This is a genomic window from Micromonospora avicenniae (genome assembly GCF_900156065.1).
GTDB classification, from domain to species: domain Bacteria; phylum Actinomycetota; class Actinomycetes; order Mycobacteriales; family Micromonosporaceae; genus Micromonospora; species Micromonospora avicenniae.
Genome location: NZ_FTNF01000005.1, coordinates 56,256 through 285,635 on the forward strand (window position 1 = coordinate 56,256; position 229,380 = coordinate 285,635).

At 71.9% G+C, this 229,380-nt stretch carries 196 protein-coding genes, 3 pseudogenes and 1 riboswitch (1 of these 200 cut by a window edge); of the genes and pseudogenes, 101 read left to right on the plus strand and 98 right to left on the minus strand.

Features of this window, described 5'->3' with window-relative positions:
• Window positions 1-91: 91 nt before the first annotated feature.
• Both BXA10_RS10050 and BXA10_RS10055 read right to left on the minus strand, forming a co-directional pair.
• On the minus strand, window positions 92-502 hold the full coding sequence (locus tag BXA10_RS10050) for a VOC family protein (RefSeq protein WP_076470025.1): 411 nt from the start codon (window positions 500-502) through the stop codon (window positions 92-94).
• Between the two features lie 5 nt (window positions 503-507).
• Entirely contained in the window at window positions 508-957 is a 450-nt protein-coding gene (locus BXA10_RS10055; protein WP_076470026.1) for a helix-turn-helix transcriptional regulator, read from the minus strand.
• Window positions 958-1,118: 161 nt separating this feature from the next.
• Between BXA10_RS10055 and BXA10_RS10060 the strand changes: the two genes are divergently transcribed.
• Window positions 1,119-1,685 (plus strand): cysteine hydrolase family protein, encoded by a 567-nt coding sequence (locus BXA10_RS10060; protein WP_076470027.1) that lies wholly within the window; start codon window positions 1,119-1,121, stop codon window positions 1,683-1,685.
• A gap of 43 nt (window positions 1,686-1,728) precedes the next feature.
• On the opposite strand, the gene BXA10_RS10065 is transcribed toward BXA10_RS10060, so the two are convergent.
• Both BXA10_RS10065 and BXA10_RS10070 read right to left on the minus strand, forming a co-directional pair.
• Complete coding sequence (locus BXA10_RS10065; protein ID WP_076470028.1) at window positions 1,729-2,607, minus strand: alpha/beta fold hydrolase; 879 nt, start codon at window positions 2,605-2,607, stop codon at window positions 1,729-1,731.
• Window positions 2,608-2,746: 139 nt separating this feature from the next.
• Window positions 2,747-3,697 carry an RNA polymerase sigma factor gene (locus tag BXA10_RS10070; protein ID WP_076470261.1) on the minus strand — a complete coding sequence of 317 codons (951 nt, stop codon included), beginning with the start codon at window positions 3,695-3,697 and terminating at the stop codon, window positions 2,747-2,749.
• Between the two features lie 206 nt (window positions 3,698-3,903).
• On the opposite strand from BXA10_RS10070, the gene BXA10_RS10075 reads away from it, so the two are divergent.
• Window positions 3,904-4,239: a hypothetical protein gene (locus BXA10_RS10075; protein ID WP_076470029.1), complete on the plus strand. Its 336-nt coding sequence runs from the start codon at window positions 3,904-3,906 to the stop codon at window positions 4,237-4,239.
• Window positions 4,240-4,506: 267 nt separating this feature from the next.
• The gene (locus BXA10_RS10080; protein WP_076470030.1) at window positions 4,507-6,006 is read left to right on the plus strand and encodes a CehA/McbA family metallohydrolase domain-containing protein; all 1,500 of its coding nucleotides are present in this window, start codon (window positions 4,507-4,509) and stop codon (window positions 6,004-6,006) included.
• Between the two features lie 412 nt (window positions 6,007-6,418).
• Here the strand turns inward: BXA10_RS10080 and BXA10_RS10085 are convergent, their stop codons facing one another.
• On the minus strand, window positions 6,419-6,706 hold the full coding sequence (locus tag BXA10_RS10085) for a DUF1905 domain-containing protein (protein WP_076470031.1): 288 nt from the start codon (window positions 6,704-6,706) through the stop codon (window positions 6,419-6,421).
• 250 nt (window positions 6,707-6,956) lie between these two features.
• On the opposite strand from BXA10_RS10085, the gene BXA10_RS10090 reads away from it, so the two are divergent.
• Window positions 6,957-8,495 (plus strand): FGGY-family carbohydrate kinase, encoded by a 1,539-nt coding sequence (locus BXA10_RS10090; protein WP_076470032.1) that lies wholly within the window; start codon window positions 6,957-6,959, stop codon window positions 8,493-8,495.
• Window positions 8,492-10,126 carry a fucose isomerase gene (locus BXA10_RS10095; protein WP_076470033.1) on the plus strand — a complete coding sequence of 545 codons (1,635 nt, stop codon included), beginning with the start codon at window positions 8,492-8,494 and terminating at the stop codon, window positions 10,124-10,126. Before BXA10_RS10090 ends, BXA10_RS10095 begins: the two co-directional genes overlap by 4 nt.
• 186 nt (window positions 10,127-10,312) lie before the next feature.
• Here BXA10_RS10095 and BXA10_RS10100 read toward each other — a convergent pair whose 3' ends face one another.
• The 3 genes from BXA10_RS10100 to BXA10_RS10110 all read right to left on the minus strand — a co-directional run bounded on the left by BXA10_RS10100 (window position 10,313) and on the right by BXA10_RS10110 (window position 16,248).
• A complete protein-coding gene (locus BXA10_RS10100) occupies window positions 10,313-11,311 on the minus strand; it encodes a LacI family DNA-binding transcriptional regulator (RefSeq protein ID WP_076470034.1) in 999 nt (332 codons plus the stop codon).
• 152 nt (window positions 11,312-11,463) lie between these two features.
• Window positions 11,464-15,147 (minus strand): GH116 family glycosyl hydrolase, encoded by a 3,684-nt coding sequence (locus BXA10_RS10105; RefSeq protein WP_076470035.1) that lies wholly within the window; start codon window positions 15,145-15,147, stop codon window positions 11,464-11,466.
• Between the two features lie 18 nt (window positions 15,148-15,165).
• A complete protein-coding gene (locus BXA10_RS10110) occupies window positions 15,166-16,248 on the minus strand; it encodes a GTP-binding protein (protein ID WP_076470036.1) in 1,083 nt (360 codons plus the stop codon).
• A 254-nt stretch (window positions 16,249-16,502) separates the two neighbouring features.
• Here BXA10_RS10110 and BXA10_RS10115 point away from each other — a divergent pair, with 254 nt between their 5' ends.
• From BXA10_RS10115 to BXA10_RS10140, 6 genes are all read left to right on the plus strand, one after another.
• Entirely contained in the window at window positions 16,503-19,757 is a 3,255-nt protein-coding gene (locus BXA10_RS10115; RefSeq protein WP_076470037.1) for a DUF2961 domain-containing protein, read from the plus strand.
• A gap of 92 nt (window positions 19,758-19,849) precedes the next feature.
• Complete coding sequence (locus BXA10_RS10120) at window positions 19,850-21,388, plus strand: sugar ABC transporter ATP-binding protein (RefSeq protein ID WP_076470038.1); 1,539 nt, start codon at window positions 19,850-19,852, stop codon at window positions 21,386-21,388.
• Entirely contained in the window at window positions 21,385-22,452 is a 1,068-nt protein-coding gene (locus BXA10_RS10125) for an ABC transporter permease (protein WP_084752536.1), read from the plus strand. The genes BXA10_RS10120 and BXA10_RS10125 overlap by 4 nt, the downstream gene beginning before the upstream one ends.
• 25 nt (window positions 22,453-22,477) lie before the next feature.
• Complete coding sequence (locus BXA10_RS10130) at window positions 22,478-23,485, plus strand: substrate-binding domain-containing protein (RefSeq protein WP_076470039.1); 1,008 nt, start codon at window positions 22,478-22,480, stop codon at window positions 23,483-23,485.
• 93 nt (window positions 23,486-23,578) lie between these two features.
• Window positions 23,579-25,267, plus strand: a complete 1,689-nt coding sequence (locus tag BXA10_RS10135; protein WP_076470040.1) for a family 43 glycosylhydrolase — start codon at window positions 23,579-23,581, stop codon at window positions 25,265-25,267.
• 157 nt (window positions 25,268-25,424) lie between these two features.
• Window positions 25,425-26,513 (plus strand): esterase-like activity of phytase family protein, encoded by a 1,089-nt coding sequence (locus tag BXA10_RS10140; protein ID WP_245828202.1) that lies wholly within the window; start codon window positions 25,425-25,427, stop codon window positions 26,511-26,513.
• Between the two features lie 66 nt (window positions 26,514-26,579).
• On the opposite strand, the gene BXA10_RS10145 is transcribed toward BXA10_RS10140, so the two are convergent.
• Window positions 26,580-27,344 carry an SDR family NAD(P)-dependent oxidoreductase gene (locus BXA10_RS10145; protein ID WP_076470041.1) on the minus strand — a complete coding sequence of 255 codons (765 nt, stop codon included), beginning with the start codon at window positions 27,342-27,344 and terminating at the stop codon, window positions 26,580-26,582.
• 254 nt (window positions 27,345-27,598) lie between these two features.
• Between BXA10_RS10145 and BXA10_RS10150 the strand changes: the two genes are divergently transcribed.
• Window positions 27,599-28,759: a low temperature requirement protein A gene (locus BXA10_RS10150; RefSeq protein WP_076470042.1), complete on the plus strand. Its 1,161-nt coding sequence runs from the start codon at window positions 27,599-27,601 to the stop codon at window positions 28,757-28,759.
• A gap of 105 nt (window positions 28,760-28,864) precedes the next feature.
• Here BXA10_RS10150 and BXA10_RS10155 read toward each other — a convergent pair whose 3' ends face one another.
• A complete protein-coding gene (locus BXA10_RS10155) occupies window positions 28,865-29,446 on the minus strand; it encodes a TetR/AcrR family transcriptional regulator (RefSeq protein WP_076470043.1) in 582 nt (193 codons plus the stop codon).
• Between the two features lie 103 nt (window positions 29,447-29,549).
• Between BXA10_RS10155 and BXA10_RS31855 the strand changes: the two genes are divergently transcribed.
• The 3 genes from BXA10_RS31855 (at window position 29,550) to BXA10_RS10170 (ending at window position 33,061) form a co-directional block, all read left to right on the plus strand.
• Window positions 29,550-30,017 (plus strand): MarR family winged helix-turn-helix transcriptional regulator, encoded by a 468-nt coding sequence (locus BXA10_RS31855; RefSeq protein ID WP_076470044.1) that lies wholly within the window; start codon window positions 29,550-29,552, stop codon window positions 30,015-30,017.
• Window positions 30,014-31,654 carry an MDR family MFS transporter gene (locus BXA10_RS10165; protein WP_076470045.1) on the plus strand — a complete coding sequence of 547 codons (1,641 nt, stop codon included), beginning with the start codon at window positions 30,014-30,016 and terminating at the stop codon, window positions 31,652-31,654. The genes BXA10_RS31855 and BXA10_RS10165 overlap by 4 nt, the downstream gene beginning before the upstream one ends.
• A gap of 219 nt (window positions 31,655-31,873) precedes the next feature.
• Complete coding sequence (locus BXA10_RS10170) at window positions 31,874-33,061, plus strand: low temperature requirement protein A (RefSeq protein ID WP_175649159.1); 1,188 nt, start codon at window positions 31,874-31,876, stop codon at window positions 33,059-33,061.
• A 69-nt stretch (window positions 33,062-33,130) separates the two neighbouring features.
• Here BXA10_RS10170 and BXA10_RS10175 read toward each other — a convergent pair whose 3' ends face one another.
• Window positions 33,131-35,434, minus strand: a complete 2,304-nt coding sequence (locus BXA10_RS10175; RefSeq protein WP_217696756.1) for a M64 family metallopeptidase — start codon at window positions 35,432-35,434, stop codon at window positions 33,131-33,133.
• Between the two features lie 195 nt (window positions 35,435-35,629).
• Here BXA10_RS10175 and BXA10_RS32700 point away from each other — a divergent pair, with 195 nt between their 5' ends.
• On the plus strand, window positions 35,630-35,797 hold the full coding sequence (locus BXA10_RS32700; RefSeq protein ID WP_217696759.1) for an MBL fold metallo-hydrolase: 168 nt from the start codon (window positions 35,630-35,632) through the stop codon (window positions 35,795-35,797).
• On the opposite strand, the gene BXA10_RS10185 is transcribed toward BXA10_RS32700, so the two are convergent.
• The 3 genes from BXA10_RS10185 to BXA10_RS10195 all read right to left on the minus strand — a co-directional run bounded on the left by BXA10_RS10185 (window position 35,773) and on the right by BXA10_RS10195 (window position 40,956).
• Window positions 35,773-36,417 carry a TetR/AcrR family transcriptional regulator gene (locus BXA10_RS10185; RefSeq protein ID WP_076470047.1) on the minus strand — a complete coding sequence of 215 codons (645 nt, stop codon included), beginning with the start codon at window positions 36,415-36,417 and terminating at the stop codon, window positions 35,773-35,775. The genes BXA10_RS32700 and BXA10_RS10185 overlap by 25 nt on opposite strands.
• A gap of 144 nt (window positions 36,418-36,561) precedes the next feature.
• Window positions 36,562-37,944: a glucose-6-phosphate dehydrogenase gene (zwf, locus tag BXA10_RS10190; RefSeq protein WP_076470048.1), complete on the minus strand. Its 1,383-nt coding sequence runs from the start codon at window positions 37,942-37,944 to the stop codon at window positions 36,562-36,564.
• A 201-nt stretch (window positions 37,945-38,145) separates the two neighbouring features.
• A complete protein-coding gene (locus tag BXA10_RS10195) occupies window positions 38,146-40,956 on the minus strand; it encodes a M14 family zinc carboxypeptidase (RefSeq protein WP_076470049.1) in 2,811 nt (936 codons plus the stop codon).
• 214 nt (window positions 40,957-41,170) lie between these two features.
• Between BXA10_RS10195 and BXA10_RS10200 the strand changes: the two genes are divergently transcribed.
• The 3 genes from BXA10_RS10200 to BXA10_RS10210 all read left to right on the plus strand — a co-directional run bounded on the left by BXA10_RS10200 (window position 41,171) and on the right by BXA10_RS10210 (window position 45,092).
• Complete coding sequence (locus tag BXA10_RS10200; protein ID WP_076470050.1) at window positions 41,171-41,959, plus strand: FkbM family methyltransferase; 789 nt, start codon at window positions 41,171-41,173, stop codon at window positions 41,957-41,959.
• An 81-nt stretch (window positions 41,960-42,040) separates the two neighbouring features.
• The gene (locus BXA10_RS10205) at window positions 42,041-44,443 is read left to right on the plus strand and encodes a PEP/pyruvate-binding domain-containing protein (RefSeq protein ID WP_076470051.1); all 2,403 of its coding nucleotides are present in this window, start codon (window positions 42,041-42,043) and stop codon (window positions 44,441-44,443) included.
• 70 nt (window positions 44,444-44,513) lie between these two features.
• Entirely contained in the window at window positions 44,514-45,092 is a 579-nt protein-coding gene (locus BXA10_RS10210) for a TetR/AcrR family transcriptional regulator (protein ID WP_076470052.1), read from the plus strand.
• 122 nt (window positions 45,093-45,214) lie between these two features.
• On the opposite strand, the gene BXA10_RS10215 is transcribed toward BXA10_RS10210, so the two are convergent.
• The 3 genes from BXA10_RS10215 to BXA10_RS10225 form a co-directional block, all read right to left on the minus strand.
• Window positions 45,215-45,970, minus strand: a complete 756-nt coding sequence (locus BXA10_RS10215) for an ABC transporter permease (RefSeq protein WP_084752595.1) — start codon at window positions 45,968-45,970, stop codon at window positions 45,215-45,217.
• Between the two features lie 104 nt (window positions 45,971-46,074).
• Window positions 46,075-47,046 (minus strand): ATP-binding cassette domain-containing protein, encoded by a 972-nt coding sequence (locus BXA10_RS10220; RefSeq protein WP_076470053.1) that lies wholly within the window; start codon window positions 47,044-47,046, stop codon window positions 46,075-46,077.
• 67 nt (window positions 47,047-47,113) lie between these two features.
• On the minus strand, window positions 47,114-50,278 hold the full coding sequence (locus BXA10_RS10225) for an AfsR/SARP family transcriptional regulator (protein ID WP_076470054.1): 3,165 nt from the start codon (window positions 50,276-50,278) through the stop codon (window positions 47,114-47,116).
• A 285-nt stretch (window positions 50,279-50,563) separates the two neighbouring features.
• On the opposite strand from BXA10_RS10225, the gene BXA10_RS10230 reads away from it, so the two are divergent.
• Window positions 50,564-51,688 (plus strand): FUSC family protein, encoded by a 1,125-nt coding sequence (locus BXA10_RS10230; RefSeq protein ID WP_245828214.1) that lies wholly within the window; start codon window positions 50,564-50,566, stop codon window positions 51,686-51,688.
• Between the two features lie 72 nt (window positions 51,689-51,760).
• On the opposite strand, the gene BXA10_RS30810 is transcribed toward BXA10_RS10230, so the two are convergent.
• The 3 genes from BXA10_RS30810 to BXA10_RS10245 form a co-directional block, all read right to left on the minus strand.
• Window positions 51,761-52,471: a hypothetical protein gene (locus BXA10_RS30810; protein ID WP_139337951.1), complete on the minus strand. Its 711-nt coding sequence runs from the start codon at window positions 52,469-52,471 to the stop codon at window positions 51,761-51,763.
• Window positions 52,472-52,540: 69 nt separating this feature from the next.
• Entirely contained in the window at window positions 52,541-53,623 is a 1,083-nt protein-coding gene (locus BXA10_RS10240) for a Gfo/Idh/MocA family oxidoreductase (RefSeq protein ID WP_076470056.1), read from the minus strand.
• Window positions 53,624-53,742: 119 nt separating this feature from the next.
• On the minus strand, window positions 53,743-55,080 hold the full coding sequence (locus tag BXA10_RS10245) for a hypothetical protein (RefSeq protein WP_076470057.1): 1,338 nt from the start codon (window positions 55,078-55,080) through the stop codon (window positions 53,743-53,745).
• Between the two features lie 76 nt (window positions 55,081-55,156).
• Here BXA10_RS10245 and BXA10_RS10250 point away from each other — a divergent pair, with 76 nt between their 5' ends.
• The 5 genes from BXA10_RS10250 (at window position 55,157) to BXA10_RS10270 (ending at window position 59,938) form a co-directional block, all read left to right on the plus strand.
• Window positions 55,157-55,639 (plus strand): hypothetical protein, encoded by a 483-nt coding sequence (locus BXA10_RS10250; protein ID WP_076470058.1) that lies wholly within the window; start codon window positions 55,157-55,159, stop codon window positions 55,637-55,639.
• 77 nt (window positions 55,640-55,716) lie between these two features.
• A complete protein-coding gene (locus tag BXA10_RS10255; RefSeq protein WP_076470059.1) occupies window positions 55,717-57,045 on the plus strand; it encodes an MFS transporter in 1,329 nt (442 codons plus the stop codon).
• Window positions 57,046-57,098: 53 nt separating this feature from the next.
• The gene (locus tag BXA10_RS10260) at window positions 57,099-57,998 is read left to right on the plus strand and encodes a LysR family transcriptional regulator (protein WP_076470060.1); all 900 of its coding nucleotides are present in this window, start codon (window positions 57,099-57,101) and stop codon (window positions 57,996-57,998) included.
• Between the two features lie 134 nt (window positions 57,999-58,132).
• Entirely contained in the window at window positions 58,133-58,873 is a 741-nt protein-coding gene (locus tag BXA10_RS10265) for an SDR family NAD(P)-dependent oxidoreductase (RefSeq protein ID WP_076470267.1), read from the plus strand.
• A 129-nt stretch (window positions 58,874-59,002) separates the two neighbouring features.
• Entirely contained in the window at window positions 59,003-59,938 is a 936-nt protein-coding gene (locus BXA10_RS10270) for a MerR family transcriptional regulator (protein WP_076470268.1), read from the plus strand.
• Window positions 59,939-59,972: 34 nt separating this feature from the next.
• Here BXA10_RS10270 and BXA10_RS10275 read toward each other — a convergent pair whose 3' ends face one another.
• Window positions 59,973-60,272: a putative quinol monooxygenase gene (locus BXA10_RS10275; protein WP_076470061.1), complete on the minus strand. Its 300-nt coding sequence runs from the start codon at window positions 60,270-60,272 to the stop codon at window positions 59,973-59,975.
• Window positions 60,273-60,504: 232 nt separating this feature from the next.
• Between BXA10_RS10275 and BXA10_RS10280 the strand changes: the two genes are divergently transcribed.
• Both BXA10_RS10280 and BXA10_RS10285 read left to right on the plus strand, forming a co-directional pair.
• Window positions 60,505-61,704, plus strand: coding sequence for a M23 family metallopeptidase (locus tag BXA10_RS10280; protein ID WP_084752603.1), 1,200 nt, complete (start codon window positions 60,505-60,507; stop codon window positions 61,702-61,704).
• 52 nt (window positions 61,705-61,756) lie between these two features.
• Window positions 61,757-63,133: an N-acetylmuramoyl-L-alanine amidase gene (locus BXA10_RS10285; RefSeq protein ID WP_076470062.1), complete on the plus strand. Its 1,377-nt coding sequence runs from the start codon at window positions 61,757-61,759 to the stop codon at window positions 63,131-63,133.
• Window positions 63,134-63,231: 98 nt separating this feature from the next.
• Here BXA10_RS10285 and BXA10_RS10290 read toward each other — a convergent pair whose 3' ends face one another.
• The 4 genes from BXA10_RS10290 to BXA10_RS10305 form a co-directional block, all read right to left on the minus strand.
• Complete coding sequence (locus BXA10_RS10290; RefSeq protein ID WP_076470063.1) at window positions 63,232-63,555, minus strand: TraR/DksA family transcriptional regulator; 324 nt, start codon at window positions 63,553-63,555, stop codon at window positions 63,232-63,234.
• A gap of 398 nt (window positions 63,556-63,953) precedes the next feature.
• Window positions 63,954-64,355, minus strand: coding sequence for a DUF2267 domain-containing protein (locus BXA10_RS10295; RefSeq protein ID WP_076470064.1), 402 nt, complete (start codon window positions 64,353-64,355; stop codon window positions 63,954-63,956).
• Between the two features lie 108 nt (window positions 64,356-64,463).
• Window positions 64,464-65,687, minus strand: a complete 1,224-nt coding sequence (locus BXA10_RS10300; protein ID WP_076470270.1) for a PP2C family protein-serine/threonine phosphatase — start codon at window positions 65,685-65,687, stop codon at window positions 64,464-64,466.
• An 81-nt stretch (window positions 65,688-65,768) separates the two neighbouring features.
• Window positions 65,769-66,086 carry an STAS domain-containing protein gene (locus BXA10_RS10305; RefSeq protein WP_175649160.1) on the minus strand — a complete coding sequence of 106 codons (318 nt, stop codon included), beginning with the start codon at window positions 66,084-66,086 and terminating at the stop codon, window positions 65,769-65,771.
• 162 nt (window positions 66,087-66,248) lie between these two features.
• Here BXA10_RS10305 and BXA10_RS31415 point away from each other — a divergent pair, with 162 nt between their 5' ends.
• A complete protein-coding gene (locus tag BXA10_RS31415; protein WP_076470065.1) occupies window positions 66,249-66,629 on the plus strand; it encodes an ATP-binding protein in 381 nt (126 codons plus the stop codon).
• A 73-nt stretch (window positions 66,630-66,702) separates the two neighbouring features.
• Here the strand turns inward: BXA10_RS31415 and BXA10_RS10315 are convergent, their stop codons facing one another.
• The 3 genes from BXA10_RS10315 to BXA10_RS10325 all read right to left on the minus strand — a co-directional run bounded on the left by BXA10_RS10315 (window position 66,703) and on the right by BXA10_RS10325 (window position 69,913).
• Window positions 66,703-68,289, minus strand: a complete 1,587-nt coding sequence (locus BXA10_RS10315) for an MDR family MFS transporter (RefSeq protein ID WP_076470066.1) — start codon at window positions 68,287-68,289, stop codon at window positions 66,703-66,705.
• A 37-nt stretch (window positions 68,290-68,326) separates the two neighbouring features.
• Window positions 68,327-68,950, minus strand: coding sequence for an acyl-CoA-like ligand-binding transcription factor (locus BXA10_RS10320; RefSeq protein ID WP_076470067.1), 624 nt, complete (start codon window positions 68,948-68,950; stop codon window positions 68,327-68,329).
• 72 nt (window positions 68,951-69,022) lie between these two features.
• Window positions 69,023-69,913: a LysR family transcriptional regulator gene (locus BXA10_RS10325; protein WP_076470068.1), complete on the minus strand. Its 891-nt coding sequence runs from the start codon at window positions 69,911-69,913 to the stop codon at window positions 69,023-69,025.
• Window positions 69,914-70,014: 101 nt separating this feature from the next.
• On the opposite strand from BXA10_RS10325, the gene BXA10_RS10330 reads away from it, so the two are divergent.
• A complete protein-coding gene (locus tag BXA10_RS10330) occupies window positions 70,015-70,761 on the plus strand; it encodes an SDR family oxidoreductase (protein ID WP_076470069.1) in 747 nt (248 codons plus the stop codon).
• A 114-nt stretch (window positions 70,762-70,875) separates the two neighbouring features.
• A complete protein-coding gene (corA, locus tag BXA10_RS10335) occupies window positions 70,876-72,006 on the plus strand; it encodes a magnesium/cobalt transporter CorA (RefSeq protein WP_076470070.1) in 1,131 nt (376 codons plus the stop codon).
• A gap of 131 nt (window positions 72,007-72,137) precedes the next feature.
• On the opposite strand, the gene BXA10_RS10340 is transcribed toward corA, so the two are convergent.
• Entirely contained in the window at window positions 72,138-72,323 is a 186-nt protein-coding gene (locus tag BXA10_RS10340; RefSeq protein ID WP_076470071.1) for a hypothetical protein, read from the minus strand.
• Between the two features lie 274 nt (window positions 72,324-72,597).
• Window positions 72,598-73,113 carry a 2'-5' RNA ligase family protein gene (locus BXA10_RS10345; RefSeq protein WP_076470072.1) on the minus strand — a complete coding sequence of 172 codons (516 nt, stop codon included), beginning with the start codon at window positions 73,111-73,113 and terminating at the stop codon, window positions 72,598-72,600.
• Window positions 73,114-73,192: 79 nt separating this feature from the next.
• Between BXA10_RS10345 and BXA10_RS10350 the strand changes: the two genes are divergently transcribed.
• The 3 genes from BXA10_RS10350 (at window position 73,193) to BXA10_RS10360 (ending at window position 76,303) form a co-directional block, all read left to right on the plus strand.
• Window positions 73,193-73,705, plus strand: coding sequence for a mycothiol transferase (locus tag BXA10_RS10350; RefSeq protein ID WP_076470073.1), 513 nt, complete (start codon window positions 73,193-73,195; stop codon window positions 73,703-73,705).
• Between the two features lie 136 nt (window positions 73,706-73,841).
• The gene (locus BXA10_RS10355) at window positions 73,842-74,243 is read left to right on the plus strand and encodes an SCP2 sterol-binding domain-containing protein (RefSeq protein WP_076470074.1); all 402 of its coding nucleotides are present in this window, start codon (window positions 73,842-73,844) and stop codon (window positions 74,241-74,243) included.
• Window positions 74,240-76,303: an amylo-alpha-1,6-glucosidase gene (locus tag BXA10_RS10360; RefSeq protein WP_076470075.1), complete on the plus strand. Its 2,064-nt coding sequence runs from the start codon at window positions 74,240-74,242 to the stop codon at window positions 76,301-76,303. Before BXA10_RS10355 ends, BXA10_RS10360 begins: the two co-directional genes overlap by 4 nt.
• 153 nt (window positions 76,304-76,456) lie before the next feature.
• On the opposite strand, the gene BXA10_RS10365 is transcribed toward BXA10_RS10360, so the two are convergent.
• Window positions 76,457-77,236 carry a hypothetical protein gene (locus tag BXA10_RS10365; protein ID WP_139337952.1) on the minus strand — a complete coding sequence of 260 codons (780 nt, stop codon included), beginning with the start codon at window positions 77,234-77,236 and terminating at the stop codon, window positions 76,457-76,459.
• A gap of 59 nt (window positions 77,237-77,295) precedes the next feature.
• Window positions 77,296-77,802 carry a DinB family protein gene (locus BXA10_RS10370; RefSeq protein WP_076470077.1) on the minus strand — a complete coding sequence of 169 codons (507 nt, stop codon included), beginning with the start codon at window positions 77,800-77,802 and terminating at the stop codon, window positions 77,296-77,298.
• A 142-nt stretch (window positions 77,803-77,944) separates the two neighbouring features.
• Here BXA10_RS10370 and BXA10_RS10375 point away from each other — a divergent pair, with 142 nt between their 5' ends.
• Window positions 77,945-78,853, plus strand: a complete 909-nt coding sequence (locus tag BXA10_RS10375; protein WP_076470078.1) for a DUF72 domain-containing protein — start codon at window positions 77,945-77,947, stop codon at window positions 78,851-78,853.
• A 47-nt stretch (window positions 78,854-78,900) separates the two neighbouring features.
• On the opposite strand, the gene BXA10_RS10380 is transcribed toward BXA10_RS10375, so the two are convergent.
• The gene (locus BXA10_RS10380; RefSeq protein WP_076470272.1) at window positions 78,901-79,275 is read right to left on the minus strand and encodes a hypothetical protein; all 375 of its coding nucleotides are present in this window, start codon (window positions 79,273-79,275) and stop codon (window positions 78,901-78,903) included.
• A gap of 156 nt (window positions 79,276-79,431) precedes the next feature.
• A complete protein-coding gene (locus BXA10_RS10385) occupies window positions 79,432-80,151 on the minus strand; it encodes a hypothetical protein (RefSeq protein WP_076470079.1) in 720 nt (239 codons plus the stop codon).
• A gap of 234 nt (window positions 80,152-80,385) precedes the next feature.
• On the opposite strand from BXA10_RS10385, the gene BXA10_RS31420 reads away from it, so the two are divergent.
• Together BXA10_RS31420 and BXA10_RS10390 are read left to right on the plus strand one after the other, a co-directional pair.
• A complete protein-coding gene (locus BXA10_RS31420; RefSeq protein ID WP_175649161.1) occupies window positions 80,386-80,556 on the plus strand; it encodes a hypothetical protein in 171 nt (56 codons plus the stop codon).
• 221 nt (window positions 80,557-80,777) lie between these two features.
• Window positions 80,778-81,419, plus strand: a complete 642-nt coding sequence (locus BXA10_RS10390; protein ID WP_076470080.1) for a class I SAM-dependent methyltransferase — start codon at window positions 80,778-80,780, stop codon at window positions 81,417-81,419.
• A gap of 153 nt (window positions 81,420-81,572) precedes the next feature.
• Here the strand turns inward: BXA10_RS10390 and BXA10_RS10395 are convergent, their stop codons facing one another.
• The gene (locus BXA10_RS10395; RefSeq protein WP_076470081.1) at window positions 81,573-82,832 is read right to left on the minus strand and encodes an SGNH/GDSL hydrolase family protein; all 1,260 of its coding nucleotides are present in this window, start codon (window positions 82,830-82,832) and stop codon (window positions 81,573-81,575) included.
• A gap of 396 nt (window positions 82,833-83,228) precedes the next feature.
• On the opposite strand from BXA10_RS10395, the gene BXA10_RS10400 reads away from it, so the two are divergent.
• On the plus strand, window positions 83,229-85,286 hold the full coding sequence (locus tag BXA10_RS10400; RefSeq protein WP_076470082.1) for a DNA gyrase/topoisomerase IV subunit B: 2,058 nt from the start codon (window positions 83,229-83,231) through the stop codon (window positions 85,284-85,286).
• A gap of 31 nt (window positions 85,287-85,317) precedes the next feature.
• Window positions 85,318-87,801: a DNA gyrase/topoisomerase IV subunit A gene (locus tag BXA10_RS10405; RefSeq protein WP_076470083.1), complete on the plus strand. Its 2,484-nt coding sequence runs from the start codon at window positions 85,318-85,320 to the stop codon at window positions 87,799-87,801.
• 189 nt (window positions 87,802-87,990) lie between these two features.
• Here BXA10_RS10405 and BXA10_RS10410 read toward each other — a convergent pair whose 3' ends face one another.
• From BXA10_RS10410 to BXA10_RS10425, 4 genes are all read right to left on the minus strand, one after another.
• On the minus strand, window positions 87,991-89,340 hold the full coding sequence (locus BXA10_RS10410) for a uracil-xanthine permease family protein (protein WP_076470273.1): 1,350 nt from the start codon (window positions 89,338-89,340) through the stop codon (window positions 87,991-87,993).
• A gap of 195 nt (window positions 89,341-89,535) precedes the next feature.
• The gene (locus BXA10_RS10415; RefSeq protein WP_076470084.1) at window positions 89,536-90,762 is read right to left on the minus strand and encodes a glycosyltransferase family 2 protein; all 1,227 of its coding nucleotides are present in this window, start codon (window positions 90,760-90,762) and stop codon (window positions 89,536-89,538) included.
• Window positions 90,680-92,158, minus strand: coding sequence for a glycosyltransferase family 39 protein (locus BXA10_RS10420; protein WP_076470085.1), 1,479 nt, complete (start codon window positions 92,156-92,158; stop codon window positions 90,680-90,682). The genes BXA10_RS10415 and BXA10_RS10420 overlap by 83 nt, the downstream gene beginning before the upstream one ends.
• 295 nt (window positions 92,159-92,453) lie before the next feature.
• Window positions 92,454-93,089 (minus strand): alpha-ketoglutarate-dependent dioxygenase AlkB, encoded by a 636-nt coding sequence (locus BXA10_RS10425; protein WP_076470086.1) that lies wholly within the window; start codon window positions 93,087-93,089, stop codon window positions 92,454-92,456.
• A 165-nt stretch (window positions 93,090-93,254) separates the two neighbouring features.
• Between BXA10_RS10425 and BXA10_RS10430 the strand changes: the two genes are divergently transcribed.
• Window positions 93,255-95,225, plus strand: coding sequence for a hypothetical protein (locus BXA10_RS10430; RefSeq protein WP_076470087.1), 1,971 nt, complete (start codon window positions 93,255-93,257; stop codon window positions 95,223-95,225).
• Window positions 95,226-95,367: 142 nt separating this feature from the next.
• On the opposite strand, the gene BXA10_RS10435 is transcribed toward BXA10_RS10430, so the two are convergent.
• Genes BXA10_RS10435 through pseB form a run of 6 tightly spaced genes read right to left on the minus strand, consistent with a single transcriptional unit; the run spans window position 95,368 to window position 101,959 of the window.
• Window positions 95,368-96,420, minus strand: a complete 1,053-nt coding sequence (locus tag BXA10_RS10435; protein WP_076470088.1) for a PseG/SpsG family protein — start codon at window positions 96,418-96,420, stop codon at window positions 95,368-95,370.
• Window positions 96,417-97,148: a cytidylyltransferase domain-containing protein gene (locus tag BXA10_RS10440; protein ID WP_076470089.1), complete on the minus strand. Its 732-nt coding sequence runs from the start codon at window positions 97,146-97,148 to the stop codon at window positions 96,417-96,419. The genes BXA10_RS10435 and BXA10_RS10440 overlap by 4 nt, the downstream gene beginning before the upstream one ends.
• A 16-nt stretch (window positions 97,149-97,164) precedes the next feature.
• Window positions 97,165-98,979 (minus strand): hypothetical protein, encoded by a 1,815-nt coding sequence (locus BXA10_RS10445; protein ID WP_076470090.1) that lies wholly within the window; start codon window positions 98,977-98,979, stop codon window positions 97,165-97,167.
• Entirely contained in the window at window positions 98,969-99,811 is an 843-nt protein-coding gene (locus BXA10_RS10450) for a hypothetical protein (protein WP_076470274.1), read from the minus strand. Before BXA10_RS10450 ends, BXA10_RS10445 begins: the two co-directional genes overlap by 11 nt.
• A gap of 10 nt (window positions 99,812-99,821) precedes the next feature.
• Complete coding sequence (locus tag BXA10_RS10455) at window positions 99,822-100,973, minus strand: DegT/DnrJ/EryC1/StrS family aminotransferase (RefSeq protein ID WP_076470275.1); 1,152 nt, start codon at window positions 100,971-100,973, stop codon at window positions 99,822-99,824.
• A gap of 5 nt (window positions 100,974-100,978) precedes the next feature.
• The gene (gene pseB / locus BXA10_RS10460; protein WP_076470091.1) at window positions 100,979-101,959 is read right to left on the minus strand and encodes a UDP-N-acetylglucosamine 4,6-dehydratase (inverting); all 981 of its coding nucleotides are present in this window, start codon (window positions 101,957-101,959) and stop codon (window positions 100,979-100,981) included.
• 246 nt (window positions 101,960-102,205) lie between these two features.
• Here pseB and BXA10_RS10465 point away from each other — a divergent pair, with 246 nt between their 5' ends.
• From BXA10_RS10465 to BXA10_RS10485, 5 genes are read left to right on the plus strand one after another with little or no spacing between them, the layout of a single operon-like run.
• Entirely contained in the window at window positions 102,206-102,448 is a 243-nt protein-coding gene (locus BXA10_RS10465; RefSeq protein ID WP_076470092.1) for an acyl carrier protein, read from the plus strand.
• Window positions 102,429-103,184, plus strand: coding sequence for an SDR family NAD(P)-dependent oxidoreductase (locus tag BXA10_RS10470; protein ID WP_076470093.1), 756 nt, complete (start codon window positions 102,429-102,431; stop codon window positions 103,182-103,184). Before BXA10_RS10465 ends, BXA10_RS10470 begins: the two co-directional genes overlap by 20 nt.
• Entirely contained in the window at window positions 103,181-104,575 is a 1,395-nt protein-coding gene (locus BXA10_RS10475) for an AMP-binding protein (protein ID WP_076470094.1), read from the plus strand. Before BXA10_RS10470 ends, BXA10_RS10475 begins: the two co-directional genes overlap by 4 nt.
• Window positions 104,569-105,615 carry a LuxE/PaaK family acyltransferase gene (locus BXA10_RS10480; RefSeq protein ID WP_076470095.1) on the plus strand — a complete coding sequence of 349 codons (1,047 nt, stop codon included), beginning with the start codon at window positions 104,569-104,571 and terminating at the stop codon, window positions 105,613-105,615. Before BXA10_RS10475 ends, BXA10_RS10480 begins: the two co-directional genes overlap by 7 nt.
• Entirely contained in the window at window positions 105,615-106,838 is a 1,224-nt protein-coding gene (locus BXA10_RS10485) for an acyl-CoA reductase (protein ID WP_076470096.1), read from the plus strand. Before BXA10_RS10480 ends, BXA10_RS10485 begins: the two co-directional genes overlap by 1 nt.
• Window positions 106,839-106,903: 65 nt before the next feature.
• Here BXA10_RS10485 and pseI read toward each other — a convergent pair whose 3' ends face one another.
• The 4 genes from pseI to BXA10_RS10505 form a co-directional block, all read right to left on the minus strand.
• Window positions 106,904-107,950: a pseudaminic acid synthase gene (pseI, locus tag BXA10_RS10490; protein ID WP_076470097.1), complete on the minus strand. Its 1,047-nt coding sequence runs from the start codon at window positions 107,948-107,950 to the stop codon at window positions 106,904-106,906.
• Window positions 107,947-108,468, minus strand: coding sequence for a GNAT family N-acetyltransferase (locus BXA10_RS10495; RefSeq protein ID WP_076470098.1), 522 nt, complete (start codon window positions 108,466-108,468; stop codon window positions 107,947-107,949). Before BXA10_RS10495 ends, pseI begins: the two co-directional genes overlap by 4 nt.
• A complete protein-coding gene (locus BXA10_RS10500; protein ID WP_076470099.1) occupies window positions 108,465-109,595 on the minus strand; it encodes a glycosyltransferase family 2 protein in 1,131 nt (376 codons plus the stop codon). Before BXA10_RS10500 ends, BXA10_RS10495 begins: the two co-directional genes overlap by 4 nt.
• Window positions 109,596-109,684: 89 nt before the next feature.
• A complete protein-coding gene (locus tag BXA10_RS10505) occupies window positions 109,685-111,010 on the minus strand; it encodes a polysaccharide pyruvyl transferase family protein (protein WP_076470100.1) in 1,326 nt (441 codons plus the stop codon).
• A gap of 500 nt (window positions 111,011-111,510) precedes the next feature.
• On the opposite strand from BXA10_RS10505, the gene BXA10_RS10510 reads away from it, so the two are divergent.
• The 4 genes from BXA10_RS10510 (at window position 111,511) to BXA10_RS10525 (ending at window position 115,322) form a co-directional block, all read left to right on the plus strand.
• Window positions 111,511-111,957, plus strand: a complete 447-nt coding sequence (locus BXA10_RS10510) for a hypothetical protein (protein ID WP_076470101.1) — start codon at window positions 111,511-111,513, stop codon at window positions 111,955-111,957.
• A gap of 151 nt (window positions 111,958-112,108) precedes the next feature.
• Entirely contained in the window at window positions 112,109-112,879 is a 771-nt protein-coding gene (locus tag BXA10_RS10515) for a hypothetical protein (RefSeq protein ID WP_076470102.1), read from the plus strand.
• Window positions 112,880-113,254: 375 nt separating this feature from the next.
• Window positions 113,255-113,397, plus strand: a riboswitch (cyclic di-AMP (ydaO/yuaA leader).
• A 240-nt stretch (window positions 113,398-113,637) separates the two neighbouring features.
• Complete coding sequence (locus BXA10_RS10520; RefSeq protein WP_076470103.1) at window positions 113,638-114,456, plus strand: C39 family peptidase; 819 nt, start codon at window positions 113,638-113,640, stop codon at window positions 114,454-114,456.
• A 122-nt stretch (window positions 114,457-114,578) separates the two neighbouring features.
• Window positions 114,579-115,322 carry an alpha/beta fold hydrolase gene (locus BXA10_RS10525; RefSeq protein ID WP_076470104.1) on the plus strand — a complete coding sequence of 248 codons (744 nt, stop codon included), beginning with the start codon at window positions 114,579-114,581 and terminating at the stop codon, window positions 115,320-115,322.
• Window positions 115,323-115,335: 13 nt separating this feature from the next.
• Here the strand turns inward: BXA10_RS10525 and BXA10_RS10530 are convergent, their stop codons facing one another.
• The 4 genes from BXA10_RS10530 to BXA10_RS10545 all read right to left on the minus strand — a co-directional run bounded on the left by BXA10_RS10530 (window position 115,336) and on the right by BXA10_RS10545 (window position 120,452).
• Window positions 115,336-117,036 (minus strand): CDP-glycerol glycerophosphotransferase family protein, encoded by a 1,701-nt coding sequence (locus BXA10_RS10530; protein WP_076470105.1) that lies wholly within the window; start codon window positions 117,034-117,036, stop codon window positions 115,336-115,338.
• 45 nt (window positions 117,037-117,081) lie between these two features.
• The gene (locus tag BXA10_RS10535; protein WP_076470106.1) at window positions 117,082-118,596 is read right to left on the minus strand and encodes a bifunctional cytidylyltransferase/SDR family oxidoreductase; all 1,515 of its coding nucleotides are present in this window, start codon (window positions 118,594-118,596) and stop codon (window positions 117,082-117,084) included.
• A gap of 148 nt (window positions 118,597-118,744) precedes the next feature.
• On the minus strand, window positions 118,745-119,554 hold the full coding sequence (locus BXA10_RS10540) for an ABC transporter ATP-binding protein (protein WP_084752609.1): 810 nt from the start codon (window positions 119,552-119,554) through the stop codon (window positions 118,745-118,747).
• A 1-nt stretch (window position 119,555) separates the two neighbouring features.
• Window positions 119,556-120,452 (minus strand): ABC transporter permease, encoded by an 897-nt coding sequence (locus BXA10_RS10545; RefSeq protein ID WP_076470107.1) that lies wholly within the window; start codon window positions 120,450-120,452, stop codon window positions 119,556-119,558.
• Window positions 120,453-120,668: 216 nt separating this feature from the next.
• Between BXA10_RS10545 and BXA10_RS10550 the strand changes: the two genes are divergently transcribed.
• Window positions 120,669-121,271, plus strand: a complete 603-nt coding sequence (locus tag BXA10_RS10550) for a TetR/AcrR family transcriptional regulator (protein ID WP_076470277.1) — start codon at window positions 120,669-120,671, stop codon at window positions 121,269-121,271.
• 66 nt (window positions 121,272-121,337) lie between these two features.
• Here the strand turns inward: BXA10_RS10550 and lhgO are convergent, their stop codons facing one another.
• A complete protein-coding gene (lhgO, locus tag BXA10_RS10555) occupies window positions 121,338-122,534 on the minus strand; it encodes an L-2-hydroxyglutarate oxidase (RefSeq protein ID WP_076470108.1) in 1,197 nt (398 codons plus the stop codon).
• A gap of 115 nt (window positions 122,535-122,649) precedes the next feature.
• Between lhgO and BXA10_RS10560 the strand changes: the two genes are divergently transcribed.
• Genes BXA10_RS10560 through BXA10_RS10575 form a run of 4 tightly spaced genes read left to right on the plus strand, consistent with a single transcriptional unit; the run spans window position 122,650 to window position 126,411 of the window.
• Window positions 122,650-123,789: a DegT/DnrJ/EryC1/StrS family aminotransferase gene (locus BXA10_RS10560; RefSeq protein ID WP_076470109.1), complete on the plus strand. Its 1,140-nt coding sequence runs from the start codon at window positions 122,650-122,652 to the stop codon at window positions 123,787-123,789.
• A gap of 26 nt (window positions 123,790-123,815) precedes the next feature.
• Window positions 123,816-124,748, plus strand: coding sequence for an NAD-dependent epimerase/dehydratase family protein (locus BXA10_RS10565; protein ID WP_076470110.1), 933 nt, complete (start codon window positions 123,816-123,818; stop codon window positions 124,746-124,748).
• Window positions 124,745-125,212, plus strand: coding sequence for a DapH/DapD/GlmU-related protein (locus BXA10_RS10570; RefSeq protein WP_076470111.1), 468 nt, complete (start codon window positions 124,745-124,747; stop codon window positions 125,210-125,212). Before BXA10_RS10565 ends, BXA10_RS10570 begins: the two co-directional genes overlap by 4 nt.
• A gap of 11 nt (window positions 125,213-125,223) precedes the next feature.
• Window positions 125,224-126,411 (plus strand): glycosyltransferase family 4 protein, encoded by a 1,188-nt coding sequence (locus BXA10_RS10575; protein ID WP_076470112.1) that lies wholly within the window; start codon window positions 125,224-125,226, stop codon window positions 126,409-126,411.
• Window positions 126,412-126,480: 69 nt separating this feature from the next.
• On the opposite strand, the gene BXA10_RS10580 is transcribed toward BXA10_RS10575, so the two are convergent.
• A complete protein-coding gene (locus BXA10_RS10580; protein WP_245828204.1) occupies window positions 126,481-127,593 on the minus strand; it encodes a lysylphosphatidylglycerol synthase domain-containing protein in 1,113 nt (370 codons plus the stop codon).
• A gap of 209 nt (window positions 127,594-127,802) precedes the next feature.
• Here BXA10_RS10580 and BXA10_RS10585 point away from each other — a divergent pair, with 209 nt between their 5' ends.
• From BXA10_RS10585 to BXA10_RS10600, 4 genes are all read left to right on the plus strand, one after another.
• Complete coding sequence (locus tag BXA10_RS10585) at window positions 127,803-128,903, plus strand: DegT/DnrJ/EryC1/StrS family aminotransferase (protein WP_076470113.1); 1,101 nt, start codon at window positions 127,803-127,805, stop codon at window positions 128,901-128,903.
• Complete coding sequence (locus BXA10_RS10590; RefSeq protein WP_076470114.1) at window positions 128,900-129,865, plus strand: Gfo/Idh/MocA family protein; 966 nt, start codon at window positions 128,900-128,902, stop codon at window positions 129,863-129,865. The genes BXA10_RS10585 and BXA10_RS10590 overlap by 4 nt, the downstream gene beginning before the upstream one ends.
• 241 nt (window positions 129,866-130,106) lie before the next feature.
• Window positions 130,107-132,185, plus strand: a complete 2,079-nt coding sequence (locus tag BXA10_RS10595; RefSeq protein WP_139337954.1) for a DUF6077 domain-containing protein — start codon at window positions 130,107-130,109, stop codon at window positions 132,183-132,185.
• A 148-nt stretch (window positions 132,186-132,333) separates the two neighbouring features.
• On the plus strand, window positions 132,334-134,091 hold the full coding sequence (locus tag BXA10_RS10600) for a CDP-glycerol glycerophosphotransferase family protein (protein ID WP_076470278.1): 1,758 nt from the start codon (window positions 132,334-132,336) through the stop codon (window positions 134,089-134,091).
• Window positions 134,092-134,157: 66 nt separating this feature from the next.
• Here the strand turns inward: BXA10_RS10600 and BXA10_RS10605 are convergent, their stop codons facing one another.
• Window positions 134,158-134,697: an acyltransferase gene (locus BXA10_RS10605; protein ID WP_076470116.1), complete on the minus strand. Its 540-nt coding sequence runs from the start codon at window positions 134,695-134,697 to the stop codon at window positions 134,158-134,160.
• A gap of 165 nt (window positions 134,698-134,862) precedes the next feature.
• Window positions 134,863-135,201, minus strand: coding sequence for a DUF952 domain-containing protein (locus tag BXA10_RS10610; RefSeq protein WP_076470117.1), 339 nt, complete (start codon window positions 135,199-135,201; stop codon window positions 134,863-134,865).
• A 136-nt stretch (window positions 135,202-135,337) separates the two neighbouring features.
• Here BXA10_RS10610 and BXA10_RS10615 point away from each other — a divergent pair, with 136 nt between their 5' ends.
• The 3 genes from BXA10_RS10615 to BXA10_RS10625 all read left to right on the plus strand — a co-directional run bounded on the left by BXA10_RS10615 (window position 135,338) and on the right by BXA10_RS10625 (window position 137,950).
• Complete coding sequence (locus BXA10_RS10615; RefSeq protein ID WP_076470118.1) at window positions 135,338-135,649, plus strand: hypothetical protein; 312 nt, start codon at window positions 135,338-135,340, stop codon at window positions 135,647-135,649.
• 177 nt (window positions 135,650-135,826) lie between these two features.
• Window positions 135,827-136,486, plus strand: a complete 660-nt coding sequence (locus BXA10_RS10620) for a response regulator transcription factor (protein ID WP_175649164.1) — start codon at window positions 135,827-135,829, stop codon at window positions 136,484-136,486.
• A gap of 9 nt (window positions 136,487-136,495) precedes the next feature.
• A complete protein-coding gene (locus tag BXA10_RS10625) occupies window positions 136,496-137,950 on the plus strand; it encodes a sensor histidine kinase (protein ID WP_084752544.1) in 1,455 nt (484 codons plus the stop codon).
• 34 nt (window positions 137,951-137,984) lie between these two features.
• On the opposite strand, the gene BXA10_RS10630 is transcribed toward BXA10_RS10625, so the two are convergent.
• Entirely contained in the window at window positions 137,985-138,893 is a 909-nt protein-coding gene (locus tag BXA10_RS10630; RefSeq protein WP_084752547.1) for a TAXI family TRAP transporter solute-binding subunit, read from the minus strand.
• A 170-nt stretch (window positions 138,894-139,063) separates the two neighbouring features.
• Window positions 139,064-139,975 (minus strand): AraC family transcriptional regulator, encoded by a 912-nt coding sequence (locus tag BXA10_RS10635; RefSeq protein ID WP_076470120.1) that lies wholly within the window; start codon window positions 139,973-139,975, stop codon window positions 139,064-139,066.
• 82 nt (window positions 139,976-140,057) lie between these two features.
• Here BXA10_RS10635 and BXA10_RS10640 point away from each other — a divergent pair, with 82 nt between their 5' ends.
• Complete coding sequence (locus BXA10_RS10640; RefSeq protein ID WP_076470121.1) at window positions 140,058-141,023, plus strand: SDR family NAD(P)-dependent oxidoreductase; 966 nt, start codon at window positions 140,058-140,060, stop codon at window positions 141,021-141,023.
• 10 nt (window positions 141,024-141,033) lie between these two features.
• On the opposite strand, the gene BXA10_RS10645 is transcribed toward BXA10_RS10640, so the two are convergent.
• The 3 genes from BXA10_RS10645 to BXA10_RS10655 all read right to left on the minus strand — a co-directional run bounded on the left by BXA10_RS10645 (window position 141,034) and on the right by BXA10_RS10655 (window position 144,239).
• A complete protein-coding gene (locus BXA10_RS10645) occupies window positions 141,034-141,708 on the minus strand; it encodes a hypothetical protein (RefSeq protein WP_076470122.1) in 675 nt (224 codons plus the stop codon).
• A 103-nt stretch (window positions 141,709-141,811) separates the two neighbouring features.
• Window positions 141,812-142,609: a peroxide stress protein YaaA gene (gene yaaA, locus BXA10_RS10650; RefSeq protein ID WP_076470123.1), complete on the minus strand. Its 798-nt coding sequence runs from the start codon at window positions 142,607-142,609 to the stop codon at window positions 141,812-141,814.
• Window positions 142,610-142,619: 10 nt separating this feature from the next.
• The gene (locus BXA10_RS10655; RefSeq protein WP_139337962.1) at window positions 142,620-144,239 is read right to left on the minus strand and encodes a hypothetical protein; all 1,620 of its coding nucleotides are present in this window, start codon (window positions 144,237-144,239) and stop codon (window positions 142,620-142,622) included.
• Window positions 144,240-144,365: 126 nt separating this feature from the next.
• On the opposite strand from BXA10_RS10655, the gene BXA10_RS10660 reads away from it, so the two are divergent.
• The 4 genes and pseudogenes from BXA10_RS10660 (at window position 144,366) to BXA10_RS10675 (ending at window position 146,605) form a co-directional block, all read left to right on the plus strand.
• Complete coding sequence (locus BXA10_RS10660) at window positions 144,366-145,409, plus strand: App1 family protein phosphatidate phosphatase (RefSeq protein WP_076470280.1); 1,044 nt, start codon at window positions 144,366-144,368, stop codon at window positions 145,407-145,409.
• Window positions 145,410-145,546: 137 nt separating this feature from the next.
• Window positions 145,547-145,786: a hypothetical protein gene (locus BXA10_RS10665; RefSeq protein WP_139337955.1), complete on the plus strand. Its 240-nt coding sequence runs from the start codon at window positions 145,547-145,549 to the stop codon at window positions 145,784-145,786.
• Between the two features lie 146 nt (window positions 145,787-145,932).
• Window positions 145,933-146,288: pseudogene (locus BXA10_RS10670) on the plus strand (type II toxin-antitoxin system RelE/ParE family toxin).
• Entirely contained in the window at window positions 146,285-146,605 is a 321-nt protein-coding gene (locus BXA10_RS10675) for a helix-turn-helix domain-containing protein (protein ID WP_076470126.1), read from the plus strand. The pseudogene BXA10_RS10670 and the gene BXA10_RS10675 overlap by 4 nt, the downstream one beginning before the upstream one ends.
• Here the strand turns inward: BXA10_RS10675 and glgB are convergent.
• Together glgB and BXA10_RS10685 are read right to left on the minus strand one after the other, a co-directional pair.
• The gene (glgB, locus tag BXA10_RS10680; RefSeq protein WP_076470127.1) at window positions 146,592-148,694 is read right to left on the minus strand and encodes a 1,4-alpha-glucan branching protein GlgB; all 2,103 of its coding nucleotides are present in this window, start codon (window positions 148,692-148,694) and stop codon (window positions 146,592-146,594) included. The two genes, BXA10_RS10675 and glgB, sit on opposite strands and share 14 nt — an antisense overlap.
• On the minus strand, window positions 148,682-150,778 hold the full coding sequence (locus tag BXA10_RS10685) for an alpha-1,4-glucan--maltose-1-phosphate maltosyltransferase (RefSeq protein ID WP_076470128.1): 2,097 nt from the start codon (window positions 150,776-150,778) through the stop codon (window positions 148,682-148,684). The genes glgB and BXA10_RS10685 overlap by 13 nt, the downstream gene beginning before the upstream one ends.
• Before the next feature lie 102 nt (window positions 150,779-150,880).
• On the opposite strand from BXA10_RS10685, the gene BXA10_RS10690 reads away from it, so the two are divergent.
• Both BXA10_RS10690 and BXA10_RS10695 read left to right on the plus strand, forming a co-directional pair.
• Complete coding sequence (locus BXA10_RS10690) at window positions 150,881-151,120, plus strand: AbrB/MazE/SpoVT family DNA-binding domain-containing protein (protein ID WP_076470129.1); 240 nt, start codon at window positions 150,881-150,883, stop codon at window positions 151,118-151,120.
• Window positions 151,110-151,565 (plus strand): type II toxin-antitoxin system VapC family toxin, encoded by a 456-nt coding sequence (locus BXA10_RS10695; RefSeq protein WP_076470130.1) that lies wholly within the window; start codon window positions 151,110-151,112, stop codon window positions 151,563-151,565. Before BXA10_RS10690 ends, BXA10_RS10695 begins: the two co-directional genes overlap by 11 nt.
• A 4-nt stretch (window positions 151,566-151,569) precedes the next feature.
• On the opposite strand, the gene glgA is transcribed toward BXA10_RS10695, so the two are convergent.
• On the minus strand, window positions 151,570-152,790 hold the full coding sequence (gene glgA / locus BXA10_RS10700) for a glycogen synthase (RefSeq protein ID WP_076470131.1): 1,221 nt from the start codon (window positions 152,788-152,790) through the stop codon (window positions 151,570-151,572).
• Window positions 152,791-152,860: 70 nt separating this feature from the next.
• Here glgA and glgC point away from each other — a divergent pair, with 70 nt between their 5' ends.
• From glgC to BXA10_RS10715, 3 genes are all read left to right on the plus strand, one after another.
• Window positions 152,861-154,093: a glucose-1-phosphate adenylyltransferase gene (gene glgC / locus BXA10_RS10705; RefSeq protein WP_076470132.1), complete on the plus strand. Its 1,233-nt coding sequence runs from the start codon at window positions 152,861-152,863 to the stop codon at window positions 154,091-154,093.
• A gap of 76 nt (window positions 154,094-154,169) precedes the next feature.
• On the plus strand, window positions 154,170-155,813 hold the full coding sequence (pgm, locus tag BXA10_RS10710) for a phosphoglucomutase (alpha-D-glucose-1,6-bisphosphate-dependent) (RefSeq protein WP_076470281.1): 1,644 nt from the start codon (window positions 154,170-154,172) through the stop codon (window positions 155,811-155,813).
• Between the two features lie 79 nt (window positions 155,814-155,892).
• Complete coding sequence (locus BXA10_RS10715) at window positions 155,893-156,432, plus strand: acyltransferase (protein ID WP_076470133.1); 540 nt, start codon at window positions 155,893-155,895, stop codon at window positions 156,430-156,432.
• A gap of 16 nt (window positions 156,433-156,448) precedes the next feature.
• Here the strand turns inward: BXA10_RS10715 and BXA10_RS10720 are convergent, their stop codons facing one another.
• Entirely contained in the window at window positions 156,449-157,378 is a 930-nt protein-coding gene (locus BXA10_RS10720; protein ID WP_076470134.1) for an NAD(+)/NADH kinase, read from the minus strand.
• Window positions 157,379-157,606: 228 nt separating this feature from the next.
• On the opposite strand from BXA10_RS10720, the gene BXA10_RS10725 reads away from it, so the two are divergent.
• From BXA10_RS10725 to BXA10_RS10735, 3 genes are read left to right on the plus strand one after another with little or no spacing between them, the layout of a single operon-like run.
• Window positions 157,607-158,551, plus strand: a complete 945-nt coding sequence (locus BXA10_RS10725; protein ID WP_076470135.1) for an NAD-dependent epimerase/dehydratase family protein — start codon at window positions 157,607-157,609, stop codon at window positions 158,549-158,551.
• Window positions 158,548-159,972 (plus strand): lipopolysaccharide biosynthesis protein, encoded by a 1,425-nt coding sequence (locus tag BXA10_RS10730; protein WP_217696757.1) that lies wholly within the window; start codon window positions 158,548-158,550, stop codon window positions 159,970-159,972. Before BXA10_RS10725 ends, BXA10_RS10730 begins: the two co-directional genes overlap by 4 nt.
• Window positions 159,969-161,210, plus strand: coding sequence for a glycosyltransferase (locus BXA10_RS10735; protein ID WP_084752550.1), 1,242 nt, complete (start codon window positions 159,969-159,971; stop codon window positions 161,208-161,210). The genes BXA10_RS10730 and BXA10_RS10735 overlap by 4 nt, the downstream gene beginning before the upstream one ends.
• A 58-nt stretch (window positions 161,211-161,268) precedes the next feature.
• Here BXA10_RS10735 and BXA10_RS10740 read toward each other — a convergent pair whose 3' ends face one another.
• Complete coding sequence (locus BXA10_RS10740; protein ID WP_175649165.1) at window positions 161,269-162,423, minus strand: O-antigen ligase family protein; 1,155 nt, start codon at window positions 162,421-162,423, stop codon at window positions 161,269-161,271.
• A gap of 173 nt (window positions 162,424-162,596) precedes the next feature.
• A complete protein-coding gene (locus BXA10_RS10745) occupies window positions 162,597-163,889 on the minus strand; it encodes a glycosyltransferase family 4 protein (RefSeq protein WP_175649166.1) in 1,293 nt (430 codons plus the stop codon).
• A 360-nt stretch (window positions 163,890-164,249) separates the two neighbouring features.
• Here BXA10_RS10745 and BXA10_RS10750 point away from each other — a divergent pair, with 360 nt between their 5' ends.
• From BXA10_RS10750 to wecB, 4 genes are read left to right on the plus strand one after another with little or no spacing between them, the layout of a single operon-like run.
• A complete protein-coding gene (locus BXA10_RS10750) occupies window positions 164,250-165,290 on the plus strand; it encodes an SDR family NAD(P)-dependent oxidoreductase (RefSeq protein ID WP_076470137.1) in 1,041 nt (346 codons plus the stop codon).
• Window positions 165,284-166,411, plus strand: coding sequence for a polysaccharide biosynthesis C-terminal domain-containing protein (locus BXA10_RS10755; RefSeq protein ID WP_084752556.1), 1,128 nt, complete (start codon window positions 165,284-165,286; stop codon window positions 166,409-166,411). Before BXA10_RS10750 ends, BXA10_RS10755 begins: the two co-directional genes overlap by 7 nt.
• Window positions 166,408-167,646 carry a glycosyltransferase family 4 protein gene (locus BXA10_RS10760; protein WP_076470138.1) on the plus strand — a complete coding sequence of 413 codons (1,239 nt, stop codon included), beginning with the start codon at window positions 166,408-166,410 and terminating at the stop codon, window positions 167,644-167,646. The genes BXA10_RS10755 and BXA10_RS10760 overlap by 4 nt, the downstream gene beginning before the upstream one ends.
• Window positions 167,643-168,767: a non-hydrolyzing UDP-N-acetylglucosamine 2-epimerase gene (gene wecB / locus BXA10_RS10765; protein ID WP_076470139.1), complete on the plus strand. Its 1,125-nt coding sequence runs from the start codon at window positions 167,643-167,645 to the stop codon at window positions 168,765-168,767. Before BXA10_RS10760 ends, wecB begins: the two co-directional genes overlap by 4 nt.
• A gap of 247 nt (window positions 168,768-169,014) precedes the next feature.
• On the opposite strand, the gene BXA10_RS10770 is transcribed toward wecB, so the two are convergent.
• From BXA10_RS10770 to BXA10_RS10800, 7 genes are all read right to left on the minus strand, one after another.
• On the minus strand, window positions 169,015-170,886 hold the full coding sequence (locus tag BXA10_RS10770; RefSeq protein WP_084752559.1) for a polysaccharide biosynthesis protein: 1,872 nt from the start codon (window positions 170,884-170,886) through the stop codon (window positions 169,015-169,017).
• A 178-nt stretch (window positions 170,887-171,064) separates the two neighbouring features.
• Window positions 171,065-171,841, minus strand: a complete 777-nt coding sequence (locus BXA10_RS10775) for a GNAT family N-acetyltransferase (RefSeq protein ID WP_076470141.1) — start codon at window positions 171,839-171,841, stop codon at window positions 171,065-171,067.
• Window positions 171,826-172,461: a sugar transferase gene (locus BXA10_RS10780; RefSeq protein ID WP_245828205.1), complete on the minus strand. Its 636-nt coding sequence runs from the start codon at window positions 172,459-172,461 to the stop codon at window positions 171,826-171,828. Before BXA10_RS10780 ends, BXA10_RS10775 begins: the two co-directional genes overlap by 16 nt.
• Window positions 172,462-172,492: 31 nt before the next feature.
• Complete coding sequence (locus BXA10_RS10785; protein ID WP_076470142.1) at window positions 172,493-173,545, minus strand: GNAT family N-acetyltransferase; 1,053 nt, start codon at window positions 173,543-173,545, stop codon at window positions 172,493-172,495.
• The gene (locus BXA10_RS10790) at window positions 173,542-174,675 is read right to left on the minus strand and encodes a DegT/DnrJ/EryC1/StrS family aminotransferase (protein WP_076470143.1); all 1,134 of its coding nucleotides are present in this window, start codon (window positions 174,673-174,675) and stop codon (window positions 173,542-173,544) included. Before BXA10_RS10790 ends, BXA10_RS10785 begins: the two co-directional genes overlap by 4 nt.
• A gap of 162 nt (window positions 174,676-174,837) precedes the next feature.
• On the minus strand, window positions 174,838-175,284 hold the full coding sequence (locus BXA10_RS10795) for a hypothetical protein (RefSeq protein ID WP_076470144.1): 447 nt from the start codon (window positions 175,282-175,284) through the stop codon (window positions 174,838-174,840).
• 646 nt (window positions 175,285-175,930) lie between these two features.
• Window positions 175,931-178,384: a Tex family protein gene (locus tag BXA10_RS10800; protein ID WP_076470288.1), complete on the minus strand. Its 2,454-nt coding sequence runs from the start codon at window positions 178,382-178,384 to the stop codon at window positions 175,931-175,933.
• A 62-nt stretch (window positions 178,385-178,446) separates the two neighbouring features.
• On the opposite strand from BXA10_RS10800, the gene BXA10_RS10805 reads away from it, so the two are divergent.
• A complete protein-coding gene (locus BXA10_RS10805; protein WP_076470287.1) occupies window positions 178,447-179,958 on the plus strand; it encodes a deoxyguanosinetriphosphate triphosphohydrolase family protein in 1,512 nt (503 codons plus the stop codon).
• Here the strand turns inward: BXA10_RS10805 and BXA10_RS10810 are convergent, their stop codons facing one another.
• The 4 genes from BXA10_RS10810 to BXA10_RS10825 form a co-directional block, all read right to left on the minus strand.
• A complete protein-coding gene (locus BXA10_RS10810) occupies window positions 179,959-181,104 on the minus strand; it encodes an MBL fold metallo-hydrolase (protein WP_076470145.1) in 1,146 nt (381 codons plus the stop codon).
• 134 nt (window positions 181,105-181,238) lie between these two features.
• Window positions 181,239-182,270, minus strand: coding sequence for a serine hydrolase (locus BXA10_RS10815; protein ID WP_076470146.1), 1,032 nt, complete (start codon window positions 182,268-182,270; stop codon window positions 181,239-181,241).
• Between the two features lie 86 nt (window positions 182,271-182,356).
• Window positions 182,357-183,301, minus strand: a complete 945-nt coding sequence (locus tag BXA10_RS10820; RefSeq protein WP_076470147.1) for an SDR family NAD(P)-dependent oxidoreductase — start codon at window positions 183,299-183,301, stop codon at window positions 182,357-182,359.
• Window positions 183,298-184,482, minus strand: a complete 1,185-nt coding sequence (locus tag BXA10_RS10825) for a zinc-dependent alcohol dehydrogenase (protein ID WP_076470148.1) — start codon at window positions 184,480-184,482, stop codon at window positions 183,298-183,300. The genes BXA10_RS10820 and BXA10_RS10825 overlap by 4 nt, the downstream gene beginning before the upstream one ends.
• Window positions 184,483-184,626: 144 nt before the next feature.
• Here BXA10_RS10825 and BXA10_RS10830 point away from each other — a divergent pair, with 144 nt between their 5' ends.
• Together BXA10_RS10830 and BXA10_RS10835 are read left to right on the plus strand one after the other, a co-directional pair.
• Entirely contained in the window at window positions 184,627-185,196 is a 570-nt protein-coding gene (locus BXA10_RS10830) for an RNA polymerase sigma factor (protein ID WP_076470149.1), read from the plus strand.
• Window positions 185,197-185,215: 19 nt separating this feature from the next.
• On the plus strand, window positions 185,216-186,181 hold the full coding sequence (locus tag BXA10_RS10835) for a CU044_5270 family protein (RefSeq protein ID WP_076470150.1): 966 nt from the start codon (window positions 185,216-185,218) through the stop codon (window positions 186,179-186,181).
• Window positions 186,182-186,279: 98 nt separating this feature from the next.
• Here the strand turns inward: BXA10_RS10835 and BXA10_RS10840 are convergent, their stop codons facing one another.
• From BXA10_RS10840 to BXA10_RS10850, 3 genes are read right to left on the minus strand one after another with little or no spacing between them, the layout of a single operon-like run.
• Window positions 186,280-187,041 carry a succinate dehydrogenase/fumarate reductase iron-sulfur subunit gene (locus BXA10_RS10840; protein ID WP_076470151.1) on the minus strand — a complete coding sequence of 254 codons (762 nt, stop codon included), beginning with the start codon at window positions 187,039-187,041 and terminating at the stop codon, window positions 186,280-186,282.
• The gene (locus BXA10_RS10845; protein ID WP_076470152.1) at window positions 187,038-188,975 is read right to left on the minus strand and encodes a fumarate reductase/succinate dehydrogenase flavoprotein subunit; all 1,938 of its coding nucleotides are present in this window, start codon (window positions 188,973-188,975) and stop codon (window positions 187,038-187,040) included. The genes BXA10_RS10840 and BXA10_RS10845 overlap by 4 nt, the downstream gene beginning before the upstream one ends.
• A 2-nt stretch (window positions 188,976-188,977) precedes the next feature.
• Window positions 188,978-189,715 carry a succinate dehydrogenase cytochrome b subunit gene (locus BXA10_RS10850; protein WP_076470153.1) on the minus strand — a complete coding sequence of 246 codons (738 nt, stop codon included), beginning with the start codon at window positions 189,713-189,715 and terminating at the stop codon, window positions 188,978-188,980.
• Window positions 189,716-189,744: 29 nt separating this feature from the next.
• Between BXA10_RS10850 and BXA10_RS10855 the strand changes: the two genes are divergently transcribed.
• The gene (locus tag BXA10_RS10855) at window positions 189,745-190,680 is read left to right on the plus strand and encodes a LysR family transcriptional regulator (protein WP_076470154.1); all 936 of its coding nucleotides are present in this window, start codon (window positions 189,745-189,747) and stop codon (window positions 190,678-190,680) included.
• Window positions 190,681-190,724: 44 nt separating this feature from the next.
• Here the strand turns inward: BXA10_RS10855 and BXA10_RS32705 are convergent.
• Window positions 190,725-191,360 (minus strand): annotated as a pseudogene (locus BXA10_RS32705) (DUF998 domain-containing protein); the annotation flags it as partial.
• Between the two features lie 98 nt (window positions 191,361-191,458).
• Entirely contained in the window at window positions 191,459-195,496 is a 4,038-nt protein-coding gene (gene hrpA / locus BXA10_RS10865) for an ATP-dependent RNA helicase HrpA (protein WP_076470156.1), read from the minus strand.
• Window positions 195,497-195,828: 332 nt separating this feature from the next.
• Here hrpA and BXA10_RS10870 point away from each other — a divergent pair, with 332 nt between their 5' ends.
• Entirely contained in the window at window positions 195,829-196,251 is a 423-nt protein-coding gene (locus tag BXA10_RS10870) for a cytidine deaminase family protein (protein WP_245828206.1), read from the plus strand.
• Between the two features lie 34 nt (window positions 196,252-196,285).
• On the opposite strand, the gene BXA10_RS10875 is transcribed toward BXA10_RS10870, so the two are convergent.
• The gene (locus BXA10_RS10875; protein WP_076470158.1) at window positions 196,286-196,645 is read right to left on the minus strand and encodes a YciI family protein; all 360 of its coding nucleotides are present in this window, start codon (window positions 196,643-196,645) and stop codon (window positions 196,286-196,288) included.
• Window positions 196,646-196,795: 150 nt separating this feature from the next.
• Here BXA10_RS10875 and BXA10_RS10880 point away from each other — a divergent pair, with 150 nt between their 5' ends.
• Genes BXA10_RS10880 through BXA10_RS10895 form a run of 4 tightly spaced genes read left to right on the plus strand, consistent with a single transcriptional unit; the run spans window position 196,796 to window position 200,856 of the window.
• Window positions 196,796-197,842, plus strand: coding sequence for a FecCD family ABC transporter permease (locus BXA10_RS10880; RefSeq protein ID WP_076470159.1), 1,047 nt, complete (start codon window positions 196,796-196,798; stop codon window positions 197,840-197,842).
• Complete coding sequence (locus BXA10_RS10885) at window positions 197,839-198,942, plus strand: FecCD family ABC transporter permease (protein WP_245828207.1); 1,104 nt, start codon at window positions 197,839-197,841, stop codon at window positions 198,940-198,942. The genes BXA10_RS10880 and BXA10_RS10885 overlap by 4 nt, the downstream gene beginning before the upstream one ends.
• Window positions 198,943-198,988: 46 nt before the next feature.
• Complete coding sequence (locus tag BXA10_RS10890) at window positions 198,989-199,906, plus strand: ABC transporter ATP-binding protein (protein ID WP_084752562.1); 918 nt, start codon at window positions 198,989-198,991, stop codon at window positions 199,904-199,906.
• Complete coding sequence (locus BXA10_RS10895) at window positions 199,906-200,856, plus strand: ABC transporter substrate-binding protein (RefSeq protein WP_076470160.1); 951 nt, start codon at window positions 199,906-199,908, stop codon at window positions 200,854-200,856. The genes BXA10_RS10890 and BXA10_RS10895 overlap by 1 nt, the downstream gene beginning before the upstream one ends.
• 183 nt (window positions 200,857-201,039) lie before the next feature.
• Here the strand turns inward: BXA10_RS10895 and BXA10_RS31425 are convergent, their stop codons facing one another.
• Complete coding sequence (locus BXA10_RS31425) at window positions 201,040-202,005, minus strand: hypothetical protein (protein WP_076470161.1); 966 nt, start codon at window positions 202,003-202,005, stop codon at window positions 201,040-201,042.
• Window positions 202,006-202,391: 386 nt separating this feature from the next.
• Window positions 202,392-203,036: a hypothetical protein gene (locus BXA10_RS10905; RefSeq protein WP_076470162.1), complete on the minus strand. Its 645-nt coding sequence runs from the start codon at window positions 203,034-203,036 to the stop codon at window positions 202,392-202,394.
• Window positions 203,037-203,598: 562 nt separating this feature from the next.
• On the opposite strand from BXA10_RS10905, the gene BXA10_RS10910 reads away from it, so the two are divergent.
• Window positions 203,599-205,182, plus strand: coding sequence for a M14 family zinc carboxypeptidase (locus BXA10_RS10910; RefSeq protein ID WP_084752566.1), 1,584 nt, complete (start codon window positions 203,599-203,601; stop codon window positions 205,180-205,182).
• Window positions 205,183-205,280: 98 nt separating this feature from the next.
• On the opposite strand, the gene BXA10_RS10915 is transcribed toward BXA10_RS10910, so the two are convergent.
• Window positions 205,281-207,785, minus strand: a complete 2,505-nt coding sequence (locus tag BXA10_RS10915) for a DEAD/DEAH box helicase (RefSeq protein WP_076470163.1) — start codon at window positions 207,783-207,785, stop codon at window positions 205,281-205,283.
• A gap of 88 nt (window positions 207,786-207,873) precedes the next feature.
• Complete coding sequence (gene trmB, locus BXA10_RS10920; RefSeq protein ID WP_217696761.1) at window positions 207,874-208,503, minus strand: tRNA (guanosine(46)-N7)-methyltransferase TrmB; 630 nt, start codon at window positions 208,501-208,503, stop codon at window positions 207,874-207,876.
• 223 nt (window positions 208,504-208,726) lie between these two features.
• On the opposite strand from trmB, the gene BXA10_RS10925 reads away from it, so the two are divergent.
• Window positions 208,727-209,371, plus strand: coding sequence for a hypothetical protein (locus BXA10_RS10925; RefSeq protein ID WP_076470164.1), 645 nt, complete (start codon window positions 208,727-208,729; stop codon window positions 209,369-209,371).
• A 92-nt stretch (window positions 209,372-209,463) separates the two neighbouring features.
• Complete coding sequence (locus BXA10_RS10930; RefSeq protein ID WP_076470292.1) at window positions 209,464-210,156, plus strand: class F sortase; 693 nt, start codon at window positions 209,464-209,466, stop codon at window positions 210,154-210,156.
• A gap of 66 nt (window positions 210,157-210,222) precedes the next feature.
• Here the strand turns inward: BXA10_RS10930 and BXA10_RS10935 are convergent.
• The 3 genes and pseudogenes from BXA10_RS10935 to BXA10_RS10945 form a co-directional block, all read right to left on the minus strand.
• Window positions 210,223-210,513, minus strand: a pseudogene (locus BXA10_RS10935) (antibiotic biosynthesis monooxygenase family protein); the annotation flags it as partial.
• A gap of 18 nt (window positions 210,514-210,531) precedes the next feature.
• Window positions 210,532-211,329, minus strand: coding sequence for an exodeoxyribonuclease III (locus tag BXA10_RS10940; RefSeq protein ID WP_076470165.1), 798 nt, complete (start codon window positions 211,327-211,329; stop codon window positions 210,532-210,534).
• A 97-nt stretch (window positions 211,330-211,426) separates the two neighbouring features.
• Window positions 211,427-212,344, minus strand: coding sequence for a proteasome assembly chaperone family protein (locus BXA10_RS10945; protein WP_076470166.1), 918 nt, complete (start codon window positions 212,342-212,344; stop codon window positions 211,427-211,429).
• 421 nt (window positions 212,345-212,765) lie between these two features.
• Between BXA10_RS10945 and BXA10_RS10950 the strand changes: the two genes are divergently transcribed.
• From BXA10_RS10950 to BXA10_RS10955, 3 genes are all read left to right on the plus strand, one after another.
• Complete coding sequence (locus BXA10_RS10950; RefSeq protein ID WP_076470167.1) at window positions 212,766-213,701, plus strand: peptidase M23; 936 nt, start codon at window positions 212,766-212,768, stop codon at window positions 213,699-213,701.
• 101 nt (window positions 213,702-213,802) lie between these two features.
• Complete coding sequence (locus tag BXA10_RS31430) at window positions 213,803-213,946, plus strand: hypothetical protein (RefSeq protein WP_175649168.1); 144 nt, start codon at window positions 213,803-213,805, stop codon at window positions 213,944-213,946.
• A gap of 48 nt (window positions 213,947-213,994) precedes the next feature.
• A complete protein-coding gene (locus BXA10_RS10955; protein WP_076470168.1) occupies window positions 213,995-214,750 on the plus strand; it encodes an EcsC family protein in 756 nt (251 codons plus the stop codon).
• Between the two features lie 24 nt (window positions 214,751-214,774).
• Here the strand turns inward: BXA10_RS10955 and BXA10_RS10960 are convergent, their stop codons facing one another.
• A complete protein-coding gene (locus BXA10_RS10960) occupies window positions 214,775-215,626 on the minus strand; it encodes a GDSL-type esterase/lipase family protein (protein WP_076470169.1) in 852 nt (283 codons plus the stop codon).
• 339 nt (window positions 215,627-215,965) lie between these two features.
• Between BXA10_RS10960 and BXA10_RS10965 the strand changes: the two genes are divergently transcribed.
• The 6 genes from BXA10_RS10965 to BXA10_RS10990 all read left to right on the plus strand — a co-directional run bounded on the left by BXA10_RS10965 (window position 215,966) and on the right by BXA10_RS10990 (window position 221,593).
• A complete protein-coding gene (locus tag BXA10_RS10965; RefSeq protein WP_076470170.1) occupies window positions 215,966-216,835 on the plus strand; it encodes an LLM class F420-dependent oxidoreductase in 870 nt (289 codons plus the stop codon).
• Between the two features lie 74 nt (window positions 216,836-216,909).
• A complete protein-coding gene (locus tag BXA10_RS10970; RefSeq protein ID WP_076470171.1) occupies window positions 216,910-217,173 on the plus strand; it encodes a DUF6343 family protein in 264 nt (87 codons plus the stop codon).
• A gap of 12 nt (window positions 217,174-217,185) precedes the next feature.
• Window positions 217,186-218,604: an NADP-dependent succinic semialdehyde dehydrogenase gene (locus tag BXA10_RS10975; protein WP_076470172.1), complete on the plus strand. Its 1,419-nt coding sequence runs from the start codon at window positions 217,186-217,188 to the stop codon at window positions 218,602-218,604.
• A gap of 160 nt (window positions 218,605-218,764) precedes the next feature.
• Complete coding sequence (locus BXA10_RS10980; RefSeq protein ID WP_076470293.1) at window positions 218,765-219,727, plus strand: TIGR03885 family FMN-dependent LLM class oxidoreductase; 963 nt, start codon at window positions 218,765-218,767, stop codon at window positions 219,725-219,727.
• A 37-nt stretch (window positions 219,728-219,764) separates the two neighbouring features.
• Window positions 219,765-221,339, plus strand: coding sequence for a Na+/H+ antiporter (locus tag BXA10_RS10985; RefSeq protein ID WP_076470173.1), 1,575 nt, complete (start codon window positions 219,765-219,767; stop codon window positions 221,337-221,339).
• A complete protein-coding gene (locus tag BXA10_RS10990) occupies window positions 221,336-221,593 on the plus strand; it encodes a UBP-type zinc finger domain-containing protein (RefSeq protein WP_076470174.1) in 258 nt (85 codons plus the stop codon). The genes BXA10_RS10985 and BXA10_RS10990 overlap by 4 nt, the downstream gene beginning before the upstream one ends.
• A 139-nt stretch (window positions 221,594-221,732) precedes the next feature.
• Here the strand turns inward: BXA10_RS10990 and BXA10_RS10995 are convergent, their stop codons facing one another.
• A complete protein-coding gene (locus BXA10_RS10995; RefSeq protein WP_076470175.1) occupies window positions 221,733-221,987 on the minus strand; it encodes a hypothetical protein in 255 nt (84 codons plus the stop codon).
• 221 nt (window positions 221,988-222,208) lie between these two features.
• Here BXA10_RS10995 and BXA10_RS11000 point away from each other — a divergent pair, with 221 nt between their 5' ends.
• Window positions 222,209-222,934: a PP2C family protein-serine/threonine phosphatase gene (locus BXA10_RS11000; RefSeq protein WP_076470176.1), complete on the plus strand. Its 726-nt coding sequence runs from the start codon at window positions 222,209-222,211 to the stop codon at window positions 222,932-222,934.
• Between the two features lie 3 nt (window positions 222,935-222,937).
• On the opposite strand, the gene hrpB is transcribed toward BXA10_RS11000, so the two are convergent.
• Complete coding sequence (gene hrpB, locus BXA10_RS11005; protein WP_076470294.1) at window positions 222,938-225,496, minus strand: ATP-dependent helicase HrpB; 2,559 nt, start codon at window positions 225,494-225,496, stop codon at window positions 222,938-222,940.
• Window positions 225,497-225,644: 148 nt separating this feature from the next.
• Window positions 225,645-226,469 (minus strand): SigB/SigF/SigG family RNA polymerase sigma factor, encoded by an 825-nt coding sequence (locus tag BXA10_RS11010; RefSeq protein WP_076470177.1) that lies wholly within the window; start codon window positions 226,467-226,469, stop codon window positions 225,645-225,647.
• Window positions 226,470-226,845: 376 nt separating this feature from the next.
• Between BXA10_RS11010 and BXA10_RS11015 the strand changes: the two genes are divergently transcribed.
• Both BXA10_RS11015 and BXA10_RS32405 read left to right on the plus strand, forming a co-directional pair.
• Complete coding sequence (locus BXA10_RS11015; protein WP_076470295.1) at window positions 226,846-227,616, plus strand: hypothetical protein; 771 nt, start codon at window positions 226,846-226,848, stop codon at window positions 227,614-227,616.
• Between the two features lie 371 nt (window positions 227,617-227,987).
• Complete coding sequence (locus tag BXA10_RS32405; RefSeq protein ID WP_281251426.1) at window positions 227,988-228,116, plus strand: hypothetical protein; 129 nt, start codon at window positions 227,988-227,990, stop codon at window positions 228,114-228,116.
• Window positions 228,117-228,204: 88 nt separating this feature from the next.
• Here BXA10_RS32405 and BXA10_RS11025 read toward each other — a convergent pair whose 3' ends face one another.
• Entirely contained in the window at window positions 228,205-229,191 is a 987-nt protein-coding gene (locus BXA10_RS11025) for a pirin family protein (RefSeq protein ID WP_076470179.1), read from the minus strand.
• Window positions 229,192-229,200: 9 nt separating this feature from the next.
• Window positions 229,201-229,380, minus strand: the end of a protein-coding gene (locus BXA10_RS11030) for a MarR family winged helix-turn-helix transcriptional regulator (protein WP_076470180.1). 303 nt of this gene lie beyond the right edge of the window; the window shows 180 of its 483 coding nt (coding positions 304-483); its start codon lies off the right edge, out of view; it ends in the stop codon at window positions 229,201-229,203.

A 229,380-nucleotide genomic window follows, 5' to 3' on the forward strand; every position in this document is an offset into this window, starting at 1 on the left:
CTCCGAGCAGTATGTCTGGTTTTCCTTGGCCGGGGCGGTCGCGGCACGGCCCTGGCCACCCCGGCTCAGCGACCGCGAGCGCCCGGAGGAGTCAGCGTGCTTCGTTGATGCGGATCAGGTTGCCGGTCGGATCGCGGAAGGCGCAATCGCGAACCCCGTACGGCTGCTCGGTCGGCTCCTGGACGACCTCGGCGCCACTGGCCACCAGCCGCTCGAACACCTCGTCGAGATCGTCGCTGGCCAGTGTCACGGCGCCGTAGCTGCCCTTGGCGATCAGTTCGAGGATGGTCCGTCGCTCGTCGTCGGTGATGCCGGGATCCGCGGCCGGGGGGTGCAGGACGATCGAGGTGCCCGGCTGCTTGACGGGGCCGACGGTGAGCCAGCGCATCCCCCCGTATCCGACGTCGTTGCGGACCTCGAAGCCGAGGGTGTCGCGATAGAAGGCCAGCGCGGCGTCCGGATCGGTCTGCGGGAGGAAGGCGTAGTGAATGGTGATGTCCATGGCGGTCAGGCTAGTTGCGCCCCGCTGACCCGCGCTTCTCGAATCCTGATCGGTCTGGTCACCTGTTTCGACATGCACGACGGCAGCTCCGCAGTGCCGGAAGGGGCCTGGGCGCGATAGGTGCTCGGCGGCACCCCGACCAGCTCCGTGAAGCGGGTGCTGAAGGTGCCCAGCGACGAGCAGCCGACCGCGAAGCAGACTTCCGTGACGCTGAGGTCGCCGCGACGCAGCAGCGCCATGGCCCGCTCGATCCGCCGGGTCATCAGGTACGAGTACGGCGACTCGCCGTAGGCGTTCCGGAACTGGCGGCTGAGGTGCCCGGCCGACATGTTCACCCCGCGCGCGAGCGCCTCGACGTTCAGCGGCTGCGCGTACTCCCGATCGATCCGGTCACGGACACGGCGAAGCAGCGCGAGGTCGCGCAGGTGCTGCGCGAAGGCGGGATCGCTGGTCACCCGCGAAATCGTACGCCCTACCCCCGTCCGGACCGGGCAAGACGGACCAGCTGGTTACCGGTGGACGGCGTTCGTGTCGGTGGCCGGGCCTAGGGTGAGGTGGCACGGTATCCATCCACCGGGTCCGATCTTCCGATCCGTGAGGAAAACCAGGAGCAGCCATGACGACCCTTCCCGACCGGCCGCACACCGCCCTGCTCGTCATCGACGTGCAGAACGGTGTGGTGGCCAACGCGCACGACCGTGACGGCGTCATCGCGAACATCAACGTCCTGCTCGAACGGGCCCGCGCGCAGGACGTGCCGGTCATCTGGGTGCAGCACGCCGACGAGCAGCTCGTGCGGGGCAGCGAGAGCTGGCAGTACGTCCCGGAGCTGGTCCAGCACGAAGGGGAGCCGCTGGTCCACAAGAACTACGGCGACTCGTTCGAGGGCACCGACCTGGAGGCGTTGCTCGCCGAGCGTGGCGTGGGGCGGGTGGTGGTCACCGGCGCCTCGACCGACGCGTGCATTCGCTCGACCTTGCACGGGGCCTTCGTCCGCGGCTACGACGTGACACTGGTCGCCGACGCGCACACGACGGACGACCTCAGCGCCTACGGCGCTCCGCCGCCGGCCCAGGTGATCGCGCACACCAACCTCTACTGGAAGTGGCAGAGCGCCCCCGGGCGCAGCGCCGGCACCGTCGACACGGCGGATGTCGTCTTCGCCCCGACCCCCGTGGCCTGAGCGGGCGCGTCGCCCCCGGTACCGGGGGCGACGCGCCGGGCATTCACCGACGCAGCAGCTCCGTCACGGCCTTCGTGAACTCCTCCGGCTGCTCGACGTGCCCGAAGTGGCCGCTCTGTTCCAGGACGGCCAGGTGTGAGCCCTTGATGCCCTCGTGCAGCTGCGCGGCCCACCGCGGCCCGCAGATGAAGTCGTACGAGCCGACGATGACCACGGTCGGCGCGGTGATCTCGCCGAGCCGGTCCCGTACGTCGAACGGCACCGGGTCCTGCGCCGACGCCGGCTCCGCCCAGGCCTGGACGCCGGCCGTGAACGGGGCGAACTCGTCCCGGCGAGCCCAGAAGTCCGCGAAGTAGACCGGCAGGGCTTCGCGCAGGCCGGTGGTCAGCGTCTCGTCGTCGGTGGCGCTGATGGCCTGCTGGAAGGCGGCCGGGATCGCGGCGGCCTCCGGGTTCTCCGGGTACCGCTGCGGATACGCGGCCAGCCCTTCCATCGCCCCGCTCCAGAACTCGGCGCCGGTCACCGGGGAGGTGTCGTAGAGGGCGAGACCGGCGACACGCTCGGGGTGGTCCAGCGCGTACCGCTGGACGACGAAGCCGCCGTACGAGTGGCCGAGCAGGTGCACCCGCGGTTCGCCGAGGTGCTCGACGACAGCGGCCAGGAACCGGACGTAGGTGTCGAGACGGTAGCCGTCGCGGTCCGCGAGGCGCCCGGAGGCGCCGGTGCCGACCGGCTCGACGTACACCATCGTGAAGTGCTCTTCGAGGCGCGGTGCGCGCAGGTACGCCCAGACGATGCCGGGGCCGCCGGAGTGCGCGACGCAGACCGGGCCGCTGCCCGCGACGTGGTAGACCTGCCGGACGCCGTCGACGTCGAACTCGTGCCGTCCCGGAGTGAGGCCGGCGGAACTGGTGGAATTCATGACTCTCCCGTTGCGTGGCCCGCCCGGCGATGCGCCGAGGCGGGTGTCGAGCGCTGATCCGGCAACCAGATGCGCCGGTGAGCGGGAAAGTTCGCTCGGTCGGGAGATCTTTTCCAGCCACCCGGCCGAGCTGCGGCTCTCACCCCGCCGAGCTGCGGCTCTGCCGGGGGCGAGTCGGGTGGAACAAGGTCATCCGCCGCACCCGGCCCTCGTCCAGCTCGTAGAGCCAGAGGGCGCCCGGCGGGCAGTGCTCCGGGTCGTCCGGCGGGCTGATCAGATCGGTCTCCCAGATCAGCAGGTCGCGGCTGGCCACGACGTTGCGCAGGCGCTGGCGTACGCCGTCGTTCAGGTCCTGCGTCATGCCTCTGACGGCGAAGTCCCGGCCGCCGCGCACGCCGATCTCCGGCACGAGCATCTCGGCGTCAGGCCACCAGCTGTCGCGTACCACGCGCTCCCAGTCGCCGCGCATCGCCGCGGCCAGCATGTCTCGGCCCTCGCGCCACCGCACGTCGGTCGCCGCCGTCGCGTCGGGGTGCGCTGCGGCGCCCGACGCGCGTAGACCGTCGGCGAGCTTGCGGCGGGCGTGGTTGAGCCGGCTGCGGACGGTGCCGACGGGCAGGCCGGCCAGCGTCGCGATCTGGTCGTACGAGGAGGCGTCGCTGAAGTACCGGAGCAGGGTGACCAGCCGGTCGGACTCGGAGAGCTCGCCGATCGCGTGCCACACCCAGTCGCGCAGTGCGCCCTGGTCCAGTGCCTGCTCCGGGGTGGGCGACTCGGCGGGCAGGGCGAACCACTCCGGTTCGGCCACCGGCAGCGGGCGTGCCGCGCGCAGCACCATCCGGCAGTTGTTGCGGACGACCATCCGCAGCCAGGCGCCGACCGCCGCGGGGTCGCGGACCTCGCCGATGCGGCTGAGGGCGATCACCATGGCGTCCTGTACCGCGTCCTCGGCGTCCGGACCGTAACCGAGCATGCTCACGGCGACCGCCCGCATCTGCGCCTCGTGCCGGGAGAGCAGCAAACCGAGCGCCGTGGCGTCGCCGGTCTGCGCGAGCCGGACGAGTGGGCTGTCGTCCGCCGCGGCGCTCATCGAGGTCTTCACCGGCTCCCGTCCGCTCCGTCCCAGGTCGCACCCGCGTACCCGGTCGAGTGTGCCCGGCTGGTCCGGCCTTACCCCGTTGTGCGCGACGGGATTGTGTCCTTCCTCTCGGTGGGAAGGGACAGCCAAATACTTGCTCCCGCAAACAAACTGGGTGAGGATCCCAGAGTTGCCCATCGATGCTCAGGAGGGTTCTTATGCGACGAAACGGGGCAAGGATCGGGGCTGCCCTCGCGGCGTCCGCCATGCTGGCCGCCGGGCTCGGCGTCGCGGCTTCGCCCGCGTCGGCGGCCGGGTCCGCACCGTCCGGTCTCAGTTTCTACACCGCCGACTTCGGCACCGAGGTGGCGCACGTCGACGCACCGACCGGCGAGTGCGCTCCGTTGCCGGCGACGGCCGCGGGCCACGTCGGCTGGAGCGGCTTCAGCGACGTCGTCCTTTACGGGACCGCCGACTGCACCGGGTACGCGACGAGCACCGGCACGCTGCGGACCTACGAGGCCGGCAAGTACCTGAGCTACCGCGCCTTCTGACGGCCGCACCGTCGATGGGCGGGGATCCTCCGCCCGTCGACGCCGTCGCCCGTCCGACCTGGCGTGCGCCACTTTCGGTACGTCCCGTGCCCGACCTGACACGGTCGTCCACGGTGGAGTCGCGGCGCGGTTGGTCCGTCCGCCGGATTCAAACATCTACACTCCGCTGTTCACCGGATGCCCGAACTCCGTACAGCCGGTATTCAGAGCGCTTGCCGAGGCTGCCTGTTCGACACAGGCAACTGCTGGACTGAGGAGCGCCTCGTTTTGAGCGACAAGGATCTGAAGCAGGCTGAGCAGTCGCGGATCTCGCGGCGGAAGTTGGTCAAGTACGCCGGCGTCGGCGCGACGCTCGCCGCCGCCAGCCCGGTGGTGGGCGCCACCGCGGCCTTCGCCGACGAGGAGGAGGAGCGCGGCAAGCAGCCGGGTGACTCCCGTGGCCGGGTGTGGCGGGCCGGAGATCACCACGTCCACTCCGAATACAGCGGAGAGTTCGACACGTCGTCCAACCCGCCCAAGTTCCACAAGGGCGCCGACGCGGTCTACCCGATCGTGACCAACGCCATCATGGCCAAGAACTTCGGCCTGACCTGGGCGATGTGCACCGACCACGGTGGTCCGACGCACTCCAAGGTGAACCTGGAGCAGGCCTACCCGGATCTGTTGCGGTCCCGCAAGCTGGTGCCGGAGGTACTCCAGTTCTGGGGCATGGAGTTCGACGCCCCGTCCCTCGACCACCACACGCTGATGATCCCCCGGCACGAGGACGAGGCGAAGCAACTCTTCGAACTCGAGAGCCGGTTCGCCAAGTACGACGCCTTCCCCAGCGACCCGGGCCGCGACACCGAGGCCAAGATGATCGAGTTCCTCAAGGTCGCCCGGAACATGCCGCTCAAGCCGATCGTGATCGCGCACCACGCGTCCCGGTCCGCGCCCGGGCTCGGCGTGTACGGCCAGGACACCCCGCGCGAGTTCCGCAACGGCAACAACGTCGCACCGGACGTCTACATCGGTTTCGAGGGTGCTCCCGGGCACCAGGCGGGCCCGCTCAACGGCGGCGATCGCGGCGGCTACGGCAACTACCCGACCCACGGCGGTTTCGACCAGATGACCGCCCGGGTCGGTGGCCTCTGGGACTCGCTGCTCGGGGAGGGGCGGCGCTGGTGGATCACCGCCACCTCCGACTCGCACGTGCACTGGACGCGCGGTGGCTCGGACTTCTGGCCCGGCGAGTACAGCAAGACGCACGTGCTGGCCCGGCAGGACTACGCCGACATCATGGACGGCCTGCGTAACGGCCGGATCTGGGTCGGCACCGGCGACCTGATCCGCAGCCTCGACGTCACCGCCGGCTCCCAGGGCCGCAAGGCCGAGATGGGTGAGACCATCACGCTGAGCCGCCGGAACAGGACCGACGTCGAGATCGAGATCCGGTTCCGGCCGCTGGACGGTGTGAACGCCAACGGTGACCGCCCGGAGGTCCGGCGGGTCGACCTCATCGTCGGCAACATCACCGGCCCGAGCGCCGACGTGAACGCCGACACCAACCCGACGACCAGGGTCGTCGCCCGGTTCGGCCCTCGCGACTGGCGCCGGCAGGGTGCCGAGTACGTCATCCGGCACACCCTGCGCGACGTGGAGCAGGACATGTACGCCCGGGTGCGTGGCACCAGCACCGACGAGATGGAGCCGCTCGCCGACGGGCTGGAGAGCCCGTGGCACGACCTCTGGTTCTACTCGAACCCGGTCTTCGTCCGCGTCCGCTGACGCGTCAGCTGTCGTCGGCCCTGCGCGCCCGGGTTCAGTCCCGGCGCGTGGGGCCGACGCCGTTCCCGTTCCCGTCTGCTCGGCCCTCGCGTTCCAGCGCACGAGTCTTCAGCTGGCCGGCGATGGAGTCACTCAACGCAATGCGGGCACCCGCTCCAGACACACCCCTGCGGACGCTTTGCTCTGCACCCGCATACGCGCCAGTCACCCGAAGTCACCGCGTTCGGCGGGCGCGCAACAGCGGCCTGTGAAGAAGGCGCAGCTCAACGACCCGGTGCGTATAGGGGTGCAGAGCAAAGCTCGCGGAGTGGTGGTTGCCCCGCCGCGTTCGTGGTGACGTCGCGTGTTCAGCGCGCCGTGGTTACTCCACGCATCCGGGGGCCAACGACGCGGCGATCCCGGCCCGAGCGGCTCAGACGTCCACGCTGAGCCGTACGTTCACCATCTCGCCCACCTCGAGCCCCTCGGCCTTCCGCACCGAGGTGCGCACCGGCACGAGGTAACGCCCGTCCTTCGGGAACAGAGAAGTGGCCCAGGTGGTCGTGCCGATGTGGGCGGTGACCGGGATCATGCCCCAGCCGTAGCTCACCGCCGAGGCCGTCGCGGCCAGCTGCCGGCACTCCTCGACCGGAACGGTGACGAAGTGCCAGGGCGCCGGTCCGCGCCAGAACCACATCTCGCCAGCGAATTCGAGCTCCATCGCCTCAGCCTAGGCGCGGGCGACGGGAGCGCCCGGGCGACCGGATGGCTGATCCGCTGCGGGTGACCGCCCAGGGAACCCGCGAACCGGGTTAACGATTTCTCGGCGGTCGCTGGTCATCGATGCCGTAGCCGTGAATGCTTCTACCAGCGCAAACTCCGGCCGTGTGGTGGCCCGGCGGGCGAGCGCACCGGAGGGCGGTCGGTACTGCGCTCTTGATTCGGAAATCGATTGCTGGAACAGTGGCGCCATGAAGGTTGCGACCGTCCTGGGCGTCGACATCGGCACCTCGAGCAGTAAGGGGGTCCTCGTCGATGCCGCCGGCCGGGTCGTCCGCTCGGCCACCCGATCGCACGAGGTGAGCCGTCCCCGACCCGGCTGGGTGGAGATGGACGCCGACGTCTGGTGGCAGGAGTTCGTCTCGCTCAGCCGCGAGTTGCTGGCACCCGGTGACGCCGAGGTCGTGGCCGTCGGAGTGAGCGGCATGGGCCCGTGCGTACTGCTCACCGACGCCGCCAACGTTCCGCTGCGTCCGGCCATCCTGTACGGCGTCGACACCCGCTCCACCGCCCAGATCGCCCGCCTCAACGATCAGTTCGGCGAGGAGGAGATCCTGCGCCGGTGCGGCTCCGCGCTGTCCAGCCAGGCGGCGGGCGCGAAGGTCGCCTGGGTCGCCGACAACGAACCGGAGCTCTTCCGGCGGGCGCGGCGGCTCTTCATGCCCAGCTCGTGGCTCGTCGTGCAGCTCACCGGCCGGTACGTGCTCGACCAGCACTCGGCGAGCCAGTGCACGCCGCTCTACGACACCCGGAGCGAGGACTGGTACGCGCCCTGGGCCGAGCAGATCGCCCCCGACCTGGTCCTGCCCCCGCTGAGCTGGCCCGGCGAGGTGGCCGGGGTGGTGACGGCACACGCTGCGGCGGAGGCCGGTCTGCCGCCGGGCGTTCCGGTCATCACCGGCACCATCGACGCCTGGTCGGAGGCGATCAGCGTCGGGGCCCAGGGCGTCGGCGACCTGATGCTGATGTACGGGACCACGATGTTCCTGGTCCACACGGTCGCGTCCCCGCTGACGAGCCCGTCGCTGTGGGGAACCGTGGGCGCCCTGCCCGGCACCCGCAACCTCGCCGGCGGCCTGGCCACCTCCGGTGCGATCACCGGATGGCTGCGCGAGCTGTTCGGCTCGCCCGACTACCCCGAACTGCTCCGGCTGGCCGAGGCCTCCGGAGCGGGCGCGAGAGGGCTGCTCATGCTGCCCTACTTCGCCGGCGAGCGGACCCCCATCCTCGATCCGGACGCACGTGGCGTCCTCGCCGGCCTCACCGTCTCGCACACGCGCGGCGACCTGTACCGGGCGGCGCTCGAGGCGACCGGTCTCGGCGTGCGTCACAACATCGAGACGATCGAGGCCGGTGGTGGCGACATCCGACGCGTCGTCGCGGTCGGAGGCGGCACCCAGGGCGGGCTCTGGACCCAGATCGTCTCGGACGTCACCGGGCGCGACCAGGTGATCCCTTCGCAGACGATCGGCGCGAGCTACGGAGCCGCCTTCCTCGCCGCGCGAACGGAGTGGGACGTCTCGATCGAGACCTGGAACCCCGTGAAGGAGATCCGGACGCCCCGGCGTGAGCTCGCCGCCGACTACGACGAGCTCTACGGGCTCTATCGCGAGCTGTACACGAGTTCCAAGCGGGTCGCGCATGCGCTCGCTGCACGTCAGGTCCGTCTTCTGGCCGCCGGTCCGCCGGTGGCCAGCGACAACCGAGGCACCGAAGGAGTCGCCCCATGACCAGTTACCAGCTGCCCCAGTTGGCCGATCCACCGTCGGCGGCGCCCGGCACCGTCTACACAGTGGCCAGCGGCGATCTCCGGCCCGCCGCCAACATCACCTGCTGGCCGACCCAGCAGCAACTGGAGACCGACCTCGCGGCGGCGGTCAACGCGCTCGGCTGGAAGGTGGAACGCGGCCACGCGTTCGACGCGGACAAGGGCCACGGCTTCATCGACAGCCAACGGGCCGGTATCGAGGTCTTCAAGCGGCTTCCGGTGGACGCGCCGCTCATCGTGGTCGAGGCGGTCTGGCAGTACAGCCACCACGTGCTCGCCGGCCTGCGCAGCCACCGGGGTCCGATCCTCATCGTGGCCAACTGGAGCGGTGAGTTCCCCGGGCTCGTCGGCCTGCTCAACCTCACGGCGAGCCTCACCAAGGCGGGTGTGAAGCACTCCGCGCTGTGGAGCAAGGACTTCACCGACGAGTGGGCGGTCGAGGGGCTGCGGACCTGGCTGGAGACCGGCGATCTGCGCCACGACACCAGCCACGTACGGGACCTGCCGACCCTTGCCGACGACGCCGAGGTCGAACTCGGCCGCGCCCTGGCCACCCAACTGGCCAGGGAGAAGGCGATCATCGGCGTCTTCGACGAGGGTTGCATGGGCATGTACAACGCGATCTTCGACGACGAGCTGATCAACCCGCTCGGCATCTACAAGGAGCGGCTGTCCCAGAGCGCGCTGGTCGCGGAGATGGCGCGGGTGTCGGACGAGGAGGCCCACGCGGTCCGCCGCTGGCTGGACGAGGCCGGGATGACGTTCCACACCGGCACGGACGAGGCCACCGAGCTCACCGACGCCCAGCTCACGAGCCAGTTCAAGATGTACATCGCGGCGCTGCGCATCTCCGACGACTTCGGCCTGGACGCCGTCGGCATCCAGTACCAGCAGGGCCTGAAGGACACCGTCCCGGCCAGCGACCTCGCCGAGGGCCTGCTGAACAACGTGCAGCGGCCGCCGGTGCTCAGCCGTGACGGCAGCCGTGAGCTGTACGCGGGCGCGCCGCTGCCGCACTTCAACGAGGTCGACGAGGGGGTGGCCGTGGACTCTCTGGTCACCAACCGCATCTGGACCGCCATGGGCCTCGACCCGGCGACGACCCTGCACGACATCCGTTGGGGGGAGCGGTACGGCGAGGACTTCGTCTGGGTGTTCGAGATCTCCGGCTCGGTGCCCGCCTCGCACAACGGCGGGTACGACAAGTCGTACAGCATGCGGCAGCCGCCGATGTTCTTCCCGCTGGGTGGCGGCACGTTGAGCGGCGTCTCCAAGCCGGGCGAGATCGTCTGGTCGCGGGTGTTCATCATGGACGGCGCGCTGCACGTCGACATGGGCCGGGGGACCGTCGTCGAGCTTCCCGAGGAGGAGACCCGGCGCCGCCTGGAGGCCACCAACCCGCAGTGGCCGATCATGCACGCCGTGCTGCACGGGGTGGGCCGTGACCAGTTGATGGCCCGGCACAAGGCCAACCACGTCAACGTCGCGTACGCGCCGGACCGGGAGACCGCCGACCGGGCGCTGCGGGTGAAGGCCGCCATGTTCGCCGAGCTCGGCCTCCACGTACACCTCTGCGGTGAGGTCGCTCTCTAGTCCCACGCGCCGGTGCGCCCCGGGTCAGGTCGACCCGGGGCGCACCGTGTTGTCGCCGTCGGTGTCGGCGGCCGGGCGATGACGGGGCGGGCGGCCTGACCTGACGGGGGCAGGCTGCCCGCCCTTCGGCCGGCAGCGTGCCCCAACCCCGGCGCAACACCCGGGCGATCGGCGTCGCGGGCCTGGTCAGCGCGGGCGGGTGGAGCTCTCCCGCACCTGGAGGCCCGTGCTGAGGGTGACGGTCGACGGCGGTCGGGTCGGGTTGGCGATCCGTTCCGTGAGCAGCACCGCGGCCGCCCGCCCGAGGTCGTACGTCGGCTGGGAGACGGTGCTCAGTGAGGGCCTGACCAGGTGGGCCCAGGGGATGTCGTCGAAGCCGATCACACCGAACGCCGCCGGCACCTTCACCCCGCGGTCGACGAGGCACTCGACGGCTCCGACGGTCATCAGGTTGTTGGTCGCGAAGACGCTGTCGGGTGGGTTGTCGCTGTCGAGCAGCGAGGCCATGGCCCGGTAACCGCCCTCCTCGCGGAAGTCCGCGTACCGCACCAGGCTGTCGCTCGCCTCGTGGCCGGCTGCCCGGAGGGCGCGCTGGTAACCGCGGAGCCGCTGGGAGGCGGTGGAGATGCGGCGCGGGCCGGTGATGCAGGCGACCCGCTGGTAGCCGTTGTCGAGCAGGTGGGTCGTGGCCATCTCCGCACCCTGCAGGTTGTCGACGAGCACCGTGTCGATGGTCACGCCGCGCAGCTGGCGGTCGATCGCGACGACCGGGATGCGCGCCTCGACCAGCCGGTTGATGGCGGTCGACCGGCCCGACGTGGAGATGATCACGCCGGCCATCCGCTCGGCCAGGGCGGCGGCGATGTACCGGGACTCCTTCTCCGGGTCCTCGTCGCTGTTGCACAGGACGACCGAGTAGCCGGTGCCCTGCGCGACGTCCTCGACCCCGCGCACCATCGAGGTGAAGAACGGGTTCCCGATGTCGGAGATGATGACCGCCCAGAGGCTGGTCTGGCTCAGACGCAGGTTACGGGCGACGGCGTTGGGACGGTAGTCGAGGTCCCGCATCGCCTGGTGCACCCGCGCAGCCATGGCTGGATCGACCGTGGTACGTCCGTTCAACACCCGCGACACTGTCGCGGGCGAGACCTGAGCCTGCCGTGCCACGTCATAGATCGTCGCCATTCGCCTCCATCCGGTCGACTCCTACGGTGATGTGAACTCTCACGAGGGCACCCAGCCCGCTGCGGTGACGGAACCCGGCATCCTACGGGTGGGTAATGCCGGAGTCGCCTTCCGGCCTGACGCCGGGTGCCGGGTGTCGGGGTCCGCCACGGTCAGCCATTGACTGTGACCTCGAGATTGTCGCCCCGGCCCACCACGACCTCGGAGTTCAAGGTAACGAGAATACGCCCGTCCCGGTACGACCAGTCACCGATCGGCAGCGTGCGGTCGCCCAGGCGCACGGTCACCTTGGCCGGATGGTGCGTCGCCGCCAGCGCGACGCTGCTCACTCTGAGACGCCCGTATCGGACCTCGATCGTGCCGGCGAGGTGCCGGCCATGCCGCTCCTGCCGGAAGAGTCCCCATCCTTCGGCGGCGGTGAACGCGGCGGCGAACCGCTCCGGGCTCATCCGTGGCGCGAAGCCGATGTGGCCCCGGGGCCCGTGGTACTCGAAGCCGCACGCCGCGAGGTAGACGCCGTGGCTGGCCATCGCCCGCGCGTAGTGGTCGCCGCATTCGATCTCGTTGTACGGGTTGCGTTTCCCGGCCGCGTACCGGTCGTGCACCGCCCGGGTGAGCGTCAGCCCCTCCTCGACCAGGCCCTCCTGGAGCATGTGCGCCGCGACCTGGTACTCCTGCCCGGTCCACACCTCGTTGAAGTACATCGCGGCCCAGCTCGCCGGGTTCCCCGCAGCGGTGTCGTCGCCGCCGTGCGGCCAGCTGGTCATCAACATCCCCCACTCGTGGTCCATGGCGAACCAACGACCGCCAGAGATCGCGCTGCCGTCGCGGTAGGCGACCTGGTCGGGGGTGAAGTTGTACCGGTACAGGCTGCTCAGGGCACTGACCGCCTGCTTTCTCGACACCACCCGCGGCAACCCGAGCTGACCGGCGAGGCTCTGCCCGAAGAGTTGGTCGATGTGGCAGCCGCGATTGCTGTTGATCACGTCGGCGTGCGTCGGATCCGTCTTCTGGATGAAGTACTCGCCGTTGAACAGTTCGGTGGACAGGTGCTGGCTGCCCGACTCGGCCAGGGCCCGGCACCGGGTGGCGAACTCGTTCTGGCCGATCTCGTCGGCCATGGCCGCGCCGGCCAGCAGCGCCGCCACGTACATGCCGGTGATCCAGGCGATCTCGCCGTACCAGACGGTGTCGAGAGTGTTCGGCTGCGCGCCGTCGAGCGTGCCGTCGGGTCCGGCGTCATGCTCCATGACCCATTCCAGGGCGCGCCGTAGGCGTGGCCAGTTCGTCCGCAGGAACGTGTCGTCCGGCGCGGTCAGGTGTTCCCGGTAGCAGCGGAGGATCGTGCCGCACTGCCCGTCGGTCGCCCAGCCCATGTCGGCCTCCGCGCGGTTGCCGATCTGGCCGGTGTCGGGATGGAACCCGATGCCGAGGTCCACCCGGCTGCGGGTGTCGCGCTCCAACTGGGGGAAGAGCCGGGCGATCGATTGGGCGTAGTTCCACACGTGCTCACAGGTGCCCGGGCAGCAGTACACCCCCTCCCAGCCATAGAACCGTCCGTCGTCGAAGAGGTAACAGGTGCTCGTGGAGAGCGTGGACGCGGGAGCGAGGGTGCGTTCCAGCAACCAGTGCGGCAGGGTGGCATCGGTGTACCAGGTCTTCACCCAGGTCCGCGTGTCCCCCTCCAGCCGGTCGAGGTTGCCGGCGACGTGCTCCACCACGGCGTGGGCATCGGCGAAGCGAGTCGCGTACTGCCGCCGCAAGGTGTCCGAGCCGTGCAGGAAACCGAGCGAGATCCGGTCGGGCACCCCGAAGTGCCAGCCGAGCACGAATCGGACGGTGCGCCGCTGACCCGGCGCCAGTCGGACGGGCACGGCCACCGACCCGGCCTGGCCGGCGAGGGAGCCGTCCACCTGCGTCGGACCGTCCTCCCCGTCGAACACCTGGTCCAGGTCGGCCCACCCGGCCAGCGACGGCCGGACCTGCGCCCGTGCGTCCAGCGCGGCAAGCACCAACGTGCCGTTGTCCGGCACCTGGTCCAGCGGTCGGCTGTCGCTCGACACGTCGGTGAACACGATGCGGTCGACGTTGACGTGGCCCCAGCCGCCGGTGTCCGTGTCCACGATCTCGATGACCGCAGTGCGGCCCTGGTAGGCGGATACGTTCAACGTCGTCGGGCTCATCGGTTCCGCGTCGCGTCCGGCGGCGCTCGCCACCACCGTTCCGTCGATCAGCAGGTTCACGCACGTCTGCCCGCGGTGGCTGCCACCGCCCACGGCTACGCTGACGTACCGGCGTTCGACCGGGAACGGTCGGCTGGTGAGCTTGCCTGTCGCGGCGTCGGCCCGGGCGGTGTCACCGTCGGTGCCGCGGAAGTCGTGGGACGTCACGAAACGCTGTCCGCTGGCGCCGAGGTCGCCGAAGCGCTTCATGTAGTCCGGCACCTCGGAGACCGGCACAGGGCCGGCGCCGAACGCCGTGCCCTCGACGGTCCAGCCCTCGTAGTCGTCCCGCTCCCAGTCCTCGAACACGACGTCCGGGCGTGGCGCGGTGTCGGTGAACACGATCCGGTCGCAGTTGACGTGGCCCCAGGCCCCGTCGTGTGCGTCGACGATCTCGATGACGCCGGTCTTTCCCTGGTGGGTGGTGACGTCCAGGAACACGGTGTGCATCGATTCGGCGTCGCGGCCGGTCGTAGTGGCCACCACGACACCGTCGACCAGCACGTTCACGCACGTCTGACCCGCGTGGTCGCCGCCGCCGACGGACAGCCGGATCGACCGGCGATCGATGGTGAAGGGAGCACTGGTGAGCCGGCCGGTCGGGCCGTCGGCCCGGCCTATGTCGCCGTCGGCTCCGCGGAAGTCGTGCGAGGTAACGAATCTCTGCCCGGTCACGTTGAGCGGCCCGCCCTGCTTCATGTAGCCGGGCACCTCGGAGACCAGCACGGGGCCAGCGCCGAACGCGGCGCCTTCGACGGTCCAGCCCTGGTAGTCGTCCCGCTCCCAGTCCTCGAAGAGGATGTCGGGCCGGCCGTCCGTCGCCTCCGGTTCGCTTGCCGAGAACTGGACGCCGCGCAGGGATTCGCCGTCGATCGCCGCCGACCGCAGGGTGATTGCGCGCTGGGTCCGGGTATCCAGACACGCCGGATTCTCCAGGTATCCCAGCAGGGTGGCGTCCACCGGGCTGTCCGACGTGTTCTGCAACGTGTACACCAGGACGGTTGCCGGCAGGGTCGAGTCGGTCACCGAAAGCGGCACGAACGGGGAGAACGCCTCCAGGGTCACCTCGACCGGTGCGTCTTCGTCGCGATAACGCACCCGGCCGATCGGATACTGCCCGGTGAAGCGCACCTGGTCGAAGCCGGTGGCGTCCAGCGGGCGGGTCCGGACGCGCCCCCGCGACCGGGTCCGGAGCGCGAACCCGTGCCGGATGGGCGAGCTGGGCTGCCGCGGGTTCGCGTACCCCGAGTCGGTGGTGCCGGCCGCGGGGCGGTTGAGGATGTCCCAGTACCAGAGCCGTCCGTCGCCGCCGAGATACAACTGGCCCGCGGCACCCCCGCCAACCGGCATACCGAGCCACCGGAGGTCTGCGCCCTCGTAACTGGTGGGTTCGCCGCGGCGGTGCAGGTCGGCGGACCAATCCTCAGGCAGCGCCTTGTCGAGCGGCACGCCGATCAGCTGCTCCTCGGGAACGCCCAGGGCGACTGCGGCCTCGGCCCGGCCGCCGGCCAGTACGGTGCCGACGGCGGTGCCGAGCGAGAGGGTGAGGAAACGACGGCGGTTCGGGCTGCAGGAGTTGCCGGGACAGCACTCGTCGTACGGCTGGTCAGCCATGTGTGGCTCCTGACGTCGTCATGCGGAGGCGGCGGGAAGGCGGTGGACGGGGCGGGGATAGGAGGGGGCGAACGCGCGGGCCGGACCCGGCCGGGCTGCGGCTCCTACGGTCAGGTCGGCGTCGAGCGCGGCGGTGCGGAGCAGCGATTCGAGGTCCCGGGGTGGACAGGCCGCGCGGATGTTGAACAGGACGGTGGCGTGCGCTACCGACGGATCCTCGGAACCGGTGGGTTCGTGGCGCGGGGGTTCACCCGCCGCAACGACGCTCATCCGGATCAGTCCGGCGGGCGACTTGACGGCAAGCTTGGCGTGCCCGATGACGTGGCCCCGTCGGGCGCAGGCCGTGGAGAGCGAGTCGAGCGCGACGTGCGCCCACCGCCGGGCGGGAAACCCGTCGGCGGCAGTGACCTGCCAGGTCTGGTTGAGCCAGCCCAGTTGGGCCTCCGCGGCGGCGTACCTGTCGTAGTCCACGTCCAGGTCGACGCCGGGGCTGCTCCGCCGGCTGCCGGTCCAGAGCGAGACGAGTTCCTCGACGTTCGCTCCGGTGCTCGCGCTGTACCCCAGGACGCGGGCGGTGGAGTGCCGCCCACGAATCCGGTCGAGCAGCGCGTCGAGTTCCGCGCGAGGCAGGGTGTCCGTCTTGTTGACCGCGATGATGTCGGCCTCGGCGAGCTGGCGGTCGAAGAGGTAGCCGAGGTCTCCGGCGAGGGCGTCGAAGCGTGCCGGGTCGACGACGGTCGTCAAGGGGGCGACCGTGAGCCGCTCGCGGTAGCGGGCCCGCAAGGGTCTGACAACGGTCGCCTGGAGGTCGGTGCAGCTGCCGACGGCCTCGGTGAGAATGGTGTCCGCCCGACCGCCGTCGAGCAGCTCGGTCACGAGGTCCGCGAGGTCCTCGAAACGGCAGCAGAAGCATCCTCCGGTCACCTCACTGACGTCGGGTACCACCGCCTCGGCCAGCCGGGTGTCGACCAGGTCGGTGCCCTGGTCGTTCGTGATGACAGCGACGCTGTGGCCGCGCCGGCCGAGCAGGCGCCCGGCAGTCAGCATCGTGGTGGTCTTGCCGGCACCGAGAAATCCAGTGAGGACGACGAGTCGGGGCACGGGGACCTCCCAGCCTGCCGCCGCAGCTGCGACGTGTGCTCGCGAACGGAGAAATCGTTTGCTCAGTTCTGATCGAGGACCATAGAAGCGACAGGCGTGGCTGTCAACGGCGGGGGTCGGCCGACCTGGCATTTGGCGTTTGAGGATTGACCGCCGCCCGGAGGCTGCTTAACCTGATCGCAACTGCGGTGAGAAATCGATTCCCTGCCTGCCGCACCCAGGACCGCCCTACCCACCGATGTGGAAGGCGACGCATGACACCCACCACCAGCACACCACGAACCCCTGCCCGGCGGCTGCTCCGCGCCGCCGCCGCGGCGACCCTCATCGCCGGCTCCGCCGTCGTCGGTCTCACCGGGCCGGCCGCGGCCGCGCCTGGCCCGACCCCCAACGGACCCGTCGGCTGGGACGTCTACCGGCAGCTCGACCGGCTCCCGAACCTCACCGACGGAGCCCGCGCCTACCAGTTCTCCAGCTTCGACCGTAGCGGCGGCAACGACGACGGCTTCTCCGGCCAGTACTCGTGCCTGCGTACCACGGGAGAGGGCTGCGTCATCGCCGAGGCCGCCGGCGCCGGCGAGATCGACTCGATCTGGTTCACCCGGGACGAGGGCGACGTCTCCGCCACCGGCAAGATCAAGGTCGTCCTCGACGGCCGAACCGTGCTCGACGCGAACATCCAGGACGTCGTGGACGGCAAGCTCGGCGCACCCTTCGTCTACCCGGTCGTGGCGAACGCCGCGCAGAGCTCCGGGGGCGTCTACATCAAGGCGCCGATGACGTACCGCAGTTCGATGGTGGTCACCACCGAGAAGAACCCGATCTTCTACCACGTCGGCTACCGCAAGTTCACCAGCGCCGAGGGGGTACGCACCTTCGACCCGGCCGACCGGGCCCTCGACGTCATCGAGCAGCTCAAGGCGGCCGGCACCCGCGATCCGAAGCGTGCCGAACCGGGCGCGAAGACGGTCGAGCGCGAGTTCTCGGTGCCGGCCGGCGGCCGCGCGACGCTCGCCAGCGGCGACGGCTCCGGTGCGGTCACCGGCCTCACGCTGCGGATCCCGCAGCTCGTCGGGGCGCCCCAGCCGATCGCCGACGACGGCCGCGCCTTCGGCGCCGGAGGCGGCAGCCAGTTCACCGTCGCCGTCGACCCGGCCAACACCGGCGTACGGCTCACCCGCCGGTTCGACCCGCACATCGGCAACCAGCGGGCGCGGATCCTGGTCGACGGGGTGGCGGTCGGCGAGTGGCCGGCCAACGAGCCGGTGCCCTTCGGCACCTGGCGGGACCAGACCGTCGAGCTACCCGCGAGCGCCACGGCCGGCAAGTCGAAGATCACCATCGGCAACGAGTTCGTCTCGTCCGATCTGGACATCAACGAGTTCACCTACTGGGTCGACAGCGTCGTGTCGGGCACGCCCCAGCGCACCGACACGGTGGACCTAGGCCCGGCCCACGCCGACGTCGAGACCGCACACGACTACAAGATCACTGCGCAGAGCTGGCAGGGCAGCAACACCATGTCCTACGCGGCGGACGCCGAGCGCAAGGCGGCCGTCGCCGCTTCCGACGCGGTGCTGCGCCAGACCCGGCTGCGGATCACGTTCGACGGGAAGACCACCGTCGACACGCCGCTCGGCGAGTTCTTCGGCACCGGCCTCGGGCTGCACGAGGTCCGGTCCCTGATGTTCGCCGTCGACCCGCAGACCGCGACCCTCTCGGCCTGGTGGCCGATGCCCTACCGGTCGCGCTACACCGTCGAGCTGCGCAACGGCTCGACCGAGCCGATCGAGTCGTCGACCGCCACAGTGACCACCGCCGGGTCGGCGAAGTGGGCGGCCGATCTGCGCCCCACCGGCGACGCCGGCTACTTCCGGGCCACGGCGACGAGTGCCGACACCGTCCCCGGCGCCGACCACCTCTTCCTCGACGTCGCCGGGCGCGGGAAGTTCGTGGGCGTCACGCAGACGATGGAGGGGCACATCCCCGCCGGCAACCAGCGCAACTACCTGGAGGGCGACGAGCGGGTCTACGTGGACGGCGCGCAGAGCCCGAGCATCCACGGCACCGGTACCGAGGACTTCTACGAGAGCGGCTGGTACTTCAACCACGGCACGTTCTCCGCGCCCATGAACGGTAACCCCGCCCACGAGATCGCCGACTACGGCTGCCAGTACGACTGCACCGGCGCGTTCCGGCTCATGCTGGCCGAATCGGTGTCGTTCTCGACCGGCCTGCGGTTCGGCATCGAGCACGGCCCGGGCGACCAGGACCCGGCCCGGTACGGCTCCACCGCGTACTGGTACGGCCAGGACACCGTCGGACAGCGCTGGACGGACACCGTCGACGTCGGCGACGCGGCGAGCGAGTCCGCCCACGGGTACGCCGGCGGCGGCACGCCGGAGGCGCTCACCGCGACCTTCGAGGGCGACGACGGTACGCCTCGCCCGGTCACCGACGACACCCGTGCCTCCACCACGCCGATCCAGTTCCGGGTGGCCCTCGACCCCGACAACACCGGTGCGGTCCTGCGCCGGCTCGCCGACCAGTCCGCCGGGTACCAGTCGGTGGCCGTCCGGGTCGACGGGCGTGACGCGGGCGTCTGGTCCCAGCCGCTGGCCAACAAGTCCCACCGCTGGCTCGACGACGAGTTCCGCCTGCCGGCCGCACTCACCGCCGGCAAGTCGAAGGTGACGGTCACCCTGACCCCCACCGAGAACGCGCCGGCGTGGTCCGCGGCCCGGTACGCGACGCTCAGCCTGGTGACCCCGTTCACCGACAGCAGCAAGCCGGGCGCGGTCACCGGGCTCACCGCCACCAGCGGTACGACCAACGCCGTGACCCTGACCTGGCAGCAGGCAGAGGACGACGTGTACGCGCCGGGCTACGAGGTCTTCGCCTCCCGCGAGGCGGGCTTCCAGCCCGGACCGGACAACCGGATCGGCACCACGACCCGGCCCAGCTTCCAGCACAGCGGGCTGGGCCTGCGCGAGACCTGGTACTACCGGGTGCGCGCGGTCGACGCGGCGGGCAACACCGGGCCGTACTCGGCCACCGACTCGGCCAGCACCGGCAACACCCTCCGCATCGAGGGCGAGTCGACGCTGCCGGCGGTGACCGCCGAGGGGCCGGCCGAGGTGCAGGGCGACTGCTGCGGCGTGCACTGGTCGCAGAGCGCTCAGCTGTGGTTCCGGCCGGACGCGCCGAACCGGAGCGTCACCGTGGCGTTCACGGTCCCGACGACCGGCACGTACCGGCTGAGCCTGGTGCAGACGCTGGCCCGGGACTACGGCATCAACACGGTGGCGATCGACGGGACGCAGGTCGGTGCGGCGTTCGACGCGTACCACTCGCCGGAGGTGGTGGTCAGCGACCCGATCGACTACGGCCAGCGGGACCTGACGGCAGGTCGGCACACGCTCACCCTCACGGTGACCGGTAAGGCCGCCGCGTCGACCGGATACCTCGCCGGGCTCGACTACGTCGAGGCGCAGCTCACCTCGTCGTGACCGTCGGCGGAGTCGCCGGGCCCGCGGAGCGCGGGCCCGGCGGCTCCGGCTCCACCCGCAGCAGATCCCGCAGACGACCCACGAGGTGCCGTATGACAGAACGACCGCTGGTCCGGATGACCGGCATCGGCAAGCGGTTCGGCGGTGTCCAGGCCTGCCGCGACATCGACCTCACCATCACCGCCGGTGAGGTGCACGCGCTGCTCGGCGAGAACGGCGCCGGCAAGTCGACCCTGATCAACATCCTGTCCGGGGTCATCACCGCCTACGACGGCACCATCGAGGTCGACGGCCGGCCGGTGAGCTTCGCCGGCCCGGTCGACGCCCAGCGCGCCGGGATCGCCACGATCCATCAGGAACTGGATCTCGTGGCTGGCCTCTCCATCGCGGAGAACATGTTCCTGGGGCGAGAGCCACGTACGCGGCTGGGCTCCGTCGACATCAGGCGGATGCGCCGGCAGGCGGCGGAACACCTGCGTACCCTCGGCGCCGACCTGGACCCGCGTCGCCTCGTGGGATCGCTGCGCGTCGGCGAGCAGCAGCTGGTCGAGATCGGGCGGGCGCTGTCGCTGGACGCCCGGGTGCTGATCATGGACGAGCCGACCGCGGCGCTCGCGGACGCGGAGGTCGAACGGCTCTTCGAGACGATCGCGGGGCTGCGCCGCGCCGGCGTCGGCATCGTCTACATCTCCCACCGGATGGCGGAGCTCGAGGTCATCGCGGACCGGGCGACGGTGCTGCGCAACGGCAGGCTGGCGGGCACCGTCGATCCGAAGACCGCCTCCCGCGACGAGATCATCCAGCTGATGGTCGGACGGTCGGTCGACGCGTTGTTCGGCGAGGGCCGCAACGAGCCGGGGGAGGTGCTGCTCGACGTACGCGGTTTCGCCGTGACGCCGCGCCGACCGACCCCGGGCCGGACCGAGCCGGCCGGAGTGGACCTCACCGTGCGCTCCGGGGAGATCGTCGGCCTCGCCGGGCTGATGGGCGCCGGCCGCACCGAGCTGCTCGAGACGCTGTTCGGCGCGGGCGGCTCCGGCCGACGCACCGGCGAGGTGACGATAGACGGCCGTCCGTACCACCCGCACGGACCCCGGGCCGCGCTCGCCCGAGGGGTCGCGTTCGTGCCCGAGGACCGGCGCGGCGCGGGACTGATGCTGGAGCACTCGGTGGCGGAGAACGTCGTGCTCTCCGCGCTGTCGTCACTGACGACACTCGGCGTGGTACGCCGGCAGGCGGTGCGGCGGACCGTCGCCGAGCAGCTCACCTCCCTCGCGGTGAAGGCGGCCTCGCCGGCCGTCGCCGCCGCCACGCTCTCCGGCGGCAACCAGCAGAAGGTCGTCTTCGCCAAGCAACTGCTCACCCAGCCGCGGCTGCTCCTGCTCGACGAGCCGACCAGAGGCGTCGACATCGGGGCCAAGGCGGAGATCTACCGGCTGCTGCACCGACTGGCCGACACCGGCATGGCGATCCTGCTCGCCTCGTCCGAGCTGCCGGAGCTGCGCAGCCTCTGTGACCGGGTGGTCGTCCTGCACCGCGGTCGCACCGTCGCCACCCTGCCCCGGGCGTCCGCCACCCAACAAGCGATCCTCGCCGCGGCCAACGGCGACGATGCCAAGGAGACCCGATGAACCCGCCCAACCCCACCGCCGTCGAGGAAGCGCCGGCCGAGACACCGCCACCCCGTCGGCCGTCGCTGCGGCTGCCGAGGGACCGGCACGCGCTCGTCGACAACTTCTTCCGGTTCCAGAGTCTGTTCGGCCTGGTCGCCGTCTTCCTGATCGCGATCGCGGTGTCACCCGTCCGCAACGGCGAGAACATCTTCCTCAGCTCCGGCAACCTGGCCAACATCGTCCGGGCGGTCTCGGAGATCGGCATCATCGCGGTCGGCATGACGTTCGTCATCCTGATCGGCGGCATCGACCTCTCCGTCGGCGCGGTGCTCGGCCTCGCCGCGGTCGGCTCGGCCACCCTCATGGTCGACAGTGGACTGGGCATCCTTCCGACGGTGCTGATCGTGCTGTTGATCGGCACCGCGTTCGGCGCCACCCAGGGGGCGATCGTCGCCCGCATCGGCATCCAGTCGTTCATCGTCACGCTCGCCGGGCTCCAGGCGGCCCGGGGCATCGCCCGGATGTGGTCCGGCGGGCTCGGCATCCCCATCGCGTACGGGGACGGGCCGCAGGAGGCCCCGGAGGCGTTCTCGCTGCTGAGCGGATCGATCAACGGTGTGCTGCCGGTGCCGGCCGTGCTCTTCATCGCCATCGGGATCGGCGCGCTCCTGCTGCTGCGGACCACCGCCTTCGCCCGCCACGTGTACGCCATCGGCGGCAACGAGAAGGCCGCTCGCCTCTCCGGTGTCCCCGTACGCCGGGTGCGGATCGCCGTGTTCGCCATCTCCGGCCTGCTCGCCGCGCTGGCCGGGATCATCCACGCCGGGCAGCTCAACCAGGGCAGTCCGAACGACGGCTCCGGCTACGAACTCGACGCGATCGCGGCCGTGGTCATCGGCGGGACGAGCCTCGCCGGTGGCAGTGGATCCATGGGCGGCACCATCGCCGGTGCGCTGCTGCTCGGGATCCTCAACAACATCCTCGCCTTGAACAACATCGACGCGAACGTGCAGCTGGTCGTCAAGGGGCTGGTCATCGTGGCCGCCGCCGCGCTGCAGAAGCTCCGCCCTCGCATCTCCTGACCCCCACCACCAACCGGAGGTAACAATGCGCTACGCCCGAAGAGCCGTCGCCGTCCTCGCGCTGACCGTCCTCGCCACCACCACGGCGTGCAGCGTCGAGAAGGCCGGTGACGGCAACGGCGGCACGGACGCCGCGGCCCAGTGCGGCAGCGGCAAGGAATTCCTGATCGGCATGTCGCAGGCGAACAACGCCGAGCCGTACCGGCAGGTGATGAACGACGACATCACCAACGCCGCGAAGGACGTGCCCGGCTTCAAGGTGGTCGTCTCGGACGCGGCACAGGACAACAGCAAGCAGGTCGCCGACGTGGAGAACTTCATCTCCCAGGGCATCAACCTGCTGATCATCTCGCCCAACGAGGCGAAGCCGCTCACCGCGGTGGTCAAGAAGGCGTACGACCAGGGGATCCCGGTCATCGTCCTGGACCGCAAGGTCGAGGGCGACGCGTACACCGCGTTCATCGGCGGTGACAACGTGGCCATCGGTAAGGCCGCGGGCGAGTACTACGCGAAGACGCTCCTGCCGCAGGGCGGCAAGGTCGCCGAGATCTCCGGCCTGCCCGGCTCCACCCCGGCGGCCGAGCGTGCCCAGGGCTTCCGGGAGGGCATCGCCAGCAACCCGAAGATCGAGATCGTGGCCACCCAGACGGCCGAGTGGCTGCGGGAGAAGGGGCAGAGCGTCATGGACGCGATGCTCAAGGCCCACCCCGACATCGACGCGGTCTACTCGCACAACGACCCGATGGCCGAGGGCGCGTACCTGGCGGCGAAGGCGGCCGGCAAGGAGAGCGCCATCAAGTTCACCGGGATCGACGCCCTGCCCGTGCCGTCCGGCGGTATCAAGGCCGTCGAGCAGGGCCGGCTGCAGGCGACGTTCCAGTACCCGACCGGCGGGCGTGAGGCGATCGACATGGCCAAGAAGATCCTCGTCGACTGCCAGAAGGACGTGCCGAAGACCACCACGCTCGGCACGACGCAGATCACCAAGGAGAACGCCGCTCAGGTCTACACCGAGCTCGGCGGCAAGCAGTAGCGCCCGGGGTGGGTCCGCTGCCGGTCGCGGCGGCGGACCCACCCGCACCCACCGCACCCCCGGAACGTCCATCCATCCGTGTGGAGGAATGCGATGCCCCGCCCACCTTCCCGTGCCGGCCGGATCTCCGCGCTGCTCGCCCTCGCCGTGGGGCTGGTCGTGGCCCCGGCCCCGGCCCGCGCCGCCGGGCCCGCCGGAGTCGACAACCAGCCGTACGAGAACCGGTCCACCGAGGTCACCGCCGGTGAGTTCGTGAACGTGTACGACCCGAGCGTCGGCGAGAGCGAGCCCTGGTACTACAACGACCACACCATGGTGCGGGACCGCAGGACGGGCCTGTGGCACGTCTTCGCGATCACGCACGCCGAGCCGGCCAACCCGCTGGACGAGAAGTTCTTCGGGCACGCCACGGCGCCGTCGCCGCGCGGCCCCTGGACCAAGCAGCCGTTCGCCCTGGCGGCCGACCCGAGCGCGGGGGAGACCCACATCTGGGCTCCGTACGTGCTGTTCCACGGCGGCACCTACTACATGTTCTATGCCGGCGGCACCCCGGACCACGAGGCGTACCGGATGCACCTGGCCACGTCCAAGGACCTGACGCACTGGACCCGTAGCTCGACGAACCCGCTGTTCACCGACGGCTTCGACGGGCGGGATCCGATGGTCACCCGGGTCGGCGACGAGTGGGTGATGTACTACACCGCCAACAGCACCCCCGCTGGTGGCCACCACATCGTCGCGTACCGCACGAGCCGGGACCTCCTGCACTGGAGCGACCGGCAGACGGCCTTCGAGCACCCGGCCACCGGCACCTTCGGCGGGCCCACCGAGTCGCCGTTCGTGGTGCGTCAGGGCGGTTCCTGGTACCTCTTCGTCTGCTGCGAGAGCGGCTACCAGGACACCCGGGTCTACCGCAGCTCGGACCCGTTGCACTTCACCGTCGACCAGTTGGTCGGCCGGATCAGGGCGCACGCGGCCGAGGTGGTCAAGGACGACACCGACGGCGGCCAGTGGTACGTCACCGGCGCCGGCTGGGGGCAGGGTGGCCTCTGGCTCGCGCCGCTCGACTGGAGTACTCCGGTGGTGACGAAGGGGCAGGTCGTCAGCACGCCGTACTACCGGGCGGTCGTGCAGACCGCACCGGAGGCACGGTTGGTCTCGTACGCCGCCGACCCGGCCGGGCGCGGCGAGTACCGGGCGGTGACGGACTCGTCGTTCCGCTCCACGGCGCCGTACCTCGCGGTGGGAACCTTCGGGCCCACCGACACCGCGGGCGCGGCGGCGGGCGTGACCGTGTCGGCCGACGGCACCGACCTGAATCTCACCGGCATCCCGCTCGGTGACGAGCCGGTGACCGTCGACTGGCGGTTCCGGTTCGCGCCGAGCACCGTGGACGTGGATTTCCTGTGGCACGTGACGGGCCCGACCACGGCCCCGGTCTGGGAGGCCGCGTGGAACCTGGACTCGGGCCTGCCCCGGCTCGGGGACCCCGCGGGCGCGGACCGCGACGGGGACGCCGCGGGTTTCTCCCCGTGGACGCTCGCCACCGATGAGTCGACCACCCTGGTGGCCGCCTACCGGGCCGGATCGGCCTGGAGCGAGGACAACCGCTGGTTCAACCGCGCGGGCGGTTCCATCGCGTGGCAGCCCCTGTGGCAGCCGGGTGGCCGGTCGTTGCCCGTCGGGGACCTGGCCGGTGGGACCTGGCGCATCGGTGTGAGCGGTGCCCCGGCGGACACCGCGTTCGCCGACGCCCTGGCCGCGTCACTCAACGCCGCCTGACCCGATCACCGGTGCCGGCCCCCATGGGTGGCCGGCACCGGTGTCCGGTGCCCGTCCCGGCCGACCGACGCCGGCACGCTGGCGTCGGGAACCCGACGGGACGGCAAGGTCCTGTCGCCGCCCACGCGGAGCACCCGGCGGTGGAAAGATTGCGGGGATGCGGGCAGATGGCGGAGTGGGGAAGTGGCGTGGCGCGCTGGTGGGCGCCCTTCTCCTGCTGGCCGGGGTGGCACTGCCGGTCGAGGCGCAGGCGCGGTCGGCGGCCCCGGGTGAGCGGGCCTGCGAGGTGCGGGACCCTCGGCTGACCGAGCTCTCGGGGATGGTCGCCACGGACGACGGGTTCGTGATGATCAATGATGGCGCCGACGACGAGGCGCGCCGCCGGATCTTCTTCCTCGACCGGGACTGTGCGGTCGTGCGTGCGGTGCCGTACCCGACGCGTCCGCTCGACACCGAGGACCTGGCCGTCGGCGCCGACGGGACGGTCTGGGTGGCGGACGTCGGCGACAACGACCGCTCCCGGGAGACGATCGCGGTGTGGAAGCTGGCGCCGGGCGCCGATCGGCCCGTGCTGCACCGGATGAGGTACCCGGACGGCCCGCACGACGCCGAGGCCATGCTGGTGACCGGTGACGGCCGTCCGGTCGTCGTCACGAAGTTCTCCGCCAACCTGTACGCCCCGACCGCCGCCCTGCGGCCCGGCGTGACCGTTCCGCTGGCGAAGGTGGGGCAGGTGAAGCTGCCCGCCTCGACGACCAGCAACCCGTACGGCCTGCTGGGCCGTTCGGCCGTCACGGGTGCGGCCACCGCGCCGGACGGACGCCGGGTGGTGCTGCGCACGTACGCCGACGCCTTCGAGTTCGACGTCGCGGACGGCGACGTGATCGCGGCGTTGACCGGTGGCACCCCCCGCGCCACCCCGCTGCCGGACGAGCCGCAGGGCGAGTCGGTCAGCTACAGCCCCGACGGGCGCTCGCTGCTCACCGTCTCCGAGACCGCCGACCAGCCGGCTGGGACACGGCCGACGGTCCTGCGCTACCCGCTGACGGCCGCTGCGCCGTCCGGTTCGCCGGCCCGCACGCCGGAGCCGATCGGCCCGACGCCTATCGCACGGTCCGCGGACGGAACGGACGGCGACATCACTGTCGTGTCCCGCGCCGCCATGGCGGCCGGCGCGTTGGGTGTGCTGCTCATCGCCGTGGCGCTGGTCGCTCGCGCGCGCCGCCGTACGACGTCGGGGAAGTAGCGGCCCGCACCGTTGGGTGCGCCTGCCACTTCCCCGAGGTCGCGTCGTGCCGTTACCGGACGAGCGTCAGTTGACGCTCTGTCCGCCGTCGACCATGATCGACTGCCCGGTGACGAAGGAGGCCCGGTCGGACAGGAGGAAGAGGGCCACCTGGGCCACCTCCTCCGGCTCGCCGATCCGGCCGAGCGGGATCCGCTCGCCGTGCGGGTGGTGCTCCGAACCCTCGTCGGTGGTGGTGATGCCACCGGCCGTCAGCGGCGTCCGGATCACCGTCGGGTTGACGGTGTTCACCCGGATCTGGTCGGGGCCGAGCTCCACGGCGGCCGCGCGGGCCAGCGCGGCCACCCCGCCCTTGCTGGCGCTGTACGCCGAGATGCCCCACGTGCCCAGCTCGGCGAAGACCGAGCCGTTCAACACGATCGAACCGCTGCCGCCCTGCCGCTTCATCTGCGCGACCTCGGCCTGCAGGTAGAAGAAGACGCCCTTCAGGTTGCCGTCCATCAGGTTGTCCCAGAACTGCTCGTCCAGCTCGGTCAGCGGACCGACGTTGGCGGTGCCGGCGTTGTTGAACGCCGCGTCGAGCCGGCCGAAACGGTCCACGACCTGCCGTACGACGTCCGCGGCACCCTCGAAGTGGGTGGCGTCCGCCTCGATGAACAGGGCCTCGCCGCCCAGCTTCGTGACCTCCTCGGCCACCTCCCGGCCGGCGTCCGGACGTCGGCCGGTGAAGGCCACCTTGGCACCTTCCCTGGCGAACAGGAGAACACTCTCCCGACCGATCCCGGAGGTGCCGCCGGTGACCAGCGCGACCTTGCCGTCCAACATTCCCATGGCTTCGCTCCAAAAGGCAGTTCACGTTTCGGTGCCACCGCGCGCGGGGCCTGATCGGCTCGCCGCACACCGGGCACCACTTGACCAACGAACCGACACAACCAGGCTCCGGGCCGGCCGATTTCGGGTCGGCCATCGCCTATCGCGATGGTGGGTATAGGCCAGGCCGATGGTCACGCCCGCGGGTTCGGCCGCGACGGGCGGGCGAGACAGAAAACGATTTTACGGGCATAAGCGGCGGCTAGTCTGCTGAGGTGACAGGACGGACCGGCGGGCTTCCCGAGGCCGCTGGTGTCACCGAGGCGCGCCGGTCGAGTTGGCTGGAACTCTTCTTCGACCTGGTGTTCGTCGTCGCCGTGTTCCAGCTCGGCGCGCTGCTCAACGAGGGGCACTCGGCCCACGGAGTGCTGGTCTTCGCCGGCCTGATCAGCACCATCTGGTGGCTGTGGTTCAGCTTCTCGTACTTCGCGGATCTCTTCGACGACGACCGTCCGCCGAGCCGGTTCGTGCAGCTCGTGGCGATGCTGGGAGTGCTCGCGCTGGCGGCGACGCTCGACGGTGGGGTGGCCGACGACTCGGGCCCGTACTCGCTGGCGTACGGGCTGCTGCTCGCCCTCCTCGCGGGCATGTACGGAGTGGTCGGGTGGCGCCGGACGCGGGCGCGGGAGTTCTGCTGGTGGAATGCCGCGGGCTTCCTGCTCGATGCGGTGCTGTGGTTCTCGTCCCTGCTGGTGCCGCCTCCGGGCCGCTACGCGCTCTGGGGCGTGGGGCTCGCCCTGAACGCCGCAGTGGCCGGGCCGTTGGCGTACACCTGGGCGGGGCGGGCGCCGGTCCAGCGGTCACACATGCCGGAGCGGTTCGGTTTGTTCACCATCGTCGTCCTCGGTGAGGCGGTGCTCGCGGTCGCCAACGGCATCGGCGAGACCGGGTGGCGGCCGACTGCCGTGGCGGTCGGCGTCGGCGGCTTCGTGATCGCCTGCGGGATCTGGTGGGTGTACTTCGCGTCCACCTTCGATCAGGAGGCGGGCAACCGGGCGCTTCGGGGTGGCCGGGCGCTGGTGGTTCGCAGCTACCTCTACGCGTACGGTCACCTGCTGGTGTACGGCTCGATCGTGGCCTCCGGCGTCGCCGTCGAGGTGGCCGCGCGGGAGGCGGTGCACGGCGACCATGGCGTGACCGGTCCGCTGCTCGGCGGCAGCCAGTTGACGCTGCTGCTCGGTTGCATCGTCGTCTACCGCGGGTTCGACGTGCGGGTGACCCGGCAGGTCGCGTTCGCCCAGGTCGGGCTGGCGGTCGCCGCCTTGGTGATCGGCGCGGGCGGATTACCACCACTGGTCGCCGTCCTGCTCATCGCCGCGGCCTGGATCGCGCTGGCCCTGGTCGAGTGGCGCTCGCCTCCGGTCTGGCGACGCTGACCGGGTGCCGGCCCGGCTCGTCCACCGTCGTGGCCGACTGTCGGTCGTCCGCCGCCGGGGCGGTGCTGGGCCGGCGCAGCTGGGCACGGTCTCCTGAAACAGGCGTCAGGCCGGCGCGGCGGCCGCGAGCGCGGCGCTGACGACGTCGAGCAGCGGTCGATCCGGGTGCTCGGTCGAGTCCTGAACGGCGACCCGCATGGTGGTCAGGAAGACCGCCGCGAGGACGCGGGCCCGCAGTCCCACGTCGTCGCCGCGCAGCCGGCCCGCCAGCTCCGCGGCCAGCTCCCGCTCGACCACCGCGTACGCGGCGACCTGGTGCGAGGCCAGGCTGGGATGCCCCCGCAGCTGACGCCGTCGGATCAGCCACTCCACGTTGCCGAGGTCGGTCTCCTCGGTGAGCCGCAACGCCGCCCGGGTCAGCACCGTCCAGGGCTGCTCGTCGGTCGGCTGTTCCCGGATCAGCTCCAACATCCGACGTAGCCGCATGGTGTCGCCGTGGAAGATCGCCTCCTCCTTGCCGGAGAAGTAGTTCGAGAAGGTCCGGCGGGAGACGTTCGCGGCGTCGGCGATCGCTTCGACGGTGACGCCGTCCACCCCCTGATCGATGGCGAGCCGTAGGGCGGCCTCGTGCAGGGCGAGTCGGGTGGCTGCCTTCTTGCGTTCCCGCAGCCCAGGGGTCTCGTCCATGACATTCACGGTACGTGACGCAGTTCTCAGGCGGCAAACTTGCCTGCTGGGCAAGTTTTGTAGAAGCTTGCGTGGGGCAACCATCTGCTGGTGAGGGGGAATCATGGGCACCGACGCTCGTGAACTCGTGCACCGGCTTCAGGACCTCCTCCGCGGGGTCCGATTGATCAAGCAGCGCCGGGCCGAGGAGCGGCCGGTCATCCCCCTGGGGCTGGTCGGCATCCTGTCGCAGCTCGACGGGCTCGCCGACGGTTGTCACGCCCGTGAGCTGGCGCTGCACGCCCGGCTCGACCCGTCGACCGTGAGCCGTGCCGTGGCCACCCTCGTCGCGCACGGTCTGGTCGAGCGGCGCCCCGACCCGACCGACCGGCGAGCACAGGTCCTGGCACTCACCCCCGACGGCCGGACCGCCCTGACCGACGCCCACGACTGGTACGCCCGACTGCTCGACCGGGCCCTCGCCGGCTGGACCGCGGACGAGGTCACCGCGCTCGGCGCCGGGCTGCGCCGATTCACCCGCGACCTAGAGGTCGCCCTCGAAAATCACGAAAATCTGGAGGCCGCGCGATGAGCGCACCCACCACAACGGCCGGCGCCGAGCCGATGACGCACCGGCGGACGCTCGAAGCACTCAGCGGTCTGCTGCTGGTGCTCTTCGTCGCGCTGCTGAGCAGTACGGTCGTCTCGACGGCGCTGCCCAAGATCATTGGCGCGCTGAACGGCTCGCAGACCCAGTACACCTGGGTGGTCACCGCCACCCTGCTGACGGCGACCGCGACCACCCCGATCTGGGGCAAGCTCGCCGACCTGTTCAGCAAGAAGCTCCTGATCCAGCTCGCCATCGTCGTCTTCCTGCTGGGCTCGATCGTCGCCGGCTTCTCGCAGAGCGCCGGCCAGCTCATCGCCGCCCGTGCCTTCCAGGGCATCGGGGTCGGCGGCCTGCAGGCCCTCGTCCAGGTGGCGATCGCCGCGATGATCCCGCCTCGCGAGCGGGGCCGCTACAACGGCTACCTCGGTGGCGTGATGGCCCTCGCCACGGTCGGCGGCCCGCTGCTCGGCGGTCTCATCGTCGACACCTCCTGGCTCGGCTGGCGGTGGTGCTTCTTCGTCGGCGTGCCCGTCGCGATCATCGCGCTCGTCCTGCTCCAGGCCACGCTGAAGCTGCCCGTCGTGCGCCGGGAGAACGTCAAGATCGACTACCTCGGCTCGGCGCTGATCGCCGCCGGCGTCAGCGTGCTGCTCATCTGGATCTCGTTCGTCGACAACTCGTTCGACTGGGTCTCCTGGCAGACCGCCGCGATGGTCGGCGGATCGGTCATCCTGCTCGCCCTGGCGATGGTGGTCGAGAAGCGGGCCGCGGAGCCGGTCGTCCCGCTGGCGATCATCCGCGAGCGCACCACCGCGCTGGCCATCCTGGGCAGCCTCGCGGTCGGCATGGCCATGTTCGGCGGTTCGGTCTTCCTCGGCCAGTACTTCCAGATCGGGCGTGGCTACACGCCGACCGAGGCCGGTCTGCTCACCATCCCGATGATGGGTGGTGTGCTGATCTCCTCGATCGTCGCCGGTCGGCTGATCACCAAGAGCGGACGGATCAAGCCGTACATCGTGTTCGGCTCGATCGTCCTCGTCGTCGGTTTCGCCCTGCTCGGCATGATCGACCACGAGACCTCGCTGTTCCTGATCGGCGGGGCCATGTTCCTCGTCGGCGTGGGCGTCGGTATGACCATGCAGAACCTCGTCCTCGCGGTGCAGAACACCGTCTCGCTCAAGGACATCGGCGCGGCGAGCTCCAGCGTGGCGTTCTTCCGGTCGCTCGGCGGCACCATCGGTGTCTCGGTGCTCGGTGCCGTCCTGGCCCGCCGGGTCGCCGACCAGATGACCCATGACCTGGCCGCCGCCGGCGTTCCCACCTCGGGCGCGGGTGAGACCAGCAACCTGAACCTCGCCGCGCTGCCCGACGCGATCCAGAACATCGTCCGGGCCGCGTACGGCGACGCCACGGGGCACATCTTCCTCATCTCCGCGGTGATCGCGGTGGTCGGGGTGATCGCCGCGCTGGCGCTCAAGCCGGTCACGCTGCGCACGAGCATCGACCTGCCGGACTCCGTCCGGTCGGCGGCGGTGGCCGCGGACGCGGTCGACGGTGCGCCGCCGTTCGACGAGGTCAACGTCGACGACGGGCGGGAGCGCGCGGCCACCGGTCGCTGAACCTCCGCCTCGCGGTAGCCCGAGGGCCGCCCCGCCGTTCGACGGCGGGGCGGCCCTCGGTGTGTCCGGGTCGGGTGGAGTCCGCTCCCCACACCTTCCTGCTCGCGTCGCACGGCCGATGGTTGTCACGCCTGTGGCTGTTCGTGTGGGTCATCCGCCGTGAACGGTCGTGGTAGAACTGACCGCGATGAAGGTGCGAATCGGCGCAAGTCGGGCATGGTGACCCGTGTCGGACCCCGCTCGGTCGGCGGTGGGGTCCCGCGCAGCGCGACAGTCCTGGAGTTGCTCTTCGACGTCGTCTACGTGTTCGCGCTCGCCCGTCTCGCCGGACGGATCGCCGACGACCTGACCATCGTCCGGCACACGCTGCTCTCCGAGGCGGGCCAGACCCTACTGTTCTTCGTCGCGATGTGGATGATCTGGTCGATCAACGCGTTGACCACGAGCATCTACGACCCCCGTTCCCCCACCATCCAGATCGCGCTGGTGGTGACGATGTTCGGCACGTTGGTGCTGGCCGTGTCGTTGCCGCAGGCGTTCGGCGCGCGCGGCGTGATCTTCGCCGTCACCTACGTCCTCCTTCAGGTCCTGCGTCCACTGCACCTGGCGCTGGCGCTCCGGCGCGGTCCGGGGTGGAAATCGCCGGCGCGGATGCTCTGCTGGCACACGGTGTCCGCCGTCTTCTGGCTCACCGGCGCGGCCAACGACGACGTCACTCGCGGCGTCCTGTGGACCATCGCCGTCGGCATCGAGGTACTCGGGTTGGCCATGGCCTGGGTCGTTCCCGGGTTCGGTTCGAACCGTCCCCGATACAACATCGTCTACGAGCACCTCGCCGAGCGGTACAACCAGTTCTTCATGATCGCCCTCGCCGAGGTGGTGCTCGAGACCGGCGCCGCGGTCAGCTTTCCCGGGCTCTCCGTCGGCCGGACGACGGTGCTCGTGGCCGCCTTCCTGACCGTCGTCGCCTACTGGCGGATCTACTTCTACCACCGGTCGTCCGAACGGGCCGAGCATCCGAGCGGCTCCGGGCCTGCCATGCGCCTCACCGACCGGTCGAACTTCAGTCTGCTGCTGATCGTCGGCGGGGTGATCTGCAGCGCGGTCGGCTTCGGCCAGGTCGTCCGGGAACCGGACTATCCCATCGACTGGGCGCTGGTGGTCGTCATCTTCGGCGGCCCGGCGCTGTTCCTGGTCGGCCGGGCGTTCCTCGAGCGGGAGCTCCAGCCGGCCCGGCGCAGCCTGGCGCTCTACCTCGGCCTGCTGGCCCTGGGCGCGGTCGCGCCGATCACCCTGCTGTTCCCGCCGATGGCCGCTGCCGTCGGCGTGGCGGTGGTCCTGGTGGGTGTCGCCCTCTTCGACGAGCTGCACCGGCAGTCGAGTCGGGCGGGCAACCCGCCGCTGTAGCCAATGGCCCGGCGCCGGAGGCGGTTGCCGTCAGGGACGACGACAACCACCCCCGGACCGGGATGCGGGCTACAAGCCGGGGCACTGCCCCGACGTGCCGCCGCGCACCGTGTTCGGTGCGCCGAGGTCGACCGGGGCCGGGCTGTTACCCGAGCAGTGCAGCGAGGTCACGTCGTTGCCGGCGAGGATGGCCGCCGTCGTGCCGGTGGCGTTTCCGGTGAGCAGTAGCGCGCCCTCCACGCGGGTGCCCACCGCCGTGACGTGACCGGTGGTGCCGGTCACCGCGACCGCACCCCGCACGCTGCTGTTCAGCAGCTCCACGGCCGTCGCGCCGGTCGCCGAGACCGCGCCGGTGATCGAGGACCGCTCGACGACCAGGGCGGCCCCGGGCCGGACGGTCACGCTGCCGGTGACGGTCGCCGCGCGCAGGCAAGTGACCCCGGAGGTGACCACCAGCGCGCCGGTGCGCGGGCCGGAGATGACGTCCGTGCAGGTCGGCGGCGACGGAATCAGCGTGGCCACGAACTTCCCGGCCGAGCCGATGTTGCCCACCGCATCGATGCCCCGGTACTCCACGGTGTGGCGGCCGTAGCCGGGGGAGCGCGGCGCGAACGACGACATCGACAGGCCACCCGAGCCGAGATTGCCGTAGACGAGGTCGTCCACGACGGTGCCGGTCGCGCTGAACTGGAACGGCGCCTTCGCGTCGCTCGGCGAGCCGTAGTAGTTGTGCCAGCCGTCGCCGTCGAGCCGGAACTCCGCGGTGACCTGTCCCGGGCTGTCGTCCGTGCCGGCCAGGCCCATGGTGAACGGGCCGTTGTACACGTACTCGGTGGGCTTGCCGGGCTTCGCGGTGGTGAGCAACGGCTCCGAGAGGTCGTAGTCGACGTCGGGCCGGTTCGCGTCGACCGTCCAGGAACGGGTCACCGACTCGCCCGTTTGCGGGTCGGTGACCGTCGCGGTCAGCTGGTGGGCGCCCCGGGCCAGGTTGAGCGGGGCGAGTTCCAGGTCACCGTCGTGGCCGGGGTTGGCCACCGGGCGGCCGTCGAGGGTCCAGCTCACCACCGGGATCCGGTCGGTGGTGTGGGTGGTCTCCACGTACACGACATCCTGCGCGCCGACCGGCCGGTCGGTCGCGGTCGAAGCGGTGATCGCGAGTGGCTCGTTCGTCGTGGGGGTGGCGACGCGGGTGTCGACGGTCCAGGTACGGCGCTGGGTCAGGGACGGCGAGTCCCGCAGCGCCGGGTCGCGTACGAACGGCGTCGGGTCGGTGACGGTGGCGGTGACGGTGTGCGTGCCGGGGGTCAGCCGCAGCGTCCGCAGGTCCAGGTCGCGGGCGTTGCCGGTGCCGGGAACTGCCGTGCCGTCGACGGTCCAGCCGACCGTCAGCTCGTGGCTCACCGGGTGCAGGGTCTCGACCCGTACGACCCGGTCCGCGCCGATGGGCTGGTCCGTCTCCGTGCCGCCGGCGAGGATGTCGACCCGGCTCGCGATCCGCTCGGTCATCTGCTCCCGGGCGACCTGGTCGAAGTAGAAGCCCAGCGACTTCATCATCGAGTGCTGGCTCGGGCGCCACACGCCCTTCTGCAGGTAGAGCCCACCCTCGTAGCGGCCGATCGTGCCACCGGACTCGCTCGGCTCGCCCAGCCATCGCCACCACTTGGCCTGGGTGTCGCGCATCTGCTGCTCGGTGAGCAGGGTGTGGTGCGCCGACGAGGGTTCCGGCCCCTCGTACGTGTCACCGGCCACGCCGCGGGCGTAGTAGTCGTACTCGTCCTGCAGGCCGCCGAGGGAGTGCCCGATCTCGTGCGGGCCGATCAGCGCGGAGAGCGCGTTGCCGCCGGACGCGGTGGCGTTGGCGCCACCCGCGCCGCCGTACGTGTCGCTGTTGGCCAGGGCGATGAGCTGCCGGTTACCCCGGTTGGTGCCGATCGCCAGGTCGGCGTACCTGTTCGCCGCCGCTCCGTTGACCCCGAGCAGCCGCTGCACGCTGTTGGGGTTGCAGCCGCCCCAGAAGCCCATCCCGAGCACGGTGTCCCGCTGCGGATCGCCCAGCCCCGGGTCACAGTCCACGCCCGACTCGGCAGAGATGATCTCGATCGCGTAGACGTTGAAGTAGCTGCGATAGGACTTGAACGGCTCGATCGTCCACAGGGTGTTCAGGTGCTTCTCGACGTTCGCGCGGAAGGTGGGCATGTCCGCCTCGGTGTAACCGTCACCGAGCATCACCAGGTTGAAGCGTTCCGCCGGATCCCCGGTCACCTGGACCGGCACCACCGTGGCGCTACCCACGTCCGCGGCCGCGGCCGGCGCCGCCCCCACCAGACCGGCCGCGAGCATCGCGGCCACACACAGCCCTGCTCTGATCCTCACCTCTACGCTCCTCCGTCCATCGGCGGGCTGCGCTCGCGGCCGGCGGACGCGCGGCCCGGGAGGCGTACGCCCGTCATCGATCGCGATCTTCCGGACCGTACCCGGCCGGCGACCCGTGGGATAGCCCTCGGGATCGCACCGCCGGGGCGCGACGGGGGCCGGCCGCTGGTGGACCCGCCGTTCACCCATGAGTAGATCTCGAAGGTCGGCGACTGGGTCGAGCGGTCCGGCAAGCGGCTGCGGTACGTCTACGCCACGCACGGGCACGGCGACCACTGGTTCGGCACCGCCGAGATCCTCAAGCGCTTCCCCGGCGCGCCGCGGCGGTCGGTCGGGGCTCAGGCGGCGAAGCTCTCCACGTGACCGATCGCCGCCTCGATCGCGGCACGTAGCGGTTGGGACGAGCGCCGAACCTGGCTGAGCAACAGGCCACCCTGGACCGCCGCCAGCAAGGCGCTCGCCAGCTGGTCGATGTCGGCCTCCGCGACGAGTGTCCCCTCCTGCCGCATGCGGCCCAGCCCCGCCCGGATCGGAGTCTCCCAACGGTCGAAGGCTCGCGCCAGGTCGCCCCGCAGGGGCTCGCAGGTCTCGACCAGCTCGCTCGCCAGCGAGCCGATCGCGCACCCGCCCGCACAGTCGTGCCGTTCCTGCGCCGTGACCACGGCGTCGCACCACGCCCGCAGCGCCTGGAAGCTGTCCAGCCGGTCGAGATGCGGTTGCTGGCTCTCGATGGTCTGCTCGACCTGGTACGCGATGACGGCGCGCACCAGCTCGGTCTTGTCCCGGAAGTAGTGGTAGATCTGGGAGGCGCTGACCCGGGCCGCCTGCTGCACGTCCGGGATGCTGGTGCCGGCGACGCCCTTGCGGTAGATCAGCTCTGCCGCCGTCTTCACGATCCGCTCCCGGGTGCGGCGACCCGCGGCCGTGTGCCGCGGCCTGGCCGGCACCGCGCCTCGGGTGGAGGCGGTATCGGTTGGTGTCATCGCCCCAGCTTAACGTCGGTTAAGTCCTGTCGCCCGGGGTGCGGGCGGTCGGTGGAGGATGCCGGCCGGCGCAACGTGCCGTGGCCGGTCCGGGCGGGCCCGCGGGCGGCGGACGCGCCGCCGTCCGCGAGCTCTCGTCGGTTGTCAGTGCGCGGTCGTCGGCGCGTGCCAGCGACCGGCCAGCGTCTGCGCCTCGGCCGGGCCCCAGCTGCCCCGGGGGTACGAGAGCACCGGCTCCGGCAGATCCAGGACCGGCTCGACGATCCGCCACTCCTGCTCGATCGTCTCCTCGCGTGCGAACCGCAGGTGCCGGCCGTCCAGAGCGTCGTCGAGCAGCCGCTCGTACGCCTCCCGCCGGTGTCCGAGCGTGGCGTCGAAATCGACCGGAAGCTCGACCGGAACGGCGGTGACCTCCGCGCCGGGCTGCTTGACCTGGACCGAGAGGCTGATGCCATCGTGGCGGCCCAGCCGGAAGCGGAGCAGGTTCGGCTCCGGCGCGGCTGCGTCGGCGCCCGGCACGAGGTTGCGCTCCGGCGTCTTGAACTCCACCACGACCTCGGTGGCCGTGCTCGGCATCAGCTTGCCCGTACGCAGGTAGAACGGCACTCCGGCCCAGCGGGGCGAGTTGATCCGCAGCTCGGTGGCGATGAAGGTCTCGGTGTTGGAATCGGCGGCGACCCCCGTCTCGTCGCGGTAGCCCGCGTACTGGCCGCGGACCGTGGTCGCCGGCGAGAGCGGCTCCACCTGGCCCAGGGCGCGGATCTCCTCGGCGCGGTACGCGTCGTCGCCGGCGTCGGCCGGGGACTCCATGGCGAGCAGGGCCACTACCTGGAGCATGTGGTTCTGCAGCACGTCGCGGGTGGCGCCGACCCGGTCGTAGAAGCCGGCGCGCCCCTCGGTGCCGAAGCCCTCGGCGAGCGTCACCTGGATGTTGGCGATGTGCTCGGCGTTCCAGAGCGGCTCGAAGAGCCGGTTGGCGAAGCGGAAGACCCGGAGCCCTTCGACGGCCTCCTTGCCGAGGTAGTGGTCGATCCGGAAGATCCGCTCCGGGTCGAAGGCCGCCCGCAGCGCCTTGTTCAGCTCGTGCGAGGTGGCCAGGTCGCGGCCGAAGGGCTTCTCGACGACGACGCGGCCCCGCGCGGCCAGGCCGGCGCCGGCCAGACCGTCGACCACCGGCGTGAAGACCGCCGGCGGGATGGCCAGGTAGAACAGCGGGCGCTCGGCCGCCGAGAGCGCCTCGGCGAGCCGCTGGTAGGTGTCGGGGTCGGCGTAGTCGCCGGAGAGCATCGTGAGGTTCCGGGCGAGGGCGTCGAAGACCTCGTCGTCGACCCGGCCCTGCGCCTCCAGCACCGACTTGCGCGCCGCCGTGAGCAGCTGCTGGTGGTCCCAGCGGGAGCGGGCGACGCCGATGACCGGCATGTCGAGCCGACCGCGGCGGGTCAGCTCGTACAGCGCCGGAAAGAGCTTCTTGGCGACCAGGTCTCCGGTCACACCGAAGAGCACTACAGCGTCTGAGCGCAGGTCCATGGCAACGTTCACCTCATCTTGGAATCAACTTTCCAAGACTCTCGCGCGCCCAGTCCGGCGTCCACGTCCGGGCACGTGACTTGCGCGACAAACCGGGACAGTTGCCTGGGAGGTTAGAGGGCCAGCCCGAGCACGGCGCGCGCGGGTGCCGTCGGCGCGGGTGGTCCGGCCGGCCGCGACCGGCCGGACCACCCGCCACCGTCAGGCGACCAGCGACCGCAGCGGCACCCCGGCCGCGTGCAGAGCGCGGGTCAGGTCACCCAGGAACGGGTGCTCGTCGGCCTGCCACCCCTGCGGGTTCGGGATCACCAGGTACGCCGAGCCGCCCGACACGGAGATGCGGGCGTCCGCGGTGAACCGCTCGACGATCGACCGGGTCCGCGCGAGGTCCGTGTCCGCCACCTCGATGCTGACCGGTCGCCAGCCGCCGCCCAGGTCCTCCGTCACCGGTGCCCGGGCCGCGGCGGCCCGGGCCGGATCGACCGTCGCCGCGCGCTGCGCGGTGGGCGCGGCGCCCGCCGTGGGGTAGAGCAGCGCGTTGGCCACCAAGTGCAGCCCGCTCTCGTTGTACGCCCGGAACAGCGGGTTGAACGCGAAGAGCACCGAGCGGCCGGCGCCGGTCGGCTCGTCGACCAGGGCCGCCGTGCCGCGCAGCGCGTCGACACCCACCGTGTAGCCGTTCGCCCAGAACGTGTCCCCGCTCGGGTAGCGCAGCACGTTGGTGCCGGTGGTGCTGGCGTTGAGGATGGGGTCACCGTTGTTGAACTCGAAGTCCTCCGCGGGGCGTCCCGCGGCGACCGGGCTGTCGGAGTCGACGTCGACGCGCAGGTGCGAGCCGATCACCTGGTAGCCGGCCGGCTTCGCCTTCTCCGTCGTGGAGGTGAGCCCGGCGGCCCGGGCCAGCCGGGTCCCCTCGTTGCGCAGCCCGATGTACGTGTGCCCCTGCGCGATCCAGTTGCGCAGGTTGGCCTGCCCGGCGGCGGTGAGGCCACCGGTCGAGCTGCTGCCGTCCGGAACGAGCAGCACCGTACGGCCGGTGAACGCCTCGGTGTTGTCATTGATGTCGGCGGTGGTCACCGGCTTCAGGTCCAGTCCCCACCGCTCGCCGAGCACGTACCGGGCCTCCCCGTGCGACCCGGAGGTGGTGGAGATGCCGGTGCCGGCGAAGAGACCGACGTCGGGCAGTTCGACCCGGGTGCCGGTGGCCGGCCCGCCCGGGGTGAGGGTCACTCCGAGCGACTCGGCCAGATCGTCGATCTCCCGGGTCAGGCGGTCGGCCGCGACCCGGACGACGCTGCTCGCACCGTCGCGCAGCAGCGGCACCCCGCGATCGAGCAGGCGGAACGTGAACTCCGCGGCGGCGGCCGAGTCGAGTTGGTAGCCGTACGAGCCCCGGGACGAGGCGTGGCCGGTCTTTCCGCCCGAGATCTGCCGGACCAGCTTGGCCCTGGGCCGGACGTCGTCGCCGGTGTAGAGGGTCGGTACGCCCATCAGTAGCGGGTTGCTCCAGGACGAGACGTCGTAGAAGTAGGGGAACGGCGTGTACGGGTCCTCGCCCATGATCGCCTGGATCCAGTGCTTCTGCGGCTGGTCCATCGGGATCCAGTACGCGCCCTTCGGCACTGTCACGTTCCGGGCGCTGCGACCGCCGAAGATCCGCGCGTCAGGCACCCGGGTCGCCTGCTGCACCTCGTACACCTCGACGTCCATGCGGCGCAGCCGCTCGACCAGCTGCCGTACGTCGGCGAGCTGCCGGTCGGGCAGCAGGAAGTAGGACCGGATCCGTTGGTCCGGGACCGGGAACTGGACCTCGTTGGTCGGCTGGACCACCTCGTTCGGCTCCAGCGTGCCCGCCCGGCCCTGGGCGAGCGCGTCAATCCAGATCCGGAAGTAGCCGGTCAGCACCTCGCGCTTGTTCGCGGCGGCCCAGCCCAGGGTCGACCACTGGGTGTGGAACTGCTGCTGGACCCGGTCGGCGACCGCCGAGGCGCTGCCCTTCTCGAACGTCATGCCGGCGGCTCCGAAGCCGGCCGACGGCACGGTGTCGCCGTAGCCCATGAAGAACAGGTCGTAGCGGGCGTAGTTGAAGTAGCACTCGGTGGTGACGGTCTCGGTGCAGGCGCCGTTGTAGCCGAAGCCCGCCTTGTTGGCCTCGCCGATGCGGTTGATCCAGTCGACCGACTGGCTGGAGATCTCGTGGTGGATCGGATCGGCGTTGGGCGGGAAGAAGTACTGCGAGCCGCCCATCTCGTGGGCGTCGACGAAGACCTGCGGCGGGTAGCGGCGCATCAGCTCCAGCTTGCCGTCGGTCTCCTGCTGGGAACGGGCGAACCAGTCGCGGTTCAGGTCGAAGCCGAACTCGTTCTGCCGCCGGCTCGCGTCCCGGCCGTCCGGGTTCTGCGTGGGCACGATGATCGTGACGAGGTTGTCGTTGCGCGCGGCGACGTCGCAGGACAGGCCGGCGGCCAACTCGTACAACGTCTTGAGCGCCGCGTCGGCGCCGCTCTTCTCGCCGCCGTGCACGTTGCCGGTCACCCAGACGATGGCCGGGGAGTCGGCGGCCGTCCTGTCGGCCTGCCTCCGCGTGGTCCGGCGCGGATCCCGCAGGTCCCGGATGTCATCCGCGATCCTGCGCAGGGCGGCCGGCCGGACGTTGCGCTCGTTCGACACCACGGCGTACGGCAGCGGCTGACCGAGCCCGCTCGTACCGAGTACGCCGGTGACTACCCGGTCGGAGGCGGCGTCCACGGTGTGCAGGTAGGTGCGGATCTCGTCGGTGGTGACGGGCCGCTCCTGGCCGAGGCCGAGCGGGAAGCCGAGCGCCCGCTCGGGGCTGGGCACGCCCGCCAGTCGGGCGGTGGGGTCGGTGCTGCAGTGGGTGGGGGAGGGCGGGCGGGCTCCGGCCGAGGTGCCGCCGAGCAGCGGCACCGTGCCGACCAGGAGAGCGATCGCGGCGGCGCTCGCCAGCCGCCGTACGGGGACGATCCGGAGTGGACGCCTAGACCGGGCCATGCAGTTCCCCTCTCGGGTGGGTCACATTGGCCGGAGCCTATGGCCGCACGTTCGGCTGGGCAAGGAGCGATCAACTCGGGTTCGTTGAAGTCGGGGCATCCACCCGCCTCGGTCACCCCGATTGCGCGGGAAGCCGGAGGTCTCCGGCGATCGCGTGAAGACCACTGCTCCCGAAGCCGAGATCTCTTCACGTCGGTCGGGCTAGATTCTGGAGGTGGACGCCCGAGCCGGCGCTGTCGAGGCACTGAAGACGGATCCCGAGGCCGTCTCGATACGCCGTTCACTCGAGGTCTACTACGGTGATCCGGCGCGCGAGGCGGCCATGGACGCCTTCTACGCGCGCTTCGTCCGGCGCGGCGACCTCGTCTTCGACATCGGCGCACACGTGGGTGACCGGGTGGGCAGCTTCCGCCGCCTCGGCGCCCGGGTGATCGCCGTCGAGCCGCAGCCATCCTGCACGCGGGCGCTGCGCTCCATCTATTCGGGCGACGGCGAGGTGATCGTCGTCGAGGCCGTCTGCGGCGCCGAGGCGGGGCGGGTCTCCTTCAACGTCAACTCCGCCAACCCCACCATCTCCACCGCCTCGCCGCACTTCATCCGGGCCGCCGACGGCGCGGCCGGTTGGGAGGGGGAGCGGTGGGACGCGCGGATCGACGTCGCGTCGAGGACCCTCGACGAGCTGATCGGCGAGTACGGGGTGCCCGCCTTCGTGAAGATCGACGTCGAGGGGTACGAGGACGAGGTGCTCGCCGGGCTGGCTCGCCCGCTGCCCGCGCTCTCCTTCGAGTTCACCACGATCGAGCGTGCGCTCGCGCAGCGGTGCCTGCGCCGGCTCACCGCGCTCGGTTTCCAGGCCTTCAACCTCGCGCTCGGCGACACCATGGCGCTGGCCTGCCCGCAGTGGATGGCAGCGCCGCGGATGGCGGCGTACCTGCGCTCGCTGCCGTACGAGGTCAACTCCGGCGACGTGTACTGCCTGTCCCGGATGCGACATCCCCGCTGACGACACCCCTTGGCATTGCAGGTGCATTGTCAAGAGGGTAGGTTCTTTTGCAATGCAGACGTATTGCAAAAGGAGTGCCTGATGCGCGTGATCGCGTTGTCCGAGCTGACCGGCGCGACGACCGAGCTGGTCGGTGGCAAGGCGGCCGGGCTGGGGGAGCTGATCCGGCTCGGCGAGCGGGTACCGGCGGGCTTCTGCGTCACCACCGAGGCCCAGGAGGCGGGCGTGCTTCCGGAGGCCGAGATCGACGCGGCGTACCGGCAGCTCGGCGGCGGACGGGTGGCGGTGCGCTCCAGCGCCACCGTCGAGGACCTTCCCGACGCCAGCTTCGCCGGAATCCAGGACACGTTCCTGAACGTCACCGGCACCGCCGACCTGCTGTCGGCGATCGAGAAGTGCTGGCACTCGCTGCACACCGACCGCGCCGTGGCCTACCGGGACGCCCACGACATCGACCACGCGACAGTGCGGATGGCGGTCGTCGTGCAACGGATGGTCGACCCGGCGCTCGCCGGAGTGCTCTTCACCGCGAACCCGGTCACCGGCCGCCGGACCGAGATGGTCGTCGAGGCCGCCGCCGGTCCCGGCACCGCCGTCGTGGACGGCACCGGCGACGTCGACCGGTACGTCCTCGACGGGTCACCGCAGCCGGCCCAGGGCCTGCTGACCTCCGTTCAGCTCGACGAACTACGCGCCGCGGGCGATCGGCTCCAGCGACAGCTCGGCGCACCGCAGGACATCGAATGGGCGTACGACCGGCAGGGTGTGCTCTGGCTGCTGCAGGCGCGGCCGATCACCACCCTGTTCCCCCTCCCGCCGGCCACCGACGACCCCGAGCCCCGCGTGTACCTGGAGTTCGGACATGTGCAAGGCATGCTGCGTCCGGTCACCCCGATGGGCATGTCCACGCTGAGGTCGCTGATCGTGGCGATGCTCGCCAGCCTCGGGCTGCGGGTCGAGGTCACCGACATCGGCGGGCGGCTCTACGGCGACCTGACCGACCTGGCCCGGCACCCGTCCGCCCGCAAACGCCTGGTCAAGCTCATGGCAGTGGATTTCGGCCCGCGGGCCCAGTCGGTGATGGAGCGGGTGCTCGCCGACCCCCGCTTCGCGCCGCGACCCGGCCGCAGAGCCAGGCGCGACGGCGGCGGGCCGAGCGCCGGTACGGCGCTGCGGGCGCTGACCGGCGTGGTCAGGGCACTGGCCCGGCCCGAGGCCGCCCGAACCCGGCTGTTCCGCGAGATCCAGCGGCTCGCGGCCGACGCGGACACCACGGCCGAGCCGCGCACCGCCGCCGACCGGCTCCGGTTCGTACGGGAGCACGAGAACACGTCGTCGGGCGCCGACGACATCGTCTGGCCCATCGTCGCGGGCATGCTGGCGGCCACGCTGCCCGCCCACCTCCTAGAGGGCATCGCCGAGCGCGACGAGATCGACCGCGTGCTGGGCGGCATGCCGCACAACGTCACCATCGAGATGGACCTCGCCCTGTGGCGGCTCAGCGAACGGGCCCGGCCCCACCGCGAACTGCTGCTCACCACCGCGCCCGCCGAGCTGGCCGACCGGTACCGACGCGGCACGCTACCCGACATCGGGCTCGCGGCGTTCCTGGACCGGTACGGTCACCGTGCCGTCGCCGAGGTCGACCTCGGGATCCCCCGGTGGGCGGAAGACCCGGCGCCGGTCTTCGCGATGATCGCCAACTATCTGCGGGTCACCGACCCCGAGCAGGCACCCGACCGCCGGTTCGCCCGTGCCGCGGCCACCGCCGAGGCCACCCTCGACCGGCTCGTCGTACGGGCCCGTCGCAGGCGGCCGGTCCGCGGCCGTCTCGCCGGTTTCCTGCTGCGCCGGGCCAGGTCGCTGGCGGGCCTGCGGGAGGCCGGCAAGTTCGGCGGCCTGTACCGGCTGCGCGAGATGCGGCGCCAGCTCCTGCTCATCGGCGCCGAACTGGCGGCCGGCGGCCTGCTGGCGCGGCCCGACGACATCATGTTCCTGAATCTGGACGAGGTCGCGGCGGCTCTGCACCAGGGCACCGATCACCGCTCGACGGTCACCGCCCGCCGAGCGGTACACGAGCGGGAGCTGCGCCGCCGTAGCGTTCCGGTGGCCCTCCTCTCGGACGGCACCGACCTCGAGGCCGCGCTGCCCGCGCCGACCGGAACGGCTGGGGCGCTGCGGGGGGTCGGCGCGGCGGCCGGGGTGGCGACCGGCCCGGCGCGGGTGGTGCGTGACCCGGCCACCGCGCACCTGGAACCCGGCGAGATCCTGGTGGCGCCGACCACCGACCCCGGCTGGACGCCGCTGTTCCTCACCGCCGCCGGGCTGATCACGGAGACCGGCGCCGTCATGGCACACGGTCCCACGGTCGCTCGGGAGTACGGCATCCCCGCCGTCATCTGCGTCCCCGACGCCACCCGGCGGATCCGGACCGGCGACGTCGTGACGGTGGACGCCGCGGCGGGAACGGTGACCGTGCGGTGAGCCGGAACCGCCGGCGGCACGGCACGGGCGACGATCAACGAACCGTCCCCGACGTGACAGCATGAGGCCCATGCCCAAGAAGGTCGACCACCAGGCGCGGCGCACACTCATCGCCGACGCGTTGATGCGGGTGGCTGCCCGGCAGGGGCTGGAGGCCGTCAGCCTGCGCCACGTGGCGGCCGAGGCCGGCGTCTCGTCGGGCATGGTCCAGCACTACTTCCGTACGAAGGACGAGATGATGGCGTTCGCCATGGCCGTCGTGCGGGAGCGCAACCAGGCGCGGGTGACCGAGGCGATCGTCCGGCTGGGCGAGGAGCCGCCACCCCGGCTGCTGCTGCGCACGATGTTCGCCACGATCTTGCCGCTCACCGAGGAGTCCCGCGCCGACGGGCGGGTCGCGTTGGCGTTCCTCGCCTACACCGCCGTACGGCCCGAGGCCGCCGCCAGCCTGCGCGAGGACACCCGGGACCTGACGGACTTCGTGGCGGGTCTCCTGCCCGGGCCGCGGCAGCAGGAGCGGGCCGCGGGCCTGCTGGCGCTGATGGAGGGCCTCGGCGTCTACCTGCTCGGCGGCCACTACACCGCCGAGCAGGCGTTGGCCGTGCTGGACGCGCAACTCGACGTCGTCTTCCCGGCCGGCGTCGGATAGTCCGCCCCGAAGCCCGGACCGGGCCCTCGCGCCCGCCGACTCAGAAGTCCGGCCGGGCGTCGGAGCCGGCGGCGGAGGTGTGCCGCCGAGTCCGGCGCCTGTGCCGCCGGCCGGCCCAGGGGTCAGCGGCTCAACCGCTGGTAGCGCCGGACGGCGAGCGGCGCGAGCACCGCGATCAGCAGCACCGGCCAGCCGACGGCCAGCAGGAGCGCATGCTGTGCGGCCCAGGACTCCCCACCGGTGCCCGGATTGCCGAAGAGCTCGCGGGCCGCCGCGACGGTGGCCGACAGCGGGTTCCAGGCGGCGATCGCGCCCAACCAGTCCGGCAGCAGCTCCGGAGCCACGAACACGTTGGACAGGGCGGTGAGCGGGAAGGCGAACGGGAACACGATCACCGACACCGTGTCCGGGTTCGGCACGAGCAGGCCCAGCAGGATGCCGAGCCAGGTGAACGCCAGCCGCAGCAGCAGGATCAGACCCACGGCGGCCAACGCGTCACCCACCCCGTTGCGCCACCGCCAGCCGACGAGCAGCCCGCAAACCACCAGGACGGTCAACTCCAGCAACGCCCGCAGCAGGTCCGCCCCGGCCCGCCCGGTCAGCAGCGCCGACCGGGCCATCGGCAGCGAACGGAACCGGTCGACCACGCCACGTCCGGTGTCCACGGCGATCTGCGACGCGGTGGCCCCCAGGCCGTACAGCATGGTCATCACGAACACCCCGGGCAGCAGGAACTCCCGATAGCTGCCGTCGCCGGGCACCGCCATGCCGCTGCCGAAGACGTATCCGAAGACGAGCACGAACATGATCGGCAGACTGAAGTAGAGAACGATCTCCTCGGGCGAGCGGATCACGTGCCGCATGTTCCGGCCGGTCATCACCCAACCGTCGACCACCGCCCAGCGCAGCCGGCCGAGCGCGCCCGAGGGAGGGGCCTGCTCGGCGCCGCTCGACGGGCGCCGAACCATCTCGACTGTCGTGCTCACGCCGCCACCTCCGTACGCTCCGAGGCGCCGTGTCCGGTGATGTTCAGGAACGCCTCGTCCAGCGTCGGCCGGCGCAGGACGACGTCCTCCACCGCGATCGAGGCGTCCTGCAACGCGCGCAGCAGGTCCGCGAGCGCGGTGATCCGGTCCGCGACGGGTGCGCTGAGCCGGCGAGTCTCCCGGTCGACGTGGACCTGCCCGCCGGTGACCCGCTCGACGAGACCCGCCGCCGCGGGCAGCTGTCCGGCATGCCGGACGACCAGCTCGATGCGGTCCGCGCCGAAGCGGGTCTTCAGCTCGGCCGGGGTGCCCTCGGCGACCACCCGGCCGGCGTCCACCACCGAGATCCGGTCGGCGAGTTGGTCCGCCTCCTCCAGGTACTGCGTGGTCAGCAGCACCGTGGTGCCGCCGGTGACCAGCGTCCGGATCGCGTCCCAGAGGCCGTTGCGGCTGCGCGGATCCAACCCGGTGGTCGGTTCGTCGAGAAAGAGCACCTCCGGCGTGGTGATCAGGCTGGCGGCGAGGTCGAGCCGGCGGCGCATGCCGCCGGAGTACGTCGCGGCCGAGCGTCCCGCCACGTCGGTGAGCCCGAACTGGTCGAGCAGCTCGTCCGAGCGTTGCCGGACCATCCGCGCGGGCAGGTGCCGGAGCCGGCCGAACAGCACCAGGTTCTGCCGGCCGCTGAGGGTCTCGTCGACCGCCGCGTACTGCCCGGTCAGGCCGATCGCCGCGCGCACCCGCTCGGGCCGCCGGGTCACGTCGTGTCCGGCCACCCGGGCGTGACCGGCGTCGAAGCGGAGCAGGGTCGTCAGCACCCGCAGGGCGGTGGTCTTGCCCGCGCCGTTGGGGCCGAGCAGTCCGCAGACCGTGCCCCGCGGCACCGTCAGGTCGAATCCGTCGAGGGCCGTCGTGCGGCCGTACGTCTTGCGCAGGCCCCGCGCCACGACGGCCGATGTCTCATCAGTCATGGCGGCAGCCTCGCCGACCGCGCTGACCGGCCGCGCACCGCGCGCTGACGGCCGGCGCCGTGCCTCGTCAGGCGCTGTCCAGCAGCGCGAGGGCCCGCTCCCGGCCGAGCGCGGCGCCCCGGGCGAACTCCCGTTCGAACCGGTCGGCGTCGATCCCGGCGCGGGTCGCCCCGGTCACCGCCGCGGCCTGTGCCACGGCCTCGGCGCCCGTGCCGGCCAGTACCGCCGACACGGCGCCGAGCAGCAGCGCGGCCCGGTCGTGCTCGCCGCGCCGCAGCACCGGCCCGATCAGGCCGTCCACCGCGGCGCTCACGGTCGGCGCGTCCCACATGCCCACGGTCGCGCCCAGCACCTCCCGATAGTGGCCGCGCGCCGCCGGCGCGTCTCCCGCCGCGTCCGCGATCCGGCCGAGGGCGACCAGCGCCGCGAGCCGGACGAACTCCGCACCGAACCAGCCGGTCGGGCAGTCCGCCACCGCCCGCTCACAGAGGCGCCTGGCCTCGTCGAGAGCACCGCGCCGGCGGGCGGTCTCGCCGAGCCCGTAGTGGGCCGCCGCGACCACCTCCGGCGCTCCGGCCGGCTGCGCGATGGCCACCACCCGCTGGTAGTCGGCTTCCGCCCCGTCCAGGTCGCCGACCCCGAGCCGCCCGTCCGCCCGGGTCCGCAGCAGCTCCGCCGTGTCGAGCGTGGAGCCGAGTTCGTCGGCCAGCCGCAGGGCCTGCGCCATCGGACCGGTGGCCGCCGCCGGGTCACCGGCCCGGTAGGCGGCCTCGCCGAGGGTGGTGAGCGCCAGGATCATGCCCCACCGTTCGCCGATGGCCCGGAACCCGTCGAACGCGGCCGTCAGCTCCGCCCGGGCCTCGTCGTACCGGCCGTCCAGCAGCCACACCAGGGCGACACCGAGTGACCCGAGCGCCTCGCTCCACGCATCGGTGCCGAGCATGGTGCGTCGCTCCTCCACGGAGAGCAGCACCGACATCCGTTGCTGCGACGGGGGACCGGCGGTCATCCCGGACAGGTAGAGCAGGAACGGGTGCTTCGGGGGGCGTCCCAGGCTCCAGAGGATGTCACCGGCCGTGCCGACGTCCGTCCGGTTCTCACCGCCGGAAACGCCCAGCGCGGCGACCAGCAGGCAGAGTGCGTACTCCTCGGCGAGCCCGGCGGGTGGGCCGTCGAGCCGGTCGACCAGCCGGCCGGCGAGCGCGGCCCCCTCGCCGCGCAGCCCGCGCAGCCACCAGTAGAACGACAGCGCGGCGACCAGCCGCAGCCCGCTCGTGATGTCGCTGCCGTCGATCGACCGGCGCAGCGCGGCGTGCAGGTCGTCGCGGTTCGCGTCCAGCCGGCGCAGCCAGTCGAGCTGTGCGGGGCCGCGCAGGCCCGCGTCACCGGCCCGGGCAAGGTCGAGGAAGTACGCCACGTGCGCCCGCCGCAGCCGCTCCGCCTCGCCCGCCTCGGCCAGCCGTTCGGTGGCGAACGCGCGTACGGTCTCCAGCATCCGGAAGCGGCCGTCGCCCGCCTCGACGAGGGACTTCTCCACCAGGCCGGTCAGCACGTCGAGTGCCTCCGCGCCGAGCGGCGCACAGATCCGCTCGACCGCCGCCAGGTCGGCGTCGCCGGCGAAGACGCTGAGCCGCCGGGCCAGCCGCCGCTCCGGTTCGTCCAGCAGGTCCCAGCTCCAACGCACCACCGCATGCAGGGTCTGGTGCCGGGGCGCGGCGGCCCGGCTGCCCCGGTTCAACAGCCGGAACCGGTCGTCCAGCCGGGCCGCGACCTCCGCGACGGGCAGCGCCCGCAGCCGCGCCGCGGCCAGCTCGATGGCGAGCGGAAGGCCGTCGAGGGTACGGCAGATCCGCAGCACCTCCGTCACGGTGCCGGGGTCGACGCTGAACCCGGGTGCCACGTCGGCGGCGCGGTCGGCGAACAGCCGTACCGCGGCGAACCGGTGTGCCTGCTCGGGTTCGGTCTCGTCCGGCGGTACGGGCAGGCCGAGCACCGGGCAGAGCGCCTCACCGGTCAGTCCGAGCGGCTCCCGGCTGGTGGCCAGCACCCGTACCGACGGGGCCGCGCCGAGCAGCCGAGCGGTGAATCGGGCGGCGTCGTCGACAACGTGCTCGCAGTTGTCGAGCACCAGCAGCAACCGCCGGTCGGCGAGCGCCGCGACGAGCCGGTCGGCGGCGTCGCGCGGTCCGCCCGGTACGCGTAGCGCGGTGTCGCGCAGGTTCAGGGCGGCCAGCACCGCCGGGGCCACCTCCGCCCCCGAAGGCAGCGCGGCGAGTTCGACCAGGCACACGTCGCCTTCGTACCGCCCGGCGGTCTCCACGGCCAGCCGGGTCTTCCCGACGCCGCCCGGACCGTGCAGCGTGACCAGCCGGGCCTCGGCGAGCAGCTTCGCCAGGCGCCGCAGCTCCTCCTCCCGCCCCACGAAGCTGGTCAGCTGGCCGGGCAGGGGCGGTAGCCGCGGCGGCACCGGCGCGGCATCGGCCCGGTCGCGCAGCAGGGTCGTGTGCACGGCCACCAGCTCGGCGGAGGGGTCGGTGCCCAGTTCGTCGGCGAGCAGCCGACGCAGGTCGGCGAAGACGGCGAGCCCTTCGGCCCGGCGGCCGTCGGCGTGCAGCGCGCGCATGAGCTGGCCGTACAGCCGTTCCCGCAGCGGGTGGGCGGCGACCAGTTCCCGCAGCTCGGTCACCAGGGGCCGGACGGCCTCCGGGGCGCCGGCCAGGGCGAGTTCCGCCTCGATACGGTCCTCGGTCGCGGTCAGCCGGCGGTCCCGCAACCGGGCCACGTGGGCGGACGCGAACGGGGCGTCGGTCACGTCCGCGAGCGGCTCGCCGCGCCACAGCGCGAGCGCCTCGCGCAGCTCCCCGGCGGCACGGCCGTGATCGCCCGCGGCGAGCGCGAGCCGACCGGCGTCCACCAGCCGGGTGAACCGGTGCGCGTCGACGTCGTCCGGATCGACCGCGAGCCGGTAGCCGGACGGGTGGAACTCCACCGGATCGACAGGCCCGGCCGACAGCAGGTGACGCAGCCGGGACACCTGGGACTGGAGTGCGTTCGCGGCCCGAGCGGGCGGGTCGGCGCCGTAGAGGCCGTCGATCAGGCGTTCGCGGGGCACCACGCGGCCCGCGTCGAGCAGCAGCAGCGCGAGCAGCGCCCGCAGCCGCGCCCCGCCGATGGTGAGCCGGCGACCGTCGGCCGGGTAGACCTCGGTCGCACCCAGGATGCCGAACCGCACGGGGCCATTGTCCCGTAGGCGTGGTGGGATCCGTGACGGGCGGACCGCGCCGGGCTCGCGGGCCCGGCGGCCGAGCTCGGGGATCGGCCATCTACACCGACTCACGGCCACGTCCGGAATCCGCTGCCACGGCCTCCGCGCCCGGGCGGGTCGGACGACGAGCGGCGGACTGCCCGAGGCGGTGACGGTTGGGCGCGGCGGCACAGGGTAGATGCGGCCGTGGCCGACACCAGCGCCCGCAGGGACGACGGCGAGCCGCGCGCCGCCGCGGCGTACCGCCGGGCCGTGGGCGCGCTGCGCAGCAGGAGCCGGGTGGGCGAACGGCTGCGACGGGTACGCGCCAGCGGCGGGCTGGCGTTGCAGGCCGGTCTGGCCGCGGGCATCTCGTGGTGGGTGGCCGACGGTCTGCTGCACATCCCGCAGCCCCTCTTCGCGCCGATCTCCGCGGTGATCGCCCTGGCCGCGTCGGTCGGTCAGCGGTTGCGCCGTACGGTCGAACTGATCGTCGGAGTGGCTGTCGGCGTGCTCATCGGCGACGCGCTGATCTACCTGGTCGGGACGGGGGCGTGGCAGCTCGGGCTGATCGTGGTGCTGTCCATCGTCGCGGCGGTGCTGCTCGGCGGCAGCCCGGCGGTCATGGTGCAGTCCGCCGCCACGGCGGTCCTGATCGGCACGCTGAGCCCGGTGGTGGAGAACCTGGAGTTCCCGCGTTTCGTGGCCGCTCTCGTCGGCGGCGCGGTGTCGTTGGCGGTGACCGCGGTCCTGCTGCCACTGCACCCGCTGCGGCTGATCAATCGAGCGGCCGCGCCGGCGCTCTGCCTCCTCGCCGATCAGCTCGACGTCACCGCGGAAGCGCTGCGGCGGCGCGACGGGCCGGCCGCGCAGGCCGCGCTCGACCGCCTCCGGGACAACAAGCAGGAGGTCGCGGCGCTCACCGAGGCGGCGCAGGCCGCGCGGGAGACGAGCACCCTCTCCCCGGTGCGCTGGGAGAGCCGGCAGGGCCCGGTGGCCCGGTACGCACGGGCGGCGGAGCCGATCGACCGGGCCATGCGCAACAGCGGGACGCTGATCCGCCGCACGGTGACCCTGATCGAGGACGCCGAGCCGATCCCGGACACCCTCCCGGACGCGGTTTCCGCGCTGGCGGAGGCGACGCGGCTGCTCCGCCGGGAGTTCGCCACCGGCCACGAACCCGACAAGGCGCGGAGAACGGCGTTGCGTGCCGTGACCGGAGCGGGTGCGGCCTACCGAGCCGGGGTGGGCTTCTCGGGTTCGGTGGTGGTCGCCCAGGTCAGGACCACCACCAGCGACCTCTTCGTGGCCACCGGCGTGGAGCAGGAGGAGGCGAACCGCTTGGTACGGGGCGCCTTCGGACCGCTGGCGACCGACCGGAGCGGCTCCGGCGACTGACCGGCCGCCGCCATCCCGGCACGGTACCCGGCTGCCACGATCCCCGCCGGCCGACGCAGGCCTCGTCGACGGTCAGCTGAACCGTTCGGTCGTCACCGGAATGAGCCCGGCCAGGCGCACGGTGGCGGTCAGCTCGTGCAGGACCGGCCCGACGGCGTCGTCGGCGGCACGGGCGAGCTCCACGGTCAGGTCGACCGCCCAGGCGACGCCCCCGCCGACCCGGCGCATCGTCCAGCTGAACCGGTCGTCGCCGAAGCTGCCGTGGCCGGCGGGCATGCCGTCGCCGCTGGGGTCACCGCCGGGCCGCCAGCGGGCGGCGAGCCCCGCCATCCGGTCCGCGGGCAGCTCGCCGGCGAACAGGACGCGGTACACCCGCCGATCGTGGCAGCCGTCCGGTGGCCGTGTGTCGCCCAGCCGCAGCGGTGCCGCGGCCGGGAACACCTGACGGTCGTGAAGGTGGCTGCGCAGCACCCTCTCGTCGGGCAGCGGCCCGCCGCCCAGCCGCCGGTGGGTGCGATCGGCGGCATCCCGCGCGACCGGTCGGACCCGGGCGCGTACCTCCGGCGCGACGCGCATGGCCTGGCTGAACGACGCGGAACTCCGCCAGCCGGCCGCCGGCGTCCAGAGCGCGCCGCCCAGCCCGACCGTCCACCAGTCGGGCGCGCGGAGGAACTCCTCGACGACCACCGCCTCGGCCCGCTCAGCGGGCCCGTCCGGCCGGTCGAGGAGCAGGTAGTAGTCCAGTGGCAGCGCTCCGGGTGACACCCGCGTTTCGATGGTCACTCCGGCACCTCCGGCAGCCACGGCCCGCCCGACCCGGGCACGGTACCGCGAGCCCGACCCGGCCGGTGGTCAGCGCGCCGCCGAGGGCGGTACGGGAAGGACCGCACCCTCCGCGGAGGAACGGTGCGCCAGTTCGATAAGCGAGACCGTGTCGACAGAGTCCCGCGCGTCCACCGGCATCGGCCCGCCGTCGCGCAGCGCGGTCACCACCTGCTCGTAGAAGCTCTGGTAGCGGCCCGGCTCGGTCGGCATCGGCCGCAGGTCACCCTCGACACCGAACTGGCCGTAGCGCTCGGGAGCCACCTCGCCCCAGCCGCTGTCGCCCGGGCGGCCGCCGTCGCGCAGCGCGTCCTCCTGCGGGTCCAGCCCGTACGTGGTGTAGCCCGCGCGGTCACCGAGGACGCGGAACCGCGGGCCGAGCTGCGGGGCGGCGGCGCTCATCCACAGGTGGGAGCGGACCCCGCCGGCGTGGGTCAGGGCCACGAACGCGTCGTCGTCGACCTGCGCGCCGGCGCGCCGGCGATCCACCTCGGCGTAGACGTGGGAGACGGGCCCGAAGAGCTGCACCGCCTGGTCGATGAGGTGGGCGCCCAGGTCGTAGAGGGCGCCGCCGGCCTCGTCCGGAGCGGCGTTCTCCCGCCAGCCCGGCTTGATCGTCGGCCGCCAACGCTCGAACCGCGACTCGAAGCGGGTGACCCGTCCCAGCTCGCCCTGCTCGACGAGGCGGCGGACGGTCAGGAAGTCTCCGTCCCAGCGGCGGTTCTGGAAGACGGTCAGCGGTACGCCTCGCCGGGTCGCCTCGTCCACCAGTTCCCGGCCCTCGGTGGCGGTGGCGGCGAGCGGCTTGTCGACCACCACCGCCAGACCGGCGGCCAACGCCGCCCGGGCCATCGCGACGTGCTGCCGGTTCGGGGTGGCCACCACGACCAGGTCCAGCGCCTCGGGCGAGCGCCACAGCAGCTCCGCGTCGTCGACCAGGCGGGCGTCGGGGTGATCCTGCCGGACCTGCTGCCGCCGCTGCGGGTCCCGGGTCACGACGGCGTGCAGCCGCAGTCCCGGGGTCGCGGCGATCAGCGGGGCGTGGAACACCCGGCCCGCGAGGCCGTAACCCAGCAACGCCACCCGCAACGGTGCCTGCGCCGAACCCGTCATGCCATCCTCCGCAGCCCAGGCCACGTCCTGGTGACGTCGGCCCGGCGGCACAGAATCTACGCTGGCGGCGGGACGTCAGCCGCATGACGACGATCACCCCGCGCGGACCGTCCGAACTGTCACAGCCGCTCGTACTGGCGGCGCAGCAGGGTTGCGGCGGTGGCGGCCTGGTCCAATCCGCCGCCGCTAGCGGTGACGAGCACGACGATGTCGTCGTGCCGCGCGACCACGCGCACCTCAGGCAGGACCGCCGTGTCGCCCGTCGGGCCGATGTAGGCCGCCGCACCGGGTACGGACGGGAGCTGCACCTCCCAGTTGGAGTTGCTCCTGCGCCTGAGCCGCTCCATGTTCGCGTAGGTCGTCTGAAAATCCTCGGCCAGTTGCGGGGTGCCGAACTCAAGCAGGACGACCATCATCGAGGCGGACTTCGGTGCCGTCCAGGCTCTGCCGGCCGTGTGCCGGACGCCGGCCAGTTGAGCGAGGACAGGCATCGCGGCGGGCTCGTCCAACGTCATGATCCGGCTGGAGTCGAACTTGTCGTTCCGGACCGGGGCGAGGTCGGGCGTCGCGTAGTCCGGTGCCGTGACCAGCAGCGCGCCGAGCCCACTGGAGTCGTCGCCGGTTCCGGCCGCGTCGACGGTGCCGCGCTCCGCCCGTTCGGAGGCACTGCCGTCGCCGGACCGGTCCGGCCGAGGCCAGGCCAGCACGGTGGCGACGAGCACCACCGCGACCACCCCGAGCGCGGCGGCGCCCACCAGCCACGGTCGCCGCCGCGAGGTGGAGCGCGGCCGAGCCCAGTCGGACGAGGTCACGAACGGTGGGACCGGTTCGCCGTCGTGGCCGCCGGTCGCACCGGCCGTGGCCGGACCACTCGCCGCCGGTTCCGGCCCGGCCGGAGGCTCGGCTTCCGGAGCGCGGCTCTCGTCGGGCGGGGCGGTGGTGGTCGCGGTCCCGGTCGGGTGCGGCCTCGGCAGTGCCGACAGGGCCGCCCGGGACAGCAGGCCCAGGGCGCTCAGCGCGAGCCAGGTGCCGGCGAGATACGTGCTGTCCGGTCGGTCGGCCCGGGGAAACCCGCTGGCGTCCACCGCGGCCCCGCTCGGCAGGAAGGTCAGCGCCACTACCGCCAGCGTCGACAACTTGGCCGCGATCCGCAGGGCGTCGCGCCACTGCGGCCGTACCCAGGCCAGGACGAGGACCGACAACAGGGCGAGCCACCCCAGGTAGAGCGCGACCTCGGAACCCGTCAGGTCGGTCAGGGCGTACGTCCGTACCTCGCCGGACGGGGCGAGCCCGCGCAGCCGCTCATGGAGGTCCTGCCCGGGCCGCACCGCGATCCAGGGCAGGGTGTGCGCGTAGCCGAAGGTGGCCAGCCCGGCCAACGCCAGGATCGCCGACCATACGTGTTGCGAGGTGAACCGCCCTGATGGGCCGGCCTCGGGCCGGTTGTTGATCTCCACAAAAGTGGATCATCGCAGCCGCGTCCGGGTTCCGTCGTCCGGATTTCCCGCCGTCGTGTCAATGTACTGTTGACAGATGGTCGACGAGATGGGCCGGCTGGGCGAGCTACGGGCCGCCCGGCTGCGCCTCGACGAGGAGGAGCTGGATCTCATCGACCGGGTCCGGCACGCCGGCGCGACCTGGGCGCAGATCGCCTCGGCGCTGGGCCTGACCAGCCGCCAAGCGGCCGAGCAACGCCGGCAACGGCTGGCCGCGGCCCGCCGGGCCCGGCGGCGGGAGCTGGACCGGGGCTGGTCGCCCCGGCTCGTGGCGCTGCGCGCGATCGTGACGGACCTTCAGCAATGGATCGACGCCGACCGGCGGTGGAACGGCCGGTTTCCGGGCGCGACGCTCGTCCGGGACACGCTGGCGGTGGCCCACGACGCCGACCCGGGTGCGCTGCACACCCTGGCCCGGCACATCGCCGACGACCTCACCCGAGCGGGGCGGACGCACCTGCCGGCGCCGGTCCAGGCGGTCGCCGCCCGGCTGGACGCCGCGCTGTCAACAATTGGTTGACGCTTTCGGTCGGTATTGATCCTGTCCGACTCACCTTCGAGGATCTGAGCCATCCCGGCTCAACCCTTGGAGGGGCTGTGCGACGTAACGCCGCGCTGTTCGTGGTGATATCCGTGCTGTCCGGCCTGGGCGGCAGCGCCATGAACCTGGTGACCGGCATCTGGATCCTCGATCTCACCGGGTCGGCCGGCCTCGCGGCCCTCGCCGGGCTCTGCCTCTACGGCCCCCAGCTCGCCGGTCCTTGGCTGGGCGGTGTGCTCGACCGGCTGCCGCGACGCCCGCTGCTCATCGCGACCGATCTGGCCCTGGCCGCATCCGTACTGACCCTGCTGGCGGTGCACGGGCCGGACCGGGCCTGGCTGCTCTTCGCCGTGTCGGCCGGCTACGGGATCAGCTACCTGCTGATCGAGGCGGGGGAGACCGCGCTGCTGCCCGCCATGTTGTCGCCGGCCGAACTCGCCGACGTCAACGGCTGGCGCTCCAGCGCCGGGGAGGGCATGAAACTGATCTCTCCGGCGCTGGGCACGGGCCTGTACGCATGGCACGGCGGGCAGGCCGTCGCCGTGTTCTGCGCCGTGGCGCCCGTGCTGGTGGCCGTCCTGTACGCCGCCCTGCGGCCGACCCACGCTCCGGCCGTCGCGCCACCCGAACGGCGCGGTGGGGTGCGTGCCGGCTTTCGTGTCCTGGTCGGGCAACGGGCGACCCGGGTGACCGTCGGGCTCGCCGCCGTCTCGATCGCCATGTCCGGCTTCGCCGCCGCGGCGAACTACTCGGTGGTCACCGAAGACCTGAACCTGCCGAGCACGTTCCTCGGCGTGCTGCTCAGCGCACAGGGCGCCGGATCGGTCGCCGGGGGACTGGTCGTCGGGCGGCTCCTGTCCCGGTACGGCACGGTACGGGTGGCGACGGTCGGTGCGCTGTTGTTCGCCGCCGCCTGCCTCGGCCGGTGCCTGCCCTGGCCGTCGGCCGTCGTCGTGGCGGCGGTGGTCGGCGGTGTCGGTCTGCCGTGGACACTGGTCGCGGCGATCACCGCGGTGCAGACGAACACGCCGCAGGCGCTGCTCGGCCGGGTGTCCGCCACCGCCAACAGCGCCATGTTCGGGCCCATCGTGCTGGCCACGCCGCTGGGATCCGCCGCCGTCGGCCTGGGCGGTCGCCCGTCGTTCGTCGTGGCCGCCGCGGTCTGCCTGCTCGCCGTGGCCGCCGCGGTACGCCGATCCGCGCGGAGCTGGGCCGACCCCGCCGGAGCCCCCGACGCCGCACGGTGGAAGAGGGAGCCGGCCGAGCGCGGTCACCACCGTGACGGGTACGTCGAAGCCCGGATCGGTGATCGTGCCCGTGGCGACGGGCGCACGGTCACGGCCGATCCACCGTCCCTGGGTGAACGCGGATCGTGGCGGACGTGACGCCGGTGGTGCGTTCCGCCGATCGGCGCCAGTGGGCGTGGTGTCATGGGCGCGTGGAACTGCGGGAGATGCGTGCGTTCGTGGCGGTGGTGGAGGAGGGCAGCCTCTCCGGTGCGGCCCGTCGGTTGCACGTGAGTCAACCGGCGCTGTCGCAGCAGATGAACGGCCTCGAGCGGCAGCTCGGCGTGCAACTGCTCGTCCGCAGCAGCACCGGGGTCCAGGCCACCGAAGCGGGCGCGACGCTGCTCACCGAGGCCCGCGCCGTGCTCGCCCGGTACGACCAGGCGATCGCGGCCGTCACCCGGCACACCGGGCCGGGTGAGGCCCGGCTACGGCTCGGTATCCCGCTGGAGATCCCCGCCGATCTGCTGTCCGGCCCGCTCGCCGCCCTGACCGACGCGTATCCGGCCACCCGGGTCCAGGCCCTGCACATGTCGACGGCGGACCAACTCGCCGCGCTCCGCGCCGGGGATCTCGACGTCGGCCTGCTGCGGGAGCACCCGGTCGGCCCCGACCTGGATGCCGTGCTGGTCGTCGAGGAACGCCTGGGAGTGCTGCTCGCCGCCGGCCAGGCGGCGAAACTCGTCGGCCCCGACGGGATCAGGCTGAACGCCCTCGCCGGGCTGGCCTGGGTCGGCTTTCCCCGCTCCGGAAGCCCGGTCTGGTACGACGAGATCACCGCCATCCTGCGCAGCCACGGTCTCGACCCGGGCCTCACTCCGCCCGAGGGTCAGGGGCTCATCGCGCCGGTGAAGCTCGCCGCGGTGACCGCCGGTGGGGCGTTCGCGTTGGCGCCGCCGAACTGGCAGCAACCGATCCCGGAGTCGCTGGCCTGGGCGCCCCTGGCCGGGCATCCGCTCGTAAGGCGGACCTGGGCGGCCTGGCCGGCCAGTTCCCGCCGGCGGGACCTCGGTCACCTGATCGCCGCGCTGGAGTATCAGGGACCGGAGTAGCCGCCGGGGCCGCTTATGGCGGCCATAAGCGGCTCCACCAGCGCGGTGGGAAAGCTGTGAGCGCCCTGCGCCTTTACATCCACGGGTCGGGACATCCCTGACCGAAGTTTCACGAGATGTGGGTGGAAAAGACGATGGAACTGCAGGGACATGTGGCTCTGGTGACCGGTGGCACCAGCGGCATCGGCCGGGCAACCGCCCTCGCCCTCGCCGAGCGGGGTGCCCACGTGCTGGTCTCGGGCCGGGACGAGAGCCGCGGCCAGGCGGTGGTCGGGGAGATCCGGGCGGCCGGTGGCCACGCCGACTTCCTGGTCGCCGACCTGGGTGACGAAGCGTCGGCTCGGTCGCTGGCCGCTCGGGCGCGGGAGGTGGCCGGTCAGGTGGACATCCTGGTCAACAACGCCGGGATCTACCCGTACGGCTCCACCGCGCAGACCAGCGGGACGACCTTCGACGCGGTGTACTCGCTCAACGTGAAGGTGCCGTACTTCCTGGTCGCCGAGCTCGCCCCGGAAATGGCAAAGCGGGGTCACGGCGCGATCGTCAACGTGACGACGATGGTCGCCGAGTTCGGCGACCCGGGCTTCGGCCTGTACGGGTCGAGCAAGGCGGCGCTCGTGCTGCTCACCAAGTCGTGGGCCGCCGAGTACGGCTCGCACGGCGTCCGGGTCAACGCGGTCAGCCCTGGCCCGACCCTCACCAGCGGCACCGCCCCGATGGGTGACGCTCTCGACCAGCAGGCGGCCCAGGCCCCGGCCGGCCGGCCCGGCTCGGCGGAGGAGATCGCCGAGGCGATCGCCTACCTGACCAGCGACCGGGCGAGCTTCGTGCACGGCGCGGTGCTGCCGGTGGACGGCGGCCGGATCGCCGTCTGACCCTGATCACCCGTGTCGCGGCGGCCCGCTCCACACCCACGGTGGGGCGGGCCGCCGCCTCTTGTCCGGGCGTCCCCGGCGGGACGGATACTTGCACCTCCCCCGAGGGGAGGCGCGAGGGTGGACGACATGAACGGCGACACGCGGTACTCGATCGGTGAGCTGGCCCGGCGTACCGGATTGACGGTCAAGACCATCCGGTTCTACGCCGACCGCGGCATCGTGCCGCCGAGCGGACGTAGCCCGGCCGGTCATCGACGGTACGGGGTGCGGGCGCTCGCCCGGCTGGAGATGGTGCGAACGCTGCGCGGGCTCGGACTCGACCTTCCGACGATCGCCCGGATCGTCGATCGCGAAATCCCGCTCGCCGAGGTCGCCGCGGCGCACGCCGACGCCCTCGCCGTCCAGATCCGGTTGCTGCGGCTGCGCCGAGCGGTGCTCGCGATGGTCGCCAGGCGCGAATCCACGACCGAGGGGATGGAACTGATGCACAAGCTGGCCACGCTCACCAAGGAGGAGCGCGAGCGCCTGGTGGGCGACTTCCTCGACGCCGTGTTCGGCGGGGTGGACGCCGACCCGGCCTTCGCCGGTCCGCGCCGTTCGTTGACCCCGCAGCTGCCGGACGAGCCGGAGGACGAACAGGTCGAGGCGTGGATCGAGCTGGCCGAACTCGCCCAGGACCAGGACTTCTGTGCCGGGATGCGGCGCCTGGCGGAACAGTACGCGGCAGACCGCGCCGACGGCGCGGCCATCGTGGCGCGCCCGGACGCGGTGGCGATCGTTCGTGCCGAGGCGGGACCGGCTCTGGCGGCGGCGGTAGACCCGGACTCGCCCCGGGCGGACGCCGTGGTCGCGGCGATGACGGGGCGGTACGCGCGGCTGTGCGCTCGCCCCGACGACCTGGCGTCGCGGCGTCGGCTGCTGGCCCGGCTCGAGGCGGCGAGCGACCCGGACCGCGAGCGGTACCTGCGGCTGCTCTCGGTGGTCAACGGCTGGCCGGCGACCGACAGCCTGGCGCCGGTGCTCGACTGGTCGATCCGGGCGCTGCGGTCCCGCGGCGTGTGAGGGTGACTCCGGCCGCTCGGCCGTCGGCTGGGCGTCACACGCCGAGGCCGCCAACGACGGTCATCTCCTGGCTCGCGAACTCGCCGGTGAGCAGGGGCATGGCCCGGGCGATGGCGGCCTTCGTCTCGGGCAGTTGGAGGGACCGGTCGTGGTGCTCCTTCGAGTCCCAGATCTCGCTGACCCGGATCAGGTCGGGGTCGTCCTCCGCCACCCCCACCGCGTAGAGCCGGCAACCGGCCGCGCGCAGGCCGTCGACGCCCTCCAGCAGGATCGCCACCACCTCGTCGCGGTGCCCCGGGCCGGTCCTCATCGAGTTGAAGTAGCCGTATGCCATTGCACGCCCCCACGTCGAGCCGATGCCTCCGCGGGCAATCCTGCCCGGCCGGTACGACATGGCGACGCGACCCGCCGCGCACACCGTCCTGGCGGATGTAGGAAAGCTTCCTCGAAGCGATTGACTTCGATGTTTTGTGACACGACAATCTCCGGCTATATCCATAAGCATCAATTCTTGTACCTGCGTGGAGGCCGGTCATCGAGAGCAAGACGGAAGCGAGGTCACGATGATGCACAGTCGACGACGAGCCAGTGACGCGGTGCTGGCCCTGCTGGCGGTCACCGGGCTGCTGCTCGCGGCCACACCGGCAGCCGCGGCGCCCACCACCGCCACCGGCGCCCCACCGGCCGCCGCGGCACCGGACACCGACTCCCTCACCACCGCCGTCACCGGCAAGCTCCTCACCACCGTCGCGTCGGCGGCGACGACGGCGGCGCAGACGCGGATCACGGTCGACCGCAGCGGTGCCGGGTGGGCCTTCGGGACAGCGGTGGCCCTGGCGCCGTCGGAGACGGACGCGCACCCCACCGGCGCGATCTTCGTCGCCCGCGTCGAGCGCGGCGCATGGCGGGTCGCGTTCGACGGCGAGGCGGAGTTCGCCGCCCTCGCCACCGCGTCGCCGCTGGTGACGAGCCAGGAGAAGGCGGTCTTCGGCAACGAGCCTCTCCCCCTCTACGCGGGCGGCGACTACCGCACCGGCATGGCCCTGCCGTTCGCGGTCGGGCAGACGTGGACGCTGACCAGCGGCCCGCACGGCTGGGGCGGCAGCGAATCGCCGTACAGTTCAGTCGATCTCGCCGGCGGTGACCAGGTGGTTCGCGCCGCTCGTGCCGGTGCCGCGTACACCATGTGCCAGGGCTGGATCCGGGTGATCCACGACCGCGGTTACTCCACCGACTACTACCACCTGTGGAGCAACATCTCGGTCAACGGGGCGAGCGTCGCCCAGGGTGCCTTCCTCGGCTACACCGGCACCGACGTCACCTGTGGCGGGGCGGCCTACGGCCGGCACGTCCACTTCGGGCTACGGCAGAACAGCGCGTACGTCCCGATGGCCGACCACGACATCGGCAAGTGGGTGTTCGCCAACGGCGCGTCCGCGTACCAGGGTGGGGCCCGGCACGGTTCGGCGTGGATCGGCGCGGGCGGCGCCATCTACAACCACGGGGCGCTCGGGCTCAACCAGGGAGTGGTGGACGCCAACGGTGGCGGCACCCTGACCCGGCGTGCCGGTCCCGGCACCGGTTACGCCGCGGTCGGCTCGCTGGCCGACGGCGCCACAGTGACGATCTCCTGCTCGGCGAACGGCACCACCCACACCGGCCGATACGGCGCCACCGCGCTCTGGAACCGGCTCAGCGACGGCAGTTGGGTCTCCGACGCGTACCTGTGGACCGGCGTCAACGGTCCGCTCAATGGCTGGTGCTGACCGGGGCGTCCGTCGGCTGCCGCCCGGTGGCCGACAGTGGAAAGGAGTGGCAATGACAGCAGTCGGCACCTCCCGCCGTGCCCGCCTGGCGCTCGGCGGCGCATTCGCCCTGCTCACCGCGCTCGGCGGTACGACCGCTGCCGGGTCGCCGGCGGTCGCCGACCCGGCCGGCGCGCCGTCCACCCCGCTGGCCGCCGCCTTCGACACGGCGGCGGGGCGGTACGACGTGCCCCGCGACCTGCTCGTGACGATCGGGTACACGGAGACGCGGCTGGACATGAACGCCGGCTCGTCGAGCGCGGCCGGCGGGTACGGACTCATGCACCTGGTGAGCAACCCGCAGCGGCACACGCTCGACGAGGCCGCCGCCCGCACCGGGCTGGATCCGGTCGCGCTGCGCACCGACCCGACGGCGAACGTGCTCGGCGCGGCCGCCGTGCTCCGCGCGTACGCCGACCAGGCGGGCCTGACCGCGACGGCGCGCGACGACCTCGCCCGGTGGTACGGGCCGGTCGCCCGGTACGGCGGCGCGGGCACGGCGGTCAGCGCCCGGCGCTACGCGGACGCCGTGTTCGACGTGCTACGCGGCGGATTCACCGCCGAGCGCGGCGAGACGGTGGCGGCCCGAGCCGTGACGCCGCAGCGCGGGGAGCTGGAGCGGGCCGGTGAGATGGGCACGCTCAGCACCGACTACCCGCCGGCGGCCTGGGCGCCGGCCAGCACCAGCAACTACACGGTGGCCGGTCGACCTGCCGGTCAACCGATCGACCGGGTCGTCATCCACGTGACCCAGGGCTCGTACGCCGGCTCGATCAGCTGGTTCCAGAACCCCGCCGCGCAGGTCAGCGCGCACTACACGTTCCGCTCCTCGGACGGTGCCGTCACCCAGTCGGTGCGGGAGAAGGACATCGCCTGGCATGCCGGCAACTGGACCTACAACACGCGGTCGATTGGCATCGAGCACGAGGGGTACGTGGACAACCCGGCCTGGTTCACCGACGCGATGTACCGGGCCTCCGCCGCGCTGACCCGCAGCCTCACGGCGAAGTACGGCATCCCGCGGGACCGGGCGCACATCGTCGGGCACGTCGAGGTGCCCGGTGCCACGCACACCGACCCGGGTCCGAACTGGAACTGGACCTACTACATGCAGCTGGTCAACGGAATCACCGGGGTCGGCTCCGGCACCGTCACCACCGGGTCGGGCAATCTCAACGTGCGCTCCGGCCCCGGCACCGGGTACCCGGTCGTCGGCTCCGTCGCCCCCGGCGCCACGGTGAGCGTCTACTGCCAGACCGCGGGCACCACCGTCACCGGCCCGTACGGCACCACCGACGTCTGGAACCGGATCGGCACCAACCGGTGGGTCTCCGACGCGTACGTCCTGACCGGGCACGACGGGTACATCCCGGGTGTGCCCCGCTGCTGAACCTATCCGCCGCCGGGGTGGCTCTCACCACCCCGGCGGCGGGCACGCCGCCGGCGGACCGGTCGTGGCGTCCGGCGCCGCGTGGCCCGGGCGACGAATCAGCGGTTCTGCTTCTGCTGGCAGGGGACGCAGAAGCGGGCGTGCGGCAGGATCTCCAGGCGCTCGGCGGGGATCTCGCCCCCGCACCGCTCGCAGACGCCGTAGCTGCCGTCGGCGACGCGCCGCAGCGCCCCTGCGATCTGCTCGATGCTCTGCCGAGTGGCGGCGATGAGCGCCTGCCGGGTGTGGGCCTCGCCCGGGTCGCCGGTGTCGGCGGTGAGTTCGGTCAGTCTCGTGGTCTGGGCCTCGAACTCCTTGCTGAGGGATGCTTGCAGGTCGTCCAGCCGGTCCTGATCGGCCCGCCGGTGCGTTCCGGTGCTCATGGCGACGTCTCCTTGTCCAGGTAAAAGAAAAAGGGCCGAAGCTGTGTAGCTTCGCCCTTGGCGTCCGTTTCTGGATGTGAACGGTTCCGCCGGTGGGCCACGGCCCGGAACGGGGCTTGGCAGTCCCTGGATGGCCAGGGTTGGCGCGATGCGCGCGCCGAGGAAACGACCTCGCGGCAGCGCGGCGCGGAGCGGCCGGTGGGCAGCGCGAAGCACCGTCAACGTCGTGACGGTGGCGGCGTTCTTACCGACCGGTGGCATCCGACCACCATAGGTGGCCGTCGGCGTAAAGCCAACCGCCTTCGGAGTATCGGCCGGCCGGGGACCGGGATCGGCTCCGCGGGCGCAGCCGCGCCCTGGCTCTACATCGACCGACGTCTTCGCGTCCTGGTCACCGGTCAGCTTCCGGGTCGGCCGTCGTACCGGCCGGCGGAGTCGGTGAGCTGCCAGAAGTCGGCAGGCAGCTGGGTGACGACGTCGTCGTACGCCCCGGGTGGGATCGCCTCGCGCAGCGTGTCGAAGACCGCGCGTACGCCGTCCCGGGCCGTCGAGCCGTCCACCTCGGCCCGCCCGCTGACCTGGTTGATGAAGGAGTCGAAGCTGAATCGCCCGGTTTCACCGGCGGGGCCGTGAGCGTACCCCTGCAGCTCCTCCGGTAGTTGGGCGGCGAGGTCCTTGGCCTCTCCGCTCTCGATCCGCTCGGCCAGCGTGGTGAGCGTGGCCCGCGTGATGGCGGTCGCCTGCTCGGGCGAGGTCCGCAGCCGTTTCGCCACGGAGTCGATGAACTCGTTGTTCTGCACCTTCGCCGCCCTTCTCTGGCACGGACAGCGGCGTCTACCCGCGTGCCGGGGGCGGCAAACCGCTGGGCGGGCGGCCGCCGCCGCACGTTCAAGGCCCGGCGGTGGCGGTCAGACCGCGCCGTCGGTACGCCGTACGGCCATGACGGCGACATCGTCGGTGGCTTCCTCCTCGCCCAGCAGCGTGGCCATCGCCGTACTGCACATCGCGTCGGCCGGCTGGTAGGTCAGCGACCGGAGCAGCAGATCGATTCCCACGTCGAGCGGACGGGTGCGCCGTTCGATGAGCCCGTCGGTGTAGAGGAAGAGGCAGCCACCGGGCGCCAGTTCGGTGTGGATGCTGTGCCGGGGAGCACCGGGGTGCGCGCCGAGCGGAAGGTCCGGTTCGACCGGGATGAGCCGGGTGCCCTCGCCCGGCTCGGCGACGAGCGGGGGCAGGTGCCCGGCGCTGGAGACGGTGAGGCTCTGGAGCGCGGGGTCCAGGACGGCGTAGATCGCGGTGGCCATGGCGCCCGGCTCGAAGAGCTGCACCTTACGGTCGAGGCGGGTGAGTACGTCGGCCGGTTCGTCGCTCTCCAGCGCGTAGGCCCGCAGCGCGCTGCGGATGCGACCCATGACGACGGCCGCGCGCAGGCCGTTGCCGGCGACGTCGCCGATGGCGACCCCGACGTGCCCGGACGGCAGCGGGAACAGGTCGTACCAGTCGCCGCCGACCCCGACCGCGGTGCCGGGGACGTAGCGTGCGGCCACGTCGAGGCCGGGCACCGCCCGCGGGCGGGCGGGCAGCAGGCTGCGTTGCAGGGCCACCGCGGCGGCCCGGTCGAGCCGCGACAGCCGGGCCTGGGTGGCCAGGCTGGCCCGGTCGGCCACCAGCCGGAGCAGCTCGACGTCGTCGGTGGTGAACCGTCGCGGGGTAAGCGTGCCGACGTGCAGGACGCCGATGACCTGGGAACCGTTGAGCATCGGCACGCCCAGGACGGAGGCCACCCCGCGGGTCAGCAGGATCGGATTGACGACGTTGGTCCGGTCGACGTGCTCGATCATGATCGGCTCGCCGCGGGCCGCGACCGAGCCGGCGAAACCGCGACCGACGGGCAGCCGTACGCCCTGGCGGACCTCCTGCTCCAGGCCGCTCGCCGCGGTGGCGACCAGTTCCTCGCCGTTGGGGTCGACCAGCAGGATCGCAGCCGTGTCGGCCTGGAGCAGGTCGCGGGTGCGATCCAGTAGCTCGTCGAGCAGGTCCTCGAGGCCGAGCTGGGAGAGTGCGGCGTCGGTCACCGCCTGCAGTCGCCGGAGCTTCTCCTCGCTGCCGGCGTGCGAGGTGTCGCTGCTCATCAGCGTCACTTCCTCACCGGGGTCCGGCCTGCCTGCCGGGGTCCGATCGTACCGGGTGTGTTGCCCGCCGCCGCAACGCGACTACCCGCCCGCCGGCGTGGAGAGGTGGTCCCACACCCCCGTCAACCGCAGGAGTTGCCGGACCATGCCCTGCGCGTTCGTCACGTGGTACGGCTTGCGGTGGTCGTCGGCGAGTCGGCGTCCTCTGAGCAGGGCGTTGATCCCGGCCGAGTCGAGGAAGGTCACCTCGGTGAGGTCGACGGTGACCGCCGAGGCGGTGCTGGCGATGGCCACCTCGATCTCGTGTTGCAGGTCGGCGGCGGTGGAGAGGTCGATCTCACCCCGTGCGGACACCGTGACGCCGTCGGGGTCAGGAAGGTCGGGGTTCGACACCGGCACGCCCTTCTCCTCTCGCCTCCCGGACTGGGGGAACGTGCCGACTTTATAGTGAGTCACCGGCATAGTGACGCCTCGGGCGAGGATCGCCGGTGGTGGTTAGGCTCCGGCGGTGAGGACCTTGTGGATGTGACATCAGCCGACCAGCCGGATTCGCGTCCGGCGGTGGCCACGGTACGCGGTGTCACGGCGCCCGGCGTCGCGGCCGTCCGGCACCGGGTGACCGACGCGGCGGTGAGCGCCGGCCTGGACTCCGACAGCACGGAACAGTTCACCATCGCCGTCAACGAGGTGGTGATCAACGCGATCCAGCACGGTGGAGGCACTGCCGACGTCACCATCGAGGTCGGCCTGGGCGCGGTGGCGGTCACCGTACGCGATCATGGTGGCGGGATGTCCGCCGATGTCTCTCCGCGCCTGCCCTCGCCGCAGACGCTCGGCGGCCGGGGGCTCTGGCTGGTGCAGCGGCTCTGTACGGACGTCACCATCGATACCTCCGGCGAGGGTACGGTCGTCACGCTGAGTGCCTTCGCGACCCCGAGGTGACCGACGATCCGCGACCCTAGAGGGTCCCGCGGCGCGGTGCCGGCGCCACGGGACCCCGTCCCGACGGGGGTCGTCAGTGGGACATGGCGGCCGCCTGGGCAGCCTCCTCCTGGGCCCGCCGCTCGTCACCACTGAGGGTGTGCAGCGGCTTCTCCTTGATGAACAGAACCACGACCATCGCGAGCAGGGCCAGCGGCGCGCCGATCAGGAACAGGTCGGCCGTGGCGATGCCGTAGACGTCCTGCACGATCCGCAGCACCGGCTCGGGCAGTTTGGTGAGGTCGGGGACCTCGTTGGTCGAGCCCCCGCCGGCTGCGGCCGGCCCCAGCTTCTCGGACATCAGGGTGGTGATCCGGTTGGCGAGCACGGCGCCGAGCGCGCTGACACCGATGGCGCCGCCCATGCTGCGGAAGAACGTCAGCACGGAGGTGGCCGCGCCGAGTTCCTGGGCCGGAACGTCGTTCTGGGCCGCCAGCACCAGGTTCTGCATGAGCATGCCGACGCCGATGCCGAGCACGGCCATGTAGATCGACAGGACGACGACGCTGGTCCGCGCGTCGATGGTGCCGAGCAGGACCATGCCGGCGGTCATGGTCGCACCACCGGCGACGAGGAACATCTTCCAGCGCCCGTACTTGGTGATGAGTTGACCGGCGATCGTCGACGAGACGAGCAGACCGAAGATCATCGGAAGGCTCATCAGACCGGCCACGGTCGGCGACTTGCCGAGCGAGATCTGGAAGTACTGCGACAGGAAGACCGTGCCGCCGAACATCGCCACGCCGACGAGGACGCTGGCGATCGTGGCCAGCGAGACGGTCCGGCTCCGGAAGATCCTCAACGGGATGATCGGCTCGGCGGCCCGGGACTCCACGAACACCGCCACGGCCAGCAGGACGACGCCGCCGGCGACCATCAGTGCGGTCCAGCCGGACGCCCAGGCGAACTTGTTGCCGGCCAGGGACGACCAGATCAGCAGCAGCGAGACGCCGGTCGTGATCAGGAGTGCGCCGAGCCAGTCGATGCGTACCTTGCGCCGGGTGACCGGCAGGTGCAGCGTCCGCTGGAGCAGGAAGATCGACAGCAGGGTGAACGGGACGCCGATCAGGAAGCACCAGCGCCAGCCGAGCCAGGAGGTGTCGACCAGGACGCCGCCGATCAGCGGTCCGGCGATGGTGCCGACGCCGAAGACGGCGCCGAAGATGCCGGCGTACCGGCCGAGCTCCCGCGGCGGGATCATGGCCGCCATGACGATCGTGGCCAGGGCGGTCATGCCGCCCGCGCCGACGCCCTGGACGATCCGGCTGATCAGCAGCACCTCGACGTTCGGAGTGAAGCCGGCGATCAGCGAGCCGATCACGAAGAGCGCCAGGGACGACTGGATGAGCAGCTTCTTGCTGAAGAGGTCGGCCAGCTTGCCCCAGAGCGGCACGGTCGCCGTCATGGCCAGCAGTTCGGTGGTGACGATCCAGGTGTAGACCGTCTGGCTGCCGTGCAGGTCGGCGATGATGCGCGGCAGCGCGTTCGCCACGACAGTGGACGCGAGGATCGACACGAACATGCCGACCATCAGTCCGGAGAGGGCCTGCAGGACCTCCCGTGGGGACATGCGTGCCGGGGCGGCCTCGACCGCGTCGATGGGCGCGGTGGGTGCGGACATCGGGTTCCTTAACTTGTCGGTACGGAAGGGATGGGAGTCAGGGGGCCGGCTGCGGATCCGGCAGGCCGGCGGCGAGCGTCTCGAACGCCTCGTCCACCAGGTCGGACAAGGAGCGGGCCCCGTCGCCGGCGGCCCAGCGGAGCATGGCCGACCGGAAAGCGGCGCCGGTTACGGCCGCGAGCAGGGCCGGAAAATGATGATCAGGAGGTACGCCGACGCGGTCGGCGACCAGTTCCGTCATCGTCCGTTCCGTTTCGACGCCGGCGGCGACCAGGCGCGGCAGCAGGGCGGGATTCCGCTCGATGACCACCATCCGCAGCAGCCAGCGCTCGCGGTCGGCCTGCATCCGGTCGATCATCTCGCCGAGGGCCGAGCGTACGGCCGCGAGGGCGGGCACCTCCGGCGGTACCTGGGCCAGCCGGGTCAGGAAGCGGGCACTGTCGACGGAGTGGTCGGCGACGAGGGCGTCGTCCTTGCACGGGAAGTAGTTGAAGAACGTCCTGGAGGAGACGTCCGCCGCCGCGCTGATCTCCTCGACCGTCACGTTCTCGAGCCCGCGTTCGGCGACCAGGTGCAGCGCCGCGGTGGCCAGCGCGTCGCGGGTCTGCTGCTTCTTGCGGTCCCGTAGTCCGACGGTCTGCGCAGCGGGATGGGCGGTCACCCGAACAACCTAGGGAGAACTTTCAGGTCCGGCAAACTTTCGCGGTGTGAAGTGAGATGGCTAACGCCCCCGTCACCTCTGGCCCGGCGTACCAGGCCGGTGCGTCTGCACGGCGATGGTCAAGAACTGCCGCACCAGGCGGCTGCGGCTGTCCGCGGCCCACGCGAGGCAGATCCGGTTGGGGCCGATGTCGTGTACGGCGCTGTGCGTGACGTCCGGCCGGCTGTAGAAGAGAGCCGTGGACAGTGGCAGCACGATGATGCCGCGCCCGGCCGCCACGTACTCCAGCTTCTCCTCCACGGTCAGCGCCGGCACCTCGGTGGCGCGCCAGGCACCCCGCCCGCGGGGGTCGTCCCGCCACTCCGGGACCACAGCCGGGTTCTGCAGGAGATGCTCGTCCCCGAGTTCCTCGATGCTGACCCGTGGCCGGCCGGCCAGCGGATGGTCGGCGGCGACCACGACCACCCGGGCCTCCTCGAACAGTGGCTCCAGGGCCAGGTCGCGCTCGTCGATCGGAAGCCGGACGTATCCGACGTCGACGCGACCGTCACGGATGACCTCGGCCTGGGTGTCCCAGCTGGTGCGGACGACTTCGACGTCCAGTCCGGGGTTGGCCTCGCGTAGGGCGCGCACCTCCGCGGTCACGGTGAGGCCGGGCATGAACCCCACGGTGAAGGTGCCGGCACCACCGCGGGCGGTCGCGGCGATCCGCCGTTGCACGGCGGTCGCCCGGGCCAGCAGCGGACCTGCCTCCTCGCGCAGCTGTTCGCCGGCCGGGGTCAGGTCGGTGCGCCGCCGGTCGCGGACCAGCAGGGCCGTGCCCAGCTCCCGCTCCAACGCCCGGATCTGGCGGGAGAGCACCGGTTGGGCGATCCGCAGCTGGGCGGCGGCCCGGCCGAAGTGCCGGTGCTCGGCGACGGCGAGGAAGTACCGCAGCTTCCGGAGGTCCAGGTCGGCGGGCATGTCAATACCTTACGGGTATCACAGGAGGCCAGAGAGGTCTTGGACGCCGGCTCGCTCCGGCGCGCAGGGTGGTGCCAGGACATTCGCGAGAAGGGCACACAGTGGCATCACAAGACCTTGGCTCCCAGCACGTCGTCGTTCTCGGCGGCACCTCCGGCATCGGCCTCGCCACGGCGCGCGCCGCGGGCGCCGCCGGGGCCGTCGTCACCGTCGTATCCAGCAACCCGGCCAGCGTCGATCGGGCACTCGCCGAACTGCCGGAAGGCGCCCGCGGCCACGCCGTCGATCTGACCGACGCAGCCGCCGTGGGCCGGTTCTTCGCCCGGCTGGCCGACAGCGGCATCGCGATCGACCACCTCGCCTACACCGCCGGCGAGCCACTGGCTCTCATGCCGCTGGCCGAACTCGACCTGGGGCAGGCCCGCGAGCTCTTCGCGCTGCGCTACTTCGGCGCGCTCGGTGCGGTGCAGGCCGCGGCGCCGTACCTTCGCGACGGCGGCTCCATCACCCTGACCACCGGCACCGCGGGTAGCCGCCCCGGCCCGGGTTGGTCGGTGGCGTCCAGCATCTGCGGGGCGACCGAAGCGCTCACCCGGGCACTCGCCGTGGAGTTGGCGCCCCGCCGGATCCGGGTGAACGCCGTCCGCCCCGGCGTCGTCCGCAGCCCTCTTTGGGGCGGGATGGACGAGGAGGTCCGGGAACAGCTGTACCGCCAGACCGCCGACGCCGTTCCGCTGGGCCGGGTGGGCGAGGTCGACGACGTCGCCCCGGCCTACCTGTTCTGCATGGCCGACTCGTTCGTCACCGGCACGATCATCACCGTCGACGGCGGCTCGCTGCTCGCCTGACCGGCGGGGCGGACGGTTTCGGTGGGCGGAAGGCGGGGATGTAGAGCGACCCGGCCGGCGTGGTGAGCGGGTCGCCGCCCGTGCCGTCCGTCGGGCAGCAGTGGGGAGGTGTTCATGGTCGGCGACGGTCACCTCCCGGAGGAGGAGGGCGGCTTCGGCCGCCGCCTCGACGAACACGAGCACGAGCCGGGCGGATGGTGGCCGCAGGGCCCGCAGAGCGGTCCCGGGGGCCTCGTCGACAGCGCCGTCTACGCCCACGGGCACCGGCACGCCTCGCCGCCCACCCTCGCCGACACGTACCGCTGCCTGCAGGAGTTGGACGACGGGATGGCCTGGATCGGGCTCTACCGGCCGGGCCGCGAGCAGATCCTCTCCCTCGCCCAGGAGTTCCGGCTGCACGACCTCGCGGTCGAGGATGCGATCAACGCCCACCAGCGACCCAAGCTCGAACGGTACGGGGACACGCTCTTCATCGTGCTGCGGGCCGCCCGCTACGTCGACGTACGCGAGGAGGTCGAGTTCAGCGAGGTGCACCTGTTCATCGGCCCGGGCTTCGTCATCACCGTCCGGCACGGCGAGGCGCCCGACCTCGCCACCGTCCGGGGCCGGATGGAAAGCGAACCGGGGATGCTGGCCCGTGGTCCGCAGGCGGTGCTCTACGCGATCCTCGACCAGGTGGTCGACGGGTACGCCCCGGTCGTGGCGGGACTGGAACACGACATCGACGAGATCGAGACGGAGGTCTTCGGTGGCGACCCCAACGCGAGCCGGCGCATCTACGAGCTGAGCCGGGAGGTGATCCAGTTCCAGCGGGCCGCCCGACCGCTGCTCGGTGTGCTGGACGCGCTCGCGGCGGGCTCCGGCAAGTACGGCACCGACGAGGAACTGCAGCGCTACCTGCGGGACGTCAACGACCACCTGACCCAGGTGGTGGAGCGGGTGGACAGCTTCCGGCACCTGTTGCAGAACATCCTCACGGTCAACGCCACCCTGGTCTCGCAGCAGCAGAACGAGGAGATGCGCAGCCTCACCGCGGCCAGCTACGCCCAGAACGAGGAGCTGAAGAAGGTCTCCTCGTGGGCGGCGATCCTGTTCGCACCCACCCTGATCGGCACGGTCTACGGCATGAACTTCGTGCACATGCCGGAGTTGCGCTGGCGGTTCGGGTACCTCTTCGCGATCGCGCTGATGGCGCTCGTCTGCGGCACCCTCTACCTGATCTTCAAGCGGCGCGGCTGGCTGTGATCCGGGCACCGGCCATCGCCGATCTGCGCACGGACCATCGCCGATTCGGACCCGGACCGTCGCGATCCGCGCACGGACCAGGGTCGGATCTCGCGGGAAAGCCGCGCGTCGCGTTCCGAGCGTCGTGCCGGCTACTCGAAACCGCGCAGGATGTGGCGCTCGTCCTCGATGTCGTCCTCGTCGGTGTCGATCCTGCCGAGCAGGGTCGCGGCGGCCCAGATCGAGAGGGGGGTGGAGGGTCCGGTGGTGCCGGAGACCTGTGCGTCCTCGCTGGTCTGGCTCGACTCGACCGGTGGCGCGCTGCGTTGAGCCTGCATGGCGATGCCTCTCTCTTGCAGCCGTGACCCCTCGGAGCCCACCGACAGCGGCGGTGGGCGGCAGGTGGGCGGATCCCGCCCCCTCGCGGCCCGCACGCCGGCCTGTGACACGGCTCACTCGAACGATCCCACGCCAGGGAGCGTCTGCACACGCGGTTTCCCATTACCCGACTCGTGTCGCCCCGAACCAGCCTCCCGGGGACCTGCCCGCCCACCCCCAGCGAGCCGGCGGGCGGCCGGCCGCGGGTCCCGGTCGGTCGAGGGCGGTGGGTGCTCAGGGCAGGGGGCAGGAGATGCCGCGAGCGTGGTCGGTGAGCGCCGCGCCGACGACCGTCGCCTCCAGCGGCAGCATCTCCAGGCACCGTCGTACGGCGGCGGCCATCAGCGCGTTCGGCACCCGCATCGACAGCGTGCAGTGTGGCACCCAGCGCCCCGGCTGGTAGTGCTCGACCAGGGCCACGCCGGCCGCCGCGAGCCGGGCGTGCACCTGCCGGTGGTGCGCGAGGAGTTCGGCGGTCGGCGTCGGACCGAGCCAGAGCACCCGGCCGACGAACTGCCCGACGTGCTCGAACGACAGCCGCAGCGGCGCCCCGACCACCATGCCGCGCAGCGCCGCGCCGACCCGTTCGGGATCGAACCGGGGCGCCACCGCGAGCGACACGTGCGGGCGGTGCCGCTGCTCCAGCAGGGACCGCATGCTCTGCACACCCTCGGACTCCAGCGCGTCCCACAGCACCCGGATCCGGCGGGAGGCGTCGGTGTCGAGGTATAGCTCCAACGCCGCGACCACGTGATCACGGTAACGGGCAGGTTTGGCCGGGGTGGATGGCGGTACCACTGAACGGAGGCGACCTCGGGAGGCGTACGACGTGGACGTGAGTGACCTGCTGATCGAGACGTACGACCGGCTGCCCGACCTGGTCCGCGGCGCGGTCCACGGTCTCGACCCGGACCAGCTGCGCCAGGCTCCCCGCCCAGGCGCCAACCCGGTGGGCTGGCTGGTCTGGCACCTGACCCGGGTCCAGGACGGCCACCTGGCCGAGCTGCTCGACGCCGAGCAGATCTGGGTGACCGGTGACTGGGCGGGCCGCTTCGGCCTGGCCCGCGCCGAGCCGGGCGACACCGGGTACGGGCACACGCCCGAACAGGTCGCCGCGGTCCGGCCGGAGAGCGCGCAGGTGCTGCTCGACTACTACGACGCCGTCCACACCCGTACCCGGCGGTTCCTCACCGGGTTGCGGGCCGACGACCTGGACCGGGTGGTCGACACCTCGTGGGACCCGCCGGTGACGCTCGGGGTCCGGCTGGTGAGCGTGATCGAGGACGACCTCCAGCACGCCGGCCAGGCCGCCTACGTCCGTGGGCTGATCAAGACTGGCTGACCGCGCCACGATCCCCTCCGCCCGGGTCGGGTCGCCCGTCGGGTTCACCGACCCCGCGGCCGTGAACTCACCCGTCGCGGGTGAGCCGGACTCACCCCCGCCGCTGGGAAGGTGACCGGACGAGGGGAGGAGATCGATGGGCACGACGGCCGCGGAGCAGCTGCTGGCGCTGACGCCCGAGCGACGTCCCGAGATACCGGAGACGTTGAACGGGACGCTTCGTCTCGACGCGTACGAGAACGGCTGGACGCAACACTGGTACCTCACCGTCACCGACCAGCACGTCGAGGTCAGCCGCTCGGCCGACGACGCCGACCTGGTCGTACGGGCGCACCGGACGGTGTTCGACCGGATGGCCGCCGGGCAGCTGCGCGCCGCCGCGGCGATGCTGCGCAACGACCTCACCGTCGAGGGTGACATGCGGCTCTTCGTGGTTTTCCGCCGCATCTTTCCCGGCAAGGCGGGCGCCCGGCACCCCCGTGAAGCCGCCCGGCAGGTCGCGGCGGAGCCCAACAGCGGACGGGATGTTCGCCGATGAGGCCGGAGCGGGTGTACGTGATGTCAGGGAACGCCTTCGCCGTCAGCGACGGACAGGGGGACATCCTCGTCGACCCGCACGACCCCATCGGCTACTTCGCGTTCGACACCCGGTTCCTGTCGCACTGGGTGCTCAAGGTAGACGGCCAGCGACTGAACGCTCTCTCCCGTGACGACATGACGTACTTCGAGACCCGGTTCTTCCTGGTGCCCGGGGCGGCCAGCCACTACATCGACGCGGACGTCTCGCTGATCCGGCATCGGTCCCTCGACGAAGCCTTTCAGGAACGCATCATCGTGCTCAACCACTCCGCCGAGCCGGCCGAGTTCACCATCCGGCTGGACATCGGGTCCGACTTCGCCGACACCTCGGAGATCCAGCAGCCGCGTAGGCGCGATGTCTCCGTGGTCGCTGACTCGGAGCGGCGAGAACTGCGGTTCCGGTACGCCCGCGACCGGTTCGTCCGCCAGACGATCGTCACCAGCACCGCCCCGGTGGACGTGGACGAGGACGGAATGACCTACCGGATCCGGATCGAGCCGGAAGGCGAGTGGATTACGGACCTGCACGTCGCGACGCTCATCGAGGGCCCGGGCGGACGCGACCTGCGGGCCAGCCTCGAGGAGCACCGGCAGCACGTCCACCACACCATGCGGGAGGAGCTCCAGGCGTGGCTCGACCGGGCGCCGCTGCTGGTCTGCGAGCGGCCGGAGCTGACGGCGGCGTACCGGCAGTGCCTCGTCGACCTCGCCGCGCTGCGCTACCTGCCGCTCACCAAGGCGGGGACGGTGCCGGTGGGTGGCCTGCCATGGGGGATGGCCCTGTACGGGCGGGACGCGATCATCACCTGCCTGCAGACCCTGGCGTTCCTTCCCGAACTGGCCAGATCGACGCTGTACAGCCTCGCCACGCTGCAAGGGGACCGGCTCGACGACGACCACGACGAGGAGCCGGGGAAGATCGTGGCCGAGCTGCGCTACGGCGAGGCGGCGGCGTTCGGCGAGGAGCCGACGGCCCTCTACTACGGCGCGGCGGACACCACACCGTTGTTCGTCGTCCTGCTCGACGAGTACGAGCGCTGGTCGGGCGACGCCGACCTGATCCGTGAGCTGCGACATCCGGCCCGGATGGCGCTGGACTGGATCGACGAGTACGGCGACCTCACCGGTGACGGCTACCTGCGGTACCTGACGCGCAACAACCGCAAGGGGTGGGTCAACCAGGGCTGGCGGAACTCGCCGGACGCCATCGCGTACGCCGACGGCCGGCTGCCGGGTCTTCCCCGCGCGACCTGCGAACTCCAGGGCTACGCGTACGACGCCAAGCGACGCGGCGCGCGGCTGGCCCGGGAGTTCTGGGGCGACCCGCAGTACGCCGACCGGCTGGAGCGCGAGGCGGCGGAGCTGAAACGGCGGTTCAACAACGACTTCTGGCTGCCGCAGGCCGAGTACTACGCGCTGGCGCTGGAGCCGGACGGCACGCCGGTCGACGCGCTGACGTCGAACATCGGGCATCTGCTGTGGAGCGGCATCGTCGAGGAGGAGCGGGCCCGCGCGCTCGCCGCCCACCTGGTCGGCCCGGATCTCTTCTCCGGCTGGGGCGTGCGGACGTTCGCTGCCGGGCAGCACCGGTACAACCCGGTCGGATCGCACCTGGGTGCGGTCTGGCCGTCGGACAATGCCCTGATCGCGGCGGGGCTGCGCACTTACCGCCGCGACGCGGAGGCCGCCCGGATCGCGTCCGGCATCTTCGACATGGCGTGCACGGTCGGCGGCTCGGTGCCCGAGATGATCGCCGGATACGACCGTGAGGTGACGAAGTATCCGATCCAGCTGCCGGCGGCCGGCCGACCCCAGGCATGGTCCTCAGGCGGGTTGCTGATGCTGCTCGCCACCCTGCTCGGGCTGCGGCCCAGCGGCGACAACCTGCTGGTGAGCCCCGCGCTGCCGTCAGGTTTCGGGCGGATCGAGCTGTTGGACATCCCCGGGCGCTGGGGGCACTCGGACGCGTACGGACGGGATCGCGGCAACCTCCGCGCGCGACGCCCACGGTTGCGCTGAGGGTACGCCTCCCGGCCGGCCGAGCAGCAGGCCGACGGTCCGGGCGGCCGGCGCGGCCAGATCGTCCGGACAGCGGCGTGACGGGGTGACCTCCGTCGGCCACGCGTCCCGGACTCGGCCGCCACGGCGCCGCCGGACGCTCGGCGCACCACGTCAACGATGCCGGCCGGCCACGGTCGGCTGGTCGTCGTCGGCCGGCGGGGTCCGGCGTCCATGCTCGTCCGGACGGCCGGGAGGCTCGGTGGGCGGTGTCACGGACGGCGCGTGCGGGCTGCGGGAAGGAGTCCTGACCTGGCCGGGGGGTGTGGCGTGCCGAGCGCCGTCGGTGAGCATCCGGTCGCAGAAGCCGGGTACCCGGGACCGGCCCCCCGCGGCCGCGACCAGACCGGCGAAGGCCGGGCTGTCGAGCGCACCGGGATCGTCGTCGGCACGGTACGCCCGGCAGAGGCCCGGCAGGTCGACCTCGGGAGCGGGCCGCTCCGTCCTGCCGGGCTCCGTCGAGGGCACCGGTGCGGTGGTGCTTGCCGGTGGCACCGTACTCGCGGTCGGTGCCGGTACCGGCGACGCCGGGGCCCTGGTCGGCGGTGCCGGCCGCGTCCCGGGCCAGGTGCCGGTGGTGGCGAGCGCAATCCCGCCGGTGGCGGCCAGGGCGAGCGCGACGATGCCCGCTCGCACCCCGAAGCGGACGAGGCCGGGGCTGGGCGCGGCGCCCACCGGCGGCGTGCCCGGGCACGGCCCCGGACCCGGTGCGTCGGCCAGGGCTCGGCGGTACGCCATCACCGCGGCACCCTCGCCGTCGAACTCGTGCGGGTGCGGCTCGGCACGCACGGCCATCAGCAGCGACACGATCGGATGTGCCTCGGCGCGCGTGGCATCGACGGGACTGTCGAGCAGCCGTTCGACGGTCTCCTGGTCCATCCGCTCTGCGTTCATCTCGTGTCGGTCAGCGCCGCGCGCCCACGAGACGTCACATCACGTCGCCCGCCGGCTGGTCAGCCCATGGTCTTGGCCCCGTCGATCGCCTCGCGCAGGATGTCGGCGTGCCCGGCGTGCTGCGCCGTCTCGGCGATGACGTGCAGCAGCACCCGCCGGACCGACCAGCTCGCCCCCGGCTCGAACCAGGGTGCGACCGGCAGGGGGTGCGCGGAGTCGAGGTCGAGCGTGGCGACCAGCTCGTCCGTGCGCGCCGCGACCCGGGCGTAGTCGTCGAGCAGCCCGGCGAGCGTCTCACCCTCGCGCATCCGGAACTGGCCCTCCCAGTCGACCGGCACGCTCTGCATGGCATCCGCGCCGCCGACCGCGAATCGCATCCAACTCTCCTCGGTGCCCGCGACGTGCTTGATCAGGCCGCCGAGGCAGAGCTCGCTGACGGTGGTGCGGGCGGCCGCCTGCTCGTCGGTGATGCCCGCGACGGTCTGCCGCAGGAAGCCACGGTGCCGGCGGAGTGTCTGCACGAGGTCCGCCCGTTCGCTGGTGGTGACCTGGTCCAGGGTGCTCATGGATGTCGCCCTTCACTCGTCTGTCGACCAGGGACACCGTACGTTCAGGTCCCGACACTTTCCGCCACTCCGTCGCTCCGCAGGCCGTCGCTCCGCCGCTCCGCCGGGGTTGCGGGTGCTGCGTCCCGGGTACCGGAATGACATGGGTGTGATTCGGGTGGGCACGTCGTCCTGGGCCGATCGGGAGGTGCTGGCCTCCGGCTGGTACCCGCGGTCGGCGAACACGCCGGCCGACCGGCTTCGCTGGTACGCCCGGCACTTCCCGGTCGTCGAGGTCGACACCTCGTACTACGCGGTGCCCGCACCGGAGACCACGCGGGGCTGGGCCGCCGCGACCCCGGACGGGTTCAGCTTCGACATCAAGGCGTTCAGTCTCTTCACCGGTCATCCCACCCCGATCACCGCGCTGCCGCGCGACCTGCGCCCGGTGGGCGGCCCGGAACGGGTACGCCGCCGCGACCTGTCCGCCGGAGCGTACGACGAGGTGTGGGCCCGGTTCCGCGCGGCGCTGGACCCGGTCGCGGCGGCCGGCAAGCTCGGCGCGGTGCTGCTCCAGCTGCCTCCGTGGCTGGCCCATGGCGCTGCCGCCCAACGACGAGTGGTCGAACTGGCCGAGCGGTGCCGGCCGTGGCGCGTCGGTGTGGAGCTTCGACACCGATCCTGGTTCGACGGACGGGCCGCGCTGGACACGGTGGACTTCCTGCGTACGCACGAACTCGGCCTCGTCTGCGTCGACATGCCGCAGGGCCACCCGTCCTCGGTCCCACCGGTCCTCGTCGCCACCACGGAGCTGGCGATGATGCGGTTCCACGGGCACAGCGACGACTGGGCGACGGGGGACAAGCGGGAGAAGTTCCGCTACGCGTACGGCGAGCGGGAGCTACGCCACTGGTCGGAGCTGCTCACCGAGCTGGCCGGGCAGTCCAGCGAGCTGCACGTGCTGTTCAACAACTGCTGTGCCGGGCAGGCGCAGCGCGACGCCGAGCGGATGGCCGGGCTGCTGGCCGACGCCGGGTACGCGCGTCCCGCCCCAGCCGGCGCCGCCACCTGAACCCGTACGACCGGCAGGTCCGGCGCGGTGCGACCCGCTCGCGTCGGTCAGGCGGAACGGCGGCCCCGGCTGCGGAAGGCGTCCTGCGCCCGTTCGTCGATGTCCGCGTCGTCGGGGAAGGAACGGCCGCTGGGCGCCGGATCGGGTGGCGCGCCCGGGCCCGCCATCGGCGCCCGGGTCGGTTCGACCGAGCCGAAGCCGTGCCGGCCCGCGGGCCCGGACGGGCCGGCGGGCCGGCCGGCCCGGCGCTCGCCGCGTCGCCCCGGTGGGACGGCGGTCTCCTCGCTGCCCTCGTCCATCGGATCGTCCTCGCCGACGCCCCAGGGCGGTTCCGTGTCGTAGACGTCCCGGGTTCCCCACGGGACCGTGGCCTCCGGGTCGCGCGGGGCCTGACCGTCGTCGCGTCCCTTGTCCGCCGTCATGTCCACCTCGCTGCTCGTCCGCCGGTACCGGCGGCTGATTGCCCGTCATCGCGCAGGTCATGCGCATCGGCGCGCGACGGCCGAGCACTGATCCGCCGGTCCGGCGGCGTCCAGGACGCCGCCGGACCGGCGGATGGCTGGTTCCTCGTTCGGTGCTCAGCGGCTGGACATGGCCATCGACCGCTTGGTCCCACCCATGCCCGCGAGCTTGCCGATCCCGGCGGGCAGGTGCACCCCCACCATCCGGCCGCCCCCGGCGGGCCGGTTCATCCCCGTCAGCCTGCTCACGGCCGCGAACTTGGCCATGCCCTTCGGGGCGCTCATCATTCCGCCGGTCCGAGCCAGCATCCCGCGCCACACCTGGGCCGGCTTCTGCTGCTCGCTCATGTAGGCGGTCACCACCACCAGCGCGCCGGTCAGGGCCGGTACGGCCCATTGGAGCAGCTTCATCTGGCGCTGGCTGGCCGCCACCTGCACCGGGGTCATGTGGTTCGGCTCGGTGACGCCGTCGACCGGCGGGTTGCCGGCCCGCTGCAACCGCATGCCGAGCAGCCGGCTGTAGCCGGTGACCGCGAGCGCGCCCACGGTCAGTGCGGTCTTGACGACCGTGGCCCGCGCCACGCCCGCCTGGGCGGCCACCCGTGGGCTCTCCGTGACCAGTTCACCGACCGCGCCGGCGAGGTGCGCGCCGATCGCGGCGGCGTTCACCGGCGTCCACCGGGACCAGCCCGCTGAGGCCACCGGAAGCCGTTGCGTCGCATCCTTGATCTTCCCCGCCGCGCCGTTGACGCCGAACGCCCCCATCAGGGACCCTCCGAACCAGGCCGCCAAGCCCAGATCGTGCATCGAGCGCAGTGCGCTATGCCGTTCCGACATCTGATCCCCTTCCGCCGTGTCGGGCGCTGCGGCTTACCCGCCGCCTTTGCGGCTAACCCCGGTGTGTCACCGGTCGAGACCTCTGGCGGTGGAACGGACGGGACAAGGGTGGACACCGGGCGCCGCCGGTCGCATCCGCCGCCGGAGTCCGGGGAGGGCTACCGGCACGGTGGGAGGAGTCGTCCGGGCCTGCGGGGGTAGAGCAGGGGGACCGACGAGGAGGGGGCAAGTGCCATGACGCAGCCGGATGAGAGCCGGGAGAAGACTCCCGACACCGACGCGGTGCTGATGCACCCGGGCAACGACCCCAACCGGAACATCGCAGAGATACCGCCGCGACGTGACCACGGCGAGATCCGGGTCGAACGCGACGGTGAGATGGTGCCTATCGAACCGGAGGAGTGACTTCGGCGGCGATCCCGCGGCGGCCACCGGCCATCCGACGGCCGGCGCCGGGAAGCCCAGCTGTCGACTGCTTCGCCTAGCCTGCTGGGCATCGGCTTTCCTCGGTGTGGACCGGCGCTCCGACGCGGGGATCCGACGGCACGGGCCCGCTGCGGCGTCCCGCCAGCCTGCCGGATCACCGTTCGAAGCCGGCCGTGCCGTGCTTCTCGGACGGAGGAGTGATGCCCGGCAGGAGAATTTCACATCCGCTGTTCGCCCGCGTGTTCGAGCGGGCCAGTGTGGCGATGGACCGCGCTGGCGGCGCGAGGCACCGGCACCGGCTGGTGGCCGGCCTGCACGGCGTGGTCGTCGAGGTCGGCGCCGGCAACGGCCGGAACTTCGCCCACTATCCGGCGACCGTGACCCGGGTGCTCGCCGTCGAACCGGAGCCCCGGCTGCGGGCCGCGGCCCGGGTCGCCGCAGCCGCGGCACCGGTGCCGGTCACGGTCGCCGACGGGTTGGCCGAGGCGCTGCCGGTGGCGGACGGGGTGGCCGACGCCTTGGTGGTGTCCCTGGTGCTCTGCTCGGTCGCCGACCAGGCCGCCGTGCTGCGTGAGGCGCACCGGGTGACGCGCTCCGGCGGGCAGCTGCGCTTCTTCGAGCACGTCCGGTCGCGGTCGCCCGGCCTGCGCCGGGTCCAGCGAGTGGTCGACGCCACCTGCTGGCCGCTGCTCTGCGGTGGCTGCCATACCGGCCGCGACACGCTGGCGGCGATCGGCACGGCCGGCTTCACCGTCACGGAGCTGGACCGGTTCCGCTTCCCGGACGCCGCCGTCCCGGGGCCCGCGGCCCCGCACGTGCTCGGCGCGGCGCTGCGCCCGTAGCGCCCCCGGATCCGCCGCACGACCGGAAGTCGTGCGGCGGATCCCGAGCGTGGCCCCGCGGGCTCGGGCCCGGATGTCCGCCCCGGCGTCCCCGGCACCGTCCGTGTGCCTGGTTTCGGGGGCGGCGTGGCGGGCCCGGCCGTACGACCCGGGTCAGGAGACGGCGACCGACCCGTCGCCGGCGCGGACGCAGGCGACGGCGCGGGCGGCCGTGGCCGCGGCACCGCTGAGGCACTGCCCGAGCACCTGGTGCCCGGCGGCGTTCGGGTGCCACGACTCCTGACAGGTCTGGAAGTAGGTGGCGCAGGTGTTCGCGATGCGCTGGATGGCGATCTTGTCCTTGCCGGAGAGGCTGGTGACGAAGGTGCCGTTCGGCGGGTTGTCCTGGAGCCGGATCGGCGTGGCCAGCGCGCCGGTGGGGCTGGCCGCGGACTCGCAGAGCCGGGCGCCGTCGAAGGCCTGCTGGACGTTCAGGTAGACCAGGTCGGCGGCGGGGAACTCGGCGGCCAGCGTGTCCCGGGTCGACTTCACCAGGCTGCCCAGCCCCTGCGAGAAGTGGTGGCCGGGCAGCAGACTGGCGCGGTGGATCGGGCAACCGGCGGCGTACCGTTCGGCGCCGAGCGCGCGGAACTTGTCCCGGGTGTCGTCCCGGCCGTCCTCGCTGTGGAAGTTGGACTGCAGGTCGAACGGCAACGGGTTGGTGTAGTCCTGGAAGACGACGCGGTGCTGCCCGTCCGCGTCGACCTGGTCGAGGGTGGTCAGCAGTTGACGTGCGGCCGCGACGGTCTCCGCGGTCGCGGCGTCGAACTGTGCCGCCGTGGCCAGGTCGGCGTCGCTGCACGGCTGCTGCGGAACCGGGCCGTTGAGGTAGGCCCAGAACTCCCACCAGCCGGTCCACGCGTCGGCGATGAACCGGTTGGCGCACTTCTCGGCCACGTTCCCGAAGGTGAACGAGCTGTTGTTCGAACCGAGACCGACCAGCACCAGGTCGATGTCGTGGGTTTGGGCCACCGCGCGGAGCTGGTCGAGTTGGGCGGCGACCTGGCGACCCTTCGTCCGTGACGCCGACGCAGTCGCGATGTCGTGGGGCTGCCCACCGGAGCAGGCCAGGTTGAACCGGGCCTGGACGCCCGGCAGGTTCGCCTGGTGCAGGGAGGCGTTGGCCGAGCGGTGGCAGAAGTACGCGTTGCTGTTCGGCGCCGTCCAGCCCGGGAAGCCCTGGGCGACGCCGTTGATGTCGACCACGGAGGTGTACGCCCCGGCACCCTCACCGCTGATGAAGCTGTCTCCGATGGCGACCGCGGCGGTGGGCAGCGCGGCCGAGGCCGGTGCCGGCAGCGCGACGGCGGTCGACAGTGCGGCCGTGGTGACGGCGAGCGCGGCCACCAGGACCGTACGACGGAAGCTGGACATGCGAGTCCTCCATCCACCCATCGAAATATGAAAGATTCTTCGAGGTCGCGATCAGACCACTTCGGTGTGATGAACGTCAATCCCCTGCGGTGGTCGGGTGCGTGTGACGCGCTGCCCCGCCGTACGCGATGATCAAAGCGTCTCCGCCAGGATCCGGGTCGTTCGTGACCCGAACCTCCTGATCACCTGGCCCGTCGGGGCGGCCGGGTGGAATCCGCCGGGGACGAGGTGTGTTGGAACGCCGGTGCGAGACGCGGGTCCGATCGACTGCGCGGCGGGTCGCGCGGGGTGCCGAGGCGTTGTCGGGGCATCCGGCTAGGCTCGCTGCGGCGCGCAGCGCCGGCGCGAGACGCTGGTGAGCTGCACCACATCGCCGAGACCGGGGAGTACGACGAGTTGACCGCAGAGCCTGAGACCCTGTACGGGGCCGACGACCTCACCCATCTGGAGGGGCTGGACGCCGTCCGGAAGCGGCCCGGCATGTACATCGGCTCCACCGACAGCCGTGGCGTGGGTCACCTCGTCAACGAGATCCTCGACAACTCGACCGATGAGGGTGTCGCGGGTCACGCCAGCCGCGTCGAGGTCACGCTGCACGCCGACGGGTCGGTGCAGGTCGACGACGACGGCCGCGGCATCCCCACCGACGTACACGCCCGCTCCGGCCTCTCCGGCGTCGAGCTGGTGCTCACCCGCCTGCACGCGGGCGGCAAGTTCGGCGGTTCGGGCTACAAGACCTCCGGCGGTCTGCACGGCGTGGGCGCGTCGGCGGTCAACGCGCTCTCCCGGCGCTTCGACGTGACCGTCCGCCGTGGCGGCAAGATCCACTCGATGTCGTTCCGGCACGGCGTACCGGGCATCTTCGACGGCGACGGCCCGGACGCCTCGTTCACGGCCGGTCCGGGCCTCCAGGTCGTCGGCGCGATGAAGCGCAACCAGCGCACCGGCACCTCGATCCGCTGGTGGCACGACGCCCGCTACTTCGAGACCGGCGCGGCCCTCGACGTCGAGGCCGTCCGGATGAAGCTGCGCAACACCGCCTTCCTGGTGCCCGGCGTCAGCTACCTGCTGCGTGACCTCACTGGCGAGGAGCCGGTCGAGGAGACGTTCCACTTCCCCAACGGGCTGACCGACATGGTGGACTTCCTCGCCCCGGCCGGCGACCGTCCGGTCTCCGGCACCCTGCTGGTCAACGGCGAGGGGACGTACCGGGAGAACGCCGCCGACGCGAACGGCGTGATGCAGTCGAACGTGCAGCGCCGGGCCGAGGTCGAGATCGCCCTCCGCTGGGGCACCGGCTACGAGCGCACCGTCGAGTGCTTCAGCAACACCATCCGCAACGCGCACGGTGGTACCCACCGGAAGGGCTTCGAGCGGGCCCTGGTGCGTACGCTGGCCGACGCCGCCCGCAACACCCGTGGCCTGCTCAAGGCCAAGGAGGACGCACCCACCCTCGACGACGTGCTGGAGGGGATGACCGCCGTCGTGCACGTGCGGATCCCCGAGCCGCAGTTCACCTCGCAGACCAAGGACGAACTCTCCACCGCCGGCATCACCAAGGTGGTCCAGCAGTTGGTGGAGCAGCACCTGAAGTCCTGGCTGGAGGATCGCAGGACGCGGGCCGAGGCGCGTACGGTGCTCCAGAAGATCGTCGACGCGGCCCGCGTGCGGTTGACCCAGAAGCGGCAGAAGGACGCCGCGCGCCGCAAGACCGCGCTCGAGGGCGCCTCCATGCCGGCCAAGCTGGTGGACTGCCGTGCCACCGGCATCGACCGCAGCGAGTTGTTCATCGTGGAGGGTGACAGCGCGCTCGGGACCAGCCGGATGGCCCGCTCCTCGGAATATCAGGCGCTGCTGCCGATCCGGGGCAAGATCCTCAACGTGCAGAAGGCGAATCTCCAGCAGGTGCTGGACAATGCCGAGTGCGCCGCCATCGTCCAGGTGCTCGGCGCGGGCTCGGGCCGTACGTTCGACCTCTCGGCCCTGCGCTACGGCCGCGTACTGATCATGGCGGACGCCGACGTCGACGGCGCGCACATCCGTACGCTGCTCATCACGCTCTTCGCCCGTTACATGCGTCCCCTGATCGAGGCGGGCCGGCTCTACGCCGCCATGCCACCCCTGCACAAGATCACCACTAAGGGGCGCAACCCGCAGACCATCTACACCTACACCCAGGCCGAGATGGAGACGACGGTTCGCCGGCTGGAGAAGGCCGGGAAGCAGATCGTCACGCCCATTCCGCGCTTCAAGGGTCTCGGCGAGATGGACGCCGATGAGCTCTGGGAGACCACGATGAACCCGGCGACCCGCGCCGTTCGCCGGATCACCCTGGACGACGTCGACGCCGCCGAGCGGATCCTCGACCTGCTGATGGGGGAGAAGGTCGAGCCGCGCCGCAACTGGCTGATCGACTCCGCCGACCGAGTCGACCGCGAGGCGATCGACGCATGAGCACCGGGTCCACCCGAGGGGAAAACTGAGCATGGCACGCCGCAAGGAAACCAAGGTCGACCTCTCCGCGTTCGACCAGGCCGGCGCACGGGTCTTCGACAACCCGCTGGTCACCGAGGTGTCGGACTCCTACCTGGAGTACGCCTTCTCGGTCATCCACTCCCGCGCCCTGCCGGACGCGCGCGACGGCCTGAAGCCGGTGCACCGGCGCATCCTCTGGTCGATGTACGAGCAGGGGCACCGCCCGGACCGCGGGCACGTGAAGTCCGCACGCATCGTCGGCGACGTGATGGGTAAGTACCATCCGCACGGCGACGCGGCCATCTACGACGCCATGGTGCGGCTGGCGCAGGACTTCTCGCTCAACGCCCCGCTCATCGACGGGCACGGCAACTTCGGCAGCCCCGACGACGGCCCGGCGGCCGCCCGCTACACCGAGGCGCGGATGTCCCGTGAGGCGATGCTGCTCGTCGGCGAGCTCGGCGAGGACACGGTCGACGTCGAGCCGAACTACGACGGCTCGCTGACTCAGCCGACGGTGCTGCCGGCCGCCTTCCCCAACCTCCTGGTCAACGGTGCGTCCGGGATCGCGGTGGGCATGGCCACCAACATGATCCCGCACAACCTCGCCGAGGTCGTCCAGGCCGCGCGCTGGCTGATCAACCACCCGGATGCCTCGCTGGACAAGCTGATGGAGTTCGTCCCGGGCCCCGACCTGCCCACCGGTGGCATGCTGCTCGGCCTCGACGAGGTGCGCCGGGCGTACGAGACCGGTCGCGGCGTGGTCCGCATGCGTGCCAAGGTCGAGATCGGCCCGCTGGAGGGCAGCCGCGGGCGGCAGGCGATCACCGTGGTGGAGCTGCCGTACGGCGTCGGCGCGGAGAAGGTCATCGCGGCGATCACCAACGAGGTCACCAAGACCAAGCGGCTGAGCGGCATCGCCGACGTGAAGGACCTCACCGACCGGGAGAGCGGCACCCGGCTGGTCGTCGAGTGCAAGGTCGGGGTCAATCCGCAGGCGCTCCTGGCCGACCTCTACCGCCTCACCCCGCTGGAGCAGTCCTTCGGCGTCAACAACCTGGTGCTGGTCGACGGGCAGCCGCAGACCCTGGGGCTGAAGGCGCTGCTGGAGGTCTTCCTGGCCCACCGCTACGAGGTGGTGACCCGACGCAGCTCGTACCGCCGGCGTAAGCGCGAGGAGCGGCTGCACCTGGTCGACGGCCTGCTGATCGCCCTGCTCGACATCGACAAGGTGGTGAAGCTGATCCGGGGCAGCGAGGACGCCCAGGCGGCCAAGGACGCCCTGATGCAGAAGTTCAAGCTCTCCGAGATCCAGGCCACCTACATCCTGGACACTCCGCTGCGCCGGCTCACCAAGTACGACCGGCTGGAACTGGAGGCGGAGCAGGAGAAGCTCCGCGGGGAGATCGCCGAGCTGTCGAAGATCCTCGACGATCCGAAGGTGCTCCGGAAGCTCGTCTCGGACGAGTTGGCCGCGGTGGTGAAGCAGTTCGCCTCGCCGCGTCGCACCACCCTGATCGACGGGGACCTCAAGGAGGTGCTGGCTGCCTCGGCACCGGCCGGTCCGCTCGAGGTGGCCGACGACCCGTGCCAGGTCATCCTCTCCGCGACCGGGCTGGTGGCCCGGACGGCGGCCGAGTCGGAGGAGACCGCCGAGGTGCGTCGCCGGCACGGCCGGGTCAAGCACGACGTGGTACGCGCCAGCGTGCCCTCCACCGCCCGCGGCCGGGTGTTGCTGGTGACCAGTGCCGGGCGCGCCTTCAAGATCGACGTACTGCCGTTGCCGGTGCTGCCGGAGCAGGCCGGGACGTTGTCGCTGCGCGGTGGGATGTCCGCCGCCGAGCTGGTGCCCCTGGAGCCGGGGGAGACAGTGGTGGGGCTGGCGCCGCTCGGCGCCGCCGCGGAGGGCTCCCCGGGGCTGGCGCTCGGCACCCGGCAGGGCGTGGTCAAGGTCTGCGCGCCGGAGTGGCCGGTACGCGCCGACGAGTTCGAGGTGATCGGCCTCCGCGAGGGCGACGAGGTGGTCGGGGCGACCTGGCTCACCGACGGCGCCGAGGCGCTGACCTTCCTCACCTCGGAGGCGTCGCTGCTGCGCTTCCCGGCGACGCTGGTCCGCCCGCAGGGCATCCGGGGTGGTGGCATGGCCGGCATCAACCTTCCCGGCACGGCCCAGGTGGTCTTCTTCGGCGCGGTCCGCACCGACGACCCGACGCACGGGGAGCCGATGGTGGTCACCTCGACGGGCGCCACGGTCAAGGTGACGCCCTTCGCGGCGTACCCGGCCAAGGGCCGGGCGACGGGCGGCGTCCGCGCGCACCGCTTCCTCAAGGGTGAGACCGATGTGGTGGTCGGTTGGGTCGGGCCGCGCCCGGTCGGCTCGACCGCGAACGGCGAGCCGGTCGAGCTGCCCGCCGCCGACCCGCGCCGGGACGGCTCCGGCTTCGCCGTGATGCTCGGCCCGACCGTCGTCGGCCACCAGATCGAACGCGACTGACCGACGTTCCACGGCGCCCCCGGACCGCACAGGTCCGGGGGCGCCTGCCTTCCCGGGTCCCCTGCCCCACCCGCCCCCGGTTGATCATGAAGTTATCGCCCCCGCGCCGGCGTGGCTGGGTAACAACTTCATGATCAACGCTCGGGAGGCGGGCAGGCCGGGAGGCCAGGTGCCGGGGGAGGGGGTGGGTCAGAGTTCGGGTTCGGGGGACGGGCGGGACTGGTCGGCGGCGGTCCCGCGGAGGCGGGTGATCAGGCGCATGCCGTGGTAGATCACCAGGGCGGCGCCGGTGCCGAGGGCGATGCCGTTGAAGGAGAGGTCCCCGGCGGTGATGGTGTAGTTCGCCGCACCGATGATCACTGCGACGGCCGCGGTCATCAGGTTCACCGGATCGTGGAAGTTCACCCGGTTCTCGATCCAGATCCGGGCGCCGAGGATGGCGATCAGCCCGTACAGCGCGGTGGTGGCGCCGCCGAGCACCCCGGCCGGCACGGTGAGGATCAGCGCGCCGAACTTCGGGCTCAGTCCGAGCAGGACCGCGGTCAGCCCGGCCACCCAGTACGCGGCGGTGGAGTAGACCCGCGTCGCCGCCATCACGCCGATGTTCTCCGCGTACGTGGTGGTGCCGGAGCCGCCGCCAGAGCCGGCCAGGACGGTGGCGAGGCCGTCACCCAGGAAGGCCCGGCCCATGTCCCGGTCCAGGTTGCGGCCGGTCATCGCGGCGACGGCCTTGACGTGCCCGGCGTTCTCCGCGATCAGCACGAGGATCACCGGGATGACCAGCACCACGGCCCGCAGGCTGAAGCTGGGCGCGTGGAAGTCGGGCAGGCCGACCCAGGCGGCCTCCCGCAGCCCGGTGACCGCGGTCGGGTCGAGTTCACCGAGCGCGGCGGCGAGCAGCCAGCCGACCAGCACACCGAGCAGGATGGAGAGCCGGGCCAGGAAGCCGCGGAAGAGCACGGTGGCGAGCAGGATGGCGGCGAGGGTCACCACCGCGACGAGCGGTTGGGCCTTCACGCCGGTGCCGGCGCCACCGCCGTCCCAGGCCACCGGGGCCAGGTTGAGCCCGATCAGCGCGACGATCGCGCCGGTGACCACCGGCGGCATCAGCGCGTCGATCCAGCGGGACCCCGCGAGCTGCACGACGAGGCCGACCAGCGCGAGCGCCACCCCGGCGACGATGATTCCGCCGAGGGCGGGGCCGAGGTCCCCGCCGGCCTTCGCCGCCAGCACCGGCGCGATGAAGGCGAACGACGAGCCGAGGTACGACGGCAGCCGGTTACCGGTGATCAGCAGGAACAGCAGGGTGCCCAGCCCGGAGAAGAAGAGCGTGGTGGCTGGGGGGAAACCGGTGATCAGCGGAACCGTGAAGGTCGCGCCGAACATCGCCACCACGTGCTGGACACCGATGCCCAACGTCCGGGGCCAGGAGAGCCGTTCATCGGGGTGGACCACGTCGCCGGGGCGTACGGAGCGCCCGTCGCCGTGCAGGGACCAGGCGGACCAGCGCGAACGCGGCTCGGTGAGGGGTCGGGTCATCGGCACACACCCTTCGTTCGTCATCGTGACGGGGGCGTGAACGACCCTGGACGTTTCTAGCAGAGGCCGCGCGCCGGCGGTGACGGGCGTGCCGCCGGTGCGGCCCCGACCGGAGGCCCGGTGGCCGGACGAGCGCCTGCCCCGTCCGGCCACCGGTGACGCCTCCCCGGGCCGCGGGAAGCGAGATTGAAGAGGTCAGCCGGCGGCGAGCACCATCTCCTGCTCCGGCCGGTCCTTCTGCCGCACGATCGTGGGTACCGGCTGCGTCGGCCGGAGGGTGAGTAGGCTGCCGACGAGTCCGGAGAAGAACACCACCACGCCGAGCGCGATAGCGGTGGCGGACGGAAGCACCACCCGCAGCGTGTCGTGCGGATCGAGGTCGCCGAAGCCGTCCAGGCCCCAGTAGGAGAGCGCGCCGATCGTGCCCGCGACACCCGCCGCGAGCAGCAGCAGACCGACGGTGACGCTGGCCTCCAGGCGTAGCAGGCGGATCCACCGGTCGGTCGCCCGCTGTGGGACCAGCCGCTCCTGCCGCCCGTAGATCGCGGCGAGACCGCCGAAGAGCACGAGCTGTACTCCGACGAGGACCATGAGGCACGCGTACACCAGGGTGCTGACGTCGAGACGGACCGGTCCGAGGCTCAGCGGGCCGAAGCTGAGACCCGCCACGCCCAGCAGCCCGAGCAGGGCGAGCACCGTGCCCGGCCAGACCAGCGTCCGGCTCGGCGCGAACACCAGCAGGAAGCGCAGGTGTCGCCAGCCGTCGCGCCAGGTGCGCAGGTGCGGCGGACGGGACCGACCGTCGGGTGAGAGGGTGGTGGGCACCTCGACGATGTCGTAGCCCGCGAGCGCGGCCCGGACCACCAGTTCGGACGCGAACTCCATGCCCGGCATGCAGAGCCCGAGCGCGCGGATCCGCTCGGCGTTGAAGCCGCGCATGCCGCAGTGGAAGTCACCGACGTTGGCGAGCCCGAACAGCCGCCGACCGAGCCAGCTGAGCACGGGGTTGCCGAGGTACCTGTGCAGGGGCGGCATGGCACCGGGCGCGATGCCGCCGCGGAAGCGGTTGCCCATCACCACGTCGTGCCCGGCGCGCAGCGCCTCGATGAACGGACCGAGGTCCGACAGGGCGTACGAGTCGTCGGCGTCCGCCATGATGATGTACCGGCCGCGCGCCTGCTCGATCCCGTTGAGCAGAGCGCCACCGTAGCCGCGGATCGGCGCGTGGACGACCCGGGCCCCGGCGGCCTCGGCAATCGCCTGGGAGCCGTCGGTGGAGCCGTTGTCGGAGACCAGCACCTCCCCGGCGACTCCGCACTCGGCGAGGGAGCGTAGCGCCTTACGAACGCAGGTCTCCAGCGTCTCCGCCTCGTTCAGACACGGCAACAAGACCGTGACCTCGAACTCCTGAACCGTCGTCATCTTCCCCGTTGCTTTCCGCCACGGTCGGGGCGAGCCACTCCGGCTCGCCAGCGGCCGCCGTGGCCTTGTCGTGCGTGATCGGTGCCGAGCGCAGCCGCAGCCAGCCCACCGCCGCGGCAGCCGGGAGGAAGGCCAGCGCGGGTAGGCCGTAGCGCAGGTCGAACATGGAGGTGGCGACGGAGAAGACCATGATGCCGACGCCGATGCCGACGTAGAGCAGGGCGATGATGGTCAGTCGCAGCCGGCCACGACGCGGCCACACCGCCCCGATCAGCGCCAGGAGGACCATCGCGGTCAGGGCCAGCGGCGGGGTGACCGCGTACCGGCCGTAGGCGTGCAGGAACCGGCTCGCCGCGTTCGGTTCCGCGATCCGCGACGGCGCAGGCTGCCACTGGTAGTCGGGGTCGGCGGTGCGGGGCACGCAGTCGGAGTTCGTCGCCCAGTTGGTCGGTGCGAGTTGCGGACGCCACCAGTTGGCCAGGCAGACCTCCATCGGGCCGAGCTGGGGCGACCAGAAGTAACGGCCGGTGTCCCGGGCCACGGCGGCGAGGTAGCGCCCCGGTTGCTGCTTGAGCACCTCGTGGGCGAACTCGTCGAGGTCCTCGGGGCGGTCCGCCTGATGGATCGGGCTGTCCTTGTTCCAGAGGAACCAGTCGGGCCGGTCGGGCCGCTGGTCGAGCGGCTGGGGTGCGCAGAGCCTGCGCAGCCCGGGGCGCAGCTCCATCCGGTCGCAGTCGGCCACGTGGGCGGTCCGCCCGTACAGGAACGCTCCGTCGCCGGTCCCGAGGGCGCCCGCGACGCTGCCCGTGCCCGCGAAGGCGAAGCCGAAGACCGCCACGATCCCGAGCAGGTACGCGCTCACCGACCGCCAGCCCCGCCAGGGCAGCAGCAGGAAGAGCAGGAGCGCGCCGAGGGCGACGACGCCGGTGGGACGGGTCGCCATGCCGAGCGCGACGGCGATTCCCGCTCCGATGCTGGCGAGGAGACCGGGCCGTTCCCGTCGGACCAGGAGCATCGCCGCGAGCGCCAGCGCGCTGGTGAAGAGGGTCTCGGTGAGCAGGTAGTGCTCCAGCGTGAGCTGGGTGGCGTCGAGCAGTATCGGCGCGGCGGCCAGCGTGGCCGGCCATGCTCCGACGCCGATCCGGCGCAGCAGGAGGTAGATGGCGACGCCCAGCGCGATCCCGGCGAGGTGCTGCAGGACGCTCACCGAGTAGAAGGTGCCGGTCCACTCGAACGCCTTGAGCAGCCACGGGAACGGCCACCGGGCCGGCATGGCCGGCCACTGCTGGGAGAGCTTGATGTACTTCCCGGAGTCACCCTGGAACCAGAGCGCCGGGGGGTAGGCCACCAGCATCGTGACTCGCAGCGCGATGCCGGCCGCGACCACGACCGTCATTCCGACGTGTCGACGGATCGTGCCTGCCAGACGGGCGAGCGGGCGTCCAACAGGCACCGAGGCTCCAATGTGCTACGCGAAGATGACGAGCGGTGAATCACGCCGATGATTTCGTCAATGTGCGAGATCACGGTGGCGGAGCCGTTAACACCTCGTTGCCTGGGAACGCACGATGTGTGTCGGCCACCGGGCCGACGGACCCGGTGTGCGGTTCCAGCTCCCGGCGGCCGCGCCGGACGGCCCGACGGGTGGCGTCAGGTGCGGGAACGTGGGTGGTGGCCGGGAGGCCGGCGGGTCAGGCGACCCCGGCGGGCCGGAACTGCACGCTGACCCGGGGGCCGACCGGCCGGCTGGTCTTCGGCACCGCATGCTCCCAGGTGCGCTGGCAGGAGCCGCCCATCACCACCAGGTCGCCGTGCCCGAGCGGGAAGCGCAGGCCGGCGCCGCCACCGCGCGGACGCAGCAACAGCGAGCGCGGTGAGCCGAAGGAGACGATGGCCACCATCGTGTCCGAGTGTGCCGACCGGCCGTGCGTGTCGCCGTGCCAGGCGACGCTGTCGCGCCCGCTGCGGTAGAGGCACATGCCGGCGGTGACGAACGGCTCGCCGAGCTCCGCCGCGTAGTGACGGGTGAGCGCGGTGCGGGCCTCGGTCAGCAGGGCGTGCGGCAGCGGCCGGTCGGGGCCGTACCAGCAGAGCAGGCGCGGCACGTCGACCTCGTTGTCGTACATCTTGCGGCGTTCGGCCCGCCACGGCACCTCGCTCAGCAGCGTGTCGAAGACCGCGTCCGAGCCGCTCACCCAGCCGGGAAGGTGGTCGACCCAGGCACCCCGGGAGAGCTCGTGCCGGCGCAGCCGACCGGCGAGCGGGCCGAGGGACGGCTCCGCGGCGGTGAGGTCCAGCATCGAGGGCTGGTAGGCGACCTCGGACATGCAGTCCACCCTACCTGCTGGATTGGTACAGGTGTACGAGGGTGGCATCTCGTCGCCCGCCGGTCACCTGACGCACACGTGGATGTCGCCGTGCGTCGGCGGGACCTACCTACGGTGAGGCGGCTCCGCCCCGACCCGGCGGGCGACGCCAGGAGGAGGCGACCTGTGCCGAGCAGTTCCACCACCAGCGCCGTGGCGATTGCGCCGCCGGTCCCACCGGCGGCGGCACCACCCGCCGGTCGACGGTCGGCGGTCCTGCCGGTGGCCGGGTTGGTCGCCGCCTGGGTCGTGCCGCTGCTGGCGTACGCGCTGGGCCTGGCTGGGCTGCTTCCGCCGCTGGTGCTGGTGCTGACCGCCGCGCTGTTGCGGGTCGGGCGCACCCTGCTCGACCGGCTGATGCTCGCGGCGGCGCTGCTGCTGGGCGCGGTCTGCGCCGCCGGGCTGCTCTTCTCGTACTGGCCGTGGGGGCTGCACCCGGTGCCGGTGGCGGGCACTGCGTTCACCGTGCTGCTCGGCTTCGCCCTGGTCACCGGAGTGCGACCCCGCCTGCCGCGCCCGACGGCGGCCGACCTGGCGCCGGTCCTCGCCGCGGTGTTCGCGATGCTCGCACTCGCCTGGCCCTACCTGCGTGCCGGCGGGCTGGCCGGTCGGCTGGCGTACGCGATGACCGGTGAGGACAACAGCCGGCACCTGGCGGCCATGGAGGGCATCCGTGCCGTCGGCGGCTACCTCTTCGCGCACCCGGACGCGGCGGCCCGGATCGCGCCGGACGCGATGGTCTACTACCCGCAGGGGTTCCACCTCACGGCCGCGCTGCTGGACACCTTCCTGCGCTCCTCGACCGCCCCGGGCGGACCGGCGAGCACCCTCGACCACTACCTCGGCTGGGCACTGGCCGCGTACGCCCTGCTCGTGCTCGCGGTGGTATGGGCGGCGGCACGGATCGCCGGCCGGCTGCTGGACCCGGTCCGGGCCTTCGTCCTGGCCGGCGTGTCGACCGCGCTCGCCCTCGGCTCCGAGCTGACCCGGTTCGTGGTCTACGGCTACCCCGGCGAGAGCCTGGGTCTGGCGCTGACCGCGATCCTGGTCGCGCTGGTCTGCCGACCGGTGGCCCGCACCGGCACCCAGCTCTGCCTGCTCGGGGCGCTCTGCGTCGGCGTGGGCTTCGCGTACCTGATGTTCCTACCGGTGGTCGGCGTGCTGGTGCTCGCCTGGCTGGTCCGGCACCGACGGGCAGTACGCCGCCGGCCGTGGCTGCTCGCCACGGTCGCGCTGGTCACCGCCGTGCTCACCCCGCTGCCGAGCGTGGCGGGCCTGCTCTTCACCGATCAGGTCGACAACGTGGCCACCGGCGGCGGGGTGTTCCCGCGCTACGACGCGTTCCTGGCGCTGGCCGGGGTGGTCGCCGCCGGGCTGTTCGCCGGTGGTCTGCGGCTGCCGGTGTGGCGTCGGTACGCCGGCGCGCTCGCCGCGACAGTGGCGTTCGCGGCCGGCTTCCGCATCTACTTCCAGGCGCTCGGCACCGACCCCCGCTACTACTACGGCAAGACCCTGCACCTGCTGCTGGTCGTCCTGCTCATCGGCGTGGGGGCGGTGCTGCTGCTACGGCCGGTGCCGTGGCGCGCCGCGTCCCCGGGTCGGGCTCGCGCCCGGGCCGCGCTGCTCGCCCGGGCCGCCGTCGCGGTGTCGCTGGTGGCGGCCACGGCAGGGATGGCCGGCCTGGTACGCGGCGGCGGGATCTTCGCGCAGCCCTTCGGCAACCGGAGCACGACCTGGGCCGAGGCCTGGTGGTCGGGGACGCTGGACCGGCCCCGGCAGGCCGACGTGACAGTGCGGGCGCTGGCCCAGGCGCCGGTACGTGCCGGCGAGGTGACAGTGGTGGTGAGCGACCACCGCCGGGAGGGCTACCTGGAGACCCTCTTCCTCGCCACCCTGCAGGGCAGCCACGGTGCGTCCGCGCCGGCGTTCTACAACCTTCCGCTCTCCGAGCCGGCCCGCACCGCGGCGGTCGTCGTGGCGGAGAAACGTCCGATCCGGTTCCTGGCCACCAGCCCGGAGGCCGCCGCGGTGGTCGAGCGGCTGCTCGCCGAACGGCCGGGGCTGCGCGCACGCGTGACCGTCGAGCCGCTGCGCTGATCGGCGCGACGGTCTCCCCGCGGGGGACTGCCCGGTCGCGCGATGCGGCGGGACGTCGGTCGCGCGATGCGGCAGGACGGTCTCCGCGCGGGGGACTGCCCGGTCGCGCGATGCGGCGGGACGGTCGGTCGCGCGCGAGCGCTCAGGCTCGGGTGGGGGCGAGCAGTGCCAGGACGGCGTCGGCCACGCGCCGCCGCCCGAGACCGTCCACGGCGGACCAGGCCCGCGCGGAGAGGGCGGCGCGCCGCTCCGGCGAGGTGAGCAGGCCGGAGAGGGTCCGATCGGCGCTCGCCCGGGCGGCCTCGCCCACCGGGCCCTCCGCCGTCAACTCCGGCAGCTCGCCGACTCCGGCGGCGAGCCCGTGAGCCACCACCCGGTGGTACGACTCACGCTGGTTGTCCACCACGCAGACCAGCGCCGCGGGCGCGCCGACGCAGCACAACTCCCAGGTGGAGGTGCCCGCGGCGCTGACCACCAGGTCCGCTTCCCGGATCAGCGCCGGCAGCGCGTCGGTGGGCGGGATCGGACGGAGCAGCTGATCGGGTCCACGCGTCACCTCGGCCAGCTCCACGCCGATCTCCGCGCGGCCGACCACGACTGTCAGTTCCATCGGGTGCCCGGTCCCGAAGAGCAGCCGGGTCAGCGCCGGGGCCGCCCCGACCGCGTCGGTGCCACCGAAGAAGGCGAGCACCCGGGGCCGCGCCACCGGCGCGGCGGGCGGGGGGACCGGTGGCCGGGCCGCCACCACCGAGTCACGCAGCAGGGCGTACTCGGCACCGGCCAGCAGCCGGGACGGCGGAGCGTCGATCCGCGTGCCGAGGTTCTGGTCGAGGTAGAGGTCGGCCTCCTGGCCGCGGGTGTCGCCGTCGACGATGGCGAGCGTGACCACGCCGGCGGCGCGTAGCGCGCCCGCCCCGGCCGGGTCCAGCTCGTACGAGTCGAGGACCATGACATCCAACCGGTGCCGGCGGGCGGTCTCGACGAGTTCGGCGGGAGTCTGCGGGCCCGGGCGCAGCGGAACGTCGCGCGCCGCCAGCTGCGCCGCCGCCCAGCCCACCGACTCGACCGAACCGAACATCTCGACCCGGGCGCCGCGGGCGAGGAACTCCTCGCCGAGCGCGAGGGACCGGACCAGGTGGCCCACGCCGCGCCGGGGACCGGCGTCGCAGCGCAACCCGACACGTACGGTTCTCAGGACTCCTCCAGCCGCTTCTGGCGTACGTCGGCGTTGACCGCCCGCAGCGCCGGCTGCCCGTCGAGCCAGTCGGCGAGTTTGCTCAGCGGCACGCTCACGTCACCGAAATGGTCGACGACCGCCCGTAGCAGGGTCCAGTCCTGCTCGGTGTCGAGCGTGAGCCGCAGCCCGGACCGGTCCGGGGTGAGGGTCACCCCGAGCACCCGGAACGACTCCGGATGGGTGTACGCGTACGAGGTGACGTGCACCCGGTGGTGGTCGGTGGCGAGGCGGTCCAGGGTCCGTAGCGCCTCGGCGCGGATGATCTCCACGTCCAGTCCGCGCGGCAGGGTACGGGCGATCGACGTGCTGGCGTAGTCGAGTCCGGGCACCGCCCGGTAGACCGACGCCACCATCGCGATGATCTCCGGGTCGAGCAGCGGGCAGTCGGCGGTGAACCGCATGACCGCGTCCCCGGGATGGGCGTCGAGGGCGCCGACGAACCGGGTCAGCACGTCGTCGACCGGACCCCGGTGGCACGGCACGGCGAGCCGTTCGCACTCGGCGGCCACCGCGTCGTCCACCGCGTCGGTGCTGGTCGCGACCACGAGGTCCGCGAGCACTCCGCTGTCCCGCGCGGCCCGGACCACCCGGCCCAGCACACTGCGGCCCGCGAGCGGGCGCAGCACCTTGCCCGGCAGCCGGGACGAGCCCATCCGGGCCTGGACGATTCCCACGATCCGCGTCACCGGCGCCTCCGTCCGTTCACTGCCGCTCCTGCGGTTTGGTGGCCAGCGCGTCGCGGAGGCGGCGCTTGGCCGCGCGGGCCCCGCGCCGGGCGAGCCGGGCCGGGGTGATGGCCAGCTTCCCCACCCGGTAGCTCACCGAGCCGTTGAGCAGGTTGAGGGTCACCTCGGCCCGGCGTAGCGCCCGCTCACGGGAGGTCAGCAGCTCCTCGGTCCACTTCAGCAGCGCCGTGAGCCGGCTCAGCTCCTCGCGTTGGCGCAGCCACGCCTCGCGGAGCTGCTGGAAGCTGCGCGTCCCGGCCGGCGGATCGGTCGGTTCGACCGATCGCAGCTCGCTCAGGAGCACACCCCGTCCCTCGTTGTCCAGCCCGCGCACCGCTGCGGTCACAGCGGCCTCGATGTCCACGGCCGCCGTGACGGTCGCCCGGTCCAGGTCGTGGCCGGCGACGCCGGCGAGTACCACGGTGAGTCCGGCGACATCCAACGCGGACGGCCAGGGGTGGGCGTATCCGCCGGTGACCAGCGTGGTGGCGAAGCGCCGGAGCCCGCGCGCGAGCACCACCTCCGGGCTGAGCGGGCTCGTGGCCTGCCAGCTCGGGTCGAGCAGCGTGTACCCGCCGTCGGCGACCAGTACGTTGTCGACGGTCGCCAGCGCCACCGCGCCGCCGAGTTGCCCGTCCGGCCCGGCCTGCCCGGTCAGCCACGCCGCGTACCCGCGCAGCAGCCGGCGCAGCCCGTCCAGATCGCGGCGCAGGGCGGCGTCGAGCAGCAACGTGCGCAGCAGCCGGCCCTCCGGCACCGGCCGGCCGTCGAGCGCGGCCAGATCGCGGTGGGCCGCCTCCCGGGTCGCGAACGGCGCGGCAGGTGTCGCGCTGCGGTCGGTCGCCGTGGCGCGCCACCGCCACCCCTGCGGGTCGGCCACCACCTCGAGCACGTCGCCGCCGGGTCCGGTCTCCAGCAGCGCCACCGGCAGCGCGGCCGGCGGCACGTCGTCGGCGGGTCCGGCCGCCGGCTCCTTGGCGGCGACCACGACCCAGCCCGGGGCCAGCGCCGAGCCGAGCCCGGCGTGCAGCGCGTCCACGGCGAGCCGGGCGGGGTCCTGCAGCACGGTGGTGGCGAACCCGTTCGCGCAGGCGTCGTGCAGCACCGCGTCGAAGAGGCCTGAGGTCGTGCCGCGGGTCAGTTCGTCGGCGTCGATCAGCGCCCGCGCGCCCGCGTCGGTGTACGCCGCGAAGCAGCCGCGCGGGCGCAGTCCGGCCTCGGCCAGCCGGACGTCCAGCTGCTCCCGGTTGGCCGGGTGGTCGGTGTCCAGCACGCCGGAGATGCTCCAGGCGGTGTCGTCCCGGCGGGCGTACCAGGCGTCGGTGTCGACGAACCGGCGCAGCCCCATCGGGTTCTCCAGCCACAGCAGCAGGGTGCCGCCGGGACGCAGCGCGCGGGTGAGCCGGGCGAGGACACCGCCCCAGCCCAGCCGGGCGCCCTCGACGGATTCGACGGTGTCGAGCCCGGCGCCGGCGATCACCACGTCGAACAGTTCGCCGTCGGCGAGGCCGGTGGGGCCACCCACCACCACCCGGGCGGCGCGCGCCGCGAGGGTCACCCCGTCCGGGTAGCCACGCAGCAGACAGGTCACCTCGGCGTGCGCGAGCCGGTCGAGCAGCGCCGGGTCGTGCGGCCCGGCGACCAGTACGGAGGCTCCGGCCGGGACGACAGTGGCGGCCAGTGCCGCCAGCGTCCCGGTCGTGACCGCTCGCCCCTCCGGCAGGTCGGACCAGGCCAGCATCTCCCCGCCGGGGAGCACGATCCGGTCGGCCGGTGCCGTTTCAGTCGTCAACTGGTTCCTCCTGGAGATTCGCCCAGCCGAGCAGCTCGCGCAGTTCGGCCGGCGTGCAGCGGTGGTCGAGGCCCAGTTCGTCGCGGGCGATCGCGGCGGCGGTTGGGAGGTCGACCGCCGGGCCGTGCAGCTCCGGCCACTGCCGGCGGATCCGGGCGGTACCGCCGAAGGTGGGGTCCTCGTTGGCGAGCACCATCGGGTCGCCGTACACGGCCGGTTCGCAGCCCGCCGCGATGCCGTAGAAGATCGCGCTGGTCAGCCGGTTCGAGGCCACCCGGCGATGCCGGCGCAGCTCGATGAGCTGCTTGTCGAGGAAGTACGGGTCGGTGTTCTTCCACCAGTGCCCCCGGTAACCGTGGCAGATCACGCGGAAGCCGGCGTTCTCGTAGAGCCGCCGGACCGTACGCATGCCGTACTCGTGCCAGTAGAGGCAGACGGTCACCGGACCCGGTTCGGTCTCCCGGATCAGGGCGATCAGCTTCTTGTGGTCGCCGTGTACGTGCTGCCCCTCCCAGCCGTGGAACGGGTACCAGATGGTGCCCTCCCGCTGCTCGGCCGGCGGGTCGTCCGGGCGCATGGCCAGCAGGTACGCGAACGGCGCGCCGATGACGGCGACGTTGCGCCGCCCCACGGACCAGGCGCGTCGCCGGGTCTGCTCCGACCAGAGCAGGCTCGGGGTGCGCTCGGCGTACGGGTGGCCGGGGGCCAGCCCGTCACCGATGTTCCACCCGTGCTGGACGTACCCGTTGATCCGGGGCGGGTGGCCGTCGCCCAGTCCCGCGTAGCGGGCCAGCACGTGGGCGTGGCCGTAGAAGTGGTTGGCGTGGTGCATCAGCGTCCCATCAGGCGGCGGCGGGCCGCACCGTCCGCCCACGCAACGCCGCAGCCAGCGCGTCGACGACCCGCTCCTGGTCCGCGTCGCTCAGGGTCGGGTAGAGCGGCAGCGAGAGCTCCTGGGCGTAGAACGACTCGGCCACCGGGCAGGCCCCCCGCTGGTAGCCCAGGTCCGCGAAGGCCGGGTGCCAGTGCACCGGGATGTAGTTCACCTGCACGCCGATGCCGGCCTCGCGCATCCGGTCGTAGACCTCGCGGCGACGCCCGTCGAGGATCCGGACCGGGTAGAGGTGCCAGGCCGGCCGCGCCCAGGACCGGCGGCCCGGGGTCAGCACGCCGGGCAGGTCGTTCAGGGCCTCGTCGTAGCGGGCGACCAGCTCGGCCCGCCGGGCGAGGAAGCCGTCGAGCCGGCGCAGCTGGCTGCGGCCCAGCGCGCACAGCACGTCCGGCAGCCGGTAGTTCAGCCCGAACTCGTGCACCTCCTGGTGCCAGCCACCCTCGTCCGGCCAGCGCAGCTCGTCGCGGTCGCGGACCAGTCCGATGTTGCGGAACCGGCGGGCCCGCTCGAGCAGGCGCGGGTCGGTGCTGGCGACCGCGCCACCCTCGGCCGTCGTGAGGTTCTTGGTGGGAAAGAAGGAGAACGTGGTCAGGTCGGCGAGCGAGCCGACCGGCCGTTCCCGGTAGGTCGCGCCGATCGAGTGCGCCGCGTCGGCCAGCAGGAGCGTGTCCGAGCCGCCCAGCGCCGCCCGCAGGGCGTCGTAGTCCGCGGGGTGGCCGGCGTAGTCGACAGCCGAGACCACCCGGGTGCGCGACGTGGTCGCGGCGGCGACGGCGGCCGGATCGAGGGTGAAGGTCTCCTCCTCGACGTCGGCGAACACGATCTTCGCACCCAGCGCGACGGCGCTGCTGGCCGTCGCCACGAACGTCATGGGCGGGACGATCACCTCGTCGCCGGGGCCGACGCCGGCCGCCGCGTACGCGACGTGCAGCGCGGCGGTGCCGTTGGAGACGGCGGCGCACCCCACTCCGCCGGTCCACTCGGCCAGGTCGGCCTCGAAGCCGTCGACCTGCGGGCCGGTGGTGAGCCAGTCGCTGCGCAGGGCGGCGACCACGGCCTCGACGTCGTCCTCGGTGACCGACTGACGCCCGTACGGGAGCATCGCCATCACTGCGCGCTGAGGACGTCGCGGAGCTGTTCGACGCTGAGCCACTCGTCGTTGCTGTCCGACCGGTACGCGAAGCTCTCCGGCACCGGCTCGCAGTCGACCGGCGGCTCGTAACCCCAGGTGGCGATGGTCGGCTGGACGATGAACCGGTCCGGCGCGCGCAGCGTCCGGCGGCTGTCGTCCAGGGAGATCATCTCTTCATGGAGCTTCTCGCCGGGGCGGATGCCGACCTCGTGGGTGGTGGCGTCCGGGGCGACGGCCTCGACCAGGTCGAGGATGCGCATGCTGGGGATCCGTGGAACGAACAGCTCGCCGCCCTGCATCTGGTCGAACGAGTCGACGACGAACTGGACGGCCTGCGGGAGGGTGATCCAGAAACGGGTCATCCGCTTGTCCGTGATCGGCAGGCTCTTGCCCTCGGCGGCCAACCTGCGGAACAGCGGGACCACCGAGCCGCGGCTGCCGACCACGTTGCCGTAGCGCACCACGGCGAACCGGGTCGGGTGCTGGGCGGCGTAGTGGTTCGCGGAGATGAACAGCTTGTCGCCGACCAGCTTGGTGGCGCCGTACAGGTTGATCGGGCTGGACGCCTTGTCGGTGGAGAGCGCGATGACCTTCTTCACGCCCGCCTCGATGGCGGCGTCGACCACGTGCTGGCAGCCGGTGATGTTGGTGGCGATGAACTCCGACGGGTTGTACTCGGCGGTGTCCACCTGCTTGAGCGCGGCGGCGTGCACCACGTGGTCCACCCCGTGCATGGCCCGGGTGAGCCGGTGCCGGTCGCGGATGTCGCCGATGAACCAGCGCAGCCGTGGGTCGTCGCCGAGCTGCTGGCGCAGCTCGTACTGCTTGAGCTCGTCACGGGAGAAGACCACGACCCGGGCCGGGTCGGCCTCGGCGAGGACGTGCCGCAGGAAGGCCTTCCCGAAGGAACCCGTTCCTCCGGTGACAAGAATGGAAGATCCATTCAGCTCTTTCAATTGCTTCTCCCGCGGTCGTGGTGGCTTTCGGTCGGCGCCCGGCCGATGGAACGGATCGAGACGATAGACCCGGTGGGTTAACACGCCAACCCGATTCCGTGAACTGCCGCTCCGAGCAAGGTGAATGCGGAATGCCTTCCAGGCGAACATCTCCTGTGCATTGCAGCGCGGGTGGTGGGTGCGAAAACCTCGGCTACACTCGGCCGGCACGCGTGGTCGTGCGTACCTGTTTATGGAGGAATAGCAGTGGAACTGCAGCGACTGAGGACCGTCTTCCGCACCGCCCTGGAACTGCCCGAAGAAGCTGAGGTGGACGGTCTGGAATATCGCGGAATCGAGAAGTGGGACTCGCTCGCGCACATGTCGCTCGTCGCCACGATCGAGGACGAGTTCGGTGTCATGTTGGACACCGACGAGGTTATCGATCTGAGTTCCTTCGACCGCGCCCGGCAGATCTTGGAGAAGCACGGTGTCGTCCTCGCCGACTGATCCGGCGGCCGTGTCCCGCCGGGTCCTCGTCACCGGCTCGACCCGCGGCATCGGACGGGCCGTGGCGTGGCGGCTCGCCGAGCAGGGTTGCCGGGTCGCCGTGCACGGCCGGCTGCCCGGCCCGGCCGAGGAGGTCGCCGCCGCTCTGCCGGGCGGCCCGCATTTGGCGGTGCACGGCGACGTCGCGGAACCGGAGCAGATCCGGGCGCTGACCCGCGTCCTGTTCGAACGCTGGCGTGGCCTGGACGGCCTGGTGGTGAACGCGGGCGTGCACGCCGCGGGCCTGCTCGGTTCCGTATCGGACGACACGGTGACCCGGCTCTTCGCGGTCAACGCGGCCGGTGCCGCGCACACCCTTCAGCAGGGTGCGCGCCTGCTACGCCGCGGCGACCGCCCGGCCGTGGTGCTCACCGCCTCCCTGGTCGGCTCCGCCGGGGCGGCCGGTCAGACGGTCTACGCGGCCAGCAAGGCCGCCGTCGAGGGCCTGACCCGGGCCGCGGCCAAGGAACTCGGCCCGGCGGGCGTCCGTGTCAACGCGGTCGCGCCGGGTTTCATCCGCACCGACCTGCTCGCGGACCTCGACGAGGCCGGCCGGCAGGCCCGAGCCGACGCCACCCCGTTGCGCCGGCTCGGCGAGCCGGAGGAGGTCGCCGACGTGGTCGCGTTCCTGCTCTCCCCGGCGGCGGGTTTCGTCACCGGCCAGGTCGTCGGGGTGGACGGCGGGCTGACGGTGTGAAGACGCTGCTGCATCCCGATGCCGGCCTGGTCGACGCGGCCACCGGTGAGCGTCTCACCGGCCGGGAACTCGCCACCCGCGTCGCCGACCTCGCGGCGCTGCTCGACGAGGAGCCGCGCGGGCTCGTCTTCGCCACCGCCACCGCCGAGCTCGACTCGGTGCTGCGCATCCTCGCCGCCTGGGAGGCGAACCGTCCGGTCGCGCTGCTCGACCCGCAGATCACCCCGGCCGCACTGCGCGACCTGGTCGACCGCTTCCGCCCGGCCGTGCTGCTGAACCCCCCGACGCTCGTCGACGGGTTCCAGCCGGCCTCCGCCGGGCTCGGCACTGCCTGGCGACGCACCGGGCCCGCCGGCCGGGCGCCGCACCCCGACCTGGCGCTGCTGCTCACCACCTCCGGCTCGACCGGGAACCCGAAGCTGGTCCGGCTGTCCCGCGCCGGCGTACACGGCAACGCCGCCGCGATCGCGGCGGCCCTCGGTCTCGACGGCGACGAGGTCGCCCCGACCACGCTGCCGCTGCACTACACGTACGGGCTCTCGGTGCTCACCAGCCACCTGCACGCCGGTGCCACAGTGCTGCTGGAACGCGGCGGGCTCACCTCGCGGGACTTCTGGGCCGCGGTCGACCGGTACGGCGTCACCTCGCTGGCTGCCGTGCCCTACCAGTACGAGATGCTGCGCCGGCTGCGCTTCGCCCCGGCCCGGCACCCGAGGCTGCGGACGCTCACCCAGGCCGGCGGGCGGCTGCACCCGGACCTGGTGGCCGACTTCCACGGCCGGATGGCGGAGGTGGGCGGGCGGCTCTTCGTGATGTACGGGCAGACCGAGGCCACCGCCCGGATGACCGTCCTGCCAGCCGACCGACTGCCGGCCAAACTCGGCTCGGTCGGCCTGCCGGTGCCCGGTGGCACGGTGTCCATCCGCACCGACGACGGCGCGGAGACCACGGCGCCGGACCGGATCGGCGAGATCGTCTACCGGGGGGTCAACGTGATGATGGGCTACGCGGAGAGCGACGCCGACCTCGCCCGCCCGGACGAGCTGGGTGGCGTGCTCGCCACGGGTGACCTGGGCCGGCTCGACGAGGAGGGTTTCCTCTTCGTCACCGGCCGGATCAAGCGGATCGCCAAGGTGTTCGGCGTACGGGTGAACCTGGACGACGTCGAGCGGTCGCTGGGTCACCACGGCCCGATCGCCGCGGTGGCCGGGGCGGACCGGCTGGTGGTGGTGGTCGAGGGGACCGACCCCGACCGGCTCGCGGGCATCCGGGCCGAGGTGGCCGCGGCGCTCGGCACCCACTCGTCCGGGGTCCAGGTCCGTGGCGTCGACGCCCTGCCGCTCACGCCCACCGGCAAACCCGACTACCGCCTGCTGGAGGCAGAGTGCTGACCGAGGTGTTCACCCTCCGCCAGTCGGAGAAGGAGGAGCGGCTGCGCGCCGAGCTGGTGGAACTGGTGGCGCACCACCGGCGCAACTGCCCGCCGTACGACCGGATCCTGGCCGCCCTGGACACCGACCCGGAACCGGCGACCCTGGCCGAGCTGCCCTGGCTGCCGGTGCGGCTGTTCAAGACCCGAAAGCTGGCCAGCGTGCCGGACGACGAGGTGATCCGGGTGCTCACCTCCAGCGGCACCACCGGCGACGTGAGCCGGATCCACCTGGACCGGGCGGCCGCGGCCACCCAGTCCCGGATGCTGGCCCGCACGCTCGGCACCGTCCTCGGTCCCCGGCGGCTGCCGATGGTCGTGGTGGACCGGGCCGGCGTGGTCGGCGACCGCCGCTCCTACTCCGCCCGCGGCGCCGGTGCGCTCGGCATGGTCAACTTCGGGCGGGACCACCTCTGGCTGCTCGACGCCGACGACCGGCCCGACGTGGCCGCGCTCAAGGACTTCCTCGCCCGGCACGGGGACGCGCCGTTCCTGATCTTCGGGTTCACCTTCATGGTCTGGCGTTACCTCTACGAGGTCGCCCGGGACCACGGCCTCGACCTGTCCCAGGGCACCCTGGTGCACTCCGGAGGCTGGAAGAAGCTGGCCGACCAGGCAGTGGACAACGCCGAGTTCCGTCGCCGGCTCGGCGCGGACACCGGACTCACCAGGATCCACAACTTCTACGGCATGGTGGAGCAGATCGGCACGGTGTTCCTGGAAGGACCGGAGGGCGGCTCGCTCTACTGCCCCGACTTCGCCGACGTCATCATCCGTGACCCGGTGACCTGGGAGGAGGCGCCGGTCGGTACGCCGGGGCTCATCGAGGTGATCAGCACCCTGCCCACCTCGTACCCGGGCAACCTGCTGCTCACCGAGGACCTCGGCGTGGTGCACGGGGTGGACGACGGGCACTGGCCGGGCAAGCGGTTCAGCGTCCTCGGCCGGTTGCCCCGAGCCGAGGCCCGCGGCTGCAGCGACACCTACACCGGAGGTCGATGATGACGGTACGGATGCGGTTCCCGGCCGGGCCGGATCTGCCGGTCGACGAGGTGCTGCCGGCGACGGGCGAGACCCCGCTCGCGGTGGGCGACGAGCGTGTCGTCGACTTCCTGACGCTGGTCTCCCGGCGCCTGCTCGCCCCGGCGCTCGCCCGGCGGCACCCGGAACTCGGCTCACTCGGCTTCTTCCTGCGCCGCCGGGAGCTGCTGCGCGCCGTCGAGCGGCTGCACGAGGCGCTCGGCCCGCAGGCGCTCGCCTTCCCGCGGGGAGTGGTGTTCCACATTCCACCGGCCAATGTGGACACCATCTTCGTCTACTCGTGGGCGCTCGCGGCGCTGGCCGGCAACATCAACGTCGTCCGGGTCTCGCCCCGTTCCGCGGCGGCGGCCGACACGATCCTCGAGGTGCTGAACGACAGCCTCGCCGAGGCAGACCCGGTCGTCGCCCGTACCCAGCGCATGATCACGTACGGTCACGACGACGCGGTGACCGCCCGGCTCAGCGCCGGCTGCGACCTGCGGGTCGTGTGGGGCGGTGACCGGGCGGTGAACGCCGTCCGCCAGCACCCCCTCGCGCCGGCGGCCCGCGACCTGACCTTCCCGGACCGCGCCTCCTTCGCCGTCCTGTCCGTGGCCGGCTGGGCGGCCGCATCACCGGCCGCCCGCCGGGAGGCGGTGGCCGGTTTCGTGAACGACGCGTACTGGTTCGACCAGGCCGCCTGCTCCTCACCCCGCGCCGTCTTCCTGGTCGGCGACGCCGACCGCGCCGAACCGGTCCGTGCCGAGTTCGTCGCCCTGCTGGGCGCCGGGGCTCGCGATCGGGGCTGGGAGGTCGACGCGGCGATGGCCGTGGAGAAGCGGGTCGGTGCGTACGGGCTGGCCGCCGACGGGGCAGTGGCCCGGATGGCGTTCCCCGACAACCTCGTGGCGACAATGGACCTGGCGGCGCTGGCCGCCGCGCCGCGGGAGTGGCTGGGCACCGGCACGTTCGGCTTCGTCACCGTGACCGAGTTGGCGGAGCTGGTGCCGTTCGTGCGCCGGCAGGACCAGACGCTCACCCACTTCGGCTTCGAGGCGGACGAACTGCGCGAGTTCGCCCGGCAGCTCGGCGGTCGGGGCATCGACCGCATCGTGCCGTTCGGGGCGGCGCTACGGTTCGCGCCGATCTGGGACGGCTACGACCTGTTCCGCGAGTTCGTCCGGCTGGTCACCGTCGAGATCTGACCATCCGTCGCCGCGAACGACGACGGGCCCGGTCCAGGAAGGACCGGGCCCGTCGTTCTCGTGCGTCAGATCAGGTCCCAGGAGAGCGGCGTGCCCCGCGGCACGTCCTGGGCGAAGGTCCGGCCGAGCACCCGATCGATGTCGGCCGGGGGGAGCCCACCGGCAGGCCGGATCGAGCGGACGTTCGCCGCGGTCACCGGGTCGCCGGCCCGTACGTCGGCGACCACGAAGAGGGAACGGCGGAACCGCAGCCCCTCACGCTCGGTCGGGGTGGGGCCGATGGTGGTGGTGCCCAGCGCGGCCCAGGCCCGCTCCGACTCGACGGTGAGGGCGGCCAGCTCCTCCGGCTCCAGCGAGAAGTCCGAGTCCACGCCGCCGTCGGCCCGGCGCAGCGTCACGTGCTTCTCGATGAGGCAGGCGCCCAGCGCCACCGAGGCGACCGGCACACCGATGCCGGGGGTGTGGTCGGAGAGCCCCACCGGCACGCCGAACGTGTCGGCCAGCACCGGGATCCGGCGGAGGTTGCTGTCCTGCGGCGGCGCCGGGTAGGAGGCGGTGCAGGCGAGCAGCACGATGCCTCCGGCGCCACCCTCCCGGGCGGCCTGCACGGCGGCGTCGATCTCGCCGACGGTCGCCATCCCCGTGGAGATCACCATCGGCTTGCCGGTGCTCGCCACGAGCCGGATCAGCGGCAGGTCCACCAGCTCCGACGAGGCGATCTTGTACGCCGGCACGTCCAGCTTCTCCAGCAGCTCGACCGCCGTGTGGTCGAACGGGGAGGAGAAGACCGTCAGCCCGTGCCGGCGGGCTCGCTCGAAGATCGGCTCATGCCACTCGTGCGGCGTGTGGGCCCGCTCGAAAAGCTGGTAGAGGTTCTCACCGCCCCACAGGCCGTGCCCGTCGGAGATCCGGAACGCCTGCGCGTCCACATCGATGGTGATGGTGTCCGGCCGGTACGTCTGGAGCTTGAGCGCGTGCGCTCCGCTCGCCGCCACCGCGTCCACGATGGCCAACGCCCGGTCGAGGCTGCCGTTGTGGTTACCGGACATCTCGGCGACCACGAGGGGCCGCTCGCCAGGGCCGACCCGGTGCGGCCCGATGCTGACTGTCATGTTCCTCTGCTCATTTCCGTCCAGACCACCTCTTGCGGCCTGCCGTCGATCTCCCGCTCGTACTGCCGCACGACGCGGAAGCCGAACCGCCGGTGCAGGGCGAGCACCGGCTGGTTGCTGGTGAACGTCTCGCCGCCGAGCGTGCGTGCCCCGAGCGTCTCGAAGGCGTACGCGATCGCTGCCCGCTCCAGCGACAGCCACGCCGGCAGCAGCGCGGCACGCGCCTCCAGACCGGCGATGTCGAGATAGAAACCCCAGGTGAGGGCCCGATCCGGCGAGGTGATGCCGGAGAAGGTGACGACGCCCGACGGGGTTCCCTCGTGCAGGTGCACCAGCACCCGGCGGTCCGGGTCGACCCGGACCTTCGCCCACCACGCCGTGTGCTCGTCCAAGCCGATCTCATGGCTGGTCAGGCTCACCGCCCGCACCTGCGGGTGGTTCCGCCAGTGCAGCATCCGGTGCAGGTCGCCGTCGTCGGCGGGCCGAAACGCCTCGCCGGCCACGCTCCGCTCGCTCATGCCTGCCCCGTCAGCACGCCGGCAGGCTCCGCGGCCCGGGGCTGCCCGACCGATGCGCCGGCCGGGTCGGTGTCCGCGTCGGCGGCCGGGGCGGTGTCGCGGGAGCCGCGCAGCCGGCCGGTCACCCGGTGCGCCTGCCGCAGCGCCGCGTACGCCAGGTAGTCGCCCCGCCCGACCAGCCGGTGCTTGAGCCCTGGAACCCCACCGGGCGCCGCGTAGCCTCGGGACGGGAGGTAACGGCGGTAGTGCTCCGTCACCCGCCGGAAGAAGGCCCGACGCAGGTGGGGGTGGAGCCGGTCGTCGTTGCCCACCACCACGAGGTAGTGGTTCACCATCAGCTCGAACAGGTCGGCGTGCAGCTTCTCGTCGAGGTCGCGCTGCCGCACCCAGTCCATCAGCCGCTCGTACTGGTCGAAGGCGTCGAAGTGCCGGCCGCTGCGGGTCGAGGTGATGGCGCCCAGCCGGCCCCGGCGGTAGAGGTAGCAGACCCGGTCGAGCACGGAGATCTTCTCGGCGCCGATCAGCAGCGGGTGGCTGAACGGGATGTCCTCGTACCAGCCCGCATGGAACCGCAGCCCCAACTCGTCCAGGAAGCTGCGGCGGACCACCTTGTTCCAGGCGGTGTGCTGCACCCGCAGCAGCTGCGGCCGGTCGGCCAGCCGGACCACGCCCGGCACGTCGCGCAGCAGGTGGCTGCTCGCGTCGACCTCCCGCCGCCCGTCCTCGTGCACCCGGAGGTGATCGAGCAGCAGCACGTCCGGTTCGTGCTGGCGCAGCCGGTCCAGCACCGCCGGGATCGTGCCCGGCGGCAACCAGTCGTCGCTGTCGACGAACCAGACGTACCGGCCGGTCGCCACGTCGAGGCCCGCGTTGCGAGCCAGCCCCAGCCCGACGTTGCGGGTCAGGTGCACGATCCGGATTCCGGACCGGTCGACCGCGTACGAGCGCAGCATCTCACCGCAGCGGTCCGGGGAGGCGTCGTCGACCGCGATCAGTTCGACGGCGTCCGTCTCACCGGCCGGGATGTCGGCCCGGATCGACTCCAGGCACTGGTACAGGTAGGCCTCGACGCCGTGGACGGGCACGACGAGACTCAGCAGCGGGGCGTGCGTCGGCTCATTGACCACGCCGCCACCTTCGACCCTGCGGGTGGCCGGGTCCGGAACCTCACGTGGCCGGTGGTGGTGGGGTTACTGAACAGCCGCCGAGCGGAGGATTAACGGTTGAGGATCCGCCGCACCCGGCCGCCGACGGCCTGCCGCATCCGGACGCGCAGCCGCACCTGCTGGAGGCTCGTCATCTCTGCCTGCAGCTCGTTGGCGTGGTCGCGCAGCCACTGCAGCCGGGCCACGAGAGCGTCCCGGTCGGTGGCGGCGGCCGGCCGTACCGCCGGCGGGTAGCTGGTCGCGCGGACCTGCTCGTCGAAGCGGGTGGGGCTGTCCCCGTCGGCGAAGGCGTTCGGGAGGTCGTGCTTGGCGAGGAACGCCAACATCGTCTCGAATCGGGCCTTGTGCCCGTTGTTGAGGGCCGTGTAGTCCGCCTCCTCGTACAGGTCGGCGGCGTCGACGTCGGCCGGCACGTCCTTCATCACCCGGTGCGGGATGTCGAAGTACCGGGCCAGCTCCAGCGTGCGGGAGTCGTGCGCGAACAGGTAGCCGGGCGTACCCGCGATCAGGGCGGTGATGGTGCCGTGGATCCGGGTGCCGAAGTTGAAGTCGAACCCGGACAGGTAGTCCATCCAGGTCGACGGATCCACGAACATCCGTACCTTGTCCTCGGTGAACAACGGGTGCGAGGTGTGGATCGGGATCGGGCTGTCCTTGCCGCGGTCCTCCGGCGCGTCACCGTAGAGCAGGGTGCCCAGGGTCTTCAGGTCCTGCGGGATGTAGCGCAGGTTCGGGTACTTGCGGTGGTGGGCGCTCACCACCTTCGCCATGGACTTGACGTACGGGGAGACGGTCATGGCGATCCGGTCGTGCGGCTCCAGCAACGCCTTGCGCTTCTCCACGCGCAGGCTGTCGCCGTGCAGGAACATCGACGGGCAGCCGATCACGTCGACCGCGGAGAAGCCCAGGGAGCGGACGTAGTCCGCGGTGATCTCCCCGCGGACACCGATGCTGGCCGACCGGTCGAGCACCGCCTTGACGAACGCCTTCACCGCGTCGTCGATGGGGCGCAGGTACTCCCGGTCACCCTTGACGTTGGTCTGGGCGCCCACGCCGAGCACCACCACCGGGATCCGCAACCGCTGGATGAGCCTCGTCAGGTTCGCCAGCCGATCGACGTAGCTGCGCCGGAAGGCGTTGGCCAGCGGTACGACGAACACGTCGTACCGCTCGTTGATCATGTCTGCGTCGTGGAGGTTCGCCCGGAACGCCGTCGGCTCGATCTGCGTCTTCGCGGTGCTCAACAGCTTGTACGCCGCGTGGCTGAAGACGAGGTTGCCAGCGTTCTCGCCGATCCAGTTCTGCTCGAAGGTCTCCTCCGGCGAGTAGACGTCGAAGGGGCCCTTCTTGGCCCGCATCAGGATCCGCTGGTGCATCGGTCGCTCCACCTCTCGTCCGTCCGCGACGATCCCCGAGCCGGGTGCCGTCGATACGGGGCTTGCGGGAGGCGGTGCATCCATCACCTCCGGGCCCCGCGATATTAGGCCACCGGACATCTACGGCACACTGCGGCGTCAGGGTCGCAGGTCGCTCGACCGGACAGCGATCATCGTCCGTACGGGCAGACAGGGTGCCCGAACGGACGGCACCGAGCGGATGCACCACCGCGCGGCGGCCCGTGCCGGCGCGTGGCGGGCCGGGAGCGTCGGACGTGTCACCCGGTCCGCCGGCCGGTTGGGCAGGAGAGATCCACTCGATGTCGATGAGGTCGGGGTGTTGTCGTGACCGGGGGCGCCCGACTTCCGTGGACACGCCTCGATCAGCCAGCCCGGCCCTGGCCGGCTGAAACGTCCACCCTGGGCGGTGCGATCGGCGTGGGCGGTCCGACACGCCCGGCTATGGTGCGACGGGGTGACGACGCGGGTAGCGTTGCCCCATGCCCTCGTTCGCGCTCGCCGATCCTCTGTGGTGGGTGGCGCGATGGGCTGCCCGGCTGCTGGCCAGCCTCGCGGTCGTCGGCGCGTTGACCCTCGGGTCGCTTTCGGCGCTGGGGGCCCCACCGCACACCCGGGCCGTGGTCGAGCCGACGGCGTCCACCGACTCGCGGGCCTGCGAGTGTGCCATCGCGTCGGCCGGCACATCCAGCTCCCTGGCCATCGTCGTCGCGGACGACGCTCCCGCGGAGATCGCCGTTGTGCTCCGGGCCGCCGCCGAATCCGCCGGATCGAGGGTTGCCCCGTCGGCCGCACCCGGTGCCACCCCCGAGGTGTTCGCCTCGGCCGCACCGGTTGCCGACCCGGTCACGGTCCCGGCCGGCGAGACGTGGCCGCCCCGCGGCGCGGTCGCAGCTGTTCGTACTCCCCGAGCTCCGCCCGGCGCCTGACACCGCCGGCGACGCGAGAGCGTTCCGCCGCCGCGCTCGCCGCACCCGTCTTCCGCGCCCGCTCCCGGCGCCCGGCGTGACCGACAAGGCCCCGCGCCGGATGCCCCGTGCGGCTTCCCCCCATCGCGTCTGCTCGCCGTGAGGTACCGACATGGAGAAGACCGTCCTCTACCAGTTCCTCGTCGAGGTGCCGCTGGCCGCCGCCATCTGGTCGGCTCTGCTGGTGCTGGCCCTGATCGTGCTCACCGTGCTGGTCGCCCGTCCCGACCGCGACCGGCCGGAGGACGACCGGTCCGCTCCGGCCGGGCCGACCGAGCGGGAGTCGGCCGCAGCCGAGGCGGCCGACCTGCGCCGGTACGCCGACGAGGTGGCCGTGGCCGCGGCCGGCGCGACGCAGACCGCCCGCCGGAAGCGGGACGAGTGGCTGGCCGCCCAGGCCGACCTGGACCGGGCCTGGGCGGCGTACGACGAGGCCGAGAGCGCCGCCCGCCGGTACTGCGGTGCCGGCGCCCTGCCGACGCCCCGCACTCCCCGCACTCCGGCCGAGTACGCCGCCCGGGAGCGGCACCTGCACCGGTCGGCCACGGCGGCGTACTGGCGGGGCGAGCTCACCCTGCGCCAACTCGGCGACGTTTTCGGTCACCGCGACGGCTGGGATCCCCGCCTGCACCCGGTGGAGCAGGAGGTGCACCTGGCCCGGGTGGTCCGGGACGGCCGGCTGGCCGGCTACCGGGCGGCCCAGGAACGGGAGCGCAGTGCCTGGCGGGACGCCGAACTCGCCGCCGAGGCGGCCCGTGCCCTGGCCACCGAGGCGTACACGGCCGCGGCCCGCCTCCGGCCGGGGCGGCTGCCGGCGGCTCGACCGGCGTCCGCCGCCCCCGCCCAGGTGGTGACCCGCTGGCAGCCCGCCAGGGTGGGTTGAGCGGCCGGTCCGAGTCTCGGTCGACTCGGCTTCCTCGGAATGGGGAGGTCCAAGTCGTGCGGACAGCGCGCCCTCAGGGAACTCAAGTCGACCCGATTATCTCCGTGAGCCCGGTCACATTAATTCGGAAACAGTCAGCGGGATCAGCAGGTGCGAATCGTCCCCGCCATTTGGCAAGGTTGCCGGTCGACTGTCCCGTTGCGTCCCTGCGGTGCCGCCGTAACCACCCGTCCCATTGAGTCACGTCAGCCGCCGAACGCCCGGAAAAATTGTTCGCCGAAACAGGTTTGGGCAGGTGGCGAAGGGTTGGCAGGCTCTCTGTCGACCAGTAGTGTCGGCGCGTCCGGTGCGGTAACCGATCGCAAGAGGCGACGCCGTGCCGACCCGCCTAATCGTGATTCCACGAGCCGGGGACCCACATGCACGTCCGGGGTGAATCCGCGAGCCACGGCCCGCGGTAGGGCGATCTTCCCGCCCGAATCCGTCAGCTAACCCGGTAGGCGGTGCCGGAAGGAGTTCCATCTCTGTGGTGCACGAACCCATCCCTCGGTCCTCCCCGACCCTCCACGGCGCCGCGGTGCCCGTGCTCGCCCGTCCCGTAGCGACGAGCTGACTCCGGCACCCGCGTCTTTCCGCCCGACCCACCGGGCGTTCCCTGAGCGATCCACCAGCCATCCGCGGACGAGGTCCGCGCGGTGACGCCTACCCGGATTCCGGTACGGCCGCCGGTCGCTCACCCCCCGAACCGTGGAGGAACCGTGAAGCACACCCTGAAGCGTCAGCTCCGTCGGCTGGCCACCCAGCGCCCGTACCAGATCGCTGCCGCGTCCGCCGCGGCCGTGGTGCTGGCATCCACCACCGGCGCCCTGCTCAGCGGCGCCGACCATGCGCCCGCCGCACAGCGCGGCGCCACCGCGGTGGCGGCCGAACTGCGCAGCGACGCCCGCATCGCCTCGCTCGGCGACCAGCAGCCCACCACATCGCCGGCCGGCTCGCCCACGACCAGCGCGCCGGCGGCGAAGAAGGCCGCGAACCCCGACCTGACCCGCAAGCCGGCAGCGCCCAAGCCGCCGGCGAGCAAGGTCCTCGACTACGACTACCAGGCGCAGACGACCTACTTCTACTGCGGGCCCGCCGCCACCCGGAACGCGCTCAGCGCCGCCGGCATCGAACGCAGCCAGGACGACCTGGCCGCGCGGCTCGGCACCACCGAGATGGGCACCAACTCCGCCGAGGACACCACCCGGGTGTTGAACGCGGTGGTCAAGGGCAGCCCCTACAAGACCACCATGTTCCCGAGCGCGCCGCGTCCCGCCCAGATGGACCAGCTCCAGGCCGACATCGTCCGGGCCATCACCGACGGGCGCGGCGTGGTCGCGAACATCGTCGGCGACGCCGTCGACACCGACGGTGGCTGGCACTCCTTCGGCGGCGGGCACTACATCGCCGTCGTCGGCTACCGGGACCAGGGCCGCACCGTGAAGATCGCCGACTCGGCGAACCCGGCGGTGCCGTCGTACTGGATCACCACGATCGACCTGGCGAACTGGATGACGAGCCGCGGTTACTCCGCCTGACGACCGCGTTCACACCGGGCGCCGGCACCCTGGGACGAGGGGGCCGGCGCCTGTTGTCGTTCCGGCCGACTGTCGGATGTTCACACTCGCCGTGCCGGCTCCGCCGATGGCACACTGCGTCCATGAACGACGGTGGCGCCCGTACGACCGGCCGGCCCACCCTTCTGCTGCTGCACGGCATGGGTGCGACCAGTGAGGTGTGGCTGCCCTGGGCGCCACTGCTGCGGCGCCGGTGGGCGGGGCGCTGGCTGGCGCCGGACCTGGCCGGTCACGGCACGTCGCCGCCGCTGCCCGCGTACTCCTTCACCGCACTGGCCGCGCAGGTGGCCGCGGCGCTCGCGCCCGGTGACCGCCTGATCGTGCTGGGGCACTCGCTCGGCGGAGTGGTCGGCCTGACGCTCGCCGCGCGCGGCGCCGGGCTGCCTGTCACCGCTGTCGTCGGACTCGGCATCAAGGTGGTCTGGTCCGCCGCCGAACTGGCGAAGACGCGCGAGCTGGCCGCCCGCGCGGTCGCCTGGTACCCCACCCGGGACGAGGCCGCTCAGCGCTACCTGCGGGTCTCCGGGCTGGCCGGGCTGGTCGCCCCCGACGACCCGAGGGTGACGGCCGGGCTGCGTGAGGTGGACGGGCGCTGGCGACTGGCCATGGACCCGGGCGCGTTCGCAGTCGGCGAGCCGGACCTGGCGGCGCTGGTGGCCGCCAGCGAGGTGCCGGTCCTGCTGGCGCGCGGCGAACACGACCCGCTGGTCACCGACGGGCAGCTCCAGCGCTACGGGGTCCCGGTCGCCACGCTCTCCGGGCTCGGCCACAACGCCCACGTCGAGGACCCGGAGGCGGTGCTGGCCCTGGTCGAGACGTACCGCTGAGCCGGCGGCGGCCTCAGGCGGTGGCGGAGACGGGGTCGGCCTCGGCCGAGCGTGGTGCCGGCGCCTTGCCGGCGGGCTCCAGCTCCCGCCGTGCGGCCTCCAGGAACGCCTCCGCGTACGACTCGGCCGGGAAGCCGCCGAGGTAGCGCCGACGGGTCTCCCAACGACGCGCGGACAGCGGGTCGGTGTCGAGCAGCTGATCCAGCACCTCGTCCAGGTTGGCCATGTCCCGGCGCAGCACGTAACCGGCGGTGGCCAGCGGGAACCGTTCGGTGAACGCGTCGCCGTCGGTGCCCATGTCCGTCACCGCGAACGGCTTGCCGGAGTAGAGGTAGTCCGAGATGACCCCGGAGACGTCGGAGATCAGCGCGTCGGAGCGGTTCACGCACTCCACCAGGCTGAGATCCCGGCTGGCCGCCGTGCCCCAGAGGTGCTGGCGTCCGGTCCGGGTCCGGTCGGCGGCCAGCAGCTCGGTCAACCGGCCGAGCTGCCGGGCGGACGCCGGGTTCTGCGTGGTGTACGGGTGCGCGCGCAGGATGACCGTCACGCCCCGGTCCAGCAGCCGTCGTAGCAGCGGCTCGGCCACCGGCAGCGAGCAGTAGTCGGCGTCCGCGTGGTGGCCGGTCCAGGTCGGCGTGTAGAGGACGGTGCGGGCGGTGCCCACGGGCAGCCGTTCGGCGCGTACCTCGATCGACTCGACCTGCGGACGGCCGACCACCACGAACTTCTCGGCCGGGATGTCCACCCCGACTCGCGCGTACCGCTCGATCGCGGCCTGGCCGGCCACGAAGATCCGGTCGAAGATCGCGGACACCGGGTTGGCGCTCGGCGCCTTGTCGCTGTCGCCGTGGTGCAGCTGGACGTGGGTCAGCTGGGTGAACCGGATGAAGTGGCTGTTCTTGGCGCCGTGGTTGACGTAGAACGCCACCTTCAGGCTCGGCACCAGCACCTCGTCCAGGGCCCGCAGGGTGGGGCAGTAGATCACCGGGGCGGTGGTGGCCGCGGCGATCGGGGCCAGGAACTCCGGCTCGCGCAGCACCACCAGGAACGGCCGACCGATCCGCTCCAGGTACGGCAGCCACATGGTGACCTGGTACTCCGAGCCGGGCGGGGCCGAGAAGTAGAGGACGAACTCCGGCTTGCGCGCCTGGAGGGCCCGGCGTACCGCGCCGCCCGACGCGCGGGGCCGGAACCGCCGCCGGGCCAGGTCCGATCCGACCGCGCCGGCGGCGGCCGCGACCAGCACGGCCGCGACCAGCGCCACCAGCGGCGGCAGGGGTGCCGCGGCGGCCAGCGCCACCACGGCGAGCAGCCCGAGCAGGGCGTCGCCGAGGTGGGTGGCGACCAGCGTGGCCCACGACCGTACCGGCAGGTTCGCGGTGCGGATCTCCAGGCCGCCGGCCTGCCGCAGCGGCCCGACCAGCAGCACCAGACCGAGCACCGCCAGCGCGGTGAGGGCCAGCGCCGGGTCGAACCCGCCGTCGAGCCGACGCGCGTACGCGACGAGCACGGCGGCGGCGATCAACGTCGTCTCGGCGGCGGTGTCCGCGCCGGGGCGGATCCGCCGCTCCACGGCGGCCGCACCGAGGGCGGCGACCGCCAGCGCGAGTCCCCAGCCGGTGGCGCCGGTCAGCGCGGCGGCGAGGAAGGCCAGTACGGCCAGCCCGATGCTCAGGCATCGGGCGATCAGCTTGCGGAACAGGTCACCACGCATGTCGCTCCGTTCAACCGCCGTTCGCGGTCACCAGGCGTCCGGCCGTCAGCCGGCGGTCGCCGGAGTGGCGGTCGCACCGCCGTCGGACGGCACCGTCTGGGCCGGGACCGCCTGCGGCGGCTCACCCTGGGGCCGGCGTACGTCGATCACCTGCCCGGTGAGTTCCGAGATCAGCACGTCAAGTGAGGCCTGGGCCACCGCCTCGGCCGAGAGCAGGGTGTGCTCCGGTTCCTCCCCGAAGGCGCGGGTGCGCATCGGGGTGGCCGTCCGCTCCGGATTGACGCAGTTGACCCGTACCCCGACGTCCGCCCACTCGTCGGCCAGTGCCTGGGTGAGGTTGACCAGCGCGGCCTTGGTGGCCGAGTAGAGCGCGTAGCGCGCCCGGCCGCGGGTGTACGAGCTGGAGGTGTAGAGCAGCAGCTGGCCCTTGGTCTGCTCGAGGTAGGGCAGGGCCAGCCGGGCGACGGTGACCGGCCCGACGAAGTTGACCTGGAGGACCCGGTCCATGGTCTCCTCGTCCATCTCGGCGAGGTTGCCCCTCTCCAGGACGCCGGCGGTGACGACCACGTGGTCGATGCGGCCGGTCGCCTCGAACGCCGTGGTCAGTGCCGCCTCGACGTCCTCGGGACGCTCGACGTGGGTGCCGGTGCTGCTCCGGCTGAACGCGAAGACCTGGGCGCCGTGCCGGCGGGCCAGCTCGGCCAGGTCGTGACCGATGCCGTAGCTGCCGCCGAAGACGACCATGGTCCGGCCGGTCAACTCCTCCCGGTAGCCGCGGTGGTCGACGAGCCGGGGCACCCGGGCGGCGGCGAGCTGGAAGAGCTTGTCCGCCAGGTGGACGTCGACCGGGTGGGTGACCTTGATGTTCTCGTCCGAGCCGTCGATCACCTTGATCGGCGTACCGGGCAGGTAGCGCAGGACCACGCCGCAGTCGTCGGTGGCGGCGAAGTTCGGATCGCCCGCGGCCAGCCGGTAGGCCTCGCGGATCGTGCCGGAGCGGAAGGCCTGCGGGGTCTGGCCCCGGCGTAGCGAGGAGCGCACCGGGATGTCGGTGATGCAGTCCTCCCCGTCGACCTTGATGATCGTGTCCGCCGACGGGATGGCCACGTCCACTGCCGAGTAGGTCCAGAGGGCGTTCACGCACTCGCGGACGATCCGGTGGCTGACCAGGGGCCGCACCGCGTCGTGGAAGAGGATGTTGCAGTCCTCCTCGCCGACCGCGTCGAGCGCGACCCGGGTGGTCTCGTTGCGGGTCTCGCCTCCCTCGATCACCTTGCTGACCTTGCGGAAGCCGGCCTTGTCGACGATCTGCTGCACCTCGCCGACGTGGCCGGTGGCCATCAGCACGATGATCTCGTCGATCTCCGGCGCGGACTCGAAGACGGCCAGGGTGTGCTCGATGATCGGCTTACCGGCGATCTTCAGCAGCTGCTTGGGGATGCCGAGGCCGAGGCGGGTTCCTGTCCCGCCGGCGAGGATCACAGCCACTGTCCGCGAGGGCCGCCAGGGAGCCGGGGTCTCCGGTGCGGCGTCCGGGCCAGTGGTGTGGTCCTGCGTCATTGCCGATCCTCACTTCCAGGCTTTGCGTTAACGAGGTATTCCGCCCGAGCGGCGACCGGATGAACCTTAACGCGTCGAATTCGGTGCCCCAACGGTGGCGACGGGGCGGCCGCACCCGTGCAGGTGAGGCCGCCCCGTCGCCCGGAGATCACTTGCCGTTGGCGAACGCTTCGTACGCCCGCACGACCTCGTCGGTGGGTCCGTCCATCCGGAGTACGCCCGATTCCAGCCAGATGGTCCGTTCGCAGGTGTCCCGGACCGAGGAGAGCTGGTGGCTGACCAGGAAGACCGTTCCGGCGCTCTCGCGCAGCTCGCGCACCCGCTGTTCGCTGCGCTTGCGGAAGCCCTTGTCGCCGGTGGCGAGCGCCTCGTCGATCAGCAGTACGTCGTGCTTCTTCGCCGCCGCGATGGAGAAGCGGAGCCGGGCGGCCATGCCGGAGGAGTAGGTGCGCATCGGCAGCGAGGCGAAGTCGCCGCGCTGGTTGATGCCGGAGAACTCGATGATCTCCGGCGCCTGCCGCTGCACATCGGCCGGGCTCATGCCCATTGCCAGGCAACCCAGCGTCACGTTGCGTTCCCCGGAGAGGTCGTTGAGCAGCGCCGCGTTCACGCCGAGCAGCGAGGGCTGGCCCTGGGTGTACACCGCGCCGCGGTTCACCGGCAGCAGGCCGGCGATGGCCCGCAACAGCGTGGACTTGCCCGAGCCGTTGCTGCCGATCAGGCCGATCGCCTCGCCCCGGTACGCGGTGAAGGTGACTCCCTTGACCGCGTGCACCTCCCGGATGTTCGGTTCGGAGGTGCGGGTGACCATCCGGCGCAGCGCGGCCACCGGGCTGCTGCCGCCACTGGCCCCCTTGTGCACGCGGTAGATCACGTGTGCGTCGTCGACGACCACGGTGGGGATGCGCTCCCGGATCTGCGGCAGCGCGACCGTCACGTCGTTGGACAGCCCGTTCAGCTCAGCCACGGCCGTACTCCTGTTCGCCGCGCCAGAAGTAGAGGTAACCCCCGACGCCCATCACGATCGCCCAGCCCGCGGCGACCAGCCACAGCTGGGGAAGGGAGGAGTTGAGCACCGGTGCCTGCTCCAGCAGCGCGGTCCGGGCCAGCTCGATGTAGACCAGCATCGGGTTGAACTCGACCAGCCGGGTGGCCCAGCCGGGCAGGCTCTCCTCGAAGAGAGCGACGCTGTAGAGCACGCCCGAGCCGTACATCCAGGCCCGCATGACGAACGGCATGACCTGCCGCAGGTCGGAGACCTTGGCGCCCATCCGGGCCACCGCCATGGTGAGACCGGCGTTGAAGACCGTCTGGAGCAGGACCGACGGCACGAGGATCAACCAGGCGAGGGTGATCGGCTCGCCGGTCACCAGCACGATCGCGATCAGCACCGCCAGGGAGCCGAGCAGCTGCTGGAACTGGGTGACGGTGATCGCGAGCGGCAGGCTGGCGCGGGGGAAGTGCAGCGCCCGGATCAGCCCGAGGTTGCCGCTGATCGCCTGGGTGCCCTGCTGCGCGGCGGTCTGGGTGAAGTTGAAGATGAACAGCCCGGTGCAGAGGTACGCGATGAAGTTCGGAATGCTGTTCTGCTTCAGCACGATGCCGAAGATCAGGAAGTAGACCGCCGCGTTGGTCAGCGGGGTGAGGACCTGCCAGAGCTGCCCGAGTCGGGCGTTGCTGTACGACGCGACCAGCTTGGCGTTGGCGTACGCGGCGATGAAGTGCCGGTAGTGCCAGAGTCGCCGGCTGTATTCGGCCAGGGACGGCCGCTCGCCGGCGACCCGGAGTCCGTACCGGGCGGCCAGCTGCGCCTGGGTGAGGCCGGAGTCGGGATCGGCCAGCGCGGTGTTGGCCATGGGTGTGGCGCTCCGATCTTGGAGGTCGAGGTGTTGCGCGCTCGATGGTCTCAGACGTGGCCAGTGCGGGGGAGCGCCGCCTCGTCGCTGCGTGGACAGTAGTCGGAAAGACGTCGGGACGCAACCGTACCGTCGTTGCGCTAGTGTGGTGCCCGTGACGTGCGGAAAGAGTCCCAGGTGACGGCCGGAAAACGACGGGTGCCGGCCGGGGCGGCGGTGCTCCGGGACGACATCACCGCGGCCATCCGCCGCGCCCTGATGCAGGAGCTCGCCGCGGTGGGGTACGGCCGCCTCTCGATCGAGGCGGTGGCGCGCCGGGCGGGGGTGAGCAAGACCGCCATCTATCGGCGCTGGAGCAGCAAACTCGACCTGGTGCTGGAGATCGTCGCGAGCGCCGCGCAGGGCAAGTTGCCGGCGCTTGACACCGGCAGCCTGCGGGGCGACCTCGCGTTGCTGTTCCAGGTGCTGGCGCACGCGTTGCGGCACCCGTTGGCCTCGCAGATCATCCCCGACCTGCTCGCCGAGGCCGCGCGCAATCCGACCATCGACGAGACCCTGCAGAAGATGCTGCGCGCCCGGCAGCAGGAAATCGGCGGACGGATGATCGAGCTGGCCGTGCGGCGGGGCGAGTTGCCCGCCGACACCGACCCGGAGGCGGCGATCGATCTCATCGTCGGGCCGCTCTACTGGCGGCTCGCCATCGCCCGTAATCCGCTCACCGACACCTACCTGGAGATGCTGGTGGAGTCGGTGGCCGTCGGGCTCGGCGCCGGGCCGGCCGTGCCGAAGCCGCGACGGATGGCGCCGGCCGACCGCTGAACCGTCGTCGCCTGGGCGGCGGCACAGCATCGCCGGGTCCGCCGCCGCCGTGCGGGCCGGTGCCGGTCAGCGGGCGGCGTCGACCGGGAGCCGGGAGACGATGTGCCGCGCGATCTCCAGCGAACTCGTCGCCGCGGGGGAGGGCGCGTTGAGCACGTGCACCTGCCGGTCGGCCTCGACGATGAGGAAGTCGTCGACCAACCCGCCGTCGGGCCGGATCGCCTGTGCGCGCACACCGGCGCCGGCCCGGACGATGTCGGTCGGGGTCAGCGCCGGCACCAGCCGCGCCAGGCTGGCCGCGAAGCGCTTCTTCGACAACGACCGGGCCACCTCGGTCAGGCCGTACCGGTAGTGCTGCCGGCCCAGCGCCCACAGCCCGCGGAAGCTGAGTTCGTCCCAGATGTCGCGGGGGCTGATCCGGCCCCACGAGTAACCCTCCCGGGCCGTGGCCAGCACCGCGTTCGGTCCGGCGTGCACGCTGCCGTCGATCATTTTGGTCAGGTGCACGCCGAGGAAGGGGAACTGCGGGTCCGGCACCGGGTAGATGAGGCCGCGTACCAGGTCGCGCCGCTGCGGGACCAGCTCGTAGTACTCGCCGCGGAACGGCACGATCCGCACCGGCGTCGGTACGCCCGCCAGGCGGGAGATCCGGTCGGCGTGCAGACCGGCACAGTTGATCAGTACGTCGGCGACGAACTCGCCGGTGTTGGTGCCGACCACGACACCCTCCGGGCGGGACACCACCCGGGTCACCTCGGTGCCGGTCCGCAGGTCCGCCCCGCCCTCGGCGAGCAGTTCGGCGAGCTTGCGGCAGACCGCACCGAAGTCGACGATGCCGGTCGAGGCGACGTGCAGCGCCGCGACGGCGGCCACGTTCGGCTCGTACTCGGCCGCCTCGGCCCCCTCGATCAGTCGGGCCGGCAGGCCGTTGGCGAGCGCGCGCTGGTGCAGGTCGTGCAGCCGGGGCAGTTCCTCGGCGTCGGTGGCGACGATCAGCTTGCCGCAGATGTCGTACGCCAGGCCGTGCTCGCGGCAGAACTCGACCATCGAGGCGCTGCCGGCCTTGCAGAGAGTGGCCTTCAGGCTGCCGGGCTTGTAGTAGACGCCGGCGTGGATGACGCCCGAGTTGTGGCCGGTCTGGTGAGCCGCCCAGCCGGCCTCCTTCTCCAGCACGGTGACCTGGTCACCCGGCCGGTCGGTCATCAGCCGGTGCGCCACGGCGAGCCCGACGATACCGCCGCCCACCACCACAAACCTGGTCATTCCGTCTCCCCTGCCCGATGCCGCGATCGATGGTAGCCAAGCGCGCCGCGCCCGACGGAGGCACCACCATCGAGGTTGGCCTAGACTGCTGCGGGTCCATCTCTGGGGGAGTCACATGTCTGAGGTCATCGCGCTCGGTCAGCCCACGGTCGGAGAGTCGGAACTGGCCGCCATCGCCGAGGTGTTCGCCTCGGGCTGGCTCGCCGGCGCCGGTCCGACCGGTCGTCGTTTCGAGGAGCGCTTCGCCACCACCGTCGGCACCCGGCACGCCCTCGCCACCAGCAGCTGCGGCTCCGCCCTGCACCTGGCGCTGCTCACCCTCGGCGTCAAGCCCGGCGACGAGGTGGTCGTGGCCGACTACACCTTCCCCGCCACGGGTCACTCGGTGATGTGGGCCGGCGCGACGCCGGTCTTCGCCGACGTACGACCGGACACGTGGACCGTCGACCCGGCGGCGGTCGAGGCCGCGATCACCCCGCGCACCGTCGGCGTCATCGCCGTGGACGCCTTCGGGCAGCCGGCCGACTACGACGAGCTGCGCGCCATCACCGACAAGCACGGACTGTTCCTGGTCGAGGACGCGGCCTGCTCGGCCGGCGCCACCTACAAGGGCCGCCCGGCGGGCAGTCTGGCCGACGTCGCCACCTTCAGCTTCCACGGCCGCAAGGGCATCACGGCGGGCGAGGGCGGGGCGTACGTCACCGACCGTGACGACCTCGCCACGCACGCCCGCAAGCTGCACACGTACGGTGTGGAGGGTGCGCTCACCCGCGCCGAGCTGTCCAACCTCCCGATCCCGAGCTTTACCGAGCTGGGCTACAACTACCGGCTCTCCGACATCTCGGCCGCCATCATGCTCGCCCAGCTCGACCGGCTGCCCGAACTGCTCGCCACCAAGCGCCGCATCGCTGCCCGCTACGGTGAGCTGCTCAAGGACCACGAGCTCATCACCACGCCGTACGAGGCGCCCGACCGCGAGCACCCGTGGCAGTCGTACGTCGTGACGCTCGCCCCATCGGTGGACCGGGGTACGGTCGCCATGGCACTGCGCCAGCGCGGGGTGCAGTGCACCTTCGGCACGTACGCCTCGCACCTGCAGCCGCTCTACGGCCAGACCGACCCGTGCCCGGTCTCGGCGGACCTGTTCGCCCGGCACCTGGCCATCCCGATGCACGCCAACCTCACCGACGCGCAGGTCGAGACCGTGGCCGCCACGCTGATCGACGTCGTCAACACCACGGCCGCCGGCCGCTGATCCCCCAAGGAAGGACAGGCTCCGCCATGTCGAAGCAGACCGTCTTCATCACCGGAGGTGCCGGCTTCATCGGCCTGCACGTGGTGCCGATGCTGTTGGAGAAGGGCTACCGCGTCCGCATCTTCGACAACATGTTCCGTGGTGACCGGGACCGGATCAACGAGCTCGTCGCCACCGGCGACGTCGAGCTGATCGACCAGGACGTCCGCTACGGCGGCGCGGTGCACGCGGCCATGAAGGGCTGCGACTACGTCATCCACCTCGCCGCGGTCTCGATCAACAAGAGCCAGGCCGACCCGTACGAGTCGATCGACATCAACATGGTCGGCAACCACAACGTCTTCGCCGCCGCCGCCGACCACGGCGTCAAGCGGCTGGTGTTCGCCTCGTCGGCGTCGGTCTACGGCGACCCGAAGAAGCTGCCGATGCACGAGGACGATCGGCTCGACCCGCTCACCCCGTACTGCATCTCGAAGCGCGCCGGTGAGGACCTGCTCGGCTTCTACCAGCGCAGCAAGGGGCTCAACTGGATCGCCCTGCGCTTCTTCAACGTGTACGGCCCGGGCCAGAAGCCGACCGCCTACTACACCTCCGTGATCAACCACTTCGTCAAGCGGTTGAAGAACGGCGAGCCGCCGGTCATCGACGGCAAGGGCGAGCAGTCGATGGACTTCATCCACGTCCACGACATCGCGCGCTCGGTGGTCATGGCGATGGAGGCCGAGCAGGGCAACGTGCCGATCAACATCGGCACCGGCATCGACACCTCGATCGCGAGCCTCGCCGAGATCCTCATCAAGGCGGTCGGCGTCGACGTCGCGCCGCAGTTCAACCCGCGCGAGGTGCTGGTCAGCCGCCGTGCCGCCGACATCACCCGGGCCCGTGAGGTGCTCGGCTGGGAGCCGACCATCGCCGTCGAGGACGGGATGACCGACCTGATCAAGACCGAGGTGGCGTGACCCAGCCACCGGCCGCCGGGAGTCCGTCGCCGCACGGGCTCCCGGCGAACCCCTACAACCCGCACGCCTGGATCATCGGCGAGCCGGTGATCGGCCCTGGGACGTGGATCGGCGCGTTCACCGTCATCGACGGGTCCGGCGGGCTGACGATCGGCGCCGGCTGTGACATCAGCTGCGGGGCCCAGATCTACACGCACTCGACCGCGCGCCGTTGCGTTTCGGGGCGTGCCTATGCTTCCGTGGACCGGGCGCCGGTGGTCATCGGCGACCGTGTCTTCATCGGGGCGAACGCGACAGTGATGATGGGCGTCACCATCGGTGACGGCGCCGTCGTCGGTGCGGGCGCCGTGGTGACCAGAGACGTGCCACCCGGGGTGGTCGTGGCGGGGGTCCCGGCCCAGGTGGTCTCCACAGTGGAGCTGGACGGCAGCGATGTCCGGTTCGTGCCCGTAGCGAAGAGCTAGGAGTTCCCGCCGTGCGTATCGCAGTTGTCAACAACTTCTTCCCACCGCGGGCGGGGGGCAGCTCGCACCTGTCCGAGTCGCTCGCCCGGGGGTACGCCGCCGCCGGCCACGAGGTGCTGGTGCTCACCGCCGCCTACCAGGACGCCCCGGAGACCGAGGAACGTGACGGGCTGCGGATCGTCCGGTTGCCGGCCTGGATGCTGCCGCAGACCCGGCTCGCCGTGAGCTTCGACATCTCGTTCACCACCCGACCGAGCCTGCTGCGCCGCGTGCGCCGGCTCCTCGACGACTTCCAGCCGGACGTCATCCACCAGCACGGCCAGTTCTTCGACCTGACCTGGGCGACCGCGCTCTACGCGCGCAAACGCGGCGTGCCGGTGCTGCTCTCCATCCACACCCGGTTGGAGAACCCGCAGGCCCGGTACGCGAAGGTGTTCCGGGGCCTGGACGCCACCATGGTCAAGCCGTTCATGTCGCGCTCCAAGCCGCGCCTGGTGGTGATGGACGTGCTCATGCAGGAGTACATCGAGGCCCGCTACCGCGGCGCCTACTCCGGCCTGGTGCCGATCCCCGTCGGAGTGGATCCCGACTGGGTGTGCGGCGGGGACGGCGAGCGGGTCCGGGAGCGGTACGACCTGGGCAACTCCCCGGTGATCCTGTCCGTGGGCCACGTCATCCCGCTCCGCGACCGGATCGCCCTCGTCGAGGCCCTGCCCGAGGTGCTGGCCGCGGTGCCGGACGCGAAGCTGCTCGTCTGCGGGCAGGTCTACTACAACGTGTTCGCCGAGCGGGCCCGGTCACTCGGCGTCGAGCACGCCGTCATCGCCGCCGGCAAGGTGCCCAAGAGCGAGATCCCGGACTACCTCGCGGCCGCGACCGTGGAGTCGCACGAGCAGGGGCTCGGTCTCGGCACGGCGACCCTCGAGGCGATGGCCGCCGGAATCCCGGTGGTCGCACCGGCACGGGAGGACAACTTCCCCGGGATCGCGCTGCGCGACGGCGAGAACGTACTGCTCAGCCAGCCCGGCGACGTGCCGGGGCTGGCCAAGCGGCTGATCACCGCGCTGACCGAGCCGGGCCTGGCCAAGCAGATCGGCCTCAACGGGCAGGCGCTGATCCGGGAACGGTTCAGCCTGGACCGGGTGCTCCAGCGGCACCTGGAGGTGCTCACCGAGATGGCGGCCTCGCGCCGCCGCTGACGTACGCCAGAAACGGCGCTGCCCCCGACCCGCTGGTCGGGGGCAGCGCCGTTTCGTGCCGGCGACGGGTCAGCGCGTGGGCGCCGTCGCGGTGGCCGGCGTGTCGGTGCCGGACCGGGGAGCGGGCAGCTCCGTCGCGGCCGTGGTGGTGGCCGGCTCGACCTCAGCCGCCTTGCGAAGCTGCCGCACGCCGGAGAGGGCGGCGATGCCCGCAGCGAGCAGGTCGGCCACCGTGAAGATCAGCCGGGAGGCGAGCGCGATGCCGGTCGCCGCGCCGATCCCGCCGGCGCCGGCCAGGAACGGCGCCATGGTGGCGACGAGCACGGCCTCCCGTACGCCCAGGCCGGACGGGGAGAGGAAGGCGAACATGCCGACGGTCATCGCGATGGCGAACGACCCGATGCTGCGTAGCAGACCGCCGACGCCCGGCGCGGCCTGGGCGTTGGCGAGCAGCCACAGGTGCACGCCGAAGAGCGCGTAACCCAGGGCGCTCCAGCCCACCACCCGCAGCACGCCGGGGAGGGTGAGCTTGTGCTGCAGCGGCGGTCGGCGCAGCAGCTTGAGGACGATCTGGATGAGCCGGGTCAGCACCGCCGGAATGGCGCAGACCAGGGCGATCGGGAACAGGACGGCGACGATGTAGAGCGCCACCCGGACCGGCTCGGCGTACTCGGCGCCGGAATCGGCGGTGGCGTCGAGGAGCGACGGGAGGCTGAGCAGCCCGACGCCGAGCGCGGCGACGACTCCCAGGCCGAGCGCGACCAGCGTGGCCAGGAACGCGCGGGCCCGCGGCAGGCCGGCGCGACGGCCCAGCTCCATCTGCAGGACGTACGCCCAGACACTGCCCGGAATGTACTTACCGAGCTGGCCGACCATCAGGATGCGTAGCGCGGCCGGCACCGACACCCGATGCTCCAGGTCCTGCGCGGCGGCCCGCCAGGCCATCGAGTTGGCGAACATGCCGGCCAGCACGGCCAGCACGGCCAGCACCACCGACGACCAGGCGAGGCCGAGCCAGGTCTCGCGTACCTGCGGCCACTGGCTGATCACGCTCCAGGCCATGCCGGCCGCGATGGCGACGATCACCACGACCCGGACACCGAGGGACAGCCAGCGGGAACGGCTCTTCCCGGCGTCGGCCCCGGTGGGCGGTGCGGTTGCCGTCTCGACCTGCTCTGCCACGGCCGTCCCGTCCCTTGCCTCGCCCTGAGACCCTTCCGGGTCGCCTGCACAATTCGCCGAGGGTAGCGCAGGCATCCACCTACCACGAAGGTGGGCCGGTCGGTGAGTCGGGGGTCGGGCAATCGGCGCCCGACATGGTCCAGGTATGCCGGCCACCGCGCGCGCTGCTACGGTCTGCAACGCTGCCCCATACCCCAAGGAGAGCTGTTGTGATCCCGATTTCCGTCGTCAAGCTGGACGAGGCGGCCGAAAGGTTGGCGGTCGAGGTGATCCGCTCCGGCGTCATCGCCCAGGGACCCATGGTCGCCCGGCTGGAGCGTGAGTTCGCCGACCTGGTCGGTGTCGAGCACGCGGTCGCGGTCAACAACGGCACCACCGCGCTGGTGGCCGCCCTTCAGGTGCTCGACCTCCAGCCCGGTGACGAGGTCGTGACCAGCCCCTTCACCTTCGTCGCCACGCTGAACGCGATCCTCGAGGCGGGCGCGACCGCGCGGTTCGCCGACATCCGTGAGGACGACTTCTGCGTCGACCCGCAGGCGCTCGCCGCCGCCGTCGGACCGCGTACCAAGGTGCTGATGCCGGTTCACCTCTACGGCCAGCCGGCCGACATGGACGCCATCGCTCCGCTCGCCCAGCAGCACGGTCTGGGCCTGGTCGAGGACACCGCGCAGTCGCTGGGCGCGACGATCTCCGGTCGCGGTGCGGGCAGCTTCGGGCTCGGCACCTTCTCGCTCTACGCCACGAAGAACCTCACCACCGGTGAGGGCGGCATGATCACCACGAACGACGCGACGCTCGCCGACCGGCTGCGGGTGCTCCGCAACCAGGGCATGCGTCAGCGCTACCAGTACGAGGTGGCCGGTCACAACTACCGCCTCACCGACCTGCAGGCCGCGCTCGGCATTCCGCAGATCGCGGCGTACGGCGACAACGTCAAGCGCCGCAAGGACAACGCCGCCCGGCTCTCCGCGGGCCTGGCCGACGTCCCCGGGCTGCGCCTGCCGACCGAGCTGCCCGGCCGCTCGCACGTCTGGCACCAGTACACCGTGCTGGTCACCGACGAGGCCCCGGTGAGCCGGGACGAGGTGATCGCCCGGCTGACCGAGCAGGGTGTGGGCTGCGGCATCTACTACCCGAAGACGGTCTACGACTACGACTGCTACCGCGACCACCCCCGCGTGGTGGCCGACCCGGCCCCGGTGACCGAGCGGGTCGTTCGGCAGTGCGTCTCCCTGCCGGTGCACCACCACCTGACCGACAGCGAGGTCGACCAGGTCGTCGACGCGGTCCGGAAGGCGGTCGGCGCGTGAGCGGCAAGCTGCGTTTCGCCCTGGTCGGCACCGGGGTGATGGGGTCCCTGCACGCGCGCGTGATCGCCCAGTCGGAGCGGGCCGAGCTGACCCGCGTGATCGAACCCCGGCCCGCGGTCGGCGAGCAGGTCGCCGAGCGGTTCGGCGCCAGCTGGGCGCCGAACGCCGACGACCTGTCCGACGTCGACGCGGTCGTGATCGCGGCGCCCACGGAGTTCCACCACGGCCTCGCCCACCAGGTGCTCGCCGCCGACAAGCCGTTGCTGATCGAGAAGCCGGTCTGCGGCAGCCTCGCCGAGACCGAGGACATCGTCGCGACGGCCGAGAAGCGTGGCGTGCCGCTGCTGTGCGGCCTCCTGGAGCGGTTCAACCCCGCCGTGCAGACGGCCCTGGCCCTGGTCGACCGTCCGGTCCACCTGACCGCCACCCGGCACTCGCCGTACGCGCCGCGGATCCGTACCGGCGTCGCCTGGGACCTCCTCATCCACGACGTCGACCTGGCCATCCAGGCCTTCGGCGGCGAGGAGCCGGCGACGGTCCGGGGGACGCTGGGCCACTTCCACCCGGACTCGCTGGCCGAGGCGGAGGACATGGCCGAGACCCTGCTGAGCTTCGGCTCCGGCGCCCTGGCGAACGTCTCCGCCAGCCGGATCGGCCAGCGCAAGGTCCGGACGCTGGTGATCAGCGAGGTCGACCGGCTGATCGAGGCCGACCTGATCCGTAAGGACGTCACCATCTACCGGCACGTGTCGCTGGACGCCGCCACGCCGGACGGCCGCGGCTACCGTCAGCAGAGCATCATCGAGGTGCCCGAGCTGCTCACGAACCGCGAGCCGCTCGCCGCCCAGCTGGACCACTTCCTCGACATCGTCGCCGGCACCGCCGACGCCGACGTCGAACGGCAGCGGATCCTGCCGGCGCACCGGGTGGTCGGCCGGCTCTTCGAGGGCGCCACCGCCTGATCGGGTACGGCGGGTACGTCGGTCTGGTGCCCGGAGAGATGTCCGGGCACCAGACGCGTTTCTGTCCGGTTCACGCCGTGTGCGCGCTGTTCGCGCAGCTCTCCGGTGTCGCTGCTCCGCCGACCCGTCGCCCAGATCGTGAGCCGGAGGTTTCGGGTAGGCTGCCGCCCGGACAACAGCGAGCGCCGGGTCCGGTGCCCGTCCCCACACCTCGTTCGCCACCCAGATTCAAGGATGTGCCGTGCCGAATGTGGATACCCTCGTAACCGATCGGGACGGCGTGTCAACGCGGTCTGACGCCCAGGGGCAGACGACAACGGGACGATTCGGCTCGCTGGTCGCCGGCCTGCCAGCGTTGCTCACCGACGGCGCGGTCTACGCGTTCGCGCTCTGGACCGTGCTCTACCACGCGGCCTTCCTGGTCCATCTCCGGCCGTCGGTGACCTTCCTGGTCTGGCTGGTCTGCTGCGTGCTCCTCGGCGCCTACCTCGTGGTCCGCCGCTGGCGGCGCCGCCCGACCCCGACCTCGGGCGACGACCGGGACGAACGAACCGGATCCAGAGCGGCGACCATGGACCGGCGGTGGCTCCTGCCGACCGTCGCGGCGGCGGCGCTCGCCGCGGTCACCGCGGGGCTGGACGGAATCTCCTGGTGGGTGCCGGCGCTCGCCGGCCTGGCCGCGGCCGTCGGCGCGGTGCTGCTGACCCGGCGGGCCTGGCTCGCCCTCCCCGGCACCGGTTCGGACACCCCCGTCGAAAAGCCCTGGCAGTCCGTCTACGCCCTGGTCGCCTCGGGGCTCGTCGGCGTCGCTTCGCTCTTCATCGCCCGGAACACCCCGGACGACGTGTTCTACGTCGGCAAGTCCGTCTGGATCGCCGAACGCGACATCGTGCCGCTGCGCGACTTCCTCTTCACCGAGCAGGTGGCTCCGCCACTGTCGTCGCAGCCACCGATCGCCTCGATCGAGGTGCTCGCCGGCGCCCTCGGCCGGGTCTTCGGCATCCACGCGGCCTCGGCCACCTGGTACGTGCTGCTGCCGGTGCTCGCGGTGCTCGCGGCGCTGTCGCTGTGGCGGCTCATCCAGCGCTGGGCGCCCCGCCGGCCGGTGCTGGCATTCACGGTGGCCCTCGCCTTCCTCGCCTTCGTCTGCGGTGACGACGCCGCGCTCGGCACCTTCCACCTGCCCCGGCTGCACGAGGGCAAGGGCATGTTCGTGTCGGCGGTGGTACCGCTGTTGTGGGTCTACCTGACCCGGTGGTTCGACACCCGCTCCCGGAAGGACCTGGCCGCGATCGTCGCGATCTCGATCGTGGCGACCGGCCTCACCTCGACCTCGGTGATGATCCTTCCGCTGGTGGTGGGCGCCGCCGGCCTGGGCATGCTCCTGGTCGGCCGGTGGCGTGACGCCCTGGTGGCCGGGGTGGCCGTCATGTTCTACCCGGTCGCCTCGGTGATCGTCACCCGCATCACGCTGGGCCCGATGACGTCGGTGATCGCCAGCGCGCAGTTCTTCGACGCGGAGGGCACCTACCGGCGGACCCTGCTGGTCGGCGTGCTCGGGGTGATCTGCGGGCTCGCGCTGTGGTGCGGCCCGTTCCTGGTACGTCGTGGCACGCCGGCGCTGTTCGCCGCCGGCGCGGCCGCCGCCATGAGCCTGCTGCTCGTCCCTGGTGTGCTCGAGGCACTCAGTGCGGGGTCCGGGCTGGCGGCGGTGCTCTGGCGGGTGCCGTGGTTCGTGCCGCTGCCCGCCCTGGTGGGCCTGCTCTGCACGATCGACGTTCCACCGCTGGCCCGGGTGGCCACCCTGCGGGCGGTGGTGGGTGGCGTGCTCGCGGCGGTGTTGGTGGGTGCGTTCGCGGTTGCCGGCACGCCGATGTGGTCGGCGCGCAGCTTCGTCGAGGTCCACGAGCGGCCGACCTGGAAGCTGCCCCAGCAGCGACAGAAGATCGACTTTTGGATCTGGAACCTCGACGACCGTCCGCCTGGCCTGCTGCTCGCACCGTCGACGCTGATGCGCACCATGCCGATCGTCACAAGCGAGGTGCGGGTGGTCATGGCGCGTAACGGCTACCTGGTCGACTACGACATGAATTCCCAGTTCTCCCAGGACCGGCTCAAGCTGGCGGCGTTCGCCGACGGGGTGGACGAGATCGCCCCGGTCGCCGAACTGGCCGCGGCCATGGACCGGCTGGACGTGGGCACGGTCTGCGTCTACAACGGCAACCGGAAGGCTCGCGATCTGGCCCCTGAGCTGGGCTTGGTGAAGTTCGCCTCGCGTAAGGCCCCGGGCGCGGTCACCTGCTACCGCCGCACCGCCTGACCGCCGCGTGGCACCCAGTCGTCTTCCTCATATTGAATGGAGTTAAGGTCCCTGACGCCGACCGTTCTAGTCGAAACCGGACGGCTCGTACGACCGACCCCAGAACGCCCTGGGCTTAGCCCGGGCCCACCCGATGGGAGCGTACTCGTTGTTCCGCAAGTTGATGGGACCGGCGGGAGTCGCCGCCCGCGGCGCGCTGCTGCTGGTGGCCTACTTCGTGCTGCTCGCCGCCGGCGCGCTCGGCTGGGCCGTCGTCTTCGCCGTGGCGGGGCTGATCGCACTCGCTGGTGAGTACGCGCTCGCCCGCTGGTCGCCCGCCACGCACACCCTCCTGGAGAAGGTCGGTCTGCGCGGCGACTACCGGCAGCTCGCCCGCGACCTCGCCACCGCCCTGCTGGTGGTGGCTGCGGTCCGTCCGAGCATGGGTGAGCTGAGCCTGATCCTGCTGCTGCCGGCCGCGGTCTGGCTCATCGCGATCTTCGCGGGCGCGCTCAAGACGATGATCGACCGACGCAACCCGGTCTCTGCGCTGGTACGCAACATCGACCTGGGGCCGATCACCTTCGCGCCCCGACCGCCGGCCTGGACGTCCCGGCTCGCCGGCGACCGGCTGGCTCTGGTCAACATCGCGCTCGCGCCCGCCGCGGTGGTCGCGGCGTTGCTGGACACCGCCACTCCGGTCGTCGCCGTGGGCGGTGCGGCGCTGGCCGTCGCGGCGCTGGTCGGTGCGATCGTCGCCGCCACCTGGCTGCGCGGCCGGGGCAGCGGACCCGGCCCGCTGATGCCCGCGGTGCAGCGGTGGCTCGACAGCTACCGGCCGGAGGCGGCGCTCTACTTCGCCGGCCCCGCCAAGGACGTCTACCAGGCCAACATGTGGCTCGCCCCGATCGAGGCGCTCGGCCAGCGGGCGGTGGTGCTGATGCGCAGCCGGGAGGCGTTCTCCGAACTCGCCGACACCCGGCTGCCGGTGATCTGCGTACCGGCCAGCGTGGACTTCATGAACCTCGAGTTCGGCAGCATCCGCGCGACGCTCTACGCGGCGAACGTCGGCGCGAACATCCACATGCTCCGGGAACCGGGCATGAAGCACGTCTTCGTGGGGCACGGCGACAGCGACAAGGCGGCGAGCGTCAACCCGTACAGCAAGGTGTACGACGAGGTGTGGGTCGCCGGCCTCGCCGGCCGGGAACGGTACGCCCGTGCCGGAGTCGGCGTGCTCGACTCCGACATCGTCGAGATCGGACGCCCGCAGCTCGCCGGTGTGCACACCTTCGGCGCGGAGTCGGTCGACCGGCCGTTCACCGTGCTCTACGCCCCGACCTGGGAGGGGTGGCTGGACGACGACCCGTACCACACCTCGCTGGTGCTGATGGGGCCGCGGATCGTCAAGGCACTGCTGGCCACCCGGCCCGAGGTGCGCCTCATCTACAAGCCGCACCCGCTGACCGGCACCCGGTCGAAGGAGGCCAAGGCGGTGCACGAGCGGGTGGTCGAGATGATCCGGACCGCCGGCGGCGACGTCGACGCGACCTCGCTCGACGGCACCCGGCACCTCGTGGTCACCGGCCGCACGCCCGGGCTGTTCGACTGCTTCAACCAGACCAACCTGCTGATCAGCGACGTGTCCAGCGTGGTCTCCGACTTCGTGCAGAGCGAGCGGCCGTACGTGGTGGCGAATCCGGGCGGGCTGCCGGAGGACGAGTTCCGCCAGCAGTACCCGACCTCGCGGGCGGCGTACCTGCTGTCGCGGGACTGCGGCGAGCTGGAGAAGATCGTTTCGGTGACCCGGGCCGGCGACGACCCGATGACCGAGGCCCGGCGGGAGCTGAAGACCTACCTGCTCGGCCCGGCCGACGCGAACCCGATGGACCGGTTCCAGGAGGAGATCAGCCGGCTCTGCGGCTGACCCCGCACAGGTGACGGCGGTGGACGGAGCGACTCCGTCCACCGCCGTTTCGTCGTTCGGGAGGCCCTACCGCTGGGGCGGGTTCGCCACGTCGCGGGAGACGACCTCGCCCTTCTCGTCGACCCAGCCCTTCGGCCGGGCCGGGTTGCCGGCCACCAGCTGGTACGGGGCCACGTCCCGGGTCACCACCGAGCCGGCCGCGATCATCGCGTACTCGCCGATCTCGACACCGCAGACGAGTGTCGCGTTCGCGCCGATCGAGGCGCCCCGCCGCACCACCGTCGGCGTGATCGTCCAGTCCGGGTTCTGGGCCCGGGGCCGGAAGTCGTTGGTGAAGACGGCGCTCGGGCCCACGAAGACCTCGTCCTCCAGGGTCACGCCCTGGTAGACCGAGACGTTGTTCTGGATCTTGACGCGGTCGCCGACGGTGACTGTCGCGTCGACGTACACGTTGCGCCCGATGACGCAGCCGGCACCCACCTTCGCCGACGACCGGATGTGGGCCAGGTGCCAGACCTTGGTGCCGTCGCCGACCTGGGCGCCCTCCTCCACGTCGGCGGTGGGGTGGACGAAGACGGAGGGTGCCGGGGAAGTGTTGTCAGTCATCCTTCAACTCGCATCGGGTCGCAGGGTGCGCCGTGGCGCCGTCGGTGAGCCGCGCCGGCGGATGCCGGGAACCGGTCAGCGGCCGCGCGGATCGGGGCAGCCGCGCGCCCGGCGGGACGGAGCGTGCGGGCCGGGGCGCGGGACCCGGCGTAGCATAGCGAGCGCTCAGCCGATCAGCTCGGCCACCGCGTCCCCGGCCGGAACGTCCGCCGGCAACGCCCGCGCCTCGACCACGGCCGCCACCGGCAGCGGGCCGTACAGGTGCGGAAACCGCTCCCCGCCGCGCGACGGCTCCCACCGCAGCCGGTCACCGAGCCGGGCCGGATCCACGGTGAGCAGGGTGAGCCCGGTGGCTCCGGTGAAGTGCCGGCGGGCCGTCTCCACCAGCTGATCGGCCGCGGACAGATGGATGAACCCGTCCTGGCGGTCCACCGCCGTGCCGTTCAGCCGCCCGGCGGCGCGGGCGTCGTCCCACTCGGTCGTCGGCAGCAGCTTGTAGATCACCTGTGCAGGGTACGCGGGACGCCCCCGGGCCAGGTCCGGCCGACGACGTCCCGCGACCCGTTTCCCCGGTACCGGCCCGGCGCGTACGCCCGGCCCGGCATGCTCGAAGGCGGAGCGGGTCGCGGAGGGATGGGCGATGCGGAACTACGACGACGACTGGACCGACAGCCAGCGTGCGCTGTACGACGAGTGCTACCAGGCCGGCGGCGAGTGGGCCGAGGACCCGGACACCTCCTCCGACGACGTGCAGTACGTGATCAACCTGGCCGAGGGGGACGACGACTCCCTCGGCGACGCGGAACTCGACTACCCGCCCCTGGTCGACGCGGTCACCCAGGCCACCGGGGAGAACATCACGAGCGTGCCCGCGAGCCACGACGACCCGGCCTTCCGGGGATTCCTGGACGGGGTACGGGACGCCGTCGGGGACGACACCTTCGGTCTCTGACCACCGGCCGGGACCGGTGTCCGCACCCACCTTCCGCGCCCCACCCCGGCGGCCGTCGCCGAGTCGGCCGCGCGCACGCCTCCGCCGTCCGGCGCGGCCTGCCACCGGGGCGGCCCTCCCGCCCGCACCTGCCCATCTGCCACCATTCCCAGGACCGACGGTTCGACGGATGGGGGCATGGTGCGGATCCTGCTGGTCGAGGACGATCGTCGGGTGGCCGCCGCTCTGTCGTCCGCGCTGGGCCGCCGTGGCTACGAGGTGGAACACGCGGCCACTGCCGCCGCGGCGCTCTCCGCCGCCCCGTGCGACCTGGTGCTGCTCGACCTGACGCTGCCCGACGGGGACGGCACCGACCTGTGCCGGGAACTGCGCCGGCGCAGCAGCCAGCTCGGCATCATCGCGGTCACCGCCCGGGGCGAGGAGCGGGACCGGGTGCTCGGCCTGCGGCTCGGCGCCGACGACTACGTGGTCAAGCCGTTCTCGATGGTGGAGCTGCAGGCCCGGATCGAGGCGGTGCTGCGTCGTACGGCGCAGGCCGCGCCGGAACGCAACCTGATAGAGGCCGGCTCGGTACGCATCGACGTCTCGGCCCGTACGGTGACCGTCGACGGCCGGGACGTCACGCTCACCCGCAAGGAGTTCGACGTCCTGCTCTCCCTCGCCCGGCAGCCCGGGGTGGCCGTGCCGCGCGACCGCATCCTGCTCGACGCCTGGGGCACCACGTGGACCGACCGGCACACCGTCGAGGTGCACGTCGGCTCGCTGCGCGGCAAGCTCGGCGATCCGCGGCTGGTCGAGACCGTACGCGGCATCGGCTATCGGCTGCGGAACGAGTGAGGTAGATCGGTGCGTCGTCGGCTGGTGATCAGCTACCTGCTGCTGATGGTGCTGGTCCTCATCGCGCTGGAGACCCCGCTCGCGCTCATCCTCGCCACCCGGGAGACCGACCGGGTACGCGCCGACCGCCTCGCCGACGCCACCCGGTTCGCGTCGCTCGCCGGGCCGGCGCTGCGCGGCGGGAGCGCCGGCCCGCTCGAGAGCGAGCTGCGCAGCTACGACGAGCTGTACGGCATCGGCGCGGTGGTGGTCGACCGGGACCGGGGCATCGTGGTCGCCTCGACGAGCTGGCGTGCCGCGGCGGGTACGACCGTGGCGCGGGACGCGGCCCTCGCCGGGCAGCAGGTCAGCGGCCCGGAATCGGTGTGGCCGTGGCTGCGCGGGCCGGTGATCGTCGCCGTGCCGATCAACGACGGCGGCGAGGTGCTCGGGGCGGTCGTCACCGCCAGCCCGTCCGCCGCGCTACGCCGTACGGTCACCACCTGGTGGCTGCTGCTCGCCGGGATCGGCATGCTCGCCGTGCTGGCCTGCGTACTGACGGCCTTCGGCCTGGCCGGCTGGGTGTTACGCCCGGTCACCGAGCTGGATGCGGTCACCCACGAGATCACCAAGGGGGATCGCAGCGCCCGGGTGCAGCATCACCTCGGCCCACCGGAACTGCGGCGGCTGGTGGCCAGTTTCAACACCATGGCGGACGCGGTGTCGGACGTCATGGACCGCCAGCGTGCCTTCGTCGCCCACGCGAGCCATCAGCTCCGCAACCCGTTGACCGCGCTGCGGCTGCGGGTGGAGGAGCTGGGCCCGAGCCTGACCGACCCGGAGGGCCGGACCGAGCACCGGCTGGCCCTGGAGGAGACCGACCGCCTCGCGCTGGTGCTGGACGGGCTGCTCACCCTGGCCCGCGCCGAGCGTGAGGAGAACGAGCGGGTAACCGTCGACGCGGCAGAGGTGGCGGCCTCCCGCGTCGCCGCGTGGCGACCGTTGGCCCGCCACCGGTCGGTCTCGCTCGGCCTCGTCACCCGCGACGCGCCAGCGTACGCCCGGACCGTCCCGACCGCCGTGGACCAGGTGCTCGACGCGCTCATCGACAACGCCGTCAAGTTCAGCGGGGCCGGCGGTGAGGTGACCGTGACCGTGGCGACCTGCGACGGGGGAGTGGCGCTCGAGGTGCGGGACAACGGGCCGGGGATGACGGCGAGCCAGCTCGGCCAGGCGACCGAGCGGTTCTGGCGGGCGCCGGACGTGCAGAACGTGGACGGCGCGGGCCTCGGCCTGGCCATCGCGGCCGTGCTGATCGACGCGTCGGACGGGCGGCTCACCATGCGGGCGGCAGAGCCCCGTGGCCTGGTCGCCGGGCTCTGGTTTCCCGGTCCGGACGACGGGCCGAAGCCACCCGGGCCCGATACCGACCCGGTGCCGCAGCGGCACCCGACGGCGGTCCCGGTCGCGGGCGCGCGGCAGTAGACCGGGCCGCTACCGGCACCGGCGCGGCGCCGGGTCAGGGTTTCGTCGCGCGGTACCAGGCGGCCGCGCCGGGATGCAGCGGCAGCGGCGAGGTGGCGATCGCCGAGCGGGGACTCATCCGTCCGGCGGCGGGGTGCGCGGCGGCCAGCTCCGAGCGTCGCTCCATGAGCAGGCGGGTCACGTTCCGGACCAGTGACTCGGGCAGGTCGGTGCGGACGATCAGGAAGTTCGGATCGGCGACCGTGGTGACCGGATCCACCCCGTACACCGAGCGCGGGATGTCCCGGGAGACGTACACCTCCCCGTAGCGTTCCCGCAGCGGTTCGGTCCAGTCGCCGAGGTCGATGATCCGGGTGGGGCTGCCCGCCGCCAGGTCGGCGATGGCCCGCACCGGCAGGCCGCCGGAGAAGAAGAACGCGTCGATCCGGCCGGACCGCAGCGCGGCCACCGACTCGTCCAGGTTGAGCCGGGCCCGGTGGATCAGGTCGCCGCTCAGCCCGGCCACGTTCAGCAGGCGGGTCGCGGTGATCTCGGTGCCGGAGCCGGCCGGGCCGAGGGAGACCCGCCGACCGCGCAGGTCGGCGATCGTGTGCACCGGGCCGGCACCGGATGCGACCAGATGCAACTGGTCGTCGTAGACCCGGGCGATCGCAGCCACCCGGGGTTCCGGGCCGGGCTCCGCCGGCAGCACGTCGGCCTGGGTGAAACCGAGCTCGGCCTCGCCGGAGCCGACCAGGCGTACGTTCTCCGCGGAGGCGGCGGTCACCACGACAGTGGCCCGGACCCCGGGCAGCTCCCGGTTGAGGATGGCGGCCAGCGACTCGCCGAACGCGTGGTAGACCGCGGTCGGGCTGCCCGTGGCGATCCGGATCGTCACCGGCTCGCCGGGCGTGTCCCGGCATCCGGCGAGGCAGACGGTCACGGCGAGCAGCACCGCCAGCATGGCTGCGGGTGGGGCGGCGCGCCCGGGCCAGGTACGACTCACGGGCTGCACTCTGCGCCCGGCGTCCGGGCCGGCGCAACCCCCGCCGCTCCGGGTGTCGCCTGGCCGTACGGCTCGATGTGGCGTTCGCCCGGCGTGCCCGGTGCCGGCTCGGCGGTCGCTCGGGGAGTTCAGCCGGCCAGGGTGAAACGGCTGCGGTAGGCGCGCGGCGACAGACCGGTGGTGCGCTTGAACGCCACACTGAGCGCGCTCTCCGAGCCGTACCCGACCGCCCGGGCGATGCTGGCCAGGGTGTCGTCGCCGCGGCGGATCCGGTCGGCGGCGAGCTCGATCCGCCAGCCGGTGAGGTACTCCAACGGGCCCCGGCCGATGACCTCCTTGAACCGGGCGGCCAGCGTGGACCGGGAGACCACGGCGACCCGGGCCAGCTCGGCCACGGTCCACGGTTGGGCGGGGCGGGCGTGCATCGCCCGCAGTGCGGGGCCGAGCACCGGATCGGCCAGGCCGGCCAGCCAGCCGGAGCCGCCGGTGCGGGCGAGGTGCAGACGCAGCACCCGGATCAGCATGACCAGGGCGAGATGCTCGGCGACCAGCCTGCCGCCCAGCGGCTCGCCCCGCAGCTCGGCGTCGATCTCCTCGACGGCCCAGCGCACGGTCGCGGCCTCGGGCGTCGCAGCCGGCACGTGGATGACCGGTGGCAGCGCGTCCAGCAGCAGGGCACGGGCACGCTCGGTGAAGGAGAACGCGCCGCCGATGAGGAACACGCCGTCGCCGGTGCCGGCACGGGCCACGCCGTCGACGGCCGCCTGGAAGATCGGTCCGGCCGGTTCGGGTGGGATGTCCGGGGCGGCGGCCAGGGTGAACGCCCGGGGGCGGGTCAGCAGGAAGCAGTCGCCCGCGGCCAGGACCACCGGCTCGGGCACGCCGTCGACCCGCAGCAGGCAGTCGCCGCGCCGGACGGAGTTGAACTTGACGCCGGCCGGCGGGTCGAAGCGGACCGCCCAGCGGCCACCGGCCGCCAGCGCGGCGGACAGGTGGCTGGTCGCGCCGACCAGCGCGAGCACATCTTCCAACGGGTCCACGTTCGCTCCTCTGGACGCTGCCTAAAGGCTGGCGGACTCTAAACTACAGACAGTCCGACGAGTCGTTCGTAGCGTGGATGACATGAGCGACGAGACACCACTCACCACCCCGTTCACCGCCCGTACCACCGCCGCCGAGATCCTCGACGGCGTCGACCTCACCGGTCGCCGGATGATCGTCACCGGCGGGGCCTCCGGTATCGGGGTCGAAACCGTCCGCGCCCTGGCCGGGGCCGGGGCGGAGGTCACCGTCGCCACCCGCAACCCGGCCGGCGCCGACGAACTGGTGGCCGAGTTCGCCGGGCCCGGCCCCGGCGTCGTACGGGCGGCCGCCCTCGACCTGGCCGACCTGGCCTCGGTAGACGCGTTCATCGAGGGCTGGGACGGCCCGCTGCACGCGCTGGTCGCCAACGCCGGGATCATGGCGATCCCGACCCGGCAGCTCACCCCGCAGGGCTGGGAACTCCAGCTCGGCACCAACTACCTGGGCCACTTCGCGCTCGCCCGCGGCCTGCACGACAGCCTGCGCGCCGCCGGCTCGGCCCGGGTGGTCGTCGTGAGCTCCGGCGCGCACCGGCGGGAGCCGTTCGACTTCGACGACCCGCAGTTCGCGCGGCAGCCGTACGACCCGTGGTCGGCGTACGGCCGGTCGAAGACCGCGGACGTGCTGCTCGCCGTGGGCATCGCCCGGCGGTGGGCCGCCGACGGCATCGTCGCCAACGCGCTAAACCCCGGCTTCATCAACACCAACCTCCAGCGCCACATGACCGAGGAGACGCTGCGGTCGTTCGGAGTGTTGGACGAGGCGGGCAACCGGATCGACCTGCCGTACTACAAGACACCCGCCCAGGGGGCGGCGACCACCGTGCTGCTGGCGGCGTCACCACTGCTCGAAGGGATCACCGGCCGGTACTTCACCGACAACCAGGAGACCGAGGTGGTGGCCGGCGGCCCCGAGGCGACCCATGGGGTGGCCGCGCACGCGCTGGACCCGGCGAACGCCGACCGCCTCTGGGCGTACGCGGAGCAGACCCTGACCTCCCGCTGACCCGCCCCGGTCAGGCCGACTCGGCGGCCGGCGCAGGCGCCAGCGTGGTGTGCTGGAGAATCCGGCGCCGGTCCGGGCCGTCGGCCACGCTGACCAGGAAGCAGCCGGTGCCCGGTCGAAGCTCCGCCGGCACGCGGAGCAGGGCGGCGCTGCGGATCAGCACGGCGGCCAGCTCCCGGTCGGTGAGCCGTACGCCCAGGATGTGCCGGCGGACGTGCCGCCCCCCGGCGAGCAGCGCCGAGCGCCAGGCCGCGGCGGCCAGCCGGGGTACCCAGATCCGGCGCAGAGTGGACGCGCCGGGCACCGGAGCGGCGAGCAGCTCCCGGCGTCCCTGCCACCAACCGGCCTCCATCAGACGCGAGTAGCGCACGCGGTGCCTCGGCGGCACCCGCAGCCGGTGCAGTTCGTAGCGGCGGCGCAGGCCACCGAAGGCCATCTCGTGCTCGACGGGAACGTCCAGCCGCTCCAGCAGCTGCCGCATCCGTTGGGCCGCGTCCTCCCGGTTGAACTCCACCGTCGAGGCCGGAAACCGGCCTGCCGCGCGTTGCGGCCGCGATCCGGCCGGTGGTGGCATGCAGCGCAGCAGGCAGGCGGCCTCGAACGCGTCGGCCAGGGTCAGCCAGTCCAGCGGGGGCGGCGTCGCCGTGCGGCGCGGCCGTTCGAGTAGGGCGGGTTCGCGGGCCAACGGAGGTGCTCCCTTGCCGGAGTCGGGGAATTCCTACCGTGACCGGTACGCGCCGGACACGGAACCGATCCGGCCCAGCCTTGAGCAAATCTTGCGCACGCCCTTACAGCTGCGTGACCACCAGATCGACCTGTCGTGGCCGGCCGGCCGGCACCGGCTGCTCCACCACGGTGTACTTCAGCTCCCGCAGCGCGCCGATCAACTCGTCGGCGGTACGCGGCCGGACTCCGGCGAGCAGCAGGTCGCGGACCAGCCGCCCCTTGGTCGCCTTGTTGAAGTGGCTGACCACGGAGCGGACCGGCACCCCGTCCACCTCGCGTTCGTGCAGCACCCGCACGGTCACCGTCCGGTCGGCGACGTCACCACGTGGCGCCCACGTCGCGGCGTACGCGCCGGAGCGCAGGTCGAGCACCGGTCGGTCACCGGCCACCCCGGTCATCACCGGCCCCAGCACCCGCCGCCAGTACGCCGCCAGCGCACCCGGCCCGGGCAGCTTGGAACCGATGGGGCAGCGGTAGGGCGGAATCCGGTCGGTGAGGCGTACGGCACCCCAGAGCCCCGAGCTGATCAGCACCGAGCGGCGGGCCGCGCGGGTGGCGTCCGGTGGCAGCGACGGAAGGTCCAGCGCCTCGTAGAGGACCCCGGTGTAGATCCGGGCGGCCGGTGCGGTGGCGATCTGCGGCAGCCGCGCGTTGCGCCGAAGCTCGTCCCGCTGACCCTCGCTGAGCCCGAGCACGGCCCGGGCCGCCGCCTCGTCCGGCCCGCCGCAGAGGGCGACCAGCGCCGCGAGCACCTCCTCGCGGGCCGGGTTCAGCTCCGGCAGGGAGAGTTTGTCCAGGTCGAGCCGTCGGCCGGTGCCGGCGTCGGCCTTCCCCTCGGAGGGCGGCAGCAGGATGAGCACCCGGTGAAATCTACCGCCAGGGCCGCACCGGAGTCGCCGGGTGGTAGATGCGGTAGCGGCCCGCGTCGCGCACCGGTGTGGTTTCGACCCGGTCGCCCAGCAGCCCCCGCAGGTGCCGCTCCGCCGGCGAACCGGCCACCACCACGTAGCCGGGCCGGTCGGCCCGTCCCACCTGCCGCCAGTAGGGCGGGTACCGGTTCTGCCCGGGCATCAGGTTGGCGTCGACCACCCCGCAGATCACGTCCTCGTCGGTGTTGAAGACGAGCCGGTTGCAGACCCAGTAGTCCGCGTACACCTCGCGGGGACCGTCGGCGCGCAGCGTGGCGGCCAACTCCCGGGCCTCCCGCTCCTCGACGCGGGACGCAGCCAGACCGGTGGCGGCGAACTGCACGGTCACCACCAGCATGGCCGCCGCGAGCCCGGCCAGCACCCCGGTCGCCACCGCGCCGGTGAACCGGCCGAGCGCCCCCACCGTTCCCCGCCAGCAGGCCTCCGCCGCCAGCCAGAGCGGCCAGAGCACCGTCGGCAGGGAGAGTTGGAGCACCGACAGGTACCGGGCGTTCGCGATCGGGTCGGTGGCGGAGAGCGGGCTGCGCACGTACGACAGCAGCGTCAGCACCGCGCCGAGGACCAGCGCGAGATGCGCGACCCACCGGATCCGCACCGCGCGCGGCCCGCCGGCGGTGCGCCGGTACGCGATAACCGTGAACGCCGCCGAGACGACGAGCAGCAGCGGGTAGATCGCCCCGAACCATCGCTGCGACGGGGTGCAGCCGCCGATCGGGCAGAGGCCGTTGGCCAGCGGCACCCCCTCCAGCACGCCGCCCTGCAGCCGCTGCGACCACGGCGGCGACGGGCCCGCCCGGGTGCTGATCTCCCGGAACACCGACAGGGAGTCCTCGCCGGGCGGCGCGACGAGGTTGTCCCAGATCATCGGAGCGGCGCCGACCGCGAAGCCGACGACAAGCAGCACCCCGGCCCAGCCGAGAAGGTGCCGGCGCGCCGCGTAGAGCAGCAGCAGCCCGGCCACCGCCAGGTACGGCACGATCAACCAGTCCGACCAGAGCGCCAGGCCGGCGAGCAGCCCGAAGAGCCCGACGGCCAGCCGGCGCCGCCGGATCGTGCCGGTGGCCAGCCCCACCGCGATCAGCAGCATCAGCAACACCGCCGCCTTGACCTCGGCCCGGCCGCCCACCACGGTCAACTGGTCACGGACGACCCGTTCGGGACCGAGCGCCAGCAGGCCGACCACGAACGTGGCGAACCAGGGCGAGCAGATCCGTCTCATGAGCCGGTGGATCAGGTAGAGGAAGATCGCGTAGAGGACGAGCATCGGCAGCCGCAGCACCGGCCAGCTCGGCCCGGACAGTGCGATGAGCGGTGCGGCCAGGTACGACTCGAGCATCCCCATGTAGCGCTGGCCGTACAGGAAGACCGGATGCGACCGGCCCTGCGCGATGTGCAGGGCGGCGAGACCGAACGTGGCCTCGTCGCTGTTCGAAACCGGCACCGTGATCAGCGTCAGGACCAGCCGGTAGCCGACTCCGGCCAGGCCGAGCAGCAGCGCGACCAGCGCCGGCCGGTCGAGCCGCCGACGCCGGCGGTGCTGCACTGGTTGCGACACGACCACGCCCCCGTCGTCGTCCCGACCGGAGTGTTTCACGTCTGACCGGGTGGGCGTGGTCGATCAGGGCAGACCCGTCGGGCTGCGATCGCCCGCGTGGCCGCCGCCACATCGGTGTGGCAGGGTGTCAGCGTGCCACCGACCCCCACCGGCCAGCTGGCCGTTCCACGCCTGCACCGGGCGGCGCGGATCGAGGATGCCGTCCACCAGTTCTTCGAGCGCCGGTTGCGGCGCACGGGCTGGCGGATCAACATCGTCGCGTACACCTGCTACGGCGCTCCCGGCTGGGTGCGGGTGATGTGCCGGGTGCTGATCGGCCGCCCGGACACCCGCCAGCGGGCCCGGCTGGAGAAGGTCCGTGGCTGGCGCAGCTTCACCACCCTCCCGGCGAAGCACGTGACGGTCACCGTCGAGGCGGGCGGGGTACGGCACGAGACGCAGACCGACCGCAGCGGGTTCATCGACACCGTGGTCGAGGCCGAGCTGCCGCCGGGCTGGGGCACCGTACGGCTGAGCATGCCGGACGCCGAGCCGGTCGAGGCGCCCGTCCGCATCCTCGACCCGGCCGTACGCTTCGGCATCCTCTCCGACATCGACGACACGGTGATGGTGACCGCGCTGCCCCGGCCGCTGCTCGCCGCCTGGAACACGTTCGTGCTCGACGAGCACGCCCGGGCCGCCGTGCCCGGGATGGCGGTGCTCTACGAACGGCTGGTCACCGCGCACCCGGGCGCACCCGTCTTCTACCTCTCCACCGGCGCGTGGAACGTCGCGCCGACGCTCACCCGGTTCCTGTCCCGGCACCTCTACCCGGCCGGTCCGCTGCTGCTCACCGACTGGGGGCCGACGGCCGACCGCTGGTTCCGCAGCGGCATGGAACACAAGCGCAAGACCCTGGCCCGGCTGGCCCGCGAGTTCCCCGACGTGCGCTGGCTGCTGGTCGGCGACGACGGCCAGCACGACCAGGAGATCTACCGCGAGTTCGCCGCGGCCCACCCGGAGAACGTGGCCGGGGTGGCGATCCGCCGCCTCTCGCCGGCGCAGTCGGTGCTCGCCGGTAGCCTGCCCGCCCCGGCCGAGCGTCCGCACGCGTCCGGGCCGGTGGGGCAGCGGTGGTTCTCCGCCCCGGACGGCGCCGGTTTATGGAAGCTGCTGAACGAGGCGGACCTGGTCTGACGTACGCACGCGCCGATGTGCGCGTCGTGCGTGGCCTGGCCTGGCGTGGCCTGGCGTCGTCGCCGTCACCGGTGCCACCGGCGGGTTGATCATCTTCGGTATCGTCTGGCGGGCCGGTGGGCGATGAGGAGGACGGCATGGACCTCGAGGACGGCAAGACCGCGCCCAGGGATGCCACCTGTTACCACTACGGGATCAACCTGCCGTTCGGGGACGGGCAGGGGGATGTGGCCGCGCTGCTGCGGCACGTGGCGAACTCGATCGATGACCTCGCGGCGTACGGCCCGGTGGACATTGCCGGCCTGATGTACAGCAACAACGAAGTGAACGAGCACGGTGAGTGGCCGAGCATGACCGTCTTCTACCGGCTCGACTAGGGTGCCGCCGATGGCCAGGTACGTCAGGCCTTCGCTGGCGGAGGGTGCACGGGGTTGCCGGCGGTGCGGCAGTGAACGGGTGGACTTAAGGATATGCTTAACCCGCTGAGCTGATCCGAGGAGGCGGCCTGCACTGGGAGATCTTGATGACGGCCCAGGTCGAGAGCTTCCTTGACGATCTTTACGCGGCGGACCGGACCAGCCATCGGCTGGTGAATCAAGCGATCCTCGTACTTGGCGAAACGGCCCCACCGAAGGGCGGCCCCTCGTGGATACCGTTACCGCGTCGAGGATCTCGAACATGAAGGAGTTGCGGCCGCCGTCGAGTGGACGTACGGAGATCAGGATTTTGTTCGTGCTTGATCCGTGGCGCTCCGCGATTTTGTTGGTCGCCGGCGACAAGGCGGGGCAGTGGAGCCGGTGGTATCGAGAGGCGATACCTGAGGCGGAGGATTTGTACGCGACCTACCTGAAGGAACGTGAGAGGGAGTCGGGGCGATGAGTGAAGTCCGTCGTTGGCGGGAGTCCGGGCATCTGGAGCGTTCGGTGGAGACGGCTGGCGGTCAGGATGCGTTCGATGCCGCGATGGGAAAGATGCTCGACGAGGCGCGGGGCTGGCGGCTGGCGGACCTGCGGAAGCGGCGCGGCCTGACGCAGGAGCAGGTCGCCGACCGGATGAACGTTTCGACGGCACGGATCTCGCAGATCGAAAGCGGTGCGGTCTCCACGCAGGACGTGCTCAACCGGTATATCGAAGCCCTCGGCGGCACCTTGAAGCTCATCGCCGACTTCGGCGACGAGCAACTCAAGGTTGCCTGAGCCAGAGGACGCCGAGCGGCGGCACCTGGAGCGCCGCGGACGCCGCTAGCCCGTGCCACGGCACGTCCTCGGCGTGCACCTCCCCCATGTTCCCCACCCCGGAGCCGCCGTACGGCTGGGCGTCGGTGTTGAGCACCTCTTGCCAGGTGCCGGTGGCGGGCAGGCCGATCCGGTAGTCGTGCAGCGGCAGCGCGGAGAAGTTGGCCACGCAGACCAGCGTCTGCCCGTCGGGGGCGATCCGGATGAACGAGACGGTGTTGTTGGCGACGTCGTCCCCGGCGATCCAGCGGAACCCGGCCGGGTCGGTGTCCTGCGCCCAGAGCGCCGGAGTCTCCCGGTAGCGGCGGTTCAGGTCGGCGACGAGGCGCTGCACGCCGGCCCGCGCCGGGTCGTGCAGCAGGTACCAGTCGAGGCCGCGCTCCTCGCTCCACTCCCGGTCGTCGCCCAGCTCGCAGCCCATGAAGAGCAGCTGCTTGCCCGGATGCGCCCACATGTACGCCAGCAGGGCGCGCACGTTCGCCAGCTTCTGCCAGGTGTCGCCGGGCATCTTGCCGACCAGCGAACCCTTGCCGTGCACCACCTCGTCGTGGCTGATCGGCAGCACGTAGTTCTCGCTCCAGGCGTACGCCAGGGAGAAGGTCAGCTGGTGGTGATGGTGTTGGCGGTAGATCGGGTCCTTCGACGTGTAGAGCAGGGTGTCGTGCATCCAGCCCATGTTCCACTTGAACCCGAAGCCCAGCCCGCCGTCCGAGGTCGCTCGGGTCACCCCCGGCCAGGCCGTCGACTCCTCGGCGACCATCAGCACCCCCGGGTGGTGCTTGTAGACGGTCGCGTTGACCTCCTGAAGGAAGGCGATGGCCTCCAGGTGCTCCCGGCCGCCGTACTGGTTGGGCGCCCACTGCCCCTCCGGACGGGAGTAGTCCAGGTAGAGCATCGAGGCGACGGCGTCGACCCGCAGCCCGTCGACGTGGAACTCGTCCAGCCAGTAGAGCGCGTTGGCGACCAGGAAGTTGCGCACCTCCCGGCGGCCGAAGTCGAAGACGTACGTGCCCCAGTCGGGGTGCTCGCCGCGGCGCGGATCGGGGTGCTCGTACAGCGGAGTGCCGTCGAAGCGGGCGAGGGCCCACTCGTCGCGGGGGAAGTGCGCCGGCACCCAGTCGAGGATCACGCCGATCCCGGCCGCATGCAGCCGGTCCACCAGGTGACGGAAGTCGTCCGGGTCGCCGAAGCGGGACGTCGGGGCGTAGTAGCCGCTGACCTGGTAGCCCCAGGAGCCGCCGAACGGATGCTCCATCACCGGCAGGAACTCCACGTGGGTGAAGCCCAGCCCGGTGACGTACTCGGTCAGCTCCTCGGCCAGCTCACGGTAGCCGAGACCGGGCCGCCACGAGCCGAGGTGCACCTCGTACACGCTCATCGGCTCCTGGTGCGGTTGGGTCTTCGCCCGCCGGTCCAGCCAGGCGGCGTCGGACCACTCGTACGTCGAGCGGTGCACCACCGACGCGGTGGCCGGCGGCACCTCCGCGTACGCGGCGAGCGGGTCGGCCTTGTCCCGCCAGTGACCGTCGGCGCCCAGCACCCGGTACTTGTAGCGGGCTCCGACCGACACCCCCGGCACGAAGATCTCCCACACGCCGCTGGAGCCGAGCGAACGCATCGGCCAGCCGTCGTCCGGCGCCCAGCCGGCGAACTCGCCGACCACCCGCACGCCGCGCGCGTTCGGCGCCCACACGGTAAACGCGACGCCCTCGTCGAAGACCCGCGCGCCCAGCGCCTCCCACAGTCGCTCGTGCCGTCCCTCGCCGATCAGGTGCAGGTCCAGCTCACCGAGGGTGGGCGGGTAGCGGTACGGGTCGTCGTGCGTCGTACCGTCCACCTCTACCCGGTAGTCGAGCACGGTGCCCGGCACGGTGGTCTCGAAGACCCCGGCGTCGTGGACCCGCTTCATCGGGTGCCGCTCGCCGTCGACCAGCACGGCCACGTCGGCCGCGCCCCGGCGCAGCGTACGGATCGTGGTGCTGCCGTCGGCCGGGTGCGCGCCGAGCACCGAGTGCGGGTCGTGGAGGTGGCCGGCGATCAGCTGGTCCATCGGAGCTCGTCCTTCTGGGCAGGGGTGGTCGGGGCGGTGCCGCCGGAGAGGTCCTCGGGAACGGACTCGGTGCTGAGCTGCGCCGGGGCGGTGGAGACGTCGGCCGGCGTGCCGGGCGGGGCCGGGCGGCGCACGGTGAGCACGTGCGCGGGTTGCAGGTACGGGTCGAGCCGCACCGCGTTGCGCTGCCCCCAGTCGTAGCTGGCGCCGGTCAGCTCGTCGTGCACCGTGAACCGTTCGTGCCAGTCCAGACCGAGCGCCGGCATGTCGAGCGTGGTGTTGCCCCACTGCACCCCGGTGGAGTCGAACGAGCAGACCACGATCACCGTGTCGCCGGTGTCGGCGTCCCGTTTGGACCAGCAGAGCAGCGCCGGATTGTCGATGTCGTGGAAGCGCAGGTTGCGCAGCCGGCGCAGCGCCGGGTGTTCCCGCCGGACCCGGTTGAGGGTGGCGACGAACGGGGCCAGCGAGCGGCCCTGCTCCTGCGCGCCGGCCCAGTCGCGGGGGCGCAGCTCGTACTTCTCGTTGTCCAGGTACTCCTCGGCGCCGGGGCGGGCCACGTGCTCGAAGAGTTCGAAGCCCGCGTACATGCCCCAGGAGGGGGAGAGCAGCGCGGCCAGCACCGCCCGGATCTTGAACATCGGCGGGCCGCCGTGCTGCAACGACTCGTGCAGGATGTCCGGGGTGTTCGGCCAGAAGTTCGGCCGCATGTAGTCGGCCGCCGCGACCAGCTCCTCGCAGTACTCCCGCATCTCGGCGGCCGTCGTGCGCCAGGTGAAGTAGGTGTACGACTGCGTGAAGCCGATCCTGCCGAGGCCGTGCATGATCGCCGGCCGGGTGAACGCCTCGGCGAGGAAGAGCACATCCGGCTCGACCTGCTTGACCTCGCGGATCAACCAGTGCCAGAAGTCGAACGGCTTGGTGTGCGGGTTGTCCACCCGGAAGATCCGGATGCCCTCGCCGACCCAGTGCAGCACCACCCGCAGGATCTCCGCCCGGATGCCCTCCGGGTCGTTGTCGAAGTTCAGCGGGTAGATGTCCTGGTACTTCTTCGGCGGGTTCTCCGCGTACGCGATCGTGCCGTCGGCCCGCGTGGTGAACCACTCCGGATGCTCGGTGACCCACGGGTGGTCCGGCGCGCACTGCAACGCCAGGTCCATCGCCACCTCCAGGCCCTGCTCGGCCGCGGCCGCGACGAAGTCGCGGAAGTCCTCCGCCGTACCCAGGTCGGGGTGGATCGCGTCGTGGCCGCCCTCCGCGGCGCCGATGGCCCACGGCGAGCCGACGTCGTCCGGCCCGGCGGTGAGCGAGTTGTTGGGGCCCTTGCGGTTGACCCGGCCGATCGGGTGGATCGGCGGCAGGTAGAGCACGTCGAAGCCCATCGCGGCCACGCCCGGCAGCCGCTCCGTCGCGGTGGCGAAGGTGCCGGAGCGGGCCGGCGCGTCGACGGTGGCCGGCACCGCACCCTCGGAACGGGGGAAGAACTCGTACCAGGCGGAGAAGAGCGCCCGTTCCCGGTCCACCCAGAGCCGGTGCTCGTCGCCGACGGTGACCAGCTCCCGCACCGGGTGGGCCCAGAGCAGGTCGGCCAGCTCCAACGCCGGCTCGACCCGCTGCGACAGCTCCCGGTCGGTGTCGCGCAGCGCGGCGGCCGCCCGGGCCACCCGCTGCCGCTGCGTGGCCGGCACGCCCGGCGCGGCCGCGTCCAGCAGCTGTGCGCCCTCGGCCAGGTCGTTGGCGAGATCCGCCGGCCCCTGCCCGGCGGCGAGCTTCTTCGTCACCGCGTTCTGCCAGGTGAGGTACGGGTCGTGGAACGCCTCCACGTGGAACGTCCAGTCACCCACCGCGTCCGGCCGGATGACGGCGTGCCAGCGATCCTGACCCGGCTCGCCCGGGTGCATCCGCGTGAACGGCCTGGCCGCGCCGTCCGGGCCGGACCACACCACGTTGCAGCCGAGCGCGTCGTGCCCCTCGCGGTAGGCCCGCGCCGCCACCGGCACCAGCTCGCCGACCACGGCCTTCGCCGGATAGCGACCGCAGGAGACGACGGGGGAGACGTCTTCGATCGGGAACCGTCCACTCACCGGTTCAACCTACTGTCTGTGCCCGCTTCGCGCTCAGGTCAATTGTGATGCCGGACCGGCAGGATGACACGTATCATACGTAATACGTAATAGGGAGGTGTCGTGAAGCTGAACAGCAAGGGGCAGGTCACCATCCCGGCGGCCCTGCGGGCCCGGCACGGGTTGCACGAGGGCGACGAGGTCGACGTCGTGGAGGAGGATGGTGCGCTCCGCATCGTCCGGGTCACCGGTGCCGAGAGCAGGGGTCAGCGCCTGATCCGGCACATGCGCGGCCGCGGCGGCGCGAAGCAGACCGAGGGCATGTCCACCGACGAGCTGATGGAGTTGCTGCGTGGCGAATGAGCGCCTCCGATCCGTTCCCGCCAGGCCCGCCGACACCGCGACCACCCTGGTCGACACCAACGTCCTGCTGGACATCTTCACCGAGGACCCGCGATGGGCGCGGTGGTCGGGCGACGCCCTCGCCGCCGCCCGGGACGACGGCGCCCTCGTCGTCAACCCGATCGTGTACGCCGAGGTGTCGGTCCGTTTCGCCAGCATCGAGGAGCTCGACGACGCGTTGCCCGCAGCGGACTTCCTCCGCGAGGAGTTGCCGTACCCTGCAGGGTTCCTGGCCGGCAAGGCGTACGCGATGTATCGAGGCCACGGCGGGACGAAGCGATCGCCGCTGGCGGACTTCTACATCGGAGCGCACGCCGCGGTGTGCCGATACCGGCTGCTGACCCGCGACGACACGCGCTACCGCACGTACTTTCCCACGCTTGAGCTGATCTCGCCCGGCCGGTAGCCGTTCAGCCCGCCGCACCCACCGACCGGTAGATCTCCAACGTCCGGGACGCGATCGCGTCCCAGGAGAAGTGCTCCACCGCGCGCTGCCGTCCCGCCGCGCCGAACGCGGCAATCCGCTCCGGGTCAGCCAGCAGCTCGTTCATCCGCGCGGCGAAGTCGGCGACGAAACGCTGCGGATCCAGCGGTCGCCCGGAGCCGTCCTCGGCCTGCTCGATGGGGACCAGCAGACCCGTCTCCCCGGCGGCCACCACCTCCGGGATACCGCCGGTCGCGGTCGCCACCACCGCCGTCTCGCACGCCATCGCCTCCAGGTTCACGATGCCCATCGGCTCGTAGATCGACGGGCAGGCGAAGATCGTGGCGTGGGTGAGGACCTGGATCACCTCGTGCTTCGGCAGCATCTCGGCCACCCAGATCACCCCGGACCGGTTCGCCCGCAGCTCCGCGACGAGCCCCTCCACCTCGGCCGCGATCTCCGCCGTGTCCGGTGCGCCGGCGAGCAGCACCAACTGGGTGTCCGCCGGCAGTTCCCGGGCGGCGCGCAACAGGTACGGCAGCCCCTTCTGCCGGGTGATCCGGCCGACGTAGACCACGCTGGGCAGAGCCGGGTCGATGCCGAGCCGGTCGAGCACGTCCGTGCCCGGATCCGGTGCGTACTGCGCCGTGTCGATGCCGTTGTAGACCACCCGCACCCGGTCCGGGTCGACCTCGGGGTACGCGGTGAGCACGTCCCGCCGCATCCCCTCGCTCACCGCGATGACCGCGTCGGCCGCCAGCACCGCCGTGCGCTCGCACCACGACGAGAGGGCGTAGCCGCCGCCGAGCTGCTCGGCCTTCCACGGCCGCAGCGGCTCCAGGCTGTGCGCGGTGACCACGTGCGGCACCCCGTGCAGCAGCTTCGCGGTGTGTCCCGCCAGGTTCGCGTACCAGGTGTGGCTGTGCACCACGTCGGTGCCGGCGCAACCCGCGGCCATCTCCAGGTCCACGCCCATCGTGCGCAGCGCGGCGTTCGCCCCGGTCAGCCCCGGCGGCTCGGCGTACGCGGTGACGCCCGGCTCGGTGCGCGGCAGGCCGAAGCAGTGCACCCGTACGTCGGCGAGGCGCCGCAGCTCCCGGGAAAGGTACTCGACGTGGACGCCGGCCCCGCCGTACACCTCCGGCGGGTATTCGCGGGTGAGCAGGTCGACGCGGAGCTGTCCGGCCGCGGGGGCGGAGTCGGTCATTCCCGCACCCTAGTGCAGAAGTCCGACCGTACGAGTGGTGAAGTTCCACAGGGCTGGTTAGCGTCTCACCATGGCTGCCAAGGTGCTCGCGATCGTCCTGGCCGGTGGAGAAGGCAAGCGCCTGATGCCGCTGACCGCGGACCGGGCCAAGCCGGCCGTCCCGTTCGGCGGGATGTACCGCATGGTCGATTTCGTCCTCTCCAACCTCGCCAACGCCGGCTATCTCAAAATCGTGGTGCTGACCCAGTACAAGTCGCACTCCCTCGACCGGCACATCACCAAGACCTGGCGGATGTCGACGCTGCTCGGCAACTACGTCACCCCCGTGCCCGCGCAGCAGCGCCGCGGACCGTGGTGGTTCGCCGGCTCGGCCGACGCCATCTACCAGAGCTTCAACCTGATCAACGACGAGCAGCCCGACTACGTGATCGTCTTCGGCGCCGACCACATCTACCGGATGGACCCCCGGCAGATGGTGGAGGACCACATCGCCTCCGGCGCCGGCGTCACGGTCGCCGGGATCCGGCAACCGCTGTCGATGGCCGACCAGTTCGGCGTCATCGAGGTCGGCGAGGACGGCCGGCGCATCCGGGCCTTCCGCGAGAAGCCCACCGACGCGGTGGGCCTGCCCGACGCGCCCGACCAGATCTACGCCTCCATGGGCAACTACGTCTTCACCACCAAGGCGCTCTGCGAAGCGGTGGAGCGCGACGCGGAGGACACGACCAGCAAGCACGACATGGGCGGCAGCATCATCCCGATGCTTGTCGAGCGGGGCGAGGCGAACGTCTACGACTTCAAGGACAACGAGGTGCCCGGCAGCACCGACCGCGACCGCGGCTACTGGCGGGACGTGGGGACGCTCGACTCCTTCTACGACGCGCACATGGACCTGATCAACGTGCACCCGGTCTTCAACCTCTACAACTTCGACTGGCCCATCTACACCGAGCAGCCCCCGTACCCACCGGCCAAGTTCGTCCACCAGTGGGGGGAACGGGTCGGCCGGGCGGTCGGTTCGCTGGTCTCGCCCGGTGCGGTGATCTCCGGCTCACTCGTCGAGAACTCGGTCGTCTCCCCGAAGGTCCGGGTGCACTCGTGGGCCCACGTCGACGGCGCGGTGCTCATGGAGGGCGTGGAGATCGGCCGGCACGCCGTGGTCCGCCGCGCGATCCTCGACAAGAACGTCTTCGTGCCCGAGGGCGCCGAGATCGGCGTCGACCTGGAGAAGGACCGGCAACGCTATGTTGTCTCCGACAATGGGGTCGTGGTGATCGGCAAGGGACAGCGGGTAGAGCCCTGACGTCGTCGCCGTACGCATGGAATCGGCCGCCGCCGGGAAGAAGGCGGCGTCCACCCCGTCCGAGGAGGTTGCCGCAGTGGCCCACCCCCGTGCCGGCCAGCCGGCCCAGCCCGCCGACCTGGTCGACGTGCCCCGGCTGATCACCGCCTACTACGCCGAGCACCCCGACCCGGGGGATCCGGCGCAGCAGGTCTCCTTCGGCACCTCCGGCCACCGGGGGTCGAGCCTGCGCCGCGCGTTCAACTCCGACCACATCGTCGCGGTCACCCAGGCGCTCTGCGACTACCGGCGGGCACACGGCGTCGACGGGCCGCTCTTCCTCGGCCGGGACACGCACGCCCTGTCCACGCCGGCCGCGGTGGACGCGCTGGAGGTGCTCGCCGCCAACGACGTCACCGTGCTGCTCGACAGCCGCGACGGCTACACGCCCACCCCCGCCGTGTCGCACGCCATCCTCACCCACAACCGGGGACGTACCAGCGGCCTCGCCGACGGGATCGTGATCACCCCGTCGCACAACCCGCCCGACGACGGCGGGTTCAAGTACAACCCGACCCACGGCGGGCCGGCCGACACCGATGCCACGAAGTGGATCCAGGACCGGGCCAACGCCATCCTCGCGGGCGGGCTCGCCGAGGTCCGGCGGATCCCGTACTCCCGGGCCCGCGCCGCCGACACCACCGGCGAGTACGACTTCCTCGGCAGTTACGTCGACGACCTGCCGGCGGCGATCGACCTGGACGCGATCCGCGCGGCCGGGGTACGCATCGGCGCGGACCCGTTGGGCGGGGCGAGCGTCGCCTACTGGGGTGAGATCGCGCAGCGACACCGCCTCGACCTCACCGTCATCAACCCGACGGTCGACCCGACCTGGCGGTTCATGACCCTCGACGGCGACGGCAAGATCCGAATGGACTGCTCCTCGCCGAACGCGATGGCGTCGCTGATCGCCGCCCGCGCCGACTACCAGGTCTCCACCGGCAACGACGCGGACGCCGACCGGCACGGCATCGTCACCCCCGACGGCGGCCTGATGAACCCCAACCACTACCTGGCAGTGGCGATCGGCCACCTGTTCCGGACCCGGGAGCAGTGGGGTCCGGCCGCCGCCGTCGGCAAGACGCTGGTCTCCTCGTCGATGATCGACCGGGTCGCGGCCGACCTCGGCCGCCCGCTGCTGGAGGTGCCGGTCGGGTTCAAGTGGTTCGTGCCCGGCCTGCTCGACGGGGCGGTCGGCTTCGGCGGCGAGGAGAGCGCCGGGGCGTCGTTCCTGCGCCGCGACGGCGGCACCTGGACCACCGACAAGGACGGCATCCTGCTCTGCCTACTCGCCTCGGAGATCATCGCGTCGACCGGCCGGACGCCCAGCGAACACTGGACCGAGCTGGCCGAGCGCTTCGGCGCGCCCGCGTACGCCCGCATCGACGCCCCCGCCACCCGGGAGGAGAAGGCCGTGCTGAGCAAGCTCTCCCCGGAGCAGGTGGACGCCACCGAGCTGGCCGGTGAGCCGATCACCGCCACCCTCACCACCGCACCCGGCAACGGCGCCCCGATCGGCGGGCTGAAGGTCACCACCGAGTCCGGCTGGTTCGCGGCCCGTCCGTCCGGCACCGAGGACGTCTACAAGATCTACGCGGAGTCGTTCCAGGGTCCGGAGCACCTGACCCGGATCCAGCAGGAGGCGAAGGACCTGGTCACCGAGGTGCTCAAGCAGGCCTGACCTGTCGGGCGGCATCACCCACCCTAGCCCGCTTCGTTAGCCCTGGTGTTTGCATGAGGGCTTCCATCGGGGGTTAACCGTGTCCGGCCGTCTCCGCTCAGCCATCCGGTCCATCAGGGGCCGGTGGATCGCCGCCCGCGATCCGCAGGCCTACGCTCGGCTGCTTGGCGTCAACATGAATGGGCGCGTCAAGTTTTACGGCATGAGCCTGGGGATGTTCGGTTCCGAGCCGTGGCTGATCACGCTCGGGGACAACGTGCACATCACGGCCGGCGTGCAGTTCGTCACCCACGACGGCGGCACGTTGATTCTGCGGAAGGAACACCCGGACCTGGAGTGGACCGCCCCTATTGTCGTGGGAGACGACGTCTACATCGGGATGCGGTCCCTCATCCTGCCGGGGGTCTCAATCGGCAACCGATGTGTGATCGGCGCGGGTGCCGTCGTAACCGCCGACATTCCCGACAACACGGTGGCGGTGGGCGTGCCAGCCCGACCGGTCCGTACTACAGACGAGTACCTCGCCCGACTGCAGGCGAAGTCGCTGCGGGTCGGTCACCTGCCGGCCCAGGCGAAGGCTGAGGCGATCAAACGGATTTATGGCATCGCCACTTCGTGACGGCTGGGTGGCGGCCTCAACGTGGCGGCGAGAGCTCGCGGCGGTTGAGGTGCTCGCGAAAATTCCGGGGAAGTAGTTCGCGAAGCTGTTCGGGCAGCAGCGGCAGGTCCATGAGGCTCAGCTTGAGCTGGTTGCGCTCCTGGTAGCGGCGTGGGTCGAGGCGGACCACCAGCCCCGCCTCCCGGCGGTAGGTAATGTCAATCGCCCCCTCGGAGGTTGCCTCGCGGAAGACCCGACCGTCCACCTCCACGGCCACGGGCCCGGATTCGGGAGTTAGCTCTAGCCGCACCTTCTCTTCGGGCGAGAGCACCACGGACCGGCTGATGCCGGCCATCGGGGCCGAAGGGGTGACCACCACCGCCTGGGTGGCCGGGGAGACCAGCGGGCCGCCGGCAGCGTAGCTGTACGCGGTCGAGCCGGTCGGCGTACTCACCACGAGCGCGTCGCAGCGGTAGTAACCGTAGCGCTGGCCATCCACGGCGAGGGTGGCGATCGCGACCCCGGTGCCAGGCCGGCGGATCAGCGCGATGTCGTTGAACGCCACCACGTCGTCACCGCAAACATCGCAGGCCAGGCAGCCGTGCGCCTCCACGGTGAAGTTCTTGTGCGTGAGCCGGTCGAGCGCCTCGGGCAGCTCCGGTGGCTCGACCTCCACCAGGAAGCCCAGTCGCCCCAGATGTACGCCGAGCACCGGTTTCGGGTTACCGACCGTGGACCGGAGCGCGCCGAGCATGGTGCCGTCCCCGCCGATGCTGATGAGCGCGCTGGCCCGCTTCACCAGCTCGTCGGTGGGGTACGACTCGACGTTCGGAGGCACCCGGTGCCTGTCCTCGGTGCGCACAGCGAGGCTCTTCCCGTGCCGGGCCGCCCAGTCAGCGATGATCGCGATGACCTCGGAGGCGTCCCGCGTCGGGTGCAGCACCAGCCCGAGCAGGGTGCGATCCATGGGTACAGCTCACCACATTTGTGCCGAGCCAGGCGGGCGGAACCGCAGGCGCGTCTGGAGGCGAGGGATAGGAAATATCGCCCCTGGATCACCGGGCGTCCCATTTGCGTGACTCTCCGGTCAGCTTCCTCGTTGATCCGTCGATGGCGGCGAGCCGGGTGATGCGTGCCCCGGACCCGGTGTTCCGAGGGACGGAAACCGGTGGCGCGGCCGCGCGAGGGAGGACAGTTGAAGATCGTCGTGACGGGCGGGGCCGGTTTCATCGGATCCAACCTGGTCCAGGCCCTGACCGAAGCGCCCGGGATCACCGAGATCGTGGCTGTGGACGACCTCTCGACGGGTTCGGTCGATAACCTCCTCGGCCTGCCGGTGAAGCTGATCACGGGTACGGTCCTGGACCCTGACGTCCTTGACGCGGCAATGGACGGCGCGGCCAGTGTTGTACACCTCGGGGCCCTCGGCTCGGTTCCGCGTTCCATCGACGACCCGCTGAGAAGCCATCATGCGAACGCGACCGGCACCCTCACCGTTCTGGAGGCGGTGCGGCGCCACGGGGTACCGCACGTCGTCCTCGCCTCCTCCTCATCCGTGTACGGCGCCAACCCCGTCCTGCCGCGCCAGGAGGCGCTGCGGCCGATGCCAATCAGCCCCTACGCGGTCAGTAAACTCGCGACGGAGGCCTACGCCCTCGCCTACGCCTCCTGTTACGACCTGAAAGTGCTGCCGTTCCGGTTCTTCAACGTCTATGGCCCACGTCAAGCGGCCAACCACGCCTACGCAGCTGTGGTGCCACGGTTCGTCACGGCGGCCATCGAGGGTCGACCGCTGCAGGTGCACGGTGACGGTACCCAGACCCGTGACTTCACCTACGTTGGCAGCGTCACGGACGTCATCGTCGATGCGGTGATGCGCGGCGTGGCCGCGCCGGATGTCGTCAACCTCGCCTTCGGCGTACGAATCTCCCTGCTGCAGGTCATCGCCGAACTGGAAGGTGTGCTTGGCCGCTCGCTGCCCATGGAACATGGGCCGCCACGGGCAGGTGATGTACGAGACTCGCAAGCGGATTCCTCGCGGCTTAGCGAGTTGTTTCCCACGGCCCGCCGGCACTCGCTGAGGAGCGGACTTGAGGCGACAGTCGCCTGGATGGCGGACCGAGTGCTCACCGGTCGGTGAGCGCACTGATGTCCGGGGGATCTCGCCATACCGCCTCCGAAAGCGGCTCGAGTCGTCCGACCGCCGTGTTGGAGACGCCGGATTCCGACGAGCGGGATGGTGCACGGAGCCGGCGTCTGCTGTCGGGAATACTCACCGCCGCGGTGAGCCGCGGGGCGGGCATGCTGGTTCCGCTGTTCCTCATCCCGGTCATGCTCTCCTACCTCGGGCCGGAGAGGTATGGGCTGTGGACGGCCGTGCTCGCCCTAGCCGGGATGGCTGCCTTCGCGGACCTGGGGCTCGGCAACGGCTTGATGACAAAGTTGGCCCGTTGCTACAGCAGCGGAGATAAAGAGAGGGCGAGGGGCTACATCTCGAGCGCCTACTGCCTTCTCGTTCCCATGGCGCTCGGCGTGTGTGGGCTGCTGTGGCTCGTGGGCTCCACGGTTCCCTGGTCTTCGCTGCTCGGTCTACCGGCCACCGCCAGCGCCACCGAGGCGCGGGGCATGGTGCTGATCTGCCTGTCCGCCTTCGTGCTCAACATTCCCCTTTCGCTCGTCGCGCGGGTGCAATACGCGTACCAGCAGGTGGCCGTGAGCAACCTGTGGCAGACGACGGGCAATCTGTTGGCGCTGCCGCTGGTCCTCTTCAGCGTGTGGGCCGAACTCTCACCCGTGACCGTCGTGGCGGCTTCCGTCGTCGGGCCATTGATCGCCAACGCGGCGAACAGCATCTGGCTCTACCTGTCGAAGATGCCCGAGGTTCGACCAAGGCTGGGGCATGTCGATCTGCCGGCCATGCGGAACTTGCTGCGGTTGGGCGGGCTGTTCTTCCTGCTGACCATCGTCACTTCCATCGCTAACAGTGCCGACAATCTGATCATCGCGCACACCCGTGGCCTTCAGGCCGTGACCGAGTACGCCGTGCCCGCCAAGGTGCTGGCGCAGGCTGGAATGTTGGTCAGCCTCGTCAACGTGCCGCTCTGGCCCGCGAACGGCGAGGCGCTGAATAAAGGGGACCTCCCCTGGGTGCGTAGCACCGTCCGGCGGATGACGCTGATTTCGACTGCTGTCGCGATGATTCCCGCGATCCTGCTCGTGTCAGTGGGCGATCGTATCTTCGCTGCCTGGCTTCCCACACCTCTCGGGGACGACCGGTGGCTGCTGGCGGGACTCGCGGCGTGGTGGGTTCTGCTGGCGGGGATAGGCCCTCGGTTCATGGTGCAGAATGCCGCCGGCGTGGTGCGTCCCCAGCTGGTCGGCTGGGCTGCCTTCCTGATGATCTCACTGGTCCTGAAGTGGTATGGCTCTGCGAAGTGGGGCATCGCAGCCGTGCCGCTCATAGCCGTGGCGGTCTATGCGATCACAGTTTTGCCAGCTGCACTGCACGGCTATCGTGCGGCGCTTCGCGTGAGCGCCCCCCGAATGGAGAGTCTCCGATGACATCACCGGACAGCCCACGCGTCGACAGCGCGCGCACGACCCACGAGGCCGTGACAGGCGGCTCCGAGTGGATCGCCTACGTCGGCCCGTTCACCTTTCCGTGGGGTCAGCCAGGGTCGCGTCGCGTGCTGGGCGTCGCCGGGTCGCTGGCGTTGGCGGGTCACCGTGTAGTGGTTGTCAGCGGGGAGCTCAGGCCGCAGATCGCGAAGCTCGACGTGGTCGAGGGGCCGGGCTCCGTACACCACCTGGGGATCGGCGAGTTGCCTACAGGACGAGCGAATCTCCTCACTCGTTCACTGCAGCAATTGGTCAATCAGGGGCAGCGGACCGTTCAGTGGCTGGAAAGTCAGCCGGGACGGCCCTCGCACGTGTTCGTCTACGGTGGCCACGCGTCATACATGTTCCACCTGCGGCCCTGGTGCCGTCGAAACGGCATTCCGTTGGTCGCCGACGTAGTCGAGTGGTACGACCGCGGCCACCTGCGGGGCGGCCCGCTCGGCCCACTGCGTGCCTCGTCCGAACTCGCACTTCGTTACTACTACCCTAGATGCGACGGGGTGATCGCGATCAGTTCGTTCCTCGAGGAGTACTACGACCGTCGGGGGGTGAGGACGGTACGCGTTCCGCCGACCCTGGACGTCCAAGGAATGCGTCTGGACTCGTCAGTGCGAGCGGTGAACGCTGATCTGACCTTCGTCTACTTCGGCACGCCAGGGAAGAAGGACCTGCTCGCGACAATGGTTCACGCGGTGTGTCAGTTGGAACGGGAAGGCGTCGACCTGGAGTTCCGGATCCATGGCCCCTCCCGACAGCAGGTCCAGGCGTTGCTCGGAGGGAAAGAACTGCCCCGCGCGGTCCGGATCGCGGGGCGTCTGCCGCAGCAGGAGGTGCCACCGGCAGTGCAGGCGGCCGACTTCAGTGTGATCCTCCGTCGGCCGGAGCGATTCGCGCAGGCCGGGTTCCCCACCAAGTTCTGTGAGAGCCTCGCCAACGGCACGCCGGTGATCGCGAACCTCACCAGTGACCTGGGGAGTTACCTACGCCACGGCGTTGAAGGTCTCGTAGCAGAGAGTGACACCTTAGAGGCGATCGTGGAGGCGCTGAGAGCCGCCCTCAAGCTCAGCCCCCAGCAGCGCCTCGAGATGCGCCGGGCCGCGCGCCAGCAGGCAGTCGACTCGTTCGACTACCGGCGGCACGCAAGTGCCCTGGCGAGGTTCGCGGAGGCGCTGCGGTACTGACTGTCGGAGCCCGAGTACCGCACCCCTGCCGGGACGGTGCTCACCGATTTATGGGCGGCTACGCCCGCCCAAATTCACCGGCCGGGCCGCCGCCCGCCGCCAGTCGGTGGCGCCCCGGGCGTCGCACAACGTCCTTCACAGTGATGGTCGAGATCAGCGCCAAGACTAGCCAGGCTCCTTGCGACTGCTCCCAGTGTCCGCTCATCCAGACCGGCAAGAGGGTGATCACGGCGAAGCCGGCCAGCACCTTGCCGGTTTGCGCGGCCTGCTTGGCGGCGAGGGCGAGGGCGGCGGCCACTGTCCCCCCGTAGAGGATCACGCCGACCAAGCCGAGATCGGTGCCCACGGTGAGCAGTAGGTTGTGTGGGCCGATCTGGAGGGGGTTGTCCATCCGGAAAACGCCTGGCCCCATCCCCGCTATCGGATGCTCCGCCCACGCCGACGCGGCAATCGGCCACACCTCGAGCCGGCCGGACAGGTCACCGGTCTCCCGACCGAAGAGCCCGTCGAGCCACTGGGCACCCGCCTGGAAGCTGCTCGCGGCCTTGAGCGGGATCAGGAGGATCAGCACTGGCACGCAGACCCACACCACGGTCCACATCAGCTGTGGACCGAAGCGCGCCAGGACCAGAAACGACGCTCCCAGGAACAGCGCGAGGGTGGCACCCTTCGATCCGGTCAGCAGGATCGCGTAGGCGAACACCAGGAGGGTGCCGAGCAGGGCTGCCCGCAGAGCGCGGGACGCCGGGCCCACACGGAAGAGGATGACGGCGAGTATCGCCCCCGTCACCATCGTGTAGGAGGTGTAGTTGATGTTGATGCCGTCGAGCCCGTACCGGATGTTGTAGTCGAAGATGGCGTCACGTTGAACGCCGCCGTCCCGGGCGCCGGTGATCAACGCAACCGCCGTAGTCGCACAACCGGCGAGGTGCGCAAGAGCCACCGGCAAGAGTTGTGCACGCTCCCTCACAACGTGCCGTGCTGCCAGAAAGACCAAGAGTGCCGACGCGTACAGGTACGCGGGCACGCGGGTGATCGACGGGTCGGCCAGGCCGACCAAGGTGCTCGTGAGTGCCCACATGGCGGTCAGGCCGGCCAGGATGTCCGCCACGCGAGGCCGTGGGGGACGCCAGGTGATCAGGATTGCGATCGCCGCTGCCAAGCCGCCGTAGATCGCGGCCAGTCTCGGTGACCAGGCGGCCACGAAAGCCACGGCACAGATGAGCCCAAGCCCGGGGAGATGCGAGGTCTGGAGTCTCTGTCCGCCTGACCGCCGTGCCACGCTTCCCGCAGTACGAAGGCCGGTCGACGCGTGACGCGGAAAGGACGGCTGTTGCGTGGCGTGTGGGCCGGTCCTGACCGGGGTGAACTGTGCGGTGAAGCTCGTCATGACACTGCTCGCCCTCCCAGGGCTGACGTGGTCGGGGCGTGGTGGCCGGGCTTGCGGACGAGTCGTCCCGAGGAATTTCGCCCGTCGCTGACAGCCTGACGCAGTGCCTCATAGAATGCGTTCCGGCGTCGCTGGAGAACGTCCTGCGCGAAGTCTCGGGCCCGAGCAAGGTTCCGAACCGATGCTCGGGACCGCTTTGCGGGATCCATGAGCAGGCGTTCTATTGCCTCCGCCAAGGCGACGTGGTCATCGGGAGGAACGATGTCCTCCTCGGCGAGCAACTCAGGAATGCCGCCCACCGAGGAGCCGACGGCGGGCATGCCTCGAGCCATCGCCTCGACCAGCGCTTTGGGAAGTCCCTCCGTTCGTGAGGGCATGGCGAACACGTCGGCCTGGTCGAGGTACTGACGGACCTGCGCGCCGGCGGCCACCGATCCGACGAAGTCGATCCGATGGCGGACGCCGAGTTCGGTGGCGAGCTGCTCTAGCCGGGCCTGTTGCCGACCCGTTCCGACGTGAATGCACCGCACGGGTAGGCCGGCCGCGGTGAGACGGGAGAGGGCCATGATTAGGGTGTCGATCCCCTTGTACAGCATCTCCAGCGAGCCGACCGAGACGATGACGTACTCGTCGCGTTGCTTCGGCGATGGCGGCTTGGCCACAAACGCGTCCGCCGGCAACTCGACGCTCGAGTACGCGGCGGTGGCCGCATGCTGCCCGGCGGGATACCGGCGTTGCAGGTACTGCTCGGTCACGTAGGAGACACCGATCGCTGTGCGGCACTGGCGCCGAAGCAGCGCCGTATACCGCCACCGCAGCCAGGGGCGCAGCGGGTGGCGTACCACCCCCGGCGCGTAAACCGTGTGCGGATCGGCCATCACCTCGACGGCGTAGGGCAGTCCGCGACGTTCCCGGGCGGCGGCCATCAGCGAGCCCAGTACGGTGGGCGCGCGCAGAATGAGGACCGCATTCGCTTCGTCGGCGTTCCGGAGCGCGCGCACGACCGCCTTACGTCGGCGGAGATACTGCCACGGCCCGACGTAATGAGGTATGGGCTGCACGGTGACACGGGGCCCGTCGACTCGGTGCGCATCGGGCGCCACGGATGGCGCGTCAGCTACCCGTGCCACGACGACCACCTGTGAGAAGGCCGACAGGTAGCGGGTGAAGAAGTCGTATGCGGGTCCTTCCCGGGTCCAGATTGCGCCATCCGGCGTCCGTGCGAATCTCGCTTCGACGGCGATCAAAGCTCTCGGCGCCGGCTGTCCACCCAATTCGTCGACTGGCACGGAGTCAGCGTGCCCCGAAGCGGGTTCAGGTCTGCTGTCGAGCATCGCGCTCCTCGGCCTCTCGGGGTGCGGCGGCGAGAACCGGGCAAGGTTTGCCGTGGGTTCGCGGACGCGTGCAAGGATTGGTCGCCTGAGTCCTACCAGGTTCTATTCGCGTCGATTGGGACTTTCACGAATCTCGTGTCGTATCAATGCCGGCGGCCCGAGCCAAGGCGACTTCTAGTCATTCGACTGCTCCTTTGCGTGTTTTGGGCGTTTCCGTGACTGCGCGGGCTCGTTGCGCGAGGTGTGACCGACGGACTCACAGATCCTGCTCCGTCGTCATTGAGACCTGCTCAAGAGCGAGACGGGGAGCAAGCTGTGACTTTCTTGACCACCGGACGCCGCGTGCTCATCACCGGCGGCACCGGTTCCTTCGGCCAGACCATGGTGCGTCGTCTCCTCGACCGCGGCGTCGGCGAGGTCCGGGTGTTCAGCCGGGACGAGGCCAAGCAGGACGCGATGCGCCGCTCGCTCGGTGATGAGCGGGTTCGCTACTACGTCGGCGACGTGCGTGACTACGACTCGGTGCTGCGGGCGAGCCGGGGCATCGACTACGTCTTCCACGCGGCCGCGCTCAAACAGGTGCCGTCCTGTGAGTTCTTCCCGCTGGAGGCGGTGCGGACCAACATCCTGGGCAGCGGCAACGTCGTCGAGGCCGCCGAACGCAACGGGGTCGGTTCGGTCGTGGTGCTCAGCACCGACAAGGCGGTCCACCCGGTCAACGCGATGGGCATGAGCAAGGCCCTGATGGAGAAGGTGGCTCAGGCGCACGCGCGGAACAACCCGAACAGCGCGACCACCGTCTCCTGCGTCCGGTACGGCAACGTCATGTACTCGCGCGGCTCCGTGATCCCGCTCTTCATCGAGCAGATCAAGGCGGGCCGCGCGCCCACGGTCACCGATCCCGGGATGACCCGGTTCCTGATGTCGCTGGCCGACTCGGTCGAGCTGGTCGAGCACGCCTTCGCGCACGCCCGGCCGGGCGACATCTTCATCCGCAAGGCGGTCGCCTGCACCATCGGGGACCTGGCCGAGGCGCTCTGCCAGCTCTTCGACGTGCCCGCGAAGCTCGACGTCATCGGCGTACGGCACGGCGAGAAACAGCACGAGACCCTGGCCAGCCGTGAGGAGCTCGTACAGGCCGAGGACTTCGGCGAGTTCCTCCGGGTACCGCTCGACGCCCGGGACCTCAACTACGCCTTCTACGTGTCCGAGGGCGAGCTGGGCGGCGGGCCGACCGAGGAGTTCAACTCGTCGAACGCGCCCCGGCTCGGCGTACCGGAGATCGTCGAGCTGCTGAAGACGCTCCCGGAGGTCCGCGCGGAGCTGGCGCTGCGGGATCCGGTGCTGGCGTGCTGAGGCTCGCCGTCACCGGGGCCGGCGGTTTCCTGGGCTGGCACGTACGCGTGCTGGCGCACGCGCTGGGCTGGCCGGAACCGACGGTGATCACCCGGGCCGACCTCACCGACCCGGCGACGGTCGCGGCCAAGGTCGCCGGTGTCGACCGGGTGCTGCACGTGGCCGGGGTGAACCGGGGGGAGCCCGCCGACGTGGCGGCCGGCAACGTGCAGCTCGCCGCGCAGCTCGCCGAGGGTCTGCGCCACGCGGCCGTCCCGCCGGGATCGGTGGTCTTCGCCAACTCGGTGCAGGCCGGCAACGGCACCCCGTACGGCGACTCGAAGGCCACCGCCGCCGGCATCCTCGCCGACACCCGCCTGCCCTTCGACGACGTTCTCCTGCCGAATCTCTACGGCGAGCACGGCCGCCCGTTCTACAACTCGGCGGTGGCGACGTTCTGCCGGCTGCTCGCCGAGGGCGGGCAGCCGGAGGTGCACGCCGATCGGGAGTTGAGCCTCGTGCACGTCACCGATGCGGCCGCCCGGCTCGCCGGGGTGCCGGCCGGCGGGTCGTGGGATCCGGACCTGCCGCCGCTGCGGATCGGCGTACGCGACCTGGCCGACCGGCTCGCGGCGATGGCCGGGACCTACCGCACCGGGGAGATCCCGTGCCTGTCGGACCGGCACGACGTGCGGTTGTTCAACACGTACCGGTCGCACTGCTTCCCGGCCCGCTACCCGATTCCGCTGCCCCGCCGGTCCGACGCGCGCGGCAACCTCGTGGAGACCGTCAAGGTGCACGGCGGCCCGGGACAGACCTTCTGTTCCACCACCCGCCCCGGCGTGACCCGGGGGGAGCACTTCCACCTGGCGAAGGTGGAGCGGTTCGTGGTGCTGCACGGCTCGGCCGAGATCAGCCTGCGGCGCGTGGGCGACAGCGAGGTGCTGCGGTTCCCGGTCAGCGGTGACGACCCGGTGCTCGTCGACATGCCGACGATGTGGGTGCACAAGCTGGTGAACACCGGTTCCGGCGAGTTGCTCACCCAGTTCTGGACCAACGAGCTGTTCGACCCGGACCGGCCGGACACCTGGCCCGAGCCGGTCGAGGAGCCACGGACCGCGCCCGTGGCGGTGGGTCTGTGAAGATCGGCCTGATCAGCCAGTGGTATCCGCCCGAGGGCGCGATCATCCCCGGCAACCTGGCCCGCCAGCTGGCAGACCGCGGCCATGAGGTGCGCGTGCTCACCACGTTCCCGAGCTACCCGTACGGGCGGGTCTACCCGGGCTGGCGGCAGAGGTGGGGGCACCGCGAGACCGACGGTGCGGTCCGGATACGACGCGTGCCCGCCTACCCGAGCCATGACACGTCGGCCGTGCGGAGAGCAATGAGTGGCTTCTCCTTCGGTGCCAGCAGCGCGGCCGCCGGGATGCGGTGGCTCTCCGGCGTCGACGTCACGTACGTCTACCACCCGCCGCCGACCTCGATCGCTGCGGCGGCCCTGCTGCGGGTCACCCGACGGACCCCGGTCGTGCTGCACGTGCAGGACCTGTGGCCCGAGTCGGTGATGCACTCCGGCATGGCGCCCACCGGCCTGGGCGGACGCGCGCTGGAGAGGACGGTCGGCGGGCTGATGCGCCGGACGTACCGGCTGGCCGACACCGTGGTGGCGATCTCGCCGACGATGGCGGAACAGGTGGTGGCGCGTGGCGCCGACCCGGCCAAGGTGCGGGTGGTCTGGAACTGGACCGACGACGCGCTCTTCCGCCCGGTCCCGGCCACCGGCGAGGCCCGCGCGGTGCTCGGCCACCGCGGGCGCTGCACCGTGATGTTCGCCGGAAACCTCGGCCTGCTCCAGGGTCTTGAGACAGCGATCCGCGCAGCCGCCGCCGTGCGGGACCGGGTGGACCTGGTGCTGGTCGGCTCGGGTGCTGACGAGGAGGGCGCCCGCCGGCTCGCGGCCGACCTCGGCGCCGAGAACGTGCGCTTCGTCGGGCGTCGTCCGGCGGAGGAGATGGCTGACCTCTACGCCGCCGCGGACTGGCAGTTGGTCTGCCTGCGCGACGTGCCCGCCCTGCGGGCCGCCGTCCCGTCGAAGTTGCAGGCGGCGCTGGCCTGCGGCGTGCCGGTGATCGGCTCGGTGGGCGGCGACACCGCCGCGCTGATCCGGTCGACCGACGTCGGCCTCGTCTGCCCGCCGGAGGACTGGCGGGCGCTCGCCGAACGGTTCAGCCAGGCGGCGGAGATGCCCGCCGCCGTACGCCAGGAGATGAGCCGCCGGGCCCGGCAGGTCTACCGGGAGCGGATGTCGCTGCGGGTGGGCGTCGACCAGTTCGAGGACATTCTGACCAAGACTGCAGCACAGGGAGGACGGGCATGACCCGGATCATGACGGTGGTCGGTACCCGTCCGGAGATCATCAGGCTGTCCCGGGTGATCGCCCGGCTCGACGGCACGGTCGACCACGTGCTGGTGCACACCGGACAGAACTGGGACAGCACTCTCTCCGACGTCTTCTTCACCGAACTACGGCTGCGCGAGCCGGACCGGTTCCTGCGGGTCGACACGTCCTCGCTCGGTCGGGTGCTCGGCGGCGTGCTCATCGGGGTGGAGGCGGCGATCGCCGAGTACCGGCCGGACGCGCTGCTGGTGCTCGGGGACACCAACAGCTGCATCGCCGCGCTGATGGCGCGCCGGATGCGGGTGCCCGTCTACCACATGGAGGCCGGCAACCGCTGTTTCGACCTGAACGTGCCCGAGGAGACGAACCGCCGACTGGTCGACCACGTCGCCGACTTCAACCTGGTCTACACGGAGCACGCCCGCCGCAACCTGCTCGCCGAGGGGCTGCACCCGCGGCGGATCCTGCTCACCGGATCGCCCATGCGCGAGGTGCTGGAACACTATCGGGCGGACATCGCCGCCTCGACGATCCTGCGCCAGCTCGAACTCGACCCCGGTCGCTACTTCGTGGTCAGCGCACACCGCGAGGAGAACGTCGACTCGCCGGCCCGGCTCCAACGACTGCTGGACTGCCTCCGTGCGGTCCACGATCGCTGGGGCCACCCGGTGCTGGTCTCCACGCACCCACGTACGCGTAAGCGGCTGGAGGCGCTGGCGCCCGACGCCGGCGCGCTGGAGGGCATCGCCTTCCACGAGCCGTTCGGTCTGATCGACTACGTGCACCTACAGACCCGGGCGTTCTGCACCCTGTCGGACAGCGGGACGATCAGCGAGGAGGCCGCGATCCTCGGCTTCCCCGCGGTCACGCTCCGGGAGTCGATCGAACGGCCCGAGGCGCTCGACGCCGGCGGCATCATCATGACCGGGCTGGACCCGGAAGGGGTGGTGGAGGCGGTGCAGGTCACCGTGGACCAGGTCGCCGCGCAGGGGGTGCCCTGCCCGGCCGACTACCGGATCCCCGACACGTCCCGCCGCGTGGTCGACTTCATCCTCTCCACCGTCCGCCGCCACCACGACTGGGCGGGCATCCGCCGCTGATCCACCCGCGCCCGCCGGCCCGCCCCACGCGAATCTTGGACAGTTGCCGTTCCACCAAGACGGCAACTGTCCAAGATCTTTTTTGGGCTGCCGGCCCTGCGGCCGGGCGGGCCCGGACACTTCGGAGCAGGGCCGGCAGCAGGAACAGCAGCCGGACGGCAGAGAAGGTCTCCGGCAGGCCGGCCGAACGTAGGCCCCGGGGCGGCGGGTTACGCCGGCCCCCGGGGCCACACGGGAGAAGCCGTTCTCAGCGCGACGACAGCCGGATGTCGACGAGACCGTCCACCACGCCGATCGGCTGGGCGGAGAGGAGCGCGAGCTGCTCGACGACCTTCGCCGGCTCGGCGTACGGGTCGAGACCGCTCACCTCCATCGGGTCCAGCGCCGGCACGGTCACGTGCGACACCAGCGGGTGGAACGGCCGGGCGTCGAACTCGCCGGTGCCGAGCAGGTCCTCGTGCAGCTTCTCGCCGGGGCGCAGCCCGGTGTAGACGATCGGCACCGAGCTGGCCGCCTGTTCGGCCATCTGGCGGGCCAGGTCGGCGATGCGGACCGGCTCACCCATGTCGAGTACCAGGGCCTCCCCGTCCCGCCCGATCTCGGCGGCCTGCAGCACCAGGTGCACGGCCTCCTGCACGGTCATCAGGTAGCGGGTCACCTCCGGGTGGGTGACGGTCAGCGGCTTCCCGGCCTCGATCTGCCGCTGGAACGCGGTCACCACGGAACCGCGGCTGCTCAGCACGTTGCCGAACCGGACGCTGAGGAACGTACCCGGGAACCGGGACGCCGCGTGCGCGGTCAGTCGCTCGGTGATCCGCTTCGAGTAGCCGAGCACGCTGATCGGGTCGGCCGCCTTGTCGGTGGAGATGTTGACGAACTTCGCCACGTCCTGGCACGCGTCCAGCACGGAGAGGGTGCCCCAGACGTTGGTCATGACCGCCTCGCCGGGGTGCCGCTGGAGCAACGTGAGGTGCTTGAGCGCAGCCGCGTGGAAGATGATCTCGGGTCGGCGCTCCCGGATGATCCGGCGGATGCCCTCGTCGTCGCGCAGGTCGGCGAGGATCAGCTCCGGCCCGTCCAGCATGGCCTTCCCCGACAGCGACATCTGGAGGCTGTGCAGGGCGGATTCGTCGCGGTCCAGCATCATCAGTTCGCCCGGGTCGGCCTTCATCACCTGACGGCAGAGCTCCGAGCCGATGGATCCGCCGGCGCCGGTGACCAGGATCCGCCGTCCGGTCAGGCTGTTCGTGCTCAGCGGAAGGTCGCCGACCACCTGGCGGCGGCCGAGCAGGTCGCTGATCTGCACGTCGCGTACGTCGGTGACGGTGATCCGGTGATCGACGAGGTCCCGCACCGGAGGGAGCACCTTGAACGACGCGCCGGTCTGGAGGGTGGCCTCGCGGATTTCGCGGATCAGCGCGGCGTCGGCGTTGGCCACCGAGAAGATGACGGAGTTGGCCCCGGTACGCCGGACCGCCGTCGCGATGTCCCGCCGGCCGCCGAGCACGCGTACCCCACCGACGCGCAGGTCACGCTTGTCCGGGTCGTCGTCGAGCGCGCCGACCGGCAGGTAGCGACCGCGCGGGTCGCTCAACATGGCGCGTAGCAGTCCCTGCCCCGCGTCGCCCATGCCGAACAGCAGCACCGGGGTCGAGGAACGGACGTCCGGTCGCATGGCGAGGTCGCGGCGGTGCCGGTAGACGAACCGCGCGCCCAGCATGAGCAGCAGGGCCAGCGCGCCACCCACGAGTGGCGTGCTCGCCGGAATCGGCCGCTCGGTGGTCGGGAGAAGGCCGAGCAGCACGATCCCAGCGGTCGTGATGGTGGTACCCGCGACGCCCTGCACCTCCTGGAGGCTGCCGAGCGGGTGCCGTCCGGAGTAGAGCCGGCGCAGGGCCGCTACCGCCACGTACATGACGGCGGCTCCCACGCCGATGACGGCTACGCGGGTGAACTGGCCGGGCGGGAGTTGGAATTCGTACCGCGTCCAGACGGCGGCGATGAAGCCCCCCACCCAGGCGGTGGTGTCGGTGGCGAGAAAGGCCGTGGTGCGGAGGCGGGCTCTGGCCCGGCGCGCCCGCTGGTCCATGTTTTCGGTGCTCGCTGTGTCCTGCGACATTCGGTACTCCCTGTCCCATTTGCCGGCCGCTTCCGCCCGTACGGCAGAAGAGCTTTGGGCGTCTTCGTCCTTGTTACATGCCTCCGATGGTCGTTTGGGCGTTTTCAGAATTGCTGGGACGAACGTCCTATTTTTGGCCGAACGATTTCAGTGGACCGGTGCCGGACCGTCACCTGCCCTATCCGGGCAGGCCCCGCCACATCCGAGCGAAGCGGGCGAAGCCGGGCTCCGTCTCCGGCTCCGCGCTCGCCGTCGTCATGTACCACCGGTCGATGCCCAACAGCGGTCCGAGCGTGGCGCGGATCGCTGCCCCGGCCGCGCCGCCGGGCACCCGGGCCGCGTTTGCCACACAGCGGACCCCGAACTCGTCGTCCCCCACCCGGACCCGCAGATCACCGAAGCCGTAGGCGCGGCGGTGCGCGGTGAACGAGGCCCAGTCGACGATCCGTACCGGGGTGTCCGCGGGCGATGTGGCCGCGTCGAGCTGCGTCCAGACCTGATAGCTCTGGTCCTGGTAGCCGGCCCGCCGGTACAGGCGGCGCGCCACCGTGTTCTCCAGGGAGACGTCGAGCAGAAGTTGGTCGCATCCCAACTGGTTGGCCAGCCGGACGCCGTCATCGAGCAGCCGCGAGCCGTGGCCACGGCCCTGGTCCTGCGCCCGTACCGCGATGCCGTTGAGCAGGAGCCGGCGACCGAGCAGACGCCAGTCCGCCGCCGCTCGCACCCCGGTCTCGTCGCAGAAGCAGCGCAGCAGCAACGTGTGCAGCGGCGGCGGTGGCGCGAGCGAGGCTGCGAGGAAGGCCGCGTAGTTCGACGCGTGGTAGGCGACCAACCCGGCGCACGACGACGGAACCGACTCTGCCAGTAGGCGCGCGGCGGCGGTGACGACCGGGTCGTCCGGACGGGTGGGCGCCACGACCGTCCCGGTCGTGGTCGGGTTCAGGACCGCACCCACGACAGCTGCCGTTCCTTGTCCAGGTCGAGCATGTCAGCTGCCGGGTCGGTGGCCACTCCGCTGCCCCGCAGTACCTTGCCGACGGTCCGGGCGAGGATGACCAGGTCCAGCCGGAGCGACCACGAGGTGACGTACTCGACGTCGTATCCCAACCGCTCGTCCCACGGCACTCCGTTGCGCCCGCCGACCTGGGCGAGGCCGGTGATGCCCGGCCGAACGTCGAAGCGGATCCGTTCCCGCTCCTTGTACCAGGGGTCGTAGCGGGGGAGCAGCGGTCGGGGACCGACCAGACTGAGGTCTCCACGCAGCACGTTCACCAACTGGGGCAGCTCGTCGACGCTGAGCTTCCGGAGCAGCCGTCCGACCCCGCGGCAACGCACCCCGTCGGGCAGGAGCTCGCCGTTCGTGTCCCGCTCGTCGGTCATCGTGCGGAGCTTGATGATCCGGAAGGGACGCTGCCATCGACCCGTCCGTTCCTGGACGAAGAAGACCGGGCCGCCGAGCTGGACGCGGATGAGCAGCACGGCCGCCGCCAGGACCGGCGCAGTGAGGATCAACAGGACCAATGCAATCGATACGTCGAGCAGCCGTTTGATTCGCTGCTGCGCCTGGTACGACAATGCGCCTCCTCACAGATCGAAGAAAGAGGTGTCAGGCGGCCGAAGCCCGGTAGGCGGGAAAGAAGCCGGTCGACATCAGTTCGTCGGCGGACCTACCGAGTTGCCGGGCGCGTGCGGTGACCAGCGCCGCGTACCGATCGGGGTCGGCCACCACGGCTCCGGTCCAGAACGGGGTCCGGGACCCGCCAAAGGACCGCTTGAACCGGAACAGCCCGTCGTCGGGACGAACTCCGCCGCCGAGGTGAACGAGGCGACAGCCGTTCTCCGCCGCCCAACCGAGGATCGTCCAGACGAGGAGGTTGTTGGCGCCGAGACGACCGGCTGACGGGTCCGACCCGGCGAGGTGGTAGTGAGCCCGGTCCCGGTGGCGCAGCACCAACGCCGAGGCCACCACCACTCCGTCCGCGTCGCGGACCTCGCCGATGGACAGCGCCTTGTCCAGTCCCGACGCCAGCTGCTCGTAGTAGTGGTCGGGGAACAGGTACCAGGGCTGGCTCCCCAGCCGCACCATGGTCGACTCGTACAGCCTGCGGAACGGGGATCCGGCCGTGAGGTCGCTCGGATCAGTGGACCGGACGGCGGCGCTGAGTCCCGCGCCCCGGGCCTTCCGGATCGCCGTACGGGAACGGCCCTCCATGGCGTCCCACGCCCGGTCGGGCCCCTGGGACACCGCCACGGTGATCGTGTCCTGTCGCTGGGTGAGCTCCAGCTGGTCGAGCGCGCGAACGGCCTGCACCGACGCGGGATCCAGGGGCGAGAAGCGGAGGAACACGGCGAGGGTACGGGTCTGCCGCCAGTGGTCGATGGTCCGCCGCCAGAACCCGGCGAGATCGGCTTCCGAGCAGCCGGGGTCGACGTGGATGCCGGCGTACCCGTAGGGGGTGAAGGCGTCCAGCTCGGTCTCGTTCACATGGCGCAACACGTACGGCACGATCAGCCGGTCGTTCTCGTGTGCCACCTGCCAGGAGCCGGAGTCCAGCGAGGCCGTCGCCGTTCCGTAGGCGGAGGTGAAGTACACGTCCGGGCAGTCGGCGTCGAGCAGGACGGAGTCGTCGGGGCCGCTGACCGAGAATGGCGCGCTCATCGGGTGGTCAGGAAGTCGTCGATCGCGTGCTCCACCCGCGCGCGGTGGGACTCCGTCAGCGCGGAACCGCTGGGCAGCGTCAGGCCGGTGGCGAAGAGCCGCTCGGCGGCCCCGGTCAGCACGGCTTCGACACCGACATGGACCGGTTGCAGGTGCATCGGCATCCAGACCGGTCGGGTCTCGATCTGCCGGTCGGCCAGGTGGGCGGCCAGGTGCTTCGCTTCCCAGCCCGCCTCCTCGGGGTCTACCACGATGACGGTCAACCAGTAGTTCTCGCCGGGGTCGCCCTCTCCGAGCAGGTGGACGCCGGGTACGGCGGCGAACATCTTGGCGTACAGCTCCCGCATGTCCCGCCGTCGACCGATCATCGCGTCGAGCCGCCGTAGCTGTGCCCGCCCGATCGCCGCGAGGACGTTGCTCAGCCGGTAGTTGTAACCGATGTCGGCGTGCTCGTAGTGCGGTACCGGCCGGCGGGCCTGGGTCGCAAGGTAACGGACCCGATCGGCGATCGTCGCGTCGTCGGTGAGCAGCATGCCACCGCCCGAGGTGGTGATCATCTTGTTGCCGTTGAAGGAGAGGACTCCGGCCTGTCCGAAGGATCCTGCCGCCCGACCTCCCCGTGCCGCGCCGAGTGCCTCCGCCGCGTCCTCCAGGACGGGCACGCCGGCCTCGGCGCAGATCGGCAGGATGCGCTCGTAGTCGGCGCACCGGCCGAACATGTCCACCGGTATCACCGCCGCGACCCGGCGGCCCTCATTACGCAGTCGGGCGAGGGTCTCCTCGAGCAGGCCGACGTCGATGTTTCCGGTCGACGGGTCGCAGTCGACGAAGAACGGTCGTGCTCCGGTGTAGACCACCGCGTTGGCGGTCGCCGCGAAGGTCAGGGTCGGCACGACCACCACCTGGTCCGGTCCGGCACCCAGGGCCAGTAGACCGAGGTGCAGCGCGGCCGTCCCGGAGTTGGTCGCGACCGCATGTGCAGTGCCCACGCGGCGCGCCATCTCCGATTCGAACGCGTCGACCTCCGGGCCGAGCGGCGCCACCCACCCCGACCTGATCGCTGCTATCGCGTACCGCTCCTCGAGTGGGCCGACGTCGGGCGGGGACAGGAGAATCTTGTCATTCGTCATGCTTGTCATCCCACTCCGCAGACGGGTCACCCTGGTTGTATCAGCCCAAACTTCGCAAACATGCCGAAACAGCTCAGTTGGGCCGGCCATGGTGAACAACCGTCGAGGTGGCGGAACGGACACGGGTGGCGCGGAGCGCTGCGCACGCACGCCGCGCAGAGGTCAGGCGGGGGAACCCGGCTCGCCGTTCCCGTCGGTGAGGCGTCGGGTGAGCAGGGTCCGCAGCGGGATCGACTCACCGTCGCGCCCACCCTCGCCGACGATCAGCGGCGCCGGGCCGGGTTCGGGCTCGGCGCCGAGCAGCCGGGCCCGCAGGCCGCCGGGGACGGTCAGCAGGTGCCACCGCCCGTTGACGTCGACCGCCCGGGTGCGTGCCCGGTCCACGTACCAGCCGGTCAGCCGCGTCCGGTACCTACTCCGGCCGTCGTAGGAGCGGGCGGTGAGCGGGGTCGGGCGCAGACCACGCCGCCTCGCCTCGGCCACGAACCAGGCCACGATCTCCGCGGCCTGCGCGTGCTCCGCCGCGCGCCGGCGGGCGTCGGCCTCCGCGTGGACCCGGGCCGCGCGCCGCTGCCGCTCCGCCCAGTCCAGGCCGTCGTCGCCGCTCACGCCCCGACGGTACGCCCCACCGCCGCGCTGCCCGCCGTCCGTAGGCTCCCGGGTCCGGTCCGCCGTCCTCCGATGCCGCTGCCGATGCCGATGCGGAAGCTGGTCAGATGCCGATGCCGATGCCGATGCGGAAGCTGGTCAGATGCCGATGCCCATGCCGGAGCTGGTCAGCCTGCGGCGAGCGTGCGGTGGGCGTGGCGGCGGCAGCGGCCTCAGGCCGCTGGCTGTCGTGTCACCCACCTGGGTTGCTATGGAACTGAGTCGTCTGCGTCATCGCCCGATGCGGCAACGACATCAGCTCTAAAGGACGCCTGAAGTGCAACCCTCACGGCTGCCTGGCGGGGATCGACGGACTCCGGTGCGGCTTTCGTCGGAGATCCGCTCGGTCGGCGTCTCATGCGATGCCCGTCGAGGGTCGGCCGATCGGCTGTGCGCAGCGCGTCGGGCCGATTGGCTGTGCGCAGCGCGTCGGGCCGATCAGCCGTGGCCTGCGCGTCGCCTCCCCGTGCCAGCGGGAGCGCGCGGACCTCGGCCGCCGAGGGAGCGGTGTCGTGCTAACGCTCCACTCGGCGGCCGTTCATCTACCGGGCGGTCGGCGACGACGTCCCGGCCCGGCTGATGCTGATGTCCGCGCCGGACGGGTGGTTCAGGCGAGCCCGGCGCGGCGCAGCGCCTCCGCCATCTCGCTGTTGGCCGGCGCTGCGGCGCCGCGACCCTGCCGCGCGCCACCCCGGTCACCCTGGCCGCCGCGCGCCCCGCCCTGACCAGGCTGGCCACCCCGCACCCCGCCCTGGCCGCCGCGCGCGCCGCCCTGACCAGGCTGGCCACCGCGCGTCCCGCCCTGGCCGCCACCGCGAGGGGCGCCGCCCTGGCCGCCGCGACCGCCGCCGTCACCCCGGCCCGCACCGGCGCCGGGCTCGTCGTCGAGACGCAGGGTCAGCGAGATCCGCTTGCGCGGTACGTCGACGTCGAGCACCTTCACCTTGACCACATCGCCTGACTTGACCACCTCGCGGGGGTCCTTCACGAAGGTGCGGGACATCGCCGACACGTGCACGAGACCGTCCTGGTGCACGCCGACGTCGACGAACGCCCCGAAGGCGGCCACGTTGGTGACCACGCCTTCGAGGATCATGCCGGGCTGCAGGTCGCCGATCTTCTCCACGCCCTCGGCGAAAGCGGCCGTACGGAACTCGGGCCGCGGGTCCCGGCCCGGCTTCTCCAGCTCGGCGAGGATGTCGGTGACGGTCGGAAGACCGAACTTGTCGTCGACGAAGTCGGTGGCCCTCAACCCGCGCAGGATCGTCGACTTGCCGATCAACGACCGGACGTCCGTCTCCGTCCGGGCCAGGATCCGGCGCACCACCGGGTACGCCTCCGGGTGCACGCTGGAGGCGTCCAGCGGGTCGTCGCCGTCGGGGATACGCAGGAACCCCGCGCACTGTTCGAACGCCTTCGGGCCGAGCCGCGGCACCTTCTTCAGGTCGGCCCGGGTGCGGAACGGGCCGTTGGCGTCCCGGTGCAGCACGATGTTCTCGGCCAGCCCCGCGCCGATGCCCGACACCCGGGTCAGCAGCGGCGCCGACGCCGTGTTGACGTCCACCCCGACCGCGTTCACGCAGTCCTCCACGACCGCGTCCAACGATCGGGAGAGCTTCACCTCGGAGAGGTCGTGCTGGTACTGGCCGACGCCGATCGAGCGTGGGTCGATCTTCACCAGTTCGGCGAGCGGGTCCTGGAGACGCCGGGCGATGGAGACCGCGCCGCGCAGCGAGACGTCCATTCCGGGCAACTCCTGGGCCGCGTACGCGGACGCGGAGTACACCGACGCGCCGGCCTCGGAGACCACCACCTTGGTGAGCTTGAGCTGCGGGTGCCGCTTGATGAGGTCGCCGGCCAGCTTGTCGGTCTCCCGCGAGGCGGTGCCGTTGCCGATCGCGATCAGCTCCACCCCGTGCGTGCCGGCGAGCCGGGCGAGGGTCTCGATCGAGGCGTCCCACTGCCGGCGCGGCTCGTGCGGGTAGATGGTGTCGGTGGCGACCACCTTGCCGGTGGCGTCCAGGACGGCGGCCTTCACACCCGTACGCAGACCGGGGTCGAGGCCCATGGTCGGGCGTGCCCCGGCGGGTGCGGCGAGCAGCAGGTCACGCAGGTTGGTGGCGAAGACGCGTACGGCCTCCTCCTCGGCGGCCTGCCACAGCCGCATCCGCAGATCCGCGCCGAGGTGGATGAGGATCCGGGTACGCCAGGCCCAGCGCACCGTGTCGGCGAGCCACTTGTCGCCCGCGCGGCCGGCGTCGCTGATGCCGAATCGGCCGGCGATCGCGGCCTCGTACCGGGTCGGGCCGCTGACCACGGTGTCGGAGTCGCCCTCCGGCTCCGGGTCCATGGTCAGGTCGAGCACGCCCTCCTTCTCGCCCCGGAACATCGCGAGGATCCGGTGCGAGGGCAACGTCGGGTACCCCTCGGCGAAGTCGAAGTAGTCGGCGAACTTCGCCCCGGCCGACTCCTGCCCGTCGCGTACCCGGGACACCAGGCGACCCCGCGACCACATCTGCTCCCGCAGCGTGCCGATGAGGTCGGCGTCCTCGGCGAAACGCTCGATGAGGATGGCCCGGGCGCCGTCCAGCGCGGCGGCGGCGTCGGCGACCCCCCGGTCCGCGTCGACGAAGCCGGCCGCCGCATCCTTGGGGTCCTGCGTCGGGTCGGTCAGCAGCGCGTCGGCGAGCGGCTCCAGGCCGGCCTCGCGAGCGATCTGCGCCCGGGTGCGCCGCTTCGGCTTGTACGGCAGGTAGATGTCCTCCAGCCGGGACTTCGAATCCGCCGCCATGATCTGGGCTTCGAGGGCCTCGTCCAGCTTGCCCTGGCCGCGGATCGACTCCAGCACCGCCGCCCGCCGCTCGTCCAACTCGCGCAGGTAGCGCAGCCGCTCCTCGAGCGTGCGCAGCTGGGTGTCGTCGAGCAGGCCGGTGGCCTCCTTGCGGTAGCGGGCGATGAACGGCACGGTGGCGCCGCCGTCGAGCAGCTCCACGGCCGCCCGGACCTGGCGCTCGGCCACGCCGAGCTCCTCGGCGATCCGCTGATGAACAGAGAGGGTCACGATCTCGATCCGCCTTCGGGAGTGGTTTCCGCCCAGCATTCTGCCGGGATAGCGTGGCGATCATGGAACCACCTGTGGAGCCGCGTGTCCGGCGGCTCTTCGGCGGCAGCGCCCGGGCCCTCGGCGACCTCGCCACCAGCCCGTACCGGGCCGACCGCGACCGGATCGTGGGTTCGCCGTTCTTCGCCCGGCTCGGCGGGGTCACCCAGGTGATCAGCCCGGTCGGCTCCGGGCTGCTGGTGCACAACCGGCTCACCCACAGCCTCAAGGTCGCGCAGGTCGCCCGGGCGATCGCCGAGCGGCTCACCGCCGACGAGCACCGCCGGGACCTGCTCGACAAGCTCGGCGGCTGCGACCCGGACGTGGTGGAGGCCGCCGCTCTCGCCCACGACCTCGGCCACCCGCCGTTCGGACACCTGGGGGAGCGGGTGCTGGACCGGCTGGCGCGGCACCGCCTCGGCCTGACCGACGGATTCGAGGGCAACGCCCAGTCGTACCGGATCGTCACCAGCACCGAGATCCGCGGCGCTGCCACCACCGGCCTCGACCTCACCGCCGCCGTGCGGGCCGCGATGCTGAAGTACCCGTGGACCCGGCTCGACCACCCCGACCCGCACCCGCGGCTGATGGACCCGCCGCCACGCGGGGCCACCCCGCCGCCGGACGATCCGGACAGCGGTTCGGCGAAGTTCGGCGCGTACCGGACCGAGATCGACGACCTGCGGCAGGCCCGGGAACCGTTCGTGGGCCGGATCCCGGACTGGCAGCAGACCGTCGAGGCATCCGTGATGGACACCGCCGACGACATCGCGTACGCCATCCACGACGTCGAGGACTTCTACCGGGTCGGCGTGCTCCAGCAGGGCGCGGTCTCCGCCGAGCTGATGGCCTGGCAGCGGGAGGCCGGTCACCTCCGGGCGATCACCGACGCGGCGTTGGCCGCATCGGCCCGCCGACCCGGCGCGGCGATCGAGCGGCTCCGCCGGCAGTTGCACCGCAAGGACGCCTGGGTGACCGACGACGACGCCTTCGCCGCGGCGGTCGAGCACGTCCGGGAGGAGTTGGTGGACGGACTGCTGGCCATGCCGTTCGACGGCTCGATCGAGGCCGAGCAGTACGTGGCCCGCTTCTCCGCCCGCTGGTCCACCCGGTTCGTCGAGGCGGTCACCGTGACCGACCGGCCGTCGGTGCGCTCCGGGTACGTGCTGCTCGGCTGCGCGCAGTGGCACGAGGTGCAGGTGCTCAAGTTCGTGCACCACCGGTTCGTGCTGGCCCGCCCCGACCTGGCCCTGCACCAGCGTGGGCAGGCCCGGCTGCTGGGCACCCTCGTGGAGGCGCTGTGGGAGTGGCTGCTCGACCCGGAGGAGGAATCCCGTCTGCCGCGGCGCCTGCACGATCTCGTGGAGCTGGCCGAGGCGGAGCTGCACCCGCGGACCCACGACCGGATCGGCCGGGCCCGCGGCCGGGCGATCATCGACTTCGTCGCGCAACTCACCGACGGTCAGGCGGTGGCGATGCTGGACGCGCTCTCCGGCCGGTCCGGAGCGCTCTGGACCGACGCGTTCGTGCTCTGATCAGGCGACCGCCTGCCACCAGCCGTCGACCGGCGGCGGGTCGTCCACCACCACCCGCTCACCCGGCCGGGGCACCGCCAGCCGGATGTCGCGGGCCTTCGCCTCCGCCCAGAGCCGGTCCACCGGCTCGGCCCAGTCGTGCAGGGCGAGGTTGAACGTCGCCCAGTGCACCGGGATGAACAGACCGCCGCGCAGGTCGAGGTGGGCCTCCACCGCCTCCTCCGGGTACATGTGGATGTTCGGCCAACCCTGGTCGTACGCGCCGATCTGCATCAGCGTGACGTCGAAGGGGCCGTGCTCGGCGCCGATGGCGGCGTAGCCGGCGAAGTAGCCGGAGTCGCCGGTGTAGAAGGCCCTGCGCTGCGCACCGGCGATCACCCACGAGCTCCAGAGCGTGCCGTCGCGGCGCAGCCCCCGCCCGGAGAAGTGTCGGGCGGCGGTGGCGGTGAGGGTCAGATCGCCCACCCGGTGGCTCTCCGACCAGTCCAGTTCGACGATCCGCTCCTCCGGCACCCCCCACCGGTCCAGGTGCGCGCCGACTCCGAGCGGCACCACGAACGGCGCGTTCTGGCCGGCCAGCAGCCCCCGTACGGTGGGCAGGTCGAGGTGGTCGTAGTGGTCGTGGGAGATCAGGATCGCGTCCAGCGCGGGAAGTTCGTCGAGACGTACCGGCGGCTCGTGCAGCCGGCGCGGGCCGATCACCGCCGACGGGGAGCAGCGCTCGCTCCAGACCGGATCGAGCAGCACCCGCCGGCCCTCGATCTCGATCAGTGCCGAGGCGTGGCCGTACCAGATCACGTTGAGTTCCCGGCCCGCCTGCGGGTCGGGCGGGGCGGCCGGTCGCAGCAGCGGCACGGCGGCGCTCGGCCGGCGCTTCTGCTTGCCGAAGAGAAGCTCCCAGACCAGGTTGCGCGCCGGCTCGGCGGCCGTCGAGCGGACGTCCGACGGGTTGCGGAAGGCGCCGTCGCGGAACTGCGGGGACCGTGCCGCCCGCTCGGCCCGCGCGCCGGTCAGCCGACCGCCGAGTGCCAGCGGCACGTCCCGGGCCGTCCAGGCGAGCCCGGCCAGCGCCGCCACGCCGGCCAGCCGGCCCAGCCGCCGGCCGAGGAAGCGATCGAGTTCCTTTCGTTGCGCTCCGTCGCGCATGCTCGCTCCTTCCGGCGCTCCCGCCCTACACGGTAGTCATCGGGTGTGTCCCCGTTCACCTGAAACAGTCACCTGGCGTCGCCACGCCACCGGCACCGGGGAACGTCCGGTGGCGCGGCGCCGGCCGGCTGGGCTCAACCGCCGTTGCTTGGCCGCCGGGCGCTCGGGCTGTGTCGCCGGCCCGAGCCGCTGAGGTGAGCGGTGGCGTCAATCAGGATCCGGCCGAGCCGGGCGCGGGCCTGCACGGCGGGGTGCGTGGCGCCGAAGTCGTCGGCGTCGGCCTGACCGTCGGCGAACAGCGCGTACGTCAGCACCGCGGCGCCGGCCGGGTCGAAGATGACACCCGCCTCGTGCCGCGCCGTGCCGAACCAGCCCGCCTTGGTGGCGACGCGGGCCCGCTCCTGCGACGACATGACGCGCCGGATCCCATCGGTGAAGGCGATGGGGGAGCGCAACACGTCGAGCAGGAATGCCGTGGACGACGGCGAGATGACGGTGCCGGCCACGTGCGCGCGCAGCAGGTCGTGGGTCTCCTGCGGGGTGCTGGTGCCGAGGAAGAAGCGGTTCGGGTTGGCCACCGGTTCGACCTGGGTGTTCGGGAAGCCCTTGGCGACCAGGATGCTGTTCAACTCGGCGGCGGGGCAGACCAGGCCGCAGAGCCGGACGGCGGTGTCGTCGGAGACCGTCAGCAGGGCCGTGAGGGCGTGCCCGAGGGTGACCGAGCTGGGGTAGGCGTTGTCGAGGCTGAAGATGCCGTCACCGCCCGGCACCACGATCTCGGCGGTCACCTCCAGCCGCTGGTCCAGTGCGAGCAGACCCCGGTCCACCTTGTCGAGCACCGCCGTGGCCACCGCGATCTTGTTGACGCTGTACGCCTCGAGCCGCTGATCGGGGGCGTCCGCCACGGCCACCACCGGAGCGCCGCCGGCGGCGCCGGCCACGCTGATGTACGCCTGCCAGTTCCCGCCGGCCCGAGCCGTCTCCCGCTCGTACGCCTCCGCCACCCGGGCGGCCACCCGCTCCGGGGAGCCGGCGGCCTCGGTGGTGAGGCCCGGCTCCGGGTCGCCGCTCCTGGCGGACGCCGGCCCGGCCGTGCCCAGCACTGTGCCGGCGGTGGCCACCGTGCCGAGCCCGAGCGCGGTCCTGCGGTTAACCCTGATAGTCAATCGTTTCTCCCGTCGTGGTGCACCGGAGTGGTTCCCGGCCCACCACACTAGGCGAATCGATCGACGAACGTGATACCGGCTACTGCTCACCGCGCCCGTCGCAGCACGCGCGCGCCTATCGTTGCGGGCAGCGTGGCGGCGGTGTGCAGGACGTTACCGAGGTCGGGCAACCAGCCGCCGCGTACCGACTCGCTGCCCGGATCCGGGGTGAAGACCACCCCGTCGTGCGCGGCCACCGCTTCGTCGGCCAGGCCGAGCCGCCGCATCAGCGGCCCCACCAGTACGTCGTACAGGCCGGGCAGGCAGGTGAAGCCGAGCCGCATCAACGGGTTGAGCCGGCCGACCGACACCTCGCGGCGGGGCCGTTCGACGCACCCGACGATGGCCCGGGCGGCTCTCTCCGGCGCGGCGATCGGTGGCGGTGGCCGGCCGACCAGGCCGAGGTGGTTCGCCGCCCGCTGGTAGATGGGGGTGTCGACACTGCCGGGGCTGACCAGGCAGACGTGGATGTCGGGGGCGTCGCGCACCTCCTGCTGGAGGGAGCGGACCAGGCCGGTCAGTCCCCACTTCGCGGCCACGTAGCAGCTCATGTAGGGCGCGGTGATGTGCCCCAGCACCGATCCGGTGAGGACGAGCGTGCCCGAACCGGTGGACCGGAAGTGCCGCAGCGCCACCCGGGCCGCCTCCGCGGCCGCCAGCAGGTCGGTCCGGACCACCTGGTCGAAGACCCGCCCCGGCAGCAGGTCGAAGCGGCCGTACGCGGTGACCGCCGCTGTGTGCGCCCAGACGTCGATGCGGCCGAACCGGTCGACGGCCGCGGCCGCGAGCGCCTCCAGCGCGCCGGGCGCGGTGATGTCGGTCGGCACCACGAGCGCCTCTGCGCCCTCGGCGGCGCACTCGGCGCGTACCTCTTCGAGGGCCTGCGGAGCGCGGGCGGCGAGCACCAGGCGGTCGCCGCGCCGGGCGAACTCCCGGGCGACCACCCGACCGATCCCGCTGCTGGCGCCGACGGCGACCACGACCCGGCTCACGGTTCGAGCACGACCTTCACGCAGCCGTCCCGCTTGGACTGGAACATCTCGTACGCCTCCGGCGCCTGCTGCAGCGGCAGCCGGTGGGTACGCAGGTCCGTCACGCCGAGCGGATCGCCGTCACCGCTCAGCAACGGCATGATCTCGTCGACCCAGCGGCGTACGTGGCACTGGCCCATCCGCAGCTGCACGCCCCGGTCGAACATCTCCATCAGCGGCATCGGATCCATCTCGCCGCCGTAGACGCCGGAGAGCGAGACGGTGCCGCCGCGGCGGACGGACTTCAGCGCGGCATGCAGCACGCTGAGCCGGTCCACGCCCACCCGGTCGGTCATCGCCTGGGCCAGCCGGTCGGGGAGCAGGCCGGCCGCGGCCTGGGCGAGCTTGCCGGTGGGGGAGCCGTGCGCCTCCATGCCGACCGCGTCGATCACCGCGTCCGGGCCGCGCCCGTCCACCAGGTCGATCAGCGTGCCCGGCACGTCGTCGATCTCGCGTACGTCGAGCACCTCAACGCCGTGCCGGCGGGCCAGCTCCAGGCGTTCCGGCACCAGGTCGAGGCCGATCACCCGGCCGGCGCCGAGGTGCCGGCCGACCCGGGCGCAGAACTGCCCGACCGGGCCGAGCCCGAAGACGGCGAGCGTGCCGCCGGGCGGGGTGTCGGCGTACTTCACCGCCTGCCAGGCGGTCGGCAGGATGTCGGAGAGGTAGAGCCAGCGTTCGTCCGGGCCGCCCTCGGGGACGGTGATCGGGCCGAACTCGGCGTGCGGCACCCGCAGGTACTCGGCCTGGCCGCCGGGCACCGAGCCGTAGAGGCAGGTGTAGCCGAACAGCGCGGCGCCCTTGCCCTCGGCGCGGACCTGGGTGGTCTCGCACTGCGCGTACAGCTGGCGCCGGCACATCCAGCAGGCCCCGCAGGCGATGTTGAAGGGCACCACCACCCGGTCGCCCGGTTTGAGCCGGGTCACGCCGGTGCCGACCTCCTCGACGATGCCCATCGGCTCGTGCCCGAGCACGTCGCCCGGTTTCAGGTACGGCCCGAGCACCTCGTACAGGTGCAGGTCCGAGCCGCAGATCGCGGTCGAGGTGACCCGTACGATCGCGTCGGTCGGCTCCTCGATCCGCGGGTCGGGCACCTCCTCCACCCGTACGTCCCGCTTGCCCTGCCAGGTCAGTGCCTTCATGTCCGGTTCCCTCCAGAACTCTCCCCGCACTGCTACCCGGGTGCGCGGAGTTGAACCGGAAGGATTCCGACCAGGCCTGATCCGGTAACGGCCGTGCTCCGCCGGACGAAGAAGAGGAGTAACGGCTACCAGAGAGGACGGCCAGTGCATGACCCTGACCCAGCGGAGGGCGACGTCTCCCGCATCGGAGTCGATCCAGTGGCCTTCGAGGCCTTCTACCGCCGCCACGTGGCGGCGGTCGGCCGATTCGTGGCACGGCGGGTGGACGACCCGCACCTCGCCGCCGACCTGACCGCCGACGTGTTCCTCGCGGTGATCGAGTCGGCGGCCGGCTACCGGGCCGACCGGGGCAGCGAGATCGGCTGGCTGTTCGGGGTGGCCCGCAACGTGATCGCCGACGAGCGGCGGCGGGCGGCCCGACGGCTGCGGGTGACCGGGCGGATGGCCGGACGACGGGACCTGGACGCCGACGACATCGCCCGCATCGAGGAGCGGATCGACGCCGAGTCGGCGGCCCGTCGTACCCATCGGGCGCTGAGCGAGCTGCCCGAGGAGACCCGCGCGCTCGTCGAACTCGTCGCCGTCGACGGCCTCACCGTCACGGAGGCGGCTGCCGCGCTCGGGTTGTCCCCGGTCGCCGCCCGGGTCCGCCTGCACCGTGCCCGTCGCAGCGTTCGCGCCGTGCTCGCCCGACCGGCCGCCACCCTCGCCTGATGAGAACGGAGATGACGCCATGACCAGGACAGAACAGTCGCCGCACGGTTTCGAGGAGCGGCTCCTCACGGATCTGAAGGCACATGTCGCCCAGCGGGCCGAGACGGTTCCGGTGGCCCGCCGGGCCGGCAGCCGCGTGCGGTTCCTGCGCGGCCGACGGCTCATCGGCGTGTTCGGGCTGGCGGTCGCGCTGACCGCCGGCGGTCTGGCGGTCCAGGCGATCGGGGTGGGCGACCGGCCGCCGCCCACGGCCGACGCGGCGGAGATCTTCCGGCTCGCCGCCGACGCCGCCCGGCAACAGCCTGAGCTAACCGCCCGGCCCGACCAGTACGTCTTCACGGAGCTTCTGACGACGACCCGGGAGCTGCCGGACAGCGGCCCGTACATCACCGCGCGTGCGCAGCTGTGGCAGTCAGCCGGGGGTATCGCGCACACGCAGGCCCGGTACCGCCCGGAGACCGGACCGGACGGGTGGAGCGAGCTGCGGGTGATCCGCCCGATCGATCCCGGGGATCCCCGCAGGGAGCTCGACGAACTCCCGTCGCCCGCGTACCACGGCGACCTGCCCACCGATCCGGCCGAGCTGCTCCGATACCTTCGGGAACACCCGGTCGACCTGCACCTGCCCGAGGGCGCCGACGAGCAGGCCGTGTACGGGGACGAGAGCATGGCGTACACCACGGCGCGGTCGATGCTCCGCGGCTACGTGCCGCCCCGAGCGCTGGCGGCGCTCTTCGAACTGCTGGCGCGGCAGCCGGGAGCGGTCGTCATGTCGGGGGACGTGGTGGACGCCGCGGGCCGGCACGGGGTGGCGATCCGGATGCCCGGGGTGATCGGTGGCAACGAGGATTTGATCTTCGACCGGGACACCCACGTCTACCTCGGCAACCGGGGGTCTGTCATCCGCAACGGCAAGGAGTCGCTGCAGTCGGCGGACGCGCTGCTGCGCGTCGCGATCGTCGACCGGCCGGGCCAGCTGCCCTGACCGGTGGCGTCCGGCCGGCCGGGTCGAATCCGGGCGGGGAGACGGATCGGGCCGCCGCACCCTCCAGGGTGCGGCGGCCCGTCGTACGTACCGTCCGGTCAGGAACCGGGCTTGCCGGCCGCCTTCTTGGTGGCCATGAGGAAGTCCCGGTTCAGCCGGCCGATGGTGTTCAGCGGGATGCCCTTCGGGCAGGCCACGGTGCACTCACCGGTGTTGGTGCAGCCGCCGAAGCCGGCCTCGTCGTGCGCGTCGACCATGCCGATCACCCGGGTGTACCGCTCCGGCTGGCCCTGCGGCATCAGCGAGAGCTGGGTGATCTTGGCGGCGGTGAAGAGCATGCCGGAGCCGTTCGGGCAGGCCGCCACGCAGGCACCGCAACCGATGCAGGCCGCCGCCTCGAAGGCCGCGTCCGCGTCGGACTTGGGGACCGGCATCGAGTGCGCTTCGGGGGCGCTGCCGGTCGGCGCGGTGATGTAACCGCCGGCCGCGATGATCTTGTCGAACGCGCTGCGGTTGACCACCAGGTCCTTGACCACGGGGAAGGCCTGGGCCCGCCACGGCTCGATGTCGATCGTGTCGCCGTCCTTGAACTGCCGCATGTGCAGCTGGCAGGCGGTGGTGCCGCGCTGCGGCCCGTGCGCCATGCCGTTGATCATCATGCCGCACATGCCGCAGATGCCCTCGCGGCAGTCGTGGTCGAAGGCCACCGGGTCCTCGCCGGCGAGGATCAGGCGTTCGTTGAGCACGTCGAGCATCTCCAGGAACGACATGTCCGGGGAGACGTCGTCGACCTGGTAGGTCACCATCCGACCCTTGTCCTCGGGGCCCGTCTGGCGCCAGATGCGCAGGGTCAGGTTCACTTGTAGCTCCGCTGCGTGGGGTGGACGTATTCGAACTGCAGGTCTTCCTTGTGCAGCACCGACGGCTGGCCGGTGGCGGTGAACTCCCAGGCCGCGACGTACGAGAAGTGCTCGTCGTCGCGCTGGGCCTCGCCGTCCTCGGTCTGGTGCTCGGCCCGGAAGTGGCCGCCGCAGGACTCCTCGCGGTGCAGGGCGTCGATGCACATGAGCTCGGCCAGCTCGAAGAAGTCGGCCACCCGGCCGGCCTTCTCCAGTGACTGGTTGAGCCCCTCGCCGTCGCCGAGCACCCGCACGCGCTGCCAGAACTGGTCGCGCAGGGCGCGGATCTCGTCGATTGCCTTGCGCAGCCCGGCCTCGGTGCGCTCCATGCCGCAGTGGTCCCACATGATCTGGCCCAGCTCGCGGTGGAACGAGTCGACGGTCCGGTCGCCGTTGACCGCCAGCAGCCGCTGGAGGCGGTCCTCCACGTCCCGCCGGGCCTCGGCCGCCGCCGGGTGGCTCTCGTCGACCTTCTCGAACGGGCCGGCCGCCAGGTAGTTGGCGATGGTGTTCGGCAGCACGAAGTAGCCGTCGGCCAGGCCCTGCATCAGCGCGGACGCGCCCAGCCGGTTGGCCCCGTGGTCGGAGAAGTTCGCCTCACCGATCACGAACAGGCCGGGGATGGTCGACTGCAGGTCGTAGTCGACCCACAGCCCGCCCATCGTGTAGTGCACCGCGGGGTAGATCCGCATCGGCACCTCGTACGGGTCCTCGCCGGTGATGCGCTCGTACATCTCGAAGAGGTTGCCGTACTTGGCCTCGACGGCCTTGCGGCCGAGCCGGCCGATCGCGTCGGCGAAGTCGAGGTAGACGCCGAGCCCACCGGGGCCGACACCGCGACCCTGGTCGCAGACGGCCTTGGCGGCCCGGGAGGCGATGTCGCGGGGCACCAGGTTGCCGAAGGAGGGGTAGATCCGCTCCAGGTAGTAGTCCCGCTCGTCCTCGGGGATGTCCTTCGGGTTGCGGTCGTCGCCCTTGGCCTTGGGCACCCACACCCGGCCGTCGTTGCGCAGCGACTCACTCATCAGGGTCAGCTTCGACTGGTGGTCGCCGGAGACCGGGATGCAGGTCGGGTGGATCTGCGTGTAGCAGGGGTTGGCGAAGTACGCGCCCTTGCGGTGCGCCCGCCAGGTGGCGGTGACGTTGCAGCCCTTGGCGTTGGTGGAGAGGTAGAAGACGTTGCCGTAGCCACCGGAGGCGAGCACGACGGCGTCGGCGAACTCGGTGGTGATCTCGCCGGTGACCAGGTCCCGGACCACGATGCCCCGGGCCTTGCCGTCGACGACGATCAGCTCCAGCATCTCGTGCCGGGCGTTCATCTCCACGTTGCCCAGGCCGATCTGCCGCTCGAGCGCCTGGTACGCGCCGAGCAGCAGCTGCTGGCCCGTCTGGCCCCGGGCGTAGAAGGTGCGCTGTACCTGGGCGCCGCCGAAGGACCGGGTGTCCAGCAGGCCGCCGTACTCGCGGGCGAACGGCACGCCCTGGGCGACGCACTGGTCGATGATGTTGACGGAGACCTCGGCCAGCCGGTGCACGTTCGATTCGCGGGAGCGGAAGTCGCCGCCCTTGACGGTGTCGTAGAAGAGCCGGTACACCGAGTCGCCGTCGTTGCGGTAGTTCTTGGCGGCGTTGATGCCGCCCTGCGCGGCGATCGAGTGGGCCCGGCGCGGGCTGTCCTGGTAGCAGTAGGACTTGACCCGGTAGCCCTGCTCGGCGAGCGTGGCGGCGGCCGAGCCGCCGGCCAGGCCGGTGCCGACCACGATCACGGTCATCTTCCGGCGGTTGGCCGGGTTGACCAGCTTGGACTCGAAGCGGTGGCGTTCCCAGCGGGTCTCGATCGGTCCGTCAGGAGCCTTGGTGTCGGCGATCGGGTCGCCCTCGGTGAAAAGATCCATGGTCAGGACACCAATCCGGTCAGTACGGCGAACGGGATCACCAGGAAGCCGCCGCAGATGACGACGGCGACGGCCAGCGCGGAGAGTCGTGCCCATCGCTCACCCTTGGGCGTCTGCTGTCCCAGGCTGCGAAGCGCGCTGAACACACCGTGCCGGAGGTGGAAGCCCAGCGTGACGATCGCCAGGGTGTAGAAGAGCGTGACGTACCAGCGCTCCGGCGCGAAGTCGGCCACGACGTTGCTGTACGGCTTGCTGCTGCTGCCGACCGGGTTCAACGTGCCGGCGCTCAGGTCCAGCAGGTGGTAGATCACGAAGAGCAGGATGATCACGCCACCCCAGCGCATCGTGCGGGCCGCGTAGCTGCCCTGGACCTTGGGCCGGTGCGCGTACCGGACCGGGCGAGCGGCGCGCGCCCGCAGGGCCAGCACGCTTGCGGACCAGATGTGCGCCACGACGGACACCGTCAGCGCGCCGCGCAGGATCCAGAGGAACCACACACCCGGCAGCAGCGGTTTGCCGATGTCGCGCAGCCAGTGCGCGTAGTGGTCGAAAGCCGGCTGGCCCGCGAAGGCCTTCAGGTTTCCGATCATGTGCGCGACCAGGTACAGCACAAAGAAGATGCCTGACACCGCCATGACGGCCTTGAGGCCGACGTTCGAGCGGATCGGCGACCGGGTTCTCGTCGTCGTGACTACCACAGGGCCGACGCTAGGAGTAGTTCGATCAGTCGTCCAATGCATCGACAGCGCAGTCTTGATAGCCGTAGGCTATGGGCATGCAGCTGCACCAGCTGAGGTACTTCGTAGCGGTGGCCGAAGTACGACATTTCACCCAGGCTGCCGACATCGTCGGCATAACCCAGCCGTCGCTGAGTAAGCAAATTCACGCTCTGGAGGGCGACCTGGGAGCCCCGCTCTTCGAACGAGTAAGAGGCAACATCGCTCTCACCGCGGCGGGCGAGGTGCTCCTGCCGTTGGCCAGACGGATCCTCGCCGACGTCGACACCGCCACCCGGGAGGTGCAGGAACTGGTCGGGCTCCGGCGCGGGCGGGTCCGCCTCGGCGCCACCCCCAGCCTGGCCACCTCGCTCGCCCCGCCGGTGCTGCGCCGGTTCCGCGACGCGCACCCCGCGGTGGACCTGCGGGTGGAGGAGGGCGGCTCCCAGGACCTGGTCCGTGACCTGCTTCGGGGCGACCTGGATCTCGCGCTGATCATCATGCCGGGCCAGGGCGCGGACCCGGGGCTGCGCGTCGACCCGATCCTGCGGGAGAGCCTCGTGGTCGCCTCCGTGGCGGAACCGGGGACCCCCGCCGACGCCGACGAGCTGCGCATCACCGACCTGCGCGACCGGCCGATGGTGATGTTCCGCGAGGGCTACGACCTGCGCGACGCCACCATTCAGGCGTGCCGGGCGGCCGGCTTCGAACCGACGTTCGCCGTCGACGGCGGCGAGATGGACGCCGTGCTGAGCTTCGTCGAGGCCGGGCTGGGCATCGCGCTGGTGCCGGGCATCGTCGTCGCCCGCCGCCCGGGCGTACGCATCACGCGGCTCGCCCCGCCGGGCGTGACCCGGACCATCGCGGTGGCCCGGCGCCGCGACGTGGTGCCGACCAACGCCGGTCGGGAGCTGCGCCGCATCCTGCTGGAGTACGTCCGCGACGCCACCGCCGAGGGCGAACTCCCACCGGGCGTCGAACCGCTGTAGACCCCCGCGACCCCGCCGCCGCACCGCAGATGGGCGACGAGGATCAGCAGGCAGACCTCACCGAGGCAGACGAGGCGTTCGAGCAGACCGACGTACGGGCGCAGCGGCGAACCCACCAGATAGGCGGCCACGAAAGGGATCAGCGCCACCACGCAGACACCCGCGCCCGCGACCACCGCGCGGGCGAGGCGGCCCGGATGCCGTACGGCGACGAGCAGCGCGCCCACCGGCAGGCCGGACAGGGCGGCGACGGCCGCCCAGCGGTGGATGTCCCCGGTGGTGGTCACCGCCACGCCGACCGGGTCGCGGGGAAAGACGACCAGGACCACCAGCCCCACGCACCAGGCGAGCAGCCCGGCCGGCCCCACGACTGCCAGCGGCCTTCTCCACCGGGCGATCGACCGTCCGGGCCCGCGCAGCGCCGGAGCCAGCAGCAGCGCCGAACCCGCGGCCAGCGTCAGGACGGCCACGTTGAACAGCCAACCGTGACGCGACAGCGCGTAGTCGCTGACCGTGTCCCGCACCGGGTCGACGGGATGCCCGGGCAGGTGCAGGACGCCGAACAGGAGCATCGCCACCCCGGCCCCGAACAGACCGGCGATTCGGGCGACGGCCGGCGTGCGGGTCGGCCGGGAACCGGTTCCGGTGGCCGACCCGAGGGACGTGGAGGCTGTGGGCACGAGCCGTTCTCCTCACCCGGCGGCGCGCCCGGACGGGCACGCGAGGGCGAGCGTGTTCCCGCTCCGCCCCACACCACACCACCCGATCAGGGCCCGTTTCAGCGACCCTCGGCCTCGTCCATGGCTCGGTAGATGCGCTGCTCCGACACCGGGTACGGGGTACCGAGCGCCTGGGCGAACACGTTCACCCGGAGCTCCTCGATCATCCAGCGGATCTGCCGGGCTGCCGCCGACTGCCGCCGCGCCGGCGGCAGCGCCGCCAGCATGTCCTGGTACTCCTTCTGCACCACGGCGATCCGGTCCTGCTGCTGCTTGTCCCGCTGCGGGCTGCCCGGCAGCCGGTCCAGCCGCCGCTCGATCGCGGTCAGGTAGCGCAGCAGATCGGGCAGGCGCGCGTATCCGGCCTCCGTGATGAACCCGTCGTGCACGAGCCCGGTGAGCTGGTTGCGGATGTCGGCCAACGCGGCCACCACCGCCAGGTTCTTCGTCGCACCGAGCCGCTGCTCCACCGTGTACGCGGCGGCGAGCACCCGGCGTGCCCGCTCCATCACCTCGACCACCGTGTCGATCAGGTCGGCGCGGACCCGTTCGCGCAGCGCGGCGAAGCCGTCGGCGTCCCAGGCCGGGCCGCCCGCGTCGGTGACCAGCTTGTCGATCGCCGCGCCGGCCGCGTCCTCGATGAGCGCCTGCACCCCGCCGTGCGGGTTACGGCTGAGCGCCAGCTTCGCCTCGTTGGACAACCGCCCCTGGAGGAACTTCGCCGGTGACGGCACGGTCAGCCGCAGCAGCCGCCGCGTGCCCGCCCAGTGCGCCGCCTCCGCCTCGGGCGCCGAGTCGAAGACCCGTACGCCGACGGTGGCGCCCTCGTCGACCAGCGCCGGGTACGCCGTCACCGCGTACCCCGCCCGGACCTGTTCGATGGTGCGGGGCAGGGTGCCGATGCTCCACTCGCGCAACCCGGTGCGGGCCACGTCCGGCGCGGCGGCCGCCACCACCTGCCGTACCTCGGTCTTCAGCTGCCGTTGCAGCGCCGGCAGGTCCTTGCCCTCGGCGACCGGTTTGTCGTCCTCGCCGAGCACCCGGAAGGTGACGCGCAGGTGCGCCGGCAGTTTCGCCGGTTCCCAGGCGTCGCGGGGCACGGTGACCCCGGTCATCCGGCGCAGCTGGCGGGTCAGGGCGTCGAGCAGCGGTTCCTCGCCGGCGGGCATGGCGGCGAGCGCCGCCCGGGCGTAGTCGGGCACCGGGACGAAGTTGCGGCGCAGCGCCTTGGGCAGTGAGCGGATAAGCGCGATGACCATTTCCTCACGCAGCCCCGGCACCTGCCAGTCGAAGGTCTCCGCCGGCACCTGGTTGAGCAGGGGCAGCGGAATGTCCACCGTGACGCCGTCGCTGGCCGTACCCGGTTCGAAGGTGTAGGTCAGCGGCAACGCCACCCCGTCGGCCCGCCACTCGTCCGGGTAGTCGGCCTCGTCGACCCCGCCGCGGCCCTCGTTGACCAGCAGCTCGCGGGTGAAGGTGAGCAGGTCGGGCCGCTCCCGCCGGACCTGCTTCCACCAGGCGTCGAAGTGCCGGCCGGAGACGACGTCGGCGGGGATGCGCGCGTCGTAGAAGTCGAAGATCGTCTGGTCGTCGACGAGGATGTCCCGCCGCCGGGCCCGGTTCTCCAACTCCTCGATCTCGGTCAGCAGGCGCTGGTTGTCGCGCCAGAACTGGTGGTGGGTCTGCCAGTCGCCCTCGACGAGCGCGTGCCGGATGAACAGCTCCCGGCTGAGCGCCGGGTCGATCCGGCCGAAGTTGACCTTCCGCGAGGTGACCAGCGGGACGCCGTAGAGGGTCACCTTCTCGTAGGCCATCACGGCCGCCTGCTTCTTCTCCCAGTGCGGCTCGCTGTAGCTGCGCTTCACCAGGTGCTGGGCGAGGGGCTCCACCCACTCCGGCTCGACCCGGCCGGCGATCCGGCCCCAGAGCCGGGACGTCTCCACCAACTCGGCGGCCATCACCCAGCGCGGCGGCTTGCGGAACAGCGCCGAGCCGGGGAAGAGCGCGAACTTCGCGCCCCGGGCGCCGAGGTATTCGTTCTTCTGCGCGTCCTTCAGGCCCACGTGGGAGAGCAGCCCGGCCAGCAGCGACTGGTGCACCTTCGGGGTGTCGATCTCCTCCGGCAGGTCCGCGCCGCCGCCACGCCGGCCGCCGTCGGTCGCGCCGGCCTCCCGCGCCGGTCGCCCACCACGACCCCGGCCCTCCTCGGGCGTACGCAGCACCTGGCGCAGCTGGCTGACGATGTCCTGCCACTCGCGTACCCGCAGGTAGTTGAGGTACTCGGCCTTGCACATCCGGCGGAAGGCGCTGGAGGACAGGGTCCGCTGCTGCTCCCGCAGGTAGCGCCAGAGGTTCAGCAGCGCCACGAAGTCCGACTCCCGGTCGGTGAACCGGGCGTGTGCCTGGTCGGCCTGGGCCTGCTTGTCGGCCGGCCGCTCCCGTGGGTCCTGGATCGACAGCGCCGCCGCGATCACCATGACCTCGGTGGCGCAGCCGTTGCGCTCACCCTCGACCACCATGCGGGCCAGCCTCGGGTCGACGGGCAGTTGCGCCAGCCGGCGCCCGAGCGGGGTGAGCCGCTTCGCCGGGTCGGGCTCGGTCGGGTCCAACCCGCCCAGCTCGTGCAGCAGGTTGACGCCGTCGGTGATGTTGCGCCGGTCCGGCGGCTCGATGAACGGAAACGCGGCGATGTCGCCGAGCCCGATCGCGGTCATCTGGAGGATCACGGAGGCCAGGTTCGTCCGCAGGATCTCCGGGTCGGTGAACTCCGGTCGGGAGAGGAAGTCCTGCTCGTCGTAGAGGCGGATGCAGATGCCGTCCGAGGTGCGGCCGCAGCGTCCCTTGCGCTGGTTCGCCGACGCCTGCGAGACCGGTTCGATCGGCAGCCGCTGCACCTTGAGCCGGTTGCTGTACCGCGAGATACGGGCGGTGCCGGGATCGACCACGTACTTGATGCCGGGCACGGTCAGCGAGGTCTCCGCCACGTTGGTCGCCAGTACCACCCGCCGCCCGCCGTGCGGGGCGAACACGCGGTGCTGTTCGGCGGCGGAGAGCCGGGCGTACAACGGCAGGATCTCGGTGCCACGCAGCAGCGGCTTCTTCTCCACCAGCCGGCTCAGCGCGTCGGCGGTGTCGCGGATCTCCCGCTCGCCGCTGAGGAAGACCAGGATGTCGCCCGGGCCCTCGGCGGCCAGTTCCTCGACGGCGTCGCCGATCGCCTGGATCTGGTCGCGGACGTTCTCCTCGTCCCCGTCCTCCTCGTCCGACTCGCTGACCTCGACCAGCGGCCGGTACCGCACCTCCACCGGGTACGTCCGTCCGGAGACCTCGATGACCGGCGCGGGATTGCCCCCGGCGTCGGCGAAGTGCCGGGCGAAGCGGTCGGTCTCGATGGTCGCCGAGGTGATGACCACCTTGAGGTCGGGGCGACGGGGCAGCAGCTGCTTCAGGTAGCCGAGGATGAAGTCGATGTTGAGGCTGCGCTCGTGCGCCTCGTCGATGATCAGGGTGTCGTACTGGCGGAGCATCCGGTCGGTCTGCAGCTCGGCGAGCAGGATGCCGTCGGTCATCAGCTTCACCAGGCTGCGGTCGCCGACCTGGTCGGTGAAGCGGACCTTGTAGCCGATCACGTCACCCAGTTCGGTGCCGAGCTCGTCGGCGATCCGGTCGGCGACCGTACGCGCGGCCAGCCGCCGCGGCTGGGTGTGCCCGATCAGCCCGTTGATCCCGCGCCCCAGCTCCAGGCAGATCTTGGGCAGCTGGGTGGTCTTTCCGGAGCCGGTCTCGCCGGCCACGATCACCACCTGGTGGTCCCGGATCGCGGCGGCGAGGTCGTCCTTGCGCTCGCTCACCGGCAGGCCGGCCGGATACGTGATCGTCGGCACCGCGGCCCGCCGGTCGGCGAGCCGCTGCTCGGCCCGCTCGACCTCGGTGGCGATCTCGGTCAGCGCCGCGGCCCGCCGCTGCGGGTCGCGGAGCTTGCGGACGCCGTCCAGCCGACGCTGGAGTCTGCGCTGGTCGCGGAACATCAGGGGGGCGAGGCGGCGGTGCAGCTCCCGGACGGTGTCAGGAGCGGCGGGTACGGCTGGATTCTGCATGTCGTCGCCAAGAATAGGCCGCCGCCCGGAAGCCGCCTCCTGGTTTACCGTCCGGCCCGCTCCAACCGGGCCGAGCCCCGCGTCGATGCGCGCTGGCGCCTCAGGAGCGCCCGCCCGGCGCGGGGCTGACCCGCTGCGTTGATACCGCACAGGCATATTGATGACTCCGGGGTATCGCGCTCGTCGAGACACCCCCGCCCTGCCCCGTCTGCGCCGCCAAGATCCTCCCGTGGCGAGGAATCCGCCGCGACCGGGCGGCCGACCACCGGCCGGGTCTCGGCAGCCGGCCCGGTTAGAGTGGCCGCCGGACGACGACGGGGGGCGATATGGAGATGCGGGACACCGACCGGGCGCTGGTGCAGGCGGCGACAGCCGTCGCCAAGCTGCGTTGCCGCAGCGAGAACCACACGGTCGCCGCCGCGGCCCGGTCCGCCGACGGCCGGGTCTTCACCGGGGTGAACGTCTACCACTTCACGGGCGGACCCTGCGCGGAGGTGGTCGCGATCGGCGCCGCCGCCACCCAGGGCGTCACCGAGCTGGAGACCATCGTCGCGGTGGGGGACCGGGGGCGTGGGGTGATCCCGCCGTGCGGGCGATGCCGGCAGGTGCTCCTGGACTACTTCCCGTCGATCCGGGTGATCGTCGGCCCGGCGGACGGGCTGCGTGTCGTGCCGATCGGCGACCTGCTTCCCGAGACGTACGTCTGGGCCGATCATCAGATCGACCCGGTGCCCGCGCCGCGGCCCGGCGACTGACCCGGCACAGGCAAGGCGCGGCCCGGTCGCGCGCTCAGTCCCCGGCCGCCGCCTCGAGCATCGAACGCGGCACCGGCACACCCTCGAACCGGATGATGCCCTCCGGGACCATCCAGCTCATCACCCGCACCTCCAGCAGCCCGGCACGCACCGCAGGGTCGTTGTGGAAGAGCTCGCGCGCCATGTCCGGGTGCACGGAGAGTACGACGAAGCCGCGGAGCCGTTCGTCGTCCGCCTCCACGAAGGGTCCGGCCGCGAGGACGAGGTCCTGCTCCACCAGTCCGGACTGGTGGGCCAGATGCGCGGCGTGCAACCGGTCGAACGCCTCCGGCGGCAACTGCGGGGCGTCGGTGGGTTGCGCCAGCAGGACGACCGTGTGCTGGTCGTATCGCATTTCCCCACCCTAGGGGCGTACGTCCCCGCTGGTACCGGGTTCGCGACGTACGCGCAGGTCAACGAGGTTCGATATAGGGCCACCGTTAGGTGCGCCTAACCTGAGTCGGCTAAGGTAAGGCGAACCTAAGCGCGTAACCGCAGGAGTTTCGTGACCACCCTTCTCAGCCGGCCGGTCGAGGCCGGCAACCGCACCGGCACCCGCAGCGGGCGCCGGATCGCGGTCACCGTCGCGGCCGCGCTCGTGCTGCTGCTCACCGTGCTTGCCAGCTTCGCGCTCGGCAGCCGGCAGCTCCCCGTCGACCAGGTGTGGCACGCCCTCGTGTCGCCGGACGGCGGCGAGGCGAGCACCATCGTCCGCGAGCTGCGCCTGCCCCGGACCGCCCTCGGTCTCGTCGTCGGCGTGGCGCTCGCCGTCGCCGGCGTACTCCTCCAGGCCCTCACCCGCAACCCGCTGGCCGAGCCACGGATCCTCGGCATCAGCGCCGGCGCCTCGTTCGGCGTGGTGCTGGCCATCTCCGTCTTCGGCGTGAGCACGCTCGCCGGGTACGTCTGGTTCGGCATCGGGGGCGCGTTCCTCGCCGGGCTGCTGGTCTTCGCCGTGGCCGCCCGCACCCGCGAGGGCGCCAGCCCGGTCACCCTCGCGCTGGTCGGCGCCGCCCTCGACGCCAGCCTCGGTTCCGTGGTGTACGCGCTGCTCAGCACCGACGTGCAGACCTTCGAGTCGTACCGCTTCTGGGTGGTCGGCGGGCTCACCGGGCGGGACGTGTCCGTCGCCGTGCAGGTGCTGCCGTTCCTGCTCGCCGGGCTCGTGCTGGCCGCGCTGGTCGCCCGCGGCCTGGACGCGCTCGCCCTCGGTGACGACGTGGCGCGTGGCCTCGGCAACCGCATCGGCCTGGTCCGTCTCGGCGGGGGCGTCGCCGCCGTCCTGCTCACCGGCGCGGCCGTCGCCGCCGCCGGGCCGATCGCGTTCGTCGGCCTGGCCGTGCCGCACCTGGCCCGGGCTCTGGTCGGCGCCGACCACCGCTGGACCCTCGCCGTCTCCGCGCTGCTCGGGCCGGCCCTGCTGCTCGGTGCCGACATCGTCGGCCGGCTCGTCGACCCACCCAGCGAGGTGCCTGCCGGCATCATCACCGCGTTGATCGGCGCGCCGCTGCTCGCCATCCTGGTCCGCCGCGCGAAGGTGGTGACCGCGTGACCGCCCCCAGCCGTGCTCGGACCGTCGCCGCGACGACCGGCGAACCCGTCGCCACTCCGTCCGTCGCCGCTCGCCTGCCCGGCCGCTCGCTGCTGCGGCTCGGTCCGCTCAGCCTGCAGATCCGCCGCCGCTCGGTGCTGGTCGCCGCCGTCCTCGTGGTGCTGCTCGCCGCGGCCGCCGTGCTGAGTCTCTCCCTCGGCACCCCGTACGTCGCCCCGGCCGACGTGCTGCACGCGCTCTCCGGCGCCGGCACCCCGTACGACCTGGTCGTCCTCGACCTGCGGCTGCCCCGGGTGGTGCTCGCCGCGGTGGCCGGCGCGGCGTTCGGCGTGGCCGGCACGCTGATCCAGAGCGTGGCGCGCAACCCGCTCGCCAGCCCGGACGTCATCGGCATCACCCAGGGCGCCGGCCTCGCCGCGACCATCGCGTTGACCAGTGGCGCGGCGGCGGTGGTGGTCGCACCGGCGGCGCTGGCCGGTGGCCTGGTCGCCGCCGTCGTGGTGCTCGCCCTCGGCGCGCGGCACGGACTGGCCGCGCAGCGGTTCGTGCTGGCCGGTGTGGCGGTCGCGTTCGCACTGCGGGCGCTCACCGAGATCGTCATGATCACTGCCGAGGCCATCGACGGGCAGCGTGCCCAGATCTGGCTGGTCGGCACTCTGGCCGGCAAGGGCTGGGCCGAGGCCGCCTGGATCGGCGGCGCCCTGCTCGTGCTGCTGCCGGTGTTGGCCTGGGCCGGCTGGGCATTGAACAGCAGCGCCCTCGACGACGACACCGCCCGGGGCATCGGATTGCGCCCCGTGGCCCGCCGGATCGGGCTCGCCGGCGCCGGCGTGCTCGTCGCCGCGATGGTCACCGCCCAGGTCGGCGCGGTCGACTTCGTGGCGCTGGTGGCACCGCAGGTGGCCCGCCGGCTCGTCCGCTCCGAACGTCCACCACTTGTCTGCGCCGCGCTGCTCGGCGCGCTGCTGCTGGTGCTGGCCGATCTCGCCGGGCGGCGACTCTTCGCCCCGACGCAACTGCCGGCCGGCGTGCTGACCGCCGCCATCGGTGGCCCGTACCTGATGTACCTGCTGCTCCGCGGCCGTAAGAGGTCGTCGTGACTGGCCTTCCCCATCCCTATTCGTCGACCACCCTTCGGGAGGCGTGATGCTCTCCACCCGCGACCTGGTCGCCGGCTACGACGAGCGGACCGTGCTGGACGGGCTGGACCTGGAACTGCCCGCCGACGCGTTCACCGTGATCGTCGGGCCGAACGCCTGCGGCAAGTCGACGCTGCTGCGGACGCTGGCCCGGCTGATCGCCCCGCGCAGCGGCAGCGTGCTGCTGGACGGCAAGGCCATCCAGGAACTGCCCACCCGGGAGGTCGCCCGGCGGCTCGCCGTCCTGCCGCAGAGTCCCCTGGTGCCCGAGGGGGTCACCGTCGCCGACCTGGTTGGTCGCGGGCGGCAGCCGTACCAGCGCTGGTGGCGGCAGTGGTCGGAGGAGGACAGCGCCGCGGTGGAGCGGGCGATGGTCCTCGCCGACGTCGCCGGCCTCGCGGACCGGCCGGTGGACACGCTCTCCGGTGGCCAGCGCCAGCGGGTGTGGATCGCCATGACCCTCGCCCAGGACACCGAGGCGCTGCTGCTGGACGAGCCGACCACCTTCCTCGACCTGGCCCACCAGGTGGAGGTGCTGGACCTGCTGCACCGGTTGCGCGTCGAGCGGGGCCGGACCGTGGTCGCCGTGCTGCACGACCTCAACCAGGCCGCCCGGTACGCCGACCACCTGGTCGCCATGCGGGCCGGCGCCGTGGTGGCCGCCGGGCCGCCACGCGAGATCCTCGACGCGGACCTGGTCCGCGAGGTGTTCGGGCTGGACTGCGTGGTCGTGCCCTGCCCGGTGACCGGGGCGCCGCTGGTGGTGCCCGCGCTCACCAGCCCCACCCTGGCCACCACGACGGTCGTGCCGTCCGGTGCCGCCCCGTCGGCCCTCGATGCCACCTCACCCACCGGATCCACCGGTGTCACCCCAGCCGGCAGCGAAAACGCTCTCGCCGGTTCGTATCCTTCGGAAGGACACTGATGCGTCGTCGTCTCGTCGCCGCCCTCGCCGCGGCCGTCGCCCTCGGCGTCGGACTCACCGCGTGCAGTGAGAGCGACCCGGTCGCCGGGACCACCGCCGGCGGGGACACCCGGGAGATCACCCACGCCATGGGCACCACCAAGGTGCCGGCCCACCCGCAGCGCGTCGTCGTGCTCGACAGCGACAAGATCGACACGATGCTGTCGCTCGGGATGACCCCGGTCGGGGCCACCAACACCGGTGAGGCCAAGGGCTGGCCGACCTACTTCGGCGCGGACAAGCTCGCCAGCATCAAGGACGTCGGCCAGATCAGCGAACCCGACATCGAGGCGATCAACGCACTGAAGCCGGACCTCATCCTGGGCAGCAAGTTCCGCCAGGAGAAGTTCTACGACGAGCTCTCCGCCGTCGCGCCGACCGTCTTCACGGAGAAGGTGGGCATCACCTGGAAGGAGAACTTCCTCCTCGACGGCAAGGCGCTCGGCAAGGAGCAGGAGGCCAAGGACCTGCTCGCCCAGTACGAGACCCGGGCGAAGGAGTTCGGCGCCAAGCTGGGCGACGCCGCCAAGCAGAAGATCTCCATCGTCCGCTTCCGCCCCGGCAGCATCCGCGTCTACGGTCCGGAATCCTTCTCCGGCATCGTGCTCGGTGACGCCGGGCTGCCCCGCCCGGAACGGCAGCTGCTCGCGAACAAGGACGACAAGCGTTTCGACGAGGTCAGTCCCGAGCGCATCGGCGAGGTCGACGGTGACGTCATCTTCGTGACCGCGTTCGGCGAGAAGGCCGCCGCGGAGCAGGCCCAGGTCACCGGCGGCAGTCTCTGGAAGAACCTGTCGGCGGTCAAGGCCAACAAGGTGTACGTCGTGCCCGACGAGGTCTGGATGACAGGCATCGGCGTCGGCGCCGCCAACAAGATCCTCGACGACCTCCAGAAGTACCTCACCGCCTGACCCCCAAAGATCCGCCGACCCCCGCCTCCGCGCGCCCTACCGACGCTTTGAGCGCGTGGCGCATTGCAAGATCGCGCTATATCCACGAAGTAGTGGCCTCCCTGCGATTGGGAGGCCACTACTTCCTTGTTCTAGCGCGATCTTGCAGTGGTCGCTCGGCAGTGCGGTGTGGCTGCCTGGTGATCAGGCGTGGCCGCGGAGGCCACGGGAACGGAGCGCAGCCCGCACCTCCACCACGAAGCCGGCGAAGTCGTCCCGGAGTCGTCGGGCGGTCAGGTGCAGGACGATCCAATCCCCGCCGAGGAGGCGGTTCAACCGTCGCCGGTCTCGGTGGAACTGCTCGGGGTCGTCGTGCCAGAGCCCGTCGTACTCGACCGCGACCTTGAATTCCGGCCAGGCGAGGTCCAGCCGGGCGATGAACCGCCCCGCCTCAGCCACGACGTACTGGGTCTGCGGGCGGGGGAGACCGGCCAGTACCAGCCGGACGCGGGCGCGTGACTCCTGCGGCGACTCCGCCCCGGCGTCGGCCAGGTCGGCGCCGCGGAGCAGCGACCGCCAGCCCCGGCGTCCGGCTCGGGCCAGTGCGTACTCCCGGAGCGCCGCCACGTCGGTGAGCCGGCGGGCCAGCAGACCGTCGATGACGACGACCGCTTCCACGACGTCGAGCCAGCGGGCGACGTCCCAGCAGGTCCGGGCTGGCGAGGTGACAAGGATTCCGGCCCGGTCGACCACGTCCGCCGGCACAATTTCGCCATGGTGCACGCGCAGCCCCGCCATGGGGCCGCGCCGTGGACTCGCGCGGGTGCTCTCCGGCCGTCCGGACGGCCGCCCACCGGAGGTGCCCGCGGCCGAGCCGGCCGGCACGAGCGCATCGATCGGCTGATCCGGCGGCACCGTCCCAACCCCGTAGAGGGCCGCCGCGGACAGGCCGGCGATCGCCGTGCCGGGTGGGGTCAGCCAACGTCCGACCGCGAGGCACCTGGTCCGATGCGTGATGGTGAGATGTGCGTCGGCGTAGACGTCACGAAAGAGCGGTCGCCACGCCGAGCTGCGCAGGTCGTTGCGGGTCAGCAGGCCGCGGGAGATGGCGGCGGAGCCGCGGAAGATCCGACCGCGTAGCTGGGGCGGACGGCGGGGAGACTTCGGCATGTCGTACAGGCTGGCGGACGACGAGGTCGCGGCGCTGGCCCTGTGGACAACGCCGCGCTCCCCGTCGGATCCGTCCCTGCAGGCTGCGGCACGGGCTCGGCCCGAAGATCACGTTGCGACACGGAAATAGTGGCCTCCCAGATTGGGAGACCACTATTTCCGGCATCGAGCGTGATCTTGCGAGTGCCAGTCGGGCGCATACGGGTGTCCAGGGCGCGCAGCGATCGCCGACTGCGGGTTGCCCGGCAGGCCGGCCACGAAGCGGACCGCCCGTCCGCCCGGGTCAGCCGTGGCGGTGACCATTGAGCCCGCGCGCTGTTCCGGGCGTGCATGCGGGTGCTGGCTCGCCCGGGCGTACGCGGTGCCCGGGGGTGGGTGGTTGGGGGTCAGGCGGCGGTGGTCCAGAGGGCGCGGAAGGCGGCGGCCTCGCCGGCGAGCCAGCGTTCGATCTGGTCGGCCTTGGCGCCGTCGGGCATCCGGTGTGCCTGGCCGCGTCGGACGTCGACCAGGACCGGCTCGGCGTGCGGGAGCACCGCATCCATGTGGCGGGCCATCAGGTGCAACGTGGCGAGCACCGTCTCCTCGCTCGGCGGGGTCTCGTCGAAGTGCAGACGGACCGCCTCGACGCGCCCGTCCGCGTGCCGTACGCCGAAGTGAGGGTTGATCTTGACAGGCAGGTCGCCGAGCATGGCGAGGGCGTCGCGGGTCTGGGCCAGATCGATCGAGCCGGGCTCACCGAGGGAGTGCAGCCAGGCGGTCGCGCCCGGCATCAGCGCCTGGTAGAGCGGGCGCCAGCGGGGCTTGACCTGGTCGGCCACCTGATCGAGGTGGGTGCCGCCGGTGTGGAAGGCGATGTCGGCCTTGAGCGCCTTGACGAACTGGCCGTGCGGGTTGAAGCCGTGCCGGCTCGCCCGCTGCTTGCGCAGCCCTCCGACGAAGGTGGCCTTCGTGGGGCCGGTGCGGTCGACGTAGCGGGTGAAACCGAGCAGCGTGGCGTACGGGGTGAGGGGGGTGGAGGTGGGCGCGGTCACGGGCGTCCTCCCAGCTCAGCAGCCGTGATTAGTACATACATTCTAATCGACGGGGCTGACATCGCCCAGTGTGTGAGGGGCCGGGTTCTCGTCCCGGCGAAGCGGTGCCCTGGGCCGGCCGGAGTCGGTCCGGGAGGGGTCGCGTAAGCGGGTGGCGATCCGAGTGCCCGTTGCCGGAAAGCGTGGTTGGCCATGTGCTGTCACGGGCTCCGCCGTCGTGGCGCCGGGGCGCCGCGGCGACCCCTCGCCCCTCACCTCGCCCGGTGGATCGATTGCGCCGTCCGGGAGGTCCGCTCTCCGTCCACTTCGGTGGCACACTGTCCGGATCGGACCTGTCACCCAGGATCACGAGCCAGAGGAGTGTCAGTTGAAGTTGTCCTCCACTCGCCACTCAAGATGGGCCGGCGCGTCCCCGCGGAACGCCCGATGGCCGAGAAGGGCAGGTGCGTTCGGCCTGGCCGCCGTCCTGTCGACCACTCTGGCGACGGCCGCAACCGCCGCCCCCGGCTCCGAACAACCGGCCTCGGAGGCGGCGACCGGGTTGGCGATCGCACGAGTCCAGGTGAGCGGCACCGCCGAACGGCAGAAGTTGATGGACCTCGGCCTGGACGTCATCGACCTCACCAGCACCCACGCCGAGGTGCTGCTGCACGGGGAGACCGACCGTGCCCGGCTCGCGTCGGGGAACTGGCCGGTGGCGGTCTCCGACGTATCGGCCCAGCTCACCGCCATGACGGCGGCCCGCGCGGCCGAAGACCGGCGGGAGGATGCCCGGCGGACGGACCCGACGCTCGCCTCCGGTCTGCCGACCGGTCGAGTCTCGTACCGGACGCTGGATGAGGCCGAGAGCGAGATGCGGGAGCTCGAGCGCCGCTACCCCGACAAGGTCAAGGTGTTCGAGCTTTCCCGGAGGTCCCTGCTGGGGCATCCGATCCTGGGCATGGAGATCACCAGCGACGTCGACACCTACTCCGGAAAGCCGGCCTTCCTGACCAGCGGCCTGCACCACGCCCGCGAGTGGCCCACGCTCGAATTCACCATGGAGTTCGCGTGGGACGTCCTGGAGAACTACGGCACGGACCGGCGGATCCGCAACCTCGTCGACTCCACTCGACTGATCATCGTGCCTGCGGTGAATCCGGACGGCTACCGGATTTCCCGAGAACGCATCCACGAGATGAAGCGGAAGAACTGCCGGGTCGCGGCCGGTGCGGTGCCGACCTGGGAGCAGTGCGCGTCCCCGGATGCCGCCCCGCTCGGCGTGGACCTGAACCGCAACTACGGGGCGTTCTGGGGCGGCCCCGGGTCCAGCGCGTCTCCCACCGCCGAGAACCATCACGGTGCGGCGCCGTACTCCGAGCCGGAGATCGCAGCCATGACCGACCTGCTGAACAGTCACCAGGTCGTGGTCGCCGTGAACAACCACACGCCAGACGCCCGGCTGCTTCGTGCGCCGTCGTCGCCGCTGGAGCCCGTACCGGCGGAGGTGGCGCTCTACGACGGCTTGGCGCAGCAACTCGGTACGGCCCTCGGTGACTGGCCGACGGGTCCCTGGCCGGAGGTCTACTACGTCGCGAGCGGCGTCGCGGAGCAGCAGGGCCTGTACGCCAACGGCACCCTCGGTTTCACTCCGGAGCTGACTCCGGGGCACAGCGGCCTCGAACGGTTCCACCCGCAGTACCAGTACGTCGTGGACCAGTACCGGGGTGTCGGTGCGTATCCGGGATCGAGTATCCGCGAAGCGCTACTCATCGCCTGGTCCGCTGCGGCCGATCGGCGTACGCACTCCGTCCTCACCGGGTCGGCTCCGCGCGGCATCGAGCTCACCATCAGCAAGGACGTCTCCGTGAACTCCTCGCCGGTCACACGGGACGGCGAGACGGCCGTACTCCCGTCCGACCTGCGGATCGAGAGCACGATTCGGGTGCCGGACAGCGGACGGTTCGAGTGGCACGTCCTGCCGTCGCTGCGGCAGAGCCAGGACAGCTCCATTCTGCTGCCGGAGAGTTGGGTGGTGTCCTGCCGGAACCCCGCAGGCAAGATCCACCGCGCGGTCGCGGTCACGATCGGCCGCGGCGAGACGAAGGCCATCGACCTGAGTAGGTGCCCGGCCGGTCCCAGGAAGCCGATCGGCGCCGGACGCTGACCCGCAGGCGCGTCGCCCGGCGGCCGGTCGCCGGGCGACGCGCTCAAGCGGTTCGGTGAGCCGCGACCGGCAGACGCGGCCAACTCCGGCGGACCGGGTCAGAGTTGCCCGACCGAGGTGATCCGGACGACCGCCTCGCCTGCCTCGTCCGAGGCGGCCAGGTCGACCTCGGCGCTGACGCCCCAGTCGTGGTCGCCGTCCGGGTCGTCGAGGATCTGCCGGACCGTCCAACGTTCCCGGCCCTGTTCGATCATGAGCAGCGCCGGGCCGCGGGCGTCCGGCCCGGTGCCGATGGCGTCGTACCGGTCGAAGTACGGCTCCAGCGCGTCCGCCCAGGCGTCGGCGTTCCAGCCGGTACCCGCGTCGAGTTCGCCGAGCAGGTCCCAGCGCCGCAGGGCGGCCAGCTCGACCCGGCGGAACAGCGCGTTGCGCACCAGCACCCGGAACGCCCGGGCGTTCCGGGTCACCGCCGCGGGTCGGTCGTCGAGCGAGGCCGCGACCTCGTCGACGTCGGACGGGTTGCGCAGCCGCTCCCACTCGTCGATGAGGCTGGAGTCCACCTGCCGGACGAGTTCGCCGAGCCACTCGATGAGGTCGATCAGCTCCTCGGTCTTGGCGTCCTCGGGGACGGTCTGCCGCAGCGTCTTGTACGCGTCGGCGAGGTAGCGCAGGACGAGCCCCTCGGAGCGGGACAGCCCGTAGAACTGGACGTACTCGGAGAAGGTCATCGCCCGCTCGTACATGTCCCGTACCACGGACTTGGGGGAGAGCTGGTGGTCGGCCACCCACGGGTGCCCCTGCCGGTACATCTCGTACGCCGACTCGAGCAGCTCCGCGAGGGGCTTGGGCCAGGTGACCTCGTCGAGCAGTTCGAGGCGTGCCTCGTACTCGATGCCCTCGGCCTTCATCGCGGCGACCGCCTCGCCGCGCGCCTTGAACTGCTGCGCGGACAGTACCTGCCGGGGGTCGTCGAGGATCGACTCGATCACCGAGAGCACGTCGAGGGCGTAAGACGGGGACTCCCGGTCCAGCAGCTCCACGGTGGCGAGCGCCAGCGGGGAGAGCGGCTGGTTGAGCGCGAAGTCGAGCTGGAGGTCGACGGTGAGGCGTACCCGCCGGCCGGTCTCGTCCGGCTCGGCCAGCTCCTCCACCACGCCGCCGGCCCGCAACGCCCGGTAGATCGCGATCGCCCGGCGGATGTGCCGGCGCTGGGCGGCCCGGTCCTCGTGGTTGTCGGTGAGCAGGTGCCGCATGGCGGCGAACGCGTCACCGGGCCGGCCGATGACGTTGAGCAGCATCGAGTGGCTGACCTGGAAGCTGGAGGTGAGCGGCTCCGGCTCGGCCTCGACGAGCCGCTGGAACGTCGCCTCACCCCAGCCGATCGACCCCTCCGGCGGCTTCTTCTTGACCACCTTGCGCCGCTTCTTCGGGTCGTCCCCCGCCTTGGCCAGGGCCTTCTCGTTCTCGATCACATGCTCCGGCGCCTGCACCACCACCCGGCCGATGGTGTCGAACCCGGCCCGGCCGGCGCGCCCGGCGATCTGGTGGAACTCCCGGGCCTTGAGCAGCCGGGTACGCACCCCGTCGTACTTGGACAGGCCGGTGAAGAGCACGGTGCGGATCGGCACGTTGATGCCGACGCCGAGGGTGTCGGTGCCGCAGATGACCTTGAGCAGCCCGGCCTGGGCGAGGGTCTCGACCAGCCGGCGGTACTTGGGCAGCATGCCCGCGTGGTGCACGCCGATGCCGTGGCGCACCAGCCGGGACAGCGTCTTACCGAAGCCGGAGGTGAACCGGAAGTTCCCGATGGCCTGGGCGATCATGTCCTTCTCGGCGCGCGTGGAGACGTTGACGCTCATCAGCGCCTGGGCCCGCTCCAGGGCGGCGGCCTGGGTGAAGTGCACGACGTACACCGGCGCCTGCTTCGTCTCCAGCAGTTCCTCCAGTGTCTCGTGCAGCGGCGTCATCGCGTACGAGAAGAGGAGCGGGACGGGTCGCTCGGCCGAGCGGACGACGGCGGTCGGCCGCCCGGTACGCCGGGTCAGGTCGTCGACGAAGCGGGTGGTGTCACCGAGGGTGGCCGACATCAGGATGAACTGGGCCTGGGGCAGCTCGATCAGCGGCACCTGCCACGCCCAGCCGCGGTCCGGCTCGGCGTAGAAGTGGAACTCGTCCATGACCACCTGGCCGACGTCGGCCCGGGCGCCCTCGCGCAGCGCCAGGTTGGCCAGGATCTCGGCCGTGCAGCAGATGATCGGTGCGTCGGCGTTGACGCTGGCGTCGCCGGTGAGCATGCCGACGTTCTCGGCGCCGAAGACCTCGCACAGGGCGAAGAACTTCTCCGAGACCAGCGCCTTGATCGGGGCGGTGTAGAAGGTCGTCCGGTCGTCGGCGAGGGCCGCGAAGTGCGCCGCGATCGCGACCAGGCTCTTGCCGGAGCCGGTCGGCGTGTTCATGATCACGTTGGCGCCGGAGACGATCTCGATGACCGCCTCTTCCTGGTGTGGGTAGAGATCGAGGCCGCGCTCCTTGGCCCAGCCGGCGAACGCGTCGTAGAGGGTGTCGGGGTCGGCGGTCGCGGGCAGCGCGGCGGTGAGCGTCATAACCCGTCAATGGTGCCTGGATCATGGTGCTCCGCGCCAACCGGGGTGACGGATCGTAGGAAAGTGACCCTCGCCGCGGGGCCGCTGCTCAGCGGCGGCGGTAGATCAGGTCGGCGATCGGGCGGCCGGCCAGCAGCGCGCGCCGTTCGAACTTGGTCACCGGGCGGTGCGCGGGGCGCGGCGCGAAGCCGGCGTGCGGATTGACCAGTTCCGGGTCGGCGTCGAGAGTCTCCCGCATCGCCTCGGCGTACTCGGCCCAGTCGGTGGCGCAGTGCAGGACGCCGCCCGGCGTCAGCCGGCTGCCCAGCAGGGCCACGTGCGCCGGCTGGATCAGCCGTCGCTTGTGATGCCGGGCCTTCGGCCACGGGTCGGGGAAGAAGACGTGCACCGCGTCGAGCGAGCCGGGCGGCAGCCGGCGTACCAGCTCCAGGGCGTCGCCCTTCGCCACCCGGACGTTGCGCAGGCCACGCCGTTCCACCAGGTCGAGCAGGTTGGCGATGCCAGGGGTGTGCACCTCGACCGCCAGATAGTCCCGATCCGGATCGGCGCCGGCCATCGCCGCGGTGGTGTCGCCCATGCCCGAGCCGATCTCCAGCACGACCGGCGCCGTTCGACCGAAGAGGCCGGTCAACTCGATCGGGGCGCCCGGCCCGTCCGGCACGTCCAGGCCGTACGCGCTGAAGAGCCGGTCCAGCGCATCGGTCTGCCGCCCGGTCATCCGGCCCCGCCGTGGATGGAAGGTGCGGATCGTCCGGGCGGGTGGTCGCGGGGTGGCGCGCGTGGGGTCAGGGTCGATGGAGGTCACAGCCGTCCGAGCGTACGCGACCATCCCGCCGGATCGGATGTGATGTTCGCCCAAGAATGAGAGGATCCATCTCGTACGGCAGTCCGGGCAGCCCGCTGCCCATCCGGCCATCCGGCGTCGGGAGGAGGCATCGCGCATGACCCGCGGTGAATTCGTCCTGTCGGCCATGATCGCCGGCCTGCTGCTGGTGGTGGCGGCCGGTCACGAGGCGGCCGTCGAAGGCCCGCCGGCGCAGGTCGCCGCCTCGCCCGCCGCCTTCGCCGGCGCCGATCCCGAGAGCTCGGCGGAGGCCGGCCCGCAGCCGGAGGCAGCCGGCCCGCAGCCGGAGGCGGCCGCCGCGCCCCAGCCGAACCCGATCGTGGACGTCTTCGTCGAGGTCAGCCCGAGCACCGTGCAGCCGGGCTACCTGGTCGGTATCAAGGCCAGCTGCCGGGACAACTCGATCCCGGCGACCGTGGTGTCGGACGCGTTCGGGCGGGTCCAGGCGCAGCCGCAGCATGGGGTGCTGACCGCCGCGCCGATGGTGCGCGAGCGGACCTTCCCCGGCAACTACCGCGTCAAGCTCGAGTGCCGCGACGGCCAGACCGCCTCGACGATGCTCCAGGTGGTGAAGTCGGTGACGCCCAGCCGCGGCCCGGCCACCGGGTTCGGCGGCACCGCGGGCGGCTTCCGCGGTGGCCTGCTGGTGCCCTTCGGAGTGGCGCTGGCGGTCGCCGGGCTGGTCGTCGCCCTCGTCACGCTGCGCCGGCCGCGTACCGGGCGTGGCTCCGCGAGAGGCTGAACCGGATGCCGGCCCCGCGCCCCACTCGTCCGCCGGTCGGATCGCCGGCCGACCGTTCGGCGCTCGCCCAGCGGGTCTCCATCACACACGCGATCACCGCGAAGGCGCCCCCGCCGGTACGCCCCGCTGCCGGCCGGGGCACCGGCCTCCGGGCCGCCCGGCCCCGCCGCTCGCCCTGGACGCTGCCGCTGGCTGTGGTGCTGGTGCTGGCCGGAGTCTTCGCCACCGGGATGGGGCTGGGCCGCTCGGTCGACCCCGGGGAGTGGACCGCCGGCGGTGGGGATCGGCGGGCGGGCGGCGACAGCGGCGCGATGCGGGCGAGCCGTCCGGTGAGTCTCTCGATGCCGACGATCAAGGTGTCCGCGCCGGTGGCTCCGGTCGGGCAGGCCCGGGACGGTTCGATAGCGGTGCCGCCGTTGGAGCGGCACAACGAGACCGGCTGGTACGACCGGGGGCCCACCCCGGGAGAGCCCGGCCCGGCCGTGATCGTCGGGCACGTGGACACGAAGGACGGGCCTTCGGTCTTCTACGACCTGGGCAAGCTGAAGCCGGGCGATGCCGTCGAGGTGACCCGGGCGGACGGGTCGGTGGTGGTGTTCCGGGTCGACTCGGTGGAGCGCTTCCCGAAGGACAGGTTCCCGGCCGACCGGGTCTACGGCCACGAGGGTCCGCCGGGCCTTCGGCTGATCACGTGTGGCGGTGAGTTCGTCGGCGGCCGCGAGGGCTACGCGGACAACGTCATCGCCTTCGCCGCCCTGGTCACCGTCCGCCCCACCCCGGCCTGAACTCCGCCCCCCTCCCGGGCCCGTGATCAGCCAAGGCAGGGGGCGGGGCATCGGGGTGGGGTCAGGGACCTGCTGGACTACTTCGAACTCGAGCAGGTCGGCGCCGGTGGCGACCGGGCGTTGCTGGCCGCCGTGCGCGGCGCGGGAGGGGCCGGCGGCCCAGGCCTGGTACGCCTCCTCCGACTCCCACTTCGTGTACACGAAGTAGCGGCTCTCTCCGGCGACCGGACGGAGCAGCTCGAACCCGAGGAAGCCGGGGGAGTTCTCGACGGCGCCCGCCCGGGCCGCGAAGCGCTTCTCCAACTCCTCGCCGGCACCCGGCGGGACGTCGATCGCGTTGATCTTCACAACTGCCATGTCCCCACCCTAACCAGCTCAGAACGTCTCGATCGCGGGCACCAGGTCGGCGTCGACGACGATCGGTGCGTGATCGGAGGGCCCCTTGCCCTTGCGCGCCTCCCGGTCGACGTACGCGGAGCGGACCGTCCGGGCGAACGGCGCCGAGGCGTACACCAGGTCGATCCGCATGCCCTTGTTCTGGTGGAACATGCCGGCCCGGTAGTCCCAGTAGGTGAACGGGTGCGGCCCCTTCATCGGCGTCGGCACCACGTCGGCCAGACCCAGGTCGCGTAGCGCGGCCAGCGCCGCGCGCTCGGCCGGGGTGACGTGGGTGGAGTGGGCGAACACGGCCGGGTCCCAGACGTCGGCGTCGGTCGGGGCGACGTTGAAGTCACCGCAGACGGCCAGCGGGAGCCCACCGGTGAGTTCCTGCTCCAGCGCGTCGCGCAGCGCGGCGAACCAGGCCAGCTTGTACGCGTAGTGCGGGTCGTCCGGCGTCCGGCCGTTGGGCACGTACACCGACCAGACCCGGAGCCCGTCGCAGGTGGCGGAGATGGCACGGGCCTCGGGAGCGGGGAACCCCGGCTCGCCGGGGAACCCGACGGTCACGTCGGCCAGGCCGACCCGGGACAGCAGGGCCACCCCGTTCCACCGACCGTCGCTGTGGCTGGCCACGGTGTAACCCAGCTCGCCCACCTCCGTCACCGGAAAGGCGCCGTCCGGGCACTTGGTCTCCTGGAGGCAGACCACGTCCGGCTCGGTGGTGCCGAGCCAGTCGAGCAGCCGGGGGAGCCGGGCTTTCACCGAGTTCACGTTCCAGGTCGCCAGGCGCATGCGTCCAGCCTGCCGCATCAACGGCCGGTACGCCGGTCCGGCACCCCGGGTGTCGCGCTTCGCAGGGATGGCGCCGAGGGGGCGTGCAGCGTGGCCGTCAGTTCCCGGTGTCGTTCGGGCGGCTCTGCTCGGCCAGGAAGCGCTCCAGTTCGGCGGCGAGTTCCTCGGCCGACGGCAGCGAACCCATCTCCGGCGCGAGCAGGTTCTTCCCGCCCCGGCCCCGGGCGAACGCGTCGTACTGCTCCTCGAGCGCCTGCACGAGCGCCGCAGCGTCCTCGGTCTGCGCGACCTGCCGGTCGATCTCGACCCGGATCACCTCGGCAGCCGAGCGCAGCTCGTCGCTGGGCAGCAGCAGCCCGGTGGCCCGGGAGACCGAGGCGAGCAGCACCTCCGCGGCGGCCGGGTACTCGGTCTGCGCCACATAGTGCGGCACGTGGGCCGCGAAGCCGATCGCGTCGCGACCCAGTTCGCCGAGACGGAACTCGAGCAGGTGGCCGACACCGGCGGGTACCTGCACCCGCTGCAGCCACGGCTCGTGCCCGGCGATCAGCTCGCGGCGCGTGGCGTGCACGGTCACCCCGGTCGGGCGGGTGTGCGGCACGGCCATCGGGATCGAGTTCAGCCCGACGGTGAGCCGGACGCCCAGCCGGGCGCCGAGCCCGGCGACGGCGGCCACGAAGCGCTCCCACTGCACGTCCGGCTCGGGGCCGGTGAGCAGCAGGAAGGGGGTGCCGTCGTCGTCGCGCAACAGGTGCAGCTCGAGCTTCGGCGCGTCGTAGGACTCCCAGTGGTCCTCGACGAAGGTCATGATCGGTCGACGGGAGCGGTAGTCGAAGAGCTGGTCCAGGTCGAAGGTCGCGATGGGGCGAGCCTCCAGCGAGGTGAGCAGCTGCTCGCGGGCGAGCCGGCTCGCGTTTCCGGCGTCGACGAACCCGGTCAGGGCCTGGATGAGGACCGGCTGACCGAGGTCGGGCAGATCGTCGGTGAGCTCGTAGAGCTCGTGTGGGTCGAGCACCGGTGCGGACCTCCCTGAGATGGTGCCTACGGAGCGCCGTCGCATGCACGGCACCCCGTTCCGGCAACGTACCCGCCATCCTGGTGCATTCCTTCGCCGGGCGGCCCGTTCTCAGGGAGTGATCAGGATCGGGCGAATACCGCTATTCCGCCGGGCGTCGGGGTGTGGTCTGCCTGTTCGGTCGAGCCCGACATGGTCCGAACGGCCTAGTTTAGTGATCGTGGGGCGAGGAGCCGGCGGTCGCCCGCTTCCGGCCGGGCCGGTTGCGCCTGGGTCGACCGACCGGTTCGTCCCGGCCGCGAGGTCCGTCCATCGACCGACCGGTGGCTCCCCGGCTGTCCACCGACCCGGCCCGAATCTGTGGTGAGGGCCACGAGATCACCGACGGTAATCATCGGGTGCGTCTGCCTAGCCTCGGCTGATGCGTGACGACGGCACCCTCGACGAACCGAACGCCCCCCTCGATCCGAATGTTCTTACGGATGACCAGGCATCGGCCGAACGGACGATGATGCTGCGGCGCCTTCGAGCCGCCACCCCGGGCCTGCGGGCCGCCCGCGACCGCGCCGCCGACTACGCGGCACCACGCCTCCGGTCTGCCCGCGACCGGGCGCGGCAGTTCGCGACGACGCCCGGACGGGCCCGGATCCTGCTCGCCACCGGCGTCGTGTGCTGCCTCGGCCTGGCGACGTACGCGCAGGTCAGCGACGACACCGCCCCCGTGGTGGCCCGGGTGGACCCGCTGGCCGCCCGCTCCGAGCTGGTCCAGCGCGCCCAGCAGGAGCACGCCTCCCGGTCCCTCGACCGGTCGGCGAGCGGCCAGCCCGCTTCGCCGGCCCCGAGCCGGCCCGGCGCGTCCGGCAGCCCGGACGCCGACCCGGACGTGCGGGCGATGAAGGAGCCGGCGGAGCCGGAGCCGGTGGCGGGGCTGACCCGGACGCAGATGAAGAACGCCGAGATCATCGTGCGTACCGGCCGGGGCATGGGAGTGCCGCGCCGGGGGATGGTGATCGCGGTGGCCACCGCCATGCAGGAGAGCAACCTGTACAACCTCGCCAGCGGTGTGATCCCCGAGTCGCAGCGGCACCCGCACCAGGGGCTCGGCTGGGACCACGACTCGGTCGGCCTGTTCCAGCAGCGCTCGAGCAGCGGTTGGGGACCGGTGGACCGGTTGATGGATCCCGAGTTCGCCACCCGGCAGTTCCTCGGCGCGCTGGAGCGGGTCCCGGGCTGGCAGCAGATGCGGCTCACCGACGCCGCCCAGGCGGTGCAGGTGTCGGCGTACCCCGACTACTACGCGAAGCACGAGTGGCGGGCGAACGAGGTCGTCGACGCCATCCTGCCGACGGAGCGGTAGTCTACGGCCACAGTGGACGGTTGGTCGCCGGGCCATCCCGGGTACATCCGTTGTCGGTTCCGGGTACACATGAGTGGGGGTTAACCGACAGGAGGACCGAGATGTCTCTGTTTCAGCGGATCAGCACCTTCCTGCGCTCGCCCAAAGGGCAGCAACTCGTCGCGCGCGGCCGCCGGGAACTCGCCAAGCCGGAGAACCAGCGGAAGCTGAAGGGGCTGGCGGCGAAGCTCTCCCACCGCCGCTGACCCCTACCGGCCCTCCGCATCGCCCGCACCGACCTCTCGGGAGTACCCGTGTCCGAACCCGTGCCCGCCGACGGCCAGCCGCCCACTCCCGCGCCGCAGTCGCCCGCCCCGGCGGTGGCCGCCGGCCAGGAGGTTCCCGAGTCGCCGCCCGCCACGCTGTGGGACCGGATGCGTGCCGACCCGCAGTACGCCCCGGAGCACCTGGCGTTGGAGGCGGTGCGCCGGCTCGGGCCGGAGGCGGCGCAGTGGGCCGCGCGGGCGCGGGAAGAGGAGCCCGGCGTCACCACCGACGCGCTGGCCGAGCAGGCGGTACGCCGGTTCGTGAATCGGGCCCGGCTCTCCGGCGCGGTCTCCGGCGCCGCCGGGCTGCCCGGCGCGGTGATCGACATCGGCGTGCTGGCCTGGACCCAGGCCCGCATGGTGCTGCACGTCGCGGCGGCGTACGGCGTCGACCCGCTGCACACCGACCGCGCCACCGACCTGCTCGTCCTCCAGCGGGTGCACAAGGTCGCCGAGAGCGCCCGGCTGGCGCTGGGCGTGGCCGCCGGCCGGGAGCGTGCGGGCGCCCTGTTCGGCATGGGTGGGCAGGGCCAATTGGGCAAGGCCATGCTGCGGTTGGGTGTACGTCTGGCGCAGATGGCCGGGATACGAGCGGCCAAGCGCGTCTTCGCCAAACTCGTGCCCGGTGCGGCGATCATCCTCGGCACCTGGGCGAACTCGTCCGCCACCAAGGATCTCGCCGAACGCTCCCGGGTGCTCTACCGGCAGCACGCGAGCGGCGTCCCGGGTCCGCGCCGCCCCTGACGCGCTGGTCAGGGCGGGCGCAGGTCAGCCGGCGAGCCCGGAGGCGTCCCAGGCCACGTCGGCGAGCCGGCCCTGACCGGCCGCGTTCGGGTGGAACCAGTCCAGCGGGCTCACCAGGTCAAGCGTGAAACGCACCCGGTGCACCGCGCCGCCGTCGTACCGGCAGCGCGACCCGTACGCCTTGCACGCCGCGGCCAGCTGACTGTTGTAGGCGTTGATCCGGGCGCGGAAGGCGGTCCGGCGGGCCCGGTCGGCCGGGGCGTTCGACGTCGGGTCGGCCAGCAGGGCCGGGCAGACGCCGTGTCGCCAGGCCCGGACCGCCCGCTGGTCGGTGTGCCCGACCTCCCACAGCCGGTGCAGGTCGGGGATGCTCGCCACCAGCACCCGCGCCTTCGGGCGGCCCGCGCGCAGCGTCCGCAGCCCCCGGTCCACCTCGGTCCGGAACTGCCGTACCGGAGTCATGTCGTCGATGCTGGACCGGCAGGCGTCGTTGGCGCCGATCAGCACCGTGACAAGGTCGACGCGGTCGCGTACCGCCGCCCGGGCCTGTTCCGCCAGAGCGGCGGCCCGGGCCCCGGGCCGGGCGTGGTTGTACGCGCGTTCCCGGACGTCCGGGTCGCGGTCGAGCAGGCGCCGGTAGAGGCTGCGTACCCGTAGCCCGTCCCCGGTCGACCAGGAGTTGCGTTCGCAGGAGGTGAGCACCAGACAGGAGCCGAACCCGGTGCTGATCGAGTCGCCGAGCGCGGCGATGCCACCGGATCCGCCGGGCTGCGGGGTGCCCCGGCTCGGGCGTGGCCCCGCCTCGCCGCCGCCCTCGCAGGCGAGGGCGACCAGGGCCAGGAGACAGGCGACGGTGGTGACCCAGCGGCGAGGCATGATCCCCCCGGACGTGCAGCTCAGAGCGACGGCGCGGTAACTCTATGCGCGGGGTCGGTTGGGCCGGACTGGCGCTGTCGCCTATGCGGCACATCCCTGCCACTGCTCGGTGCGATGTGGTAGCTCCCCGGTCCCGCGTGCCCGGCGCACTCCCGGTCGGCAAATCCGGGTGAGCCTGCGGCAAGCCTTGACCTCGCGAGCGCTCGAAGTGGAACGCTGAACCGGACACGCGGTAGACCCCGCACCGAGTGGCGGCGGTTCCGCGCCGCGGCCGGGTGTCGAGTCCTACGGCGACGCGGCGTCGTACCCGGTCCGTCCCGCCAGGAAAGAGGGAGTGTCGTGAAACTCGGCCTGCACTACTGGACCTACACCACCCCGCCGGAGCCGGAGCTCATCGGGTCCACCCTGGCCCGGGCCGCCGGGGTCGCGGAGGCGGGCGGTTTCGCCTCCTTCACCGTCATGGACCACTTCTTCCAGATGGAGGCAGCGGCCGGGGTCGACGAGCCGATGCTGGAGGCGTACACCACGCTCGGCTTCGTCGCCGGCAAAACCCAGCGGATGACGCTCGGTGTGCTGGTGACCGGCGTGATGTACCGGTACCCCGGACTGCTCGCGAAGACCGTCACCACCCTGGACGTGCTCTCCGGCGGTCGCGCCCGGCTGGGCATCGGCGCCTCCTGGTACGAGCGGGAGCAGCGTGGCCTCGGCGTGCCGGTGGTGCCGATGGCCGAGCGCTTCGAGCGGCTCGAGGAGACGGTGCAGATCTGCCTGCAGATGTGGAGCGAGGACAACGGGCCCTTCGAGGGGCGGCACTACCAACTGGCCGAGACCCTCAACTCACCGGCTCCGCTGCGCCGGCCCCGCCCGCCGATCATGATCGGCGGCAACGGTGAGAAGAAGACCCTCCGGCTGGTCGCCCGGTACGCCGACGCGTGCAACTTCTACGGTGTGAGCGTGGACGAGGCCCGCCACAAGTTCGACGTGCTCCGGTCGCACTGCGAGGCCGAGGGGCGTGACTACGACAGCATCGAGAAGACCCTCACGATGCAGGTTCATCCCCTGGACGACCCGGATGCCTTCCTCGCCGCCGCGCAGGAGTACGCCGCGCTCGGCGTGACCGAGGTCCAGGTGACGCCGGACCGGCACCCGGTCGAGTTCGCCGAGCAGGTCGCCGAGCGGATCGCGCCGCGCCTCGCCGAGATCGGCTGACGGCCGGCAGCGGCGCGAAGCGGTCAGCCCGGTCAGCCCGGTTAACCCGGTCCGTCCCGGGGTAGGTCGGAGGAATGACGAGATCGCAGCCCCGGCGCGCCCGTGGCACGGTCGGGCACGCGTACAGCGCGCTGAACCTCCGGCTCGCGCTCGCCGGCTTCGGCCTGGTGATCATGGCCATTTTCGCCGTGCTGGCGTTCCTGGCCAACATCGTGTGGCTGGGCGTGGTCTGCGCGCTCCTCGCGCTGGTCGCCGTGGTCGACCTGGTCATCATCCAGCGTCGCCGTGCCGCACGCCGCCGCGAGGAGCCGGGCGCGAAGCACTCACTGTTCGAGTGACAGGAGGCCGAGATGTCCATCGCCACCACCAACCCCGCCACCGGACAGGTGCTCAAGACGTACGACCCGATGTCGGCCGAGCAGATCGACGCGGCGATCGGGCGGGCCGACCTGGCGTTCCGGCAACTGCACGGCACCACCGTCGACCAGCGGGCCGGGTGGATGAACGCCGCCGCCGACCTGCTCGACGTGGAGCGCGACGACATCGCCCGGATCATGACCACCGAGATGGGCAAGACGTACGCGTCGGCGAAGGCCGAGGTGACCAAGTGCGCCAAGGCGGCCCGGTTCTACGCGGCCCACGCCGCCGGGTACCTGGCCGACGAGCCCGCCGACGCCGCCGCCGTGAGCGCCACCCGGGCGTTCATCCGCTACCAGCCGATCGGCCCGGTGCTCGCCGTGATGCCCTGGAACTTTCCGCTCTGGCAGGTGATGCGGTTCGCCGCGCCCGCGCTGATGGCGGGCAACACCGGACTGCTCAAGCACGCCTCGAACGTGCCGCAGACCGCGTTGCTGCTGGAGGACGTGTTCCGCCGGGCCGGATTCCCCGACGGCGCGTTCACCACGTTGCTGGTGGGCTCGGACGCCGTCGAGCAGATCCTCAGCGACCCCCGGGTACGCGCGGCCACGCTGACCGGCAGCGAGGGCGCCGGCCGGTCGATCGCGCAGATCGCCGGCCGGGAGCTGAAGAAGACGGTGCTGGAACTCGGCGGCAGCGACCCGTTCGTGGTGATGCCCTCGGCCGATCTGGACCAGGCCGCCGAGGTGGCCACCACCGCCCGCTGCCAGAACAACGGCCAGTCCTGCATCGCCGCGAAACGGTTCATCGTGCACACCGACGTCTTCGACGCCTTCGCGGAGAAGTTCGCCACGCACATGGCCGCACTGCGGGTCGGTGACCCGATGGACGAGCGGACCGACGTGGGGCCGCTGGCCAGCGAGCGTGGCCGCGACGAGGTGCACGCCCAGGTCCGCGACGCGATCGACAACGGCGGCACGGTGCTGGTCGGCGGCGAGGTGCCGGACCAGGACGGCTGGTGGTACCCACCGACGGTGGTCACCGACCTGACCCCGCAGATGCGGATGTGGCGGGAGGAGGTGTTCGGGCCGGTGGCGGGTCTGTTCCGGGTGTCGTCGTACGACGAGGCGATCGAGGTCGCCAACGGCACCGCCTTCGGGCTCGGCTCGAACGCCTGGACGCGGGACCCGGACGAGCAGGAGCGCTTCGTCACCGACCTGGATGCCGGCAACGTCTTCATCAACGGCATGACCACCTCCTACCCGGAGCTGCCCTTCGGCGGGGTGAAGAACTCCGGCTACGGCCGGGAGCTCTCCGCGCTGGGCATGCGGGAGTTCTGCAACACGAAGACGGTCTGGGTGGGCGGCGAGGGCGCCGGCTCGGTCGGGCCGGCCGGCGCGCACTCCGAGTAGCGGACCCGACCCGGCGGCCGACGGCTGGACACGCTCGGTCTCGCCGTGATGATCGAGACGGATGCACGCCGGCGGCGGCCGGGTGGCCGCACCGGGGACCGCCGGCGGCCCGGCGATCGTCAGCTTTAGCCGGGCACCGTCCTGGGTACGGAACGCAGCCATGACGGTGTTCAACTTCCACGCGTCCCACGAACAGATCCACCCGCGAGCCCTGCTGGATGCGGTGGTCCACGCCGAACGGGTCGGCTTCGACGCCGCCATGTGCTCGGACCACTTCTCGCCGTGGAGCGCCCGGCAGGGGCACTCCGGTTTCGCCTGGTCCTGGCTCGGCGCCGCGCTCCAGGCCACGGGGCTGCCGTTCGGCGTGGTGAACGCGCCGGGCCAGCGCTACCACCCGGCGATCGTCGCCCAGGCGATCGGGACGCTCGCCGCCATGTACCCGGGCCGGTTCTGGGCCGCGCTCGGCACCGGGGAGGCCAGCAACGAACACATCACCGGCGACGGCTGGCCGCGCAAGTCCGCGCGCGCCGCCCGGCTGCGCGAGTGCGTGGACGTGATCCGGGCGCTGCTCGCGGGGGAGGAGGTCAGCCACGACGGGTTGGTCCGGGTGGACCGGGCGCGGCTTTGGACCCGCCCCGAGCAGCCGCCCGCCCTGCTCGGGGCGGCGGTGAGCGTACCGACCGCCCGCTGGTGCGCCGGCTGGGCCGACGGGTTGATCACCGTGAACGCGCCGGTGGAGCACCTGCGTCGGATGATCCGCGCCTACCGGGACGCCGGCGGCCGGGGACCGCTGCACCTGCAGGTGCACCTGAGCTGGGCGCCCGACCAGGCCGAGGCGGAGGCCGTCGCGTACGACCAGTGGCGCAGCAACGTCTTCGTCCCGCCGGTGTGCTGGGACCTGGAGACGGCCGAGCACTTCGACGTGGTCTCGGCCGACGTGCCGATGCGGCGGGTCACCCAGGTGGTCAACGTCTCGGCGGACCTCGGCCGGCATGTCGGCTGGCTGGAGGAGTACCTGACGCTCGGGTTCGACCAGATCGCCCTGCATCACGTCGGAAAGGAACAGAGCGCCTTCCTGGACACGTTCGGCGCGGAGGTGCTCCCGAAGCTGCGTGCCCGATGATCAGGCGATACTCGGTGGTTGCCTAGGCTGATGTCCCATGGAGGGACTCTTCGAGGTCGTCGTGTTCCTGGCGACCGCGACGCTCGGCGCCGCACTGGCCCGCAAGCTCGGCCTGTTGGCGCCGATCGTGCTGGTGGTGGCGGGGCTCGTGCTGTCGTTCGTGCCCGGCTTCCCGCACGTCCGGCTCGACCCGGACCTGGTGCTCGTGGGGATCCTCCCACCGCTGCTCTACGTCGCCGCGTTGGAGACGTCCGTGCCGGCCTTCCGGCACAACCTGCGCCCGATCCTGTGGCTGGCCGTCGGGCTCGTGCTCTTCACGGCGGTCGCGATCGGTCTCGTCCTGCACCTGCTGTTGCCGATGGTGCCCTTCGCCGTCTGCCTGGCCCTCGGTGCGGTGCTCGCCCCGCCGGACGCCGTGGCCGCGACGGCGGTGGCCCGGCGCATCGGGCTGCCCCGGCGGGTGGTCACGATCCTGGAGGGGGAGAGCCTGCTCAACGACGCCACCGCGCTGGTGCTGTTCCGGGTCGCCGCGCTCGCCGCCGTCGGTTCGGCCGTCGGCGTGGCCGAGGTGAGCATCGAGGTGCTGCGCTCGGCCGGTGGTGGTGTGCTGGTCGGCGTGCTCGGCGCGCTGCTCTTCGGGTTCGTGCACAAGCGGATCACCGACCCGCTGCTCGACAACGCGCTCTCGCTGATCATCCCGTTCGCGGTGGTCTTCGTCGCCGAGGAGATCCACGCGTCCGGTGTGATGGCCGTCGTGGTCACCGGGCTGGCGCTGGGGCACAAGCTGCCGGTGCTGATGTCGGCCGCGTCCCGGCTCCAGGTGGGCGCGGTATGGCGGCTGGTCCGGTTCCTCCTGGAGGGGCTGGTCTTCCTGCTGGTCGGCCTCCAGCTTCCGGACGTGTTGCAGGACCTGGACGAGCCGCTCGGGCGCGTGGTGGGCGTCACGGCGGCAGTACTCGGAACGCTCTTCCTGGCCCGATTCGTGTGGCTGTTCCCGGTCACGTACCTGACCCGGCTGGTGCCGAGCGTGCGGCGGGGCACGGCGCGGAAACCGGTGAAGTATCCCCTCGTCATCGGCTGGGCGGGGATGCGGGGCGTGGTGACCCTGGCCGCCGCGCTCGCCCTCCCGCTCACCGTCGCCGGCGGGCGGGAGTATCCGCGGGAGCTGTTCATCTGGCTGGCCTTCGCGGTGATCGTGGCCACGCTGGTCGGCCAGGGCGCCACCCTGCCGATGGTGGCCCGGCGGCTCAAGCTGCCGCCGGACGACCCGGTGCAGGACGCGCTCTCCGCGGCCGGGGTCCAGCAGCAGGCCAGCCGGGCGGCCCGCGAACGCCTGGACGAACTGGCCGGCACCGCCCCGGCCCCGGTCGTGGACCGGCTGCGCCGCGGGGTGGAGGAACGCACCAACCTGGCCTGGGAACGTCTGGGCGGCACCCAGCGGGAGACACCGTCGCAGGCGTACGGGCGGCTGCGGCAGGAGATGATCGACGCTGAACGTGCGGTGTTCCGGAACGCGCGGGACACCGGCCGTATCCCGGAGGAGGTGCTGGTGCAGGCCTATCGTGACCTGGACCTGGAGGAGTCGTTGCTGCGGCGGGAGGGCAACCGGTGAGCTGCGAACACCTGACCGAGGCCGGCGCGGTCGCACCCCGGAACGTGGACGAGTGCGAGGCCTGCGTGGCGATCGGCAACACCGACTGGGTGCACCTGCGTTCCTGCCTCACCTGCGGGGTGGTCAGCTGCTGCGACTCGTCTCCGTACCGGCACGCCAGCGTGCACTTCGAGGAGACCGGGCACCCGGTCATGCGCTCGGTACAGCCGGGGGAGACCTGGCGCTGGTGCTACGTCGACGAGGAGATCGGCTGAGCCGCGACCGGCGGGCTCTGTGGACGAGCCGAACGGCCGCGGCGACGCCTGACGTGCCCCCGGTTCGACGGCAGGGTTCAGCGCCCGACGGGCAGGAGCCGGTCAACGCCCGCCCGGAACTCCGTACGCCGTCCCCGGGTCAGGGCATGCCGCCGGATTCGCTGCTGACGCCCGCGCTGGTGGCCTGACTGTCGGAGCCGCCGTACCCCTTGCCGCGGATGGTGCCCCGGTCCCGGACCTGTTGGTCCCGTCGGTTCTGCCGGATCGCCTGCCGGGCGACTTGCAGCGCGGCCTCCCGGCCGACCGGCCGCCGGCGCCGGACCATCATCACCACCACCAGCGCCGTGAGCGTGAGTGCCACCGCAGCGCCCGCGAGCCACAGATATGCGTCCATGGCCCCCACGGTAAGCCCGCCGTTCACCGGGTCTCCGTCCCTCGTGGCGGCCCTGGCGGGTGTGCGCCGGGTGGCGCGGGTCGGCGCGACGCGCCGGGACCGGCGATCGTCGGCGGGCGGCGCGCCGGAGCCGCGCCGGACAGTGAGATTCGCCGCGCCACGCGGAGTCACGGTGGATCCCCTAGAGACAACAGCGCCCTTCGCCTGGCAGGCTGCCACCCATGACCCTGAAGCTGCGTTCCGTGGGAACGAGCGACCGTGGGCTGATCCGTAGCGGCAACCAGGACGCCCTGCACGCCGGCACGTGGCTGGTCGCCGTCGCCGACGGCATGGGTGGCATGGCGGCCGGTGACCTGGCCAGCTCGATCACCATCGGATCGATGGCGCCGCTGGACGTGGAGACACCGGAGGACGCCCTGGTCGCCGCGTTGCAGGGCGGGATCGAGCTGGCCACCCAGCGGATCCGGCGGGCGGTCGGCGAGGATCCGGAGCGGCAGGGTATGGGTACGACATTGACCGCCCTGCTCTTCGCCCGTACCGGCAGCTGCCTGGCGCTCGCCCACATCGGCGACTCGCGCGCCTACCTGTTCCGCGAGGGTGTGCTCAAGCAGATCACCCGGGACGACACCTTCGTGCAGATGCTCGTCGACCAGGGTGTGATCACCCCCGACCAGGCGAGCAGCCACCCACGGCGGGCCGTCGTCACCCAGGCTCTGCAGGGCGAGGACGTCTCCCCGACGTACGCGACGATGGTGCCCGCGGCCGATGACCGCTGGCTGCTGTGCAGCGACGGCCTCTCCAACGTGGTCCGGCCGGACACCCTGGCCGAGGTGCTGGCCGGTTATCCGGACCGGGCGGAGTGCGCGCACAAGCTCATCGACCTGGCGCTGCGGGCCGGCGGCCCGGACAACGTCACCGTGGTCATCGCCGACGTCGTCGAGGAGTGAGGGTCAGCGCCGGCGGGGGCTGGCGCGCCGGGTCGGTACGGCCGTCGTCGGGTCCTCCGGCCACGGGTGTCGCGGGTAGCGGCCACGCAGTTCGGCCCGGACCTGCGGGTAGCCCACCCGCCAGAAGGAGGCCAGGTCGGCGGTGACCGCGACCGGCCGGCCGGCCGGCGAGAGCAGGTGCAGCAGCACCGGCACCCGTCCGCCGGCGATGCGCGGCGCGTCCTGCCACCCGAACGTCTCCTGGAGCTTCACCGGCAGCACGGGTGCCGCCGGATCGCTGTAGTCGATCCGGATCCGCGAGCCGCTGGGCACCGTGAGCCGTTCCGGCGCCACCTCGTCCAGTCGCGCCGCCTGCGCCCAGGGCAGGAGCCGGCGCAGCGCGGCGGCGACGTCCGTGCGGGCCAGGTCGGCGCGGCGCCGGGCGGTGGCCAGCTCCGGGGCGAGCCAGACGGGGGCGGCGTCGAGCAACGCGTCGTCGCCGACGTCCGGCCAGTCCTCGCCGAGCGCGTGCCGGCAGAACGCCAACCGCTCCCGTAGCGCGCGGGCGGCCGGCGTCCACTCCAGCAACCCGAGGCCGGTGCGGCGCAGCCCGGTCAGCAGGGCCGCGCCGACCTCGGCCGGGTCGGGGCGACTGAGCGCCCGCTCGACCAGCTCGATCGCGCCGAGTCGCACCACCTCCCGGGCCACCACGTCGGTGCCCGACCAGCCGATTTCCCGATCCGTGCGCAGCAGCGGCCCGGCCGCCTCCCGGGCGGTGGCCTCGTCGAGCGCGGCGGCGAGCCGGATCCTTGCGGCCGGCGCGCCGGGGGAGCGGTCGGCGACCGCCACCGCGAGCCACTCGGCGCCGGCCAGGCCCGACCCGGGTGCCAGCTCCCCGGCGGTGCCCCCGGTCATCAGGTACGAGGAGCCGCCCGGCCGCCGGACCCGGGCCAGTCGCTCCGGGTGGGCCAGCCCGACCAGCAGCCCGGCGGCGAGGTCGTCGGGCAGCCGGTGTCCCGCCCCGGTGCTCGTACCGGCGGCGGTGGGGTCGGTGTCCAGGAGGGCGCGCAACCGGCGCACCTCGGCGCGCCAGCGGGCGGTGGCGGTCGCGTCGGTGCCGGCGCGCAGCCGGCGCCAGACGGCGGCGAGGTCGTCGGCCGGGCCGGTGACGGTGTCCTCGGCGAGCATGGCGACCACCTCGGCCGCCCGGTCGGCGCCGACCCGGCCAGCGCCGTCGAGCAGGGCCCGGGCCAGCCGTGGATGGGCGCCGACCGCGGCGATGGTCCGGCCGCGTCCGGTGATCCGGCCGGTGGAGTCGATCGCGCCGAGGGTGGCGAGGGTGTCCCGGGCGACCGCCATCGCGGCCACCGGTGGCGGGTCGGGCAGCGCCAGTCCGGCGCCGTCCGGTTGCCCCCAGGCCGCCAGGTCCAGCGCGAAGCCGGTGAGATCCGCCGTCTCTATCTCCGGCCCCGGCTGGGCGGGCAGCCGCTCATGGGTCGCCTCGGACCAGCAGCGGTACACGTACCCGGGTGCCTCGCGGCCGGCCCGACCGGCTCGCTGGGTCGCGGCGGCCCGGGACACCGGCACGGTGACCAGCGCGCCCAGGCCGCGGGCCAGGTCCAGCCGGGGGACCCGGGCGAGCCCCGCGTCCACCACCATCCGCACGCCGGGCACGGTGAGGCTGCTCTCGGCGACCGAAGTGGCCAGCACCACGCGACGCCGGGCCGCCGAGACGGCGTCGGGCGGGGCCGGTCGTGGACGCAGCGCGGCATCCTGGTCCGCGGAGCGCTGACGACCGTGCAGGGGAAGCAGGTCGACGGTGTCCCGCACATCGGTGAGCCGACCGGCGACCGCGGCGATCTCGCCCGCGCCGGGCAGGAACACCAGCACGTCGCCGTCGTGCTCGCGTAACGCCCGCCGGACGGTCGCCGCGACGTGGTTGAGCAGGGCCCGGTCGACCGGGCCGGCCCCCGGCGCGGGCACCGGTCGGGGCGGAGGCGCCCAGATCCGGGTGACCGGGTGCAGCGCCGCGTCGGCCCGGACGATCGGGGCGGGTTCGTCGGAGCCGCCGAGCAGCGCGGCGAAGCGGTCCGCCTCCGGGGTGGCGGACATGGCCAGCAGCCACAGGTCGGGGCGGAGGGCGCCGCGCGCCTCCACCGCGAACGCGAGCGCGAGGTCGGCGTCGAGGTGGCGTTCGTGACACTCGTCGAGCAGCACCGCCCCGGTGCCGGGCAGGTCGGGATCGCGCAGCAGGCGACGTACCAGCAGTCCGGTGGTGACCACCTCGACGCGGGTGCGCGCACCGACGCGCCGGTCCCCGCGTACCGCGTACCCGATCCGGTCGCCGACCCGTTCGCCGAGCAGGTCCGCCATTCGGCGGGCCGCGGCCCGGGCGGCCACCCGGCGGGGCTGGGCGATCACCACCCGGCCGTCCACCTGTTCGGCGACGGCCAGCGGGGCGAGCGTGGTCTTGCCGGTTCCCGGCGGTGCCACCAGCACTCCGGCGCCGGTCGTGCGCAGCGCCGCGACGACCGCCGGCAGCGCGGCGCGCACCGGCAGGTCCAGGCGTACGTCGGAGAGCACGGCCCAGTCTCGCACCGGTGGGGCCGGCGGCCCGGCGCGGTACCGGCCCGGCCCGGTGCGGCCAGGCGTGCCGCCGTCCGGCGTGCACACCGGTGGCCGGGTCCCCCGGACCCGGCCACCGGTGCCATCACCCCCTGGTGGATGCCGGTTAGTAGGTGCCGTCGAGCTGTCCGCGCAGCTTGGTCAGCGCTCGGGCCAGCAGACGGGAGACGTGCATCTGCGAGACTCCGACCTGCTCGGCGATCTGCGACTGGGTCAGGTTGCCGTAGAACCGCAGGGTGAGGATCTTCTGCTCACGCTCGTCGAGCGTGGCGAGGGCGGGGCCGAGGGCGACCCGCAGCTCAGCCAGCTCGAACTCGCCGTCCTCGCCGCCGAGCATGTCGCCCAGCTCGGTGGCGCGATCACCGTCGCCGGTCGGAGTGGAGAGCGAGACCGCGTTGTACGCGCGGGCGCCCTCCAGACCCTCGAGGACCTCCTCCTCGGTGATCTTGAGGTGGGCGGCGATGTCGGCGACCGTCGGGGAGCGGCCCAGGGTTTGCAGCAGGGCGCTGTTGGCGTCGGAGATGGCCAGTCGCAGCTCCTGCAGGCGCCGTGGGACGCGGATGTCCCAGGTGCGGTCGCGGAAGTGCCGCTTCAGTTCCCCGATGATGGTGGGAATGGCGTAACCGGCGAAGTCGACACCACGGGACGGGTCGAACTTGTCGATCGCCTTGATCAGGCCGACGGCGGCGGTCTGCGCCAGGTCGTCGGTCGGCTCGCCCCGGCCGCTGTAGCGGTGGGCGAGGTGGTTGGCGAGCGGCAACCAGGCCTCGATCGCCCGGTCCCGCAGCGCGGGACGCGACGGGTGGTCGGCGGGCAGCGCGGCCATCGCGTTGAGCAGGTCGGTGGCGCTGTCGGAGAGTGCCCGCGGGTCGAGCTTCGCCGCCGTGGTGGACGTGCTCGTCGTGTGCTCAATGGTCGCTGGCGCGGTCATGGGTGGTCCTCCCTGCACCTCGTCCGCGGATGGAGACGTGACGCTTCGTCTTGGCTTCGAATGGGCCGTTCGGTAGTCACACTAACCCGATGGTCCTGCGAAAATCTAGCCGAACGGCTGATGTACTTAAGTGACGAACCAGAAGAGATATGGATGATTTGGACACAGCGGGCATCGACTGTGAGGGCGATTACCGGCACGACGCGGACCGCCGAGGGCATCTGGACGTCCGGTGGGTGTGGGCCGGACGACAGGAACCCTCGGCCGAGCGGTCAACTTGAAAGCCGACATCAGGCCGTTACTGTCGACATTCCGTCCTTGTCCCACGCACGGGACCGCCGTAGCGTCGGCTGGTAGTCGTCGGATGGAGGCGCCCGTGCTCGACCCTGCTGCTCCTCAGCTAGTCGTGAACAGTCGCTTCCTCCACGTGGGCTGGCTGCCGGCGGATCCGGACGCGGTCTCCGCGCTGGTGCCGGCCGGGCTGCGGCCGTACCCGGACCGCCGTGTCTTTCTCGGCCAGTGCGTCGTCGACGACGCGTGCCAGACCTCCGGCCTCGGCGCCTACGACCTGACCTACCTGGGCGCGTCACTGGACGGTGTCGACGCCCCCGGTGGCGCCACCCCGGGCGGCTGGTGGACGCACTACATCACCTCGACCGAACGGGTGCTCGGCTACGTCCGCATGCGCGGCTTCCCCGCGTACCCCGGGAGCACCACGATCGACGTGCGCGCCGACACCCTCGTCGCCGAGACCGAAATGGACGGCGTGCCGGTGATCCGGATTCGGTGCCGGGTGGGGGAGACCGGGCACGTGATCGACAGTGGGCAGAGTCGCTACTTCACCCGGCGGGACGGCCAGTTGCTCAGCTCGATCTACCCGTACCTCGTCGAGCCGGTGTCGCCCTTCGAGGTCGAATCGATCGAGTTCCTGGAGCCGGAGCACCCGACCTACGCGCTGCGCCCGGCCAATCCGCTCACCATCGTTGCCGGCTTCTACTCGCCCCGGGTCGCCTTCGCCTACCCCGGTGGCCCGACCGTACATCCCGGGGATGCGGGGTTGCCGGACGAGCAGGCCGGAGGCGCGCTCGCCGCCGCCACGGCCCGGCGGCCGGCTACCCGGGTCGTGAGCCGCCCGGTGAGCCGGTAACACCGAGCGGTCGGCTCGGGCCGGCCTCGTGCACCGCGTACCGCTCAACCGGCGCGGCGATCCGTCGACGGGTCACCCGGCCGCCCCGACCCGGTCGCCTCGGCCCCGGTCAGTCGACGAAAGTCTGCTTCTCCGAGGGCCCTCGCCAAACGTGTCGTGAATTGCCGGCCCGACCAGGTTTCCGCCGTCCCAGCGGGGTAACCGTCATTGCGGGTCGGCGCGATCGGCTGGGGTACGAAACCCGCCACCACACCTGAGGATGTCGACCCCGATCTCACGGCAGGACCCCGCCGTGGGCTTCCCACGCCGGCCGGTACCCGGTGCCGTGGCCGGCCGACCTGATCGGCGCGAGACTTCCTGGAGGCCAGAGCATGCCCAGCGAGACGACGAGCCCCCTGACCGAGCACCGCGAGCAGGCGGTGGAGAGCGAGCGGGGCGCGCTGGTGGCGGTGTTGGTCATGGTGCTTCTCGGCCTGGCCGGCATCTTCGCCGTCTCCTGACCCGTACCACCCGCGTGACAAGTACCACCCGCGTGGCCCGTGACCTCGCGCATGGCGGGGCGGAGAGCCCCGCCATGCGCGACCGGATTCAGGGACGCTCGCCCTGGCCGTCGGTGTGCGGCATCCGCTGAGCGGGAACGACGCCGAGCCGACCGGCCTGGAAGTCCTCGAACGCCTGGATCAGTTCGTCGCGGGTGTTCATGACGAACGGCCCGTAGTGCGCGACGGGCTCCTGGATCGGCTGACCACCCATCAGGTACAGGTCCAGCGCCGGGGTGTGCGAGTCCTGCCGCTCGTCAGCGGTGAACCGCAGCGCGTCGCCGGGGCCGTGCACCGCGAGCTGCCCGATCTGCAGCGGCCGCCGGTCCGTGCCGACCGTGCCGCGTCCGCTCAGCACGTAGGCGAGGGCGTTGAACCCCGGCTGCCAGGGGATGTCCACCTGCGCCCCCGGCTGGATGGTGACGTGGGCGATGGTGATCGGGGTGAAGGTGGAGCCCGGCCCGCGGTGACCGGCCACCTCGCCGGCGATCACCCGGATCAGCGCCCCGCCGTCCGGGGTGGTGAGCAGCGCCGACTCCTTGCCCCGGATTTCCTGGTAGCGGGGCGGGTTCATCTTCGCCGCGCGAGGCAGGTTGACCCAGAGCTGGGTGCCGTGGAACAGGCCGCCACTGACCACGAGGTGCTCCGGCGGAGCCTCGATGTGCAGCAGGCCACTGCCGGCGGTCATCCACTGGGTGTCGCCGTTGGTGATGGTGCCACCGCCACCGTTCGAGTCCTGGTGGTCCATGATCCCGTCGATCATGTACGTCACGGTCTCGAAGCCCCGGTGCGGGTGCCAGGGAGTGCCCTTCGGCTCACCCGGGGCGTAGTCGACCTCACCCATCTGGTCGAGGTGGATGAACGGGTCGAGCTCGCTCAGCGGCACACCGGCGAAGGCCCGCCGCACCGGGAAGCCCTCGCCCTCGAAGCCGCTGGGGGCGGTGGTCAGCCGGCGTACCGGCCGGAAGTTGGTGGACTCGTCCAGCCGGGGCAGGCGGGGCAGGACGAGTACGTCGTCGACGGTGATCGCGGGCATCGGGCTCTCCTAGTTCTTGGCGTGAGTGGTCGAGGCGTCCCGGGCCGCCCGTAGGCGGTCGCCGAGGCGCTCGAAGATCCGGGTGAGGCAGGCGACCTCGTCGTCGTCGAGATCGTCCATCAGGTGGGTACGCACCGAGATCAGGTGATGGGGGGCGGCCTCCCGCACGGTGAGCAGCCCGGTGGCGGT

Coding starts and splice junctions, on each gene's coding strand:
- BXA10_RS10050 (WP_076470025.1), bottom strand. CDS start 502: ATGGACATCACCATTCACTACGCCTTCCTCCCGCAGACCGATCCGGAC.
- BXA10_RS10060 (WP_076470027.1), top strand. CDS start 1,119: ATGACGACCCTTCCCGACCGGCCGCACACCGCCCTGCTCGTCATCGAC.
- BXA10_RS10065 (WP_076470028.1), bottom strand. CDS start 2,607: ATGAATTCCACCAGTTCCGCCGGCCTCACTCCGGGACGGCACGAGTTC.
- BXA10_RS10070 (WP_076470261.1), bottom strand. CDS start 3,697: ATGAGCGCCGCGGCGGACGACAGCCCACTCGTCCGGCTCGCGCAGACC.
- BXA10_RS10075 (WP_076470029.1), top strand. CDS start 3,904: ATGCGACGAAACGGGGCAAGGATCGGGGCTGCCCTCGCGGCGTCCGCC.
- BXA10_RS10085 (WP_076470031.1), bottom strand. CDS start 6,706: ATGGAGCTCGAATTCGCTGGCGAGATGTGGTTCTGGCGCGGACCGGCG.
- BXA10_RS10090 (WP_076470032.1), top strand. CDS start 6,957: ATGAAGGTTGCGACCGTCCTGGGCGTCGACATCGGCACCTCGAGCAGT.
- BXA10_RS10095 (WP_076470033.1), top strand. CDS start 8,492: ATGACCAGTTACCAGCTGCCCCAGTTGGCCGATCCACCGTCGGCGGCG.
- BXA10_RS10100 (WP_076470034.1), bottom strand. CDS start 11,311: ATGGCGACGATCTATGACGTGGCACGGCAGGCTCAGGTCTCGCCCGCG.
- BXA10_RS10105 (WP_076470035.1), bottom strand. CDS start 15,147: ATGGCTGACCAGCCGTACGACGAGTGCTGTCCCGGCAACTCCTGCAGC.
- BXA10_RS10115 (WP_076470037.1), top strand. CDS start 16,503: ATGACACCCACCACCAGCACACCACGAACCCCTGCCCGGCGGCTGCTC.
- BXA10_RS10120 (WP_076470038.1), top strand. CDS start 19,850: ATGACAGAACGACCGCTGGTCCGGATGACCGGCATCGGCAAGCGGTTC.
- BXA10_RS10125 (WP_084752536.1), top strand. CDS start 21,385: ATGAACCCGCCCAACCCCACCGCCGTCGAGGAAGCGCCGGCCGAGACA.
- BXA10_RS10130 (WP_076470039.1), top strand. CDS start 22,478: ATGCGCTACGCCCGAAGAGCCGTCGCCGTCCTCGCGCTGACCGTCCTC.
- BXA10_RS10135 (WP_076470040.1), top strand. CDS start 23,579: ATGCCCCGCCCACCTTCCCGTGCCGGCCGGATCTCCGCGCTGCTCGCC.
- BXA10_RS10140 (WP_245828202.1), top strand. CDS start 25,425: ATGCGGGCAGATGGCGGAGTGGGGAAGTGGCGTGGCGCGCTGGTGGGC.
- BXA10_RS10145 (WP_076470041.1), bottom strand. CDS start 27,344: ATGGGAATGTTGGACGGCAAGGTCGCGCTGGTCACCGGCGGCACCTCC.
- BXA10_RS10155 (WP_076470043.1), bottom strand. CDS start 29,446: ATGGACGAGACCCCTGGGCTGCGGGAACGCAAGAAGGCAGCCACCCGA.
- BXA10_RS31855 (WP_076470044.1), top strand. CDS start 29,550: ATGGGCACCGACGCTCGTGAACTCGTGCACCGGCTTCAGGACCTCCTC.
- BXA10_RS10165 (WP_076470045.1), top strand. CDS start 30,014: ATGAGCGCACCCACCACAACGGCCGGCGCCGAGCCGATGACGCACCGG.
- BXA10_RS10185 (WP_076470047.1), bottom strand. CDS start 36,417: ATGACACCAACCGATACCGCCTCCACCCGAGGCGCGGTGCCGGCCAGG.
- zwf (WP_076470048.1), bottom strand. CDS start 37,944: ATGGACCTGCGCTCAGACGCTGTAGTGCTCTTCGGTGTGACCGGAGAC.
- BXA10_RS10195 (WP_076470049.1), bottom strand. CDS start 40,956: ATGGCCCGGTCTAGGCGTCCACTCCGGATCGTCCCCGTACGGCGGCTG.
- BXA10_RS10205 (WP_076470051.1), top strand. CDS start 42,041: ATGCGCGTGATCGCGTTGTCCGAGCTGACCGGCGCGACGACCGAGCTG.
- BXA10_RS10210 (WP_076470052.1), top strand. CDS start 44,514: ATGCCCAAGAAGGTCGACCACCAGGCGCGGCGCACACTCATCGCCGAC.
- BXA10_RS10215 (WP_084752595.1), bottom strand. CDS start 45,970: ATGACCGGCCGGAACATGCGGCACGTGATCCGCTCGCCCGAGGAGATC.
- BXA10_RS10220 (WP_076470053.1), bottom strand. CDS start 47,046: ATGACTGATGAGACATCGGCCGTCGTGGCGCGGGGCCTGCGCAAGACG.
- BXA10_RS10240 (WP_076470056.1), bottom strand. CDS start 53,623: ATGACGGGTTCGGCGCAGGCACCGTTGCGGGTGGCGTTGCTGGGTTAC.
- BXA10_RS10250 (WP_076470058.1), top strand. CDS start 55,157: ATGGTCGACGAGATGGGCCGGCTGGGCGAGCTACGGGCCGCCCGGCTG.
- BXA10_RS10265 (WP_076470267.1), top strand. CDS start 58,133: ATGGAACTGCAGGGACATGTGGCTCTGGTGACCGGTGGCACCAGCGGC.
- BXA10_RS10270 (WP_076470268.1), top strand. CDS start 59,003: ATGAACGGCGACACGCGGTACTCGATCGGTGAGCTGGCCCGGCGTACC.
- BXA10_RS10275 (WP_076470061.1), bottom strand. CDS start 60,272: ATGGCATACGGCTACTTCAACTCGATGAGGACCGGCCCGGGGCACCGC.
- BXA10_RS10280 (WP_084752603.1), top strand. CDS start 60,505: ATGCACAGTCGACGACGAGCCAGTGACGCGGTGCTGGCCCTGCTGGCG.
- BXA10_RS10285 (WP_076470062.1), top strand. CDS start 61,757: ATGACAGCAGTCGGCACCTCCCGCCGTGCCCGCCTGGCGCTCGGCGGC.
- BXA10_RS10290 (WP_076470063.1), bottom strand. CDS start 63,555: ATGAGCACCGGAACGCACCGGCGGGCCGATCAGGACCGGCTGGACGAC.
- BXA10_RS10300 (WP_076470270.1), bottom strand. CDS start 65,687: ATGAGCAGCGACACCTCGCACGCCGGCAGCGAGGAGAAGCTCCGGCGA.
- BXA10_RS10315 (WP_076470066.1), bottom strand. CDS start 68,289: ATGTCCGCACCCACCGCGCCCATCGACGCGGTCGAGGCCGCCCCGGCA.
- BXA10_RS10325 (WP_076470068.1), bottom strand. CDS start 69,913: ATGCCCGCCGACCTGGACCTCCGGAAGCTGCGGTACTTCCTCGCCGTC.
- corA (WP_076470070.1), top strand. CDS start 70,876: ATGGTCGGCGACGGTCACCTCCCGGAGGAGGAGGGCGGCTTCGGCCGC.
- BXA10_RS10340 (WP_076470071.1), bottom strand. CDS start 72,323: ATGCAGGCTCAACGCAGCGCGCCACCGGTCGAGTCGAGCCAGACCAGC.
- BXA10_RS10355 (WP_076470074.1), top strand. CDS start 73,842: ATGGGCACGACGGCCGCGGAGCAGCTGCTGGCGCTGACGCCCGAGCGA.
- BXA10_RS10360 (WP_076470075.1), top strand. CDS start 74,240: ATGAGGCCGGAGCGGGTGTACGTGATGTCAGGGAACGCCTTCGCCGTC.
- BXA10_RS10365 (WP_139337952.1), bottom strand. CDS start 77,236: ATGAACGCAGAGCGGATGGACCAGGAGACCGTCGAACGGCTGCTCGAC.
- BXA10_RS10370 (WP_076470077.1), bottom strand. CDS start 77,802: ATGAGCACCCTGGACCAGGTCACCACCAGCGAACGGGCGGACCTCGTG.
- BXA10_RS10375 (WP_076470078.1), top strand. CDS start 77,945: ATGGGTGTGATTCGGGTGGGCACGTCGTCCTGGGCCGATCGGGAGGTG.
- BXA10_RS10380 (WP_076470272.1), bottom strand. CDS start 79,275: ATGACGGCGGACAAGGGACGCGACGACGGTCAGGCCCCGCGCGACCCG.
- BXA10_RS10385 (WP_076470079.1), bottom strand. CDS start 80,151: ATGTCGGAACGGCATAGCGCACTGCGCTCGATGCACGATCTGGGCTTG.
- BXA10_RS31420 (WP_175649161.1), top strand. CDS start 80,386: ATGACGCAGCCGGATGAGAGCCGGGAGAAGACTCCCGACACCGACGCG.
- BXA10_RS10390 (WP_076470080.1), top strand. CDS start 80,778: ATGCCCGGCAGGAGAATTTCACATCCGCTGTTCGCCCGCGTGTTCGAG.
- BXA10_RS10395 (WP_076470081.1), bottom strand. CDS start 82,832: ATGTCCAGCTTCCGTCGTACGGTCCTGGTGGCCGCGCTCGCCGTCACC.
- BXA10_RS10405 (WP_076470083.1), top strand. CDS start 85,318: ATGGCACGCCGCAAGGAAACCAAGGTCGACCTCTCCGCGTTCGACCAG.
- BXA10_RS10410 (WP_076470273.1), bottom strand. CDS start 89,340: ATGACCCGACCCCTCACCGAGCCGCGTTCGCGCTGGTCCGCCTGGTCC.
- BXA10_RS10415 (WP_076470084.1), bottom strand. CDS start 90,762: ATGACGACGGTTCAGGAGTTCGAGGTCACGGTCTTGTTGCCGTGTCTG.
- BXA10_RS10420 (WP_076470085.1), bottom strand. CDS start 92,158: ATGACGGTCGTGGTCGCGGCCGGCATCGCGCTGCGAGTCACGATGCTG.
- BXA10_RS10425 (WP_076470086.1), bottom strand. CDS start 93,089: ATGTCCGAGGTCGCCTACCAGCCCTCGATGCTGGACCTCACCGCCGCG.
- BXA10_RS10450 (WP_076470274.1), bottom strand. CDS start 99,811: ATGCACCACGCCAACCACTTCTACGGCCACGCCCACGTGCTGGCCCGC.
- BXA10_RS10455 (WP_076470275.1), bottom strand. CDS start 100,973: ATGCTCCCGTACGGGCGTCAGTCGGTCACCGAGGACGACGTCGAGGCC.
- BXA10_RS10485 (WP_076470096.1), top strand. CDS start 105,615: ATGACGGTACGGATGCGGTTCCCGGCCGGGCCGGATCTGCCGGTCGAC.
- pseI (WP_076470097.1), bottom strand. CDS start 107,950: ATGACAGTCAGCATCGGGCCGCACCGGGTCGGCCCTGGCGAGCGGCCC.
- BXA10_RS10495 (WP_076470098.1), bottom strand. CDS start 108,468: ATGAGCGAGCGGAGCGTGGCCGGCGAGGCGTTTCGGCCCGCCGACGAC.
- BXA10_RS10505 (WP_076470100.1), bottom strand. CDS start 111,010: ATGCACCAGCGGATCCTGATGCGGGCCAAGAAGGGCCCCTTCGACGTC.
- BXA10_RS10510 (WP_076470101.1), top strand. CDS start 111,511: ATGCCCTCGTTCGCGCTCGCCGATCCTCTGTGGTGGGTGGCGCGATGG.
- BXA10_RS10515 (WP_076470102.1), top strand. CDS start 112,109: ATGGAGAAGACCGTCCTCTACCAGTTCCTCGTCGAGGTGCCGCTGGCC.
- BXA10_RS10525 (WP_076470104.1), top strand. CDS start 114,579: ATGAACGACGGTGGCGCCCGTACGACCGGCCGGCCCACCCTTCTGCTG.
- BXA10_RS10530 (WP_076470105.1), bottom strand. CDS start 117,036: ATGCGTGGTGACCTGTTCCGCAAGCTGATCGCCCGATGCCTGAGCATC.
- BXA10_RS10535 (WP_076470106.1), bottom strand. CDS start 118,596: ATGACGCAGGACCACACCACTGGCCCGGACGCCGCACCGGAGACCCCG.
- BXA10_RS10545 (WP_076470107.1), bottom strand. CDS start 120,452: ATGGCCAACACCGCGCTGGCCGATCCCGACTCCGGCCTCACCCAGGCG.
- lhgO (WP_076470108.1), bottom strand. CDS start 122,534: ATGACCAGGTTTGTGGTGGTGGGCGGCGGTATCGTCGGGCTCGCCGTG.
- BXA10_RS10560 (WP_076470109.1), top strand. CDS start 122,650: ATGTCTGAGGTCATCGCGCTCGGTCAGCCCACGGTCGGAGAGTCGGAA.
- BXA10_RS10565 (WP_076470110.1), top strand. CDS start 123,816: ATGTCGAAGCAGACCGTCTTCATCACCGGAGGTGCCGGCTTCATCGGC.
- BXA10_RS10605 (WP_076470116.1), bottom strand. CDS start 134,697: ATGACTGACAACACTTCCCCGGCACCCTCCGTCTTCGTCCACCCCACC.
- BXA10_RS10615 (WP_076470118.1), top strand. CDS start 135,338: ATGCGGAACTACGACGACGACTGGACCGACAGCCAGCGTGCGCTGTAC.
- BXA10_RS10620 (WP_175649164.1), top strand. CDS start 135,827: ATGGTGCGGATCCTGCTGGTCGAGGACGATCGTCGGGTGGCCGCCGCT.
- BXA10_RS10630 (WP_084752547.1), bottom strand. CDS start 138,893: ATGCTGGCGGTGCTGCTCGCCGTGACCGTCTGCCTCGCCGGATGCCGG.
- BXA10_RS10640 (WP_076470121.1), top strand. CDS start 140,058: ATGAGCGACGAGACACCACTCACCACCCCGTTCACCGCCCGTACCACC.
- BXA10_RS10665 (WP_139337955.1), top strand. CDS start 145,547: ATGGACCTCGAGGACGGCAAGACCGCGCCCAGGGATGCCACCTGTTAC.
- BXA10_RS10675 (WP_076470126.1), top strand. CDS start 146,285: ATGAGTGAAGTCCGTCGTTGGCGGGAGTCCGGGCATCTGGAGCGTTCG.
- glgB (WP_076470127.1), bottom strand. CDS start 148,694: ATGGACCAGCTGATCGCCGGCCACCTCCACGACCCGCACTCGGTGCTC.
- glgA (WP_076470131.1), bottom strand. CDS start 152,790: ATGACCGACTCCGCCCCCGCGGCCGGACAGCTCCGCGTCGACCTGCTC.
- glgC (WP_076470132.1), top strand. CDS start 152,861: ATGGCTGCCAAGGTGCTCGCGATCGTCCTGGCCGGTGGAGAAGGCAAG.
- BXA10_RS10720 (WP_076470134.1), bottom strand. CDS start 157,378: ATGGATCGCACCCTGCTCGGGCTGGTGCTGCACCCGACGCGGGACGCC.
- BXA10_RS10735 (WP_084752550.1), top strand. CDS start 159,969: ATGACATCACCGGACAGCCCACGCGTCGACAGCGCGCGCACGACCCAC.
- wecB (WP_076470139.1), top strand. CDS start 167,643: ATGACCCGGATCATGACGGTGGTCGGTACCCGTCCGGAGATCATCAGG.
- BXA10_RS10770 (WP_084752559.1), bottom strand. CDS start 170,886: ATGTCGCAGGACACAGCGAGCACCGAAAACATGGACCAGCGGGCGCGC.
- BXA10_RS10785 (WP_076470142.1), bottom strand. CDS start 173,545: ATGAGCGCGCCATTCTCGGTCAGCGGCCCCGACGACTCCGTCCTGCTC.
- BXA10_RS10790 (WP_076470143.1), bottom strand. CDS start 174,675: ATGACGAATGACAAGATTCTCCTGTCCCCGCCCGACGTCGGCCCACTC.
- BXA10_RS10805 (WP_076470287.1), top strand. CDS start 178,447: ATGGAACCACCTGTGGAGCCGCGTGTCCGGCGGCTCTTCGGCGGCAGC.
- BXA10_RS10810 (WP_076470145.1), bottom strand. CDS start 181,104: ATGCGCGACGGAGCGCAACGAAAGGAACTCGATCGCTTCCTCGGCCGG.
- BXA10_RS10825 (WP_076470148.1), bottom strand. CDS start 184,482: ATGAAGGCACTGACCTGGCAGGGCAAGCGGGACGTACGGGTGGAGGAG.
- BXA10_RS10835 (WP_076470150.1), top strand. CDS start 185,216: ATGACCAGGACAGAACAGTCGCCGCACGGTTTCGAGGAGCGGCTCCTC.
- BXA10_RS10845 (WP_076470152.1), bottom strand. CDS start 188,975: ATGGATCTTTTCACCGAGGGCGACCCGATCGCCGACACCAAGGCTCCT.
- BXA10_RS10850 (WP_076470153.1), bottom strand. CDS start 189,715: ATGCATTGGACGACTGATCGAACTACTCCTAGCGTCGGCCCTGTGGTA.
- BXA10_RS10855 (WP_076470154.1), top strand. CDS start 189,745: ATGGGCATGCAGCTGCACCAGCTGAGGTACTTCGTAGCGGTGGCCGAA.
- hrpA (WP_076470156.1), bottom strand. CDS start 195,496: ATGCAGAATCCAGCCGTACCCGCCGCTCCTGACACCGTCCGGGAGCTG.
- BXA10_RS10870 (WP_245828206.1), top strand. CDS start 195,829: ATGCGGGACACCGACCGGGCGCTGGTGCAGGCGGCGACAGCCGTCGCC.
- BXA10_RS10875 (WP_076470158.1), bottom strand. CDS start 196,645: ATGCGATACGACCAGCACACGGTCGTCCTGCTGGCGCAACCCACCGAC.
- BXA10_RS10890 (WP_084752562.1), top strand. CDS start 198,989: ATGCTCTCCACCCGCGACCTGGTCGCCGGCTACGACGAGCGGACCGTG.
- BXA10_RS10895 (WP_076470160.1), top strand. CDS start 199,906: ATGCGTCGTCGTCTCGTCGCCGCCCTCGCCGCGGCCGTCGCCCTCGGC.
- BXA10_RS31425 (WP_076470161.1), bottom strand. CDS start 202,005: ATGCCGAAGTCTCCCCGCCGTCCGCCCCAGCTACGCGGTCGGATCTTC.
- BXA10_RS10915 (WP_076470163.1), bottom strand. CDS start 207,785: ATGACGCTCACCGCCGCGCTGCCCGCGACCGCCGACCCCGACACCCTC.
- trmB (WP_217696761.1), bottom strand. CDS start 208,503: ATGACCGGGCGGCAGACCGATGCGCTGGACCGGCTCTTCAGCGCGTAC.
- BXA10_RS10925 (WP_076470164.1), top strand. CDS start 208,727: ATGACCCGCGGTGAATTCGTCCTGTCGGCCATGATCGCCGGCCTGCTG.
- BXA10_RS10940 (WP_076470165.1), bottom strand. CDS start 211,329: ATGCGCCTGGCGACCTGGAACGTGAACTCGGTGAAAGCCCGGCTCCCC.
- BXA10_RS10950 (WP_076470167.1), top strand. CDS start 212,766: ATGCGTGACGACGGCACCCTCGACGAACCGAACGCCCCCCTCGATCCG.
- BXA10_RS31430 (WP_175649168.1), top strand. CDS start 213,803: ATGTCTCTGTTTCAGCGGATCAGCACCTTCCTGCGCTCGCCCAAAGGG.
- BXA10_RS10960 (WP_076470169.1), bottom strand. CDS start 215,626: ATGCCTCGCCGCTGGGTCACCACCGTCGCCTGTCTCCTGGCCCTGGTC.
- BXA10_RS10970 (WP_076470171.1), top strand. CDS start 216,910: ATGACGAGATCGCAGCCCCGGCGCGCCCGTGGCACGGTCGGGCACGCG.
- BXA10_RS10975 (WP_076470172.1), top strand. CDS start 217,186: ATGTCCATCGCCACCACCAACCCCGCCACCGGACAGGTGCTCAAGACG.
- BXA10_RS10980 (WP_076470293.1), top strand. CDS start 218,765: ATGACGGTGTTCAACTTCCACGCGTCCCACGAACAGATCCACCCGCGA.
- BXA10_RS10985 (WP_076470173.1), top strand. CDS start 219,765: ATGGAGGGACTCTTCGAGGTCGTCGTGTTCCTGGCGACCGCGACGCTC.
- BXA10_RS10995 (WP_076470175.1), bottom strand. CDS start 221,987: ATGGACGCATATCTGTGGCTCGCGGGCGCTGCGGTGGCACTCACGCTC.
- BXA10_RS11000 (WP_076470176.1), top strand. CDS start 222,209: ATGACCCTGAAGCTGCGTTCCGTGGGAACGAGCGACCGTGGGCTGATC.
- BXA10_RS11010 (WP_076470177.1), bottom strand. CDS start 226,469: ATGACCGCGCCAGCGACCATTGAGCACACGACGAGCACGTCCACCACG.
- BXA10_RS32405 (WP_281251426.1), top strand. CDS start 227,988: ATGCCCAGCGAGACGACGAGCCCCCTGACCGAGCACCGCGAGCAGGCG.
- BXA10_RS11025 (WP_076470179.1), bottom strand. CDS start 229,191: ATGCCCGCGATCACCGTCGACGACGTACTCGTCCTGCCCCGCCTGCCC.